This is a genomic window from Sphingomonas sp. Leaf20 (assembly GCF_001421535.1).
GTDB lineage: Bacteria > Pseudomonadota > Alphaproteobacteria > Sphingomonadales > Sphingomonadaceae > Sphingomonas.
This window is the reverse complement of sequence record NZ_LMKN01000001.1, coordinates 1,361,519-1,589,642: the sequence shown is the minus strand read 5'-3', so window position 1 is coordinate 1,589,642 and position 228,124 is coordinate 1,361,519. Positions and strand designations below refer to the sequence as shown.

Genomic DNA, 228,124 nt, shown 5'->3' with positions numbered 1-228,124 from the left:
GTCGATCTACAACCGCGCCACGCAGGCGGTCCGCCAGCCGGGATCGTCGTTCAAGCTGTTCGTGTATCTCGCGGCGCTGGAGGCGGGTCACAAGCCCGAGGATTCGATCGTCGACGAACCCGTCACGATCAACGGATGGACGCCGCGCAACGATTCGCGGCGCAATTCGGGGCCTGTGTCGTTGCGCACCGCGTTCGCCTATTCGCTGAACACGGTGGCGGCGAAGCTCGGCCAGGAGGTCGGGTTCACGACGGTCGCCGACATGGCGCGGCGGTTCGGGATCACGACGCCGGTCAATACGCATCCCTCGATGGTGCTGGGCACGTCGGAGACGCGCGTGATCGACATGACGCGTGCCTTTGCGAGCGTGGCGAGCAAGGGGATCGCGGTGACCCCATACGGGATCACGCGCGTCACCTCGAACGGCCAGACGATCTACACGCATGAGGTCGATCGCAGCCATGTGCTCGTCGCGCCCTATGTCGCCGCCGAGATGACCGACCTGTTGCAGACCGCGGTCAACACCGGAACCGGGCGCGCCGCGCAGATCGGTCGTCCGGTGGCGGGCAAGACGGGTACCACGACCGCCTCCAAGGACGGCTGGTTCCTCGGCTTCTCGAGCGGGATCACCACTGGCGTCTGGATGGGACGCGACGATGCACGACCGATCGCGGGGCTGCACGGCGGCACCGCGCCCGCGCGCGCCTGGGCGGCGTTCATGAAGCCCGCGACCGCGGACCGGCCGATCGAGCAGTTCGAGACACAGGTGACGCTGCCCGAATGGCAGCTGGAGCCCGACGAGGAGAGCTATTTCGGGCAACCCGACAACGGCCAGATGATGGTCGACGAGAATGGCAACCCGATCGAGAGCGGCATGCCGCAGGACGTGCCGACCGACGCGCAGACGGGTGACGCGCTACCGCGGCCCGAGGCCGATCCGTCGGGTACGCCGTCTGCCGCACCGGCACAGCAGCTCAATCAGGACTGGATCGACCGCGTGACCGGCCGCGACCCGGCGCGTGACCCGCGGACGCGGGAGCAGGTCCCGCCGGGGCGCCAGCCGCTACAGCGCGATCCGGCGCGCGACCGCGTTCCAACCGATCGTTATTCGAGCGACCGGTATTAGGGCGATCGGCAGGATGGGCGGTATCAGGATGGGCGGCCGACCCAGTGAAGTGCCGCACCATGCGTGCGTAGCCAGATCCGCGCCGGGGTCGGGTCCGCGCCGTAGAGGTCGGCGACGAGCGCGTGGAAGACGGGTGCGTGGTTCATGTGGATGCGGTGCGCGACCTCGTGCGCGACCGTCGCGCGCCGGACATAGCTAGGCGCGAGAATAAGCCGCCAGTTGTAGCGGATCACGCCGCTCGACGCACAGCTGCCCCAACGGCCTTTCGCATCGCCGATCGCCACCTTGGCGACGCTGACCCCGGCCTTGGCGGCATATTCGGCCGTCTCGGCCTCGAGCAGCGCAAGCGCGGTGCGTTTCAGCCACGCCTCGACGCGACGCGCGATCGTTTCGGGGGGACCCGACAGCGACACGATCGCGCCCTCACGCACGACCGTCCGGCGATTGCCGGGGGTCCACGCGATCGTCAGCGGTTCGTCGGCGACGGTGATCACCGCGCCGGGAATGAAGGGCAGGGGGCTTGGCAGCAACGCACGCTGTTCGGCGATCCAGTCCGCCTTGCCCTGAGCCCAGGCGAGCGCCTGTTTGAGCGCGGCGCGCTTCGGGACGACGAGACGGGCGCGACCGCTTGCAGGATCGATCGACAGCCGCGCGCGGCGTGCGCGGGGGTGGCGGACGATCTCCAGACCCTCGATCACCGGCTTAGAGTTCGCGATCGATCACGTGATATTCAAGATCGCCCGCCTCGTCCTCGCTGATCGTCCAGCCGCGGACCGACTGTTTCGCGCGGTGCACCGCCTCGCGGTCGCCGCAGACGAGATAATGCCACTCGGGCAATTGTTCGCCCGCTGCACGGAGACGATAGGCGCAGGTCGAGGGCAGCCAGTCGATGTCGCGGACGTTCGCGGTCGTCAGCCGGACGCATTCGGCGACATAGGCGTGGCGGTGGCGATAATCGGAACATTGTCCGCTGCGCCGGTCGAGCAGGCGGCACGAGACGTTGGTCGCGACGAGTTCGCCGGTATCCTCGTCCTCGAGCTTGTGGATGCAGCATTTGCCGCAGCCGTCGCACAGCGCTTCCCATTGACCGCGGTCGAGCTTGTCGATCGGCGTGTCTTCCCAGAACCGGTTGCTCATACGGCGATCACCGCGCCCAGATCTTGATGTCGTCGGCCACGGCCTGTGGTCCCTTGTCCTGTGGCAGCAGCGCGAGAGGCTTGCCGCCCGGATCCATAAGATAGGCCTGACGCGAGTGGTTTACGAGGTAACCGCCGCCGGGCGACGCGTCGCCCTTCGCCGAAAAGATCGCGAATTCCTTCTTAACCGCCTCGATCGCCTCGGGCGTACCCGTCAGCCCGACCATCCGGGGATGGAAGGCCGAGACGAACTGCTTGACGATCGCGGGGGTGTCGCGCGTCGGATCGACCGTGACGAACACGGGCACGATCCGAGCGGCGAGCGCCGGATCGCTGCCCTCCAGCATCTTCATGGCCGCGCCGATCGTCTGCATGTCGGTCGGGCAGACGTCGGGGCAGAAGGTGTAGCCGAAATACATGATGCGGTACTTGCCCGCGAACTGGCGGTCGGTGACCTGTCGGCCATCCTGGTCGACGAGCGTGAATGGCCCACCGATACGAGCGCCGGCCAGCGGGGGGCTTTTGGCGGTATCCGTATCGGGGCCCGATGGGCTGCATGCCGCGAGCGCGAGCGCGGCCAGGAAAGCGGGGCGGAAACTGGTCATGATACAGCCAGCCTTGATCTGTTAGCCCGTGCGGCGCAAGCGTCGCACACCACCCGAGTTCCCGAGGATCTATCGATGCCGTACATCCGCAACTCCATCTCCCTCATGATGGTCGCCACGGTCGCCCTACCCGTCGCCGTGCTGCTGACGCCGAGCGCGGTGAATGCGCAGAACCAGTCCGAGGGGTATAAATTCCTCAACGCGGTGCGGGAGTCGAAGAACAACGACGTGCTCGAGATGCTCGGGCGGCCGGGCAGCAGCATCGTCAACTCGCGCGACGTGACGACCGGCGAGGGCGCGCTGCATATCGTCATCAAGCGCGGCGACGAGACCTATCTGCGGTTCCTGCTGCAAAAGGGCGCGGACGCCAATCTGCGCGACGGCAAGGGCAACACCCCGCTGCTGCTCGCGGTGACGACCGGACAGGCGGGGATGATCCCGATCCTGACCGCGGCCAAGGCGAACCCCAATCTGGGCAATTCGGCAGGCGAGACGCCGCTGATCCGCGCGGTGCAGCGCCGCGACATCGGCATGATCCGGACGTTGCTGGCCGAGGGTGCGGATGCGGACCAGGCCGACATCATCGCCGGCATGTCCGCCCGCGCCTATGCCAAGCAGGACGGGCGCAACCCGGTCGTGACCAAGCTGCTCGAGGATGCGCCGAAGAAAACGCGGCAGGCGGTGTCGGGACCGAAATTCTGAGACGCTGATCGACCGTCCGACACTGGACCCGCGCACCGAACCCGGCTTTCATGGCGCAAAGGGAGTGGCGGATGACGGTGATGCGATATTCAGGACTGGCGCTGGCGCTGTTGGGCTCGGCCCTCGGATCGACCACGACGCAGGCGCAATTGTCGCCTGCCGAGACGCGCGCGGTCGCGGTGGTCGATGCCGAGCATGAGCGGTCGATCGCGTTGCTGCAGACGCTGGTCGATCAGAACAGCGGAACGATGAACCTTGCGGGCGTCGCGAAGGTGGGCGCGATGGTCCGCGGCGAACTCGAACCGCTCGGTTTCCAGGTCCGGTGGAAGCCGATGCCGCAGACCAAGCGGGCAGGGCACCTGATCGCGGTGCATCCGGGCAAGCCGGGGACGAAGCGCCTGTTGCTGATCGGGCATCTCGACACGGTGTTCGAGCACGATTCGCCGTTTCAGCGCTTCGTACGCAAGGGCGACAGCGCACAGGGGCCTGGGGCGGGCGACGACAAGGGCGGGATGGTCGTGATGCTGTCCGCGCTGCGGGCGATGAAGGCGGCGGGGCTGCTCGACGGCGCGAATATCGAGATCGTACTGACGGGAGACGAAGAGGATGCGGGCGATCCGGTCGAGATCGCGCGCGCCGACCTGATCGCGGCCGGCAAGCGCGCCGATGTCGCGCTGGATTTCGAAGGTCTGTCGGTCGTCGACGGGCGCGACATGGGATCGATCGCGCGACGATCGTCGAACAGCTGGACGCTGACCACTACGGGCAAGACCGGCCATTCCTCGCTGATCTTCTCGGACAGCTATGGCGACGGTGCGATCAACGAGATGGCGCGCATCCTCGCGGCATTCCGCAAGGATCTGCCCGAGCCGAACCTGACGTTCAACACGGGTGTGGTCGCGGGCGGTGCGACCGCGGCGCTCGATGCCGATGGCGTCCGCGCGACCGCGACGGGCAAGGGCAACATCATCGCGGCGACCGCGGTCGCACGCGGTGACTTCCGGACGCTGAGCGAGGACCAGACGCAGCGGGTCCGCGCGAAGATGACCGCGATCGTCGCCCGCCATGCCCCGGGCACGTCGGCGACGATCAGCTTCGAAAGCGGCTATCCGGCGATGCCGCCGACCGCGGGCAACCGCGTGCTGCTCGACCGGCTGAACCGGGTCAATCGCGACATGCGTCTGCCGGAGATGGCGGCGCTCGATCCGCTGAAACGCGGCGCAGGCGACATCGCGTTCGTCGCAGGCGATGTCGACGGGCTGATCGGGCTCGGGACCGCGAGCAGCGGCGACCATGCCCCCGGCGAGACGGTCGACCTCGGCAGCATTCGCCGCCAGGCCAAGCGCGCGGCGATCCTGATGGCGCGCCTGTCCCGCGAGCCTGCCGCGCGCTGATCGCGCCTGCAACGCCGCCTAGCGGTCGACCACAACCGGCTTCGCGGTGGCGGTCAGGCCGTCGTCGTCGCGCAGCCTGAGGAACAGCGTGTCGCCGGGTCGCGGGATCGTCACCGATCCGGCGGTGAAGCCGTCGGGCAGGATCGTGGCGCCGGTAAATTGCGCGTCCCCCGCGACCGCCGCCAGCAGATACAACGACTCGCCCGACAGCACGCATCGTGGCGCGCCCTTGTCACACGTCACCCCCGTCAGCATCGGGAGCCGCACGAGCGAGACGAGCGGCGCCCAGTCGCTCGCCACGCCGTCCTGCAGGACCCGGTAGCGCACCGGGCCAAAGGCCGACGCGCCAAGCGCCTTGCCCGGGCCGAGCGTGACGATCGCAACCTGTGGCCCCTGCACGGCATAGCCGTTCGCCGCCGTGACGATCGTCGACGCGCGTCCATCGAGCGTCGCGATCTCGACCTGCTCGCGACCGGAAAAGCGCGTCGGCCCCTCGCCGCGGAGCGAGAAGGTCAGCCGCGCGTCGATCGGTATCGCCGTGCCTTGCGCGAGCGTGATCGGCAACGCCGCCGCGGTAGCGGTCGGCGTGGCGGTCTTGTCGATCAGCGTGACGACGGGGCGCGGCGGGGCGATCCGGACCGCTACCGGGAGCACGCGACCGTCCCTGAGCGTGACGCGGCCCGTCTTGTCCTGACCCGCCGTCCAGCCCTGGACCGTATTCGGTGTCGCGACCGTCATCGCGCGTTCGTCGGTCTTGGCGGTCCGGACCACCTCGCCCGGGGTGAAGACCGCGCCATCGACCGTCAGCGACGCGACGGTGTCGAGCCGGGTTCCCGTCAGCAGCCCCTGCACATCGCCTGCATGCAGCGTGAAGCCGTCGATCCGCCCGACCTCGGTCAGCGCGGTCAACGCGATCGTATCGGGCGCCGCGATCCCGGTCTGGCGAACGATCACCGAAACCTTCCCCGGCGCGAGCTGGGCCTTGGGGATCGTGGCGGTGATCCGGCCATCCGCCAGCGTGGTCCATTTGAGCGGCTCGGTCGCCCCCGAGGGGCGCGCCAGCGCGATGTCCTCGACACACGCCGCCGCGCCGCCCTCGATCGTCAGGCTGTTGTCGCGCCCTGCGACAAGCGTTGCCGCTTCGGTTGCGCGCCAGCTGTTGGCGCGGGGGCTCTGCAGGCGGAAGCGCGGGCCGTCGAACGGCGTGAAACCCCAGGTCCCGTGCAGCGTCGCGTCGAACCCCGTCCCGAACGCGCCTGCGTCGCCGCCGGCGCCCCCCAGCACGAACCCGCCCCGCTCGGCATCGGCTGCCACGGGAAGGTCGACGCTGCTGCCATCGGGCCGCGTGACGCGCACCGCCATCGCATGCGCGTACCGGGTGGCGTAGATCAGCGGCGCGCCCTCGACGGGCAGGAGAACGCCGTCCTCTGCGCGACACAAGGCACGCGCGGGCCCCACCGTCCGCAACGGCGGCGGCTCGGGGGTTTCGATCGCGGGGAGTGCCGCGACCATCACCGATTTCGGTCTGGCAAAGGACGGCGCGGCATTGAGCAGCAGCGACAGGCGGGCGTCGCTGGCACGCGCGAGCGCGGGAATATACTGGAACTGCGTCGACTGGAACGCGCCGAAGATCCGCGCGAGATCGCGCACCACGCCGATATAGGGGCTGTAATAGCCATAGCCGCCCTCGGGCGTCGCCGCGAGCTGGAGCGCGAGATCGGTGGGCGCGCCGACGAGCGTCTCGGTCAGCGACGCGCTGTGGCTGTCCGCGAGCAGCAACGAGCTGCGGCTCTGCGTCAGGCACGCCGCCTGCAGGTCGACCGCCTGTTCGAGGCACTCGGCCTTCAGCGTGATCGACAGGCTGCGCGTGAGCACGGGCGACACGGTCTCGATCCGTTCGGGACGAGTCCGCTCGAGCCGGTGGATCGAATCGAGAAACGTGTCGAGCCGGGCACGATCGAGCGAGGCCTGGTTCAGCTCCTGCGAGGCACGCACGAACGCACCGGGCTGTTTGCGGACCGCATCGACGATCGCGTCATACCCGCCACCCGTCTCGGGCGCGAGGAACAGGATCAGCTGGCGCGCGCCGGCGGGCACGGTGAGATCGAGCGTGTTCTTCTTGCGCTCCCACGTCTTGGCCTGCGCGAACCAGGATTTCGGGGGCGGATTGGTCGCGCCGCGCAGAAACGCGGCGACGAGCACATAGTGCACGCCCTGATCGCGCGGCAGTTCGGCGCCGACCGCGATCCGGTCCCCCTCGCTCAGATTGGGAACCTGCCCGATCGGCAGCGTCGTCCTGCCATGGGTCACGGTGACGCTCAGCGCCGGGCCGGTGAGGTCGAACGCGGCGGGATCCGCATGCGCCTGAGTCAGCGGGAACAGCGCAGCCAGCAGCAGCGCATGCCGCAAACGAAGGAACGACGCACGGATCGAGGGTCGCAAAACAGCCATAGGCGTGCGTCGTGGCGGTACGGCATGGCCTTTTTAGGGCGGCCGGTTGTACGGATGCGGTGCAGACCGAGGCGATCCGCCGACCGCGCTAGACGCTGACCTTCGACGCGGCGCGCCCTTTCCCGCCGAAAATGCGCAGATAGCGTTCGATCTCGGCCGGGTCGCCGGTCGCTTTCGACGGATTGTCCGACAGTTTCACCGCCGGCCGGCCATCGGCACGCGTGACCTTCGCGACCAGCGAGATCGGCTCGAGCCCCGCCATCCCATCGGGGTCGCAATCGCGGAAATCATTGGTGAGATTGGTGCCCCAGCCGAAGCTCATCCGCACGCGACCGTGGAAATGGCGATAGGTCGCCTCGATCGTGTCGACGTCCATGCCATCAGAAAAGATCAGCAGCTTGGTCTTCGGATCGCGGCCGTGCGCCTGCCACCAGCGGATGATCTCCTCGCCCCCCTCGATCGGCGGCGCGCTGTCGGGGCGAAAACCGGTCCAGTCCGCAACCCAGTCGGGGGCGTTGGCGAGAAACGCGCTGGTACCGAACGCATCGGGCAACGCGATCAGCAGGTTGCCGCCATAATGTCGCCGCCAGTCGTCGAGCACCTGATAGGGCGCCGCGGCCACCCCGGCATCGTCGGTCGCGAGCGCCGCGCGCACCATCGGCAACTCGTGCGCGTTGGTGCCGATCGCCTCGAGATCATTGTCCATCGCGAGCAGCACGTTCGAGGTGCCGATGAAGCGGGTTCCCAACCCCTCCTTCAACGCCTCGACGCACCAGCGTTGCCAGAGGAAACCGTGCCGGCGGCGCGTACCGAAGTCGGAGAGGACGAGATCGGGCAGCGCGCGCAGCCGTTCGACCTTGTCCCACAGCTTGGCCTTGGCGCGCGCGTAGATCACGTCGAGCGTGAAGCGCCCGCGATCGCGCAGCACGGCGCGCGCGCGCAGTTCGTTGACGATCGCAAGCGCGGGAATCTCCCACATCGTCGTGTGCGTCCACGGTCCCTCGAAACGCAGCTCGAACTGACCATCGACGGTGCGCAGCTCATAATCGGGCAACTGGAAATCGGCGAGCCAGCGCAGGAAATCGGGCGCGAACATCCGGTCCTGCCCATAGAAGCTGTTGCCCGCGAGCCAGATCAGTTCCTTCTTGCCGAACCGCACCGTGCGCGCATGGTCGAGCTGCGCACGCAACTCGCCCTCGTCGATGATCGTCGCCAGCCGGACCGTCTCCGTCCGGTTGATCAGCGCGAACGTGGCCTGCACGTCGGGATACTGCTGACGGATCATCTGCAGCATCAGCAGCTTGTAGAAATCGGTATCGAGCAGGCTGCGGACGATCGGATCGAGCCGGAACCCGTGATTATAGGTGCGCGTCGCTATGTCGGTAACGGCCATGCCGGACTCCTTCCTCGCGGTTCGGCCCGGCCGCGCGGCAAGGCGTCAGGAGCAGGCGGAACCATCCGGGGAGCGATAGCGCCGAAACCCGTTTTGCAAAGCCTTCGCCTGGCCGGCGGTCACCCGATCACGCGGGGCATCGCGGGTGAACCGGGCAAACGCCCGCACCGCCTGTCCCGACCGGATCACACGATCAGGCGTCGGCAAGCCGGCGCGCGCGGCGTTCGCCGCCGCCGGCATCGCGCGGCGCGCTATCCGGACCGCGCCGGTCGGTGCGGCGACGATCGCCGGCGACGGGCAGGCTGCGCTCGCGGCGCTCCCACCGGAAGACCGACGCCTGTTGCACCATCCGCTGGACCTTGGCCGACAACCCGTTGGCGGCAGCCGACGTCTCCTCGACCATCGCCGCATTCTGCTGCGTCGCCAGATCCATGTTGCAGACCGCTGCGGAAATCTCGGAAATGGCAAGCGACTGCGCCTGGTTGTCGACGACCATCCCGCCGACGAGCGCATGGACGTCGCCGACGTCGCGCGCGATCTCCGCCAGCGCCCCGTCGACCTGCTCGACCGCAGTGACCGCGGTCACGATCTCGGTCCGCGTGGTGGTCAGCTGATCGCGCGCGCTCTTGGCTTCCGCCTCGGCTCTTTGTGCGAGCACCGATACGAGATCGGCAACGACCGCAAATCCACGACCCGCATCGCCCGCCCGCCCCGCCTCGACCGCGGCGTTCATCGCGAGCACGCGGGTCTGGAAGGCGATCTTGTCGAGCCCCTCGATGATGTCGTCGGTTCCGGTCACGCTGGTGACCACCCGCGACATCGCCTGAACCGCGTCCTCGGCGGTCGAGCGCCCCGCGGCGACCGTGGCGAGCGCGCTGTCGGCCCGAGCCACCGTGCTCGACGAGGTTTCCGCCGACGATCGCAGACGCTGGTCGATCTGGACGAGCGCGGCACTGGTCTGTTCGAGGCTGGCCGCGGTGCTTTCGGTGCGCCGTGCCAGATCCTCCGATGCGGTCGAGATCTCGCCTGCGCCGCCCTGGATTTCCGTCGCGGTCTCGACGACGGTCTGGATCATCGCGCGCAGCGTCGACACGGCGCTGTTGAGGTTCTGCCCGATCTCGCGGAACGACGGCGGAAATTCGATCGCGGGCCCCCCTCTCAGATCGCCCGTCGCCATCGTCTGCAGCACGCCCGCAAGCGCGTCGGTGACCATCGTCTGTTCGCGGGACGCCGCTGCATCGGCCTCGGCGCGCGCTTCGGCCGCGACCCGGAAGCTTTCGACCGCCACGGCGATGCTGCCGAGCTCGTCCTTGCGATCAAGATAGGGGACGGATGCCGGTTCCCCGCGTGCCAGTGCCGCAGTGACGTCGGACAGGTCGACGGTGGGCGAGACGACCCGCCGCAGCAACAGCACGCAGAAGCCGGCGACGCCCCCGACGATCAGAAGCCCGATCACCGACAGCAGGACGAGCGCGCGGTGCAGCGTGGTCGCGGCACGATCGTTCAGGCTCGTCTGATAGGCGAGCGCACGCGTGACGAGCGTGTCGATCGCAGCGCGATGCGCCGCATAATCGCGCGTGATCCGCGCATAGCTGCGGTCGAGCGCACGACGATCGCGGGCGCGGGCCGCGGCCAGATACCGCGTCTCCACCTCGGTCCAGAACGCGTCGGCGGCGGGCTTGCTCGCGCGCAACGCGGCATAGACCGCCGGATCGATGTCGGTGTGCGACCAGAAGTCGTGACGTGCCCGATACTCGTCATGCAGCTTCGCCAGTCGCTTGCCCGCGGCGGGCGCATCGGCGGGATCGCGCAGAAGCAGCGTCGCCTCCAGATACGCCTGGATGATATAGGCAGGCGGGGGCAGGACATCCGCCACGAGGTCCGAGGTCCGCTGCGACTGGACCTGCAGCGGCCCGCCCATGCGGATGACGTCGATCCGCCATGTCGCCAGCCCGGCCGCCAGAATGATCATGAGCAGCAGCAGCGCGCCGCCGGCACGTACGAAGGTCCTGATAGTCATCCAACGCTCCAGATGGACAAACGCGCGGAACGGGCGGCGCCGCGCTCTGCCGGTATCGGTCCATTATAGCGCGCCGGGCGTCCCCGGCTGTGCGCAGAGCATCTAATTCACACGGTGCAACCGCCCGCATCGTGCGGGCGAAAACCCTATCGGTCGGTTTGCAGGCCGGTCCAGGCGTCGAACGCGGCGATCGTGCGTGCGCGCACCTCGTCCGGCGTGCCGGAGGCATCGACGACGACATGACGAGCCGGATCGCGCCGCGCCTGATCGAGGAACGATTCGCGGATGCGCAGGTGAAAGGCGAGATCCAGCGTTTCGAACCGCCCCTCGTCGACCGCCGAGGTCGCCAGCCGCTTGCGGCTTCGCGAGAGGCCGGTCTCGACGTCCAGGTCGAGGATGATCGTCAGATCGGGCCAGACATCGCCGACGGCAGCGGCGTGGAGCTGACGGATGAACGCCTCGGACATGCCGCGCCCCGCACCCTGATAGGCGATGGTCGAGCCGACATAGCGGTCGGAGATCACGAACCGCCCGAGTTCCAGCGCGGGTTTGATGACACGACGGACATGCTCGACGCGCGCCGCGGTCATCAGCAGCAGCTCGGCATGCGGATCCCAGGCATCGTCCGCGCCCGACAGGATCAGCGATCGGATCGCCTCGCCCTGCGGCGTGCCGCCCGGCTCGCGGGTCGCCGCCCCCTTGCCGCCGCGCGCGCGGAGTTGCTCGACGAGATAGCCGACCATGCCGCTCTTGCCGCTGCCGTCGATCCCCTCGATCGCAAAGAAACCGTTGCAGCTCATACCCGGCCGCGCATCGCATAGCGTGCAGCGGGGGTGAAGCCGGGCAGCGGGCGGCCCGCGCGTTCGATCACAGGGAGGAAGCTCATCGCGCCTCCCTAACCGACCAGCACGTGCAGGTCGAACGCCTCAGTCGCGAGGACCGCGGCGATCATCGATACGCCCGTTCATTCGCGAAGCTGTTCATGATGCCGGATCACCTCGTCGATGATGAAACGCAGGAATTTCTCGGAAAATTCGGGATCGAGCTGTGCTTCTTCGGCAAGACGGCGGAGCCGGGCGATCTGCCGCTCCTCGCGGCCCGGGTCGGCGGCGGGCAGGCCGTACGTCGCCTTGTGGCGCCCCACCGCCTGCGTGACCTTGAACCGCTCGGCCAGCATGTGGATAAGGGCCGCATCGATATTGTCGATGCTCTGGCGATAGCCGCTCAGCAGGTCGTCGGGCATCGTGGAACCTCCGATTCATTATGCGCGCCCGCCTTTTGCGGAGCGTTTCGCACGCCGGCAAGGGTTGCTTTGCGGAGGCTTACCGGCCAGAGGCTCGGGCAGATGAGCGCTACCGTCCACCGCCTCGACTCCTCCACTTCCAATGCCGGGTCACAGCCTTCGCTGGATCCGATGCTCCGGCTCGTCACGCACGATATGGATCAGGTCAATGCCGTGATCGTCGCGCGGATGGATTCGGAGATCCCGTTGATCCCCGAACTGGCGGGCCATCTGATCGCGGGTGGCGGCAAGCGGATGCGCCCGATGCTGACGCTCGCAAGCGCGCAGCTGATCGGCTACACCGGGACGCAGCATCATCTGCTCGCCGCCGCGGTCGAGTTCATCCACACGGCGACGCTGCTGCATGACGACGTGGTCGACGGATCGGACCTGCGTCGCGGCAAGCGGACCGCGAACATCATCTGGGGAAATCCGGCAAGCGTTCTGGTCGGCGATTTCCTGTTCAGCCGCAGCTTCGAACTGATGGTCGAGGCGGAGAGCCTGAGGGCGCTCAAGATCCTGTCGTCGACCAGCGCGATCATCGCCGAGGGCGAGGTCAACCAGCTCACCGCCGCCCGCCGCGTCGATCTGGGCGAGGAACGCTATCTCGATATCATTGGCGCGAAGACCGCGGCGCTGTTCGCAGCGGCGTGCCGGATCGCGGCGGTCGTCGCCGAGCGATCCGAAGCCGAGGAGGCCGCGCTCGACGCCTATGGCCGGAACCTGGGGATCGCGTTCCAGCTCGTCGACGACGCGATCGACTATGTTTCGGACGCGGACACGATGGGCAAGGATGCCGGCGACGACTTCCGCGAGGGCAAGATGACGCTGCCCGTCATCCTCGCCTATGCGCGGGGATCCGCCGAGGACCGTCAGTTCTGGAAGGACGCGGTCGAGGGCCGTCGCGACAGCGATGCGGACCTGCAGCATGCCGTACGGCTGATCCGCGCGACGCGCGCGATCGACGATACCTTCGCGCGCGCACGGCATTATGGTCAGCGCGCGATCGACTCGATCGGCGGCTTCCCCGACTCGGTGGCGAAGGACGCGATGATCGAGGCGGTCGAATTCGCGGTCGCGCGCGCTTACTGATCCGGCATCGCCCGGGCATCGCTTTATGCACCGACATGAAAACGGCGGCCGATTGCTCGGCCGCCGTTCTTGTTTGCAGTGATATCAGACGTTTAGCGGCACTTCACATTGCCGCGATCGACCGAGCGACCGAGCAGCGCGCCACCGCCGGCGCCCGCCAGCGTTCCCAGCGTACCGCCACCGATGAGGTTGGCGAGCGCGCCGCCGCCGAGCGCACCGATCACCAGGCCCGTCGTGCCGTCGTTGCGCTTGCAATAGGCGCGGCCGTCCTGCCCGCGATAGATGCGGTCGTTGCGGCCGAGGCGGCGCTCACGGTAGTTGCCGTTCTGATAGCTGCGCGAGGGATCCCAGTTGCGGTCGTCGCCATGCCAGTTGCGGTCCACGCGCCGATTGTCGCGGCGGTCGTCGCGCCGCTGGGCGGTTGCCTCGACGGGAGTAATCACGGGTGCGACGACGGCGACCGACATCAGTGCGGCAATCAGATGGTTCTTCACGGGGTCTTCTCCTGATCTATGACAAGGTAACCCCCGCGCGACGCAAAGGTTCAGACGGTCGCGGTATCCGCCATCGCGCAATCGTCCCCATCTCCCGTCTCGACCTGCAGCGTGGCATGGCCGATCCCGAACCGATCGTGCAGCAGTTCGCGCGCGTCGGTCAGGAACCGGTCGCCGGGATGGCCCCTGGGCATGACCAGATGCGCGGTCAGGACGGGCTCAGTCGTGCTCATCGGCCAGATATGAAGATCGTGGATCGCGGTAACGCCCGGAAGACCGCACAGCGCCTGATCGACATGATCGAAATCGATCCCGCGCGGCACCGCCGACAGCGTCATCTCAATCGTTTCGCGAAGCAGGCCCCAGGTCTGCCAGAAGATCAGGATCGCGATGGCGATGCTGACCGCGGGATCGATCCAGGTCAGCCCCGTCCGCCAGATGACGAGACCCGCGATCACGACGCCCGCCGACACGAGCGCATCCGCCGCCATGTGAAGATACGCGCCACGGATATTGACGTCGCCCTTGCGGCCCCGCGCGAACATCCAGGCGGTCACGGCGTTGACCGCGATACCGACGCCCGCGACCATCGACACCGTCAGCCCGGCGGTCGGCGCCGGACTGGCAAAACGCTGCGATGCCTCGAGAACGATCGCCCCCAGCGCCACCAGAAGCAGCAGCGCGTTGGTCAGCGCGGCGAGGATCGTCGATCCCTTCAGCCCATAGGTAAAGCGTTTGGTCGGCGCAGTCCGCGCGAGCATCGTCCCACCCCATGCGACGACCAGGCCCAGCACGTCGGAGAGATTGTGACCCGCATCGGCGAGCAGCGCGACCGAGTCGATCCGCAGCCCGACCAGCGCCTCGATCGCGACGAAGGCGATGTTGAGGCCGATGCCGATCGCGAAGGCGCGGTCGAACGACTCCGGCGCATGGCTATGGCCATGTCCTCCGTGCCCGTGGCCGTGCGCATGGCCGTGCCCCTGCCCCTGATCGTGCCCGTGATCATGTCCGTGATGATGTCCGCCCAACGTCTGCGCTCCGGTGATTCGGCCGGCGCGTAGCATTGCGGTGGCGTGAGATACTAGGACGCGTGCGGTACCGGCGATCGGGCGCCCGCGACAGAGCGGCGTTCAGCCGGCGCCGAACGCCAGTCCGTCGGCATCGGGGTCGGTCTGCGCGATCAGGCGGCGTGCCGCACGGCGTGCAAAGGCAAGCGTCCCGCGCTTCCGGACATGCGCGGGGAGGGGGGTGGTGTGCGCCTCGCGAACGATCGCCGCGTCGTACCGGTCCGCGACGATGATCCCGGTGCGTTCGGGGAGAAACGCCGCGCCGTGCAGCGGGCTGGCATCGAACCCCGCGGGCACCGCCCAGAAATAGCGATCGCAATGCCCCAGATAGTCGGGCCATTTTCCGTCCCCGAGCAGATCGGCGCGCGAGACCTTGATCTCGACGATGACGATATGGCCGCGTGCGTCGATGGCCATCAGATCGGCGCGGCGCCCGCCGTCGAGCGGCACTTCCGCCATCGCGGTCAGGTCATGACGCAGCAACATCCGGACCACGCCGCGCGCCACATCGGCTGCGCATAACGGGGATCCGGGTTCGTCGATACAGGAGGCCGGGGGGGTGTCGAGCATCGCCCGAAAATAGAACAATCCGCGAACGAGGCAAGCGCATTCGCCTGCTCATCCGCGGATCATGGGTCTCGAAATCGAAGCGGGACGCCGCGTGTTCAACCTTTCCCGACGGCGGTCGGGACGATCCGACTCAGCGGTAGAAGACGTGGTTGCCGATCGAGGCAACCTTGATGACGCGGCCAGCAGGGCGGCGGTCGGCGGTGTTGAAGTACAGCGCCTTCTGCGCGGGGCTGTTCCACGCGTCAGCGAGCGCGACCTTGGCGACGGCGATCGCGGTGCGATAGGCCTTGCCGATGTTGATGGTCGGGATCTGGCCACCGCGCACGAAGCTGAATTGGCCACGCTGCTTGACGACGGCGCAAACGTCCGTCGGGAAACGGCCCGACTTGGCGCGGTTGATGATGACTTCGGCGACAGCGAGCTGGCCAGTCAGCGGCTCACCCTTGGATTCGAAGTAGATTGCGCCGGCAAGGCACTCGAGCGCTTCGTCGGCGGCGGCATTGTCCTGCGCGGCGACGGCTTCTGCGAGGGTGTCGAATTCTTCGTCTTCGGCAGTGGTGGTGGGCTCGACGGCGGCAGGAACTGCGGCAGGAGCGACCAACGGAACATTCTGCGGAGACAGGGCGTTTAGATTGGCAAGTGCGGTAAGGCTGGCCGTCGAGCGGTCGATACCGCTGGCCTTGCCTGGTGCGCTGTTGCCGAGGAGTCCGGCAAGCGAGAGAGACATGGCTGCGATGGTCGCGGCCCGCTGCATTATCGTCATTCAAACTTATTCAGGTGCGGTTGAATCGCGGTTCGCTCGTCAAAGACGATCGTCCGTGCATCCCCCCGACTGCGTAATCGACCCGGATCGCACCCGCACCGACACAACGCCAATCAATGATGTAATCCCCCTCTATCGGGGGGGCATTGGAGTCAATCGGCGACGATCGTTTCAGCGGCGAACCGTTCTGCCGCTGCGATGTCCACCTCGATCACCCACAAATCCGGATCGCGCGCGCGTCGGCGCCGCCAGTAGCCGTCGATGTCGTCGGTCGGAGTCGAGTCGATCAGCGCGACGCGCCCGCCGGGTCCGATCCCGCGTTCGAGCACGCGTGGCGGTGCCCCCGGATCAAGCGCAATGACGAGGATCGCGCCACCCTGCGGATCCCCCTTGGCGAGCACGATACCAAAGCCGCCCGCATCGTTGACGCGGCGCAGCAGCGCGCTGACGAGGAGACCACTGGGGAGGCGACCGGTCACCCGCCGGGTCGGTCGGAGCTACGATATCCGGGCAGTCCGGCAAGCGGAATCCGCGAGCGCATAAAGGTGCCCGTACCGCGCGCGGCCTCCTCACCCTCGGCGTCGATCAGCCGCGCATCCGCGACGAACACGCGGCGCTTTCCGCTGATCCAGCGGCCTTCGGCCACGACCGGGCCGACCTTCAGCGGGCGGGTCAGCAACAGGTTGAACGCGGTGGTAAGCAGAAACCGGTCGGTGACGAGGCTGTTGGCGGCGTAGAAGGCGGCATCGTCGAGCATCTTGAAATAGCTCGTGCCATGCGCCGCGCCACCGGCATGATAATGGCGTTCGTCGATCGTGAAATGAATACGCGCAAATCCGCGTTCGGGGATTTCGAGCGTCGAGTCGAAGAACCGGTTGATCGGCGCGCGTGCATAGAGCGACTCGAGCGCGCGGAAATGCGCGTCTTCGCCCGCGGCGTCCGGATCGACGCCATCACGCTGCATCGCGAACCTCGTCCGCGGAGAACAGCGCGTACAACGCGTCGGGGGAGCCGCCGCCGCGCAGCTTTTCGAGAAACGTCTTGTCGCGCAGGCGCCGCGAGACGCGCGCGAGCGCCTTCAGGTGCACCGCGCCCGCATCGGTCGGCGACAGCAGCATGAAGACGAGGTCGACCGGAAGATCGTCGACCGCCTGAAAGTCGATCGGCTGGGCAAGCCGCGCAAAGACGCCCGTGACCTGCGAAAGACCCGGCAGTTTCGCATGCGGGATGGCAACACCGCCGCCGAATCCCGTCGAGCCAAGCTTTTCACGTGCGGTCAGCAGGTCGGCGATCGACTTCGCGTCGATTCGGCCTGTAGCATCCGCCAGATTATCCGCGGCAATTGTCGAAAGTTGCTGGAAGACCGCCTTTTTATTGGCTGCGACCATATTGGTCAGGACTGCGTCAGGACGCAGCATATCGCTGAAATCATTCATGCTGTTTGTCTCTGAGCGCCCCCGCACTCCCGCCTTAGCGGGTCGTGCGGGGGCGTAAAGAGCGCGCCTTACTGTGGAGGCGTGCTGGAGGCCGCACGCTGGGGCTCGACCCAACCGATCGTGCCGTCACCGCGGCGATAGACCATGTTGTGTGCGCCCGTTCCCGCGTTCGTGAACAGGAGTGCCGCGGTGTTGCGCAGATCGAGCATCATCACCGCATCGGACACGCTGGCTTCGGGAATATCGACGCGTGTTTCGGCGATGATCAGCGGCGCGTCGGCGACGTCCTCTTCCTGGATGTTTTCCTGGAACAGCGTGTAGCCGGCATTGTCGTATCCGGTACTCTCCGCGATCGCGACCGCCTCGCCGGCATGGCGATCCTTCAGTCGTCGCATGTAGCGGCGCAACTGGGTCTCGATCTTGGCAGCGGCGCCGTCGAATGCGGGGTGCGCGTCATAGGCCTCGGCATGGCCCTTCAGGACTAGCCCCTTCATGACATGCGCGACGATATCGCATTTGAAGCCGGCATCGTGCGGCCCCTTGCCAAAGGTGACTTCGGCAGAAATGGCGCGCGAGAAATACTTGTCGGCGATACCCTGGAGTCGGTCTTGCACATGGGTGTTGAGTGCTTCGCCCGTGGCGACCTGATGACCAGAAATCCGGATATCCATTGTCTTCTCCATGCAGTCGAACGGTCCTGTTGGCTCCGCTCGGTCGACGTCATCCGGACGCCACGGCCCCCCAAATCGGATCCTTGATCCCCTTCATAAACGCCGCATGCGCCGCAAGGTCTCCGTCGCTCGCCACGAAAACACGCGGCGGACGAACGACACGAGGCGTCTGTGCGACGATCGGAGTCGAGGCGGACGATACGGCATCGCTGATAAGGCCGAGGCCGATCTGGCGCCCCCCCATCAGCTCGACATAGACCTGCGCCAGCAACTGCGCATCGAGCAGCGCGCCGTGCAGCACGCGGTGGCTGCGGTCGATCCCGAAGCGTGAGCACAGCGCATCGAGCGAATGCTTGGCGCCGGGGTGGCGGCTACGCGCGATCTGGAGTGTATCGACCATCCGCTTGAGATGGATGATCTGCCGACCGCATTTGGTCAGCTCGCCGTTCAGAAACGAGAAATCGAACGCGGCGTTGTGCGCGATCATCGGTGCGTCGCCAACGAAGTCGAGCAGCGCCTCGACCGCGTCACCAAAGCGCGGCTTGTCCGAAAGGAATGCCTGGCTCAGCCCGTGGACGTTGAACGCCTCGACCGGCATGTCGCGTTCCGGATGATAATAGGCGTGGAAGGTCCGCCCGGTCTCGACGCGGTTGACCATCTCGACGCAGCCGATTTCGACCATCCGGTCGCCGCCTGCAAAACTGAGGCCGGTGGTTTCGGTGTCGAAGACGATCTCGCGCATCACGATGGTATCGACCTTACGCGGCGCGTGCGCAAGCGATGACCGCACGGACCTGCGCGCGCGTTTCGGAAAGATCGGTATCGGTGAAGATGACGTGATCGGCACGCGCGCGCTTTTCGGCATCGGGCGTCTGTCGTCCGAGGATGGTCGCGAACTTCGCCGGCGTCATGCCCGGTCGCGCGAGAACGCGCGCGCGCTGGACTTCGGGTGCGGCCGTGACGACGACGATGCAATCGACGCGACGATCGCCACCCGTCTCGAACAGCAACGGCACGTCGAAGACGACAAGCCCGTCGGTGTTATGCGTGAGGAACGCCGCGCGTTCCTCCGCGACCGCGGGGTGGACGATCGACTCGAGCCGCTTGATCGCCGCGTCGTCGCCGAACACCGCGGAGCCGAGTTTTGCCCGGTCGATCGCGCCATCGACGACCGCGTCGGGAAAGGCGGCCGCGATCGCCGGGACCAGCCGGCCGCCAGCCGCCTGGAGCCTGTGCACCGTCGCATCGGCATCAAACACCGGTACGCCCTCGGCCGCAAACATCGACGCGACGGTCGATTTGCCCATGCCGATCGATCCGGTCAGTCCGATGATCATTGGGTGAGACGAGCGCGAAGTTCGTCGTCGCGGTCACGCGGAGGTTCCACGTGGAACAATATTTCGAACGCGACCGCCGCCTGACCGATCAGCATCTCGAGCCCGTCGACGGTCTCGAGATCGCGCGCGCGCGCCGTCTTGAGCAGCGTGGTCTCGAGCGGCGAATAGACGATGTCGTAGACGAGCGAGTCCGGGTCCAGCGCACCGAGGTCGATGTCGAGCGAGGGGTGCCCGGCCATGCCGAGAACGCTCGCGTTGACGAGAAGCCGCGATGGCGGTGCGGCCGCGGGGATCGGCAAGGCCTGACCCTTGAGCCCGAAACTCGAGAGCAAGGCAGCGCCCTTGAGCGGACTGCGATTGAGGATAATCACCGGCCCGACTCCCATGCGGGACAGCGCAAACAGGACCGCACGCGCCGCACCGCCCGCGCCGATCACCGTCGCGGGCTGACCCGCGATATCGAGGTCGTCGATCGGCGCCCAGAAGCCCGCGGCATCGGTGTTGGTGCCGATGCAATCGCCCGCCGAATTACGGAACACGGTGTTGATCGCGCCGATCGTGCCGCGGACATTGCCAGGATCGGCGACGTGATCGAGCGCGGCAAGCTTGTGCGGCATCGTGACGTTGCACCCGCGCCAGGCGGGGTCTGCCTTGCGCTCGGCGAAATAGGCAGGGAGCGCCTCAGCGGTGACATGCTTGTGGCGGTATTCCGCGTCGATCCCGAGCGCGTCGAGCCAGAAGCCGTGGATCAGCGGCGATTTCGACTGTGCGATCGGATCGCCGATCACTTCGGCATAGGGTCGGGTCATTCTGCGCTCCGTGTGTCCCCGCGACGGCGGGGATCCAGTCTCGGCACCCGCCTTCGCGGGTGGAGACGATTTAGTCTACCGCGTTGAAATTGCCACGGGCTGCCCCTGTGACCGTCCTCCCTCCACGCCGTCCTCCCTCCAAATCGCCATCCCTCGAAGCCGTCACCCCTTGAAATCGTCATCCCAGCGGAAGCTGGGATCTCCCAGTTTGGCGGACGTCGCCTGCCCCGTGAAATACCCCAGCTTTCGCTGGGGTGACGGGTGGGCGTGGCGGGAGGTGTGGGTGTGGGTGTGGGTGTAAGTGTGGGTGCGGCGCGGCGAGAAAGGGGAAAGGCTACGCCGGCAGTTCGCCACGCACACGGAGAAAGTCGAGGACATTGAGCAGCGGCATGCCCAGCACCGTGAACTGGCTCCCCTCGATCCTCGTGAACAACTGCGCCCCGGGCCCTTCGATCCGGTAACACCCGACACACCCAGCGATCGCCGGCCATTCCGCGTCCAGATACGTCTCGATGAACGCGTCGGACAGCGGCCGCACGTGCATCTTCGCGCGGTCGACATGGCGCCAGATCGGTTGCGCGTTCTCGGCGATCACCGCAGCGCTCCAGAGATCGTGGCGTTTGCCCGACATCGCGCGCAGATGCGCCGCCGCATCCGTGCGGTCGACGGGCTTGTCGAGGATCGTCCCATCGTCGAGCACGACCATCGAATCGCTGCCGAGGACGAGGTGACCGGGCATCCGGGCCGAGACCTTGACCGCCTTCAGCTCCGCCAGCGCATCGACAAGATCGCGCGGCGCCAGATGGCGGAGTGCGACCTTGGCGGCGTCCTCGTCGACGCCGGCAAAGGTCGCGTCGAACGCGACGCCCGCCGCGGACAGCATCGCGCGGCGTGACGCGCTTTGCGACGCGAGAACCAGGCTCATGCGGCGTCCACGCGACGCTGATTGCACAGGGCGATGATCGCTGCGGCGGTCTCCTCGATCGACCGCCGGGTCACGTCGATGACCGGCCAGCCATTGTCGGCGAACATCCGGCGCGCAAAAGCGAGTTCGCGCATCACCGCCTCCTCCTCGACATAGGAGGTGTCGGGCGCCTGATGCAGCGACAGCAACCGGTTGCGGCGGACCTGGATCAGCCGGTCGGCGCTCGTCGTGAGGCCGACGATCAGCGGATTGCGCAACGTGTAGAGGATCGAGGGCGGGGGGCTCTCGACGACGACCGGGATGTTCGCGGTCTTGTAGCCCCGATTGGCGAGATAGATCGAGGTCGGCGTCTTCGACGACCGCGATACCCCCGCGAGGACGATATCGGCCTCCTCCCATTCCTCCCATGCGATCCCGTCGTCATGCGCGATCGTCCACTGGATCGCATCGACGCGCGCGAAATAGGCAGCGTCGAGGACATGCTGCCGCCCCGGACGCGCCTTGGCCTGCTGCCCGAGCAGCCCCGACAGCGCGTCGTTGACCGGGTCGAGCGGGGCAACCGCAGGAAGCGCGAGCGCAAGACAGCGCTGTTCGAGAATGCGGCGTGTCGCGGGGTTCACCAGCGTGAAGATCACCAGCCCAGGGTTCTGCGCAATCTCCTGCAGGATGCGTTCGAGATGCGCCTCCGTGCGGACCATCGGCCAGAAATGACGAACGGTTTCGACGTCGTCATATTGGGCAAGCGCCGCCTTCGCGATGTTCTCGAGCGTCTCGCCGGTCGAGTCCGACAGGAGGTGAAGATGGAGCCTGGTCATCGGCCTTTGATCCCGGTCGTCGGCAAGGGGCGGGGTGAATCTGTGGATAACATGGGGAGAAGGGCTAGCGTAACTCGGCGATGCCGCCAAGCGACCGGAAGGCTGTGGAAAACCACCTATCTATCCACAGCCCTGCGCACAGGAGCAACTTTCATCCACAGCCTGTGGGTAACGGGGGCACCTGAATCGAATCAGCGCGTTTGTGGCGATGTCCGGGGGTCAAGCTGTTGGCATTTCGGGGGACACCGCATAAGTCCCACGATCAACCGCCCAACCACTGCAACAACCTATTTCTTGAATCTTCTTATAGTAGAAGAAGGGTGCTCCGCTGACCGATCCGATCCCCAATCTGCAGACCGTCAAGCCGTTGCTGGCGACGCTACATGGCGAGCGTCAGGCGACGCCGCCCTTGTGGCTCATGCGGCAGGCGGGGCGGTATCTCCCCGAATATCGCGAACTCCGCGCGCAGAAGGGCGGCTTCCTCGCGCTCGCCACCGATCCCGACGCCGCAGCCGAGGTCACGCTCCAGCCGATCCGTCGGTTCGGGTTCGACGGATCGATCCTGTTCTCGGACATCCTGATGATCCCCTGGGCGCTCGGCCAGGATCTGAGCTTCGGGGTCGGCGAAGGGCCACGGCTCGAACCTGCGCTGGTCGATCATGCGCTCGATCGGTTGCAGCCCGTTCCCGATCGGCTGGAGCCGGTCTACGGCACCGTTGCGAAGGTCGCCGGGGCATTGCCGCCCGAGACGACGTTCCTAGGCTTTGCGGGGTCTCCCTGGACGGTCGCGACCTATATGGTGGCGGGCAAGGGCAGCAAGGATCAGGGTGAAACGCGGCGCTTCGCCTATGGCGACCCGCAAGCGTTCGGCGCGATCATCGATGCGATCGCCGACAACACCGTTGAATATCTCGTCCGGCAGATCGAGGCGGGCGTCGATGCGGTCCAGCTGTTCGACAGCTGGTCGGGCAGCCTCAGCCCCGCGCAGTTCGAACGCTGGGTGATCGCGCCGACCGCGTCGATCGTCGAGCGCCTCCATGCGCGCTGCCCGGGCGTGCCGGTGATCGGCTTTCCCAAGGGGGCAGGGGGCAAGCTTCCCACCTATGCGCGCGAGACGGGCGTCGATGCGATCGGGCTCGACGAGACGGTCGATCCGGTCTGGGCGCATGCGTCGCTGCCCGCCGACATGCCGGTGCAGGGCAATCTCGATCCGCTCGCGTTGATCGCGGGCGGCGCGGATCTCGATACGGCGATCGACCGGATCCTTGCGGCGTTCGTCGAGCGGCCGCACGTCTTCAATCTGGGCCACGGCATTCTGCCCGACACGCCGATCGCGCATGTCGAGCAGCTGATCGCCCGCGTCAGGAGCACGACATGAGCGGTTTTCTCGGGGCGTCCTATGACTGGGTGAAGGCCGCGCACCTGATCTTCGTGATCTTCTGGATGGCGGGGCTGTTCATGCTGCCGCGCTATCTCGTCTATCATCAGGAAGCGCTGGCCGCAGGCAATGCAGCCGAGGCGGCGAGCTGGGTCGAGCGTGAGGCCAAGATCCGGAAGATCATCCTGACGCCGGCGATGATCGTCGTCTGGGTGCTCGGACTCGCGCTGGCGCTGAACCTCGGGCTGGCGGATGGCGCGCCGGGGCTCGGGTGGCTGCACCTCAAGCTGCTGCTGGTGTTCCTGCTCACGGGCTATCATGGCTGGACGGTCGGCTATGCGAAGAAGCTCGCGGCGGGGAAGCCGACGCTGACGGGCAAGCAGCTGCGGATGCTCAACGAGATTCCCGCGCTCGCGGTGACGCTGATCGTCGTGCTGGTGATCGTGAAGCCGTTCTGACTCCCTAGGTCATCCTGGACATGATCCAGGATCCAGAGCGGCGGAGGACACCGCGTGTGGCTCTGGATCCTGGGTCGAGCCCAGGATGACGGTGATGGCGGTCGCCTTGTCCCCGCTTGACTAACAGCCCCCCCAATTCTACCCCGATTCCCAGCACGGCCTCCTGGCGTCCTGCCCGGTCGTGTGGTCCTGCCTGTTCGGCTCGCCCAGTTCCGCTTTCCAGCGCACGCGCAGACCGAACCTGTTCCCGTTGATCGCTATCCGGAAATCCCCATGCATCTCAAAGACCTGAAGAAAAAGAAGCCTGCCGAGCTGGTCCAGCTCGCCGAGGAACTGGGGGTCGAGAGCGCCTCGACGCTGCGCAAGCAGGACCTGTTGTTCGCGATCCTGAAGGTGCAGGCGGACAATGGCGACCAGATCATGGGGCTCGGCACGATCGAAGTGCTGCCCGACGGTTTCGGCTTCCTGCGCTCGCCCGAGAGCAACTATCTCGCAGGGCCCGACGACATCTATATCTCGCCGAACCAGGTGCGGAAGTTCGGCCTGCGCACCGGTGACACGGTCGAGGGCGAGATCCGCGGGCCTAAGGATGGCGAGCGCTATTTCTCGCTGGTGAAGCTCACGGCGGTCAATTTCGACGATCCCGACGTCGTGCGCCACCGCGTCAATTTCGACAATCTCACGCCGCTCTACCCCGAGAGCAAGCTGACGCTCGATCCCGCCGACCCGACCGTCAAGGACAAGTCGGCGCGTGTCATCGACATCGTCAGCCCGCAGGGCAAGGGCCAGCGCACGCTAATCGTCGCACCGCCGCGCGTCGGCAAGACGGTCATGTTGCAGAACATGGCCAAGGCGATCACCGACAATCACCCCGAGGTGTTCCTGATCGTCCTGCTGATCGACGAGCGCCCCGAGGAAGTCACCGACATGCAGCGCAGCGTGAAGGGCGAGGTCGTCAGCTCGACGTTCGACGAACCCGCGCAGCGCCACGTGCAGGTCGCCGAGATGGTGATCGAAAAGGCCAAGCGCCTCGTCGAGCACAAGAAGGACGTGGTGATCCTGCTCGACTCGATCACGCGTCTGGGTCGTGCCTACAACACCGTCGTGCCGTCGTCGGGCAAGGTCCTGACCGGCGGTGTCGATGCGAACGCGCTGCAGCGTCCGAAGCGCTTCTTCGGTGCCGCGCGCAACATCGAGGAGGGCGGCTCGCTCTCGATCATCGCGACCGCGCTGATCGACACGGGCAGCCGCATGGACGAGGTGATTTTCGAGGAGTTCAAGGGTACCGGCAACTCGGAAATCGTGCTCGATCGCAAGGTCGCGGACAAGCGCATCTTCCCGGCGCTCGACGTCGGCAAGTCGGGCACGCGCAAGGAAGAGCTGCTGGTCGACAAGGCCAAGCTCTCCAAGATGTGGGTCCTGCGTCGCATCCTGATGCAGATGGGCACGATCGACGCGATGGAGTTCCTGCTCGACAAGATGAAGGATTCGAAGACCAACGAGAATTTCTTCGATTCGATGAATCAGTAACCGAGTGCGGCCTGCTGCACGCTGCAGCAGGACTCGCACCGGTTCGGCCGGCGGGGCAGCGCCCCGACCGACGACGCGGCGGTGCCGCGGCGCCGACCAACAGTTCCAAAGCGGCACGCGAGAGCAATGGCTTTCGTGTGCCGCTTTGCTATGAAACACCATGAAATCCGCCACCTCCGCGCACCGGCGGTGGCTCGTCTCCGGGAGCTGACATCTTGAGTATCATCGCCATGCTGGCCACCGCCGCATCGGGAGTCGCCGGACCCGGCTCGCCGCTGGAGATATGGCAGCACATCGTCGCCGACTTCTCCAACCTTGGTGATCCGAAGGCGCTGGCCGCGTTCGGATCGGTCCTGATGATCGACCTCGTCCTCGCAGGCGACAATGCGATCGTCGTCGGCGCGCTCGCCGCGGGGCTTCCCGCCGACCAGCGCAAGAAGGTCATCCTGATCGGCATCGGCGCCGCGCTCGTCCTGCGCATCTTCTTCGCGCTGATCGTGACATGGCTGATGGGGATCGTCGGGCTGATCTTCGCGGGCGGCCTGCTGCTGCTGTGGGTCAGCTGGAAGTTCTGGCGTGAAATCCGCGAGGGTGCGCAGAACGCCGGCTCCGAGGAAATCCAGGGCGACGAGCGCTCGGGGATCAAGTCGTCAAAGGGCTTTGCCAGCGCCGCCTGGGCGGTCGCGGTCGCCGACGTGTCGATGAGCCTCGACAACGTGCTCGCGGTTGCGGGCGCGGCGCGCGAGCATCCGGGCATCCTCGTGATCGGCCTGTTGCTGTCGGTCGCGATGATGGGTCTGGCGGCGAACTACATCGCGCGCGTCATCAACCGGTATCGCTGGATCGCCTATATCGGCCTGCTGGTGATCCTCGTGGTCGCGGTAAAGATGATCTACGAAGGCTGGGTCGGCACCGGCGAAACGCTCGGGATCATCTCGCTGCTCGGCTGATCGCCACAGCGTCTGGATACGGAAAAGGCCTTGCCGGGATCGTCCGGCGAGGCCTTTTTTATGTCCGTCGCGGGCTCGTCATTCCGGGCGTTGCTTGCCCCGACACAGACCCCATCATCGTCATCCCCGCGCAGGCGGGGATCCATATCCTCAAAGGGCGGCGATTCTTAGCGACGCCAGCCAGTATGGATTCCCGCCTTCGCGGGAATGACGGCGGTTGGGGAAGGGGGTGCCCCTCAGCCCAGATGCTCGGCGAAGAACTTGGCCGTCCGCTCGTCGGCTAGCTTCGCCGACGCATCCGACCGGCGCTCGCCGAACTCGGTCGCGAAGCCGTGATCCTCGCCCGCATAATCGTATATCGTGACCTTGGGGTGATCGTCGAGCCCGGCATGCATCGCGGCCTGCGCATCCTTGTCGACGAAGTGATCCTCCTCGGGCACGTGGAGCAGCACCGGGTGCGCAATCGCGTTCTTCTCACCGAGCAGCCCGTCGATCCCGACACCGTAATAGCCGACGCTCGCATCGATGTCGGTCCGCGCCGCGGTCATGAACGCGAGGCGTCCGCCGAGGCAATAGCCGACCGCGCCGACCTTCGCGCCGTCACCGAGTTCGCTGCGCGCAGCGCGGATCGTCGCTTCGATATCGGCGATGCCCTTGTCCTGATCGAACTTGCCCATCAGCTCGAGCGCCCGCTCGAATTCGGGCTTGATGTCCGGATCGAGTTCGATGCCACGCTCGAGCCGCCAGAACAGGTCGGGCGCGATCGCGAGATAGCCTGCTTCGGCGAGCGTATCGCACTTGCGACGGATGCCCGCGTTCACGCCGAAGATCTCCTGGATCACGATGATGGCGGCCTTGGGCGTACCGGCGGGGACCGCGCGATAGGCGTGGAAATCGCCGTCACCCGCAAGCGTCGGGATGGTCGTCGTGTTCGTCATAGCAATACTCCTTGGTGGCGCTCGAGATCGAGCAGCCGGGATTTCGTGTGCGGGCCTTCGCCGGCAGAATACGCGCCAAGTACGCCTCCGGCTCCGAGAACACGGTGGCAGGGGACGAGAATTGGGAAGGGGTTGCGCGCGCAGGCCTGGCCGATCGCACGCGGGCTCGACCCGATCGCGCGGGCGAGCGTGCCGTAGGTCGCGGTCTCGCCATAGCCGATCGCGACAATCGCCTCGCGCAAGGTTCCGCCGCGCGCGGTCGGGGAGGGGGCCAGCGGCAGGTCGAAATGCGTCAGCGTGCCGTCGAAATACGCGGCGAGTTGGCGAAGCGCCTCGTCCACGGCGGGGCTGTCGCTGGCCGACGGCGCGGCATCGACGGGCCCGATCGTGACCGCCGTGATCCAGTCCGCGGTGCCGAGCACCGTGACCGTCCCGATTGGCGTTGCGATCGAGGCTGTATCCCGCGCATACATCGATACGCTATGCCGCGCGCGAACGAGCGGCTCAAGCAGCATCGTGAGGGGCCGCATATGAAGATGAACATCGAAATCGAATGCACCCCCGAAGAAGCGCGCCGTGCGGTCGGGTTGCCCGACCTGACGCCGATCCACGACCGCTATGTCAGCATGATGATCGAGGCGATGCCCGGCCTTGGCGAGGGGCAGATCAAACCCGAGATGATCGAGACGATGATGCGCAGCTGGCAGCCGATGAACGAGGCGGGGATGACGTTCTGGAAACGCCTGTTCGATGGCGCGAACAAGCCCGGCGGCTGAGCGATCCGATGACGACGATCTATGCGGTGTCGAGCGGACAGCCGCCGGCTGCGATTGCGGTCGTCCGCATATCGGGGCCTGCTGCGTGCACCGCTGCGGAAACGCTCGCGGGTCGGCTGCCTGCGCCGCGTCATGCCAGCTTGCGGGGACTGCGCGATGCCGACGGCGCGCTGCTCGACCGGGCGCTGGTGATCGTCTTTCCGGGACCGCGAACGGCGACCGGCGAGGATCTGGTCGAGTTTCACTGTCACGGCGGCCGCGCGGTGATCGCCGCGGTCGAGCGGGCGCTGTCGCTGGTCCCGGGGCTGCGACCCGCCGAGCCGGGGGAGTTCACGCGGCGTGCGCTGACGAATGGACGGATCGATCTGACCGAGGCGGAGGGGCTGGCCGATCTGCTCGAGGCAGAGACCGAGGGCCAGCGTATCGCCGCGATCAACGCGGCCGAGGGGCGCGTGAGCCAGGCCGTGCGGGGCTGGATGGACGACGTTGCGATGCTCTCGGCGCGGATCGAGGCCATGCTCGACTTCTCCGACGAGGACGACGTGGCGAGCGACGCCGCGGCGTTCGACGCAATCCGGCTGGCGGTCGACGCGCTCGCGGACAGGATCGCGCGCGTGGTCGATGCGCCACCCGTCGAGCGGCTCAAGGATGGCATCCGCGTGGTGATCGGCGGACCGCCCAACAGCGGCAAGTCGACCTTGCTCAACCTGATGGGCGAGCGCGACGCCGCGATCGTCTCGTCGATTTCGGGGACGACGCGCGATCGGATCGACGTCCCGGTGATGCGCGGTGGCATCGCCTATGTGCTGACCGATACCGCCGGACTGATCGACACGCTCGATCCGATCGAGGCGATCGGCGTCATGCGCGCGGAGCAGGCGATAACGACTGCCGACATTCTCGTCTGGCTTGCCGACACCGCGCCGCCGCGGGACGATGCGGTCTGGGTGCATGCCCGCGCCGATCTCGCAGGCCGTGATGTCGTGCCGGAGGGGCGGGCGATCGCGATTGCGCAGACTGACCCCGCGTCGATCGACCGGCTGTGGGACGAGCTACACCGGCGGGCGGATGCCCTGCTCCCGCGCAGCGACGGCGTTGCACTTAAGGCGCATCAACGGCGCCAGTGCGCCGCAGCGATCGCGACGTTGAGAGAAACGTCTGCTGACCCTCTGATCGTCGCTGAACATCTGCGTCGCGCGCGGAGCAGCCTCGCCGCAGTGCTCGGGCTCGATGCGACCGGGGAAATGCTCGACGCGCTGTTCGGACGCTTTTGCATCGGCAAATGATGTTCCACGTGGAACAGCTTTGACCGGCCGGCCGCATGCTCCTAGGAGGGCGGCATGTTCGATGTAGTGGTGGTTGGCGGAGGCCATGCCGGAACCGAAGCCGCAGCCGCAGCGGCGCGCCGGGGTGCGCGGACGGCTTTGGTCTCATTCGATGCGCGTCATATCGGTGCGATGTCGTGTAATCCGGCGATCGGTGGCTTGGGCAAGGGCCATATGGTCCGCGAGGTCGATGCCTTTGACGGGCTGATCGGCCGTGCGGCGGATGCCGCCGCGATCCATTACAGGATGCTCAATCGCAGCAAGGGCGCCGCGGTCCAGGGGCCGCGCGTCCAGGCCGACCGGCGTCTCTATGCCGGTGCAATCCAGACGATGCTCGCCGCAACCGCCGGACTGACGGTGGTCGAGGGGGAGGCCGTCGCACTGCGTTTCGATGGTGATCGTGTCGCCGGTATCGTCCTGGCGGACGGATCGATCGTCGCCGCGCGTGCGGTCGTCCTCGCGACGGGGACGTTTCTCGGTGGCCGGATCTTTCGCGGCGACGATCGCGCAGAGGGCGGGCGGATCGGCGAGCGCGCCGCAAAGCCGCTCGCGGACCAGCTCCGCGACCGCGCGCTGCCGATGGCGCGATTGAAGACCGGGACGCCGCCCCGGCTCGATGGCCGCACGATCGACTGGGCATCGCTCGACGAACAGCCGACCGATGTCGAAGCGTGGACGATGTCGCCGATGACCGCCGCGCGGCCGCTCCCGCAGATCGCGTGCGCGATCACGCGGACGACGGATAAGACGCACGCGATCATCCGTGCCGCCTTTGACCGCTCGCCACTGTTCACCGGGGCCATCGAAGCGGCAGGCCCGCGCTATTGCCCGTCGATCGAGGACAAGGTCCACCGGTTCGGCGACCGTGACGGGCATCAGATCTTCCTCGAGCCCGAGGGCCTCGATGACTCGACCGTCTATCCCAACGGGCTGTCGACGTCGTTGCCGACCGATGTACAGGCGGCGATGCTCGCAGCGATTCCGGGGCTCGAGCGCGTCGTCATGACGACGCCCGGCTATGCCGTCGAATATGACCATATCGACCCACGCGCGCTCGATACACGCCTCGCGCTCGGTGCGATCGAGGGCGTGTTTTGTGCGGGGCAGATCAACGGGACGACGGGGTATGAGGAAGCGGCGGGGCAGGGGCTCATCGCGGGTCTCAATGCGGCGGCGCACGCCTGCGACCTCGCACCGGTGATCCTCGACCGGGCGTCGAGCTATCTCGGCGTGATGATCGACGATCTGGTGCTGCAGGGCGTGACCGAGCCGTACCGGATGTTGACCGCACGCGCGGAGTTCCGCCTGTCACTGCGTGCGGACAATGCCGAAACGCGTCTTGGCGGGATCGCGCTCGCCGCGGGATGTCTCGGAGCGGAGCGTCGGGTGCACCAGCAAACCCTGACGGAGCAGCGTGCGACGTTTCGCTCGGCGCTGAATTGCGAACGGACGGCGACCTATGTCGCGGATCAAGGCGTTGCGATCGGTCGCGATGGCGCACGTCGGACGGCGTTCGACTGGCTGCGGTTCGATGGCGTGATGCTGTCGCATGTCGCGCCCGATGCCGCGGACGGGATGCCGCCGGCGGTGATCGGCGAGGTCCTCGAGGATGCACGCTACGCGCCGTATATCGAACGCCAGGCGCAGGAAGTCGCCCGGCTGCGCGCGGACGAAGCGATCCGGCTGCCCGAGGACCTTGCCTATGATCGCATACCCGGACTGTCGAACGAGATGATCGATCGGTTGAGCGTCGCGCGACCGACGTCGCTGGCGGCTGCGGCGCGTGTCCGCGGGATCACCCCCGCAGCGCTGTCGGCCGTGTTGTTGCATACGAAACGAGTAGCCGCATGACCGAAGACGACGCGAAGACATGGGCGAGCGACCGCTTTGGTGCCGACGCGACGGATCGGGTGTCCGCGTTTGTCGAGATGGTCGTGGCGGAAACGGAGCATCAGAACCTGATCGCGCCCTCGACGATCCCGACGATCTGGGAGCGGCATGTGGTCGATTCGCTCCAGCTGGTCGCACTTGCAGGCGAGGCGTCCGACGCCGGACGCTGGCTCGATATCGGCACCGGCGGCGGCTTCCCCGGCATGGTCGTCGCGCTGGTGCGCGGCGGCCCCGTCGATCTGGTCGAACCGCGACGGCGCCGGGCCGATTTTCTCAGCCTCTGCGTTGCCCGGCTGGGGCTGGGCGGGCAGGTTGCCGTTCACGCTGCCAAGGTGGAGTCGGTCAGCGTGAAGGCGTCCATCATATCGGCGCGCGCCGTTGCATCACTGGAAAACCTTTTGCGCGGCGCGGCACACTGCGCCACAACCGAGACGCGGTGGCTCTTGCCTCGGGGACGTCTTGATGAGGCCGAGATCACCGCATTGCGGCAACAGTGGCGGTTTATGTTCCACGTGGAACACAGTGTCACGAATGCGGAGTCGTCGATCGTGGTTCTGACACAGGTGCAAAAGCGGTGATCACGATCGCCGTAGCCAATCAAAAGGGCGGGGTGGGCAAGACCACCAGTGCGATCAATCTCGCCACCGCGCTCGCGGCGACGGGTATGCGCGTCCTGCTCGTGGATCTTGATCCGCAGGGCAATGCCTCGACGGGGCTCGGCATCGGCCAGTCGCAGCGGATCAAGTCGAGCTACGACGTGCTCGTCGGCGAGGCGACGATCGATCAGGCGGTCGTCCAGAGCCGCGTGCCGCGCCTCGATGTGATCCCGGCAACCGTCGATCTTTCCGGCGCTGAGATTGAACTCGTCGAATTCGAGGCACGCACGCACCGGCTCGACCGGGCGATGCAGGCTGCGACGGGGCATTGGGATATCGCGCTGATCGACTGTCCGCCGTCGCTGGGCTTGCTGACGATCAACGCGATGGTTGCGGCGGACTCGCTGCTCGTGCCGCTGCAGTGCGAGTTCTTCGCGCTCGAGGGGCTGTCGCAGCTGCTCAGCACGGTCGAGCGGATCCGCCAGCGCTTCAATCCGGGCCTGTCGATCCTGGGGGTCGCGCTGACGATGTATGATCGTCGAAACCGGCTGACCGATCAGGTGTCGGCGGATGTGCGTGCGGTCCTTGGCAAGGTCGTGTTCGAAACGGTGATCCCGCGCAACGTCCGGTTGTCGGAAGCGCCCAGCCATGGGCTGCCCGCGCTGATCTATGACCACCGGTGCAGCGGGTCGCAGGCCTATATAGCGCTTGCCCGAGAAATGATCGGTCGCCTTCCCGTGGCGGCACAGGCGGCCGCGTGAGGGTGTTGCTATGAGTGAAGGTACGAAGCGCGGCCGCCCCGGTCTGGGACGCGGTCTGAACGCGCTGCTTGGCGAGATGGCGCGAGAGGCGCCGGTCAATGCCGGCGGCGAGACGCCGACGCAATCGGGTGTGCGCATGTTGCCGGTGAGCTCGCTGTCGCCGCATCCGGACCAGCCGCGCCGGCATTTCGACGAGGCGATGCTCAACGAACTCGCCGCATCGATCGCCGCGCGCGGTCTGATCCAGCCGATCGTCGTTCGCCCACACGGCCATGATTATCAGATCGTCGCGGGCGAGCGTCGCTGGCGGGCGGCGCAACGCGCGCGCCTCCATGAGGTGCCGGTCGTCGTCCGCGACTTCGATGATGCGGAAACGCTCGAGATCGCGCTGATCGAGAACATCCAGCGCGAGGATCTGAACGCGATCGAAGAGGCGCAGGCCTATCAGCGGCTCGCCGGCGAATATGGCCATACGCAGGAAGTGCTCGCGCGGATCGTCCACAAGTCGCGCAGTCACGTCGCGAACCTGCTCCGACTGCTCGAACTGCCGGCGCAGGTCCAGGCGCAGGTCGTCGACGGGTCGCTGTCGATGGGCCATGCGCGCGCATTGCTGGGGTCGCCCGACGTCGAGACGCTCGCCGATCAGGTGGTCGAACGGGGTCTGTCGGTCCGCGAGACCGAGAAGCTGGCGCGCGATGCGAAGCCGGGACGATCGCGGTCGGGCGGGCGCGCTGCGACCCCGCCGGCGGACGCACGGATACCCGATGCGGATATCGCGGCACTCGAGCGGCAACTCGCCGACCTCCTAGGCCTGCAAGTCCGTGTCGCGCATAGCGAGACGGGTGGGACGCTGACGCTCAGCTATTCGACGCTCGATCAGCTCGACATGGTCTGCCAGCGGCTGACGGGCGGCGCGATCTGACGGTCGGCGTCGGCGTCGGCGTCGGCTCTCCTTAATTGATCGGCACCGACGTCGACCTGAAGTGAGGCCGATGGCCTCGGCGTCAATTCCGGCGGGCGATCGCCTGTGACAAGGCCACGACCGCAGCTTCGGCGACGACACTGCCCGCATTACCCGAAGCCATGATCGCGCGCTCGGCAGCTCGGACGCGTGCGATCGCCGTGGACAGCATCGTCGGCGACCAGCGCCGCAGTGACTTGGCGGTCTGGGCCTCCTCGCGAAAAAAGACGCGGTGGCGCTTCATCACGACATCGACCGCCTCGCCACGATCGATCTCCCCGCGCATGTCGGCCAGCGTCACGAGCCGGCGGACGAGCTGGCGCAGCCACGGGATCGGCGACGTGCCCGCCTGTTGGAGCAACGCGAGTTCGGTCCCGAGATCGGCGACGCGGCCTTCGATCACCGCGTCGATCGCGCGCGTCATTTCCGCATCGCCGAGGTCGGCGCCCACCGCGTCCAGCGCGGCGTGCTCGAGATCCTGTGGCCGCTCGGCGCTGGCATCGAGATACAGCGCGAGCTTGTCGATCTCGCGTGCCATCACGGCGCGGTCGCCGCCCGTCGTCTCGACAAGCCGCCGCGCGACGCCGCCTGCCAGGCGCAGCCCCTGATCGCCCGCCATCGTGGCGGCGAGGCGTTCGGCGTCGGCCGCAGTCGGTGCGTAGCAGGCAAACGCCATCGCGCGCGGCGATTCGAGCGCGAGCTTGACGATCTTCGCGCTCGTCTTGACCGATGGTGCGATCGCCACGACGGGGTTGCCCGCGCGATCGGCGTTCAACAGCGTCGTGAAGGCCTCCAAGCTCTCCTCGCCTGCGGTCGTCACGCGGACGTGCCGCGCGGTGGCGAACAGCGACATCGCCGCAGCCTCATCCGCGAGCCGTGACGGATCGCCCTTCAACTGCGCGCCGTCGAGATCGACGCGTTCGGCGTCGGGACCCATCGCCTTGCCGAGCGTCCTGGCCAGATCGGCGGCGCCAGCCTCGTCCGGGCCGTGGAGCAGATAGAGACGGATATCGGGGCCGGGTTTGGCCAGCGCCGCGCGGATCTGGGCAGCGCTGGCCTTCACGGCGTCGGGCTGGTCGCGGGCGGATCGATCACGGCACGGCTCGCCGGGGTTCGCCGGGCATAGAGCGCAATACGCGCAACGATCTGGTCTGCGACGATCGCCGACAGCCGTTCGAGTGCGGTGTTCTCTGCGGCAATCGTCGCATATTCGGATCGAACGACGTCGATGCCGGCGTCGGACCCCGCGGTCGCGTCGAGCAGCACCGATCCGTCGCCGATGCGGACGAGCTGATAGCGTGCACGCAGGACACGGCGTTCGCGCGAGACGCTGTCGTCGCGCCGCACGCCCAGACCACTGATCTGGTCGTCGAGCCGAATGTCGACGCGGTACAGCGGCGCGCTCCCGTTCGACGGCATGCGGTCGCGGAGCGCGGTTGCCATTAGCCAACCCGCCTTGCCCTCGATCGGCGCAATCTCGACCTGTCCGAGCGCGCCTGCGACCGCGCCCGTGCTGCCGCCCGAATACAAGGGCTGCAGACCGCAGCCGGCGAGCGTGACGGGCAGCATCAGCGCACCGGCGAGGATACGCAGCCGTGTCATGCGACGATGTTCACGAGACGGTCGGGCACGACGATCACTTTCCGGGGCGGCTTGCCCTCGAGCAGGCGGACGATCTTCTCCGAGGCAAGCGCAGCGGCTTCGACCTCGTCCTTCGGCGCGCCCTTGGGGAACACCAACGTGTCGCGCAGCTTGCCGTTGACCTGCACCGCAATGGTGACCTCGTCATCGACGAGCAGCGCCGGATCGACCGCGGGCCACGCGGCGTCGGCGATCAGGCCGTCGTTGCCCGCGGTTGCCCAGGCTTCCTCGGCAACGTGCGGCACCATCGGGCTGACGAGCAGCAGCAACGTGCGGATCGCCTGTTCGCGGTCGGCGGAGGGCGGTGCCTTCTCGATCGCGCTGCACAAGGAGTAGAGCCGCGCGACCGCCTTGTTGAACTGCAAGGCGTTAATATCGCTTTCGATACCGACTGTCGTGCGGTGGCACAGCTTGCGCAGCGCGATGTCGTCGCCCTCGGCCTTGGCGGCATCGTCGGCTTCGATCAGACGCCAGAGACGCTGGACGAACCGCCACGCGCCTTCGATGCCCGATTCGCTCCAGGGCAGATCGCGCTCGGGCGGCGAGTCGGAAAGCACGAACCAGCGCACCGCGTCGGCGCCATACTGGTCGACGATAGGCTCGGGATCGACGGTGTTCTTCTTCGACTTCGACATCTTCTCGACGCGACCGACGGTGATCGCATCACCCGTCGCGATCTCGATGCCGTCGCGCACGTCGTCGGGGCCGAGCCAGCGCCCGTCCGCGGACTTGTACGTCTCGTGCGTGACCATGCCCTGCGTGAACAGCCCGGCAAACGGCTCGGCGATGTCGAGCATGCCGATATGTTTCAGCGCGCGCGTCCAGAAGCGCGCGTAGAGCAGATGCAGGATCGCATGCTCGACGCCGCCGATATACTGGTTGACCGGCAGCCACTTCTCCGCGCCCGACCGATCGAACGGCTTGGCGTCCGGCTGGCTGGCGAAGCGGATGAAATACCACGACGAATCGACGAACGTGTCGAGCGTGTCGGTCTCGCGCCGCGCATTTCCGCCGCAGCTGGGGCAGGGGACGTGCTTCCACGTCGGGTGGCGATCGAGCGGGTTGCCGGGGATGTCGAAGCTGACGTCCTCGGGCAGCACGATCGGCAGCTGGTCCTTGGGCACCGGCACCGCGCCGCAGGCGTCGCAGTGGATGATCGGGATCGGCGTGCCCCAATACCGCTGGCGGCTGACGCCCCAGTCGCGCAGGCGGAACACGGTCGTGCCCTTGCCCCAGCCTTCGCCCTCGGCGCGCTCGATCACGGTGCGCTTGGCGTCCTCGATGTCCATGCCGTCGAGGAAGTGCGAGTTCACGATGGTGCCGGCGCCCGTCCAGGCGGTGTCGCCGACGAACACAGGCGCCTCGTCATCGCCTTCGGAGACGACGCGCTTGACCGGCAGATCGTATTTGCGCGCGAAATCGAGATCTCGCTGATCATGCGCGGGCACGCCGAACACCGCGCCCGTGCCATATTCCATCAGCACGAAGTTCGCGATGTAGACGGGGAGTTCCCACGTCTTATCAAGCGGATGCGTCGCACGGATCCCGGTGTCGAAGCCCAGCTTCTCCTGCGTATCGAGCTCGGCGGCGGTGGTCCCGCCACGCTTGCAGAGTTCGATGAACGCAGCCGCATCGGAGTTCGTCTCGGCGACGGCACGCGCGATCGGATGATCCGCGGCGACCGCGACGAAGCTCGACCCGAACATCGTATCGGGGCGAGTCGTGAACACCTCGACCGAGTCGATGCCGGTCGCATTGCCCGCGAGCGCGAACTTGAACTGCAACCCCTGGCTGCGGCCGATCCAGTTCTCCTGCATCAGCTTGACCTTGTCGGGCCAATGCTCGAGCGCGCCGAGCCCGTCGACCAGTTCGTCGGCGAAGTCGGTGATCTTGAGGAACCACTGCGACAGCTTGCGCCGTTCGACCAGCGCGCCCGATCGCCAGCCGCGCCCGTCGATCACCTGCTCGTTGGCGAGCACGGTCATGTCGACCGGATCCCAGTTGACCGCCGATTCCTTGCGATAGACCAGCCCCGCCGCGAACAGGTCGAGGAACAGCGCCTGCTCATGCCCGTAATAGTCGGGCTCGCACGTCGCCAGTTCGCGCGTCCAGTCGAGCGCGAAGCCCAGCCGCTTCAGCTGCGCCTTCATCGTCGCGATGTTGGCGCGCGTCCAGTTGCCCGGATGCACGCCCTTTTCCATCGCCGCATTCTCGGCGGGCATGCCGAACGCGTCCCAGCCCATCGGATGGAGCACTTCCATGCCCTTCATCCGACGGAACCGCGCCAGCACGTCGCCCATCGTGTAGTTCCGGACGTGCCCCATATGGATGCGCCCCGACGGATAGGGGAACATCTCGAGCACGTACGAGCGCGGCTTGGTCGAAGAATCGTCGGCGGCGAACGTGTTGCGTTCGTCCCAGACCCTCTGCCACGCCGCGTCCGCCTTCAACGCATTGAAACGCGACGCCATGATGTCGTCCTCAGCCCGCGATCGAGGCGCGACGCAGGTCGCGGGCCTTGGTCAGGATGATGTCCTCGAGCTTCTGCGTGGTCGCAGCCTGCACGGGCGCGGACACCCACTGGCCGTTGCGGTTGATCTCGCGCAGCGCGGCGATCCGCAGCGCATCCGCGCGCAGATCCTGGTCGAGAATTGATACCGTTACCTTCATCCGCTCGGACGGGGTCTGCGGATTGACGTACCAGTCGGTGACGATGACGCCGCCGTTCGAGTCGGTCTGGAGCAGCGGCATGAAGCTGAGCGTGTCGAGCGACGCGCGCCAGAGATAGCTGTTGACGCCGATCGTGGTGATCTTGGAGGCGGCCAGATCGGCCTTGGGACGGGCGCTGCCGCCGCCGCACGCGACCAGCGGCAGAGCGGCGAGAACCACGAGGGCGGTACGCGGGCGGAACATCGGCATCATCCTGGCAATAAAATGTGTCCAGCCTCTACAGGGGCGACCCCCGACCCGCAAGGATCGCCGCGGACGATCCCGGTCGTCGTGCGTCCTGATGTCTGCGCGCGTTCGGAGCGCGCATTGGCTAGGGGGAAGGCGGCGTGGCCGATCGGGCCGGGCGCGTGCGGCTGTGTGCCTAATGCAACACCTGCGGAGAATTGCCGGGTGTGGATGGCTGACGGGGATCAAACCGTGTTAGGCGCCGTTCAGCGAAAGACTCGTAAAGGGTCATCTATAAAATATTCGCAGGGAGTCGTGGTGTTGGTCGCCAAACGCGTGATGGTCGGGATGCTTGCTGGGGTGGTTGCGACCGCCGCGGCTTTCGTCGCGCCCGCGTTCGGCGCGTCCGAACAGCAGGTCCGGATCGCCAAGCGTCCGCCGCTCGCGGTTCGCGGGACGGGGTCGTTCACGCCATCGGCGGCCGATCCGCGGCTCGCTGCCCTGTTCGCGCGTGGCGGCTTCGATGCCGGCAGCTTCCGGTTCACGCCAGCCGAGACTCGCCGCGACAACCGTGCGGTAACCGTCGCGGTACGCGCGCAGACGAACCGCGGTATCGATACCACGCATCTCGCGACCAGCAGCGCGCCGACCGTCGGGCTCGCGCCGATCGCGTATAATCTTGGCATGTCGGTCGGGTGGAAGCGGTTCGCGGTTTCGGGTGATCTTGCAAAGATCGATCTGGCGGGCATGCCGGGCAGCCGCAGTTCGGCCGATCTTGCGGTCAGCTATGCCGGCAAGCGCTTCACCGGCAGCGTGAAGGCCGCGGCCGACCGGCCGATGGCGAACACGCCGCGGCTCGTAGAGGACATGCCGAGCTATTCGGTCGATCTGGGCGGATCCTATTCGCTGACGCGCAACATCGATGTCACCGCCGGTGTTCGCTATCGGTCGGATCGTGAGCGGTTCGTGCGTCTCGACGACGACCGCCGTGACAGCCAGGCGGTTTACCTCGGTACCGCGTTCCGCTTCTGAACGCGTGCCCGTCACGGGCAGAGCGTCCTATCCCGCGATCAACGCCAGCCATCGATCGCGGCCCAGCCGTAAAAGCCGATCAACCGTAATTTTCGCCACCGTGTCCGCGTCACGCCACCGAGCGCGATGATCGGCGCGCCGGCGGCACGGCCGATACGACGGGCCTTGGCCGGCCCGATCGCCGCGGCGCCGGGATGCGAGCGCGTCGGATAGACCGGCGACACGAACACCGCATCGGCTTTCGCGATCGCGGCGGCTTGCGCCTCTCGCCGGTCATGCACGGCCCTGGTGAGCAGAGCAGATGGGTTTGGCCGACGTCCACCGTGCCGAGCATCAATACCCGGCATCGCGCCAGCCGAGACCAGCACCAGCCCCCGCGCATGCGCGATCCTTCGAATCGCCAGTCCCAAGGTACGACGTTCCGCCGGCGGGGTTGCGTAATGGCGAAACACGACACCCGATCCCGGCGGCAGGCGCCGCAGCGCACGCCATAGCGCGTCGCCCATTCGCTCGTCGGTAATCAGCCACTCACGTGGGACAGGGTTTCGGCGCCGCATTTCGCTGCCTATAGCGCGCATCATGACAGAGATGAATTCGACCGCAGACCTTGCCCCCCACGCCGTGACACCGCTTGCCGCGATCCGCGACCGGATTGCGAGGGCGGCGGCGATCGCCGGGCGAAAACCCGCGGAGGTGACGCTGATCGCGGTATCGAAGACGCATCCGGTCGAGGTGATCGCGCCTTTGCTGGAACAGGGCCAGCGTGTGTTTGGCGAGAACCGCGTGCAGGAGGCTGCCGAGAAATGGCCGGCGCTGCGCGAGCGCTATCCAGACGTCGCGTTGCATCTGATCGGGCAGTTGCAGTCGAACAAGGCCACCGACGCGGTCGCGCTGTTCGACTCGATCCACGCCGTCGATCGGCCGTCGCTGGTCAAGGCGCTCGGCAAGGCGATGGACGAGAGCGGACGTCGGCCCGACTGTTTCCTTCAGGTCAATATCGGCGACGAGCCGCAAAAGGGGGGCTGCGCGATCGCCGAATTGCCCGCTCTGCTGGAGGCGGCGCGCACGGCGGGGCTCCCGGTCGCGGGGTTGATGTGCCTGCCGCCCGCCGATGTCGAGCCGGCGCCGTATTTCGCGCTGCTCGCCAAGCTGGCGCGTGATCATGGCCTGACCGGGCTCAGCATGGGCATGTCCGACGATTTCGAGACCGCGGTCACGATCGGCGCGACTCATGTCCGGATCGGCAGCGCGCTGTTCGGCGCGCGCGGGACCCGGGCATGATGGCGTCGGTCCGCTTCGACGCGCTGCTGTTCGATTTCGACGGGGTTCTGATCGACAGCGAGGCGATCGGCAATCGCCACACCGCCGAATGGCTGACCGCGGCCGGGCATCCGACGACGGCAGCCGATTCGATGGCCAATTTCATGGGGCTGGCCGGACCGCAGTTCGTCGATGCGATCGAACGCTGGATCGACCGGCCGCTTCCCGACGATTTCTACGCCGCGCGCAAGGCCGAGGACGATCGTGTCATGGCGGCGGGGATCGATGCAATTGCGGGCGCGGTCGCGTTCGTCCGGTCGCTGCCAAAGGACCTGCCAAAGGCGATCGTCTCGTCGAGCCCCACGCGCTGGATCGCGCGGCATCTCGATCATATCGGCCTGCGCGATGCGTTCGGCGACCATCTCTACAGCGGTCGCGAGCATGTCGAGCACGGCAAGCCCGCACCCGATCTCTATCTGTTCGGTGCGCAGAGACTGGGCGTCGACATCACGCGCACCGCGATCCTCGAGGACTCGCCCGTCGGCGCGACCGGAGCGGTAGCCTCGGGTGGCTATGTCATCGGCTTGTCCGCAGGCACGCATTGCGGGGCAGGGCATGGTGATCGGCTGAAGGCGATCGGCGTCGACGCGCTGGCGGAAGATTTCGACGCGGTCGCCCGGTTGATGGCCTAGATCGGAGGCGTCTGCGGCGCGATCAGTGCCGTCGCCTGCGCAGGATCGCACCGACGCCGGCGACGAGATCATAGGGTATCGCGGCGGCCTCGCGCGTACGCATCTTGATCTGGTAGCGACGACTGCCGCCGTGCGGCACGTGGATCGCGGTTGCGGGCATGCCGAGCATCGCAAACAACATGCGGATGCGCGGTTGATGATAGCCGTCGGTACAGATCATGCACTGCGCGTACCGGCCCGCGCGGGCGAACCGCGTCGCGGCGATCACGCTCTGCAGCGTATCAACGCTCTTCTCGTCGAGGTGGATGCGCGACGGATCGACGGTCTCGGACAACAGCCCGGCCATCACCGAGGCTTCGGACGGACCATGATCGCCTTTTGCGCCCGAGCAGAAGAGTTCGGCTTCGGTATAGCGCGCGGCGGCGGCGGCGGCGAACGCGATCCGGCGCGCGAGCGTGGGGCTCGGGTTCCCGTCGGGCCGGACCGCGGCGCCGAAGACGACGATCAGCCGCCGCGAAGGCGGAATGTCGCTCAAAGCTGATGCCCGGTACGGTCGCGCTTGGTCGCGAGATACCGGCTGTTGTGCGGATTGGCGGGAAGCGCGTGCGGGACGCGTTCTGTCACCCGCACGCCGCTCGCCTCGAGCCCGAGGACCTTGGCGGGGTTGTTCGTGAGCAGCCGGACCCGGTCCTGCGACAACAGCGTCAGCATCCGCGCGGCGACACCGTAATCGCGCGCATCGATCGCGAAACCGAGCCGCGTATTGGCATCGACGGTATCGAACCCCTGGTCCTGCAGCGCATAGGCGCGCAGCTTGTTGACCAGTCCGATGCCACGCCCCTCCTGGCGCAGATAGAGCAATATGCCCCAGCCGCTTTGCCGGATCGCGTCGATCGCCGCGTGAAGCTGTGGGCCGCAGTCGCATTTGAGGCTGCCGAGCACGTCGCCCGTCAGGCATTCGCTGTGGAGGCGGACAAGCGGCGGCTGGCCATTGGGCTGACCGATCAGCAGCGCGATATGCTCGTCGGCGCTTTCGGGCGATCGGAACGCGACGATCTCCGCATCTTCCGCCCCCTCCACCGGCAGTCGCGCGCGCGTCGCGATGACGAGCCGGGTCGCGTCCTCATGCGCGTCGATGTCGCGAGTCGTCGCGATCGCTTCCGGGGTACCCGTGCCCAGGAAGAACGCGGGCAGCAGACCGGCGATCCGGGCAAGCCGCAAGGCCGCGGTGGCGGCATCGGGGTGCGGGACCGGCAGGGTGCGGAACGGGCCCTTCAGCGGTGTCGCAAGATCGAACTGCGGATCCGCGAGCGCGGTCGCGGCGGCAAAGTCGATCCATGGCGCACGATCGACCAGCACGGGTGTGGTCGGGTCCGCGGCATCGAGCTGGTTGGCGAGCTTGAGCGTGACCGCGCGACCCGACGAGATCAGCACGCCGCCGGTCTCCGACGGATCGAACGCCGCCAGCCGGTCCGCATCGGCGCTTTCGACCGCAAGAAGCGTCAGCCCGTCGATCGCGATCGGCCAGCCGCGACGCAGCGCATCCACCGCGCGGGCGGCCGCGCGAGGATTGGCGCCGGCTGGATCGGAATCGCGCGGCGCGATCGTCACGGTTTGCGCAGGCTGGCAGGCGCGCTCAAAACGCGAACTCGGTCATGATCGGAACGTGATCCGACGGCTTCAGCCAGCTTCGGCAAGGTTCGAACACCTGATGTGCGGTCGCCGCAACGGCGGCATCGCCCGTGGCCCACATATGATCGAGCCGCCTGCCGCGATCCGAGGCGGCCCAGTCCTTCGCGCGGTAGCTCCACCAAGTGAACAGCCGTGCCGGTGCGGGATGGAACTGACGACCGAGATCGACCCAGTTCCCGGCCGCCTGCAAGCGCGCGAGCGCCTCGACCTCGACCGGCGTGTGACTGACGACGTCGAGCAATTGCTTGTGGCTCCAGACGTCCGACTCGAGCGGTGCGATATTGAAGTCACCGACCAGGATCGTCGGCCCCGAAAGCGTCGTCGACCACTGTGTCATCCGCTCGACAAAATCGAGTTTCTGCCCGAATTTGGGGTTCGCCTCGCGATCCGGAACGTCCCCGCCAGCAGGAATATAGACGTTTTCGAGACGGACGCCGTTTTCGAGCCGGACGCCGACATGGCGCGCTTCGCTATTGGCCTGCCAGTCGAGACGGTCGTCGGCCGTGATCGGTACGCGGCTGATGATCGCAACGCCGTGATGCATCCGCTGCCCGTGCAGGACGATGTGCTCGTACCCGAGCGCACGGAACGCATCGAGCGGGAAGTCGCCGTTGATGACCTTCGTTTCCTGCAGGCACAGGATGTCGGGCGCGGCCTCGCGGAGGAGTTGCTCGACGATACCGATCCGGAAACGGACCGAGTTGATGTTCCAAGAGACGATCTTCACGCAGGCGATGTAGCGTTGGACCAAAGGGCGGACAAGCCAGCGGGGGGCGCGGCGCAAGATATACGCCGCCGGAAACAATCGTGCCTCGAACGAAAAGACCCCCGCTCCGGGGGCATGGAGCGAGGGCCGACTCAGCGTTCGTCACGCAGGCGGGATGTGGACACACCGTCCGGGCAACAGGGGGAAAAATCCCGAACGACCCACATCCGCGAGCCACCCTCTAGCGGCCTCAACCTGTCGGGCCGATGAATGAAAGTGTAGCTTTTGTTCAGCTTACGCATTCGCCCGCCCGGACTAGGCCCGTCCGCGAGCGAAGTGTGATCTGTATCAGCGCGGCGAAGCCGTTCGACGGGGATCGTTCCAGCGGAAGACGCTGTCGCTGACGGTGCCGCCGAACTTCTGGTTCGACAGACGAATCGTCGTGCGGTTGTTCTGGCTGTCGAGCGCAACCCAGCCCTGCAGCATCAGGCCGCCCGGCGCGGCGGGATCGCGCGCGAACACCAGCGTGATGCGGCCATATTCGGGGTGCTTCGGATCGTTCGCCTCGACCGATACGACGCGGCGATCATAGCCCTCGACCAGCTTGGCATAGCGCGTGATGTCGCGCGACGGATCGAGCAGCACGCCGAGCGGCGAATTCTTGATCGGCCAGCGCTGCACCTGCTTGACCGAATAGTCGATGAAGGTCAGCGCGCCGCCCTCCGCGACGATCAGGATCGGCACTCCCTTTTCATACTGGAAGCGGAGCTTGCCGGGCTTCTTGAGCGTCAGCACGCCGGTCAGGACCTTGCCGTTGCGATCCGCCTGGGAAAAGTCGGCGGTCATCGTGTTGACCGACTGAAGATGACGCTGGACGGCGGCGAGATCGCCGGTCGCCTGTGCGGCGAGCGGGGCCGGCATCGCTGCGACCGAAAGGGCGGCGATCGTCGCGATCGCTGCGGGGCGGGTGTTGAACATCGAAATCTCCTTGGGGCGGGGACGATTGCCGGCCCGCGCTTGAACCGCCACTGAATTCGGCGTGGCTTCGGTATTGAATGCGCGTCCGACAGCACAGTCCCCGTCAGGATGACGGGACAGGAAAGACCGACTCCCCTACAGCGTGATCGCACCCTTCAACCCGAGCACGCCGACATCGCGGGCATCGTGCACGCCGCCCGGATTGTGGATGAGCTGCACGTTCGGCCGCAACTCCAGCCACCTGGTCGGATGCACGCTGTAATAGATTTCCGAGGCATATTCCGCATCCTGCACCGCCGGCCGGGTCGGATCGAGTGCCTGGCCCTTCGCGACGCGCCCGTTCACATTGGTCCGCGCGACGCCGACGCCGAGGATATCGCCGGGCCGCCACGGCACGAGCCCCTTGTAGAACAGGCCCGCCGCGACCTGGTTGTCGGTCACCGAGGTCTGCCGATCGGCCTGCGTCGCGTTGAGGAACACGCTGAGCCCGGTAACGGACTTGCCGTCCTTCGAGGTGCCCGTGAGCTGTTGCTGGAGGTTGAAAAACACACCGTAGCGCGCGCTGCGCCGAAGCGGTTCGAGCCCGGTGATCACGATCGGCTGTCGATTGCGGTCGTAGAACACATCGTCGCCGTTCGATGTGTTGATCCAGCCGCCGACCTTGTACGCGCCGACGCGGCCATCGTCATCGCCGCGCCGCCATTCGACCTCGATCGGCACGAGCACGCCTGTCGCGCCGTGGAACCGGCCGATCACGAAATCCTTTTCGAGATTGCGCGGGTTCACCTCATAGGCGGCGGTCTTCAGCGTCAGCCGGTCGTTGACGTCGTAGCGCAGCCGCGCGCCCCATTGTCCGACGGGCCAGTTATACCAGTAATCGCCGACCAGATTACCCGGCTGTGCGCCGCAGAAACTCAGATTCTGGAAATAGCAGGAGAAGACCGCGAAATCCTCGCCGGGATTGGTCCGTCCGATCTTCAGTTCGAGCTTTTCGCCCAATTTCTGCTCGTACCAGAACTGCGTCAGGCGCAACGTCTGGCCGCGGCCATACACCTCCTGCACCTGTTGCAGCACGCCGAGATTGGCGTCGGCGCCGAGATCGCGGCCCCGACGATAGGTGATGGTCGCCTGGAACGCACCGCCCTGGAGCCCAGCTACCTTGTCGAGATCGAGCAGCATGCCGACGTCGAACTGTCCGGTCTCGCGCAGCAGCTTCCGGTCCCCGCCCGAAAAATTATAGCCGCTCTCGGAGGCATAGCGCGCGCTGAGCCCGATCCCGCGATCCGCCAGCCTTTTGCGGATATCGAACCAGTCGGCGAACAGCCCGGGCGGCGGGGTACGCTGCGTATCGGCGGTCAGTGCCGACGGGGAGAGATCGCTGTCGCGACGAACGCCCGCGCGAGGACGATGCTGCGTGTCGGTGGTGCTGCTGCCGGGGGTCTGTTTGGCGGTGTCCTGCGCCGAACCCTGCCCGGATATCGCGAGCGCCAGCGCCGCCGCACCCAACCACCGATACTGCATTAAGCCCGCCTGTTTCAGTCACTTGTCACAGCCCCGTAGATCAGGCTGCGACCGTCCGAAAGCCTCCGTCACGCCCGGACGCGGCGAGCCGGTCGCGGGTCCGGCAAATCCTCCCCCGGCCGGGGGGGGCGGTGCTGGGTCGCTAGATCGCATGCCCCTCGGTATCGCGCAGCACTTCGCGCCGCCCGACATGATCGGGCCGCCCGACGATGCCGTCCTTTTCCATCCGCTCGATCAGCCGCGCGGCCGAATTATACCCGATCCGCAGCTGGCGCTGCAGCCACGAGGTGGAGGCCTTCTGCGATTCGCACACGAGCTGGATTGCGGACCGATATTGCTGATCCTCCGCCGAATCCTCGCCGGTCGGTGCGCCTTCGAGCGCGAAGCCGTCCTCGGGCTCCTCGGTGACCGACGAGATATAGTCGGGCAGCCCCTGCGCGCGCCAGTGATCCGCGACCGCGCGGACCTCGTCATCGCTGACGAACGGCCCGTGGACGCGGACGATGCCCTTGCCGCCGGGCATGTACAGCATGTCGCCACGACCGAGCAGCTGTTCGGCGCCCTGTTCGCCGAGGATGGTGCGCGAATCGATCTTCGACGTGACGTGGAAGCTGATGCGCGTCGGCAGATTGGCCTTGATGACGCCCGTGATGACGTCGACCGACGGGCGCTGCGTCGCCATGATCAGGTGGATACCCGCCGCGCGTGCCTTCTGCGCGAGCCGCTGGATGAGGAACTCGACCTCCTTGCCCGCGGTCATCATCAGATCGGCGAGCTCGTCGACGATTACCACGATCTGCGGCAGCACGTCGTATTCGAGCTTCTCCTCCTCGTACATCGGCGCACCGGTGTCGGGATGATAGCCGGTCTGGACCTTGCGACCCAGCGGCTGCCCCTTGGTCTTGGCGGCGCGGACCTTGTCGTTGAAGCTCGCCAGGCTGCGCACGCCGACCGACGACATCTGGCGATAGCGATCCTCCATCGTCTCGACCGCCCATTTGAGCGCGCGCACCGCCTTGGCGGGATCGGTGACGACCGGCGACAGCAGATGCGGGATGTCGTCGTACATGCTCAGTTCGAGCATCTTCGGATCGATCATGATCATCCGGCACTGGGTCGGCGTCAGCTTGTACAGCAGCGACAGGATCATGCTGTTCAGGCCGACCGACTTGCCCGAGCCCGTCGTACCCGCGACCAGCAGATGCGGCATCGGCGCGAGATCGGCGATCACCGAATCGCCCGCGATGTTCTTGCCGAGGATGATCGGCAGCTGTGCCGACTGGTCCTCGAACGTCTGGCTGCCGACGAGTTCGTGCAAGGACACCGCCTCGCGCCGTGCGTTGGGCAGCTCGATGCCGATCACGTTGCGCCCCGGGATCACCGCGACGCGGGCGGAGATCGCCGACATGTTGCGCGCGATGTCGTCGGCCAGCGCGATCACGCGACTGGCCTTCACGCCGGGCGCGGGCTCGAGTTCGTACATCGTCACGACCGGACCGGGCCGGACCTCGATGATCGATCCCGTCACCTTGAAATCGTCGAGCACGTTTTCGAGCAGACGCGCGTTGCGCTCGAGCCCGGCCTTGTCGACGACGTTGCCCTGGCTGGGCGGCGAGGGGACGAGCAGGTCGACGGACGGCAGCGTGAAATTGTCGCGCAGGTCGAGCGAGGACTGGCGCTCCTTGGGCTTTGCCTGCGAGGGTGCGTTCTGGCGATCGGCGATCACGGGGGCGGGACGCGTGTCGGGTTCGGCGACCGCGCGCGGCGCAACCGCCTTGCGTGTCAGCGTCAGCGGCTCCTCCTCGTCCTGCTCATCGTCGTCATACGCATCCGCGTCGCCGAACACGCCGTTCTCGGTCCGCGTCCGCCGGAAGCGCCACTTGCGGTCGCCCAGATCCAGCTCGACGCTCCGGCCCCAGATCAGGGCGCCGCCGACCGCGGCGATCAGTCCGACGGCGCGAGCAGACCAGAGTTCGATGCCGGCGTCGCCGATGAACGCGAGCGCCCAATGGACGCTGCTCGCGGCGGCAAGCCCGACGACTCCGCCCCAGCCGGCGGGCAGCGCCAGCACGGCACCGTCCGATACGAAGGCGAGCGCGGACGCCATCAGCGCGACGCCGATGGTCGCACCGCGCAGCATCCGCACCCAGCGTCCGGCGGGCTGGTCGCGCCATAGCCGCATCGCGACGATCGGCCCGACCGGCAGCAACAGCGCGACCACGGGGCCGAACAGCGACAGCGCGATGTCGGCGAACCACGCCCCCGGCGGCCCGATCAGATTAGCGGGATAGCCCCCCGACGCGGTATTCAGCGCCGGATCGCCGGGATGATAGCTTGCGAGCGCAACCGTCATCAGCACGGTCGACGCGAAGATCACGATCGCCGCGATCAGCGCGCCGCTGCGCACCGCCCCTGCCTTTACCGTCTCACGCCACAAGGCTGGCTGCGCGCGGCTGGCCATGACCCGTAATCCTTCAATGTCCGATACCCGACTTTTCATCGCGCCGCCCGGGTCCGACGTCAAGGCGAGCGCGACGGACCGCCGGTTTCGTCCATCGGTACGGCATGGGGCACTGACGAAGACAATCGGGGTTATCGCCCCACCCGATCGGCGTTGGCAGCGACCGGCTGGCGGGATAGAGCGGGGTCATGGACACAGATGTACTCATTCTCGGTGGCGGGCTGGTCGGCGCGGCGCTCGCGGTGGCGCTCGACGTGCACGGGGTGTCGTCGATCGTGATCGACCCGGCCGACCCGGCGGTCACGCTGGCGCCCGGTTTCGACGGTCGCGCCTCCGCGGTCGCGAGCGCGAGCCACCGGATGCTCGATGCGATCGGCGTCGGCGCGACGCTGGCGGGACGCGGTTGTGCGATTCGCCAGATCCGCGTGAGCGACGGGCTCGAACCCGGCAAGCTCGACTTCATCCCCGACGCGAGCGACGGGGCGCTCGGCACGATGTACGAGAACAAGCTGATCCGCCGCACGCTGTTCGACGCGGCGACCGCTGCCGAGCATGTCGACCTGCGGATGCAGACGCGGGCGGTCTCGGTCGATCGCGGTGCGGCGGGGGTCACGATGACGCTCGATTCGGGCGACGTGATCCGCGCACCGCTGCTGGTCGCGGCGGAAGGGCGCAAGTCGCCGACACGCGAGGCGGCGGGAATCACGATGGCGCACTGGTCCTATGACCACACCGCGATCATCGCCGCCTTCCACCACGAGCGTTCGCACGAGAACATCGCCTACGAGATCTTCTATGCGAGCGGCCCGTTCGCGCTGCTCCCGCTGCCCGACGACGATGCGGGGCATCGGTCCGCGATCGTGTGGACGGTCGAGAGCAAGAACGCCGCGGGGATGCTGAAGCTCGGCGAGCGCGCGTTCCTCGCGGAGGCGACCAAGCGGATGGGCGGGTTCCTTGGCGAACTGTCCAACCTGACGCCGCGATCGTCCTATCCGCTGGGGTTCCAGCATGCGGCGCGGATCACCGACACGCGGCTCGCGCTGGTCGGCGATGCCGCGCACGGCATCCACCCGATCGCGGGGCAGGGGCTCAACCTGGGGTTCCGCGACGTCGCGACGCTGGCCGAGGTGCTGGTCGAGGGCAAGCGGCTCGGGCTCGACCTCGGCGATGCGGCGTTGCTCGCACGTTATCAGCGCTGGCGCGGGCTCGACACGTTCATGACCGCGGCAGCGACCGATACGCTGACCCGGCTGTTCGGCATTCCCGGCAAGACGGCGAGTGCGGTGCGGCGGTTCGGGATCAGCGCGGTCGACGCGATCGCGCCGCTGAAGGATCGCTTCATGGCCGAGGCGCGCGGCGAGAGCGGCGACCTGCCCAAGCTGCTTCAGGGCCTGCCGATCTGATCCTCTTCCGCCCGCGCGATCTGCCGGTCGTGCGGGCGGGACAGCGTTAGCAGCGCGAGCGACGCGCCGGTCAGGCATATCAGCATGTCCCACTGCGTATCCCACGGATCGCCCTGCGTGCCGAGAAACGCGTCTGCTCCCTGGCCGAGCGCCATCGCCGCGCCGAACTCGAGCAGTTCATAGAGCGCGCTGATCGCCAGGCAGAAGCCGAGCACCGCGGGCGCGAGCAGCCGGTGCGCGATGCCGCCGCCGCGGATCAGCAGCTCGCGCAACACGATTGCGGGGACGAACCCCTGCATCAGATGCCCGAACCGGTCATAGGGATTGCGTGCGAGGTGCAGCCAGTCCTGGACGACAAAGCCGATCGGCACGCGCGCATAGGTGTAGGCACCGCCCAGCATCAGCACGAGACCGTGCAGCCCGATCAGCACGAGCGCGAGATCGGTGAACGCGAACCGCCGTCGTGTCGCGACGAGCAGCGGGAACGCGATCAGCACCGGCGCCACCTCCATCCACCACGTCGCCCGGTCGAACGGCGACCAGCCCGACGCCAGCAGCCCAATCGCCCAGACCATGCCGAGCGCTACCAGGCGGCGGTCGGCCTTTGGCATCAGCCGGCGACGGGGCCTTCGATCCGCCGTGCCTCTTCGACGAGCATGACGGGGATGCCGTCGCGGATCGGATAGGCGAGGCCGGCCGCGTCGGAGATCAGTTCCTGCGCGGCCTCGTCATAGCGCAGCGGCGTGCGCGTCGCCGGGCAGACGAGCCGCTCGAGCAGCCAGGGATCGAGCGCGCTCATTGCAGCGTGACCGATTCGTCGCCGTCATGCCGCCCGAAGAACTGCATCAGCTGGATGATCAGCTCGGCGCGTGTCTCGATGTCGGGCGCCTCGAGCAGCGCCTGTTTCGCCGCGGAATCGAACGGTGCGATCTGCGCGATGCCGTTGACCAGGCTCTCGTCGTCGAGCCGCGCGACCGCGTCCCAGTCGACCGCATAGCCCTGAACCTCGGCGAAGCGGCGCGATTCGAGTTCGAGCGACGAGCGTCGACCGAGCGACAGCGCGTCGTCCTCGAGAATCGGCAACAATTCCGCCTCGACCTGTCGGAAGGCGGTGCTGACATCGAGCTCGCGGACGATGCGGAACAGCGCCACGCCCTCGAGGATGACGTTGTAGCGGCCATCCTCGAGCGCCTCGACCTCGGCGATCTTGCCGACACAGCCGATCTGGTACAGCTCTCCATCGTCGCCGCGCGGCTGGATCATGCCGATCCGGCGGTCGCGCGCCATCGCATCGCTGATCATCGCCCGGTAGCGCGGCTCGAACAGGTGCAGCGGGAGCTGCATCCCGGGAAACAGCAATGCGCCGGGCAGCGGGAAGATGGAGAGCCGGGTTGTCATCCGAACAGGATCGCAGACAGGCGGCGCCGCTGTCCAGAGACCCAGGGGTCTTCGAGACCGACCACTTCGAACAGCTTGAGCAGCTGTGCGCGCGCCGCGCCCTCGTTCCAGTCGCGTTCGGCGGCGATGATGCCGAGGAAAGTGTCCGCCGCGGCATCGCGGTCGTTCGCCGCCATCTGGCCGTTGGCGAGCGCGAACCGCGCGGCCAGATCGTCCGGATTGGCCTGAACCGCGGCGATCAGCGGCGACAGGTCGTCGACCGCAGGCGCCGATTGCGCGAGCGCGAGGGCTGCCTTTGCGCGGTGGATCGCGGGATCCTTCGCGATCGCCGGATCGAGGTTCGCAAGCCAGTCGGTCGCCTCGTCGAGCTGCCCCGTCGCGACCAGCGCGCGGACGAAGCCGGCATGGACCTGCGGATGATCGGGCGCCATCTCGGCGATCTGGCGGAAGATGCTGATCGCACGTTCGCCATCGCCGTCCGCCAGCGCCTCTTCACCCATCGCGATCAGCGGCTCGATCTCGGCGACGGCCTCGTTGGCCTCGGATTCGATCGGCAATTGCTTGAGCAACTGGTCGAGGATGACGCGGAGCTGCGAATCGGTGCGCGCGCTGGTCATGTCCGCGACCAGCTGGCCCTGGAACATCGCGTAGACGGTCGGGATCGACTTGATCTGGAATTGCGCGGCGATGAACTGGTTCTTGTCGGTATCGACCTTCGCCAGCACGATGCCCTTGTCGGCATAATCCGCCGCGACCTTTTCGAGCGTCGGGCCGAGCGCCTTGCAGGGCCCGCACCATTCGGCCCAGAAATCGATGATCACGAGCTTCGTCATCGACGGTTCGACGACGTCGCGACGGAACGACTCGACGGCGTCCTTCTCGGCGGGTGACATTCCAAGCGTGGCCAAGTTCAACTCCCGTGTGGTTCTGCCCGCTATTTGGGGGCGCTCGCGATGAATGCCACCTCTAGGATGGATCGGTAAGTACGACAAACCGCGCCTACTACCCGTCATCCTGGGCTCGACCCAGGATCCAGAGCCATAGAACCCGCCGCGCTTGGCTCTGGATCCCAGCCTGCGCTGGGATGACGGCTTCAATGAAAGTCGCGAGACTTGGGCAGGATACGGACGTCGCGAGGGTGTGTCGCGCGCGGGTGGTGCGCGCGCGCGTCCGGACTCCGCGTCGCGACCGGGCGGATCACCTCGTCGACACGGGCGAGCGGCGGCTCCACCGCATGATCCTCGGACAACAACCGCAGCATGTCGCTGCGATCCTGCACGCGCGCGGTCATCAGATGCGTGACGCCTTCCTCGCTGCGCTGGATCACGCCTTCGAGCACCATCAGCCGCGAGGCCATCACCGCGCGTCGGTTTGCCTCGAAATCGCGCGCCCACATCAGGCCGTTGGTGACCCCGGTCTCGTCCTCGATCGTGACGAAGATCGCATTGCCCTTCCCCGGCCGCTGGCGGACGAGGACGATGCCGGCGACCTTTGCGCGGCGGCCGTCCTTCGTGGCGTTGGCCTGTGCGCTCGACAAGATCCCCTCGGCGGCGAAGCGGTAGCGCAGGAACGCCATCGGGTGCGCCTTCAACGACAGCCGAGTCGTCTGGTAATCCGCCGCGACCTGTTCGGACAACGGCATCGCCGGCAGATGCGCGTCGGGCTCCACGCCGAGTTCGGGCGCATCGGCGGCAGCGAACAGCGCGAGCTGCTTGGGCGGCGTACGGCGCACGTCCCACAAGGCCTCGCGCCGGTCCTTGGCGAGCGAGCGGAACGCATCGGCATCCGCGAGCAGGTTCATCGCGCGCTGCGGCAGGCTGGCACGCCGGGCGAGATCCTCGATCCCGGCGAACGGCGTGGTCCGGACCCGCGCGATCTCGACCGCCCATTCGGCACGGAACCCGTCGACCTGCCGGAAGCCGAGCCGCAACACCATCGCCGATTCGAGGCTGTTGTCCCACCCGCTCGCATTCACGTCGACGGGCAGCACCCGCACGCCGTGCTCGACCGCATCGCGGACCAGCTGCGCGGGAGCATAGAATCCCATTGGCTGCGCATTCAGCAGCGCGCAGGTGAACACCGCGGGGTGGAAGCACTTGATCCACGACGACACATAGACCAGCCGCGCGAACGACAGCGCATGGCTTTCGGGAAAGCCGTAGGATCCGAACCCCTCGATCTGCTTGAAACAGCGTTCGGCGAACTCCGCCTGATAGCCGCGGCGGACCATCCCGCCGATCAGCTTGGTGTGGAAATTGTCCATGCCGCCGACCTTGCGGAACGTCGCCATCGACTTGCGCAACTGGTTCGCCTCGTTCGGCGTGAACCCCGCCGCGACGATCGCGAGCTTCATCGCCTGTTCCTGGAACAGCGGCACGCCGTAGGTGAAGCGCAGCAGCTGTTGCAGCTCGTCGGGAGGGCCGAAGCGTGGATCGGGCGCGGGAAACTCGACCTTTTCCTTGCCGCTGCGACGCCGCAGATAGGGGTGGACCATGTCGCCCTCGATCGGCCCGGGCCGGACGATCGCGACCTGCACGACCAGGTCGTAGAGCTGGCGCGGGCGCAGCCGCGGCAGCATGTTGATCTGCGCGCGGCTCTCGACCTGGAACACGCCGATGCTGTCGCCCTTGCACAGCATGTCATAGACGCGGTCGTCCTCCGCCACCGCGATCGTGTCGAGCAGATGGTCGCCGAGCCCGTGCTCGCGCATCAGGTCGAAGCTCTTGCGGATGCACGTCAGCATGCCGAGCGCGAGGATGTCGACCTTCATCAGGCCGAGCGCGTCGATATCGTCCTTGTCCCATTCGATAAAGGTGCGGTCCGCCATCGCGCCATTGTGGATCGGCACCATCTCGTCTAGCCGCCCCTGCGTCAGCACGAACCCGCCGACATGCTGCGACAGATGCCGCGGGAATTCGAGCAGCCGGTCGACCATCATGCGCAGCCGCGCAATCTCGGGATTGTCGGGATCGAAACCGGTCTCGGTAAAGCGACGTTCGTCGAACCGGCTCGAAAAACTGCCCCACACGGTGCTCGTCAGCCGCTGCGTCACGTCCTCGGTCAGGCCCAGCGCCTTGCCGACCTCGCGTACCGTGCTCTTGGGGCGATAATGGATGACGGTCGCGGCGATCGCGGCACGGTCGCGACCATAGCGGCGATAGATATACTGCATCACCTCCTCGCGCCGCTCATGCTCGAAATCCACGTCGATATCGGGGGGCTCGTCGCGCTCGCTCGAGATGAAGCGCGAGAACAGCAGGTCGTATTTCATCGGATCGACCGAGGTGACGCCGAGCAGATAGCACACCACCGAATTGGCCGCCGAGCCGCGCCCCTGGCACAATATCGGCGGATCCTGCGCGCGCGCGAACCGGACGATGTCGGACACGGTGAGGAAGTAATAGGCATAGTTGCGCTGGCGGATCAGCGTGAACTCCTCGTGAAGCAGCGCGAGCATCTTTTCGGGGACGCGGTAGTCGTAGCGCTCCAGCGCGATCTGCCAGACCAGATGTTCGAGCCAGTCATGCGCGTCCCACCCGGCCGGAATCGGCTCGTGCGGATATTCGTATTTGAGGTCGTCGAGCGTGAAGGCGATCCGTGACAGCAGCCGTGCGCTCTCGGCGACCGCGTCGGGGCGATCGCGGAACAGCCGGGCGATCTCACTCTCGGGCTTCAGATGGCGTTCGCCATTGGCGGCGAGCAGCCGCCCGGCCTTGTGGATGCTCGTCCCCTCGCGGATGCAGGTGACGATGTCGTGCAGGTCGCGGTCGTCGGGATAGGCATAGAGCGCGTCGGTCGTGGCGAGGATCGGTACCCCCGCCGCATCGGCGATCCCGGCCAGCCGCGCCAGCCGCCGCCGGTCGCGCCCACCGCGCGGCATCGTCACGCCGAGCCAGACGCAGTCCGTGCCGAGTCGCTTCACCGCGCGCAGGACGCTCGGCAGGTCGCGCTCGCGGCGTTCGGGCAGCGCATCGCCCTCGGGCGGCGGCGACACGGGCGTCGCGCCGCGCGCGCTGCTCTCGGGCATCACCACCAGCATCATCTCGGCATGATGCGCGATCAGGTCGCCGAGCCCGAGGATACAGCCGCCCTTTTCCGCGCGCCGGTTGCCGACCGTCAGTAGCCGCGTCAGCCGTCCCCAGCCGCGCCGCGTCGCGGGATAGGCGATAATGTCGGGCGTGCCGTCCTCGAACACCAGCCGCGCGCCGACCAGCAGCCGGAAATCGACCGGCGGCAGCGTCATGCCGAGCAGCGCAGCCTCCGCCTTCTTCAGTGCCTGGTGCGCGCGGACCACGCCCGCGACCGTGTTGCGGTCGGCGATGCCGATCCCGCCGAGCCCCAGCTCGACCGCGCGGCCGACCATCGTCCCCGCGTCGCTTGCCCCGTCGAGGAACGAGAAATTGGTCGCCGCGACGAGCTCGGCGAAAGCGGTCACGCGAACACGCCGTGGAGATACCAGCGCGGCGTCTCCACCTCGGAATACAGGCCGTGGCGGAAGATCCAGAAGCGCCGGCCGCGGCGGTCCTCGATCCTGTAATAATCGCGCGTCGGGATATCATCGCGCCGCCACCATTCGCCCGCGATCCGCTCCGGCCCCTCGCTATGCGCGACGTCATGCACGGTGCGGCGCCAGCGAAAGCGGTGCGGCGGGCCATCGGGAACCTCCGCCATCATCGATTCGATCGGCTGGGGCGGGTCGAACAGATAGATCGGGCGAAGCGGCGGCTCACCCGATTCGGGCGTGGTCCAGACCGCGGGGCGTGCGCTGACCGCGGCGGTCTCGGCGGCGGGCAGCATCAGCTCGGCCTGTTCGGGGATATGGCTGTCGCGCGCCGCGAACCGGCGCACCTTCGCGCGGCCGAGCCGCGTGCCGAGCTGATCGACGAGCGCGGCGACGCCATCGTCCTGCGCGGCGCCCTTCTGTCCGCCCTCAAGCTTTAGCTGCGACGCATCGAGCCGCTCGGCAAGCGCGACGTCGAGCCGGATCAGGTCATAGCCGAACCCCGGATCGAGCGGGTCGGCGAGGCTGTCGATCCGTTCGCGGAACAGCCGCATCAACAGCGCGACGTCGCGCGTCGGCTGGCCGGTCTCGACCCGCAACCGCTGGACGAGCCCGTCGGCGCGAAACAGCCGTGCCTCCCAGCGCCGGCCGCCTTCGTGCCGCTCGGTCAGCTGCACGGCGGCTTCGCCGGCCAGTTCGGCCAGTACCTCCAGGGCATAGTCGGTGCGTGCGATCGGTTCGGCGAAGCGCCGCTCCGTGCCAATCGCGGGGACCGTCCGGCGCGGAACGATCGGCCCCTTCACGCTGCCGTCGAGACGGCGGATCATCATGACCGCCGCCTCGCCGAACCGCGCGGCGATCACCCCGAGCGGGCGCGCCATGACATCGCCGACGGTCTTCAATCCCGCGCGCGACAAGGCGGCCGTCGCATCCTCGTCGAGACCCAGCGCTGCAACCGGCAGGCGTTTGACCGCGCGCCGCTCATCGGGGGCGGGCGCACCGGCATAACGGGCGAGCGCGCGCGCGGTATCGGGCGTATCGCCGAACGCATGGCGCACCAGCAGACCGCGGCGCGCCAGCCGGTCCTCGAGATCGGCGGCAAGCCGGCGCTCGCCCTCGAATTCATGCACGCAGCCGGCGATGTCGAGGATCAGCCCGTCGGGTTCGTCGAGGGCAACCGAGGGCGTGTAACGCTGGCAGCCATCCGCCAGCCGCTCGAGCCATTCGTGATCGGCATGCGGGTCATGATCATAGACCTCGAGTTCGGGGATGCGTGCGCGTGCATCGGCAAGCGCAAGTCCGGGGTGAAGCCCGGCGCGCGCCGCCTCGCGATCGACGCTCTTCAGTCTGACCCCGCCCGCGACCGACTCGACGAACGCAAAGGGTATGTCACCCCGTCCGACGAAGAGGTGAGGGCGCATCGTCCGCAGCCGCTCGATCGACAGCCACGGAAATACCAGCGCCAGATACCGGCGGGGAATCGTCGATTTCGGTCCCTGGGCTTTGGCCATCGGCGGCGATCTGGTCGAAGATATAAGCGTCACGGTCCCACTCCACGCGCCAGCGCAGACCGGCCTGGCCTCCGCGTCGGCGCAACAATTCGATATCGAAGGTCGGCCGTCCCGGTGCGTCGGCCTCGAGTGTCCGGGAACGGCACGATGCCACCTGCCACCGCGTGGCGGCGGCGCTCGGCACGGGGGCGGCACCGATCCGCAGGTTCAGGATCGTTACCCCCGACGCCTCGGCGGCGAGCATCAGGCGTCGTGTAGCGGTGAGGTCGATACCCGCCGCACGCCCCCAGGATTCGATCAGCAAGGTACCAAGCCCCTTGCACCGCGCCGCATCCGCCGCCGCGCGCAAGAGGCTTGCCTCGTCATCGACCACCGCGAGCACCAGCGATCCTACGTCCAGCCCCATCTCGTTCAGGCCATTGGCATGGAGACGCCCGCCCTGACGTTCGCTGCCCTCGGTCCGCAGCCACAGGACCGGCGCGGCATGGCCCGCCAGGCTGCTGGCGACGGCAAACCCGGCGGCGCTTGCAGCATCGTCCTGTGTCGCGAAGATCTCGTGCAGCTGCGCGCTTGCCATGCCGTGCCTCAGCCACGCATCGACCGGTCTGGCATCACCCTGCAGCGGCGATCCGGTAGCGGCGATACGCTTGAGATGCGCGATAAGGGCGGGCGAGTCGTTCACAGATGTTCTTGTAATGTTCTATGTGGTCAGACTCCAAGCGGAATCTGAATCGACCGTCTTTGAAATTTTCCGAAGAAGGCGCTTGCCGTACCTGAAACCCCGGGCTAATAGCGCGCCTCACCCCGCCACCGTGTCGATTTCGACCGGCGGCACAGGCGCCAGAGCGGGCGTAGCTCAGGGGTAGAGCACAACCTTGCCAAGGTTGGGGTCGAGGGTTCGAATCCCTTCGCCCGCTCCAGCCGCCACCCATCAGGGTGGCGGTTTCGATGGATAAGCCATCGATCCCGCCCGGGATGTCACCACGATCACCATCGCCTTATAGCATCACGCGGCCTTATCGTGCCACGGACGAAAGATTGGCATGAGCTCGGCCTGTGATCTCAGGCGTGAACATTCCATCCAGAGACATGGCCGCGCACGCGCGACCTCGACCATGCTGCGACGAACGTCACGGCGATCGAAGCCAACATCACTGTCTATCGTGCGCAGACTTCCGCTACGCTTGCGACATGCGCCAACCCATGCCGGACGGCTTCGCTTTGCCCTGAAAGCCGGCCCCTATGCGAGCATCCGCAAGATCCTTGGCGCGGCCCGGGAATCGGTCAGGGATGCCGTTGGAGGACCACCTGCGATGCCGGCGCAGCGGGCTGGCCGGTGCCGAGATTCATCGACGATCGTGACCGTCGATCGGGGGCACTCCCTATAATTCACTATCGCAAAACCGTCTTGGGGGCGTGGCGATAAGGAGCAGTCAGTGTCATCGGATCAAGTTTCGTCGCGCCTCACTTTCATGGAGATGGGGCCAAAACAGCAGGCAACAGTGGCGGCGGTCCGGCCGCTCATTCAGAAAATCATCGGCGGCGCACTCGACCGCTTCTACGCGCGGGTCCGACAGCAACCCGAAACCGCGCATTTCTTCCGTGATACCGCGCATATGGACGCGGCCAAGTCGGCGCAGGCGTCGCACTGGCTCAATATCGCAAGCGGCCGGTTCGACGAGAAATTCTACGGCAGCGTGCGGCGCATCGGCTCGGTGCATGCGCGCATCGGGCTCGAACCGCGCTGGTATGTCGGTGCCTATGCGGTCGTTCTCGAAGTCCTTCTCGAGGGTATCGGCAAGGAGTACAGCCCTTGGCGCCGCCTGATGCGCGGGTTTCGTGGACCAAGCGCGACCGATGCGACCGTCGCGATCGTCAAGGCTGCGCTGCTCGACATGGAATTGTCGCTGTCGGTATATTTCGAAGAGGCACAGGTCGAACGCAACGCCGCGATCACCGCGACGGGCAGCGCGCTCAATGCGCTTGCCGCAGGCGATCTGACGAACACGCTGAACGGTCTGCCCGAAAGCTTCGCGCCGCTCGAAGTCAGCTATAACGACGCCCTCAACCAGCTGCGGGACCTGATCGGTGCGGTGTCGCAGAGCACGACGACGATCCGCACCGGATCGCACGAGATCGCACAGGCGTCGGAGGATCTCGCGCGTCGTACCGAAAGCAACGCCGCCTCGCTCGAGGAGACCGCGGCGTCGGTGACGCAGATGGATGGCCGGTTGCGCGCGTCCGCCAGCGCGGCGAGCAGGACGGTCGAACGCGCGGATCAGGCGATCACCACGGTTGGCGGCGGTCGCACCGTGGCAGACGAGGCGGTCCAGGCGATGGGGCGCGTCTCCGAAAGTGCCAAGGGCATCGACAACGTGATCGAGGGGCTCGACAAGATCGCGTTCCAGACGCGCGTGCTGGCGATGAACGCGGCGGTCGAGGCCGGACGCGCAGGCGATGCGGGACGCGGCTTTGCGGTCGTCGCCGATCTGGTGTCCGCATTGGCAATGCGCGCCGAGGAGGAAGCCAAGCGTGCGAGGGATCAGTTGACCGTCACGCAGACGGACATCGTGACCGCGGTCGATGCCGTGACCAAGGTCGACGGCGCACTCGCCGAGATCTTGGGCGATGTGACGCAGGTCCACGAACTTGTCGCGACGATGGCATCGGACAACCAGGCGCAGTCGGAGGCGATCACACAGATCTCGGCCACGATCGGGACGATGGACCAGTCAACGCAGCAGAATGCGGCAATGGTCGAGGAAACCTCGGCCGCGGCGCGCAGTTTGGCGACCGAGGTCGGGGCGCTCGCCGACCGGGCGAACCGCTTCCAGATCGGGCAGGGGCATCGCAACGGCCACGCCTCGGCTGCACAGCGTTCGAACGAACCGGCTAGGCGCGATTTCGTAACCCCCGAAGCCTATGCCTCGCCCGTCAAGCCGCTGCCGGTCGCGGCGATCTCTTCGATGGTCCGCCGCGATGACGACTGGAACTCGTTCTGACGGCGACGTCAGCGGTTCAGGGTGTCGCCGTCAACGGCGCGGGTTGATCCTCGACCTGCTCCGCGGTCGGCGGCACGATCGGTGTCGTGACGATGATCGGGCTGGGCTGGGGTTGCCCGGCCTGACCCATGAGCGCGGTATTCTCCAGGATGTCGAGCGCCTGGCGCGCGATGATGTAGCGTCGTGCGGCCGCCATCCAGTTACCCGCCTGGCCGGCACCCGGCAGGCGCGCGACCTCGGCACGGGCGGCCTCGACCTGACCCGCCTCGAGCAGCCTGCGTGCACGTGCCAGTCGGTCGGCGGGCATCGGCGAGGCCATGCTCTCCTCGCGCAGCACGATAAGATTGTTGAATTCACGCCGGACCGTCTTGAGCCAGCCACCCTCGGCGACGCCGTTGGTGCTGGTGATGTCGGGCGCGATGGTGTCGAGACCCTGGCGAAGATCCTCGATCGTCACCGGCTGGTGGGCCGCCTGGATCACCGCCGCCGTGGCGCGGGGCTGCGCCTTGCCGAAGCGCAGCCGAAGCTGCTCCTCGATATAGCCCAGTCCGACACCGCGATCGATCGCCCGACGCGCGGCAAACGCGACCATCAGCCCCTCGGCACGCGTCGCCTGCGCCGCTGCCGAATTCGCATCCGCCGACACGGCGGCGGTACGCGTTTCGAGCACGCTGAGCTGGCCCGCCAGCGTGGCTTCGCGCGTCGCGAGCACCGCGGTATCGATCACCGCCGGCGCCGATGTCTCGCCATTGGCATTGAGCGGCTGCGCGGGCGTATAATCGGCATTGCCGGTCGTCGCAGCGGACGATTTCACACCGGATCCGGTCAGCGCGGCGGTTTGCGCGCCGAGCCATGGAACGGTCTTGAAGGCATAGCCCATCGCGACCAGGCCGGCGATAAACGCCAGTCCGATCAACGCGATTATTACACCCAGGCGTGGGCCGCGTGCCCTGGAACGGTCGATCGGCACTTGGTCGCTCATGACGCGCTTATCCCCGCGACGCGCGCCAGGGTCAATCGCGCGGTTTCCGGCAATCGCAACGAGCGCGTCGTCGGTCGGCTGGTCAGCGACGATCACCTCCTTCCAGCCACCGCCTGCGGCCGTTCCGACGGCGGCGCTGATGACGATGAGCGCGATCGTTGCGCGATCGACCCCTGCGCCGTCGACCCGTTCGGCAAAGGCCCGCGCCGCGCGTGCGGAATGGATCAGGACATGCTGCGCCGCAGCCGCGCGAATCTCCGCGTCATCGACGCGGACGGGATCACTCGAATAGACGGTGATGGCCTCGACGTTCCCTGCGGTCGGCGCCCGCTCGCGCCCTGCAAGGTGAAGCAGCCGGGCAAGATTTTTCGTACGGGCCTGATCGACCGCCGACCGCGCATCGCCGGTCCCGGTGATCGCGACATCGAAACCCGCCGAGCGCGCAGCGGCCGCCGTCGCATCGCCGACGGCAACGACGGGGAGCCTCTTCAGCGTATCGGGCAGCGCGCCGTGACGCACCGCGTTCGCGCTGGTCAGCAGCACCGCGTCGAACCGCGCAAGGTCGGGCAAAGTCCAGGCCACCGGCACCACCGCGAACAGCGGCAGGGCAACCGCCTCGAGCCCCTGGTCGCGCAGCCTTGCACACGTAGCGGCATTGCCGGGTTCGGGTCGCAGGACCACGAACCGGGTCATGCCGCGAACAGGAGCCTGACGCTGGCGGGCGCGCGGGTCAGCAGGTCGAGCGCGAGCGCCGTTCCCAGATCTTCGTCGATCCCGCCCTCGATCGATCCCGTCACGTCGCAGCGTCCGTCCTCGGCGATCAATTCCGCGCGCAGCGTCAATGTCTCGCCCGCCAGCGATGCGAGCGCTGCGACGGGCGAATGACAGTCCGCACCCAGTCGCGCGAGCAACGCCCGCTCGGTCAGCACGCACAGACTGGTTTCCGCATGATCGATCGCCGCAACGATCGCGCCCGCCGCGCCCTCGCCAAGCACCTCGATACCGACGGCGCCCTGCGCGGGGGCGGGCAGCATCACGTCGGTCGGGATCGCATGCCCGCAATCATGCTGGCCGAGGCGATCGAGCCCGGCTGCGGCGAGCAGCGTCGCGTCCATCTCGCCGCTCGCCACCCGACCGCGCCGCGTGTCGACATTGCCACGGATGAGGACGATTTCGAGGTCCGGGCGCAACCGCAGCATCTGCGCGCGTCGTCGTGGCGAGCTGGTCCCGACCACCGCATTCTGGCGCAGGTCGGCGATGCTTTCCGCGCCGATCAGCCGGTCGCGCACGTCGGCGCGCGGCAGCATCGCCGCGATCCGGATCGTTTCGGGCCGGATCGTTTCGACGTCCTTCATCGAATGCACGGCGCAATCGATCTCGCCGTCGTGGAGCGCGCGGTCGAGTTCCTTGGTCCACAACGCCTTGCCGCCGATCTCCGCCAGCGCGCGATCCTGGACGCGGTCACCGGTGGTGCGGATCACGACCGTCTCGACGGCGTCCGCTGACCAGCCATGCGCCAGGCACAACGCGTCGCGCACCATCGCTGCCTGGGTGAGGGCGAGGGGCGAACCGCGCGTACCGAGCCGAAAACGAGTCATGGTCGTGCCATGCAGAATGGTGACGCATTCGACAAGCGCGGGACAAGCTTCGTGCGGCGCGATAGAGACAGGCGATGATCATTCTCGGTATCGAATCCTCCTGCGACGAAACCGCCGCCGCGCTCGTCACCGGCGATCGGCAGGTCCTCGCGCACCGGCTGCTCGGGCAGGAGGCCGCGCATGCGCCGTTCGGCGGCGTCGTCCCCGAAATCGCCGCGCGCGCGCATGTCGAGGCGCTCGAGCCGCTGATCGTCGCGGCGCTGGCCGATGCGAAGCTGACGCTGGCGGATGTCGACGCGGTTGCCGCGACCGCGGGCCCCGGGCTGATCGGCGGCGTCATGGTCGGGCTGGTAACGGGCAAGGCGCTCGCGCACGCCGCGGGCAAGCCGCTGATCGCGGTCAACCATCTGGAGGGGCATGCGCTGTCGCCGCGGCTGTCCGACCCGGATCTCGAATTTCCCTATCTGTTGCTGCTGGTGTCGGGCGGGCATTGCCAGCTGCTGCTGGTCGAGGGCGTCGGCGCGTATCGCCGGCTGGCGACGACGATCGACGATGCGGCGGGCGAGGCGTTCGACAAGACCGCCAAGCTGCTTGGACTCGGCTTCCCCGGTGGCCCGGCGGTCGAGCGCGCCGCCGCGCTGGGTGATGCAAGGGCGGTGCCCCTGCCGCGCCCTCTCAAAGGCTCGGCCGAACCGCATTTCTCGTTTGCCGGGCTGAAGAGCGCGGTCGCGCGTGTCGTCGGGCAATATCCGCCCGAGGATATCGCCGCGTCGTTCCAGGCGGCCGTGGTCGATTGCCTGATCGACCGCACCACCAGGGCGCTCCGGATCTCCTATGGCGCGACCGCACTCGTCGTCGCGGGCGGGGTCGCCGCCAACACGGCGGTGCGCGGTGCGTTGCAGCGTCTCGCCACCGACAACGGGCTGCGCTTCGTCGCGCCGCCGCTGTGGCTGTGCACGGACAATGCCGCGATGATCGGCTGGGCGGGTGCGGAGCGGTTCGCCGCCGGGCTGACCGACCCGCTCGACGTCGCCGCACGCCCGCGCTGGCCGCTCGATCCGACCGCCGAGGCGGTGCGCGGGGCAGGGGTGAAGGCATGAGGGCGCAGGACATGAGGATCGGCGTCATTGGCGGCGGCGCCTGGGGCACCGCGCTGGCGCAGGTCGCGGCGCATGACGGCCGCGACGTCGTCCTCTGGGCGCGGGAGGCGGCGGTCGTCGACTCGATCAACGCGACTCAGGCAAACGCGCTGTTCCTCGCCGGCGTCGCGCTGTCGCCGACGATCCGCGCGACCGGCGATCTCGCCGCGCTGGCGGACATGGACGCGATCCTCGTCGTCGCGCCCGCGCAGCATGTCGGCAGCGTGCTCGCCGCCGCGCCGATCGGCCGCATCCCGCTGGTGCTGTGCGCCAAGGGGATCGAGGCGGGCAGCAAGCGGCTCGTCGGCGAGGTCGCGCGCGCGGTGCATCCCGCCGCGCCGATCGCGGTGCTGTCGGGGCCGACCTTCGCGCATGAGGTGGCGGCGGGGTTGCCGACCGCGGTGACGCTCGCCTGCGAGGACGAGGCGCTTGGCGAGGCGCTTGCGACGCGGCTCGCGGCGCGGCATTTCCGAACCTATGCGTCGACCGACGTCGTCGGCGCGGAGATTGGCGGGGCGGTCAAGAACGTGCTCGCGATCGGCTGCGGCGTGGTCGAAGGCGCCGGGCTCGGCCAGAATGCCCGCGCGGCGCTGATCGCGCGCGGCTTTGCCGAGATGACCCGGTTCGGGCTCGCGCGCGGCGCACGCGTGGAGACTCTTGCCGGGCTGTCGGGACTCGGCGATCTCGTGCTCACCTGCTCGTCGACGAGCTCGCGCAACTTCTCGCTGGGTGTCGGTCTCGGGCGGGGCGAGTCCGCCGCAACGCTGCTCGGCGATCGCCGCACGGTGGCCGAGGGTGCGTTCACCGCTCCCGTCCTGCGCGAGGCGGCACGCGATGCCGGGGTCGACATGCCGATCACCGAGGCCGTGTGCCGCCTGCTCGAAGGCGCACCCGTCACCGACGTGATCGGCGACCTGCTCGCGCGGCCGCTGAAAGGCGAGGCAGGTTGATAAGAAGCGATTGCCTCATCCTCCCCCTGGCGGGGGAGGATCAAAGGTTTAGCGCAGGACCCGCGCGGCGAGACCCGAACAATCCGCATCGCTCGCGGTCGGCCCCTGTTTCCCCGTGATCGCGCGGCCGATCGCCTTGAAGATATTCCCCACCGACTTCACCTCGGGCGGGATCGACACGCTGGGTCGCTCGATCGTCCCCGTCATATAGGCCGATCCCGGCAACCGGAGCAGCGCATCCTGTTTCGGCGTTCCGCTCAGCCGGATGTTCAGCGTCTCCCCCGGGAACACCACGCTACCCGTCCCCCGCAACTGGCTGGCGGTCGTGTCGATGATCATCGGATCGATCCGTCCATGCCCGCGCGTCACGTCGAGCTTGAGCACGACGCAGCGCAGCCCCGCGCGCTCGCCATCCTTCGCCAGAAGCGCGCGTGCCGCATCGAAGCCGAGCGCCGCTGCGATCCCCTGCGGCAATTGCCCGTCGCGCGCGACGAACCCGATCGTGCCGTTCGCATTGCCGACCGCCGCGCGGATCGTCGCACCGGGGCCTTTCAACCGCGCGCGCGCACTGACATTGCCGCTGAAATCGCCGCCGCCGCCCGCGAGATCCTGCACGCTGCTGCCGCGCAGCCGCAGGTTGATATCGACCATCGGCACCTTGCGATCGCCGCGCTGGTCGACCGTCAGCTTGCCCTCGACACGCCCATGCGGGAGTCGCGCATCGAGATCGCTGAGCGTCAGCAACTGGTGATCGATCGCCAGCACGCCCTTGGCGGACAGGATCGGCGACGCCCCCTTGGCGCTCACGATCCGCTTGATCCTGAACGCCATCCGCGCATCGGTGGTGTCGATCTTGCCGATGTCGATCCGCGTGTTCGGGACCAGTCGCGGGCCGATTGCGCGCTCGAGCGCGGCGCCCTTGGCCTTGCCCTCGTTCGACGAGAGATCACCAAAGTCGAACTGCCGCGACACGATTGCGCCATCGACCTTGCTCCGCCCCGCCTGTTTGTCGACGCTGACATGCCCCGTGAAATCGGACCGCCCGACGACGCCCTTGAGCTGTGTCACCGTCCATTTCGGCTGGTCGTGGCGGACATGCGCGCTGAACGAGACCGGCTGCGTCCGGAACAGCCCCGCCTCGATCACCGCGTCGATCAGCTTGAGATCGGTCGCGCGCGCGGTCACGTCGAGGCTCATCGCGTCGGTATCGAGCGGGCGGTCCATCCGGCCCTTCGCCGTGATCGAGAGCGCATCGCCGTCGATCGTCGCGGTGAACGGCCAGGGCTTGCCCTGGAACGTCTCGACCGAAGGCCCCGCGACCGCAATCCGCACCGCCGCACCGCGGATCGTGCCGGTGCCGGTCGCGCGGATCCCGTGCACGGGATCGGAGGCGAAGCGCGCGGTCACGAAACGATCCTGCTTGTCGTCGCGATACGCGATCACGCTGTCGCTGATCGTCAGCCCGTCGAGTTCCGTCGAGCTGGAGCCGCCCTTCGGCTTGCCCGGTCGTTCCCAATTGGTCCGGCCATTCCGGTCGCGGACCAGCACGAGCCGCAGCCCGCGCGCCTTCACATCACGCGGCCCGAACGCGCCTTTTAGCAGCGCGAGCCCGGAAAACGTCGCCTCGGCCTCGCGCAACCGTACGAAATCGCCCGTTCCGGCCCATGCCGCCTGCGGGATACGCACGTCGGTGATGCGGATCGTCGGGTTGAATCCGAACGTATCGACGCGCTCGATCCCGCCGATCGTCACGGGGCGTCCGAACCGCGCGGTGAGCTGGCGCTGGATCACCCCCTTGAGCGACCCCCAGGGAAACGCCGCAAGCCCGACAAGTCCCAGCACGAGCACGCCCGCGACGACCATGCCGGTGATTTTAACCCAGCGTTTAGCGAAGAATCCCCTCATCCTACCGCGACGCGCCGCCAGGAGATACGTTCCACCTGCGTCAGGACCGCTGCCGCAGATTTACCCCCGTCGTTCGCACTCTACCCCGCCATTCTCACCCCACCCGTCATCCTCGCCCCACCCGTCATCCTGACGAAAGTCAGGATCCAGAGTCAGCTACGGCGTCGTTCGTGATCCTGGATCCTGACTTTCGTCAGGATGACGGACGGGGCATGTGTCGTTCGTGATTCTGGATCCTGACTTTCGTCAGGATGACGGACGGCGCATGGGTCGTTCGTCACACCGGATCCTGATCGCGTCAGCATCACGGACAGGCCATCGCGCCCGGATCAGAAGTCGATCGCCATGCCCTTGAGCTCCCAGTCGCCATAGCGCGTGGGATCGCGCGGTTCGGGATCCTTGTCGGGCACGATCGGCTCGGGTTTTGGCACCGGCGTTGTCTTCGCCAGATATTCGGGTGGCTTCACATGATCGGGGCGCTGGCCCATCGCGGCTCTCCGGATTTGCGTGTTGGCGTCGTAACCGCCACATGGGCCCTGCCGCGCGACTTTGCCACTACAGCCACGCGGCAAACCGAACGCGAAGGACCTTATATGCCCGACTATACCCACGCCCCCGAGCCGCTTGGCGTCCCCACCCGCCGGGCAGCACTCCGCCTGCTCGACGCCGTGCTCCGACGCGGCGAGTCGCTCGAATCCGCGCTCCCCGCCGCGACCCGCGCGATCCACGGCCCCGATCGCGGCCTCGCGCACGCGATCGCCGCCGAGACGCTGCGCCGGCTCCCCGATCTCGATGCGATGATCGATTCGGTCACCAAGACCAACCTCCCCGACGATGCGAAGGCGCGGATGGCGCTGCGCATCGCGCTCGTCCAGGTGTTGATCCTCGGCACGCCGTCGCACGCCGCGATCTCGACCGTGCTGCCCTTGGTCGACGGCGGCCCGCGCAAGCTCGTCCACGGCGTGTTCGGCACGCTGTTCCGCGCGAACATGCTGCTCCCCGAGGTCCCGACGCTGCCCGCGCCGGTCGAACTCCGCTGGGAAGCCGCGTGGGGCGAGGAGATGGTCGACGCCGCCGGTCGCGCGATCGCCGCACCGCCGCCGCTCGACCTCACGATCGCCGACCCCGCCGAAACCGAAGGCTGGCGCGAGAAACTCGGCGGCGAGAGCTTCATGCCCGGCCATCTTCGCCTGGGCGATCACGACTCGGTCCCCGACATGGCCGGGTTCGGCGACGGCGCGTGGTGGGTGCAGGACATCGCCGCCTCGCTCCCCGCACGCCTGCTGGGGAAGGCGCCGTCAGAGGGTGGGGGCCACGTCCTCGATCTGTGCGCGGCGCCGGGCGGCAAGACGCTGCAGCTCGCCGCGGCAGGCTGGACCGTCACCTCGGTCGACAATTCGCAGAGCCGGATCAAGCGCCTGCGCGAAAACCTCTATCGCACGCACCTGAAGTCGGAGGTCGTCAACGCCGACATCCTCGAATGGGCGCCCGCCGAGCCCGCCGACGCGATCCTGATCGATGCGCCATGCAGCGCGACGGGCATCTTCCGCCGCCATCCCGACGTGCTCCACCGCGTCCGCCCCTCGATCATCGCCGAGACCGCGGCGCTCCAGGCACGCATCTTCACGCGCGCCGCCGACTGGGTGAAACCCGGCGGCACGCTCGTCTACGCGACCTGTTCGCTCGAACCGTCGGAGGGCGAGGCGCAGCTCGATGCGTTCCTGTCCGCGCGCAGCGACTACACGATCGCGCCGGTCGACCAGGCCGAACTTCCCGCGGGCATCACGCCCACCGAGACCGGCCCCCTAGCTGGTAGCGTCCGCACGCTCCCCGGCATGCTCGCGGATGAAGGCGGCTGCGACGGCTTCTTCATCGCCCGCCTCAAGCGCGCCTGACCAATCCTCCCCCGCAAGGGGGAGGATACAAGCCCTTCGCACCACGTGAATCCCGCGCTAGGACAATCCCATGCAACCCGTCCGTATCGCTCCCTCGATCCTGTCCGCCGACTTTGCCAAACTGGGTGAGGAGGTTCGTGCCATCGACGCGGCCGGTGCCGACTGGATCCATATCGACGTGATGGACGGGCATTTCGTCCCCAACATCTCGTTCGGCCCCGCGGTCATGAAGTCGGTGCGCGGCATGACCACCAAGCCGTTCGACGTCCACCTCATGATTTCTCCCGTCGACGCCTATCTCGACGCGTTCGCGGACGCCGGTGCGGACTGCATCACCGTGCATTACGAGGCCGGCCCGCACATCCACCGCTCGCTCCAGCATATCAAGGGCCTCGGCAAGCGCGCCGGTATCGTCATCTGCCCCGGCACGCCCGCCAAGATGCTCGATTATCTGCTCGACATGGTCGACCTCGTGCTGGTGATGAGCGTCAACCCCGGCTTTGGCGGACAGAGCTTCATCCCGAGCCAGCTCAAGAAGATTGCCGCGATCCGCACCATGATCGAAAAGAGCGGTCGTGCGATCGATCTCGAGGTCGATGGCGGTGTCGATGCCGAATGGGCGAAGCGCTGTATCGAGGCGGGCGCCGACGCGCTGGTCGCGGGCACCTCGGTCTTCCGCGGCGGGCCAGCGCAGTATGCCGCGAACATTGCGGCATTGAGGGGCGATTGAGCCAGCGCGATCCCGCGACCGACCCCGCGCTCGACGGGATCGATGAAGGCCGCCGCCTGATCCGGCTCGGCGGCGACAAGGGGCTGTCGCTCGCCGATCGGCTGGCCGAGCGCTTCCACCGGCTGACATGGCGCACGCCGTTGCATGCGCTTCGCCTCAAGGGGCGCTACCCGCTCAAGCTCATCGCGGTCCCCGGCGATCCGATCCTCGGCGACATCCCGCGCGGGACGATGCTGCTGGAGGGTGTGCTCTCGTTCCGCGGCGAGGCGCGCGATATCGAGACGCTCGACCTCGCCAAGCCGCTGCCCAAGGCCTTTGCCGACTATCTGCACAGTTTCGCGTGGCTGCGCGATCTCTCGACGGTGGCGACGCGGTCGCGCGGCGCACCGATCGCCGAATATCTGATGGGGCTCTGGCTGACCGCCTATGCCGACAAGACCGGGGGCATCGCATGGCGGCCCGACATGTGGGGCCGTCGCATCCTGTTCTGGACCGCGCACGCACCGCTGATCCTGTCCTCGTCCGACCTGATCTATCGCTCGAAGGTGTTGAACGCGCTCGCGCGCGGCGCGCTCCACCTCGATCGCACGGCCGACAAGGCGCCGGCGGGCGCCCCCCGCATCGCCGCCTGGTGCGGGGTCGTCGCCGCCGGACTGCTGATCCCCGGCGGAGACCCTCGTCGCGCGTTCGGCGAGGCGGGTCTGCTCCGCGCGCTGGGCACCGGATTGTTCGACGATGGCGGGTCGGTGTCGCGCAGCCCGTCGATGCTGCTCGACACGATCCAGCTGCTGACGCTGCTCCAGGAAAGCTACGTGGCGCGTGGCCTCGCGCTCCCCGAGACGGTCGGCGTCACGCTCGCGCGGATGGTCGCGGCGTTGCTCGGCGTCGCGCATGCCGATCACGGGTTGTCGAGCTGGCAGGGCGGCGGACCCTCGAGCGAGACACAGGTCGCCGCCGTGATCGAGGCGAGCGGCGTCCGTACGCGGCCACTCCGCCAAGCGCGCGACTGGGGCTATCAACGGCTCGCAGCGAGCAGCGCGGTGCTGATCGTCGATGCGGCGCCGCCGCCGATCGCGCGCCTCGTCGAAGGGGGCTGCGCCTCGACGCTCGCGTTCGAGTTCTCGGACGGTCCGTCTCGCATCGTCGTCAATTGCGGCGGCGCGCGGGCCGGCATCGCGCAGCTTCCCGCGGCAATGGTCGAGGGGCTGCGCTCGACCGCGGCGCATTCGACGCTGACGATCGCCGACAGCAATTCCACCGCGATCCATGCCGACGGCACGCTCGGCCGCGGTGTCGGCGAGGTCGAATTGAGCCGTCAGGAATCGGAGGCCGCCAGCCGGATCGAGGCGAGCCATGACGGCTATGTCCGCCGCTGGGGGTTCCTCCATCGCCGCCAGCTGATGCTCACCGGAGACGGGCGCGAGCTGCGCGGCGAGGACGCGCTTCTGCCGCAGGGGCGCAGGCGGCGTACCGGCCTGTCGCTGTTCGCGATCCGCTTCCATCTCGGCGCGGGAGTGCAGGTGTCGCCGACCGCGGACGGACTGGGCGCGATCCTTCGCCTGCCGGGCGGTGCGCTCTGGCAGTTCCGCTGTCGCGGCGGCGCGCTGGTGGTCGAGGACAGCGTCTGGATCGACGCGGACGGCCGCCCCGTCGCGACGCAGCAGCTGATGATCACGGGCGAAGCCGCAGCCGGTGGCGCGAGCGTGAGCTGGGCGCTGAAAAAGGCCTGACGGTCACCGCCATCATCCCCCACCCCCGTCATCCTGACGAAAGTCAGGACCCAGGATACCAAACGATCGCGCCCGTGGCTCTGGGTCCTGACTTTCGTCAGGATGACGTAGGGAGGGGAGGGCAGCTCCCCCTGTTCCCAAACCCCAACCGACGCTAAGGCCCGCCGCACGGCGACTCCACGAAAGACCCTCATGACCAGCATCCCGATCAAGCGCGCGCTCCTGTCCGTTTCCGACAAGACGGGGATCGTCGATCTCGGCAAGTCGCTCGCGAGCCACGGCGTCGAGCTGGTCTCGACCGGCGGCACCGCCACCGCCTTGCGCGCGGCCGGCCTCGACGTCCGCGACGTGTCAGAGCTGACCGGCTTCCCCGAGATGATGGACGGCCGCGTCAAGACGCTCCACCCGATGGTGCATGGCGGCCTGCTCGCGGTCCGCGACGATGCCGGCCACGCCGCGTCGATGGCCGAGCACCAGATCGGCGCGATCGACCTCGTCATCGTCAATCTCTATCCGTTCGAGGCGACCGTCGCCAAGGGCGCAGACCGCGACACCGTGATCGAGAATATCGATATCGGCGGCCCCAGCATGGTCCGCTCGGCGGCCAAGAACCACGCCTATGTCGCGATCGTCACCGATCCCGCGGACTACGCCCTCGTCGCGGGCGGCACCACCACGCTCGACGACCGCAAGCGCCTCGCCGCCAAGGCCTTCGCCACCACCGCCGCCTATGATTCGGCGATCGCGACGTGGTTCGGCACCGTCGACCAGGCCGAGGCATTCCCGCCCGTGCTGCCGATCACGCTCAAGCGCGGCGACACGCTTCGCTATGGTGAGAACCCGCACCAGTCCGCCGCCTTCTACACCGCGACCGACAGCGTCCGCGGCATCGGTCAGGCGCGCCAGCTCCAGGGCAAGGCGCTGAGCTACAACAATCTCAACGACGCCGACGCCGCGTTGGAGCTCATCGCCGAGTTCCGCGACGCCGAACCCTCGGTCGTCATCGTCAAGCACGCCAACCCATGCGGCGTCGCCACCGCCGCCACGCTCGCCGAGGCCTATGCCGCTGCGTTCGCGTGCGACACCGTCTCGGCGTTCGGCGGCATCATCGCCGTCAACCGGACGCTCGACGCGGAAACCGCGCGCGCGATCACCGGGATCTTCACCGAAGTCGTCGTCGCCCCCGACGCCGATGAGGAGGCGATCGCGCTGTTCGCTGCGAAGAAGAACCTCCGCCTGTTGCTGACCGGCGAGCTCCCCGATCCCGCGCGCGCCGGGCTCACCGCCAAGTCGATCGCCGGCGGCTGGCTCGTCCAGGGCCGCGACAATGGAGTCCTGGGGGGCACCCCCGGCGACCTGACCGTCGTGACCAAGCGCCAGCCGACCGAGCAGGAGCTGATCGACTGCCGCTTCGCCTGGACCGTCGCCAAGCACACCAAGTCGAACGCGATCGTCTATGCCAAGGACGGCAGTACCGCGGGCATCGGCGCTGGCCAGATGAACCGCCTCGAATCCGCGCGCATCGCTGCGTGGAAGGCGAAGGACGCCGCGGACAAGGCCGGCTGGTCCACCCCGCGCACGATCGGCTCCGCGGTCGCCTCGGACGCGTTCTTCCCGTTCGCCGACGGCCTGCTCGCCGCGGTCGAGGCAGGCGCCACGGCAGTGATCCAGCCCGGCGGGTCGATCCGCGACGCGGATGTGATCGCGGCCGCGGACGAAGCCGGTCTCGCGATGGTGTTCACCGGGATGCGCCACTTCCGGCATTGATCGGACCCGGGCCCCCGGCGATTGCGGGGGGCCAGTTACGGGATGGCCGAACCGGCGTTGGGGAGCACCGGTTCGGCTTCGGGTGGCTTCTTCTTGAACAACGCCCGGTCCGCCGGGCCGAACGCCCATTTCCACAGGATGAAGAGATACGTCCCGGCGATCGCGGGTTCCCCGACCGCGAGTTCGACCCATTCGTACCGTTTGGGCAGCGCGGTGAAGGCGGCGCCGACGACGATGGCAGCCAGCGCGGCCCACACGAGCGGCCAGCGCCATGGCGACACGCTCGCACCGAGCAGGTGGCCGAGCAGCCTGGACTTGATCACCGAGGTCAGCGCGACCGACAGCATGAGCGCGACCGCCGGCCCCGCCGCCTGATAATTCACCGGATAACCGAGCCCGCGGATCAGGAAGATCAGCGCGAAGCTGAGCCCGATCTGGAAGGCGAGCATCGCCGCCGAGATCATCAGGTTCCGGTGACGCGCGATGTAGACGAGCGCGGATTCGCTGACCGCGCCGGTCGAGGCGAGGAATTCGGCGGTCAGCAGGAACGCGAGTGCGGCGGTGCCGGCGACGAATTGCGGGCCCACCACGCCCATCACTGCTTCGCCGGGAATAGAGCCCATCAGCGCGAGCCCGCCCTGTGCCGCCATGATCCAGAACGCGACCTGGCGGACCTGGTTGGCGATCGCGGCGCGGTCGTTGTTCGCGAGGCTCTGCGTGATCACCGGGCCGAGGATAGGGTCGAAGCTGGTCTTGAGCTTCTGCGGCAGGCTCGCGACCTGCTGCGCCATGTAATAGATGCCGACGATCTTGGGCTCGAACATCACGCCGAGGATGAAGCGGTCGACGTTGCGGCTGCCCCATTCGAGGATGTCCGCGCCCGCCAGCGGCACGTTGGCGCGGGCGAGCGTGTAGAGCGGCCGCAAATGCGGCGACCAGCCGCGGGGGACGCCGTAGCTGCGCAGGAACGGCACGAGGCTGGCGATCAGCGCCGCGATCATCGACGCGACATAGCTGAGCACGAGCCCGTCGCGGATCGTGAAATAGGAGAAGGCCCAGGCGGCGATCGAGATCGTCCACGGCTCGACCACCGCGCGCGCGGTGACTGCGGCCTTGACGTTGAGGCGATAGGCGAGCGCGGCGAGGCTGACGTCGGACCAGGCGACCGCGACGATGATCAGCGGCAGGAACCGGTCGAGCCCGGTGATCGCGCTGTTGGGATACATGATCTGCGGGAAGGTGCAGAGCACCGCGCTGGCGATCAGCGAGGCGATGAACGCCACCGCCATCGCATCCCACACGACGTTGGCGTGCGGGCGATCCGCGCTGCTGAGCGCCTGCGCGAGCCCGCGCTTGAGGCCGAGCGTGGCCAGCAACGCGGCGAGTTCGACGACCACGACCGCGATCGCGAACCGGCCGACCAGGTCGGGACCGTAGATCCGGCCGGCGATGAACAGGAACGGGATTCGCGCGGCCAGCCGCAGGACGAAGCCCGCGATGTTGGTCCGACCGCCCTTGGCGAGCGTGTCGATATCCTTGGTCGATTCGGTCACGGGCGGGCGCCGTCGGTGCGTCGCGCCGCGGCACAGCCGCGTCGTCGGTCGGAGCAAGCGCTCCGCCGGCGGCGCTTGTGCGAGTCAGCCGGGCGTTGCCGGCTGCCGCCCTGCGCGATCAATGCGCCGCGCCCCAGCTCAGGCCGGTACCGATTTCGATGCCGAGCGGCACGTCGAGCGTCACCGCCGGCGTCGCGGCGTTGGCCATCACGCGTTCGATCACCGGCTTGGCCGCCTCGACATCGCCCTCGGGCAGTTCGAACACGAGTTCGTCGTGGACCTGGAGCAGCATGCGCACGTCCGGCAGCCCGGCCTCGAGCAGCGCAGGGCCCATGCGGACCATCGCACGCTTGATGATGTCCGCGCTCGTCCCCTGGATCGGCGCGTTGATCGCGGCGCGCTCGGCGCCCTGGCGTTCGTGCTGGATCTTCGAGCGAATCCGCGGAAAATGCGTTTTCCGGCCGAACAGCGTCGTCGTGAACCCGGTCGCGCGGACGCTTTCGGTGGTGTCGACGATGTAGCTCGAGATGCCGGGGAAGCGATCGAAATAGCGGTCGATCATCGCCTGCGCCTCGTCCGCGCTCACGTCGAGTCGACCGGCGAGCCCCCAGCGCGAGATGCCGTAGAGGATCGCGAAGTTGATCGTCTTGGCACGGCCGCGCGTGTCGCGGTTGACCTCGCCGAACAGCTCCTGCGCGGTGAGGCTGTGGATGTCGTCGCCATTCGCGAACGCCTGCTTCAGCGCAGGCACGTTCGCCATGTGCGCGGCCAGCCGCAGCTCGATCTGCGAGTAGTCGGCGGCGAGGATCACATTCCCGGGCTCCGCCACGAACGCGTCACGGATCTGGCGGCCGATCTCGGTGCGGATCGGGATGTTCTGCAGGTTGGGATCGGTCGACGACAGCCGTCCGGTCTGCGCGCCGGTCAGCGAGTAAGAGGTGTGGACGCGGCCCGTCGCCGGGTTGATCTGCGCCTGCAACGCATCGGTATAGGTCGATTTCAGCTTCGAGAGCTGGCGCCAGTCGAGCACCTTGCGCGCGATCACCGCGCCGGGCGAATCCTTGTCTGCGGCGATCCGCTCGAGTTCGGTGACGTCGGTCGAATAGACGCCCGACTTGCCCTTGCGGCCGCCCTTGATGCCCATCTTCTCGAACAGCACGTCGCCCAGCTGCTTGGGGCTGCCGATCGTGAACGGCGCGCCGGCGAGCGCGTGGATCTCGGTTTCGAGGCTCGCCATCTGCGCGGCGAACTCGGTCGAGAGCTTCGACAGTTTCGCCGCGTCGACCTTGATGCCGTGCATCTCCATCTGCGCGATGACGGGGACGAGCGGGCGGTCGACCATCTCGTAGACGCGCGTCGAGCCCTCGGCGGGCAGGCGGCGCTTGAACCGGCGCCACAGGCGCAGCGTCACGTCGGCGTCCTCGGCCGCATAGTGGGTCGCGGCCTTGAGGTCGATTTCGTTGAACGTCCGCTGCGACTTGCCGGTGCCGACCACGTCCTTGAACGCGATGCAGGTATGCGAAAGGTGCGTGGCCGCGAGTTCGTCCATGCCGTGGCCGTGCAGCCCTGCGTCGAGATCGAAGCTCATCAGGATCGTGTCGTCGAACGGCGCGATCGTCACGCCGCCGGTCGCCGCATAGGCGCGGGCGAGGACGATCATGTCGTATTTCAGATTATGGCCGATCTTCAGGATGCTCGGATCCTCCAGCAACGGCTTCATCTTCGCGAGCACGATCGCGCGGTCGATCTGGACCGGGTTTTCCGCGAGCAAATCGGTGCCGCCATGCGCGATAGGCACGTAGCAGGCGAGGTTCGGATGCAGCGCGAGGCTGATCCCGACGAGGTCGGCGCGCGTCGCGTCGATCCCCGTCGTCTCGGTGTCGATCGCGATCCAGCCCTGGTGCCTGGCCAGCGTGATCCAGCGGTCGAGCGCGCCCTCGTCGACGACGGTCTCGTAATCGTCATGCTTGCACGGCTCGTCCGCGTCCATGTCGGCGACGACGGTCGACTCGGCGACCGGCGCTTCTGCGACGGCCGACAATTTGGCGATCAGCGACTTGAAGCCGTGATGTTCGAGGAATGCGCGCAAGGGGGCGTCGGGGATACCCTTGAGTTCGAGATCCTCGAGCGGCTCGGGCAGCGCGACGTCGCATTTGAGCGTGACGAGCACCTTCGACAGCCGCGCCATCGCGGCATGCTCGATCAGATTGTCGCGCAGCTTGCCCTTCTTCATCCCCTCGGCCGCGGCGAGCACCGATTCGAGGTCACCATGCTCGAGGATCAGCTTGGCGGCGGTTTTGGGGCCAACGCCGGGGACGCCGGGGACGTTGTCGACGCTGTCGCCCATCAGCGCGAGCACGTCACCGAGCTGCGCCGGGGTGACGCCGTGGAATTTCTCCGCGACATGCTCCGCGCCCAGCCGGCGGTTGTTCATCGTGTCGTACATGTCGAGACCGGGCTCGATCAGCTGCATCAGGTCCTTGTCGGAGCTGACGATCGTGACCTCCCAACCCTGCGCGAGCGCGGCCCTCGAATAACAGGCGATGATGTCGTCGGCTTCAAGTCCCTCGGTCTCGATGCACGGCAGCGAGAAGGCGCGCGTCGCGTCGCGGATCATCGGGAACTGCGGGACGAGATCCTCGGGCGGCGGCGGACGCTGCGCCTTGTACTTGTCGTAGAGATCGTTGCGGAACGTCTTCGACGACTTGTCGAGGATGACCGCCATGTGAGTCGGGCCGTCTGCAGCGTGGACCTCGTCCGCGAGCTTCCACAGCATCGTCGTATAGCCATAGACCGCGCCGACCGGCTCGCCATGCTTGTTGGTGAGCGGCGGCAGCCGGTGATAGGCGCGGAAGATATAGCCGGAGCCGTCGACGAGATAGAGATGGGGCATCACGCGCGGTCTAGCGGATGCGCGCGCGCGGACCAATGGGCGAAGCGTGGCTGTTGGGTATCAGATTGGAGGAAATCTCGCCCGTCTCGATCAGGCGATCCCCCCCCGCCAGGGGGAGGTGGCAGGCGTCACCCTGATGGAGGGGAAGGACACGGAGCCGAGGTCGCCTTGACCGCCCCCTCCGTCCGGCGAGTGCCAGCCACCTCCCCCTTGCGGGGGAGGATCGGAGTCAGCTTTGAGGGCGCGCGTTGCCCGCATGCGCGGCGACGGCCGCTGCGACCGACTGGATCAGCATCTGGCGTTCGCGGATCGGGCGCAGCGTGTCGCCGATCATCACCGCGATCGCATAGCGCTTGCCGTCGGGTGCGGTGAGCAGGCCGACATCGTTGAAGCCCGCGTTGCGGCGCCCGAGATCCTGACCGGTGCCGGTCTTGTGCGCGATCCGCCACCCCGCGGGCAGCGCGGCGCGAAGCCGCGCGCGGCCGGTGACCGACGCCCCCATCGTGTCGAGCAACACCTGCGTCGAGCTCGCGCTGAGCAATTCGCCGCGCGCAAGCCGCGCGAGCGCATCGGCAATCGCGATCGGCGCAGCACCATCGGGCGGGTTGGCGACATAGGCATCGAGCGCCGCGGCACGGACCGTGGGATCGAGCTGCGCGCGGGCGACGGCAAACGCATTGCCGAGCGCATAGGCCGGCTGCCAGACGAGCCCGGCGGTCCCGCTCTGCAGCTGGCGCTCGCCCGGACCGAAGCGGATCTCGCCGAGCTGCTTGCGCAGGATCATGCCGCGCACCGCGCGCGGGCCACCGACATAGCTCAGCAACCGGTCGTTCGCGGTATTGTCACTGTGCGTCAGCGCGCGCGTCAGCAATTCGCCGACCGTGGTGTGATAGCCGTCGCCCTTGACCAGCATCGCGATCGGCTGGTGGAACAGCGTGAGGTCTTCGGGCCGGACCACGACCGGATCCTCGAGCCGCGCCTTGCCCTGGTCGCGCAGGTCGAGCAGCGTGATCGCCACCCAGAGCTTGCTGACCGATTGCTGCGGCAAATGCTGGCGTCCGCCGACCTCGACCGTCCAGCCATCATCGACCGCGCGGATCGCGATCCCCGACTTGCCCTCGAACCCCTGATGCAGCGCGACGATCGCAGCATCGAGCTGTGCCGGCGCGGCACGAACAGGACGCGCGGCGACGGGCGGGATCGGGATCGAGACGGTCGCCTGCGGATCGCCCTGCGGCGCGGCGGTGCTCGTCCCCGGTCGCGACGAGGGGCCGCAGCCCGCAACCGCGAGCGCGATGCCGGTGACCCCCAAGAGACACGCGAACCTGCCAGATGCCATATGTACCGATTGCCCCGTGATCCGGCGGCAATCCTTATCGGCCCGCACGGTCCGCGATATGCCCGTACCGGCCACGTGCGACGAGCCGCACTCTGAACACGTCGGGCCGCGAAAAATCAGGGAACGAGCACGGTATCGATCGCATCGGGCAGCATGCCGGGATAGTCGAGCGTATAGTGCAACCCGCGGCTTTCGTGGCGGTGCAGCGCCGAGCGGACGATCAGCTCGGCGGTCTGGAGCAGGTTTCGCAGCTCGATCAGGTCGGGCGTGACGCGGAAATGCTGGTAATATTCGGCCACCTCGTCGTTGAGCAGCTTGATCCGGTGCTGCGCGCGTTCGAGCCGTTTGGTCGTGCGGACGATGCCGACGTAATTCCACATGAACCGGCGGATTTCGGTCCAGGTCTGCTTAATGACCACTTCCTCGTCCGAATCGGTGACGCGGCTTTCGTCCCAGGGACGGATCGGCGGGGGCGGGGGCAGGCTGTCCCACGCGGCGGCGATGCTGTCCGCGGCCGCCTCGCCGAACACGAAGCATTCGAGCAGCGAGTTGGACGCGAGCCGGTTCGCGCCGTGCAGGCCCGATTCGGTGCATTCTCCCGCGGCATACAGGCCGGGGAGGTCGGTCTTGCCATGCTCGTCGATGACGATCCCGCCGCAGGTGTAATGCTGCGCCGGCACGACCGGAATCGGCCCGGTCGTCATGTCGATGCCAAGCCCGATCAGCTTGTCGTGGATGTTGGGGAAATGATGCCGGATGAAGTCGGCGGGCATGTGGCTGATGTCGAGATGGACGTAATCGAGCCCGTCGCGCTTGATCTCCGCGTCGATCGCGCGCGCGACCACGTCGCGGGGGGCGAGTTCCATCCGGTCCGGATCGTAATCGACCATGAACCGGTGTCCCGTCGACGGGTTGATCAGCCGCCCGCCTTCGCCGCGCACCGCCTCGGTGATCAGGAAGTTCTTCACGTCGAGATTGTAGAGGCAGGTCGGGTGGAACTGCATCATCTCCATGTTGGAGACGCGCGCACCCGCCCGCCACGCCATCGCGATGCCGTCGCCCGTCGCGCCGCGTGGCGCCGTCGAGAAGAGATAGGTCCGGCCGGCACCTCCGGTCGCCAATATCGTCGCCCGCGCGGTGTACAGCGCGACGCGTTCGGTGTGGCGATCGACCGCGTAGACGCCCCAGACGTTGCCGGCGCCCGAATAGCGCTCTTCGTGGCGGCCGGTCGCGAGGTCGATCGCGATCTGATCGGGGACGAGCGTGATGTTGGGATGCGCCTCGGCGGCCTTTTGCAACGCCTCCTGCACCGCCCAGCCGGTCGCATCGGCGACATGAACGATCCGGCGATGGCTGTGCCCGCCCTCGCGCGTCAAATGGAGCGCATTGCCCTCGGTCTCGAACGGGACGCCGAGATGCGTGAGCCGCTCGATCGCGGCGGGGGCGCCCTCGACGACCATCTCGACGACCGCGCGGTCGTTGAGGCCGGCGCCCGCGACCATCGTGTCCTCGACATGGTTTTCGAACGTGTCGCCGGGTTCGAGCACCGCGGCGATCCCGCCTTGCGCCCAGGCGGTCGAGCCCTCGTGGAGCGCGCCCTTGGCAAGGACGGTCACGGTGAAGCGGTCGGCCAGGTTCAGTGCTGCGGTCAGCCCGGCGGCACCCGATCCGACGATCAGGATGTCGCTCGTCATGCGTTGGCGGCGCGGGTCAGGCTGAGGAAGACGTCCTCGAGATCGGGTTCCTTGGTCGAGACGTCGATGATGCCGAACCCGCCACCCTGGATCGCGGCCAGCACTTCGCCCGCGTTCACGCGGTCCTTGGCATAGGTGATCTCCAGCGTGCGGCTGCCCTTGAGCGCGATTGTCTGGAAACAGGCATTGGCGGGGACCTCGGTCACGTCGCGGTCGACCGTGACCGCGACGATCTTCTCCTGCGCCTTGCCGACCAGCTCGCGCGTGGGTTCGTTGGCGATCAGGCGGCCGTTGTTGATGATCGCGATCCGGTCACAGAGCTCCTCGGCTTCCTCGAGATAATGCGTGGTCAGCACGACCGTCACGCCGGCCGCGTTGAGGCTGCGGACATAGGTCCAGAGCTGCTGGCGCAGCTCGATGTCGACGCCCGCGGTCGGCTCGTCGAGCACGAGCACGGGGGGCGAATGGACCATCGCCTTGGCCACCATCAGGCGGCGCTTCATGCCCCCCGACAGCGTGCGCGCATAGGCGTGCGCCTTGTCCTCGAGATGCACCGCGCGGAGCAGCTCCATCGTCCGGCGCTTCGCCTTGGGGACGCCGTAGAGCCCGGCCTGGATCTCGAGCGTCTCGAACGGCGAGAAGAAGGGATCGAACAGGATCTCCTGGTTGACGATGCCGATCGACGCCTTTGCGTTGCGGGGGTGGTCGTCGGTGTCGAAGCCCCAGATCGCCGCGTTGCCGTCGGTCTTGTTGACGAGGCCTGCGAGGATGTTGATCAGCGTCGACTTGCCCGCACCGTTCGGGCCGAGCAGCCCGAAGATCTGGCCGCGCGGTACGTCGAACGTCACGCCGTCGAGCGCGCGCTTGCCGCCCGCATAGGTCTTGCAGAGATTGGTGATGGCGATCGCGGCTTCGGTCATGGTCGCGGCATAGCGGGGCGGGGAGGGCGGGTCATCCCCTGAGGCAACAAGAAGATGTGTTCACGCGAAGGCGCAAAGGCTGTGGCGCCCAGCCCGTCCTTCGGAAGACACCAGTGCCCGTCGCGACAGAGATTAGGCGCACGGTCGCTCCGCGACAAACACACAAGCTTCGCGCCTTCGCGTGAATCATTCTCGGTCACTGCGAATGTCGACACAGAAGAACCAATTGCCCGCCCCGCCCGCGCTTGCTATCGCGCGGCCATGCATCCGCCGCTCGAAACCACCCGCGTCACCCACGCCCGCGTCGCCTGCGATGGCGCCACCGACATTCCCGGCGGCGCAGCGCTCGGCCATCCGCGCGTCTGGTTGCAGATCGACGAGACCGGCTATGTCGATTGCGGCTATTGCGACCGGCGCTTCATCCTCGTCGGCGGCCCTGCCGATGGTGCGGACCAGTCGACATTGCGCGACCATGGGGATGGCGCAGGGCGCTAAGCTTCTTATATCTATCGGATGACGATAGCCGCAGACCCCCGCTCGTTCCTCTACCGCGACACGCTCGACCCCGAGCAGGCGCAGGCCCTCACCGCCAAGGCGCTGCCCAAGGCCGATGACGGCGAACTCTATCTCCAATACCGCAAGGCGGAGGCGTTCGGGTTCGACGACGGCCGGCTGAAGACCGCCTCCTACGACACGAGCTCGGGCTTCGGCCTGCGCGCGGTATCGGGCGAGATGACCGCGTTCGCGCATTCGAACGAGATGACCCCCGCCGCGATCCGCCGCGCCGCCGAGACGATGGCGCTGATCGAGCCCGGCGTCGCCGCCAAGGCCGGCCCGCCACAGGGCACCAACCGCCACCGCTACACCGCCGCCGATCCGCTCGACCTCGTGCCGTTCGCGGACAAGGTGAACCTGTGCCAGACGATCGACGCCGCCGCGCGTGCGCGCGACCCGCGCGTCGCGCAGGTGTCGGTCAGCCTCTCGGGGACATGGTCGGTGGTCGAGATCGTCCGCGCCGACGGCTTCATCGCCACCGACGTCCGGCCGCTGGTGCGGCTCAACGTGTCGATCGTCGCCGAGCAGAATGGCCGTCGCGAGATGGGCAGCTACGGCATCGGCGGGCGCTATCTCTACACCGACCTGTTCCAGCCCGAGACGTACAACCGCGCGATCGACGAGGCGCTGTCGCAGGCGCTGGTCAATCTCGAGTCGATCGCGGCGCCCGCGGGCGAGATGACCGTGCTGCTCGGTAATGGCTGGCCTGGTATCCTGCTGCACGAGGCGATCGGCCACGGGCTCGAGGGCGATTTCAACCGCAAGGGCACGTCGGCCTTTTCGGGCCGGATCGGCGAGCGCGTCGCGGCCGAGGGCGTGACCGTCGTCGACGACGGATCGCTCGCGGATCGCCGCGGGTCGCTGACGATCGACGACGAGGGTACGCCGACGCGCGAGACCGTGCTGATCGAGGACGGCATCCTCAAGGGCTATATGCAGGACCGCCTCAACGCGCGGCTGATGGGCGTCGAGGCGACGGGCAATGGTCGCCGCGAAAGCTATGCGCACGCCCCGATGCCGCGGATGACCAACACCTTCATGAAGGCGGGCAGCGACGATCCCGCCGAGCTGCTGAGCCGCGTGAAGAAGGGTATCTTCGCCAAGGCGTTCGGCGGCGGGCAGGTCGACATCGTGTCGGGCAAGTTCGTGTTCAGCTGCACCGAGGCCTATCTGGTCGAGGACGGCAAGCTGGGCGCACCGATCAAGGGCGCGACGCTGATCGGCGACGGCCCCAGCTCGCTGACCAAGGTGCGCGGGATCGGTAACGACTTCGCGCTCGACGAAGGGATCGGCATGTGCGGCAAGGGCGGGCAGTCGGTGCCCGCGGGCGTCGGCCAGCCGACGCTGCTGGTCGACGGCCTGACGGTCGGCGGCACGGCGGCGCAGTAAGCGTCGCCGCCGACCGCCGGCGGCTAGTCCTCGACCCCGAAGTTCAGTCCGCGCGAGACATTGGGGTCGACGACTGCGACCACGAAATACGCGCAGAACTGTTTCACGCGCTGCAGCCAGCCGGTCTTTTCCTTGTACAGCGCCGGTGTGATCTCGGTCGAGCACGCGATTTCGGATTCGACATAGCGGCGGACATGCGCGGCGAAGGCGGCGTCCTCGATCCGGATCATCAGTTCCATGTTGATGAACAGGCTGCGCATATCGAAATTGGCGGAGCCGATATGGACCGCGTCGTCGATCACGTAGAGCTTGGTGTGCAGCTTCGTCGGCTGATATTCGAAGACGTGCACGCCCTTGCGTAACAGCCCGGCATAGGTGAACCGCGCGGCGGCGATCGTCGCGTTGTTGTCCGATTTCGCGGCGGTGACGATGCGCACGCGGTCGGTACGACGCCCCGCGCGATCCAGCCTGCGCAACATCGTCGGGCTTGGCGTGAAATAGCCGGCGATGATGTCGATACTCGTCGCGCGGCGCATGTCGTCGCGGACCGCCCGCGCCCAGGGTGACAGCCGCCGCGTCGGTCCACCAATCAGCCAGCGCATCGGTCCCTGCGTCTCGCTATAGCGGCGCAGCGCATGGTTGAGCTTGCGCAGCTTGCCCTTGGGCTGATGGATCCAGCCGCTGAGCGCATCGAAATAGCCCGCCAGCCGTCCCGCCGCCGGGCCTTCGATCAGCAGGCCGAGATCGCGCCATGCATTGTCGGCGACCGTCCCGAAATAATCGTCCTCGACGTTGAAGCCGCCAACGATGATCCGTGCGTCGTCGTGCTCACCGTCCGCCAGCGCGAGTTTCTGATGATTGCGCAGCAGATACCGCCGGCCGAACCGTGCGGAGAACCGGCACACCGCGATCCCGGCGGCCTTGAGCGGGTCGAAGAAGTCGACGCTCGCCGCATCGTCGCTGCCGAAGCCGTCGACGATGAGCGCGACCGTCACGCCGCGTTTCGCCGCCGCGATCATCGCGGTGTTCACGCGCTGCCCCGCGTCGTCGTCGGCGTAGATGTAATAGAGGATTCGCAACGAATGCCGTGCGCCGGCGATCAGCCCGATCAGTGCCTCGAGCCGCTCGGGTCCCGCTTCGAGCAGCGTCAGCCGGTTGCCGTCGACGGTGAAGACCGAGTCGACCGCCTGCGGGGCCGTGGTGCGATCGAGCTGGGGGGCGGGCATGGTCATGGCAAGAGCTAGTGGACACAGGCTCGGGCCGATGCAACCTCGCGGCCATGCGGCGCGGGGGGACGTGGGCGCCCCCCGACGGCAAAATCTTGACTTTGTGGCGGGGTGTGGGTAGGCGCCGTCATTCTCCCTATCGGTGTTTGTTGCGAAGGAAGCGTCATGGCGCGCGTTACCGTCGAAGATTGTGTCGACAAGATCCCCAACCGGTTCGACCTGGTGCTGTTCGCAGCACAGCGGGCGCGGCAGATCTCGGGCGGCGCCGAACTGACGCTCGACCGCGATCGCGACAAGAACCCGGTGGTCGCGCTGCGCGAGATCGCCGACGAGAACGTCAAGCCCGCGCATCTCAAGGAATCGGTCATCCAGGGCCTGCAGAAGGTCCGTGTCGACGATGACGACGAGGTCGATGCCGTCGGCAGCCTCGCGGCATCGGCAGAGGCGCTGCGCCTCACCGCCGCCGCCCCGCCGCGCAACCAGAATCTGGGTGCCGATTACGAGGGTTGATCGGACGGACGTGGTGCGGCGCCAGCCGGGCCATGTTGCGATCCGACCCTGATCGGTTTCCGGCGAACGATGCTGCGGCATTACTTGGTTGGTGTGATTGAAAGGCTCGTGGACCAGAAGGTCCGCGGGCCTTTTCTCTGCGCGGGTGTCGTTGGGGGTGAGGCGGAGGAAGTGTAGAGGGAGCCAGTTCGCCTTTACGGTGCAGGTGGCCATCGGTCGCCACCCCCGCACCGTTCGCCCCCCCCCCGCGCGGTTCGCCACACCCACACCGTTCGCCCCCCACGTGGTTCGCCACCCCCACGCCGTTCGCCCTGAGCGTAGTCGAAGGGCGGGGGGGGGGGGGGGGGGGGGGCCGGGTCGCGGGACACGGAATTAAGCCTGAAGGGCGCAGGGCGCAGGGCGCAGGGCGCAGGGCGCAGGGGCGCCGGCGATGCCACCGCCATCATGCGCCGGAACCACCCCGCCACGGCAAAGCCGCGTCGTCAGACGCCGCAGGGCAGCGCTGGCCGAGCCGATCGGTGGATCAGCGCTCCCGGTCCAACGATCGACCCTTGAACCCCTGCGCCACGACGAACCACTCGACCGATCCCTTGCGGCTCGCCGGCGGCTTGGCATGCTTCACGGTCGTGAAGTTGCGCTTCATCTCCGCGACCAGCGCCGAATCGGCACCCCCCGCGAACACCTTCGAGACGAACGTCCCGCCCTTCTCCAGCACGTCGCACGCGAAATCGAGCGCTGCCTCGACCAGCGCCATCGTCCTGAGCGCGTCGGTCTGCGGATGGCCGACGGTGTTCGCCGCCATGTCCGACAGCACGAGGTCGGGCGCGCCGCCGAGCGCATCGATCAGCATCGCGGGCGCCGCATCGTCCATGAAATCCATCTGGAAGATCGTCACGCCGTCGATCGGGTCGACCGGCAACAGGTCGATGCCGACCACCGCCGCCTTGGGCAGGCGGCGCTTGATCACCTGCGCCCAGCCGCCCGGCGCGATCCCGAGATCGATGACGCGCTTCGACCCCTTGATGACCTCGAACCGTTCGTCGAGCTCGGTCAGCTTGTACGCCGCACGGCTGCGATAGCCCTCGGCCTTGGCGCGCTTGACGTAAGGGTCGTTCAGCTGGCGCTCGAGCCAGCGCGTCGACTGCGCGGTCCGCTTGCGCGCGGTGAGGACGCGGGTATGCCCGCCCGAACCACCACGGCTCATGGCTTCGGGCTGCCCATCAGGCGGCGCAATATGCCCTCGCGAATGCCGCGGTCGGCGATGCCGAGCCGTTCGGCGGGCCAGATGTCCATGATCGTCTCCAATATCGCGCAGCCCGCGACCACCAGGTCGGCGCGCTCGTTTCCGATGCAGGCGAGCTTCGCCCGCTCCTCGATCGCCATGTGCGACAGGTTCGCGCTGATCCGCCGCATCGCGCTTGCGGGCACGATCAACCCGTCGACCACCGAGCGGTCGTAATGGCTTAGTCCCAGATGCACGCTGCCCAGCGTCGTCACGGTGCCGCTGGTGCCGAGCAGCCGGGGCCGCTCGACATTGGCCGGCAGCCGCGCGGCGAACGGCGCGATGCTGTCCGCGACGACCTGCCGCATCCGCGCATAGGCCGCGCGTCGGCCCGCCTCGCCCTTGCCGCCGCCCGCATGCTCGGTCAGCGACACGACGCCCCATGGCGCGGAATGCCAGTCGAGCACGGTCGGGATCGGCGTCGACGTATCGACCAGCACGAGCTCGGTCGATCCGCCGCCGATGTCGAAGATCAGCGCGGGGTCGTTGCCGGGTTCGATCAGTGCATGGCAGCCGAGTACCGCCAGCCGCGCCTCTTCCTCCGCGGTGATGATGTCGAGATGGATCCCCGTCTCGGCGAGCGCGCGCGCGATGAAGGCGGGGCCGTTGCGCGCCTGGCGGCACGCCTCGGTCGCGACCGAGCGCGCGAGCGTGACGTTGCGGCGCTTCAGCTTCTCCGAACACACGCGCAGCGCGGCGATCGTCCGCTCGATCGCGGCGTCGCTCAGCTGGCCGGTCGAGGCGAGCCCTTCGCCGAGTCGGACGATTCGCGAGAACGCGTCGATCACCGCGAATCCGCCGGCCTGCGGGCGTGCGATCAGCAATCTGCAATTGTTGGTGCCGAGATCCAGCGCGGCAAAGGCCTGCGCATCGGGCCATCGCCCACGACTGGGCCGGATCGCCGCCGGACGGGCAGGACCACCCTGCCGGGACGGCATTCGGGCGGAAACATCCCCCATCGCCGCAAAACTCACTATCTATATCTGCCGCCGCGGGAAAATACCCGCCCGGTGCTTGGCAACGAATGTAGCGCAGCCCGGCGATTACGCAAGCGACGTGGCGAATCGGCAACATCGGGGCGTTGACAGGCGGCAAAGCCCCGCCTAGATCGCGCCCTCGCTGATGCCCCGTCGTCTAATGGTAAGACTGCGGTTTCTGATACCGCCTATTGAGGTTCGAATCCTCACGGGGCATCCAGCGCTTCATCCTTTGACAGCGAAACGTGACCTCTGTGACAGGAGTGGCCGTCCGCGCGTCTTGTCTCGGTGGGGGCAGGGCGTTCCTGCCGCTTGCTTCGTGCTCCGAGCGGCTTCGGCAAGGCGTAAAGCGGCTGAGTCCCGTGCGCCGATCCGCGCTTCGCAACACCGCACACCCGTTCATCGCCCTGCTGACCGCTTCTGGCTTCCGAGGTCCGTTTAGAGCGTCGTGATCGGAGGACAGCGAGTGGCAATAGCCGACATTGCGGGCTGCCGCTGTTTCCGAAAGGATCGGATTTTGTGTGTGTCAGGCCTTGGTGGATAACGAAAGGGCTGCACCAAGGGGTATTTTTACTTGGCGGACGGTACCTTCGGCACCGGTGGGCTCGCTCAGTTTGATGGCGGCGAGGTGCTGACTTTACCTAGCCAGAAAATTCCGTCGTAGTCGGGATCTGTCTCAACTCCGGGTAACGCGCCGAGTTTGATAAACGCAGGGCGATGCAGATCCGCGAGCCCCCGGAAGGGGTAGCTGCCGCATGCGATATCTTTCGGAGTAATCGCCACGCCAGGGTTGGGCGTTACACCCGGCTTCAGCACGCAATTCCAGGCTGTTCCACCCGCGGTCAGCATATTGAGGGTGGCAATATTTGACGGCGAACCCAGCCGCATTGCCATGGGCTCATAAGACGCACCAGCACGCGCGATCGGACGTTTACGCGCATGGGCATTGCCAACCAGAACAAGGACCCGGTCGTATGAGCGCGCCTTCGCGGCGATCAGAATATTGTCGGCCTGTGCCGCCTCATGCGGTCCCTGGCCGGGAAGATTTGAAAACTGGCGACTCTGCGCCTCGTCTCGCGCGCCATTGAACGCAACCATGTCGATCGACTGACCCCGATTTGCCAGTTGGTGTAGCCGGACGAGGAGGTTCGACATTGCTTCGCTGCTGGTGCCGTCGTTCGAGCCAGACCATCCTGACCTCTCCAATGCGCCGGGAAATTGCGCATCCGACAGATTCCAAGCTTTTTGCAAAATGGCATTCTCAGTTGCCGAATGTTCGATGGCAACAAGGATGCGTTCGCCACGTGCAGCTAGCGCACATGCGACATCACCGACAAAGTCAGGCGCCTGCCGTGTTCCATGTACTTCACCGAAGATGACGAACTGCGGCTTGCGGGCTGCTACGGTGTCCCAACCCAAAGGCATTCGACATTCCCGCGCCTTGTGATGAATCGGCGCGCGGTACTTAGAGGGACTAGCATTCAAGCTAGCGGACGCGCTTGTCATCAGGACTGTCGTGCACATAATGGCAGCGGGACCGATCTTCATCGAAGTACTCTTGTCCAAGGGCTGATATTGCTATGGACCATAGCGCTGGCCAATAATCAATCGAAGCGATGACAGCTCCAGCGTGATAGATGCCGGCGCAAGCGTAATGACACGCTTTCAGTCGTCGCCGATGCGATCTGGCGGCGGCGTTTCCCAGCGATCGAGAGACGGCCGTCCAAGCCCGTTTGGGGACAGGCGATACCCGATGTTGCATGATAACTGTTGATCTCTTCTTGTTCATGCACGTTTGCAGTGGTAGGGACGGTGGATGTCAAGCGACCTTCCTTCGAGCCGTATCGATGCGATCCTTGCCCGCCTCGCCTCGGGCCAACCGGTTCGTGCAGGCGCGCTGGCCAGGGAGTTTGGCGTTTCCGAGGATGCGATCCGGCGCGATCTGCGCAGTCTGGCGGCGGAGGGCCTGTGTCGCCGCGTCTATGGCGGCGCCTTGCCGATCGTCGAGGGGGCGACCCCGATGGCCACACGCGTCGGCGAGGACGTGCAGCGCAAGCAGATGCTGGCCGACGCCGCGCTTCGGTTCTTGGAACCGGGCAGTTTCGTTTTCGTCGATAATGGCAGTTCCAATCTCGCGCTTGTCGAGAGGCTGCCGCCACAACTCGATCTTGCCATTGCCACGAGTTCGGTCACGATCGCCGCCGCGGTCCAGCATCGTGATGCCATCGATCTGCTGGTGATCGGCGGGATGATCGACCGGATGGTCGGCGGTGCGGTCGATGGAACGGCGCTCGAGGCGATCGCGCGGCTTAACATCGACCTGTGCGTGCTTGGTGCGTGCGCGGTATCCGCCGAGGGGGGCGTCAGTGCGTACGACCCCGCCGACGCCGTTTTCAAACGCGCGCTGTTTGCGCGGAGCCGCAGGACGATCGTCCTTGCCACGAACGACAAGCTCGGTCGACACGCCCCGCACCGCTTGTGTGGCGTCGCTGCGCTCGCGCAGATTGTCGTCGAACACGACGCCGATGCCGACATCGTGCGCGATCTGACGGAGGCGGGCGCGACGATCGCGCGCGCCGCCGCGCAAGCCCAGCCCTGATCCGAGGATAGCACCCGTGCAAAACCCCACTTCCGGCGCGCGCCTTGCGACGCGTCTGGCTTTTCTCGTGTCGGGCTTCGGGCTCGCCTGTTGGGCGCCGCTCGTTCCGCTCGCCAAGCAGAGACTGGCGATCGGCGACGGATCGCTCGGGCTGCTGCTGCTGTGTCTCGGACTTGGCTCGGTCGGCGCGATGCAGCTTGCCGGGCCGCTGACATCGAAGCTTGGCGCGCGACCCGCAATTCTCGTCGGCGGCATCGGGCAGGCGATCCTGCTGCCCTTTCTCGCCTTCGCACCGACGGTGCCCACCATGGCGATCGCGCTGCTGCTGTTCGGCGCATTCCTCGGCGTGATCGAAGTCGGCATGAACGTGCATGCGGTCGAGGTGGAGAAGCAGGCCGGCACGCCCTTGATGTCCGGGTTCCACGGGTTGTTCAGCGTCGGCGGCTTCGACGGATCCGCGCTGCTGACCGCTGTCCTGTCGATGAAGATCAGTCCGGTCGCCGGGGTCGTCACGGCATCGGTCCTGATGATCGCGACGCTCGCATTGGCCGCGCCCCGGCTGATCGCGACACCCAGGACCGAGGAGACCCCGCTGATCGTCGTCCCGCGCGGGATCGTGGTGCTGCTCGCGGCGCTCGCCGCGATCACTTTCCTGACAGAAGGCGCCATGCTCGACTGGGGGGCGTTGCTGCTGAGCGGCAAGGGCTTGTTGCCGGTCACGCAGGCGGGGCTCGGCTACAGCGTCTTTGCGGTGGCGATGACCGCAGGCCGCCTGACCGGCGACGCGATCGTCGGCAGGCTCGGGGATCGGCGGACGATGCTGTGGGGCGGGCTGCTCTTGCTTCTCGGCTATGGTGTTATGCTGCTCGCGCCGGTCGCAGCGGTCGCGCTGTTCGGGATGCTGCTGATCGGTCTTGGCGCGTCGAACGTCGTGCCGATCCTGTTCCGCCAGGCCGGCAAGCAGACCGTCATGCCCGCGGGCCTCGCGATCGCCGCGGTCACGACGATCGGTTACGCCGGGATCCTCGCGGGCCCCGCCGCGATCGGCTTTGTCGCGCAAGGCATCGGCCTGCCCGCCGCCTTCTGGCTGCTGACCGCGCTGCTGTGTCTCGTGCCGCTCTGCGCGAAAGCCGCCACCGCCAGCGGGCGCGCGTCATGATCCTTCCCGATCTCGCCGATGCCGAGACGTTGCCGCGCTACCGCACCGACATCGCGGTCGAGACCAAGGTGAAGGAGGGGTACAGCAGATCGCAGGTACCAGGTCCGTGATCCCGAAGGACCCCGCAGGATGACAGGGCAGGATCACGCCGCCGACGCCGCGCCGCTCCAGCTTTCGCTCCGAAGCGGCGCGTCGTCGTGCGGGGCGTTCAGCGCGCCTCGGCGATCAGCTTTGCCGCGGCGGGTGTGTTCCATTCATAGCCGCCCAGCATCCGCCAGACTTCGCGCCCATCCGAATCGTACAGGATCGTGGTCGGCAGGTTCGCCTGATACGCGATGCTGAGCGCAGCCTTTGTATCAAGATAGGGCTGGAGCGTCGTGAACGCCTTTTGCGCGAAGAACGGCGTGACCTTCTCCGCACCCTGCAGATCCTGGCTGACCGCGACGACCTGCACCTTGCCCTTCAGGCTGCCCGCGACCGCGTCGAGCGTCGGCATCTCGGCGACGCAGGGTGCGCACCAGGTTGCCCAGAGGTTGAGCAGCAGCGGCTTGCCCTTGAAGCTGGCGAGCGTGACGGCCTTGCCATCGGGGGCGGTGAAGCTGATCGCCGGCCCCGTCTCGCCCTTGTGGCTGCGGTCGATCTTCTCGACCGGGGCGGCGGGGGTGCCGGTCGCTTCGTCGGGCGAGGGGGCGACTTCGTCCGATGTCGCGGTGTTGCCAGCAGCGGGGCCGACGGCGGACCCTGCCGCGTTTGCTTGCTCCGGAGCCGGCGATTTCCTATCGCAGCCCGCGACCAGCATTGCGCTACCCAGGAGACAGACGATCGACGCCCGTGAGAGCAGAGAAGGGGAGGACATGGACGGCTCCAATGCGATGTGGGGTGGACGCTTCGCCGAGGGTCCGGCCGCGGTCATGCGGGAGATAAACGCCTCGATCCCCTTCGACAAGCGACTGTGGAAGCAGGATATCGCCGGCTCCAAGGCGCATGTCGCGATGCTCGGCGCACGCGGTATCGTGTCGGCTGAGGACGCCGCGACGATCGCTGCGGGACTCGACCGCGTCGCGGCGGACTATGCCGCCAACGGCGTCGTCGAGGATCTCGTGCTCGAGGATATCCACATGCAGACCGAGGCGCGGCTGGCCGAGGCGATCGGTCCGGTCGCGGGGCGTCTGCACACCGCGCGGTCGCGCAACGACCAGGTTGCGACCGATTTCCGGCTCTGGGTCCGCGATGCGATCGATCAGGTGCTTGCGGCGCTTGGCGGCTTCCAGGCGGCGTTGCTCGTGCGCGCCGAGGAGCATGCCGCGAGCGTCATGCCGGGGTTCACGCATCTGCAATCCGCACAGCCGGTGACGCTCGGCCATCACCTGATGGCGTATCACGCGATGATCGCGCGCGACGTCAGCCGCTTCGCCGATGCGCGCGTGCGGATGAACCGCTCGCCGCTCGGCTCCGCGGCCTTGGCGGGGACGGGGTTCCCGATCGACCGCGAGATGACCGCGCGCGCGCTCGGGTTCGACGGTCCGATGACCAATTCGCTCGACGGGGTGAGCGACCGCGACTTCGCGCTCGACTATCTGGTCGCCGCCACGCAGTGCGCGCTGCACCTGTCGCGGCTGGCGGAGGAGTTCGTGCTCTGGGCGTCGCAGCCCTTCGGCTTCGTCGCGCTCAGCGATCAGTGGTCGACGGGCAGCTCGATCATGCCGCAGAAGCGCAATCCCGACGCCGCCGAGCTCGTGCGCGGCCATTCGGGGCGGATCATGGGGTGCATGACCGCGCTGATGGTGACGATGAAGGGGCTGCCGCTCGCCTATTCGAAGGACATGCAGGACGACAAGCCGCCCGTGTTCGAGGCGCACGACCTGCTCGCGCTGTCGATCGCGGCGATGACCGGGATGGTCGAGAGCGCGACGTTCCGGACCGAGCGGATGCGCGCGGTGGCCGAGGCGGGGTTTGCGACCGCGACCGATCTCGCCGACTGGCTGGTGCGCGAGGCGGGGCTGCCGTTCCGCGAGGCGCACCATGTGACCGGGCGTGCGGTGAAACGCGCGGAGGATCTGGGGATCGCGCTCGATGCGCTGTCGATCGAGGACCTGAAGGCGATCGACACGCGGATCGACGATCGCGTCTATGGCGTGTTGTCGGTCGACGCGTCCGTCGCGAGCCGGACGAGCTTCGGCGGCACCGCGCCCGCCAATGTACGCGCCGCGATCCGCGCCGCACGGGAGACGAGCGAATGACGCGCCTGCCCCTCACCGCCCGCCTGACCGTCGCGTTGTCGCTCGCCGGTCTGACGCTGTCGGGCTGCGGTGCCGCCGACGGGCTTGAGCCCCAACCCGGCAAATCGCTCCCCGTGGCACCCTATGGCGCCAAGACCACGCCGACGCCTGCTGCATTGCTGACGCCGACGACGCAGCAGCGCCCCGAGCGCAGCGACGAGTTGCTGACGAATTCGCGCGAACGGCGCAGCGACGAATTCAACCTGCCGCCGCCAAACTGATTGTAAGCAAGCATGGACCATTTCCACTATCGCGACGGCGTTCTCCATGTCGAGGACGTCGCGCTGCCCGCGATCGCCGAGGCGGTCGGGACCCCCGTCTATGTCTATTCGACCGCGACGTTCCGCCGTCATGCGCAGGTGTTCCGCGACGCGCTGAAGGGCGCGGGGCGCGTGCATCTGGCCTATGCGATCAAGGCCAATCCGAACGTCGCGGTGCTGCGCGTGCTCGCCGACGAGGGTTACGGCGCGGACGTGGTGTCGGCGGGCGAGATGGCACGCGCGCTCGCCGCGGGCATCCTCGCGTCGGACATCGTGTTTTCGGGCGTGGGCAAGACCCGCGACGAGCTCGCCCGCGCACTCGATGCCGGGATTGGCCAGTTCAACCTCGAGCTCGAGGAGGAGGGCGAGGTGCTCGCCGCACTCGCGCGCGATCGCGGGATCCGCGCGCCGGCGGTGCTGCGCGTGAACCCCGACGTCGATGCCGGCACGCACGCGAAGATCTCGACCGGGCGCAAGGAGAACAAGTTCGGCGTGCCGATCGACCAGGCGCCGGCGATGTTCGACCGGCTGGCGCGGCATGACGGGCTCGACCTGCGCGGGGTGGCGATCCATATCGGCAGCCAGCTTGCCGATCTCGCCCCGCTCGAGGCGGCCTATGCGCGGATCGGCGCACTCGTCGCCGAGCTGCGCGCGGCAGGCCATGTGATCAGCCGGGTCGATCTGGGCGGTGGGCTCGGCGTGCCGTACAGGCCCGACGACGTGCTGCCGAGCCCGGCCGACTATGGCGCGATGGTGGCGCGCGCGACCGCGGGCTGGGACGTCGAATTGATGTTCGAGCCGGGGCGCGTGATCGCGGGCAATGCGGGCGTATTGCTGACCAAGGTCATCTGGGTGAAGCCGGGCGTCACCAATCCCTATGTGATCGTCGATGCGGCGATGAACGACCTCGCGCGCGTCGCGATGTATGATGCCTATCACGACTTCGTCGCGGTCGAGCCCGGCGGCGAGCGGATGACCGCGAACATCGCCGGGCCGGTGTGCGAGACGGGTGACACCTTCGCGATGGGGCGCGACATCGACGTCGTGAAGTCAGGCGATCTGGGCGTGTTCCGCACCGCGGGCGCGTACGGCGCGACGATGGCGTCGACCTATAACAGCCGCGCGCTGGTGCCCGAGGTGCTGGTCGATGGCGACCGGTTCGCGGTGGTCGCCGACCGGATCGAGCCCGAGACGATCCTGGCCGCCGAGCGCGTGCCCGAATGGCTCAAGCGGTGAGCCTGCACAGCCTGCCGCTGTTCGTGCGGCTGGCGGGCCGCCCGGTCATATTGCTCGGCGAAGGCGAGGCGGCGGATGCCAAACGCCGGCTGCTCGACCGTGCCGGCGCGCAGGTCGTCACCGACGAAGCCGCGGTCGCGGCGCTCGCGATCGTCGCGATCGACGACGAGGCGGAGGCGCTGGCGGCGGTTGCGCGACTGAAGGCACGCGGCGTGCTGGTGAACGCGGTCGACCGGTCGGCGCATTGCGACTTCACGCTGCCCGCGATCGTCGACCGTGAGCCCGTGCTGATCGCGATCGGTACGGGCGGTGCATCGGCCGGGCTGGCGGCGGCGTTGCGGCAGCGGCTCGAGGCGCTGGTGCCGGCGGATCTGGGCGGGCTGGCCAGCGCGCTGCAAAAGGCGCGGGGCGCGATGCGCGCTCGGTTTCCCGACGGCGGCGCACGGCGACGTGCGCTGGCCGACGCGCTGGCCCCCGGCGGCGTGCTCGATCCGCTCGGGCCATCGCGCGACGTCGCCGGCTGGCTCGACGGCGGAGCGGTGCAGGACGGAACGCTGGTGCGGATGTCGCTCGCGTCGCCCGATCCCGACGACCTGACGCTGCGCCAGGCGCGCGCGCTTGCGAGTGCGGACCGCGTCTATCACCGCGCCGACGTGCCGCCCGCGATCCTCGACCGCGCGCGTGCCGATGCCGCGCGGATCGCGTGCGATGCGGCGCCGAGCGGGACGGGACCAGGGCTGGTCGTCGATGTGGAGATGGGTGGTTGAGCGGTTTCGGGTTCAAGGTCAGCGACGGCGTCGCGTCGCGGATCCCCGTCGAAGAGGCGCCGGATGCGAGCGGTGATCTGGTCTGGGTGCATCTGTCGACCAACGAGGAGGAGGCGCAGGCATGGCTGCGCGACGAGGCCAAGCTCGAGACGTACGTCATCGACGCGCTGACCGCGACCGAGACGCGGCCACGGTGCGAGGCTGTCGGTGAAGGCGCGTTCCTCAACCTTCGCGGGCGGACGCGCGAGGAGATGGATTCGTCCGATCTGCTCGCGTCGCTGCGCATCTGGGTGGTCAAGGGGCGCGTCTATTCGCTGACGCGCAAGCCGCTGGTCGCAATTCCGTTGGTCGAACAGGAAGTCGAGGCGGGACGCGTGCGCGATCCGGGCGACCTGATCACCGCGTTCGCGACCGCGATCACCACCGATCTCGACCCCGAGGTCGCCGCGCTCGGCGACGAACTCGACGATTGCGAGGAGCGGCTGGATGCCAAGCACGTGTTCGCGCTTCGCCGGACGGTGAGCCAGGTCCGCGTCGCCGCGATCGGCTATCGCCGGTTTCTCAACCCGCAGCGCGCCGCGCTCGAGAAGCTGGCCGCGCTGCCGGGCGACTGGCTGCGCGACGACGACCGGCTGCATCTCGCGGCGGCGGCGGACCGTGCGGCGCGGATGGCGGAGGAACTCGAATCGATCCGGGAGCGGTCGGCGCTGACGCACGAGGCGCTGACTGACCTGCGCGCGGAGCAGATCGACAATCGCTCGCTGATCATCTCGGTCGCGGCGATGGTGTTCCTGCCGCTGACGTTCCTGACCGGGTTGTACGGGATGAACGTGAAGGGGCTGCCCTTTGCCGAGGAGCCCTGGGCGTTCGATGCGATCGCGGGGGCCTCGACGCTGATCGCGGTGGGGATCGTGCTGTACTTCGTCCAGCGGCACTGGTTCGATCGGTAGCGGTCAGGCGGCGCTGGCGGTCCGCCAAGCCTGCGCGATCTCGTCGAGCGTGTCCGCGGTCGTGCGGAACACCGTGCCGTCCTGTCCGAGCGAGGCATCGACGATCGTCCTGCGCGCGCCGGCATAGAGCCGCGCGAGCGTTTCCGACACCGCGCCGCCGCGTTCGAAGTCGAGCCCCGCCTCGAGCGCGAACAGGATCGCGGTCGCGCGCGTCACCCGGTCGCTCTTGGTCGCATATTGGCGGTTGTCGGATGCCCAGGCGGCCGCGCGCAGGGCCGCGACGAGTTCCTTGTAGAGCAGCTGGACCAACCCCGGTCCGTCGGTCGTCGTACGGCCGACCGCGTCGATCTGGCGATAGGTGGCGAATGGATCGCGCGTGAGGGTCGTCGCGTACATCACGAGTCGCTCTTGTTCCACGCCGCGATCTGGTTGGTGAGGAAGGTCTGGATCGACTTGTAAGACGAGACGCGCGAATTCATGCTCGAGAATTGCTGCGTCAGGCGGGTCGTCATCGCATCCGACTGATCCGCGATCTTGGCCTTGGCGTCGAGGATCGCGCTCTGTGCCGCGGTGTAGCGCGTCTGCGAAGCGCCGAGCCCCGTCGTCGTGCTGGTCGCGGCGGCGGCGAACGATGCGAGCACCGCGCCAAGCCCCGCCTTGCCGTCTGCCGAACCGTTCAGCATCGTCTCGATCGCGCCCGCATTGGTCAGCAACGCGCTCGACAGCGCCGCCGAGTCGAGCCGCAGCGTGCCGTCGCGGTTGGTCGCTACGCCGATCTGGGCGAGCGTCGTCGGGGCACCTGCGGTCGCGCTGGTCGACAACGGCGTCAGCGTCAGCGTTTTGAGCGATCGCAGCAGCGACTGCGCGGCGGTGTCGCCGCGAAGGACGCCGGTCATCGGGTTGGTCTGTTCGGTGAGCGTCGACAGCACCTCGTTATACGTCTCGACGATGTCCGACATCGCCTGCGACAACGCCGCGGTCGGGGTCGTGCTGCCGAGCGTGACGGGTTTGTCCGAGACGGTGTTGAGCTGGAGCTTCACGCCGGGGACGAGGTTGTTGATCGTGTTGCTCGCGCGCTCGACGGCGATCCCGTCGACGGTCAGCCTGGCATTCTGCGCGGTCGCGGTGACGCTGGTGTTCGTTGCGCCGGGACCAATATTATAGGCTGCAAGGCCAGGGTCGGAGTCTTCGGTCGCAGTAAGCGTGAACGCCTGTGACGCGCCGGTCGGTCCCTTGATCGACAGGAATGCATCGCCATTCGCATCCGTCACGACCGATGCGGTGATCCCTGCGCCCTTTGCGTTGATCGCGGCGGCAACGCCGTCCAGATCGGCGCCGTCCACCGAAATTTCCACGGCTTGGCCAGCAGGGGTGAAGCTCTTGATGTCGGTGCGTTTCGTATCGTCAACCGTGCTCTCGACGTAGCTGGCCGTACCGAACTGCAGCGTGAACTTGCCCGTGCCGATCTTGTCGGTCCGGTCGACCCCGGTCGCCGTGGTGCGGATCGTCTGCGCGCCGGCGAGCTGGTTGACCGAGATCGTCGACGACAGCCCCGCAACCTTGGCGCCGGCCAGCGCACTCACGCCGAGCGCGGCGTTCGAACTGGTCGGCTGGCTGGTGAGCGTGCCGCCCTTGACCAGCGCCGAATAGGCCGATGCGAATCCCGAGATCGCGCTTTTGAGCGCACTCAGGCCCGAAATTTGCGTGGTGATGGTGTTCGACTTGGCGGTCAGCTGCGCGGTCTTGGCCGCGAACTGCGCCTCGACCAGCGAGGGCACCAGGCTGGCGGTGTCGATCCCCGAGCCAGCGTTGAGCGAGGTCAGCAGCGACTGCGCCGCGTTCTTCGTCACGCTCGCCGCGGTCGGCGTCGGCGTTACCGCCGGGGTCGGCGTCGCGGTGCTGCTCGTCGTCGAAATGGCCATGCCGGTAATCCTTGCACCCGTAATTCTCGCGCGCTCGAAAGAGGTAACGACCGCGGCCGCCGGATCTTTAGGAAAGTTTCACGCCGTTTTCGTCGAAGCGCGCATCGAGCGGCACGGTGATCGCGGGCTGCGGCATCGGCGTGCCGCCTGCCGCGGCGTTCAGCCCGAACACGAAGGCGAGGACGGTGGCGATCGCCATGTACAGGTCGTCGCGAACCTCCTGGTTCTCCTTGCTCGTGTAATAGACCGCACGCGCGAGCAGCGGATATTCGAGCACGGGTACGCGGCTTTCCGCGGCGAGTTCGCGGATCGCCAGCGCGGTCGCGCCGCGGCCCTTGGCGACGACGACGGGCACCTGGTCCTTGCCGCGATCATAGCGCAGCGCGACCGCGAAATGCGTCGGGTTGGTCAGGATGACATGCGCCTCGCCGACCGCCTTGCGCATGTTGCCGCTCGCCATCGCGCGCATCTTCGCGCGCTGCTGGCCCTTGGCCTCGGGATTGCCCTCGCTCTCCTTGTGCTCGTCCTTCACCTCCTGTTTCGACATGCGCATCTTGCCAAGGCGGCGGATGATCTGGATCGGCACGTCGATCCCGGCGATCGCGACGAGCCCGAACGCCATCGCGATCAGGATCGACGAGAAGGTCCCGCCAAGCGTCGTCAGCGCCTGGTTGAGATCGGCGGACGAGGCGAGCCCCATCGTCGTGTGCGACGCCTGCCACAGCATCCAGCCGCCGATCGTGCCGAGCAAGCCGACCTTGAGCAGCGACTTGCCGAGTTCGATCCAGCCGGTCGGACCGAAGATCCGCTTGAGCCCCGAGGCGGGGTTGATGCGCGTGAACTTGGGCGCGAGCAGCTTGCCGTTGAAGCCGAGCGAGCCGAGCCCCGCCTGGCTTAGCACCGCGGCGACGAGGCTGACCACGAACAGCGTGACGAGCGAGGGCGCAAGCTTCCACCCCGCCTCCTGCAGCGGGCGCCAGGGCGAGAAATCCTCGACGTCGGCCCGCCCGAACTGGAAGCTCGACGCCATCACCGCCTTGCACGCGGCGATCAGCGAGGGGCCGGCATAGATCAGCCAGGCGACGCCCGCGAGCATGCTGAGCGCGGTGGCGAAGTCGCGCGATCGGAGGATGTCGCCCTTCTCGACCGCATCCTTCTTGCGCTTTTCGGTCGGGCTTTCTGTCTTTTCGCCGAATTCGTCCGCCATCAGCCGAGCACCAGGCTCTGCGTGGCTTCGAGGCCTTCGCGGATGATCACGACCATATAGTCGCCCATCGCCGGGAAGCCGACCGCGAGCGCGACGACGCCGACCGCGAGGCTGGCGGGGAGGCCGACCGAGAACAGATTGAGCGCGGGCGCTGCGCGGCTGATCATCCCGACGACGATGTTGAGGCACAGCAGCAGGAAGCCGACCGGCAGCGCGAGCAGCAGCCCGGCGAGAAACGCATAGCCGCCGAAGAACGCGATTCCGCGCAACCGGTCGACGCCCAGCCACGCGGCGCCGGGCGGCATCACGTCATAGCTTTTGACGAGCATCTCGACGAGCACGAGATGGCCGTCCATCGACAGGAACAGCAGGGTCAGCATGATCGAGAAGAACTGGCCGAGCGCGGGGCTCGACCGGCCGTTCTGCGGATCGACCGACGAGGCGAAACCCAGACCCATCGACCCGCCGATGATCTCGGCGGCGATCACCGGCGCGGCAAACGCGATCTGCAGCACGAAGCCGAGCGCGAGCCCGACCAGCGCTTCGGCCGCGACCGCGAGCACGGTCGACGTCGCGAAGATCTGCGCGGGTGGCTGGATCGGGTGCGCGGCGAGCACGAGAAAGCCGATCGCGCCCGACAGCGTGACGCGCACCGTGACGGGCACCGACACGTTGCCGAACACCGGCGCCGCGATGAACGTCGCGCCGATCCGCACCATCACGAAGATCAGCGCCCAGAGCTGCGGCTCGATCGAGAGGCCGAAGCCCAGCATCTGCCTATTTCACCAGATCGGGAATGCGTTCGAAGATGCTGACGGTGAAGTCGCTCAACAGCCCGAGGATGAGGCTGCCGAAGATCATGATCGACACCGCGACGACGATCAGCTTGGGGACGAACGACAGCGTCTGCTCGTTGATCGACGTCGCCGCCTGGATCATGCCGAGGATCAACCCCGCGAGCAGCGCCGGGATCAGGATCGGCGCGCTGGCGAGCGCCAGCACCCACATCGTCTGGTTGGCGATGGTCAGGAAATATTGCGCGTCCACCGGGTCAGGTCGCGAACGAGTTGGCAAGGCTGCCCATTGTCAGCGCCCAGCCGTCGACGAGCACGAACAGCAGCAGCTTGAACGGCATCGAGATGATCGTGGGCGACAGCATCGCCATGCCGAGCGACATCAGCACGGTCGCGACGACGAGGTCGATGACGATGAACGGCAGGAAGATCAGGAAGCCGATCTGGAACGCGGTCTTGAGCTCCGAGGTGACGAACGCCGGCAGCAGGACCGAGAAGGGGATGTCGCGCGGTGAGGCATAGGGGCCCGACTTCGCCATCTCGGCGAACATCGTGACGTCCTTGATCCGCGTCTGCTTGACCATGAACGCGTGGAGCGGGACGCCCGCGGTCGTGATCATCTGCGTGCCCGCGAGCTGGCCCGCGGCATAGGGCTGGATCGCGGTCGTGTTGATCTGGGTGATCGTCGGCGCCATGATGAAGAAGCTGAGGAAGAGCGACAGGCCGAGCAGCACCTGGTTGGGCGGCGTCTGCTGCAGCCCGAGCGCCTGGCGCAGGATCGCCAGGACGATGATGATCCGCGTGAAGCTGGTCATCATCAGCAGGATGCCCGGCAGGACCGTGAGCAGCCCCATGATGATGAGGACCTGCAGCGACAGCGACAGCGAGCCGCTCTGCCCGCTATTGCCCGCCGCCTGTCCGCCGAGCTGGCCGAGCGCGCGGTCGACCGCGTCGCCGACCGCGGGGCTGGCGGGGGCCGGAACCGCCTGCGCGAAGGCGGGCATCGCGAGGAACAGCGCGACCAGCAGCGCGAGGCCGACCCACAGCCACGCGGCGCCACGCGACCGCGTCCTGGCCTGCAACGGCGTGAACAGCGCCGGGCCCGACCCCTTGCGCGTGACGGTCAGGCTCATGCGTCGACCTTGTCGATCAGGTGCACGCCGCCGCGGCCGACCGAGACGAGCAGCCGGCGGCCCTCGAAATCGATCACCGCGAGCCGCAGGCCCGGCGAGATCATCATCGTTTCCTTGACGCCGATCAGCCGCGACGTCGGCTTGCCGGGCATCCGGCTCTCGAACTTGCGCCACAGCAGCAGGCAGCCGACCATCAGCCCGCAGACGAGCGGCAGGAGAATGACGAGTTTCAGGATATAGGACCAGAGCATCGGATCAGCCGCGCGCCGCGAGCGACTTGTCGGGATTGACCAGCTCGGTCATCCGCACGCCGAAGCGTTCGCCGACGGTGACGACTTCGCCGCGCCCGATCAGCGTGCCGTTGACGAACACGTCGAGCAGCTCGTTGGCCTGGCGATCGAGCTCGATCACGCTGCTCTCGCTCAGCGCGAGCAGTTCGCGCAGCGTCAGGCTGGTCGAGCCGATCTCGACGGTCAGCTTCACATCGACGTCCTGCAGCAGCCTGAAATTGGCGGCCACGGCGGCGTCGACCGGAAAAGTACCGGCCATGTCGGTCATGCTGCGAATCCTTCGTCGATACGGGTAATGGAGGTGAGCTGGATGGCCGCGAAGCCGTTGGACGTGCCGACCGTGCCGCAGCCGAGCCGGTCGTTGCCGACCATCACGGGGACGTCGCCCGAGATCGTGATCGGGATCACGTCGCCGGGTTTGAGGTCCATCAGCATCTGGAGCGACACGACGGGTTCGGCGAGCACCGAGCGGATCGGAAAGCGGATGTTCATCGCCGCGCGCGTCAACTCGTTGCGCCACGCCGGATCGGGCTCGGCGGTCTTGCCGAGCACCTTGGTGGTGAGCGACGGCGCGTGCGGCTTGAGCGCGGTGACCGGATAGACGAGGTCGAGGAACACGGGTTTGCCTGCCCCCGCCGCGATCCCGAAGCGCGTGACGATCATCGCGTCCTCGCCGTCGAGATCGGCGATCATCGCCGGGTTCGTCTCGACGCGCATCGGCGTGAAGTCGAACCGCGCCATCGGCTCCCAGGCGGTCTTGAGCGGGGTCGCGATCATCTGGCCGATGCGCGCGATCATCGCCTCGCCCGCGGGCGAGAACTCCGCGGGCAACACGGGCGCAACCGACCCGGTGCCACCGAAGAACAGGTCGAGCAGTTCGAGCACGAACCGGCCGTCCATCACGCACAGCGCCTGCGCGGCGCCCGGGGTCATCACCAGCGGCAACCAGGCGACCAGTCCCTCGGCGCGTTCGGCGCGGTAATCGGCAAAGCGCTGCACGACGAGCGGTTCGGCCCAGCTGCGGACTTCCTGGCGCAACAGCGGCTCGAACACGCCGCGGATCGCGCGCGCGAACCGCGCCGACAGGTGCTGGAGCGTGTGCAGATCGCCGAACGGATTGAGCTTGGTCGACCCCAGCACACCGTGATGCGCGACCTCGGGTCGATCCCGCTCGCGCCGCTCGCGCTTCGTTGGTGGTGGGGCGTTAACCATGAGTCACTGAACAACAAAACTGGTAAAGTAAACGTTACCGATCCCTCCGAATCCTTCCTTCTGCGTGAGCGTGTCGTTGATCGATTTGGCCAGCTGCTTCTGCAGACGGCGTTTACCGTCGGCGGTGAAGACCTGTTCCTCGGTCGCCTCGCCGAGCGTCATCAGGATTGCCGAACGCACTGCAATCTCGTTGGTCTTGAGATGCTCGATCACGGTCTTGTCGTACGGCGTCGACACCGCGACGCCGACCTGGACGAAATGCGACGAGTCCTGGAGGTTGGAGGTGAATTCCTTCTCCATCGCAAAGTAGGTCGACGCATAACGATCGCCGCCGCCGCCCTTGGGCGTGGCCATGCCGTGATCGTCCGCCGGGGCCTCGTCCTCGCCGCCGCCATGACCGCCGCCTTCGCTCTCGCCCTCGGCGGACGCGGGCTTCTGCTCGCTTTTCGGAACCAGCTTGGGCTTGCCGTCGTCGGCCGCAGCGCCGTGCCCGCCACCGATCAGCCCGGCGCTGGACGCATAGACGCCCGCGCCGACGCCGCCGCCGACGAGCACCAGCAGCGCGACGCCACCGATCAGCATCTTGCCCAGCTTGCCCTTCTTCTTGCCCTTCGCGTCGGCCGCGGCGGGGGTGTCAGTCGTGTCGCTCATCAGCGGGGTCCTTCAGTTCACGCGAGTCGTGTGTCGGTGGAATCGATGTCGGCGCCGCCATCGGCGCGCGGCCGCCGCGCGGGCGCGGAGGGCTGCTGCTGCTGCGGCTGCGGGGTCGCGGCGCGCTGCTGGTGCTGACCGGTGCCCGCGCCGGTCTCGACGGCGCCGTGCGAAAGCTTCAGCCCGCGCGCGTCCGCGAGTTCGGCGAGTCGCGGCTGCGCATCCTGCAACAGGGTCCGCGTCGCGGCCTGCTCGGCGTTGAAGTGGACGTGGAGCGTGTCGCCGTCCTTGCGCACCGACACGTCGATCGCGCCCAGCGCATCGGGGATCAGCCGGATCCGCGTATCGGTCGCATTCGCCGCATCGCGCAGCACCTCGATCCGCTCGATCATCGCGGTCGGCCAACGCTCGTGGCGCATGTCGAGCGGCGCCTGCGGATCGGAAGGCGCGATCGACGCGATCGCGGGCGTTGCCGCCGGTGCGGCGAGGGGGCCGATCGCTGGCGTATCCGCCGGCTCGTCGCGACCATGCGCCGCCGCCTGGATCGCTGCGCCGAACACATGCGCCGCCGATGCGACGGTACCGGGCTGGGGCTGTACGGCCAGCGTAAGCGGCTGCTGCGCGACGACGGTTCTCGACGGGGCCGTGTCCTGTGTCGACCATCGCGGCGGAAGGTCGGGGGCGGGCGCCGCTTGCAGTGGAGCGCCGCCAACATCGATGCGCGATTCGACGAGACCATGGAGGTGCGCGAAGCCGTATCGCTCCGGTGTCCCCGCTGGTGTCGAGGTGGGCAGGGGCGAGGGGACTGCGTTCGAGGTCGCCGTCGGGATGACGGCATCGGGCGGCCGGGTGTCGCCCATCGGGGACTGCGCAATGCTTGGGTCGCGGTTCGCAAGCGGAACAGGTGCAGCAATGGCCACAGAGGCGCCAGCCACCGCGCCCGGGATGTTGCCCGGTCCGTCGCCGGCGCGCGGCATCGCGTCATTGTCCGCGACCGCGACCGGGACCGGGATAAGGACCGCGGGGACCAGCGGAACCGCCGGGATGGCCTCTTGCGTGGCGAGCGGCGGCGCGGGTGTCCCGGCGTCGTCCGCGTCCTCCGTCTCTGCCGGCACGTCCGGGCGGTCGTCGCCTGGCACGCTGAGCCGTGCAGCCCGACGTGGAAGCATCGCCTGCCCGGTCGGAGTCGGCGCCGGGCTCGCGGGGGGCTGTGGGGCGGGACGTGGAGTCAGCAGCGCATCGCTTGCGTCGTCGACTGCCGACGGCTCCTGGGGCAGGAGATCCGGAGCGGATAGCGATCTCGCACGTAGCCCCGCAGGCAGCGGCGTTACAGGCAGCGGCGTTGCGACGATGATAGCGGCTGTCGGGGACGTGACGCCGATCGGTGCGATCGCGGCGTGTTCGGGCAACATCGGCAGCGCGCGTGTCTCGACCACCGGCCCCGTGACCGGCAAGGCCTTGCCGGTTACGGCGGCGGGCTGCCGGGTGACGTCATCGATCACCGGTGAAGCGACGGTGCTGGCCAGAACGGCGCTACTCGGGGCGGCAATGCCGGGGATGGCGGTGTCCACCGTTCCGGACCCCAGCAGCGTCGCAAGCGTCCCGCCGAAATCGCCCGCGCCATCGCTGCCCGCCGTGCGTGGCGTGGCGGCGGGGGTGATGCTCGGCAGGGACACTAGCGCGGGCTGGATCATGCGGTCTCTCGGATGCGGACGTCTCGCACCGTGCTCAGCAAGGATCGTGCCGGATCTTTCGGACCGAGGGCGCGTCTTCGAGCGCGCGGAGTTCGCGGAGCGCGGCATCGGCCTGCGCGCGGACGATGAGCTTTTCGACCGCGCTCTGGTCGCGCTTGGCGGACCGCGTCGCGTCGCTCGCGCGCTCGACCTGATATTCGGCGGAGCGGACGCGTTCGATCGCCGCATCGGCGGATTGCTGGAGACGTTCGCGGTAGTGCGCCGACGCGCCGAGCGAAACCGCGACCGCGACCTCGGGGGTGGGTGCGACCGCGGCCGCGAGGCTCGAGATGCGCGCGGACAAGGCCGATTCGCTCGCGAACTTGTCGTGCGCGCGTGCTTCGTCCGCGCGGATCAGCCCGAGCTGGAGCGTCCGGACGCGGTGGATCCGGGCGAGCGTCTTCGCGCGTGCATCAGCCATTGCCGAACACGCCGATCAGCTCCGCGACGGCATCGTCGAGCGACACCTTTTCGTCCGCATCCTGGCGGATATATTCCATGATCGCGCCGTGACACGCGATCGCATTGTCGATCGCCGGGTCGGCGCCCGCGCGATAGGCGCCCATCAGCACGAGGTCGCGATTCTCCTCGTAGGTCGCTAGATTGCGGCGCAGCACGCGCGCGGCGCGGACATGCGCGCCGTCGGCGATGTCGGTCATCACGCGGCTGACCGAGGGGCCGATGTCGATTGCGGGATAGACTCCGCGCTCGGCAAGCTGGCGGCTCAGCACGATATGCCCGTCGAGGATCGAGCGCGCCGAATCGACGACCGGGTCGTTGCCGTCGTCGCCGTCCGCGAGCACGGTGTAGATCGCGGTGATCGACCCGCCGGTGTGGACGTCGACGCCCGCACGCTCGATCAGGTTGGGCAGCATCGCGATGGCGGACGGCGGATAGCCACGCGCCGAGGCGGGCTCGCCGAGCGCGAGACCGATCTCGCGGCCGGCATGCGCGACGCGGGTCAGCGAATCCATGATCAGCAGGACCTGCTTGCCCTCGGCGCGAAAGCCTTCCGCGATCGCGGTGGCGCGCAGTGCGCCGCGGATGCGCAGCACGGGCGAGTGATTGGCGGGCACCGCGACGACGACCGAGCGCGCGCGCGCGGCGCCGGCGACCTTGGTCTCGAGGAAGTCGGCGACTTCGCGGCTGCGCTCGCCGATCAGGCCGATGACGATCACGTCGGCCTGCGCGGCGCGGACGATCATGCCGAGCAGCACCGACTTGCCGACGCCCGAGCCCGCCATGATGCCGACGCGCTGGCCCTGGCCGATCGTCAGCAGCCCGTTGATCGCGCGGACGCCGACGTCCATCGGCGTGCGCACGCGGCCGCGGTCGAGCGGCGATTGCAGCTTGCCCGCGATCGGCCAGCGTCCGGCGCCGCGGATCGGGCCGAGCCCGTCGATCGGCTTGCCCGCGCCGTCGACGACGCGACCGAGCAGCGCTGCGCCGACCTCGGCCTCGCCCGGCGCACCGATCGGCTTGACCGGCGCGCGCGGCAGCAGTGCGGCGGGGCCGCCGAGGTTCATCAACAGCGTGCGGCCGTTGCGAAAGCCGATCACCTCGGCCTCGACGCTGGCCGATCCCTCACCCACCGTGCACACCGTCCCGACGGGAAGCGTCAGGCCGACCGCTTCCATCAACAGCCCGTCGAACGAGGCGAGCCGGCCCGAGACCTTGGGCGCGGCGACGAAATCGGCATTGCCGAGCGTTTCGAGATAGTCGGCAGTAAAGCGGTTCAGCACTCAGGCGGCCTTTTTGGGAACGGCGACGCGGTCGATCGCGCTGGCCAGCTGGTCGAGCCACATGGCGGGGCCATCCTCGACGATCGTCGACGCGCTTTCGAGCACGAAACTGCCGCGCGCGACGCTCGCATCGCCCGCCGCGAAGATCGACTTGGGGAGCTTGCCGTCGATCAGCGCGACATCCTCGGGATTGACGCGCAGCAACGCCGCCTCGGCCGAATCGGCGAGAAGATCGGTCGCGGCCTCGATCCGCCCCGCGAGCAGGTCGGGCGCGATGCCGATCTCGCCGACCAGCTTGCCGACGAGCAGCAGCACGGTCTGGCGCAGCTGCATCGCGACGCGATCGCGGTCGACCCGGTCGGTGTTGAGCGCGGCGGCGAGGCCGGCGAGCAGCGCCTGGTCGCGCGCGGCATTGCCCTGCGTCACGGCCGCGGCGGCGGCGAGACCCTCGGCATAGCCCGCGGCATGCGCCGCCGCGAGCGGATCGAGAAAGCTTTCGGTCTCGCTGGCCGGATCGAGCGGATCCCAGCCCTCGGTCGGGTTGCTGTCCTTGTCGGCCGGACTGAAATGCTTCGGGCCGGTGGGGGTGGGCACAGGTGCGGACGGGGTGGCGGCCTGTGGCGCGAAACCGCTCGCGCGACGCGGCGAGGGCGCGGCGCGGTCGCGGATGTCGGCGGGGGCGAACCCCATCGGCGGCGCAAACGCGCTCGCGAGCAGCTGGGCCGCATTGTCATGACGGGCGGCAAAGCCGGCGACGAAACTAGACATAGTCGTCCTCGCCTCCACCCATCATGATCGTGCCGTCCTTAGCGAGCCCGCGCGCGATCGCGATCATCGCCTTCTGCGCTTCGAGCACCTCGGCGAGCTTCATCGGCCCGCGCGCCTCCATCTCGTCGCGGATGCCGTCGGCGGCGCGCGCCGACATGCAGCCGAGGAAACGGTTGCGCACCGCCTCGTCGACGCCCTTGAGCGACTTGGTCAGGATCTCGCCATCGACGTTGCGGATCAGCGTGCCCAGATTCTTGTCGTCGAGCTCGAGCAGGTTGTCGAACACGAACATCGCCTCCTCGATCGCCTTGGCGACGTCGCGGTCGATCTTGAACAATTTGGGCATGACGCGCTGTTCGGTCGCCTTGCGTGCGCCCGACAGGATCTTCGCCGCCTCGCGCGTCCCGCCCAGCGTCACGCCCTGGCCGCTCGACCCGGTGCCGGTGCGGTTGGCGAGCAGCGTGCGCAGCGTGTCGACCGCCTCGGGGGTGATCGGCCCGAGCCGCGCGATGCGGTGGAGGATGTCGGGCTGGACCGCGTCGGGCATCAGCTCGAGCACCTGGCCACCGACCGATGCATCGAGATTGGCGATCAGCACCGCGGCGATCTGCGGATGCTCCTTTTCGATCATCGCGGCGATCTCGCTCGCGTCGAGCCAGTCGAGCAGTTCGAGTTCGCACGCCGCCTCGGCCGGCGTGATCCGCGCGAGCACGCTCTCGGCTTTTTCGGGGCCGAGCGCGCGGTTCATCACCGCCTCGATCTTCGGGCGCGGGTCGAACCCGATCGCGGTGCGCTCGCGCGCGCGGTCGACGAAATCGTCGAGCACGGTCTCGACCTCCTGCTCGGACACGTCGGCGACCTTGAACATCGCCGCGCCGAGCTGGCGGACCTCCTCGGGCTCGAGCTTCTGGAGGATCGCCGCGGCTTCCTCCTCGCCGACGAGCATCATCAGCACGGCGGCGCGTTCGACGCCGGTATAGGTGCGCAGGGCCTCCATCAGCGTGCGTCCGCCTTGATCATGTCGCGCACGGCGAGCGCGGCGCGCGTCGGGTTGTCGCGCGTGAAGCCGCGAACCGCGCCGATCCGCTGGTCATAGCCGCGCGTGCTCTCGAGCTGGTCGAGGCTGACCGGCGCGGCGACGATCGGACCGCCCAGCCCCTCGGCGGCCTCGCCGTCGGCGCCCTCGATCGCCTGGCCAAAGGCCGGACGCGGGGCGGCATCCTCGCGCTTTTTCATCAGCGCCTTGGCGATCGGCCGTACGCCGAGCAGCAGGACGAGCAGCGCGATGACGATCGCGGTCCCGTTGCGCGCCAGCACCGGCAGCCAGGCATTGTCGTACCAGGCGGGGCCGGCATCCGCCGTGGCATCCGCGCCGGCGAACTTGCGGCTGATCACGGTGACGTTGTCGTTGCGGCCCTGGTCGAAGCCGACCGCGCTCTTCACGAGATCGGTGATCTGGTTGATCTCCATCGCGGTGCGGCGCGTCTTGTCGGGATCGCGCAGCAGCACCGCGACCGACAGGCGCTTGACGCTGCCCGGCGTCGCGCGCGTCACCGACACTTCGCGACCCAGGTCATAGGCGCGCTGATACTGGTCGGACTGCTTCATTGCGTCGGGCGCGGGGCCCCCGGCGACGGGCTGCGGCGTGCCGGGATTGCCGGTTGCGGGCTGTGGCTGCTGCAGCGTGCTGGCAGGAGGCGGCGTGTTGCTCAGCGCCCCCGGAATCCCGCCCGGCGTTGCGGCGCCGTCCTTCTGGTTGCCCGTCCAGTTGCCCGTCTCGGCGCGCAGGACGCCCTGCTTGTCATAGCTTTCGCGCGTCGCCTGCGTCTCGTCGAGATTGACGTCGGCCTGGACCTCGGCGGTGAAGTTACCCGCACCGACCAGCGGGGTGAGCAACTGGGTCAGCTGCGCACGATATTTGTCCTCGATGCGGCGCTGGATCTCGATCCGCTTGTCGCCTGCCGCACCGACGCCGTCGCTGCCGTCGGGCTTGGTGAGCAGTGCGCCCATCTGGTCGACGATCGTCACCGAATCGGGCTTCATGCCGGGCACCGACGAGGCGACGAGGTTGATGATCGAGGCGACCTGCGCGTCGCTCAGCGACCGGCCGCCCTGCAGCTTGAGGATCACCGACGCCGAAGGCGCGGCGTTGTCGCGGACGAACACCGACGCTTCGGGCGTGGCGAGATGGACGCGCGCCTCGGCGACCGCGTCGATCTCCTGGATCGAGCGTGCGAGTTCGGATTCGCGCGCCTGGCGCAGCCGCTCGCCTTCGACAGCGCGACTGACGCCCATCGGCAGCTGGTCGAGGATCGCATAACCGCCGGGTGCCGCCTTGGGCAGGCCCTGACCCGCGAGCAGCATCCGGGCGCGCGAATAGTCCTCCTCGGCGACCGTCAGCGAACCCGTCGAATCGTCGATCCGGCTCTTGATGTTCGCGGTCGACAGCGCCGACGTGACCGCAGCCTTGTCGGCATCGGGCAGGTTGGTGAACAGCGTCTTCTGCGTCGGCGACGACAGCGTCATCCACGCGAGCGCGGCAGCGGCGATCAGGCCGATCATCAGCACCATCGGCAGCGAGCGGCGGACGGCCGGCTGCGCAAACGCGGTCTTGATCTGGTTGAGCGGGTTAGCGAATTTCTCGGGAAGACCCGAGCCATTGGCCGGCGAAGCGGGGATGAGGGCAGTGCTCATATCATTACACCGGCATGCTCATGATGTCCTTGTAGGCGGACAGGAGTTTGTTGCGGACCTGAAGCGTCGCCTCGAACCCGACCGAGGCCTGCTGGCGCGCGAGCATCACTTTGGCGATGTCGACGGTCTCGCCGCGCTCATAGCTTTCGCTGAGCTTGGCGGCCTGCGTCTGGCCCTCGTTCACGCTCTTCAGCGCGGTTTCCATCGTGTCGCCGAAGCTGACGGGTTTGGCTTCCGTCGGCGCGACGGTCGGGCCGGTCTGGCTGGCACGCGCGAGCGCCTGGTTGCGCTCGAGGATCTGCGAGCGCAGTGCCATGACGCGGTCGACGCTCATCGCGCCGCCGCCGATCCCGCTGACGCCGCTCATGCCGACATCACGCGGGCGAAGTCTTCACCCTGTTCGCGCGCCTTGGCGAGACGGTAGCGCAGCGTGCGCTCCGAGATGCCGAGGCGGCGCGCGGTCTCGATCCGGCTGCCGCCGCACGCCTTCAGCGTTTCGCGGATCGCGGCGAATTCGCTCATCTGGACGATGTTGCCGAGCGTATCGGTCGGCGTGTCGATGGGCGTGTCGCCGGCCATCGCGACCGGCAGCGCGACCGGGGCGGTGCGCGGCGCGAAGGTCATCGTGACGGGGCGGTCGAACAGGATGTGGCTCGCCTCGATCGTGTCGCCGCCGCAGAACAGCAGCGCGCGCTGGATCACGTTTTCGAGCTCGCGGACATTGCCCGGCCAGTCGTGCAGCATCAGCTGCTCGATCGCCTCGCGCGAGGGCCAGGGGATGACGTTGCGGTTGCCGGCGTGGCGCAGGATCATCGTCGCGGCGAGCGCCGGGATATCCTGCGGCCGCTCGGCGAGCGACTTGGTCGACAGCGGGAACACCGCGAGCCGGTAATAGAGATCGGCGCGGAACCGGCCGGCGGCGACTTCGCCCTGTAGATCGCGGTTGGCGCAGGCGACGACGCGGACGTCGATCGGCTGCGGCACGGTCGCACCGAGCGGCACGACCTCGCGCTCCTGCAGCACGCGGAGCAGCTTGGCCTGGAGCGTCAGCGGCATCTCGGCGATCTCGTCGAGCAGGATCGTGCCGCCGTTCGCGGCGCGGAAAAAGCCTTCGCCGCCCGACGACGCGCCGGTGAACGCGCCCTTCTGGTGGCCGAACAGCATCGCCTCGAGCATCGATTCGGGGAGGGCGGCGCAGTTGATCGCGATGAACGGGCCGTCCTTGCGCGGCGAGCCATTGTGGATCGCGCGGGCGAGCACTTCCTTGCCGGTGCCGGTCGGGCCGTTGATCAGCACGGTGATGTCGGCGGCGGCGACGCGCTCGGCAAGCGCGAGCAGCGCGAGCGATTCGGGGTCGGCGGCGGTCGGCATGTCGGGCCCGCCGATCAGCGCGCGGGCAAAGCCGTTGCCGACCGCGGTGTCCTCGGGGGCGAAGCTGATCCGCGCGGGCGTACCGTTGCGCGACGGGGTGACGTGACGGACTTCGGAACCGATCACCACGGTGCGCGCGGGGTAGGCGACCGCCTCGCCCTCGGCGACCAGGAACAGGTCGTTCGCACCCGGCTGGGCGGTTTCGAGCGATCCGATCCCGAAGCCCTGCGCGCGCAGCGACGAGACCAGCGCGTATTTGCGCGCCGTGACGGCGGCAGATGGAAAGATCGAACGCATGAAGTCCCCCTGTGACGATTCGGGGAATGCGGCCTTGCTGGTAAATTCCCGGTTAAATCGTGCCGCATCGCGGCAAACTATTTCCGGGCGCGTTCGCGCGCGCGTGTACGGGAGCGCGCCACGCCGGTGCGCGAGGCGCAGATTTTTTTCCTAAAGCCCGGCGCGGGGCGGCCGTTACCCATCCTGACGGCTCGGTCCTTCGCCATGGGGGCGGCGGGATAGCCGGCATGAAGGAGATCACTCATGACTGTTATCGGGACCAACATCTCGTCGCTGCGCGCCGCCAATGCGTCGATGAGCGCGAACTCGCAGCTGTCGACTGCGATGGAGCGTCTGTCGACCGGCAAGCGTATCAATTCGGCCAAGGACGACGCCGCCGGCCTCGCCATTTCGACTTCGATGACCTCGCAGATCCGTGGCATGAATCAGGCCGTTCGCAATGCTAACGATGGTATGGCCTTGGCGCAGACTGCCGACGGTGCCTTGAGCGAGGTCACCAATATGCTGCAGCGCGTACGCGAGCTGACAGTGCAGGCTAAGAGCGGTACTTATGGCAGTGATGACCGGGCAAATATTCAGACGGAAATCTCTGCGCTGACTAGCCAAATTAGCGACGTCTTGGACAAGACAGCCTTTAACGGTGTTAAGCTGTTTGATACATCCGGCACGGACGCAAACAGCAGGACTCTGAATATTCAAGTCGGTGCAAATTCGACTGATACGGTTGAATTGAAGATTGACTCGATCAGTGCGACTAATTTGGCCGGAAAGCTTAACGTGGCAGGTAGTGTACCAGCCTCAGACGCGTTGGAGCTCGCAAAGGGCGAACAGGTCGCGGCCAAGGGGACCTATAAGCAAGATCTTCAGACCCTCAACGACAAAGAAACGGCCTTGGCGATTGCTAACGCTAAGGGACAGACTGACGTTACCGCTGAACAGGACGCGGTCGATGCGGCTAAGGCAGCTATCGGCGACGATACCACGCCAGGGAGCAAAGCGGCGTCAGAGGCGGCGGATTTGACGCTCGCTGCGGCACAGAAGGGCGTCGATAACTCGGCAACGAATGCCGCAGAGACGACGTTGAGCAACGTTGACGACTTGCTGGCTACAGTAAACTCTGTCCGGGCGGGATTGGGTGCAGCACAGAACCGCATGCAGTCGGTTGTCAATAACCTGACGACCAACGTAACCAACCTGTCGGACGCCAAAAGCCGCATCGAGGACGCTGACTTCTCGGCCGAGACGACCGCGCTCGCCAAGGCGCAGATCCTGAGCCAGGCGTCGACCGCGATGCTCGCACAGGCGAACCAGAGCCAGCAGGGCGTGCTGAAGCTGCTTCAGTAATCCGATCCCGGCGCCGGCACCGCCCCCCATGTGGGTGTCGGCGCCAGTCGGACCGTCCCGGCAACGGGATGCGCAGACCCCGGTGGCTTCAGGCCGCCGGGGTTTTTGTGCGTCGGGGCGAGGGGCGGGCGGGGCATTTGTCTGTAGTCGCTTATCCGCCGCCGTCTCTCCGTGGCTACCTATTCATGACCACCTATCCGTCCTCGTCATCCTGACGAAAGTCAGGACCCAGGATTACACGCGGTGCCGGTCTTGGCTCTGGGTCCTGACTTTCGTCAGGATGACGGACGGTTTTCGGGGTAGCCGGCTCGACGCACGCGAAACGCTCGCCGATGCAGACCGCCGGGCGCCCCGCCGAATACCGGGGGCAACGTCGGGGCGACCGTGGGCCGGGACAGCGATGGCTCTGCGATCCCTTCGTCGCCCCGGGCACGGTGCAATAGCCCGGCCTTGGTCAGGATGAGGATGAGGATGAGGATGACGACGGGGAGCGGTCGCTCGACCCGTCAAGTCTCACAATGCAGCGAAGGAACCGGTGCGGGCTTCGGCCCTGCCGATACAGATACGGGGCCGCCGATTGCCGTGGCTCAGACTTTCCGCGCCAGCGCGCGTTTCAGTTTCGCGTGCGCGGATGCCTTGATCTGGCAGACGCGCGCGGCGCCGATGTCGAAGACCGCGCCGATCTCCTCGAGGTTCATTTCCTCGACATAATAAAGCTGGATCACCTGCGCCTCGCGTTCGGGCAGCGCGGTGATCGCGGCGATCAGCGCGTCGCGCAGGTCGCTGTCGGCGAGCTGTTCGAACGCGTCGGGCGTGTTGTCGGCGAACCACGGCATGTCGTCGGCATAGACCTCGTCGATCGAATCGAACCGGATCGCGTCCGCGGTCACATAGTCGCTGCGCAGCTTGTCGATGCTGACGCCGATATGCTGGGCGATCATGTCTTCTCCCGGGGCCTTGCCCGTCTGGGCGGTGAGCGTTGAAATGGCGTCGGCATATTGGCGGCGGCGGCGCATCGCGCCGCGCGTCGTCGTCGCCTGGCGCCGCAGTTCGTCGATCATCGCGCCGCGCAGGCGGGTCGCGACATAGGCCTTGAACGGCGTGCCGCGCTCCTCGAAGCCGGCCGCCGCCTCGACCAGCGCGACGAGGCCGACCTGCACGAGGTCCTCGACCTCGACGATGCTGCTCATGCTGCCATGCACGTGCCACGCGATCCGGCGGACCATCGCGAGATGCTGTTTGACGAGCTGGTCGGGGTCGCCGCCGGGGCGTTGCTGGGGGCGATAGGTGAGCGGCCCCGCCGGGATTTCGCCGGCGCGCGCGGGGCGGGCGTTGTCGAACGCGGCTTTCATCGGTTCGGCGCTCATGCGGCCAGCGCCTGCTGCGGTGCGCCGATGACCGCGACGACCTCGACCGCCTTGTCCTCGGGCACTTCGAAGAACGACATGACCGGGGTATCGGGCAGGCAGGTGCGGACCAGCTTGCGGATCGCGAGGCGGATCGCGGGCTGGACGACCAGCGCGAACGGCTTGGCCTCGGCGATCAGCGGCTGCGCGGCGCTCTGCAGCGCCTCGACGATGCGGCGGCCGAGATCGGGTTCGATGACGTGGCGGCGCGACTGGTCGGCGCGCATCGCCTGGCCGAGCAGCCCTTCGAGATGCCCCTCGAGCGTCATCACGCGGAGCGGCTCGCGCATCCCGCACAGCTTCTGGATGATCAGCGCGCCGAGACGCGGGCGGATCAGTTCGATGATCTCCTCGGCATCCTGGCTGCGCTGGGCTGCGACCGCGATCGCGGCGGCGATGCTGCGGAATTCCTTGAGCGGGATGTTCTCGGCGAGCAGGCCCTTCAGGACCTGCGTCAGCGTGGTGATCGGGATCGGCGCGAGCGCGGTGACGAGCTGTGTCGCGCGCTCCTTCAGCCCGTCGAGCAGCGCCTGGACCTCGTCGGGGCCGAGCAGCTCGGACGCGTTCTGGCCGAGCATGTGGTTGAGATGCGTCGCGACCACGGTGCCGGGATCGACGACGAGATAGCCCGCGCCGGTCGCCGCATCCGCGTCCGCGGTCGAGATCCAGGTCGCGTCGAGCCCGAAGGTCGGATCCTTGGTGGTCTTGCCGATCAGCGAGCCGAACGCCTGGCCGGTGTCGAGCGCGAGCATGTCGTCGGGCGACACGGTGTCCTCGCCGACGACGACGCCGTTGACGATGATGCGGTAGACATAGGGGGCAAGGTTGATGTCGTCGCGGACGCGGACCTGCGGGATGACGAAGCCGAGTTCCTTCGACAGCTGGCGACGGACGCCGGTGATGCGGCCCATCAGCGGCGATCCGCGGCGGTCGTCGACCAGCGGCACCAGGCCGTAGCCGATGTCGAGATTGACCTGCATGCCGTCGGTGACCTCGTCCCAGCCGATCTTCGACTGGTCGATCGCCTCGACGGGGGCGATGACGACGGGGGCGGGGCGACGCTCGATCTGACGCAGCTTCCATGCCGCGAACCCGGCGATCGCCGCGGCGGGCAGGATCACCATGTGCGGCATCCCGGGCAGGACGCCGAGCAGCGCGAGGATGACCGCGACGGGCGTCCAGGTGCGCGGGGATCCGAACTGGCCGCCGATCTGGCCGGCGAGATCCTTGTCCGAGGTGACGCGCGTGACGATCGACGCGGCGGCAATCGACAGCATCAGCGAGGGCAGCTGTGCGACAAGCGCGTCGCCGATCGCGAGCAGGATGTAGTTGTGCGCGGCATCGGCGATCGTCATGCCGTGGCTGACGGGGCCGAGGATCAGACCGCCGATGATGTTGGCGGCGAGGATCAGCATGGCCGCGACCGCGTCGCCCTTCACGAACTTCGACGAGCCGTCCATCGAGCCGTAGAAATCGGCCTCGGTCGACACCTCGATACGGCGCGCCTTCGCCTCGTCGGGGGTGATGAGGCCGGCGTTGAGATCGGCGTCGATCGCCATCTGCTTGCCGGGGAGCGCGTCGAGCGTGAAGCGCGCGCTGACCTCGGAGACGCGGCCCGCGCCCTTGGTGACGACGATCATGTTGATGATCATCAGGATCGCGAAGACGAAGATGCCGACGACGTAATCGCCACCGATCAGGAACGTCCCGAACGCCTCGATCACGTGACCCGCCGCGCTCTCGCCCTCATGGCCGTGGACGAGCACGATCCGCGTCGAGGCGACGTTGAGGCCCAGGCGGAACAGCGTCGCGAACAGCAGCACGGTCGGGAAGGCGGAGAAATCGAGCGGCTTCTGCGCGTTGAGCGCGACCATCAGCACCGCGAGGCTGATCGCGATGTTCGCGACGAAGAAGATGTCGAGCATGAACGCCGGGATCGGCACGACCATGACGAGCACGAGCATCAGGATCGCGAGCGGCAGGACCGATGCGCGCGCGTTGGAGAGCAGGCGGTTCATGGGTTCAGCCCCCCATCTTTGCGAGCATCAGATAGGCGAGCCGCGCGGTGTCGGGCGTCGGGCGGAGCAGGCTCGCCGAATTCTGGCCCGCATTGAAGCTCGCGTTCCGGGTGCCGAACCGGCCCATCGTCGACGTCGCCCAGGCGAGCGCGTCCTCGGCGCTTTCGTTGTTGCCGGTGACGACCGTGCTGCCGTCCATGTCGAGCGCCTGCGCGGCGAACCGGACCGAGCCGGTCGTCGCCGAACCGGTCGCGCCGGCGGCGGCGCTGCCGAGCTTGTCGGCGAAACGCGCATAGATCTGCGACAGCGAGCGCGGGTTGCCGTTGGGTTCGTAGAAGACGCCGCGATTGGCGCGCGCGGCGGAGGGGAACAGCGCGGCGCCGGTCGCATCCGGATTGGACTGCATCGTCGTCAGGAACTTCGACGCGCCGCCGAGCCCCAGGAAATGCGCCATGTAGAGGTCGGTGCCGGTCGCCGCGCGGCCGAGCTTGCCCTCGAGCGCGTCCTTGTTGTCCGACGCATGCTCGGCCGCCATCATCGAGGCGGCGGCGGGATCGTTGCGCAGCGCGAGGATCGCCTGGCGCGTGCCGGCATCCGCGACGCCGAGATGCCCGCCCGACGACTGACCGATGCTGTCCGCCGCCCAGCCGAGACCATGCTCGGCGCCGTGCTTCTTGACGACCGCGAGCCAGCTCTGTTCGATGAACTGGTACAGGCCCGACGCGCTCGACGTGCCCGCCTTGGCATTGGCGTTAAGCCCGCTTTCGAGCTTCGCCTGGCCGAGCAGATAGCCGAAATCCACGCCCGTCTTGCTGCTCGCAAGCGCGATCGCGGACTGGATCCGGCCGGTAGTGATAGGATTGACGGTCATCCCGCGTGTAATGTCCCTGTTTCAGGACGTTACTCAGCAAGGGGCGTGCCAGTTCTGGCGCGACCGTCGCGATCAGGCGTAGGCGGCACCCATGCGCGGGCGATAGCCGGCAATGCCGCCCTCGCCGGTCAAGGTTTGCAGGCGGCGGCGGACATTTGCCGCCATCAGGTTGGTATAGATGCGGCAGGTCTCGTTGAGGCGGTTCGCCTCGTCCGCGAGCTCGCGCAGCTCGGGGCCGGCGGGACCGGTCCCCAGCGTCGCCACTGCACTGATACCGTCGAGCTTGGCCGCGGTCGCGCGCTCGAGCGCGCTGACGTCGTTCGATTTGAGCGCGGCGATCTCAGCGTGCAGCGCGTCGATCACGCGGACGAGTGCGTCACGCCTTGTCATGCGGGGCCCATTCCAGTTTGAAGGCGAGAAGACGGTCGGCGATGGTCGCGGGCAGGATCGGGAAAGTGCCGTTGGCGACCGCCTTCTTGACCGCGGCGACGCGCGCCTCGTTGATCGGTGCGGCGGCGGCCATCGTCTGCGCGAGCGCGATCGACGAGGTGGCGGAGGGCTTGGCTTCGACCTGCCGGGCCGCGGGCTGTGCCCCGATCTGCGCCCCGATCTGCGCCGACGTCTGTACGCCAGTCTGCACCGCAGTCTGCACGGCTGGCATCGTCGCGGCGATCCGCGCGACGCTGCGCTCTCCGCCCGTTAACGGCTTCGCACCGATCGATTCCACCATGTCTGCACCCTCTGGTTCTCGCTGACAGAGGAGGAAACGGCCGGATGCGCAAAAGCTTTAACAAAATTAATTCGCCCAGCCAGGGAGCGTCGCGCGGCCGCTCGCGACCGCGATCGCCTGGACGGGGGTGCGCGTGTCGTCGACCTTGACCATGAAGCGCGCGCCGGGCGCGGCATCGGCCATCGCGACCCCCTCGCGGCTGATCGAGAAGCCCTCGGTGCCGGCCTCGATCACGATCGGATCGCCGCGACGGATGACGGGCGGCGCCTTGGCGACGAACGCGACGCTCGATCCGCCGGCGGGTGCGGCCCCCGGCTGCGGCGCGGGGGCATTTGCCGGCCGGATGACGGGGACGAAAATGCGCCACGCTGGTCCGGCACAGGCGACGACGACCGCATCATGCGCCTCGGTCCGCCACGACATCGAGACGGTCGGGCATTTCGCGAGCCGCAAGCGCGAATCGACCGACGTCCGTGCACCGCCCTCGGCACCGGTGGGGCGGCCGGTAAAGGCCGAGACCGAGCGATCGAGCGCGGCGATATCCTGGAAGCCGGCGGACGGTGCACCGGCAGCGATCATCAACAAGGCGAGCATCATGAGGGGGTCCTTGGCGGTTCGCCGACAAAGGCTTGGGTTACGATGGCGGCGCGGCGGCCGGAGGTCGGTGACGTCGCGAGCGTCACGCGTCCGGGGGCAACGCGCGCGATCGCGGCGGCGACGGCGCGCGCACGGTCGGAGGCGAGGATCGCCGCGCTGCGCGTGACGGGGTCGACATCGCCGGGCGTGCCGTCGACCGACCCGGTCACGGTCAACTGGACGCGCGGATCGCGGACCGCGTCGCTCGCCCATCCCGCCAGCGCTGCGGGCGATGTCGGCAGCGTCGCCGAGCCGACCGCGAAGTCGAGCATGCCGGCCGCCGCAACGGGCAGGGCCGCGGGCGGCACTGGCGATCTTGGTCGCGCGATCCCGGCCGTTGCGGTGGCGGGCGCTGCGGTGGCGGGCGCGCCGAACCCCTCGCGCAACCCGGCCGCGAGCGCGCGCGGCGCGAGGGGGCGATCCCCTGCGGTCTGCGTCGCCTGCAACAGCACGAAGAATCCGACCAGCAGCAGCGCGAGGTCAGCGAGCGTGATCAGCCAGAGCGGCCGCCCCGGCTGGCGGTCGGGATATTCGCCGACCATCACGCGACACTCATCAGCGGCGCGCGCGGCGCCTCGCGCGCGGCGAGCGCGACCAGCGGCGCCTCGATCCGCGCGCGTTCGAACGCCTCGTTGCGTCCCTGTGCGCGCAGCCGGTTGGCGATCGGCATGAAGACGAGGTTGGCGAGCAACGCACCATAAAGTGTCGCCAGCAGCGCGATCGCCATCGCGCCGCCGATCGCGGTCGGATCGCTCATCGTCGCGAACATCCGCGCGAGCCCGATCAGCGTGCCGACCATGCCCATCGCCGGCGCGACCTCGGCGGCGCCGGCCCAGACCTCGGCGGCGGCGACGTGGCGCTCGATCCGCGCATGGCGGCGATGCTGGAGCAGCGTCGCCATGTCGCTGGACGTCGCGCCGTCGACGATCGCCGCGATGCCGGCGGCGATGTCGGGATCGGCGATGACCGTGCGGTCGAGCGCCATCGCGCCGTGGCGCTGCGCGATACGGCCGAGCGCCGCGATCTGCTGGAGCAGCGCGTCGCCCTCGAGCCGGGCGCGACCGAGCGTCTTCAACGCCGCGAGCGCACGGACGAGGTCGCGCAGCGGTGTCCGCAAGACGACCGCGAGGATCGTGCCACCGCCGACGATGGCGATCGCGGCTGAGTCGATCAGATGGGCAAGCGTGTTCATGTCCCGCGAATCTCTGCAAGGCCCGGGCCAGTTCGTGTGCGCCCAGTTCGCGTGCGCCATGACACGGGACGATAGTGCGTCTGCCCCGCCATCTGCGCGCAGCGCGCCGGTCGGACGAATGGCTGCCGGCATGATTGCCGCCGCGGCTTCCGGGGCGGCAAGGCGTTGCCGGTGCGGTTGCCGCACGCTTGCCGCCGGGCGGCAGGGCGGCATCATCCGGTCGGCGGGAGCAAACTGGCACGGGCATTGCTTTGGAAGGCTTGCGCAATTCAGCGCGGGAGTTCGGTCCAGTGTCAGGTGACTCGCTGTTCGGCGTTCATGGTGCGGCCCTCGAGGTGCGATCGCAGCGCATGGGGGTGCTCGCGTCGAACATCGCCAATGCCTCGACCCCCGGCTTCAAGGCGCGCGACATCGACTTCAAGTCGGCGCTGGCGTCGCTGGAAACCGAGGGCGCGGGCGGCATCGACGGCGCGACAAGATACCGCGTGCCGACGCAGACCTCGATGGACGGCAACACCGTCGAGCTGAACCAGGAACAGACCGCGTTCGCGGAAAACGCCGTGCAGTACCAGACCACGCTGTCGTTCCTGAACGGGCGGATCAGCCAGGTCACCCGCGCGCTGAAGGGGGACTAAGCGATGGCCAACGCGCCGATGACGATATTCCAGGTCGCGGGCCGTGCGATGTCCGCGCAGCTGCTGCGGATGAACACCACCGCGTCGAACCTCGCCAATGCGGGCGGCGTCGCGGGGTCCGCGGACGCCGCGTACAAGACGATGAAGCCGGTGTTCCGCACCAGCTTCGACGCTGCGAGCGGGATGTCGACGGTCGATGTCGAGAAGGTCGTCACCGCGGGCGAGGCACCCGCCAAGCGCTACGATCCGAACAACCCGATGGCCGACAAGGATGGCAACATCTTCGAGGCGGCGGTCGATGAAACGCGCGAGCTGGTCGACATGATGGAGACCGCGCGCAGCTACCAGAACAATGTCGAGGTGATGCAGACCGCGAAGTCGCTGATCATCGATACCCTCAAGCTAGGCCGCTGATCATGGCAAGTTCCTTCGATTCCACGCTTTCGAACCTCGGTATCACGCGCGCGAGCACCGCGGCGACGACCACCACGGCGTCCAATTCGACGACGCTCAACCAGTCCGACTTCCTCAAGCTGATGACCGCGCAGATGCAGAACCAGGACCCGTTCAACCCGGTCGACAACACGCAGATGGTCGCGCAGATGGCGCAGTTCTCGAGCCTCGCCGGTATCTCCGAGATGAGCAGCACGATGAAGTCGATCGCCGAAAAGCTGAATGCGACCAGCGCGAGCGACGCGATGGGCTATGTCGGCAAGACCGTGCTGACCGCGGGCGACACCGCCTATGGACGGACCAGCGGCGGGCTTGCCGGCGGGATCGAGCTGGCGGCGGCCGCGAGCAACGTCAACGTCACGATCACCGACGCCAATGGCGGCGTGCTGAAGACGATGTCGCTCGGCAGCGCCGACAAGGGCACGGTGAACTACGACTGGGACGGCAAGACCGCGACCGGCGAGGATGCCGGGACGGGGCCGTTCAAGGTCATCGTCAACGCCCAGAATAATGGCACGACCGTTGCATCACAGAACCTTGTCTGGGCGCCGGTCCAGTCGGTTTCGACGACGACCGGTGCCGCCATCCTCACGCTACCGGGCCTCGGTGAGGTCCCCGTCACCGCGGTTCGCCAGATCGGCTGATCGCCCGCCGATTGTCAGAATTCCAGGAGTAACCCGATGTCCTTCTATACCTCGCTGTCCGGCCTCCAGGCCTCGCAGACTGAAATGTCGACGATTTCGCACAATCTCGCGAACGTCTCGACCAATGGCTTCAAGAAGAGCCGCACCGAATTCGCCGACGTGATCGCGTCGAGCGTGTCGCTCAACCCCGCGCAGCAGATCGGCTCGGGTACCGTCGTCCAGGGCAATCGCCAGCAGTTCAGCCAGGGCAACCTGATCCAGTCGGCCAATGCGCTCGATCTGGCGGTGTCGGGCGACGGCTTCTTCGTGGTCAAGCCGAGCACGACCGCGCTGAACGTCAACTACACGCGCAATGGCGGCTTCCTGGTCGATGCCGACCGCTATGTCGTGGATTCGAACGGCAGCCACCTGCAGGTCTATCCGGTCGACGGTTCGGGCAAGGTCGTCGCATCGGGGCTCGATTCCGCCGTCAGCCTTCAGCTTCCCGCGACCAGCGGCAAGGCGGTTCCGACCGCGAACGTGTCGATGTCGCTGAACCTCAGCGCCAATGCCGCGATACCGGCGACGACGACGTTCGACCGGTTCGACCCGACCAGCTACAACCAGTCGGCGCAGACGACGATCTATGACGCGAGCGGCAACGCGCAGACGCTGACCAACTATTTCAAGCGCACGACCACGGCCGATGCCAGCAATAACCAGACCAGCAGCTGGGAAGTGTTCAGCTATGTCGGCGACAAGCCGATGACGACGAACGGTGCGCCAAGCGTCAAGCTGGACTTCAACGGCGACGGCAAGCTGACCGCGCCGACCACTGCGATCGCGTTCGACCCGTTCACCACCGCAGGCAGCAGCACGACGCAGCAGTTCGGCTTCACCTTCGGGCTCGACAGCACGCAGCTGGCCTCGGCGTTCAACGTTGCCGGGCGCGCGCAGGACGGCAAGGCGGTCGGCCAGATCCAGGGCGTGACGATCGACGAGTCAGGGATCGTCAAGGCGAGCTTCTCGAACGGCGACACGCAGGCGCTCGGCCAGGTGATGCTCGCCAACTTCTCGAACCCCGAGGGCCTGCGCCAGCTCGGCAGCAGCTACTGGTCGGCGACGGGCATCTCGGGCGAGGCCAAGCTCGGCATCGCCGACGTCAACGGCTTCGGCAAGCTGATGTCGGGGACGATCGAGCGGTCGAACGTCGACATCACCGAGGAACTCGTCTCGCTGATCGCGGCACAGCGCAACTTCCAGGCGAACTCGAAGGCCTTGGATACCGCGAGCCAGATCTCGCAGACCATCTTCAACATCCGCAGCTGATCCAGGGCGCGGACGGAGAACCCTGAATGGACAAGCTGGTCTACACCGCGGCGACGGGACTGCGCGCGCACATGGCGGCGCAGTCGGCGATCGCCAACAACATGGCGAACGCGTCGACCACCGGATTCCGCGCGGACCGCGTGGTGTTCGACCGGATCGACCTGAAGGGTGGCGGCCAGCAGTTCGAGGCACGCGCGCCGACGTCGGAGGAAGTGACCGACGCCGACCGCGCGCCGGGCGCGATTCAGACCACTGGTCGCCCGCTCGACGTCGCGGTGACCGGTGCGACCGCGTGGCTCGCGGTCCAGGCCGCGGATGGCTCCGAAGCCTATACGCGGCGCGGCGACCTCGAGATCGCGCCGTCGGGCGTGCTTCAGACGGGCGATGGTTTCCCGGTGATGGGATCGGGCGGGCCGATCACGATCCCGCCCTATGACACGCTCTCGATCGCCGGCGACGGGACGATCTCGATCGTGCCGCAGGGCGGCGACGCGAAGAACCCGCAGGTGATCGACAAGCTGAAGCTTGCGGACACCAAGGGGTCGGACACGGTCAAGGGGCTCGACAACCTGCTGCGCGTGCGCGGCGGCGGCGCGCTGCCCGAGGATCTCGATGCGAAGGTGCAGGGCGGGGCGATCGAGGGATCGAACGTCAACATGACGCAGGCGCTGGTCGACATGATCGAGAACCAGCGCAGCTACGAGGTCCAGGCCAACATGCTGAAGTCCGCCAAGGACATGGATGAAAGCGGTGCATCGCTGATGCGCCTGCCGAGCTAAGGAAGGATTAGGCCATGAGCAGTTCCGCCATGCACATCGCGCGTACCGGGCTCGACGCCCAGGATACGCGCATGCGGGTCATTTCGAACAACCTCGCCAACGTCAACACGACGGGGTTCAAGAAGGATCGCGCCGCGTTCGAGACGCTGGCGTACCAGGTCGTCACCGCGCCGGGCGCGCAGTCGACGTCGGAGACCAAATACGCGACCGGGCTCAACCTCGGTACCGGCGTCCGGATCCAGGGCACCGCGCGGATCGACACGCAGGGGTCGATGCAGACGACGGGCAACAGCCTCGACCTCGCGCTCGACGGCGACGGCTATTTCCAGGTGCAGATGCCCGGCGGCACGCTCGGCTATACGCGCGCGGGCAATTTCTCGCGCAGCCCCGAGGGGCTGATGGTGACGAGCGAGGGCTATCAGGTGATGCCCGGCATCACCGTGCCCGAGGGGACGACCAATATCACGATCGGCCAGGACGGCACCGTCTCGGCGACGGTCCCCGGCCAGTCCGAGGCGCAGCAGATCGGCCAGATCCAGGTCGCGAGCTTCGCCAATGGCGCCGGGCTCCAGGCGACGGGGGACAATTACCTCGTCGAGACCGCCGCGTCGGGCGCCGCCAATCTGGGCGTCGCCGGGCAGGACGGTCGCGGCCGTGTCCGGCAGGGCATGCTCGAGGCGTCGAACGTCAACGTCGTCGAGGAACTCGTCGACATGATCGAGACGCAGCGCGCGTACGAGGTCAATTCGAAGATGATCTCGGCGACCGACGACATGCTCAAATACGTCAACCAGAACATCTGATCGGAGGGCGAATCATGGCATTTCCGATCCCCACGCGCGCGCCGATCGCGCTCCTCGCGATTGTCGCCGGCACGCTGTCGCCGCTCGCGGCCGGGGCGAGCCTGTTCGGCAAGAAGCAGCCGGTCGAGGACTTCACCGTCGCGCGGCCGCTGCCCGTGCCCGTGGCCTCGCCCGCGACGGGTTCGATCTTCCAGGCGCAGGACGGCTATGCCGCGCTGTACGAGGGCTGGCGTGCGCGGAAAGTCGGCGATCCGCTGACGATCGTGCTCGTCGAGCGCACCGCGGCATCGAAATCCTCGGGCTCGAAGCTCGACAGCAACGGGTCGGGCAGCATCACGCCGCCGACGACGGGCGCGCTCAACCTGTTCAACCGTGCCGACGCGACGATCAGCGGCGGGCGCAACTTCAACGGCGCGGGCGCCGCCGACCAGGCGAACTCGCTGTCGGGCGAAGTCAGCGTGACGGTCGCCGAAGTCTATCCCAACGGCACGATGCTCGTGCAGGGGCAGAAGCGCGTGACGCTCAACCGCGGTGACGAGTTCCTCAAGATCAAGGGGCTGGTGCGCACCGCCGATGTCGACCGCGACAACCGCGTGCTGTCGACGCGCGTGGCCGATGCGCAGATCTCGTACACCGGCAAGGGCGACGTCGCCCGCGCCGGCCGCCAAGGGTGGCTCAGCCGCTTCTTCTCCGTCGTCAGCCCGTTTTGATGGTCACGCCCATGCGCACATACCAACGCCGCCCCAATTTCCGTTCGTCCCGAGTAGTCATCGAGCTTGTCGAGATGGCGTATCGAGGGACATGTGTCTCGATCCGAGCCCTCGACAAGCTCGGTCTCTACTCGACACGAACGGCAGGGTGGGTTGTCCTTGCGCTGGCCTCGCTCCTGATCGCTGCACCCGCGTCCGCCGACCGGATCAAGGATCTGGGCGGGTTCCAGGGGATCCGGTCGAACCAGCTGACCGGCTACGGCATCGTCGTCGGGCTTCCCGGCACGGGCGACGACAATCTCGAATATACCGTCCAGTCGCTCAAAGCCGTTGCGTCGCGTTTCGGGCTGCAGCTGCCGCCCAACGCCAATCCGGGGATGAAGAACGCGGCGGTCGTGATGATCACCGCCGAGCTGCCGCCCTTCGCCAAGCCCGGCCAGCGGCTCGACATCACCGTCGCGTCGATGGGCAAGGCGAAGAGCCTGCGCGGCGGCAGCCTGATCATGACGCCGCTGCTCGGCGCGGATAACCAGATCTATGCGATGGCGCAGGGCAACCTCGCGGTCGGCGGGCTCGGCGCGGAGGGCGCGGACGGGTCGAAGATCGTCGTCAACGTTCCCTCGACCGGGCGCATCCCCGAAGGCGCGACCGTCGAACGCGCGGTCGCGACCGGGTTCGACAGCGCGCCGATGCTGACCTTCAACCTCGCGCGCGCCGATTTCACCACCGCGCAGAACGTCGCGGGCGCGATCAATTCGAAGCTCGGCTTCGGCAGCGCGCAGGCGATCGACGCGGTCTCGGTCGCGGTCCACGCGCCCGTCGGCGCGGACGTCCGCGCGACGTTGATGTCGACGATCGAGAATCTCGACGTGATCTCCGCCGAGCCCTCGGCAAAAGTAATCGTAAATGCGCGCACCGGAACGGTCGTTATAAACTCCGCGGTGCGCGTGGGGCCTGCCGCGGTGACTCATGGGAAGCTGACGGTGCGGATCGACGAGAAGCCACAGGTGAGCCAGCCCGCGCCGTTCAGCCAGGGCCAGACCGTCGTCACGCCGAACAGCGCGGTCGCGGTCGAGGAGGAGCGTCGCCCGATGTTCCTGCTCAACCCGGGGCCCAAGCTCGCCGACATCGTCAAGGCGGTGAACGCGATCGGCGCATCGCCTGCCGACCTCGTCGCGATCCTCGAGGCGCTGAAGGAAGCCGGCGCGCTCAAGGCCGAGTTGATCGTCCTGTGAGCCCGATCGCAGCCCCTGGCCCGGTCAATGCGGGCGGCATCTCGACCGATACGAGCCGGCTCAAGTCGAACGACAATCTCGACAAGGCGGGCAAGAAGTTTGAGGCGGTCTTCACCGGCATGATGCTGAAAAGCATGCGCCAGGCAAAGCTCAGCGATTCGCTGTTCGAATCGAAGGCGCTCGACACCTTTACCGAAATGCAGGACGCGCGCGTCGCACAGACGATGGCCGAGCACACGCCGCTCGGCATCGGCAAGGCGATGACCGACTTTCTCGCCAAATCGCAATCCGATCTTAACCCAAGCGCGGCAGAGCCGTCACCATGAGCGACCTCCTGTCGATCGGCGCGTCGGGTGTGCGGGCGTACCAGACCGCGCTGAACACCGTGTCCGAGAACATCGCGAACACCGGCACCGCGGGCTATACCCGGCGGACGACGGCGCTCGGCCAGGTGACCTCGATCGGCAGTGGCATCAATGCAAGCGTGGCGACGGGCAGCAACGGCGTCACCGTCACCGGCATCTCGCGCTCGGCGGACACGTTCCGCTCGCTCGCGGTCCGCAACGCCGGGTCCGACCTCGCCAAGACGGAGACCGCGGCGGCCTGGCTCGGGCGGATCGAGACGTCGCTGACCGACAACAAGCTCGGCGACCGGCTGACCAGTTTCTTCTCCGCAGCACAGACGCTGTCGGCGGACCCGACATCGGTACCGGCGCGGTCGGTGATGCTCGAATCGGCGGCCAGCGCCGCGGCGGCGTTCACCGCGACGGGCAAGGCGCTCGATACCGCGGCCGCCGATCTCGACACCGCGACGCGTCAGGCGACGCAGACGCTCAATTCGTTCGGCACCGCGCTCGCCAAGGTCAATGACGGCATCGCCCGCAGTCAGAAGGGGTCGACCAACGCCGCGCAGCTCGCCGACCAGCGCGACCAGCTGCTCGAGCAGATGAGCACGATCACCGATATCAGTACGGAGTTCGACGATCTCGGCCGTGCGACCGTGCGGCTCGGCGGGGCGAGCGGCCCGGTATTCGTGGCGGGCCCCGATTCGGGCAATGTCAGCTATCTGAAGAATGACGAGGGCGCGGTCGGGTTCGTCGTCCAGCGGACCGGCACGACATCGGCGGTGACGCCGTCGGGCGGTGCACTGGCGGGCTATGCCGAGGGCGCGCAGAAGATCGTCGCGGCGCGCGACACGCTCAATGGCATCGCGACCGACTTCACCAAGCAGGTCAACGACATCCAGGCGCAGGGGCGCGATCTCGACGGCAAGCCCGGTGCGCCGTTGTTCGCGACCGGTGCCACGCCGACCAGCATCACCGTGGTGCTGACCGACCCGCGCGGCATCGCCGCGGCGAGCGACACCGGTGGCGTGCGCGATGCGTCGAACCTGACCGCACTGCTCGCGACGCGCGACCCGACCACGGGCAGCGAACAGCGGCTGACCAACATGATCACGAGCAACGCGGCGTCGCTCGAACAGCGCAGGCTGGTCGGCGATGCGCAGGGTGCGATCCGCGACGGCGCGGTGACCGCCCGCGATTCGGGCAGCGGCGTCGATCTCGACAGCGAGGCGGTCGACCTGCTCCGCTTCCAGCAGGCGTATCAGGCGTCGAGCCGCGTCATCCAGACCGCGCGCGACATCCTCCAGACCATCCTCGAGATCCGGTAGGCCTTATGCAGATCGCAACCAGCCTCTTCTACGACCGCTCGGCCAAGGCGATGAACGCGCTGTCGAAGCAGGCGGACGCGTTGCAGACGCAGATCTCGACCGGCAAGAAATTCGCCGCGCCCTCGTCCGACAGCGCCGCCTATCAACGGCTTGCCGGGATCGCGCGCGATACCGCCGACGACAAGGCCTATGCCGCGAACCTGACGACGGCGGCATCGGTGCTGAAGCAGTCGGACACGACGCTCAGCGCGATCACCGATCAGCTGCAGCGCGCGTCCGAACTCACGGTGCAGGCACGCAACGGCACGCTGAACGATGCCGCGCGCAAGGCGATCGGCGTCGAGATCGCGAGCATCGTCGATTCGATCGCGAGCCTCGCCAACGTCAAGGATTTGCGGGGTCAGCCGATCTTCGGTGGCGCGGATGGCGGCCCGGCGGCGGTCAAGCAGCCGGGCGGCGGCTATGCGCTGGCGACGACGAGCGTGTCGCCGGTGCCGATCGGTGATGGCCAGACCGTTCAGGCGAACGAATCGGCATCGCGCGTGCTGTCCGCGGGCGGCAAGGATACGCTTGCGGTGCTTGGCGCCATCGCGGCCGCGCTCCAGTCGGACAGCTACGATCCCGCATCGCTCGACACCGCGCTCGACGACCTGAATGCGGCGACCGAGCAGGTGTCGACGATCCAGGCGTCGCTTGGCGCGCGTGCGTCGCGCGTCGATCTCGAAACGGCGCGGCTGAAGGACGTCGCGGTCGACCGCGAGGATACCCGCCAGTCGATCGAGGGTACCGACATCACGACGTCGATCACCGAATTGCAGAAGACGATGACGATCCTGTCGGCGACGCAGGCGAGCTTCTCCAAGCTCAGTGCGCTGTCGCTGTTCGATTATCTGCGCTGAGCGCATTTATAGGACGGATCGGGCGGGGTTGGTAACCGGATGGCTACGAAATCCGGTTAATCCTCCGGTGACAGGGCCGGCTCTCCGGCCTTTGGGGGAATTTCCAGCACCATGTTTCCGATTATCGGCATCGTCGTCCTGCTCGTCATGGTGTTCGGCGGATTCGCGTTCACCGGCGGTGCGCTCGGCCCCGTGCTCGAGGCGATCCCGCACGAGATGCTCATCATCGGCGGTGCGGCCGCCGGCGCGCTGATCATCGGCAATTCGGGCAAGGAGCTGAAAGGCCTCGGCGGCGGGCTGATGAAGGTCTTCAAGGGCCCGAAATACAAGAAGCAGGACTATCTCGACGTCATCTTCCTCGTCAGCAAGCTGATGAAGATGCTGCGCGTCGACGGGCCGATCGCGCTCGAGCCGCATGTCGAGGATCCCAATTCCTCCGCGGTCTTCGCCGAATATCCAAAGCTGCTGAAGGATCACGCGCTGATCAACCTGATCGCCGACACGCTGCGTCTCGTCGTCGTCTCGTCGGGCACGCTCGACGTGCACGCGGTCGAGGAGGTGATGGATCAGTCGATCAAGACGCATCATCACGAGGAGGAGAGCGCGCATGGCACGCTGACCAGCCTCGCCGACGCGCTGCCCGCGCTCGGCATCGTCGCGGCGGTGCTCGGCGTGGTGAAGACGATGGGATCGATCGACAAGCCGCCGTCGGTGCTCGGCTCGATGATCGGGTCGGCGCTCGTCGGCACGTTCATGGGCGTGCTGCTGGCGTACGGCATGGTCGCGCCGCTGGCGAACCGGCTGAAGCAGGTGCTCGACGCGGATGCCTCGATCTACGGCGTCGTGAAGCAGATCATCATCGCCTCGCTCCACGGCCATCCGCAGCCGCTGGTGATCGAGGCGGCGCGCTCGGGGATCGCGCACAGGAACCAGCCGGGCTTCGCCGAAGTCTTTGACGGGCTGCGAGGCAAGTAAGGTGGCACGCGCGCCGCACGGGGCGAACCAGCCGCCCAAGATCATCGTCAAGAAGGTCTATATCGAGGGGCATGGCGGGCATCATGGCGGCGCGTGGAAGGTCGCCTATGCCGATTTCGTGACCGCGATGATGGCGTTCTTCCTGTTGCTGTGGATCCTCGGCGCGACGACCGAGAAGCAGCGCAAGGGTATCGCCGACTATTTCGCGCCGACGCTGATCGACACGCGGACGCTGGGGATCGGCGGCGGTGCGCTGCTCGGCGGCGAGTCGATCCTGTCGAAGAACAAGATCGGTCCGCAGGCGGGGCAGACCAGCCTGCCGCAGATCGCGATCCCGAATGCGGGCGAGGGCGGTGCGAACACCGGGACCGGGCCGAAGGGCAACATGAAGGGGCTCGACACGCTGAACGCCGAGGACCGCAAGAACTTTGCCGAGATGCGGCGCAAGGTGCTGAGCCAGATCCAGCGGTCGAAAAGCCTGTCGCGGCTTGCCAGCCATGTCCGGTTCGTGCCGACGCAGGACGGGATGCGGATCGACCTGGTCGACGACGCCGATTATTCGATGTTCGCGCTCGGCACGACCGCGCTCGACAGCAAGGCGGCGGACCTGATCGGGATGATCGCGGGATCGATCGCGGGATCGAGCAATGCGATCATGATCCGCGGCCATACCGACAGCGTGCCCTATGGCGATCCGCGCGCGATGAACAACTGGATGCTGTCGTCGGGGCGCGCCGAGGCGACGCGCCGCCGGTTGCTGGCGGGGGGAACGCCCGAGGCGCGGTTCGAACGGATCGAGGGCGTCGCCGATCGCGAGCCGTTGATCGCGAAGACGCCCAGCGACCCGCGCAACCGCCGCGTGGCGATCACCCTGCTCTACCGCCGCGGGCAGTTCGGCCGGTAGGTCCCGATACGGGGGCGGACGACCGGCCACCCCCTTCGGGCATCATCGTCGCGGTGTTGGCGTCCCGGCGTGGGCGCGCCGGCGTTGGCGTCGCCGCATTCGCGCGGACGCTTATTCCGCGACGGTCTGGGTCTCGGTCTTGCGCTTGCGTGGCGCCGGCGCGGCAGCAGCAGCGGGGGCCGGTTCGTCGGTCTTGCGCGCACCGGGCTTGCGACCCAGACCGATCTTCTTGGCCATCGCGCGACGGCTTTCCGAATAGTTCTCGGCGACCATCGGATAATCGGCCTTAAGACCATAGCGCTCGCGATATTCCGCCGGCGTCATGCCATGCGTCGCGAGATGTCGGCGCAAAGTCTTGTACGACTTGCCGTCGATCATCGAGATGATGTGATCCTTCGACGCAAGCGACTTCCGTGCGGTCACCGCGGGCGTGTATTCAGCGACCGCTTCGACCGGTGCGGTTTCGGCGGGCGTGCCAAGCAGCAAGGTCACGGTCTCGTGTATCTTGCCGAGGAATGCCGGAACGTCTTCGGCTGCGGTCCGGGTATTGGGGTTTCCCAGCCAAGCAATCGTCAACTCGGTCGCGAGTTCAACTGCGCTGAGATCGGTCGTGTCTTCCGCCATGATGTGCTCCATTCTACGAAGGCCCCGTACGCGCACGTTGCGGCGTATTCAACGCTGCAAATCAACCTATCCGCAATAGGCCTAAGCCCGATCGAGACAAGATGCAAAGGTACGCCGGACGTCGGAGATCGGCGAAAAGACTGTGCTTTGTAAATAGCTTGGGCAGCGGTCCAGCATGAAATCGACAACTCCGACCCCAAAGTTGACCTTTAACTATAACCTGGATCAAAGTTAGTACTTGCGGGAAAGACGTTGATCCCAACAAACGGAGCGATGAACTTGATCGAACCGTGATCAAGCAGAACACCGCCAGGCGGTTGCGACGGCGGTCCGGGCGCGTACTCGTCGCGCGCGGCGTTGACGGATCGACACCGGATCCATACGCTCATGGTAACGATAACATACCCCGCCGCATCGCCGGACGGGTGCGACATGGAGAGCGAAGCCTTGGCAGATACCCCCGTCATGCGTCCACGATTCACCCCGGTCGCAACAGTGCGGCGGCAGATCCGCCGCTATGTCCGTGGCGCGATCCTGCCACTGATCGCGGCGGGGATGGGCGGCACATCGCTGGCGGCGCAGACCGTACCGGCGGGGGAGGGCGCCACCGCCACGGTGCGCGCCGATACGCCCGGGCCCCGGATCGAACGCGACGTGTTCGGCCAGTTCGCCGAACATCTCGGTCACGGCATCTATGGCGGGATCTGGGTCGGGCGGAATTCGAAGATCCCCAATGACGCCGGCTATCGTCGCGACGTGCTGGCGGCGATGAAGGCGATCGACGTGCCGATGGTGCGCTGGCCGGGCGGCTGTTTCGCGGACGAATATCACTGGCGCGACGGCATCGGCCCCGCCAAGGCCCGCCCCGGCAAGATCAACACCAACTGGGGCGGCGTCAACGAGGACAACGGTTTCGGGACGCACGAATATTTCGGGCTGATGGAGCGGCTTGGCGCGAGTACCTATGTATCGGCCAATGTCGGCAGCGCGCCGCCCGCCGAAACCGCGCAATGGGTCGACTACATGACCAGCGCGACCGACAGCACCGCGCTCGCCAAGGAACGCGCGCGCAACGGCCGCGCGGCACCGTGGAAGGTCCGGTATCTCGGCATCGGCAACGAGCTCTGGGGCTGTGGCGGCAACATGCGCGCCGAATATGCCGCCGACCTGACCAACCGCTACGCGCTGTTCGCCAAGTCCGGCAACGGTCCGATGCTCAAGATCGCGAGCGGGCCGAGCGACTCGAACTATGAGTGGACCGAGGCGATGATGCGCATCGCGGGCAAGAATATCGACGGGCTCGCGCTGCATTACTACACGCGTCCGCGCGAGGGCGACTGGAACAACAAGGGCCCGGCGCTGGGCTTTCCCGAACGCGAATGGGCGACGACGATGGCGCACACGCTGCGGATGGAGGAGTTCCTCACCAAGCATTCGGCGATCATGGACAAGCACGACCCCGCCAAGCGCGTGATGCTCGCGGTCGACGAATGGGGGACGTGGTACGATCCCACGCCCGGCAGCAACCCCGGTTTCCTCGAACAGCAGAACTCGTTGCGCGATGCGGTCGTCGCGGCGCTCAACATCAACATCTTCGCGCGTCATGCCGACCGCGTGCGGATGGCCGCGATCGCGCAGATGGTGAACGTGCTCCAGGCGATGCTGCTGACCGACGGGCCGCGGATGGTGAAGACGCCGACCTATTGGGTGTTCGACCTGTACAAGCCGTGGCAGGGCGCGACCGCCCTGCCGGTCGACCTGACCTCGCCCTGGTATCACAAGGACGAGGTCGCGATCCCCGCGGTGAGCGTGTCGGCGGTGCGCGACACCGCGGGGCAGGTGCATGTCGCGCTCGTCAATCTCGATCCGAACCGCGCGATCCCGGTCTCGGTATCGCTCGCCGGCATGCAGGCGGGGCAGGTGTCGGGACGGATCATCACCGGGACGGGGATGGATGCGCACAACAGCTTCGACCGGCCCGACACCGTCACGCCGCAGCCCTTTGCCGGCGCACAGGTTTCGGGGGGTGCGCTGACGACGACCTTGCCCGCGAAATCGGTCGTCATCCTTGACCTGCGCTGAGGGAGAGCATGCATGAATGGATCTCGCGGGACGATGCTGCCGTCTGCTCGCACGGGGGCGGGTCGATGAGCGCGGGGCGCAAAGCGGGGATGGCGCTGATTGCCGCGCTGTTGCTCACCTCGGGGTCCGCCGCGCAGGTGTGGCGGTCGGATCAGGGGGACGGCAGTTTCCGCAACCCGGTGCTGTTCGCGGACTATCCCGATCCCGACATCATCCGCGTCGGGCGCGACTATTATTTCGCCACCACCACCTTTGCCAACGTCCCGGGGATCACGATCCTGCACAGCCGCGACCTGGTGAACTGGACGATCGCCTCGCATCTGGTTGACCGGCTCGACGGCCGTCCGCAATACGACCTCAAGGGCGGCAACGCGTACCGCAAGGGCCTGTACGCCTCGAGCCTGCGCCATCATGCGGGGACCTATTATCTCGCGAACACGCCCGTCGGGCAGAAGACGCGGATCTATCATGCCAGGGACGTGCGCGGGCCATGGGCGTATCACGAGCTCGACCGCGAAGCGTTCGATCCCGCCTTGTTCATCGAGCCCGACGGCCGCGCGTTCGTCGCGACCGCGAGCACTGCGGACGGGACGATCACGCTGCTGACGCTCGACGCCGGGCTCGCCCGTGTCACCGCGTCGCGCAAGATCCATTACATCAAGGGGGCCGAGGGTTCGAAGATCATCCGGCGGGGGGCGTACTACTATCTGTTCAACGCGTTGCCGCCGCGGCTCGGGCTGACCGTATCGCGCGCGCGCAGCCTGTTCGGACCATGGGAGACGCGCGATCAGATCGACGACAAGACGGGTGGCCACCAGGGTGCGCTGGTCGACCTGCCCGACGGGCGATGGTTCGGCTTCGTCATGGAGGACAGCGGCGCGATCGGCCGGATGACCAATCTGAGCCCGGTATTCTGGCGTGACGACTGGCCCGTCTGGGGAACGCCGGCGGCACCGGGGCGCGTGCCCGATCGCGCGGCCAAGCCCGTCCCGGGATTCGCCTTTGCCGAGCCGGCGACGTCGGACGACTTCGCCCGCGCGTCGCTTGGACTGCAATGGCAATGGAACCACAATCCCGATCCTGCCCGCTGGTCGCTGACCGATCGCCCGGGCTGGCTGCGGTTGCGCCCGACGGTTGCGGACCGCTTCTGGTCGGCACGCAACACGCTGACGCAAAAGGGGCAGGGGCCCGCGAGCCGCGGCGAGGTGAAGCTCGACGTCCGCCATCTCGTCCCGGGCGATCGCTGCGGTTTCGGCACGCTTGGCCAATATAGCGGCAACCTGACCGTCGCACCCGCCGACGACGGGAGGATCGCGATCGAGATGGAGCTGACCGAGGACAAGGTCGGCGGCGCCGAGACGCAGGTCCGCGCGCGGACCATGGTCGCGCGCGGCGACGCACTATGGCTGCGGACCGACATGGATTTCACCACCGATCTCGCGCGCGTCGCCTACAGCCTCGACGGCGCGCGCTGGACCGCGCTGGGCGGCAGCTTTCCGCTCGCCTTCGCGTGGCGGACGGGCACGTTCCAGGGCGAGCAGTTCGCGCTGTTCTGCTATGCGCCGGCCGCGAGTCGCGGATGGCTCGACATCGACGAGTTCCGCCTGTCCGCGCTCAAGCCCGAGGGGACGCGCGCGCGCACCGCGCGCTGACGTGCGCCTGCCCCCCGGACCCACGGCCTATCGGATGAGCGCGGCATCCGCCCAGATCGCCGGGCCCGCCATGCCCTCGGCGTCGCCGCGCGCAACCAGCTCGACGATCCCGACGCCCGCGACGCTCGCCTCGATCGGCGCCGCGGCATCGCCGAACGCCATCGGTTTCGAACGCGCGAGCAAGCGGCCGTCACCCCAGATCTCGAACACGACCCGGCCGGCCCGCGAGGGCGCCGAATCGTTGACGCCGACCCTGGCCGTGAAGCGCGCAGACCCCTGGTTGCGAACCTCGAGCCGCGCGTTGGCGAGAACGCCGATCCCGGTATCGAACGCGGTACCCGCAATCCGGATCGGCGCGCCATAGGGTGCGCGGTCGGCCTCGGCGCCGCCCCAGCCGCCATATTGCGGATGGTCGCCCGGCCCGCGCGTGCCCGTCCACGGCGTGATCGAGCGATGGATCGTCGGATCGGGCGTCGGCCGCGCGATCCCGTCGACCGCCGGATTGACGCGTCCCGGCTGCTCGGAAAGATACATGCCGCCAGCCAGGCGATGCGTGCCGGTCGCGCGGAAGACGAGCGTTTCGTGCGGCGCCAGCGTCAGTGCGGTCTCGCCGCGGAACGTCCGCTCGGTCTTGCTCCACAGGTCCCGCAGCCGGACATCGCCTTGCGCGGTCATCTTCAACTGCGCCGCGGTCAGCACCGCCTTCACCGGTTGCGCGGTACGGTTGACCACCGCGACGCCCTTGCTCCCGTCGGCGAGCGTCTTGACGAAGATCTGTGCATCGTCCGAATCATAGGCGAGCACCGCCTGGTTGCCCGCCGCGTCCTGGTTGAGCGCGACGATGTCCGCGTTGCCGAAGATCGCGAGCTGGTCGGGCGTCAGCTTGCGCAGGTCGTAGCCGATGATCAGCGGCGCGTTGAGCATCGCCCATAGCGCGAAATGCGCGCGTGCCTCGACCGGGTGCGCGGCATCGAAATCGCCCGTGCCGACGAACAGCATGTCGGGGTCGTTCCACGATCCCGGATGCGCATAGAGCGCGCGGTGCGTCACCGTGTCGAGATTGGTCAGCATCCGCGCCCAGCTCGGCTGGATATCGTCGCTGGTCCGCGACATGTTGCCGACATCCTTGCCCCAGGTGCGGACGTCGCCCGCCCCCCACAGGCACAGCGAATAGACATAGGGACGCTGCCCCGCATGCGTCCTGAGCGCGGTGCCGACCGCCGCGTACAGGCGGCGGATCCCGGCGACGTCGCTCGCGGCGAGCGACTGCATGTCGACCAGCGGCGGCAATGCGCGGTACAGGCCCGATCGGACGCGCGGCGCATCCGCGGCGAGTCCGCGCGCGCCACAGCCGTCGACCTTGATGAAATCGAAGTTCCACTCGGCGAAGTACAGCCGGATGTCCTCGTCGACATGCCCGTACAGCCCGACCTCGCGTTCGGCGACGCTGCCCTCGGGCTGGTTCTTGAAATCGGGGGTATAGATCTGGCCGCAGCTGTTGCGGCCGATGTCGGAATAGATCCCCGCCTTCAGCCCCATCGCGTGCAGGCGATCGGTCAGCGGACGGAAGCTCGGGTTCGCGCCGGTGCGCGCGGAGGGGAAATGGCTGGTGCGGATCATCATCCGGCCATCGGGCTGGCGCCGCTTGAGCCACCAGCCATCGTCGATGTTGACGTAGCGATAGCCGAGCGTCGCCAGCTTGGTGTCGACCAGCGCCTGTGCGGAGGCGAGCACCTTCTCCTCGTCGACGTCGCTGTTGAACGCGTTCCACGAGTTCCAGCCCATCGGCGGGACGGGCGCCGACCCGTCGCTGTTCGCGCTCCAGCGTCCCGTCGGCACGAGCGGATCGGGCGAACCGGGCAGCGACGCGGCGTGCGCGGAAGACAGGATCGCGCCCACCGCCGCCGCGACCAGTGCCCAGCGCGGGGCGGCGATGCGTGGCGCGGCTCGGGCATCCGCTCCGGCCATCGTTCGCGGGCTGGTCATGCTGGTCTCCTGCGTGGCGTTGGACGCCTGACGGGGCGGGATCATTCGACGGGGATCTCGAACGTGCCGACCGGCAAGCCTGTATTGTCGGAGAGATTGGTCATCGGCGCCTCGGTCCAGGCATAGCGGACGCGGACTGCGGGGCGGCCATCCGCGGGCAGGGTGACGGTGCGCCCGTCGACCCGGCCACTGGCATAGCGGCAGGTTCCGGGGGCGGTATCGCACAGCTCGAACCCGATCGCCCGGTCCGCGCTGCGCGCGTGGAGCGCGCCCGTCACGCCGTCGAACCGCAACGCGACCCCGCCATCGGGCGCGCGGTGCGCGGCGGCGATCGCGGGGCCCGCGGGCGCGACCCGTTCGCCATAGACGCGCGCGCGCATCACCTGCGCCAGCCGCTGCCCGACGGCGTGTTTCTCGCCCGGGTGGATGTCGAGCGCGTCGCCGATGTCGAGCGTCACCGCGAGCCCCGCGCGCGGATCCTTCGCGGCGACGCGGCGCTGCGCATCGCGCACGCTCCCCCAGCCGCTTTCCGCAGGCGTGCTCGACGGGCTGCCATAGGCGGACAGCTGGACGATCCCGAAGGCCGCGTCCGGGCTCGCGAACCGCTGCCGCCAATCCGCGATCAGTGCCGTGAGGCGGCGGTCGTAGCCGGGTATCCCGGTGTCCGACTCGCCCTGGTACCAGGCGATCCCGGCGAGGCGGGTGGCGCCCAGCGGTGCGATCATCGCATTGTACAAAGTGCCCGCGCCGTTGATGTCGTCCCATGGCACGCGCGGCGCCGAACCGGGCAGCCGCCTGGCGATCGCATAGCGCCAGTCCGTCCCGAGCGGGATGCTGCTGCCGTCGGCGAGCGTGAGGCGCATCGACTCCGCGGGGCCGGTCATCCCGCCATCGGCATAGACGTCGTCCACGTTGACGGTCACGACGTTGCGACCCGGCGTCAGCATGCCCGCAGGCAGCGCATAGACCCGTGCCTGCGACGCAAGGCTGCTGCCACCGACGCCGCGGCCGTTGACCCAGACCCGGTCCGCATCGTCGATGGTGCCGAGCACCAGAGTCGCGGGGCCGCGCGCCTGTTCCGCGGTCAGCTCGACGGTGCGCTGATACCAGAGCATCCCGTTATAGGTGGCGAGTTCGGGCACGCCCCAGCGCTCGAAATTGGTCATCGCGGGGACGGCGCGCCAGTCGAGCGCTGCGGCTGGCTGCCACGGTTCGGCACCGGGCCGGTCGCCCGATCCGCCCCGCCACCATTGCTCCCAGAGCGTCGACGCGCGCGACTTTGCCGCAGCGGGGTCGCGCGCATAGAGCGCGAGCAGTGCAGCGTCGTCACCGAGCCCCGCGTCCTGCAGCGCGGTACCGCTCATCCACGCGCTGATCCGCGATCCGCCCCAGCTCGAATGGATCGCGCCGATCGGGACCCCCGCGGTGCGCCGCAGCGCCTGCGCCATGTAGAAGCAGGCGGCGGAGAAGCCTGGAACGCTGGCCGGCCCCGCGACCGTCCAGCGCGGCGTGTCGGCAAAGCGCGCGAGCGGCGCGGGTGCCGCGACCTTGGCGACGGTCAGCAGCCGCAGCATCGCGTCGACCGGGGGATGCGCGTCGGGGATCAGGTCCTGCGCGTCGCCGACCGCGAGCTCCATGTTGCTCTGGCCCGAACACAGGAACACGTCGCCGATCAGGATGTCGCGCATCACCACCGCGCCGCTCGCCGCGGCGATCGTCAGGTCGTACGGCCCACCCGCGGGCAGCGCGGGCAGCTGCGCCGAGAACCGCCCGTCCCGGCCTGCGCGCACGACGACCGTCTTCCCTGCCAACGTCACCATCACCGTCTCCCCAGCCCCGGCATCCCCCGTCAGAAGGATCGGCTGGCCACGCTGAACCACGGCATGATCGCCGATCACGCCGTCGAGCCGCGGTGCCGCCGCTGCGGCCGCGGGGGTGAGCGCGAGGGTCAGCATCGCGACACCGGCAAGACATGACAGGCGCACCGTGGCGGTCGACATCGACGAACATCCTCTCCCCGCGGCTCAGATGATTCTGGTCCGTCCGTGCACCGGTTCCCGCGTCGCCCCGTTCGCGATGGCAGACGCCACCCGAATAGCCCGACGCGCCTGGCTGCACCGCGCAATCTATCGGCGATCCGCAGCATTGATAGCGCTAAACGTACTAGCTCTGATCATGCCGCCAAGGCCGCAGGACGGCGCGGTTCACCGGTGGCTGGTGCTCGACCAGTGCGGCGATTTCCGTTCCGGACCGGCCCTAATCGTTACACTTGACAATAACTGCCTAAGCATCGATCCTTATGGTAGCGTTACCGCATTAGACGCAAACATGCGTGCGGGGCGGACGACACCGTTGCGGTGTCCGATCACGACGAGGAGATAGGGATGTCCGTGAAAGCTCAGCCGCCGGGTGGCACCGTTCCTGATCGATTGCGCACCGCGAGCCTCGCCGTCATCGCGGCGTGCCTCGTGACGACGCCTGCTTGGGCGCAACAGCCGCCGGCCAACAGCCAGGTGCAACCACAGCCACAGCCACAGCCACAGCCACAGATCGAGACGCCCCCGCCGCAGGACGCGGATATTGCGGACGCGCCGGCTCCGGTCGCCACCCCGGAGGCGGAGGCTCCGGCGGCGGCCGCGCCCGCGCCGCCGGCCGAACCGACCGCGCAGGACATCGTCGTCACCGGATCGCGTATCACGACCAGCGGCTTCACCGCGCCAACGCCGACGACGGTGATCGATGCTGCGGCGATCGCGGCGAATGCACAGCCCAATATCTTCACGACGATCGCGCAGCTGCCGTCGCTGCAGGGATCGACCGGCACGAGCACGGGCACGTTCAGCACGTCGAGCGGGCAGCAGGGGCTGAGTTCCTTCTCGCTGCGCGGCGTCGGTGCGATCCGGACGCTGACGCTGCTCGACGGACAGCGCGTCGTCGGTGCCAACGTGACCGGCGTGCCCGATATCAGCCTGTTCCCGCAGTTGCTCGTCAAGCGCGTCGACGTCGTCAACGGCGGGGCCTCCGCATCCTATGGCTCGGACGCGGTCGGCGGCGTGGTCAACTTCATCACCGACACCCGGTTCAAGGGGGTGAAAGGCAATGTGCAGGGCGGAATCACCACCTATGGCGACAACGAACAGGTGCTGGTCCAGCTCGCCGCGGGTACGAGCTTCCTCGAAAACCGGCTGCACATCGTCGCGAGTACAGAATTCGCGCGCGAAGAGGGGATTGGCGGCGGGTCGGATCTGGGGATCGGCATGGCGGGCGGACGCGACTGGTTCCGCCAGTCGACGCTTATCAACCGCAACGTCCTGAACGACGGCTCGCCGCAATATCTCTACCGCGACTTTGCGCAGCCCTATAACTACACCAAGTACGGTCTCATCACCGCGGGGCCGCTGCAGGGGACCGCGTTCGATCAGGCGGGCAATCCATTCGCGTTCCAGTACGGATCAAACGGCGTTCCCGCGCGCGACGCAGCGGGCAACGTCAACGGATGCCTGCCCGGCTTCTGTCTCGGTGGCGATCTGTCGGGGAATGTCGATGCGGGGCGGTCGCTCCAGTCGGAGATCCAGCGGCTCAACAGCTATGGGCGGATCGGGTTCGACTTTGCGCCCGACAACGAGATCTATCTCAGCGCGAACATCGGGCAGGTCAAGACGCAGAACCAGCCCGTCGGCGGGCAGAACCGCCCGAACCTGACGATCCAGTGTGCCAATCCGTTCGTGCCCGCCTCGGTCAGCGCGGCGTGCGCGACGGCGGGGATCACCGATTTCCAATACGGGACGAGCAACGCGGCGCTCGGCAATACGCAGGTCCGTACCGATCGCCGGCAATATCGCTTCGTCGGCGGGGCCAAGGGGCGCCAGCCGGTGCTCGGCTCCGACTGGAGCTATGACATCTATTATGCGCACGGGACGAACTACAGCGACATCGACGTCGACAACGTCCTGCTGTCGAACCGCTTTAACCAGGCGATCAACGCGACCACGCTGAACGGCGCGATCGTGTGCGCCGATCCGGTCGCGCGCGCCAATGGGTGCCAGCCGCTCAACATCTTCGGCGGCAACCCGTCACAGGGCGCGCTCGGCTATGTCATGCCGCAGAACGGGCCGTATCAGCGCACACGCCAGACGCAGGACGTCGCCAGCCTCAGCTTTTCGGGATCGCCGTTCAGCTCGTGGGCGGGGCCCGTGTCGATCGCGTTCGGCGGTGAGTTCCGGCACGAATTCTATTCGGTCCGCGCCGATCCCTATGGCGCGGGCAGCGACAGCACGCCCAACAACGCCGCCTATCCGGCCGACCCGTTGCTGCTGTCCGGCGGCAACAACTGGTATGCTGGCAACTACAAGAACGGCAGCGGCGCCTACAGCGTCAAGGAAGCGTTTTTCGAAACCGACCTCCCGCTGCTCAATTCGGATGTCGCCGGACGGCTCAACGTCAACGGCGCGGCCCGCGTCACCGATTACAGCACATCGGGGACGGTATGGGCGTGGAAGGTCGGCGGGACGTGGGACCTGCCGGTCGACGGCTTTCGCATTCGCGGCGTGACGTCGCGCGACGTCCGTGCGCCGAACCTGTCGGAACTGTTCGCAGCACCGGTCACGACGACGTTGCCCAATTTCTTCGATCCGTTCCGCAACGTGAACGTGCTGGCGATCCAGAACACGATCGGCAATCGCAACCTGACGCCCGAGATCGCACGCAACACCACGCTCGGGATGGCGTTCTCGGGATCGTCGCTGATCCCCGGTCTCAGCCTCTCGGTCGACTATTACAAGATCAAGATCACCGACGTCATCTCGAGCCTGGGCGCCGCCGATATCGTCAACCTGTGTTTCCAGAACGTGCTTCCCGAGAGCTGCAACGCGTTCAATCTGAACAATCAGAACGGGCCCAACTTCATCGACGTGCAGGCGTTCAATCTCGCGTCGATCGACACCGACGGTTTCGATATCGAGGCGAGCTATCGCTGGCGTCGCCCGCTCGGGCTGCCGGGCAGCTTCACGGTCCGCGCGCTGGCCACCAACATCCGCAAGTTCGTGACCGATACCGGCCTCCCCGGCACGATCCCGGTCGATACCGCGGGCGTGAACATCGGCAGCACGCCCAACTGGAAATGGCTTGCAGTGCAGACCTATGAGCACGACAATTTCTCGTTGCTGATCCAGGAGCGCTGGTTCAGCGACGGTGTGCTGGGCAATCAATATGTCGAGTGCGCACCGGGAAGCTGCCCGGCATCGACCAATAACCGACCGACGATCGAGCGTAATTTCGTCCCCGGCGCCTTCTACATGGACATTGGCGGGACGTACAACGTCACGGACAAGGCGACCGCTTACGTCAAGGTCGACAATCTGTTCGATCGCGACCCTGCGGCATCCCCGTATTTCGTCAATCCGGCGCTGTACGACGTGATGGGGCGGATCTATCGTGTCGGCGTGCGCTTCGCTTTCTAACGACAGGAGACAGGGTGTTGAGCATGTCACGCCTCGGACTGGGCCTGGTGTTGGCGGCCGCACCCTGCCTCGCTGCACCGGGGGGGATACCGGCGAAGGCCGGTTCTAACCCGATCATCCGCGATATCTTCACCGCCGACCCGGCGCCGCTGGTCGTCGGCGACCGGCTGTATCTGTACGTCGGGCACGACGAAGCGCAGCGCGACGAGATGTTCAACATGCGCGAATGGCGGGTCTATTCGACCACCGACATGCGGCACTGGGTGCCGCATGGGCCGATCATGAACGTCAGCGATTTCAAATGGGCGAAGAAGGACGCCTGGGCATCGCAGGCGATCCGGAAGAACGGCCGCTACTGGTTCTATGCGGCGGTCGAGCATGACGACACGCATCCGGGCAAGGCGATCGCGGTCGCCGTCGCGGACACGCCGACCGGGCCGTTCGTCGATGCCAAGGGCGCCGCGCTGATCACCAACGAGATGACGCCGAAGGGGTCGCACAGCTGGGAGGATATCGATCCGACGGTGCTGACCGACGACGACGGGACGACGTGGATCGCGTGGGGCAACCGGCAATGCTACATCGCCAAGCTGAAACCCAACATGATCGAGATCGACGGGCCGATCCGCGAGATCACGCCGCCGCATTTCGAGGAGGGGCCGTGGCTCCACAAGCGCGGCGCGCTCTATTACCTCACCTATGCATCGCTCGACCGGAGCAAGCACCGTGACGAACGCGTGTCCTATGCCACCGCGCCGGCGATCACGGGCCCCTGGACGTATCGGGGCGAGCTGACCGGCTCGGGCAAATACAGCTTCACGATTCATCCCGGCATCGCCGCGTTCAAGGGCCGGTCCTATCTCTTCCTGCACAATGCGACGCTCGCGATCGGCGATCAGAACGGCGCGATCGGCCGGCGGGCGGTCACGGTCGAACCGCTCCGCTACAATCCGGACGGCACGATGGTGCCGGTGGTACAGACCGACGCAGGCGTAACCGCGCCGGTAGCGTATAAACGCTAGCGACAGGGTCGCGCGCGCGGGCTGCTTCCTGAAGGACCGCTCGCAAGCCCTGCGTTGCGGAGTGTACGCCCCTTGGTCCGGGCAGCTTCAGCGCTTGTGCGGGGCAGGCCGTCGCAAACCGCTCCCGCCGCATCGATCGCGACGGATGGCGCCTTGATCGGCCCTGTATTCGTCGATACGGCCCCATAACGGTTCGACGGAAAGAAACCGGTCAAGTTTGCTCTTGAGATCGCTGGACAATGGCGGCTCGGACATGACATGCGGGGAGCTTCAACATGTCGAGCATGCTGGTGCATTTTGGCCCGAAGCTTCGTCTCGTAAAAAGGGATGCCATGCACGGTTTCGGTTTTCCGCGCTCGGGCGCGCTTCCGCCATCCTATTACGAGACATCGGACGGGCTGCATCGCTGGTTTACCGCGGGCGCCTATCTCAACTATCGAGCTATTGTACGGAACTGTCGCTACGGCAGGGCAAGGGGCTGACGCGGTGAAATCTGGTCAACACAGCAGTGAGCACTTGGCGGGCTCGCGTCGCGCAGGAAATGCGATGCACCGCGAAGAAGTTCGCGTTGTATTGTATATCATACTTGTCGTTTTCGACGTCCTCGCGGTGGTCGGTGCGTTCCAGCTCGGCATGATTGCCCGGTACGGCACGATCGGATGGCAGTCGGCGATGGACGTCGTGGTCGTCACACTGCCGATCTACATTCTTACTGCGCTCAACAACGGCGCCTATTCGATCGACGTGCTGCGTCGCGCACGCGTGGGGATCGCGCGTTCGGCGGCGGCGCTGGTCTTCGCCTTTGCGAGCTTCCTGTTCATCTCCTATTATTTCAGGATCCTGCTGTTCCAGCCGCGGAGCGCCACCAGCGTCGGCATGGCGGCGAGCTTCATCCTGCTGATCACGTTCCGGTTGATCCTGGCGCGAATCTTCAAGCGCGTTATCGGGCAACGCATCACGTCCGATGTCGTGATCCTCGATGATGTCGTCGTGCCCGTGCCGGCGCATTATCAGGTGATCGACACGGCCTCGACGAACCTGCGGCCCAACGTTCGCGATCCGATGATGCTCGATCGCCTCGCGCGGCGTCTGCGCGGCGTCGATCGCGTCATCGTCGCGTGCCAGCCCGAGCAGGAGCGGCCATGGGCGGTCCTGCTCAAGGGCGCGGGCATCAACGGCGAGATCATCTCGAACGAATTCGATCAGGTCGGCGCGATCGGCATGGGATCCTTCGACGGTCGCTCGACACTGGTCGTGGCCGCGGGTCCGCTCAGCACGCAGAGCCGACTCGTGAAGCGCGTCTTCGACCTGATGTTCGCGGTCCCGGCGCTGATCGTCCTGCTCCCCGTCTTCGTCCTGACGGCGGCGCTGATCAAGCTCGACAGCCGCGGGCCCGTGTTCTTCCGCCAGCAACGCGTCGGGCGCGGCAACGCGCTGTTCGAGGTGTATAAATTCCGCTCGATGCACACCGACCGGGGCGATGCCGCCGGCTCGGTGTCCGCCTCGCGCGACGACGACCGGATCACGCGCGTCGGCCGTTTCATCCGCGCGACAAGTGTCGACGAGCTGCCGCAGCTGCTCAATGTCCTGTTCGGCTCGATGAGCATCGTCGGCCCGCGTCCGCACGCGCTCGGGTCGCTCGCCGGGCAGCAATTATTCTGGGAGGTCGATGAACGTTACTGGCATCGCCACGCGTTGAAGCCCGGGATTACAGGGCTGGCGCAGGTACGCGGCTTTCGTGGTGCGACCCATCGCCGCGATGATCTGACGCGACGGCTTCAGGCCGATCTCGAATATATCGTTGGCTGGTCCGTATGGCGGGATTTTGCAATTCTCGTCTCCACCGCACGAGTGGTGGTGCACAAGAACGCTTTCTGATATGCTGACCGCGTAATGATTACGCTGCTGCGTTGTGATGTAATCATTTGAATGTGATATCGTGTATCGTTGCTTAACCATCTCGGAATATGCCATCTTAACCTAAGTGGTCCAAATCGTCGCTATGGCCCGTTCGACATTTCATGCGCGCTCTGTGGAAGCGCTACCCTTCGACGACGATGCGCATAGCAACGATCGGCTTCACGACGACCGCATCGATTTCGATGCCTGGTTGCTCCCGCCCGAAGTCCCCACGCGTGGCGAGCGGATCATCCGGTTCTGCTCGACAGCATCGGGGCCGATCGTGTTCGGTGTCGCACTCGCCGCCTTTGTCGGCTGGATCGCCTGAGGCGAGCCAATGAGCGCACTGTCTTCGTCGCAGCCGACGCCCTGTCGTCGAACGGAAGAACGCACCCCGATCGTGCGATCGAGCACGGTCCGGAACGTCGACGCAGCGCCTTACGACGTGACGATCGAAAACCTGTCTCGCAAGGGATTCTCCTTCACCAGCGACACCGTCGTGGCGGTCGGCGGGCGGATCAAGGTCGGTCTGGCAGGCGCGGGCAGCGCCGGCGCGCGCGTCGCCTGGCGGAAGGGCAATTGCCATGGCTGCCTGTTTCGCCCCGCGCTCACCAAGGCACAGTTCGATGCAGCCTTCAGCCCGACGTCGAACGTCCTGACGATAACCCCGGCCAGCGCTTCGGCCGGCGACGCCGCTTTCGGACCGCGATCGGGCCGGGAACACGGTACGAAGATCGCATCGCCCGCTGTCGGGCTGGTCCTGATGGGGCTCGCCGGTGCCATGTGCTGGACGATCATCGCGACGATCTTATAGCCTCGTTACCGGCGACAGTCGGTCTTCAATCGACGTCACTGTTCGCGATGCCGAACCACTTGCGCGCGCTTGTTGCTGCCGCGGTTTCCATTAGACGGTCCCGGGATCGGGTTCTGATCGGCGGCGGGGCGCGGGTCGATGGATCGCGATGTGCGGGATGGGGAAGCAGCAGCGTGTCGATCATAACTCACAGGCAGTGTTCACGGCGGGTTTCGCACCGATGAGCCGTCGCCGGAAACTCGTGTTCGTCATCAATTCGATCGGCGAGGGCGGGGCGGAGCGGGCGCTCGATACCGTGCTGCGCGCGGTTGGCGATCGTGCCGCACGCTATGAGATGCATCTCGTCCTGCTCGATGACGAACCGGAGCGGCGGATCCTGCCGGCGCTGGACGGTCGCCACTGTCTCGACGCCCGGGGAAGCCTGCTCAAGAGTATCTCCCGGCTTCGGTCATGCCTCGATGCGCTCCAGCCGGATCTGGTCGTCAGCCTGCTGGTACGGTCGAATCTGGCAAACGCGGTGGCCGGGGTCGGACGTCCCTGGCGAACCATCCTGTGCGAGCGGATGCATCTGAGCTCGCATCTCGCCGGGCGTTATACCGGGGCGGCGTTGCTGACGCTGCGGCTGCTGCCACGATTGCTGTATCCGCGTGCCGACCTGATCTTGGCGGTGTCGGAAGGCGTGCAGCAGGATCTGATCGATACGTTCGGTCTCGCGCCGAGCAGGACGCGCACGATCCACAATCCCTATGATCTCGACGCGATCACCCGGGCGGGCGCGGAGCGGCCAGTCATCGACCTGCCGGAGCGCTACATGGTGGCGGTTGGCCGGCTGGTCGAGGCGAAGGGGTTTCACGACCTGATCGAGGCGTACCGGCGTGCCGATCCCGCCCCGTCGCTCGTGATCCTCGGGGATGGCGAGCAACGGCAGGCGCTTGAGGCGCAGATCTCCGCGGCCGGACTGACCGGGCGGGTCCTGCTCCTGGGGTTCGTCGAGCAACCCTTCGCGATCATGGCGCGCGCGCGCTGTCTCGTTTCGGCGTCGCGCAACGAAGGTTTCCCCAATGCGATCGCCGAGGCAATGGTGCTGGGGCGCCCGGTGCTCGCGACCGATTGCCCCTCAGGGCCGGCCGAGCTGCTCGGGGGCGTCGCGGTGCGTCCGGGCGAGGTTGTCGAGGCGAAGTACGGATTGCTCGTCTGCAACCGCGATGTCGACGGGCTCGCCAAGGGGCTGGTGCGGATGGACGACGATGCGCTGTGCGCCCGGCTGGGGCAGGCGGCGCGCCGGCGGATGGACGACTTCCGCGTTGCCGTGATCGCCGCGCGCTACTGGGATACCTTTGACGGGGTCTTGGCCGCAACGCGCTGAGCCTGTCTGGCGGTCCCGCGCGCGACCTGCCGGATCAGGTCGCTGTACGCTCGTACGGCGAGTGATATGCGGTGGCGTGCGACGATCGGCTTGGCGGGGGGCCATGGCATCTTCCGGCGAGCGCCCATCGTCATGATGCGCGTGATCGCGGGGACGTCGCCGACGTCGAAATAATGGTCTTCGGGCAACCCGAATTCGCGGTGGACCGGAATGTCGGACACGAACGTCGGCACACCCGCGTTCAGCGCCTCGAGGATGACGAGGCCGAAACCCTCCATCTCGGATGGATGGATGAGCAGCGATGCGCCGGCATAGATCGCCGCGAGCGCCTCGCCGCTGTGATAGCCGATGAAATGGACGCCCGGTCCCGCGGTCGCGCGCAGGCATTCATCGTATCGCGACGCGGCGGTCGCCGCGCCGACGATCACGAGCGGCTGGACGTCCGGGCCCGCGGCAGCGTGCGCGGCAATCAGATCGTCGAGTCGCTTGGTCTCGTCGATCCTGCCGACGACGATGGCATAGTTTCCGCGCACGAGTCCGAGCGACTCGAGAAATGCGTCGGGTGTGCTGATTGTCTCCGATGGCGCCTCGATGCCGTGGCGGATCGTGATGGTGCGGTCCCGGGCGGTCGGATTGCGCGCGAGGAACTCCGCCTGCAACGTCGCGCTGACGCAAATGACGCGGTGGGCGAAACGCGCCGCAAGCTTCTCGCCGAGCCGCAACGACGTGCGCGCGGCCCAGCCCCATTTCGGTCGCATGAAATCAGCCGCATGGTGCGTGACGATGACCTTGAGGCCGAGCACCCGCGCCAGCGGCGAGAACAGGGCCGGACCGATGCCGTGAATGTGGACGATGTGAGGGCGGATACGGACGGCGGTGTAGAGCAGCGCCAGGCCCGTATGGACCAGCGCTTCGAGCCCGCTGGTACGCGGCGCCCAAAGCGCGCGAATATTGACACGGCCAAGTTGCGCGGTGCGGGCGGGCATGTAGCTGCTGCGCGCCAGGACCTGGATATCGAGGTCGTGATCTTCGGCGGCCAATAACGGATATATCAGCGCACAATGGGTCTCAATGCCGCCGATGACATCGGGCATTCCCCGTAGCCCGATCACGGCAAGACGTAGCGTCGGTTTTATGGTCTGGGCATCGGTGACAGAAGTGACATGCTGCGACAACGTTGCGCTCATCGCGCTGCCACGGCCGGCGTGCTTGTCATTATTCTGTTCCCCTGCCCCCGCACGGGCCAAACGGCCCGTTCATTTGAGTGGGGTGTAGCAGAACGCGGGCAAGTCTCAAACATTAAGCCCGACCGAGCGCTGGCCCATCTTGGAGCTAGTAGAGGAACACTGCCCCAAGGCCGAATACCGTTGCCCAGCAGAGGCCGACGGTGCCGAGCACCAGGACGAGCTGCGACCGTCCGCGCCAGCGTGGCGTCTTGGTCGGTGAATAGAATCCGCGCAGCGCGGCGTCGCTGACCCGGCGCTGGAGATCGCCGGCTGGCGATGCGCCGGCGGGGGGGAGTTGAACCGGCGTGCGTTCGGTCCTTGCCGGAGCGACTTCGATCGGCCTGACCCGACGAATGTTAGCCCTTGCTGCCATAGTTATTTCCTTCGCTTTCGCGAAGCCAATAGCCGATTTATAGCGCAACAACTCTATCAAAGATGGTTAATGCCGTGGACATCCTATATTTGTTCGCCACTGCAAGTCCAAGTATTTGCTCAGTTCAGCTCTTGGATGGTGAAGGCGTGAACCGTGCCACGTGCCGCCCGATCGCGCGCGGCAACAGGGGCTGCAGTTCCTGGAGATTCGCCACAGTGAATTTGCGTGCGAAGACAAGAAGCGCGACGAGATACACTATGCCGCCTGCCGTGACGCAAAGCAGGAATCGGCCAAGCGGCGGGAAATCATCAAGCACGAACAGGCGGCGCGTCGTGACGGCGATCGCCATGATCGCGCGCCAAGGCGACACGCCGATCCCCTTCGCCACGAACCGCAGCGAGAGCGGCGTCGTGATGTGCGCGCGCAGCGTATGCCCCGCCGCCACCGCGATCGGCCCGAAACTGATGGTGCACAACGCGACGAGCAGATTGCCGATGAAGCCGATCAACGTCGCCCAGAAGGTGAGCCCGGTACGTCCGGCGGCCGACAGCGCGGGACCTTGGAAATAATTGAGCGTTGCCGGTCCGACGACCAGCGCGAGCGCGATCATGATCAGCCCGCCTTCGTGCCATTTCGGACCGAACATGAGGCGGACGATATCGGGCGCCGTCGCCGCCATCCCGAAGAACACGGGGCAGGTCAGGAGCGCGCACGCGCGGGTGACGCGCAGATAGGCAGGGCCGATCTGTCCGTTGTTCTCGTGCACGCGCGAGAAGGCGGACATCGAGGCCGACTGCAACGGCGTGATGACCAGGCTGACAAGCATGTTCAGCGCGCCCGATCCGACGCGGTATTGGGCGATCGCCGCCGGCCCGAGAAAGCTGCCGATCAGCAATGCCGTGACCTGGGAGTTGCCGTTGGCCAGCAACTGGCTTCCCAGTTGATGCGAGCTGAACTGGCCAAATTGCCGGTATTCGGCAAACGAGAAGTGGAACCGGGGACGAAAGCCCGACGAACGCCACAGCAACAGGCTCGACATGCCGGATGCGAACAACCGGCTGATTACCATCGCCCAGACGCCCCAGCCCAAATAGGCGAGCGTAACGCCGATCACGCCGCCGATGACGTTCGAACTCATGCTGCGTCGCGCGATGATCTTGTGGCGGAATTCGCGTCGTAGCTTGGCCGTGTGAACGGTCGATGCGCCTTCGATCAGCAGCAGCGCGGACAGCGCCGCGAGCACATAGCCGAACGTCTGGTCGTAATAGACGCCCGCAAGCGGCGCGACGACGAAACACAGGATCGCGGCAATCGCGACGCCGATCACGATATTGGTCCAGAATGCGGTGCTCGATACGTCGCGGTCCCAGTCCGGTCGCTGGATCAGCGCATCCGGGATGCCCGCGCCGACGAGGATCCGGCTGAACTCGATGAAGACCGAGGCGAAGGCCACGATCCCGAACTGCGCGGGCGTCAGCAACCGCGCCAGCGCAATGAAGACAACCATCGTCGACACGGTGTTGAAGACATTGGCCGTTACCGTCCATACGTTGCTCGCGGTCAGCTTGCGCTTCACATTCGTTCGAGCGGCTTCCTTTCGAACGTATCGATGGGGCTGTTGCATGTATGCGTGGGGTGATCCGGTAGAAAGCACACGTCGAATCGGAAGGGCGTAACTTGTATCGGCGTCAGCGTGTGGCCATAGCGTCCCCGCGCTTGCGAGAAGGATGAGAGTTTGCCCAGCCGGACGCTACGTGTTGCATTGCGGCCTGCCTGGCGAGGGCCCAACCCCTATACGGCGATGTTTGCCGATGCGCTCGCGTCGGAAGGCGTCACGGTCCGCGAACTGTACCAGAATGCGGCGAGTGTCCTCGCGGCCGGTGATGTCCTCGTTCTCCACTGGCCCGACGAATTCTTCTATGCGCGGAGCCTGAGCCGCCGGTTTCGCGGCATGCGCAGCCTGACGGCGCTGCTGATCGCGAAATATGTCCAGCGCAAGCGGATCATATGGGTCGGCCATAATCTGGTACCGCACCAGCGCGGTGCGCGTGTGTCGCGGATCCGGCTGCCGGTGTTTCTCCGTGCGGTCGATGGATTGATTTTCCTGTCGCGAGCCTCGCAAAGCCTGTTTTGCGAGACCTATCCGCAATTGGCTGCGGTGCCGGCGATCGTCGTACCGCATGGCCATTACCGATCGCGCGAGCGGTCCCTGCCGTCTGTCCGCGACGTCGCCGGCCCGCGTCCGGTCCGACTCGCCTTCATGGGACAGGTCAAGCGATACAAGGCACCGGATATCGTCGCCCGGCTGGTCGCGAGCCTGTCGCCCGACCGGTGCGAGCTCGTCATCGCGGGGCAGTGCAAGGATCCCGATCTCGGCAGCGAATTGACCACGATCGCCGCGGGGGTGTCGAATGTGGATATCCAGCTTGGGTATCTCGAGGATGCTGCCCTCGAGGCGCTGATCGACGGCGCCGACGCGGTTATCCTGCCCTATCGCGACATCCTGAACAGCGGCTCGGCGCTGATGGCGCTGTCGCGGTTGCGACCCGTCATCGCCCCACGCCTCGGCAGCCTCGTCGATCTGCAGAACGAGGTCGGGGAGGCGTGGGTCTGGCTGTACGAAGGCGATCTGACGACAGAGAAGCTTGCGGCGGCGCTCGAATGGGCACGCCAGCCGCGCGATCCGCGGGGCCCGGATCTGTCGCGACAGGAATGGGCGCTGATCGGCAGCCGAATCACGGCGTATCTGCGCCAGATTGTCGCGCGCTAGACCGTCATCGCCGCCAGAGGTCGAACGGAAACGCGGCGATCAGCGCATCGGCGTCAAAACTGATCGCGGGGTGGGGGCCTTCGCCGAGTGCTTCCTCGACCGAGCGGACCGGGTCAAGCGACGCACGGCCCGTGCCTTGCGCGTAATCGTCATATTTGAACGTCGACTCGGTTTCGGACAGGCGCAGATAGCGCGCCGGAACACCGAACGCCTCGGCGAGGATGAGGCCGTGCAGCGAGCTCGCGATCACGAACTTCGCCGACAGGATTTCCTCGATGCACCGGTTCCACCCCCAGAGCGGCGAGACCAATCGCGTCTGATCGGTGACGAGCGGCAGATCGTGGAGATTGGGGACGATGACATAGTCGCGGTTCGGCGTCGGTACGAACCGGTCCTTGAACAGGCGCGGCACGAGCAGGGCGGGATCGCCAAACACATCGGGAACGGACATTCCCATGTCGCGCAGCCGCGCGGCGGTCTTCGGTCCGCGGACCGCGCGTATGTCGAGCTGCCGGGCAGGGATGTCGCCGCTCGCAACCTTGCCATTGATGCCGCTGCCCCAGATCACGTCGCCATCATTGGCAAAATGCAGGATGGAGCCGATGCCGAGAAGTCGCCGCGTGGGCTTGACCTCGTCATCGAGCGTCATGCCGACGCTGCTGACGACGATCTTCGACAGGTGGTCGCCGGAATTCCGGCGGCCCCCTCGAAAAAAGCTCGGGTATTTCGGCGGATCATTCGCGCACTTGTGGTTGCGGATCTCTTGCGGCCTCTATGCAGCCTGTCCCACGCGTCGCAACCCCACGCCGTCAATCGCCTCGCGCGGACCGCTGTCTTGGGATATGAATTGCTGACAGGGCAGCATCCGCGTTAAGGATGTTTCATAACGGGAGGGTGTCATGTCTACGATTGCAACCGGCGCTCTGGCCGGATGGAAGCGCTGCGAGGGAATGAGCGGCATCGTGCTGACGATGCAGATCGTCGAGTCGGTGGAGGCGTATCAGGAACAGCGCGTGGCAAAGGTCCAGGTCGCGTTGAACGATCGCCAGCTGCGCTCTCTTGCCCGTGACCTGACGCGTGCGGCATCCGAGCGCGGCATCGAGCTCCAGGCCCGGCGACCGTGGTGGCGCGTCTGGGGATGACGCCGCGTCGGTGAGTGGGATCAGCCGTCGTAGAATCCGGCCGGCACGGGGCCATGAAACGCATCGACGCACCGGCGTACCAGCGCCTCGGGGACCTGTCTGTTCACGTACCCCAGCGAGCCCGCCTGTGAGAGCAGCTTCGCGGGGACACCGCCCACCACGCTCGTCGGCGGCACGTCCTTGGTCACTACGGCATTGGAACCGATCGACGTGTCGTCGCCGATCGTCAGGCGTCCGACCACTTTCGATCCGGCGCCCATGAATACGCGGGCGCCCAATGTCGGGCTGCCCCGCAGCGGGCCGCGATTGGCCTGGCCGAGCATCGATCCGTGCGTGATGTTCGCATTGTAGCCGACAATGGCATCGCCGTTGAAATAGATGCCGCCGAACCGATTGATGAAAAGCCCCGGTGCGATGAGCGTGTATTCGGGAATTGCGATCCCGAACTTGTAGCGTGCCCGCAGCAGCATCCACTTGAGCAGAAAATACAGCCCGCCGGCCTTGGCGGGCTTGAGCGCGAGATACCCCGTCAGGCGCATCAGCACCGTGTATTTGTATCCGGGCGTAAAGAGGTAATGCTTCAGGAAATTCTTCGCATCGACGGATCCGGAATACCGGTAAAGGTCGGCTGCAAGGACGGCACGTAACGCACTGAAGCGGCGTATGCAGCCCCTGCGATGCGGTTTTCCGAGCTGTTCAAGATCAGCTTCGTCGACATGTGTCACGATCAGGTATCCTGTTGCGGTGCAACGCGACCTACGGCGTTGATCCGGGCGTGGTCAAGACCGTAGCGCTGGCGGTCGTCGGCGTGATCGGCTAGGTATGCCATCCATGGACTCCCTTGTCGCGAATGGGCGCGCTCTACCCTATTACGCATCCATTCCAGCGACGTTGCTGGCGCTTGCGATGCTGTTCGTGGCATTGCGGAGCAGCCAAGGGCGCGCCACCCGCTTTGTAATATTCGCGATCTGGCTGCGGTTCATCCTGTCCGCCTTTCATCCGATCACGTTCAGTTCTTCCCCCATCGGGCTGTCGTACAATGCGCTCGGATCAATCTTCATCTGCGGTCTCGGGGCGTGGGTTTTGAAACCGCGCGGCATGTTCGATGTCGGTCTCGTGCCTTTTTATCCGATCCTGCTGGCGGTAATTCTAAGCGGCTTTGCTAATCACAGCGTTTCACCAATGGTCGATATGACGGTGAAGTACTTGTATCTGGCAATTATCACGCTGGCGGTATCCGAATCGCTACAAGATGATGGCTGGGACGAGCCCCTACGGAAAGTGTTTCTGCCTTTTCTAATACTCGTTGGCTTTCAGGCGCTATCGGTGTTGCTAGGTACGGTGAAGGCAGCCGAATCCGACGGATCGGCCAGCTACATTGGCGGTTTCTACCATGAGGCGGGGTTCTCGGTTGCGCTTGCTGGCGGGTTGCTCGTTGTGTGTTTGCGACGACGGCAGGTCGCTCTCTACAAGGTGGCTTGGGTTCTGGTGTTTTGTGTTGCCATTATGCTCGCAAATTACCGGACTGCGATATTGGCAATGGCGCCTCTGATCGGCGCAACCGCGCTAATTGGCGCCGCTAGATCTGTGATCCGTGAACAGCGTGTAATTGTCGTCGGCATGATGGCGGCAATCGTCTTGGCGGTCGGTGTGGGCGGAGCTATCGCTGGAAGAGAAAGATTTGCCGATTTAGGTGCTGTCGCTGCACAAGGTACGGAGCTTATAAAACGCCCGGATCAGTTCAACCTAGACGAACGCCATTTGTTATCGGGGCGGTTTGTCATCTGGAGCGGTTATCTTTACGGATATAGTGATTCAACGCCCCTGCAACATATTGTCGGCCTTGGTCCAAACGCGTGGATAGGCAAGTTTAAAGTTTACGCGCATAATACACTGGTATCCGCAATATACGAATTGGGAATATTTGGTTTAATAAGCACCGTGTTCCTATGGATATGGATGCTCGTATTGGCGATTAAATCGCCGAAAGGCGTTCGAGGCATTCTTGTGTCCGCGCATATAAGTTTCATAATTTTGAACATGGCTACGATGCCGCTCTGGATGATCGAAGGCATGATTTATTACGGTATATTGTGCGGAGCTACGATCGCGGCCTTCAAAGCGGGAAGGCCGCAATCGCGGAAAATCTTAAAGCAGCCTGCTGTATAACTCGACCACCTTCGTCGCATGATTCGCGGCGGATAGAGCGTGAGTGATCTCGAGTTTCTTGTCTTCTTTCAGGAGCACACTTGCAGGGTGGTCTAATACGTCGAGTGCGACGGCGGCGAATGCGGGGTAATCCGCCGCCTTGTCGACCAGGCGGCCGCCCGCCCATCGCCGACCAATTTCACCATGTCCGGCGTCGTCGGTGGCTACGTAAGGCGTTCCAAGTAAAAGGCTCTCGATCGGCGTCCTTCCCAGAGGTTCGTTGATAGCCGGCGCGAGCATCAGATCAAGGGCAGCAATGTTGCTCTCTACGGGCAGGCGAAAGCCTGGAAGATGCAGGTGGTCAGCAATGCCGATATGCCTTGCGTAGTCCTCGATTGCGCTAACCGCGACATCACCCTTTCGCCCAAACATGACAAATGATGCTAAGGGGTGGCGTTCGAGTATAACTTTGCAAACATCTAGGAAGAAGAAGGGGCGCTTTCGCTCCCAGAAATTTGCGACAAAGCCTATGATCGGACCCTCGGCAGCCAAGTCGAGCTCATTGACCAACTTTTGTCGCTCTTCTGAACGATTTGGGATGCCGCCCAATGCAAAGGGGTTGTCAATTGTTTCGACCTTTCCCGCGGGTAAAAACGCCATGAGCTTCTTCACCGACTCGGATATAGCAATCGACTTGTCCGCGAGGTTCATGATGAGCCGGTTCGCCAAGATCGGGCGATTGAATGCCCGATTGTGATATACCAGCGGCGCTCCCACTAATTTTGCAGCCGGGCCCCAGGATTGCAGTGCGCCCATGCCATGGCAATGCACGATTATTCCGGGCCCTTCCTGTCGAAGCATGTGCGCCCGGAATGGCAATCGCAGCAAATCATACGCGAGGTTATGGCGAGCGGCAGGCGTCTCGGACAATTCGCGCACAGTCAAATCATAGCGCGCTGCCTCATGGGCAATCTGAGTGTCTTTGTTGGCGTATGCAAATACCTCGATGCCCAGATCCTGCAACGCTCGACACAGCGTAAAGGAGGAGATGTGGCTGCCACCGATCTCGGTGCCCGTGTATGGTACGATTACACGCTTTGGCTGCACGCTATGCTCCTATGATTAACGAAAGTTTCACTAGGTATCGATACAGTCTGTATCATTTTCGCACGTAACCCGATCAATGCCGCGCGACGTCGCGCGTTAATCGGGGAACTCGCGCGATGGCTACCACTTATATCTCACCCACGGGGATGGGCAATAAAAGCGGTTCCGACTGGGCTAACGCAGCATCCATTACAAGCCTGAACGCCATGATCGCAAAGGCCGGGCCCGGGGGCGAAGTCCTCCTTCTTGCTGATGCGGGCAGCTATAAGGTGTCGTCCCCGATCAATATCTACGGCGGCGGCACGCCGGGTGCAGCCGTCACGATCAAGGGCGTCGACCATAGCGGCAACGCGATGGAGGCAACGATCGAGGGCACGCGGCCCTCCGTCTATGCCGCGAGCAACGCAGCCGGTAACGAGCTGTTCAAGTTACAGGCCGGTGCCGGGAATCTCAGCTTCGAGAACCTTCAGGTCAACAACACCGGGACCGTCTTCCGTGCCGCCGGCGACGTGTCGAACATCACCATCGAGCATGTCGATGCGAGCAATGTCGCGCGGTTCTTCGAGGACTATGCGGGTGGCGCGAACAAGACCGCGACCGTGACCGGGCTTACGATCCGTGACGTCGAGGTCGACGGCTTTTCGAAGGGCGTCATCCGGCTTCAGTACAATAGCAGCAACATCCTGATCGAGGACGTGCGGGGCGACAGCCTGAAGCAGGATGGCGACAATTTTGCGATCGGCGTGCATCTGGACGGCACGGCGCATGACGTAAAGATCATCCGCACGTCCATGGCCAATGCGACCGACACCACGAGTTCGAGCTATTGGAACGGCGACGGCTTTGCGACCGAACGCGGCGTGTACAACGTCCTGTTCCAGGATACGGTGGCCAGCGGCAACACGGATGCCGGCTATGATCTCAAGTCGACCGGGACGACGCTGGTGCGCGCGATCGCCGACGACAATGCCCGCAATTTCCGGATCTGGGGCGAGGCGACGATGATCGACTCTGTCGGCCTCGATCCCCACAAGCGCGGCGGGATCGCGAGCCAGGCACAGGTCTGGCTCAATGAAGGTGCCAAGCTGACGATTGACGGCGGCAGCTTTACGGACTCGGGCACCAACACCGCCGTATTCTATAACAACGGCACGATCACCGTGTCCGACGTGAGCGTCAGTCTTGCCAGCACCGCAAAGCTTGTTGCGGGCAAGGCACTGACGGGCGCGTTGACGACCGTCGAAAAGCTTGTGCCGACGGGCCCCTATTCACTCGACGCCGGGCTGAACGTGCCCGTGGTCGGCTCGTTGCTCGATACGCTTCCAATCGTGCTCGCGCCGGTCGTCACGGTGCCCGTTATCACGGTGCCGGTCATCGCTGCGCCGGTCGTATCGACACCGGTCGCCGAGGCGCCTGCCGCCTCCGTGCCCGTCGTGGTCGCGCCTGCCGCACCGGCCGTGGACACGCCTCGCGACAGCATTTCGCCACTCCACTTCGTATCGAACGCCGCCAGCGAAACGATCAAGGCAACCAGCGCGGCCGACAGCTTCTATTTCAACCAGGCCAGCAAGCAGGGCGCTGACAGCATCATCGGCTTCGGTGCCACCGACCTGTTGATGACGGCCAAGATGCTGAACGACGGCAACAAGGACGGGATCATCACCTATGGTTCGAACGGGGTACTCGACCTCGGATCGAAGATGGGCACCGTGAAGCTCGAGGGCGTCAATGCCGGGTTGCGCTATCTCGGCCTCGTCGATGGCCATTTCGCCTATGCCGCCGCGTCGGTGCGTCCGAAAAACGCGGTCGAGGGCAAGTTCGGCGTCGCTGACACGCTGGCGGGTGACGCGGGCGACAAGAAGGCGGGGGCGTTCTTCTTCGACAGCGCGCTCGACCAGTCGCTCGGGCACGACAAGGTCACCAAATTCGGCGCGAAGGATATCATCGTCACGACCACCAGGATCGGCGGCAGTGATGCAGGCGCTACCGTGGCGGCGGCCGGTGGTGTGTTCTCGCTTGGCCATGACGGCATCGATCTGGGCGACTTCACGGTCACCGATACGGCAGGGAAATCGGTAGGCGCGCTGGAATTCGACGGCGAGCGTGTCGTCGGTGACACGCATTATTATGTCTATAGCGCGATTGGCAGCGCTGCAGGGCTCGCGCAACTGGGGTTTTAATCGTCTCGTTGTGTCTGCAACCGCGCCCGGTATCTCAGTATCGACCGTATGAGGGCGTTTGTCCGTCGGTATCTCGACAGCCAAAGTGCCACGATGCCAGCAAATGATTGCAGGTTGTGATTCTCATTCCAGGCCTGCGTAAGGAATATTTCCGCTGCCTCCATGTTGCCGTCCCGCAATCCCCTCAGGCCGCGGGCGGCATATTGCTTCGACTGCTTTATCAAAGGCTTTGTCAGGAAAAAAGCGCTGGGGCCAATTCTGTCGAGCAGATCGCGACCATCCTGATCGACGTCTTCAGCGCATTGTACTGCGAATTGGGACAGCCGTGTCTGAAGAAATAGGCTTCGTGGTGTTTTGGTGACGCCGCCGTGAAAGCTTGTCCGCTCGTACAAAAGATCGGGCAGGACGGCATAGTCACAGTATCGGCCCATCCGTAGCCACAGGTCACGATCCTGAGCAAACCTGAATTCCTGACGATACCCGCCGACCTTATCGAACAGGCTTCGACGAAACATGACCTCGCCGTGGCTGAAGGGGTTGCGATGAAGCATGGTCTTCAACATCGGACCTCGCTCGATCACCCCTGCGCGGGGCCCAATAACCATGCCATCGGTCAGTCGCGCGCACCCCACCGCGCCCACCTCAGGGTTTGCATCAAGGAACGCTGCCTGCTTTTCCAGCCGCTCAGGAAGCGAAATGTCGCCTGCGCCATGGACTGCAATATACTGTCCTCGACTCCGCCTGACCGCAGCGTTCATGGCCGCGGTAAATCCGCTATTGCTTTGGCCGGTGACATGAAGCCGAGCGTCATCGAAAAGCGACAACTGGTTTAAGGTGTCATCGGTGGAGCCGTCGTCAACTACAATGATTTCAAAATCTTGCGATGTCTGAGAAAGGAGGCTGCCGATCGAGGTGCTGATAAGTGCGGCTCGATTATAGAATACCGTGATGCAGGATATCTGCGGCGAGGAATGCTCGCTGCTGGTATCAGCCAGCTCGTGATCGACAGAAATCATGATGTCAGGTTGCCACCGCTATTGTCATCGATGCCCGCGCCTCATGATCTTCAATATCCGAACCGATTTCCGAGCCAATGCAGGCAGTGGAAGGGGGGTGAGCGACATCAGTTTCACAGCGACGTATTTGCCGAGGCTGTCTCGCGGGCTGAAGTCCTCGATTGATATCGCGGAGGGCCGTTCCCCCGTCTTCCAGGTATTGAACGCGTATTTGTGCATTTCACGATTGGCAATACGCCTCAGTCTCCGCGCAATGCCTGTATCCACAGTCGGTACGCGGTCCACAATCGTATCAACGATGCGCTGCCGTGCAGTAAAACGCTCGACCTTGGTCAGCATGTTGTCGGCATCGCGGTGGTAGGTCGCCGTCTTGCGGCCGGTATAGGCGCACCGCGTTGCGAGCATCGTGCGCAGCCACAGGTCGCGGTCGCCGCCGCGCCGGCATAGCCCTGCGGGGAACATCCCGACCGACAGCAATATGTCGCGGCGGATGGCGACGGCGCCGGTCCACAAGGGGCATCCGCCCTCCAGCCAGAAGTCGAGCATCTGCGCGGTATCATAGACGCCGGCCTTGTGCCCGGCATGCGTGAACCAGTCCTCGACCTGCCGACCCGAAGGTTCCAGAAACTGGTATCCGGTGAAGACGCAGCCAACGTCCTTTCCGCCGTCGCTGATCGCGGCACGGATCGAGGCGAGGTGATCGGGCGTCCAGCTGTCGTCGGCATCGAGGAACGCGATCCATTCGCTGCCCGCGGTTTCGATCGCGAGATTGCGCGCGGCATAGCCGCCGGCGCCGGGTTCGGTGCGCGTCAGGAAGATCGCACGGTCTCCCGCGGCCGCACGCAGCCTTTCGATCGACCGATCGGACGATGCATCGTCGACCATGATGATCTCGTCCGCAGGCGATGTCTGTCCCTGCGCAGCGTCCAGCGAGCGGACGACGTGGCGCTCCTTGTTGTGCACCGGAATAACCACGGCGATAGTGGGGTCCGTCACGTCATGCCTCCCTGCACTTTGCCCGCGACCGCAGTGGAGCGCCCAGCTTTTACCGACGCGTCGCATATGCTAGGCGCGCCGCCTTGTCGACCTGGGCGGCATCTCCAGAGGATTGATAGTCGAGATGACACGCCAGGCCGGTCCCTCCCCGCAAGCGCGGCGCGCACCATCCGGCTTCGGTTGGGAGGCCATAACCGTCGCGATCAGCCGCTTTTTCCAGAAGGGCAGTTATTTCATAACGAGCCTCATCCTCGCCCGATTGCTCGGCCCCGAGGGGAGGGGGCTTGTCGCGGCGCTGCTCGTGCCGGCCCAATTGGCCGTCAACTTCTCCGAAATGGGGATCCGCCAGTCCACCGCCTTCCATCTCGGGCGCGGTATCTATCCGCTCGAGCGGCTGCTGCCGACGCTGCTGACGCTGGTTCCGCTGGCGGGGACGATCGCGGTGCTGCTGGCGCTGGCCTATCTCGACTATGCGGGCGTCGCACGCGATGACTGGATGCTGCGCGCGCTGGCGGTTGCGTCGATCCCGACATCGCTGCTGTCGAGCTATGCAAGCGGCGTCTTTCTCGGGCGGCAGCGGATCGCGGCGTTTCGCCGGACGAGCTGGCGGCCGGCGCTGCTGCGACTCGTCCTGATCATCGTCCTGGGGTGGGCACTGGATCTCGGTCTGTACGGCGTGCTGATCGCCAATCTGGGCGCCTCGCTGCTGGGATCCGGCTACGCGCTCTATCTGCTTTCCAAGGAGGGGCGGCTGTACCTTGGGTTCGACCGGGAGGTCGCGGTCAAATTGCAACGCCGGGGCTTGTCCTACGCCGCGTCGCTGTTCGTCATGATGCTCAATTACAAGATCATGATCCTTTTGCTGACGCGGTTCGCGACGCTGCGCGAGGTCGGCGTCTATGCGCAGGCCACGGTCATCGCCGAACTCATCTGGGAAATTCCCACCGCAGTCAGTTCGCTGCTGCTGTCGCGCAGCGTCAATGCGAAAGAGGACAAGGCCTTTTCGACGAAGGTGCTCGTCCTGGCGCGCGTCTCGTTCCTCGCGGCGACGGTGCTCGCGATCGGCATAGCGATCGTTTCGGGATTCGCCTTTCCCCTCCTGTTCGGCAAGCGGTTCGCCGAAAGCGCGTCGGTCTGCAACGCGCTCCTGCCGGGCGTCGTGGCGTTCATCGTCTTCAAGATTCTCAACACGAACCTCGCCGGTCAGGGAAAGCCCTGGGCGTCGCTGATCATCATGGCGCCGGTGCTGGCGTGCAACATCATGCTGGGATGGTGGATGATTCGCCTCGACGGCGTGATGGGCGCCGCCTTGGCGTCGAGCATCACCTACGTCGTGGCCACGATCCTGTACGTCGGCCTTTATGCGCGGATGACGGGCTTCACCGTGCGCGAGATGGTCGCCTTCCGGCGGTCCGACTTTGCCGCTCTGGCGACGCATATCCCGTATTTGAAGCGGCCTGGTAAGCGCTGAACCGCACCGCGCACGAAGTGTTCAGGGCGATCAAAATATAGACGTCGATCCATATCCGGCAGCAAGGGCCGGCATAATGGCCAGCCGGCCCGTAAAACTATCAGCGCCGCGCGCAGACATCTTCGTATATCGACGGATGTACTTTGCCGATGGTCCGGATGATCCGTCGGAATCCTGATATCCGTACCGTTGCTTGCTGCATGCAAGATTCCGATCTGTCCCATCGCGAGACAGGCGACCGGCGAAATCGTTGACAACGATGCTGAATTAATTGAACTCGATCCTTAATAAAGCATTAAGCGTTGGGCACGGCAAAACGTGACAACATGGTTTCAAACAACGACGGTAGCGGAGACAAGACAATGGCATTCGGCGACAACAGCAAGCTGATCACGACGGCAGACAACACGATCATGCTGAACAACGGCACGAACGATACGGTTGCCAACACGACTGGTGCGACCGCGTTCAGCTTCAGCGCAGGCAACACCGGTGACGATCAGATCGAGAACTTCGGCAAGAACGACACGATCCTGAACTACCAGAAGATCTTCGACGGCAACAACGACGGCATCATCGACTTCGGCGCAAACGGTATCCTCGATATCGACCGTACGTCGAAGAAGAACCCTGGCGCAGACCAGATCACGCTGCAGGGCATGGAGAGCAAGCAGCTCCGTTACCTTGGCGAAAAGGGCGGCGCATTTGTTTACGCCGACGCAAGCGTCAAGCTCGCTGGTTTCACCGAGGGTACCGTTGGTAACGACACGCTCGACGCGGCGACCGGTTCGAAGAAGTTCTTCTACGACACTGCACTCGGCCTGAACCTTGGCGGCGACACGATCAAGGGCTTCGGCGCTGACGACCAGATCGTCACGACCTCGCAGATCTTCAACGGCAAGGCCGGTGCAGACGCAGGCGTGCAGATCAAGTTCGGCAACAATGGCGTGCTGGATCTGTCGGGCGAAATGATGAACACCAAGGGTGATGACGGCGCAGCACATGGCGGCCAGATCGACCTCGTCGGCGTCAGCGGTCTGTACCTGCAGTCCACCAACGAGGTGAACGGCGTGACGTACTACCACTACGGCATCGACAACACCGCAGGCTAATGCCCGCGGCTCTTCTTCGGGAGAGATGATAGAGAGAGATTTCCTCACGGAAATCTCTCTCTTTTTTTGTTTGCCGCGCTCGGGTGCGAACGCGCTCTAGACCCGTGCCGGGCAACCGCGGTCGCCCGGCACGTCACCGGATCAGAAGTTCAGCGTCGCGATGCCGGCCGCCGATCCGTCGAGGCTGTAGACATAATAGGTCATGCCGTCGTGCGAGACCGCGCCGTCGAACTCGAGCATCGAAACGGACGCGCCCTTCAGGCCGCCGATTGCGACATCGCCCAGATCGACCCCCGCGCTGCTGCCCAGGTCGAGCATGCCCTTGGCCCCGAGCTTGACGTGGCCGGTGCCATCGTCCTGCAGCGCGACCGTGGTGACCAGCACGTCCTTCTTCCCGAAATTCGACAGCGTGTCGTGGCCGAGATCGAGCCCGAGCGCGGTGTCGAAGAAGAACTGGCTGGCCTTCTTGTCGGTCGAGTCGCCCGACATCTTGTCGTTGCCGAGCTTGCTTTCCGACGCCCCCTTGGGACGGACGCTCGCATCCGCGTAGATATACCGCCCGGCGGAATCGGCGCCCATCAGGCGGAGACCCGAAACGCCCTCGATGACCGCGTAATCGTTGCTCTTCGGCGAATCGAGCGACAGGCGGTTGGCTGCGAAGGTGATGATGCCGTCGCCATTGCCGTCAAAAAGCTTGGCCGTCGTTGCCAGCACGTCCTCGTGGCTGAAGTTCTTGATCGTGTCGGTGCCGGTATTCTTCGCGATGTCGAAGAAGAACATGTCGTTGCCCGACGTGCCCGAGAGCGTCTGCGAGGCCGAACTGCTGCCGTCCTGGACCGATGGCTTGGCGACAAGCGGCGTGACCGGGGGGACGACGACGACGACGGGGGGAAGGACTGGGGGGGCAATGGTGGGAACGACGGGTGCCGCCGCGACCGCGATCGAGACGACGCCATTGTCGAAGGCCTTCCCGTCGCTTGCCGCGTAGGTGAAGCTGTCGCTGCCGACATAGCCCTTGTCCGCGACATAGGTGAAACTGCCATCGGCGTTGAACAGCAGCGAGCCATGCGTCGGTCCCTTGACGAGGCTGGCGGTGAGCGCGTCACCGTCGCCGTCGCGGTCGTTCGTCAGGACGTTGCCGCTCTCGCTCTTGCCCGCGACGATCGCGACCAAGTCGTCGACCGCAACGGGCGCTGCGTTGACGGGTTCGGGGCGCGCGACGGCGCTCGCCTTGATCTCGGCGACCGTCGCGTTCAGATCGTTCGTGATCCCCATGTAGAAGGTGAACGTCGTCGATTGGCCCGCCGCGAGCGTGCCGAGACCGAAGTTGATGTTGATCGCGTTGTCGCCCTTGAGCGAAAAGCCCTCGGCGGGTGCGGTATCAAAGGTCGCCGCGGCGTTGGGATTCTCGTTGACGTACCCCTTGAAGGTGGAGACCATCGCGCGATCATCGGCGGTGTAGTAAAACAGCGGCGTCTTGCCGCTCGATGCATACGCCGCGATCAGTGCGCCATCCGCGCCGTCGCCACCCTGCTCGATCACCGTGTTGACGGTATCGAAGGTCGCGCCGTGATCGGGGTCGATCGAGCGCATGTAGTGCAGATCGGCGACGGCCTTGCCGGTCGTGTTGGTCAGCGTGACGTCGACCTTGATATATTTGGCACCATCGGCGAGCGACATCGTCTGCGCGACCTTGACGCCCTCGGTCGTCGCGCCCGTCCAGCCGGCCTTGCCGATCCCATCGCTCGACAGGTCGGAGGAAACGCCGCCGGCGACCTGGCTCTTGCCGTTCCGCTCGCTGTTGACGCTGGTGTAATGCTTCGCGCCGATGTCGTAGCCGATCGAAAAGCTCTCGACCGGCGTTCCTGCGAGCATCGCGTCGCGCGTCGCTGCCGCGCCCTTGCCGAAGCCATCCGTGTCGCCCACGAGCCCCAGGCGGATATAGCCGTTAACCGCATCGGTGACGAACCCGACGGGTGCGGTCGCGCGCGTCCCGAGCGTGCCGCTGCCGTTGATACCCAGACTCAGATACTGACCCTGCAGAAAAATCTCATTTCCGATGGTTGCGTCGAGTGTCATGCGCTGTTCCCCCGTTCCAGACGGCGCGCGGGTTTATCCGCACGGCGTTTTGGTTCCCTGAATGTCACGGCAACTGCGGGTCACTCGCTGCTTTCTCACACCGAATCACCCAAAACCGTTCAATAGGAATGGCACGGAGCAATTGACGGCTTCTCAACATAGACGTCTAATTTCCGTTAACCTTGGGAACCAAAACGCGGACCGAACGTTTCGCCGTTCACTTGCCATCCCTCATTGAATACAGGCGGTTCAAGAGCTTACGCGGTCGGATAAGGCCGTTGAGCAGCGCGCGAATTTAACTGACGTTGGACGTCCCTTGAGGGGGCTGGCCACTTTGCCAGCTCGCAGGGTTAGGGAATAAGCCCGACATACGCCTGTGCGTCGTCATTGTCCGGCCGCTCCGCGTTCGGTGCCGTCAGGGCAGCGTGCATCCCGTCCCGAGGTGAATGTCGGGCGTTACCTTGGCATCGAGACGGATCATCTTCGTGCCTGCCGGCACATGAAGTTCGCACCGGTCGATCGTCAGCTGCCCCTGACCATGCACGACGATAATCGGCTTGCGCTCGGTCGAGCGGACGACGAGCGTGCCGATGTGCCAGTCGGCCCCGGGATTGATCTGGAGATGCGCCTTGGCGGGATCGGTGCTTGTGATCCGCGTACCGGTGCCGGTACCCCAGAACCGGTAATTGATCCCGTTCCGCGCCGCCGACACGTTCTCCAGCCTGGTGTCGGTCGACTTCAGGTCGAAGCCACCATCGCTGTTGTCGTTGGCGGTGCTGTTACGGAATATGATCCGCGCGGCGCCGCGCTCGCTCGAGAACCCATCGCCGTTGGTATAGCGCTTTTCGCGATGGATCATCTGAAACCCGCTTGCGGTGACGGAGTCGATCAGGATGTCGTGGGCGTTGCCCTGGAGCTCGATACCCGCGGGGAGTTCGGGCGCAGGCGTCGGCGCGGCCAGTCGCAGGGTCGTGTTCCGGATGACGATGTCGTGCGCATCGCCCTTGAAGCGAAAACCGCCGCGCAGCACGGTTGCATCGATATTCTCGAACCGGCTGCCGCTCGCGATCCCGAGCGGGTCATCGAGCAGGCGATAGGCGTTGCCATAGCGCTTGTTCTGGACGACCGATTTGGCACGCGGCGCGATCCGCTCCGTGGCACCCCGCCGCGCGTCGAAACGATCGGAAGCGGGCAGGCCGGCGGTACCGGCGCCCCCGGCGGCGCCCGACTCCAGCCGTTTCGCCGGCGCTCCGGACGCGAGCGCCAGGGATATGATCAACATGCCAAGCCGGTACGCCATACGCCGTCCTTTCGATCGACCGCAGCGTTTGCGGTCGTCGCCGGCCATCTAGCAGGGGCTTAGCGTCGCTGCGAGGGGGCCTCGCCTTCGGGTGGTGTCGGCCGGCCGGTCGGGTCGACGGGCAGCGTGGTCGCCAGCGGACCGCTTGGCGGGGGCGCGACCGCAGCGATGACCGTCGTGTCGGTGGCGGGCGGGAGGATCGGCGCGGCGCGGTTGCGGCTGCTCGGCACCTGGATACTGTCGAAAGCGCGGACGATGGCCGTGAACGGGCTCAACTGGCTCCGCTTCTGTTTTTCGAGATTGGCCGCGGAATCATAGATCGCGACCGCCTGGTCGATCGCTGCCGCCTGCAACCTGCCGAGATAGGCGAGCACGTTCGCCTGTCCGGCATATTGCGAATATTGCGCGTTCGCGAGGATGAGCTGCGCGTTGAGCAACCGCTGTTCCGAATCGAGAACCTCGAAGTTCGACCGGAAGCCTTCGGCGAATCCGCGGCGGACGCCGTCGAGCGCGACCTGCGCGGCTTCAACCGCCGCCTGGCCGTTCGTCACCTGATCCTGCGACGTGATGGACTGGTTCCACGCGTTGAGCAGCGCGCTGTCGACGCTACGCCGCGTGTCCTCGATCAGGAACGACAGCGATTGCTGGTTCGCGATCGCGGCGCGGATCTGCGACCCGACGACACCCTGATTGATCAGCGGCACGGTCACCGTCACGACGCCCGACAGCGCGCGACCCATATCACGCACATTGTAGCTCGCGGGCGCATTATAGCCGTAGCGCCCCTCGGTCGCGATCGTCGGATTACGCTCCGCGCGCGCTGCCGCGACACGCGAGCGTCCCGCGCGCTCGTTGAGGATCGCCTGCCAGAGGGTCGGGCTTTCCTTCTCGGCGATCTGATACGCCGTGTCGATCGACGTCGGCAGCCCCGGCAGTGCGGGCTCCGGCTCGAGCACGCCCGGGTTGCGGCCGACGACCGCTGCGAATCGCGCGCGGCTCTGTTCGAGCGACGCGCGCGCCTGCGCCAGCGACGTGCGGATGATCAGGAGCTGCGCCTGCGCCTGCGCAATATCGACCCGCGTCAGATCGCCGCCACGCTCGCGCGCCTGCGCCTGCTGGACCTGGCGTTCGTACGACCCGACCGATCGCTCCTGGATCGCGACGATCCGCGAGTCGCGCCGCACCGAGACATAGGAGTCGACGACTTCGAACAGGATGAAGTTCTCGACCTCGCGCAAGCGTTCGCGCCCCGACAGCACATCGGCTTCGGACGCCGACAGCTGTGCCGCGGTGCGGCCGCCCGTGCTCAGGATCTGCGAGACGGACACCGCCGCGCCCATCATCTTCTGATCGAACTTCTGGAAGTCGTTGAAGAAGCCCGCGCGTTGCACCTGTTCCTGATAGGAAAGGCTCGCGACGACGCCGACGTTCAACCGGTACGGGGAGGCCGCCTGGATGACCTGCTCGTCGAGGACACGCAGCTGGGCACGCTGCGCCTCGAGGCGGGGATTGTTGCGATAGGCATCGGCGATCGCATTACCCAGCGTATCTGCCGACGCCGGTTGCACGGCGATGCCCGCAAGTAAGCACGCGCACATCAACCAACGAGCCCGCCGCATATAGATTATCCCCCTGATGTCGCACGTTAACGACAATCTTGCGTAACACAGTGGTCGGGCCCTTTCCAGACGAGTTCAATACGCAGCGGATAGTGATCGGACCCCGTCCTGGGCAGGCGTCGAACGGCGCGAACGCCCCAGTCGGGACCTGCGAAAAGATGGTCGATCGGCAGCACGGGAACCGGCACGGCATGGCCGGAAAAGTCGGCGGGAAACGAGAACAGGCCGCGCGTCACGCGACGCATCGGCGCTACGGCGGCGTCGAAATCCCGCATCGCGGCCGACCATGGAACCAGGTTGAAATCGCCCGCAACGACGAGCGACCGGGTCCCCACGCGGGCTGCCGCCTCGGCAAGCGCACGGCGTGCCTCGCTCTGTCCCTCGAGAGTCAGCCGGCGGGACAGGTGGACGCTGGCCAGCACGAATCCCCCGCTGACGCCCGGCAGCTTGACGCGCGTCTGGACGAGGCCCGGCCCGAACGGCTTGCCGGTCTCGTCGCGGAATCGATAGCGGACGCGCGTGAGCGGGATTCGCGAGAAGATCGCGAGCGAACAGGGTTTGCGACACTCGCTCGCATAGGGAAAGCTGCGACGCAGCTGTCCCAGATAGGGACGAACCGTGCCTTCGGTCTCCTGAAGGATGAGGATGTCCGCGTCGCTCGCGGCCAGCGTGGCGATGGTGCCCGCAGGGTCCGCGTTGCGCACGGCGATATTGTGCGTGATGATCACGAGGCCCCGGCCGGGCGTCGCGACCGTCCGGGCGTCGCGCCACTCATAGGCAAAGGTCGCCGTCGCTATCCCGAGCGCGATCACCGCGATCGCGGGGACGATGACGGAGCGCCGCCAGGCGAAGCCGATCGCGAGGACTGCGAGCACGGGCGCGACCGGCAGCGCCGCTGCGGCGATGTCTGCGGCAGCGATCCAGTCACCCGCCCATGGCGCAAGCGACAGGAGCAGGGCTGCAGTGGCCGCAACCGCTGCGATCGCCGTCGCAACGCCGCGCAGGATCATCACCGCCGGGTCGCGAGCGCGTCGTCGATCACTGCCCAGTAGCGCTCGACCGCGTGCGCGACGCTGAAGTCGCGCACGCGCGCGCGACCCGCCGCGGCCAATGCCGTACGCCGGGCGGGGTCCGCCATCATCCGGAACGCCTCGGTCATCGCCGCGAGATCGTCGACGGGGACGAGCAGCCCCCCTCGACCCTGACCAGGAACGACGTTGCCCGGCGCAATCGATACGTCGAGCACCTCGGAAGGCCCGGAACGACAATCCGTCGCCACGACGGGGACCCCCGCCGCGAGCGCCTCGACGAGCGCGTTGGGAAATCCCTCCGCATTCGAGCTGAGCACCAGAAACTGCGCCTTGCCGACGATCGCATACGGATTCTCGGCAAATCCCGGCAGCACCAGCCGCGCGCCAAGGCCGAGCGAGTCGCCCAGCGCGCGCAGCGCCGCGTGATCCGGTCCCTGACCCAGGATTACCAGATTTCCCGCGAGTCCGGAGGCGGCGAAGGCCCGGATCGCCAGCGGAAAGTTCTTGTTCGTCACCAGCCGTCCCATCGCGACGACGAACGGTACGGCGCTATGGCCGTTGGCGGGCTCGGCTGCCAGCGCTTCGATCCGGTCGGTGTCGATCGGATTGGCGATCGCCACGACCCGGTCGGCGCGGACGCCGAAATCCTCGACCAGCGTATCGCCGACGCCTTGCGACACGGCGATGATCCGCGTCGCGCGCGGATAGGCGAGGCGGACCATCGCCTTGCTCGCGGTGGCGGCACGCCCCTCGCCGAGATGCGCGGTGGTATTGACCCGCTCGCTCAAGATGAAGGGACGGCGACGCAGCGTCATCGCCGCGGCGGTCGCGACATTTGCCCGGGTAAGAAACGACAGCGCGACGTCCGGCTTTTCGCGGCGCACGACACCCGTCAGCCCTGCGATGCTCGCGGCAAAACCATGTTTGCAGTCGAGCCGGTGGACGCGGATCCAGTCGGGCAGCGCATAGGCCTCCTCGTCGCGGTCGAGCAGCGCGATCGCGCAATCATAGTCGCGCGCACGCGCTTCCGATCCTCCGAGCAACGTCGCCATCACGCGCTCGGCGCCGCCGCCCGCAAGCGAATTGATCGCGAATAAAACCTTGCGTCGCATCGCGTTCCTCCTTGGCCCGATGTTCGCCTAGCCATGCCATGCCGTCGTGGCAATCGACCCATTACGGTCATTCCGGTCGTGGATCGTCGCGGTATCTCTATGGCGCTTGGTCGCGCGGTCAGTATAGACAAACGCTGATATTCAAGGAGGGCTGGATGACTGCGATCAGTGCGGCACGCAAGTTTGCGGGTTTCGGAGCGGCGGTGGCGACGCTGCTGGCGGTGGCCGGTTGCGCGACGCAGCCCAAGACGCCGTTGACCGCCGAACAGATCAACGCCCGCGTCGACGTCTATCGACTGGGCCTCGGCGACAAGGTGCGCGTCAACGTCTTCGGCGAGCCCGCGTTGAGTGGCGAGTTCCAGGTGTCGGGCAATGGCGCGATCACCATGCCGCTGATCGGCGACGTCAAGGCCGTGGGCCTGACCGCGCGCGAGATGGAGGCGGCGCTGGTCGCACGCTACGCCGCCGGCTATCTCAAGGACCCCAAGATCGCGGTCGAAGTCTACGATTTCCGGCCCTATTTCGTGCTGGGTGAAGTGGCCAAGCCCGGCCGCTATCCGGCCGGCGAAGACGCGACGATCCTCGGCGCAATCGCGACGGCCGGCGGGTTCACCTACCGCGCGAACAAGAACAAGGTGTTCGTCCGTCGTGCGGGCGATACCGCCGAGCACGAAGTCGACATCAACGCCAATCTGAAGGTCCTCCCGGGCGACGTGCTCCGCGTGGGCGAGCGGTACTTCTGAGTCCTGCGACGTTCCGGGCGGTCAAACATTAACTGAGGCAATGCGCGTGCGACACAGGACACAGGGGCGGCGGTCGGCACTCTTCGTTGCGGGGCTTGCGGTCGGCGCGATACCGGGGGTGGTAACCGCGCAGGATCACGTCGCTGACGGAACGCCGGCGATCCTGTCGGAGACGGCACCGCAGGCGACACCGCTTACGCTGCCGGGAGGCGATCGCTCCGACGCCCCGGCGATCGGGACGGGCTCGCTCGCGCTGCCCCGCGGCGATGTGATCGGCTTTCGCAACGACTCCGTGTTGCCATCCGCCAAGCGCGCGGTGAATGGCGTCACGGTCGCCGCGCGGTCGCGGCCGGAATTCGATCCGTCGGGAATCCAGCTCGGCAGCTTCACGCTCTTCCCCGCGCTGACCGCGCGGGGCGGCTATGACAGCAACGTCTATGTGCAGCAGGACGGCGTATCGGACGCTTATGGCATCCTGCGTGCGGACGTCGCGCTGAAGTCGAACTGGGGGCGGAACGCGCTGAGCTTCGACGGCTATGTCAACGAACGCGCGTATAGCAAATTCGTCACCGAGAGCGGGATCACGTATCGTGGCCGTGTACGGTCGCGGTATGACATCGCCGAGGATTCCGCGATTTCGGCCGACGTCCAGCATGAGCGCGCGTTTGTCCGCCGCGGCGGCACGGGCGATCTCATCCTGACGCGTCAACCCGTTCGCTATATGCTGACGAGCGGCCAGCTTTCCGGCACCAAGGAATTCGGCCATTTGACGACGCAGCTGACGGGTTTTGCCGGCCGCTACAATTACGAGGACGCCGAACGTCCGACCGGCGAGCCCGTCGATCAGCAATATCGCGACTACAGCCTGTATCGCGGATCCGCCGAATTCGGCTATCGCACGGGTGCCGGCCCGATATTCTTTCTTTCGACGACAGGCGAAGTGCGCCGCTTCCGTCTGCAACGCGGCCCGATCCTGCGTGATGCGGATGGTATCGAGGTTCTTGGCGGGGTCAGCAGCGAAATCACCCCGCTGCTCCGCGGACGTCTCGGCCTCGGGTACATCTATGCGGATTTCAAGGATCCCAATATCGAATCGCGCGGCGCGCTCGGGTTCCAGGCGGATCTCGACTATCTCGTGACCGAGCTGACGACCGTGAAGTTCAGCGCGCAACGCTATTTCCAGAACGTCGCGGCGGCAGTCTCGCCGGCCGCGCTGGCCACCGAATTCGACATCGGCGTCGACCATGAACTGCTGCGCAACGTGATCCTGTCCACCTCGCTGTCATACCGCCAATCCAGATACGTCATCCTCGATACGACGTCGAAGGGCTATGGCTTAGAGGGCGGCGTCCGCTGGCTGGTGAGCAAGCATCTCCGCGCGGACGCGTCGGCGAGCTATCGCAACCGCAAGGGCAACGGGGAGATCCTCGGCATTCCTGCCACCCGGACGTTCAACCAGCTGCAGGCGACGTTCGGTTTCACCATCACGCCGTAAGTCCCAAGTCCGCGCACGCTCCGCCGCGGAGAAGCGCCGCCCTCACGCCAAAGAATACGGGCCGGGAAATGTGATTTCTCGGCCCGTATTCGTTTTCGATCCTGGCTGAGCCCGTCAGCCTGCTTCGGCGTAATATCCCTTGAAGCGATGATAATAGGACATCTCGTCGCCGAACCCTGCGCGTGACTGCTGTTTGAGGTTAACCTGCGAAAGCGCGACGCCGTAGATCTTGGCGCCTTCGCGCGCGAGCATATCGACCGCGAGTTCGCTCGCATTCGCCGGTGTCTTGCGCCACCGCGTCACGAACAGCACGCCGTCGGCCATCGCCGCGATCGCGCGTGCCTCGGCGAGCGGCAGGACCGGCGGCGTATCGAGCAGCACCAGGTCGAACCGCTCGGAGAGCGACTGGATGAGCGAGAACATCGCCTGCGACGCGACCAGCTCGTAGTTCATCGACTTGGTGTTGCTCTGCGGCAGGATATACGCACCCGACGCCGTGTCGTGGAGCAGCGCCTTGTCGAGCTGCGCGGTGCCGTCGAGCACCTCGATCAGGCCGACCGCCGTGTCATTGGTGACCGAGCGGCTGAAGGTGCGACGCCGGACGTCGCAATCGATGACGACGACCTTCGCGCCCGCCAGCGCGGCGGAGCGGGCGAGGCAGATCGATATCGTCGTCTTGCCTTCGCCGGGCAGTGCCGACGAGACCGCGAGCGACCGAACGACCTGATCGGGGCGGCCGATCTTCAACGCGGACCGGATGCTGCGGAACGATTCGCTGAACAACGACCCCTGGTTCTCGACGAGGAAATTCGCTGGCGCCATCGGATCGCGCTTCGAGATCCGCGCGCCCGGGATCGTTGCGAGGTCGGGAACGGTCCCGATCACCGGCACATGAAGCCGCGCCTCGACCTGGCGTCGGTTCTGGAAGCCGCTTTCGAGCAGCTCGAGCAGCAATACGACGCCGACCGCGGCGAGCAGCGACGCGAGAATGCCGCCCGCGCCGAACACCGCGGCGTTGGGGAAGACCGGTCCGCCGGGAACCATCGCACGCGAGATCACCGACGCATTGCTCTTGTCGGTGCCTTCACCGGCGACCGACTGGCGATACCGGTCGAGAAACGCCTGATAGAGGCCGCGCGCCGAGTCGGCGTTGCGCTGTAGCTCGTTCAGCTGGACCGAGGCGCGGTTGCCCGCCTGCAGCCCGCCCTGTGCGCGGTCGAGCGAGGAGCGGATCGCCGATGTCCGGCCGGCCGAGACGCGCGCGTCGGCCACGAGACCGGCGAGCGTCCGGCGGGTTTCGTCGCGGATGCTGTTGTTGACGTCGGCATATTGCCGGTCGAGCTTGGCAAGATCGGGATGCAGCGGGCCGTACCGCCCCGCCAGGTCCGCGCGCTGTGCGCTCAGCTGCGCCTGCTGCTGGCGCAGGCTGCGGATCACCGGCGAGCCGAAGTCCGCCGCCGCATTGCCGCCACCGCCGCGCGCTGCGCGCAACCGTGCTTCGGCCGCTGCCTGGTCGGCCTGCGCGGTCGCCAATTGTGTGTTCAGGAACGACAGTTCCTGCTGCACCGCCGTGCTGTCCTTCTGCACGTCGATCAGGTTGGTGTTCGCGCGGTACTGCGCCTCTGCCGTTTCGGCCCGGATGACCTCGTCGCGCAGTCGCGACAGGCGTTCGCGCAGCAGCTTGTTGTCGTTCGTCCGCGAGTCGACCTTGGTGTCGCGCTGGCTTGCGATATATTCGTCGACCAGCGCGTTCACCACGGCGGCGGCGTGCTTGGGGTCCGTCCAGGTGAAGCTGGTGTCGATCGCATAGGAGAGGCCGGTACGCTTGACCGCCAGCCCGCTCTGGACCTTGGAGATCGCCCGCGATCGTGCCGCGGCCGGCGAGAGGACGGGGCCGTCGATCGCCTGACCAAAGCCGGGTTCGCGCTGCAGATTGAGCGTGTCGACCACGCGTGCGGCGAGCGAGGGCGATGTCAGCACCTCGACCGCGGTGTCGACGGTGGGTGAATCGGTCGGCAGCTCCTGGTTGGGAGACTGGCCCGCGATGATCTGATCCGCGCGCCGGTCGAGCGCGATGCTCGCCGTGCCCATGTAGCGCCGCGGCACCATCGTATAGGCGACGGCGGTCAGCACGAGGATGATCACGACCGTTGCGACGATCCACCAGCGGCGACGTCGGGCGATCCCGAAGATCCGGTGCAGATCGATCAGCCGGGCGTCGGACTCGCCCTCGTGCAGCTCGTCCGACAGCGTATTCGTCTTTGCGGCCATGCGCGTGTCACCATTCATCACAAGAGCATTCCCGGAAGCCTACCGTGAACCCGACAATCACCGTTCATGCAACGACCGGGAGAAGGCTTCGGTAAGCGGATCGAAAAAATATTGCAGTGCGGTACGCTTACGCAACTTGACCAGCACCTGAACGGGTACGCCGGCACGAACGCCGGTATCCTCGCCGCGGATCTTCTTGAGCAGATCCAGCTGCGACTTCGGTACCACGACTTCGGCGCTATAGTAAGTATGGCCGCTCTGCTCGTCGCGAAGGCTGTCCGCCGAGACGTTGCGAACCGTCCCGAGCAGGATCGGCAGGTCGCGTTCGTGGATCGACAGGAACTTCACTTCGGCTTCGCGTCCCTCATAGACGCCGTCGATATCGTTCGGCTGGAAGTTGGCCTTGACGATCAGTGGGGCTGCATCCGGAACGATGTCGAGAATGGGCTGTGCGGGCTGGACGACGCCCCCGACCGAAAAGACCCGGAGGCCGACGACCCTGCCCGCCATCGGTGCACGGATGACGGTGCGTTCCAACTGTTCTCTCGCGGCGATCCATTTCGGCATCACTTCGTTCAACTGGAACTGCGTATCGCGCAGGATGCTGGCACTGTCGTCGATCGACTTGCGCTCGGTCTGGATGATCTGCTGGCGCGTCTCGCCGATCTGCTCGCGCGATGCGGCCGCACGTGCAGCATAATCCGCGTTGGCGCCGTTGATTTCGGCCACCGCGCGTTCGAGCGCGCTGACCGAATTGCGCGAGACATAGCCTTCGTCGGCGAGCTTGCGGGTCCGGTCGAGCTGTGCCTGCAACGAGGCACGCTGGGCGGCGCTGGCACCGGCCTGCGCGTTATACCCGCCCGACTGCTTGGAAACCTGCGCTTCCTGCTGTTGCAGGACGTTGCGGCTCGACGCCAACAGGCTCTGCCGCGATGCGCGCTGGGCGATCTGGAGCTGCATCGCCTTGACGACCAGCGCCCGGTCATCGCCGGTCGCCGCCGCGAACGAGGCAGGCCACTGGATCGGGCCTCCGCGGATATCCGCCTCGAGGCGCGCCTTCTGCGCCTGAAGGTCGATGACGCTGTTCGCCAGCGCGCGTTCGGTCGCCGCCACTTCGGCGCCCGACAGGCGGATCAGGATCTGGCCCGCCTTGACGTGCTGCCCCTCACGGACGTCGAGCTGCTGGACGTTGCCGCCGTCGCGATGCTGCACGGTCTGGCGGTTGCCCGCGACCGAGACCTGGCCCTCGCCATAGGCGGCGGCGTCGAGCCGCGCAAAACTCGCCCAGCCGATCAGGATGATGAAGAACAGGACCGCGACGAGACCGCCGATCCAGAGCGCGTCGCGCGGTGAATCCTCGAGTTCGGGTGTCGCCGGAACGGGTCTGGTGGTTTGCACCAGCTCCTGCGACTTGGCCGTGACGGGGCCTACGAGTTCGCCTTCGCTCATCAATTCGCTCCTTCGAGCCGGCGGTCGCCGTCGTCGTTATGGCCCGCGTCGGTACCCGCAGCCGCGCCATCGGGCTGCTCGCCGACCGGCGTCGATTGCGGACGCAGCGCGTCCTCGCGGTTCGCGAAAAGCTGAACTTCGCCGTCGCGCAGCAGCAGGATCTTGTCGACCGCCTGCAACAGCCCGGTGCGATGCGTCGACACGATCACCGTCGCGCCGCGTTTGCGCAATTCGCCGAGCGTGTGCATCAGCCGCGATTCGCCGTTCATGTCGAGATGCGCGTTCGGCTCGTCGAGGAACAGCAGCGACGGGCTGTCGAACAGCGCGCGCGCGAGCGCCACGACCTGCCGCTGGCCGGCGGACAGGCCACCGCCCTCGCGGATCACCAGACGCGTGTCATAGCCTTCGGCGAAGTGCAGGATGAGCTCGTGCGCGCCGGCCAGCTGCGCGGCATGGACGACCTTGAGGTCCAGCGCCTCACCACCGCCCTCAACCGCCGCCTGGAAGCGGGAGATGTTGGCGTGGACCGTTGCCGGGAACAGCGTCGGGGTCTGCGGCATATAGCCGACATGCCGGCCCAGGTCCTCGCGGTTCCAGTCGTCGAGCCGCGCATCATCGATGCGGACCTCGCCCTCGTCGGGTTCGAGACCGCCTGAGAGAACGCGCAGCAACGTCGACTTGCCGGCGCCGCTCGGGCCGATGAGCGCGACGATCTGGCCCGGCTCGACGACGAAGTTGATGTTCTTGAGCAGCACGCGGTCGCTGCCGGGCGCGCGCACGGTAAGGTTCGAGACCTCGACCTTGCCGCGCGGGGCGGGCAGCGCGGTGCGCGCGATCGTGATGTCGGGCAGCTTGCAGAATTCGTCGAGCCCGCGATAGGCGTTGCGCGCGCCCAGCACGTTCTTGAGTGCATTGAGGATCTGCTCGACCGGCTGAAGCGCGCGACCCAGGATCAGCGACGCGGCGAAGATCGACCCTGCCGAGATGCTCTGGTTGATCGCGAGCCACGCACCGAGCGCCAGCGCGAGCGACTGGAACAGCAGGCGCAGGAACTTGGTGATCGCAAGGAACGTCCCCGAGCTCTCGGCGACTTCGCCCTGTCGGCGGACAAGATCGGCGCGCTCATGCAGATGACGGCGCACCAGCGCTTCGCGCATGCCGAGCGACCGTGCGACCTCCGAGGCCTGGATCGAATAATCCTGCGACCGATAGGACGCGTTGGAGCGCAGCGTGGTCTCGCTGACGCCCTTGCGGGTGGCAAAGTCGCTGGCAATGGCGACCGCGGTGAGCAGCAGAGTCGCGACGAGCGCCAGCGCGCCGATCCACGGATGCAGCAGGAAGCAGATCAGGATGTAGATCGGTGCCCATGGCGCGTCGAAGATCGCGATGATCGCCGGACCGGTCAGCGTTCCGCGCAACGTATCGAAATCGCGCATCGCCGTGGCGCGCTGCAGCGCGGTCGCGCCGCCCGCACCCAGGATGCGGTGCAGGATGTTCGATGCCGCCATCCGCTCGAGCCGGACGCTCGCGCGCAGCAACAGGCGCATGCGCACCGAGTCCAGGATCGCGAAGACGCAAAGCGATACCGTCAGGATCAGCGTGAGGACGAACAGCGTCGCCCCGCCGCGCGTCGGCACGACCCGGTCATAGACCTGGAGCATGAAGATCGACGGGACGAGGTAGAGGATGTTGATGAGGCCGCTGAACAGCCCCGCGAACAGGAAGTGTCGTTTGCAGGCGCGCAACGCAGCACGCAGCGGATTCGAATCGTACAAGCCATCCGTCATGCGGAAATCCAATAGTAGAGCGGCCGAGGCAACTTATTGCTCAGCGTCTTAGCATGCATTTGTATATGCCAGGTTAGCGCCAAGTTCATGCGCTTTCCGCGCAAAATCATTATAGCCGCGTTCGATCTGCCACGCGTCGGCAATCCGGGTTTCGCCGCGGGCGACCATGCCGAGCAGCGCGAGCGCCGCGCCGCAGCGCAGATCGAGCGCGCGGACATCGGCTCCCTCGATGGCGGCCCCTCCCGTAATGTGCGCGGCGCCGTCACGCACTTCGCTCGAAACGCCCATCCGGCCGAATTCGTCGAGATAGCCATAGCGTCCCGCAAACCGCAGATCGACCAGTCGGGAAACGCCGCGCGCGCACGCGCCCATCGCTGCGAACAGCGGCTGCATGTCCGAATTGATTCCCGGATAGGGACCCGTGCTGATCTCGACCGGGTAGGGGCGGCCCGAACGGACGATCGCCACGGGGCCGTCGCGGAAGATCCTGGCGCCGCTTTCGCGCAGGAAGATCAGCGGGACTTCGAGATCCTCGAACGGAAAATCGACGATCTCGACATCGCCGCCGGTCATCACCGAGCCGATCAGCCAGGTCATCGCCTCCATGTTGTCGGGCATGACGCGGTGCGTGATCCCGCCAAGCGTCGGCGCGCCGTCGATGACGATGCTTTCCTGGCCGTTGATCGTGATCGCCGCGCCCATCGACCGGAGGAACCGGGCAAGGTCGATGATCTCGGGCCGGATATGCGGGTTCCACAGCGTGGTTCGCCCCTTCGCCAGCGATCCGGCGATAAGCGCGTTCTCCGTCGCGCCCGTCGAGCGCAGCGGCAACGTGATCTCGGCACCGCGCAGGCCATCGGGCGCCTCCGCGTGCAACATGCCGTTTTCTTCCCAGACGCGCGCGCCGAGCTTGGTCAGCACCAGTTCGTGGAGATCGTATTTGCGATCGCCAAGGTCGCAGCCGCCAGGTGCGGGGACGGCGCCGGCGCCGGTCCGCGCGACCATCGCGCCGAGAATGAGCAGGGTGTTGCGGATCGAGCGGCCCTGCCATGCCAGCGTCGACGATGGCGGCGCCGTCTCGGCCTCGATCACGAGCGTCTCGCCGATCACGCGACAGGTCTTGCCGAGCGTCTCGAGCATGCCGACGTGAACGATGGCGTCGAGCAGTTCGCCGGGATAGTTGTGAAGGACGATCCGCTCGGGCGTCAGCAGCGACGCGGCAAGCAGCCGCAGGACGCTGTTCTTCGCGCCGCTGACGCGGACCTGGCCACGCAGTTGCGACGGCCGGACGGTCAGGATCCGCGTATCGCCTTCGCCGTCGCGCGACATGGCGGGCACCTCGGCCGAGTGCCGCGTTACAATAGTCACGTCGTCGCGCTCCATCTCTCGAGCATAGCCCTGGCGAGCCCTGCCCATCCGCGCGCCCGTCGCGCCCCTACGTCATGATCGGTGAGCGAAGCGAGTCCGCCTTAAGTCCCTAGGATTTCATGTGCCGCAGTCACGGCTCCGTTCGGCGCGACATAGCGCACTTCGGCCTGCATCGCTACGCCGGTCATCGCCGCCACCCGATCGCGCGCCAGCGCGATCAGCGACAGCACGTCGCGCGCGGTTGCGCCGCCCCTGTTGACGATGAAATTCGCGTGGTCGGGGGAGAACTGGGCGCTGCCCTGCGTCGCGCCTTTCAGTCCCGCCAGTTCGATGGCCTGGCCGGGGGGGCCGATCTTCTGGTAGAGCGCAGGGTCGCTGACGAAGACCGAGCCGCAATTGGCGTGGATGCGGGGAAACTTCGCGCGTCGTGCCGCCAGGATCGCGATCGCCTCGCGGCGGGACTCCTCGGACGCGCGATGCGGGAGCAGAAAGCCCGCGCGCGCGACGACGAGGCTGCCGTCCTGCAGCCGCGATCGCCGGTACCCGAAGTTGAGCTGGTCGCGATCGAGCCGGTGCAGCACGCCGTCGCGATCGAAGGCGTCGACCCATTCGACATGGTCGCCGATCCCCTTGCGCTGGCTGCCGCCGTTCATCGTGACGAGCCCGCCCAGCCGACCGGGGATGCCGATCGCATGGATGACGCCGCCCAGTCCCGCGCCGATGGCGAGGCGTACGAAGCTCGGCACCCAGAGCCCGGCCTCCGCCTCGATCCGGCCGGGCCCGCTATGTCGTACCGCCGCGATCGCCGGGCCGATACGGATGACCGTGCCGCGAAATCCTTCATCGGCAAACAGCAGGTTCGTGCCGTCACCGATGATGATGACCGGCTTGCCCAGATCCCGTGCGGCGACCAGTGCCAGGCCCAGCGACCGTGTCGATGTCGGCGTCAGGACAAGATCCGCCGGACCGCCGATCCGCCAGCGGCCGAGCGTCGACAGCGGGACGTGCGCGCGCGCCGTCACGCCCTCTATCGGTTGGAAATCAGGGGGAGGGGAGTGCATGAAGCCCGATCCGGCGCGATGGAAGACGAGCCGCGTGCATACACGGCATTTGCGCGTGTCCAAACCCGGCGGGTTCACGCCGCGTTGACGACTTTGGCGCTAGTGCCTAGGTTCCCGCGCTGCCCACTGGCATCGTCGCGTTGGCGCGGATCAAACGGAGCGGCGTGATCAATGCGAGTATTCGTAACAGGGCTGCGCGGCATCCCTGACATCATGGGCGGCGTCGAAAGCCACTGCGAGGAACTCTATCCCCGCGCGCTGTCACAGTCGCCACGGCTCGACGTCACGATCCTGGCGCGGCGGCCCTATGTGAACCGCGCGCCGTTCGACCATGACGGCCTCCATGTCGTTCCGCTGCCGTCGACACGCAACGCACGGCTCGAAGCGATCGTCGGTACGTTCTTCTCCGTGCTCCATGCGCGACGGCAGCGGGCGGATCTCATCCATATCCATGCGGTCGGGCCCGCGCTGCTGACGCCGCTCGCCCGGATCCTCGGGCTGCGCGTGGTGGTGACGCATCACGGCGAGGACTATGCTCGGGCGAAATGGGGACGATTTGCGCGCATCATGCTGCGGCTCGGCGAAAAGGCCGCGTTGCGGTTCGCGCAGGCGATCATCGTCGTCGCGCCGTCGCTGCGCGAGACGCTGGCGCGCGAGAACCCTGCTGCGAGCGACCGGCTGGTCTATATCCCGAACGGCACGTCGCGGCTTCCCGAGCAGGGGTCGGCCGCCGACGAGGTGCTCGCGGCCGCGGGCTTCGCGTCCGGCGACTATTTCCTGACGGTGGGGCGACTCGTCCCCGAAAAGGCGGTCGACCAGTTGATCGAGGCGGTTCGCCGCGTGCCGGGCGCAAAGCTTCTGGTGGTTGGCGGCTCGGATCATGAGAGCGCCTTTGCCGACCGTGTTCGTGCGATGGCCGACGCCGACGTCGTCTTTGCGGGCGTGCAGACCCGCGCGACCCTGCGCGACCTGTACCAACGCTGTCGCCTGTTCGTTTTGCCTTCGCTTCACGAGGGCCTGCCCATCGCCGCGCTCGAGGCAGGCTCGGTCGGCGCGCCGATGCTGTTGAGCGATATTCCGGCGAATACCGACATCGGCCTGCCGTCGCACCATTATTTCCGCACGGGATCGATCGACGATCTTGCGACCAAGCTTGCGGCGCCGGCCGAGACCTATGCCATCGATCCCGCCGCGCTGCGGCTGCGGTTCGACTGGAACGGCATCGCTGCGCAGACCCTGGCGGTGTACGACCGCGTCGCGAGCGGAAAAGCGCCACGCGAATGACGCTCCAATCCCGTCGCATGTTTGCGCGGGGTGGCGGTTCAGACGTCTGACGGAGCTGGCCCCAGCGGCCGTCCTATTCCGCCGCTGCGCAATGTTTTACACGGAGCGCGCTGTGTCTTTGTCGTACAGTCGACTCGGCGAACAGGCGTTGCGTCACTGCACGTAATCTGCAATTCCGCGGCGCAGCATTGTCCGACCGGGGCGAGTCTGGACCCGGACGGTCGCGATACAAGGCTTTTAATCTTCATGCGCATTACGATGATCGGTTCGGGGTATGTCGGGCTAGTTTCCGGAGCCTGCTTCGCAGATTTCGGGCACGACGTGGTTTGTGTCGACAAGGACAAGTCGAAGATCGACGCACTGCTCGCCGGTCGCATGCCGATCTTCGAGCCCGGCCTTGATCACCTCGTCGGCTCCAACGTCGCCGCGGGTCGCCTGAGCTTCACGACCGACCTCGCCGAAGGGGTGAAGGACGCGGACGCGGTCTTCATCGCGGTCGGGACGCCGTCGCGCCGCGGCGATGGCCACGCCGATCTTCGCTATGTCTACGCCGCCGTCGAAGAGGTCGCGATGTCGATCCAGGGCTTCACGGTCATCGTCGACAAGTCCACCGTGCCCGTCGGCACCGGTGACGAGGTCGCACGGCTGATGGCGGCGGCGAACCCCGATGCCGATTTCGCGGTCGTCTCCAATCCCGAATTCCTTCGCGAAGGCGCGGCGATCGACGACTTCAAGCGGCCCGACCGCATCGTCATCGGCGGCGACAACGAGCGCGCGATGCAGGTGATGCGTGACATCTATCGTCCGCTGCACATCAACAAGTCGCCAATCGTCGAGATGAGCCGGCGCGGGGCCGAGCTCACCAAATATGCCGGCAACGCGTTCCTCGCGACCAAGATCACGTTCATCAACGAGATCGCGGACCTGTGTGAAAAGGTCGGCGCGGACGTGCAGGACGTCGCGCGCGGCATCGGCCTTGACGGTCGCATCGGCGGCAAGTTCCTCCACGCCGGTCCCGGCTATGGTGGTTCGTGCTTCCCCAAGGACACGCTGGCGCTGCTGAAGACGGCGCAGGATTACGAGGCGCCGCAGCGTATCGTCGAGGCGGTCGTCGCGGTGAACGACAACCGCAAGCGTGCGATGGGCCGCAAGGTGATCGCGGCGATGGGCGGCGATGTTCGCGGCAAGACCGTCGCGGTCCTGGGCCTGACGTTCAAGCCGAACACCGACGACATGCGCGACAGTCCCGCGATTGCCGTCGTCCAGACGCTGCAGGACGCCGGCGCGACGATCCGTGCGTATGACCCGGAGGGCACCGAGCAGGCACAGAAGGTCCTGACCGACGTGGCGTATTGCGAAAACGCCTACGAGACGATGGAAGGCGCCGATGCGCTCGTGATCGTCACCGAATGGGATGCGTTCCGTGCGCTCGACCTGCCACGCGTCAAGTCGCTGCTGAGCGAGCCGATCCTGGTCGATCTGCGCAACATCTATCCGCGCGACATGGTCGAGTCGGCCGGGTTCACCTATCACGCGGTTGGCCGCTGATATGACTGCACCGGTTCTGGTCACCGGCGTGGCGGGTTTCATCGGCCACGCGACGGCCCACCGTCTGCTCGACCGCGGCGAGCAGGTGATCGGGATCGACATCGTCAACGATTACTATGATCCGGCGCTCAAGCACGCGCGTCTCGCGACGTTCGAGGGGCGTGAAGGCTTCCGGTTCGAGCAGGTCGACATCGCCGACGCCGATGCGGTGGCGGCGATCGTCCGCGACGTAGGCGTGACCCGCGTGGTCCATCTCGCGGCGCAGGCGGGCGTCCGCTACAGCATCGAGAACCCGTTCGCGTATGAGCGGTCCAACCTCGCGGGCCATCTTTCGGTGATGGAGGCGTGTCGGCACGCGCCGGGGTTCGAGCATCTCGTCTATGCCTCGTCGAGCTCGGTCTACGGCGATCGTCTCATGGGCGGACAGGGGTTCAGCGAGGACGAGCCCGCAATGGAGCCGGTTTCGCTCTATGCGGCAACGAAGCGCGCCTGCGAGCTGATGAGCGCGGCCTATACGAAGCTTTATGGCGGTCCGCAGACGGGATTGCGGTTCTTCACCGTCTATGGCCCCTGGGGGCGACCCGACATGGCCTATTTCTCGTTCACGCAGAAGATCCTGGCGGGCGAGACGATCGAGGTGTTCGGCGAAGGCAAGATGGCGCGCGATTTCACCTATATCGATGATATCGTGGACGGCATCCTCGGCGCGCTGGACAACCCGCCGGCGCGGCACGGCCACCGTATCCTCAACATCGGCGGCAGCCAGCCGGTCGGTCTGATGGAAATGATCACCTCGCTCGAGTCGGCGATCGGCCGCAAGGCGAACATGATCATGAAGCCGATGCAGCCGGGCGACGTCACCGCGACCTATGCCGACGTGTCCAAGCTGAAGGCGCTTTGCGGGTTCGAAGCCAAGACGCAGCTTCCCGAAGGCCTCGCGCGCTTCGCGACCTGGTACAAGGACTATGTCGGCGCGCGTTGAGCCCCCGTGCCACGTGCGCGATCGAGCCTGAGACTCGCCGATCGGACGGTATCGAGTCTGACCTGATCATCACCGGCGACGTGCCGGAAAGCGCGCGGCCGCCGGTTTAGTGCACGATCCCGCATCGTCATGCGTCGACGCCATGCGCAAAAAAAACGAAGCCGCCCTGACTGAGCGGCTTCGTTCTCGTGTCCAGTGCGCCCGCGACCCGGCTGTGCCGCGGGCGTGTGGGGGAGGGGCCGGAGCCGCTCCCCCGAGCGTCAGAAGTGCAGCGCGCCGACACCGACGGCCGAGCCGACATTGCTGTAGACGTAATATTCGGTGCCGTTGTTCGTGACGACGCCGTCATATTCGAGCGCGGAGGTGCCGCTCAGCGCGACGCTGCCATGATCGCCGCCCAGATCGAGCACGCCGTTCTTGCCGAACGTGATCTTGTTGTCGTTGTTGGCATCGGCGAGCTTGGTCGTGGTCACGAAGATGTCGTTCTTCGTGAACGACACCGTATCCTTGCCGAGCGACGAGACCGGGTTGGCGGTGTCGAAGAAGAAGACGTCGGTCGCGCTTGCGGTCGTGCGTCCGCGCAGGACGTCGTTGCCGAAACCGCTCTCATACACCTTCTGCCCGCTCGACGCGACCGGGCGGACCCGCGCGTCCTCATAGTAGAAGACGCCGTCGATGCTGCCCATCAGCCGCAGCCCGCTGCTGCCCTGCGCGCCGACCAGTTCGACCCGGTCGCCGTCGCTGCCGTCGAGCGTGAGCGACGCACCCTTCCAGGTGATGATCCCGTCGCCATTGGCGTCGTTGATCGCCTTGGTCGTGGCGAGGACATCGCCGCGCGACCAGTCGGTGATCCGATCCGCGCCCGACGTCCCGCCCGAGCGCAGTTCGAAGATGTCACGGCCGGCGCCACCGGTGAGGGCGTTGGCGACCTCGTTGCCGATGATCCGGTCGTTGCCGCCGCCACCGATCGCGTTCTCGATGACCGCGCCATAGGCGATCGAGACGTTGTCGGTGAACAACCCGCTCTTGAGCCCGAGCTGCGTCTTGAGGTCCTCGTAGAAGTCGTAGCTGGCCTGCGAGCGCGCTGCGAAGCCCAGCGCCGCGCGATTGGCATTGACCTGCTCGAGCGTCAGGAAGTCGTCGACACCGCCACCCGACGAGAAGGCCCCCTGGTTGAGGTCGATGGTCGACGACGTGTTCCAGCCGGAGAAGTCGAGCGTATCGGTGCCGCCCGCATCCCAGATCGCGACGATCGGCCGGGTATTGGCGGAGAAGTCATAGACGGCGTTGTCCGCGGTGGCGTTAAAGCCATAGACGGTGTTGCCGGTCCGAGTCGTCTGGTCGACGCCGTAGATCTTCTGGATGGCGGCGATGTCATGGACCAGCGGCGTGGCCGCATAGGCGAAGTTCAGCAGCGCCCAGTCGATATGCTGCGCCCCCGTCTCATACGCGTCGAAATAGCTCATGATGCTGTATTGGCGTGAATCCTGCGCGTAGAAGGCATCGCTCGCATAGGTGATCGGATCGGGCACGCCGTCGCCGTCATTGTCGTCGAGCGCGTTATAATCGCCGGGATGGCTCAGCCCGATCGCGTGACCGATCTCGTGCACCATCGTCGTCTGCGCGTAATAGCTTGCGGTCAGCGGCGAGAAGTTCGACGCGACGCCACCGTCGATCCAGACGTCGCCACCGAGCCGGCCATAATCCTCGAAGCCGAAATCCGCGAGGATCTCTGCATCGTCGGTGCTGCCAAACGGCAGATAGGCATAGGCCTGCGCGCCACCGGTCGCGGTATTGCCGAACGTGATGTCCGCCGACCCCGACTTGGTCTGCTCGAACGAAATCGCGACCAGGTCGTCCCACAACGTCATCGACCGCTGGGCAAGCGCCGTCTGACCGGCGTTGAACGCGGTGAAATCGAAATATTCGTTGAGCGCGACCGTGCCCGTGACGTTGGTGTAATAGCTGTTTCCCAGCTCTTCCTGGTTCAGCCAGAAGCCATAGTTCAGGACGCCGTCGTTTAGTTCGCCATAGTTGTTTGTGTACCAGTCATATCCCGACCGATTGAAGTTCGCGTTGATCTGATCCAGCGTCCAGATCGTCTTGTCATTGGATGTGCCGCCCGCATTGGGGTCGAGCGAAGCGGCGAGGGGAACGGGCCCGCCATCATTGTACGTCCCGCCGTCATTGAATCCTGCCGTTGATCCGGATGCTTCGAACGTCATGCTATTCTCCCTGTTTTAACCCTGTGTCGGCGGATATGTACGCGCGCCCGGACTGCCTATTCTGGTCTGTTCCCGGCGTTGCGATGATGAGGCAGGCTTTTCTGCAACACTTCGTCGATCTGTGGTCGTGGCGGCGCCGTGCCGTGCCAGGCGACACTGTACCGCGCGGGCGATTCGGCGTCGTCGATCTCGACGGCGCGGCGGACGACGACGACGAGGTGTTCGCCCTGCGGATGCTGTTCGATCGCGACGGCAACGATGACGGTGTCACGGTCCGCCTTGGTCGCGCGGTGGTCCCGCGAGATGGGGGTTACCGGCAGAAGCGAGCGCCGCCGCGCTTCGTCGGCGATGACGTCGCATAGCGCGGGCGCGATCCCCGTGTCGCACATCAGGCCGATACGCGCCGCACCGCGCCATAGCGGGGACGGCATCGCGCGTTGCGGCCACGGTGCGGCGTCCACAGCGTCAGGTGCGGCGGCAGCCAGCGGCGACGCTATCATCATGGACAATCCGACTGGCCCCCACACGGTGTTCCGCTCCCCCCATCTTGGTTAATGAAGCTGACACTTTTATTACAAAAGTCAACGACATTGCGGGGCGGTATCGTGCGCGTGACGAACGCATCACGTTTGGATGATGCGTGAGCGGTGGAGGTGGTGGCGCGCGCGGTTTGCGATCAGCCGTGCGCGTGGATGATCGCTTCTTACGGACAGGCGTCAGGGGTAGCGTGAGTCGGGTTCCGCGTGGCGGCCGGCCGTCGACACGAGCCTTGGTCAGCCGACCGCCGATCTGCTCGCGAGTGTCACTGCCAGCATCGATGTTTCCGCAGCGTCGCGTTGCGAACAGCGGCGGTGTTTCGGGTACCCATGATGACCGTAGCGCGCGGTCCGCCGCGGTTGGCCTCGCAGCGCAGCGGGCATCATGTCGTGACAGACGATGTCACGACCATCTGGTCGCAATCGCCAGCTCCAACGCCGCCGTGGGCAATCGCATCGTTATTACACGAAAACGGTATGGACGGGACGGCGCCACATCCGCCAGCCTATGTCCGGCCTAAAGATTAGCGGCCATGCTTGCGACCAAGACATGGCCTGACCGGCTTTACTGGAACCTGCAGACGAGTGCAGGCGCATACAGTCTGAAAGTCATGCCTCCGCACAAGAACTTGCGCCGCTTGTCAGAAATGAGGCGGCGCAGATCGGCAGCATGTATTTCACCGGTCTTGCCAAGACCTGTTACGCATAGGCCAACATCAACGCCAACGCGATCAGCATCCAAATGACGATGCTGATGGAAAGGCCCACGACAAGCCCGAACATGGCCTGCGGGGCATCGTGGTACGACGGCGGTTGTATCACAGAGCGGTGAAACTCATTCATGGCACTCTCCTCAGCGGTCATATCGCTCGCTTTGTCTCAACATGGGACAGGGAGTGCCGGAAATCAAACAAAAATATGCAATTACGCGAAATTTTCGAACGAAACTTCTATTGTGAAGCCACCATGTATTCGAGTCTTAGTTGAATTTGAAAAAACCAATTAATTCAATGGGCAGCGTCCTGGACTTAATAGTAGCGGTAGGAAGTGAGATTAAGAAGCAAATGGGACGACAATAAAAAATCGTTTATAACCGGACGCGCGATAATATTATCATCCCTTTGTTGTAAGAATATGGCGAACCGTCGGAGCCGGCGGCGATCGGCAAATAGTCCTCGCAAGGCTTGCAGGAGCAGCAGCGCGGCCCGAAGCAATCGGTCGGCACGAGCGCGAGGCGAATGCCGTGCGTGAATTGTCCGACTAGTACCGCCCCAAAGCAACTACCGCCCGAGTTCGCCCGGGGGTGGCCATGATCTCCTCGGGGCATCGCACGCGCCGTCGACCAGTGACTGTTGTTCCGGTCATGGTCGGATCGTTAAACGGGGGAGGATCGCGGTCATGCGTGGACCGTCGACGCGCGGCGGCGGGGGCGTTGCGACTCGCACCCGCCGCAGCGTCGCGCGCGCGACGCGGACGCGCGCGAACCGCCCGCTTCAAGCTCCTCGTATCGCCGTGGTCAGCGTTTCCGCACGAACTCCGCGCGCAGTACCAGCCCCTTGATACCCTCGTATCGGCAGTCGATCTCCTGCGCATCACCGGTAAGCCGGATCGACTTGATCAGCGTCCCGCGCTTGAGCGTCTGACCTGCGCCCTTGACGGTCAGGTCCTTGATCAGCGTCACCTGGTCGCCGTCCGCGAGGACGTTGCCGACCGAATCGCGGACGACGACGCCATCCTCGCCAGCATCCTTGTCCGCCCCGGCGCCTGCGGCCACCCACTCGCCGGTCGCCTCGTCATAGACATAGCTGTCCTCGGCGCCGGTCCCGGCCGTCGTCTCGGACCCGCTCATTTCAGCGTGGTCATCTCGACGGGCTTGCCCTTGGTCGTCGGGTTCGCAGCGTTCGCCTTGGGCGCCTTTTCGGCCTTGGGCTTGCGCACTTCCTTGTTCGACTTCTTCTGGCTCTTGGCCATGATGCTGCCCCTTTGACGGAGCGGAGCGCCCCGGTGCCGCCATGCTACACGGTCACGGTGCCGCACGCGCGCATATTCGCGGGCGTGCGCGCCACCCGGAGGATCGCCCGGGATCGCAACCTCGACCCGGCCGGCGCGTTGAAGAAGATCATGGAGGCGGGGATGCGATGCATATGATGACCAGGCTCGTTCCCATCGCGCTCGCGGCGTTCGCGCTCACGGGCTGCGGCAAGGCCGACGACCGGGCGCAGGCCGATGCGGTCGGAAACTTCACGCCGCCGGCGATGCGCGCGCCCAAGCCGATGGCAGGGCAGGCGCAGACGACGCCGATCACCGCCTATGTCGGCAAATATCCGCACGATGCGGTTGGCGGGGTCGATTTCTTCGACCGGACCGAGGTCGCGAACGCGTTGATCGACGCGGTCGGCGACGACAAGGTCCGCACGCTGATCCGGACCCGCGACGGTCCCGAGACGCCGATCTTCCGGCGCGGGCCGCGCGTTGCCGCCTGGGGCTGCGAGCAGCATAATTGCGGCGATCACAACTGGATGTTCGCGGTCGCCGCGGATGCGAGCCAGGCCGGCGATGCCGATGCCGGACGACCCGAGGCCTGTTATCACGATGCGGACAGCATGGGCGATCGCAGCCGCTGGTATGGCAATGGCGGATCGACCTTCCGTCCCGGTTCCTGTCCGTCGGAGGGATAAGCAATGCTCGAACATCTTCCCGCGTGGCTCGGTCATGCAATGCAGGGGTGGCGCGCGGGCGCCGACTCGGTCGTGATCGCGCAATCCGATCTCGCTGCTGGTGCGACGGCGGACGCGCAGCTTGCGTCGCTCGACCTGTCGAGCCCGGCGTTTGCGCCCGACGCGCGCCTGCCCGAGCGCTTTACCGCGGACGGTGACGGTGTCTCGCCGCCGCTCGTCTGGGGTGCCGCCCCGGCGGGCACCGCGGCGTTTGCGCTGATCGTCGAGGATGCCGACGCGCCGACGCCACAGCCACTCGTCCACGCGGTCGTGTGGAACATCGCTGCCGACGCAAACGGTCTTGCCGAGGGTGCGATCGTCGCCGACGGCGCCGGCCACGCCAACGCTGCGATGCCCGGGGATGTCGGTCGCAACTCATATCTGCGCGAGGGATGGCTGCCGCCCGATCCGCCGACCGGGCACGGGCTCCACCGCTATGTCTTCCAGCTTTTCGCGCTCGACTCCGCACTCGGGGATCCGGGGACGTCACCCGGTCGATCCGCCTTCGTCGAGGCGATAAGGGGGCATGTGCTCGCCGCGGGGGTCCTGGTCGGGACCTATTCGCGCGAGGAGGAGGCGCCGGTCGGACCGGTATCGTCAGGCGTGCTCGCCTGACCGGATCGGCGCGTGCCGATACCCTGTGTCAGATGAACGCGGCGCTGTGCGTCGTGATCAGCAGGACGGTCGTTGAAAATGCGGCGAGGCCGATCAGCAGGCTGCGGGCCATGGTGTGTCTCCGGTTATACGCGATGAGGTGAAGGCGGCGCGTGGCTCAGGCGATCGGGACGATCGGAGCGGCGGCGCTGACGGCGATCGCGGCGAAGACGACTGCGCCGACGAACGAGACGGCGATGCGCTTGGCAGCTTCGATACGGGCGGAGGCGAAGAGGAAGGTCATGATGGCAGTCCCTGTGATGTCGGCGTCCGGACCATCCGGCGTCGATATCCAGGGCGTTGCATGCAGCGTGCCAATTCAGCATGTGACTGAAACGAGCCGATATTGTTTGTGCGGCCTTGGCCAGACAGCAATTTACGCCATGCCGACCGGCCGGATATCCCATTTATCGGCGCGGTTGACGCCGCACCCGGTCAGGCGGTGCACACCCGATCGCGACCATCGCCCTTGGCGGTGTACAGAAGCCGGTCCGCGCGCAGGAACGCCGCCTCCGCGGTTTCGTCCGCGTGGATCGCGGTCACGCCTGCGGAGAACGTCACCTGCCCCAGCGGCCGGTCGGTCTCGCGGTTGCGGAACCGCTTTGCCGCGACCATCGCCCGAACCGAATCGAGCAGCGCGGCGGCATCGCTCAGGCTGACGCCCTGCATCAGTACCGCGAATTCCTCGCCGCCGTGACGGACGACGAGATGCCCACCGCATCCCTCCGCGATGGTCTGCCCGATGACCGTCAGGACGCGGTCGCCGACGCCGTGACCGAACGCATCGTTGACGCGCTTGAACCGGTCGACGTCGCACACCGCGAGGCAATAGGGGCCGGCATCGAGGTCGCGCGCGGCAAACGCCTCGTCGAACGCGCGGCGGTTGGGCAGCCCGGTCAGCGTGTCGCGCCGGGCGGTGTCGCGCGCCTCGGCCAGCTTGGCGCGCAACAGGTTGGTTTCCTCGGTCGCGGTCGCCAGCCGCACTTCGGATTCGCGGATCCGCTCGATCATCGCGCTGGTGATCCGCGTGATCTGGTCGATCTCCGCAAGTCCGGGCGCTATCGTGATCGCCGCGGCGCTCTCGGCGAGCTCGTGGCCAAGCCCGCGGGTCTCGGCATGGATCGTTTGCATGATCGAGGCGAAGTCGTTGACCTGCTCCTGCGTCTCGGCGACCAGCCGGTCCGCCTCGCCGTTGCGGACATCGGCGTCGCCGGTCGACACGGGGATCACGACCTGTCCGCCGAGCGCCTCGATATCCTTGCGCAACAGCCGCACGCCGCCCTCGGTCAGCCGCGCCACCGTGGCGGCAAGCGGACCATCGGGCGCGGCGAGCACGCTGTAGGCAAAGCTGTAATGCGCCGGTTCGGGGCTTAGTCGGTGGTCACGGAGAAACTGTCCGATCCGCTCGAACAATCCCTCCACTGCCATCGCCCGTGCGCCCTGCGCATCTCGCATGTTATCGCCCCCGATTCGGCTTCAAGATAAACCCGAAAAGGTTAGTAAGCGATGACGATTAATGCGTTATCGCCGGTTAAGGTTCTCGACTGCGGCAAGCGTCGTCGTGACGTGATCGGTCGGATTCATGTTGTCGTGGACAAAGGCGACGCGTCCGTCCTTGCCGATGACATAGCTGGTCCGCTTCGTCACGTTGCGACCCAGCACTTGCTTCCCCAGCGCGACGTCATAGCCCGCGACGACCTTTGGCCCGGCGCTCGCGACCGCGAACTTGCCCGCGCACTTTTCCGCCGAGAACTTGCTGAGCGTCTCGACATTGTCCGCCGACATGCCGATGACCGTCGCACCTGCCTTGGTGAAGGCGGGGATCGCCTCGGCAAAGGCATGCGCCTCGGCGTTGCAGCCGCCCGTGTACGCCGCCGGGAAGAAATAGAGGACGACAGGACCCTTTTTGAGTTGTTCGGCCAGGTGGACGGTGAAGACCTTGCCCGCGATCGCGCCACGGGTGGTGAAGTCGGGAGCCTTGGCGCCGGGCGCCAGCGCCGCGAATGCCGGTGCGGCAGTGAGAAGAGCGACGGCGGCGAGAGTCGAGACGAGGCGCATGGGCGATACTCCGGTTGGATCGCAATGACCTACGCCGCGCCGTGCGCCTCGTCCATTGCTCATGACGGCGTGCGCCGATAGGCAGGGAATATGCCAGTAACCCAAGCCGATATCGACCTCGCGCACCGCCTCGCGGATGCCGCGGGCCACGTCATCCGACCCTATTTCCGCCATGAGCACGGCGTCGAGATCAAGGACGACCAGTCCCCCGTCACGCGCGCGGACCGTGAGGCCGAATCGGCGATGCGTCGGCTGCTCGACGCCGAACGCTCGGGCGACGGGATCGTCGGTGAGGAGTTTGGCGAGAAGACCGGTGTCACCAACCGCAAATGGGTGCTCGACCCGATCGACGGCACGCGCAGCTTCACCGTCGGCCGTGCGATCTTCGGGACGCTGATCGCGCTCGTCGAGGATGGCTGGCCGGTGCTCGGGATCATCGACCAGCCGGTCCAGCGCGAACGCTGGGTCGGCGTCGCGGGGCGGCCGACGACGCTCAACGGCGTCCCGGTACGCACGCGCGCCTGTCGCGATCTCGCGGGATCGACGATCGCCACGACCAGCCCGCATCTGTTCGGCGAGGGCGATGTCCCGCATTATCTCGCGCTGGTCGCCGCCATATCGGGCGGCAATCCGCGGCAGGGGCCCGTCTATGGCGGCGACTGCTATAACTACGGTCTGCTGGCGAGCGGCCATCTCGACGTCGTCTGCGAATCCGGTCTCCAGCTCTACGACTTCGCCGCGCTGGTGCCGGTCGTCGAAGGCGCCGGCGGGATGATGTGCGACTGGAACGGCGACCCGCTGACCGCCGCGAGCGAGGGCCATGTGCTCGCGATCGGCGATCCCGCGAGGCTGGATGATGTGCTCGAGGCGATGCACCGGATCGCGGGCGATGCGCACGACCATGGCGGTTCGCATGACCACGGCGATCACGAGCATTGAGAGCGTCTTGGTGGGAAGGCGGGCGTTAGGCCGCGCACCCAGTCCCATATCCGTCATCCCGGCGAAAGCCGGGACCCATGGACACGGCACGGTCGCTAACCGCGCTGGCCGAAACCATGGGCCCCGGCGTTCGCCGGGGTGACGGGAAGGGTAGGGCCGGTAAGGTAAAACGCGCGGCGCGGTTGTGACCAAAGCCGCCGCCGCCTTAGAAGATTCCGAGAAACTTCTTTTTCTGGCCCTTCTTCTCGGCCTCCGACGTCTTGCCATCCTCGGCCTTGGCCGTCGTTCCCCGGCCGACATCGTCACGCGCCTCGCCCTTGGTCGTCCGCTGCGCCTTGGCCGTCGCACCCGCCAGCACCGGGCCGCACGCGGTGGCCTTCGCATCGCCGACATCGACGAAGGCGAGGATCCCCGCCACCGGCGTCGCCACCAGCGCGAGTCCCAGCCCGCTGCCGACCCGCGCGAGCAGGTCCTTCGAGATGACGCTCATCCTGGGCGCCGCGAACACGCCGCCGAACCCCACGGGCGACTGTCCGGCGAACAGGCTGAACTTCTTCGAATCGGCGCGGAAGGCCAAGTCGACCGCCTCGTTGCGGAAGCTGAACCCGCCGCGGCCGACGATCACGTTCTTGCGCGTGTCGATCAGGATCGGGTCCGCCGCCGCGACGCCGCCGCGCACCGTGAAGCCGATCAGCCCGCAATTGACCTGCACGGGTTCGTCGAGCTTGCCCTGGAACATCCGCTGCGCAAACGTGCCGATGTCGAGCTCGGCGAGCTGGACGTTGCGCACCGACAGCGCGCCCGACGGCATCACGAACGCGATCCGCCCGCGCGACGACGCCAGCGAATCATGGATCGAATCGCCGCGACCATCGAGCTTGATCCGGCCCTTGATCGTCCCCGTCGTCCCCGCCTCGGCCAGGCCGTAGCCCTTGAGCAGCCGCCCCAGCGGCGTCGGGGCGAGGCGGATGTCGTAGGACACCGCGCTCGGCCGCGACCGCGTGTCGAAGACCACGTCGGAGGCGACGTTGCCGCGCGCCATCGCGAAGGTCAGCGGCGACAGCGCGAGTCGCCCGCGCTCGAGGTCGAGCGTCAGGTCGACGTTCGAGATCGGGATGTTCTTCGACCGGACCACGCCGATCGTCCATTTCAGATCGGCGTCGAAGATCCGCATCGTCTCGATCGGGAAGTTCGCATCGGGCAGCAGACGCTCGGTCCCCGCACCCGTCGCCGCGGCGGCGGCCACCGCGCCCTTCGTCTCGACGATATCCGGATTATAGCCGATGAACGGCGCGGCATCGACGATGTCGAGACTCCTGGTCGCCAGCACCGAATCGAGATGGATACGGTCACCATTGGTGATGGTCAGCTTGCCCGCCAGATCGGTCTTGCCAGCGATGCCGGTAATCCGCGTGAAGCGGTATTTCTCGCCGGTCTTCACCATCTGCCCGCGCAGGCGATAGGTCCGTGTGTTGGGGATCGCCACGTCGATGACGCCGAGCAGCGTCGACAGGTTGGCGCCGCGTGCGGTCACCGCGAGCGGCACGTTCTCGACATCGGCGATGCTGGGCAGCGTGCCGGCGACATCGATGACGTTCCCGGCCGCGCGCATCCGCGCGACGAGCTTGTTCTGCCCGCGGTTGGCGGTGGCGTCGGGCGACAGGAGTTGCGCGATCACCGTGAACGGCGTCTCGCGCAGCCGTCCGGTGCCCTTCAGTCCGACCGCGCGACCGATCGTCGCGTCGACCGACCGGATGTCGGCAACGTCGAGATTGGCGAGCACACGCATCCGCGGATCGAGATAGCGCACGCTCGTGCCCGTCACCGTCGCGACGTCGATCCGCGGAAATTCGAGCGGCTTGCCGCCCTTCTTGTCGCTGAACGTCCAAGTGTTGGCGCTATGCGCCGCGTTCCATTCCAGATCGACCGCACCATCGACCAGATCGAGCCAGTAGAGCCGCCGCTTGCCGAAGATCAGCGACAGCGGCGCGATCCGCGTGTCCAGCTTCTCCGCCTGGAACAGGTTGGGGCGGCTCGCCCAGTCGGGGTTCGAGAGCGTGAAGCGCTCGGCGTAGAACTTGATCCGGAACGGCGCGAAATAGAGCTGGAAATCGCCGCGGACGGTGACCGTGCGGTGAGTCAGCGATCCGACGATCCGTTCGAACGGATGCTTCAGGAAGCGGCCCTTGGTGATGTAGAGCACCAGCCAGATCGCTGCGATCACCGCGACGATCCCGATCAGGACGTTGCGGACGATCCGCCGCACCCGGCGCGGACGCGCCTCGGTCGGGGCAGGGGAGGCGATCGGCTGCGGCGCGCTTTGGTCCATGAAAGAACGTATCGCATGGCGGGCGCTGCGGTTCCAAATGGTGGACAATGGCGCCACGCCCGTCTATGCGCGCCGCTTCCTCGAAGGGAACGCGTTCGACGAATCGCCCGGCCAGTGTGGGCTGCCGCGGCGATTTCAGCGTCCTCCTTCGTAACCGAAAGGATAAAAATGCCCAAGCTGAAGACCAAGAGCGGCGTCAAGAAGCGCTTCAAGCTCACCGCCACCGGCCTGCTCAAGCACGGCGTCGCCGGCAAGCGTCACCGTCTGGCGCATCACAACGGCAAGTACATCCGTCAGAACCGCGGCACCAAGCTGCTGTCCAAGGCCGATACCGCAGCAGTGAAGGCCTGGGCGCCTTACGGCCTGCGTTGAGCTGAGAAGGAATTAGACAATGGCACGCGTAAAACGGGGTGTTACCACCCGCGCCAAGCACAAGCGTATTTTGGTTCAGGCGAAGGGCTATTATGGCCGTCGCAAGAACACCATCCGCATCGCCCGTCAGGCCGTCGAAAAGGCCGGACAGTACGCTTATCGCGACCGCAAGGTTAAGAAGCGCACCTTCCGCGGCCTGTGGATCCAGCGCATCAACGCCGGCGTCCGCGCCGAGGGTCTGACGTACTCGCAGTTCATGCACGGCGTGAAGCTTGCGGGTATCGAACTCGACCGCAAGGTCCTGGCCGACATCGCGATGCACGAGGGCGCAGCCTTCAGCGCGATCGTCGCCCAGGCGAAGGCAGCACTTCCCCAGGCCGCGTAATCCGCGACTGAGGTTGGGTTCGAAAAGGGCGCCGGTGGGAAACCACCGGCGCCCTTTTTTTGTGTTTGGGGTTTGCCGACCGGCCATCCCCCCATCCGTCATCCCGGCGAACGCCGGGACCCACGGTTACGGCGGACCCGGCGAAAGCGTGCTACCATCACCCGGCCCGCAACCATGGGTCCCGGCGTCCGCCGGGATGACGGGGAGGGTGATCAAGGGGGAGCAAGAAATGCGCGAAACCTTTCAGCCTTGCGTCTACATCCTCGCCTCGCGCCGCCACGGCGCGCTCTACATCGGCGTCACCTCAAACTTGATCGCGCGCCTCGTTCAGCACCGCGAGGGGTTGATCCCCGGCTTCACTCGCCGGTACGGCATCAGGCGTCTCGCTTATTACGAGATGTTCGACACGATGGAGGCCGCGATCGTTCGCGAGAAGCGGTTGAAGGACTGGCGAAGAGCGTGGAAGATCGAGCTGATCGAAGCGCGCAACGAAAATTGGGACGATCTGGGTATCGGTCTGGGGCTGCCCCGCCTGTCCGATCTGCCGACCGAACCCGCCCTGGGAGTATGACGTGACGCAAGACCTGAACCAGATGCGCGAACACATGTTGACGGCGATCGCCGCGGCATCCGGCCTCGACGCGCTGGAGGCGTGCCGGGTCGAGGCGCTCGGCAAGCAGGGCACGATCACCGCGCTGCTCAAGACGCTCGGCAAGATGACCCCCGACGAGCGCCTCGTGCAGGGCCCGCTCATCCAGGGGCTGCGGGAGGCGGTTGCGAACGGCATCGCTGAACGGAAAGCAACGCTCGAACGCGCCGCGCTCGACGCGCGCCTCGCCAGCGAAACGCTCGACATGACGCTCCCCGCCGATGCGCCGATGCCCGGCACGATCCATCCGGTCAGCCAGGTCATGGACGAACTCGCCGAGATCTTCGCCGACCTCGGCTTCGCGGTCGCGACCGGGCCCGAGATCGAGACCGACTGGCACAATTTCTCCGCGCTCAACATTCCCGAGACGCATCCGGCGCGCGCGATGCACGACACCTTCTATCTCCAGCAAGGGATCGACGCGAAGGTCGCGGGCACCGCCGACGAGAAGACGACCTTCTCGCTGCTCCGCACGCACACCTCGCCCGTCCAGATCCGCACGATGCTGAGCCAGAAGCCGCCGATCCGCATCATCGCGCCGGGCCGCACCTACCGCTCGGACTCGGACGCCACGCACACGCCGATGTTCCATCAGGTCGAGGGCCTCGTGATCGACAAGGGCATCACGCTCGGCCACCTGAAATGGACGCTCGAGACGTTCGTGAAGGCGTTCTTCGAGCGCGACGACATCGTGCTCAGGATGCGCCCGAGCTATTTCCCGTTCACCGAACCCTCGGTCGAGATCGACGTCGGCTACACGCTGGTCAAGGGCAAGCGCGTCGTCGGTGGCGCCGAACCCGACGGCTGGCTCGAGATTCTTGGCTCGGGGATGGTCCACCGCAAGGTGATCGAGGCGTGCGGGCTCGATCCCGACGAGTGGCAGGGCTTCGCGTTCGGCTGCGGCATCGACCGGCTCGCGATGCTCAAATACGGCATGGACGATCTCCGCCCGTTCTTCGACGGCGATATCCGCTGGCTGAAACATTATGGTTTCTCGAGCCTCGACGTCCCCACTCTGTCGGCCGGAGTCGGCGCATGAAGTTCACGCTCAGCTGGCTCAAGCAGCACCTCGACACCACCGCCACGCTCGACCAGATCGTCGATGCGCTCACGCGTATCGGCCTCGAAGTCGAAGGCGTCGAGAATCCGGGCGAGAAGCTCGCCGCGTTCAGGATCGCCAAGGTGCTCAGCGCCGAACGCCATCCGCAGGCCGACAAGCTGCAGATCCTGTCGGTCGACGCGGGCGATGGCCCGCTCCAGGTCGTGTGCGGCGCGCCCAACGCGCGCGCCGGGCTGGTCGGCGTGTTCGGTGCGCCGGGCGCGTATGTCCCCGGTCTCGACGTGACGCTCAAGCTCGCGAGCATCCGCGGCGTCGAATCGAACGGCATGATGTGCTCGACGCGCGAGCTCGAACTCGGCGAGGACCATGACGGCATCATCGAGCTGCCCGCGGACGCGCCGATCGGCACGCCGTACCCCGATTATGCCGGGCTCACCGATCCCGTCATCGACGTCGCGATCACGCCCAACCGCCAGGACTGCATGGGCGTGCGCGGCATCGCGCGCGACCTCGCCGCGGCGGGGATGGGCACGCTCACACCGCTGATCTTCGATCCCATCGTCACCGACGGGGCAGGGCCATCGGTCCGCACCGAAGACACCGCAGGGTGCCCCGCCTTCTTCGCGCAGACCGTCACCGGCGTGCGCAACGGCGACTCGCCCGACTGGATGCGCCGCAGCCTGCTCGCGATCGGCCAGAAGCCGATCTCCGCGCTGGTCGACATCACCAATTACCTGATGATCGACCTCGGCCGCCCGCTCCACGTCTACGACCGAGCCAAGCTCTCCGGCGGCCTCGTCGCGCGCAAGGCGAAGGACGGCGAACAGGTCGTCGCGCTCAACGGCAAGACCTACACGCTCGACGCCAGCATGACCGTCATCGCCGACGACGTGGCGGTGCACGACATAGGTGGCATCATGGGCGGCGAGCATTCGGGCGTCTCGGCGGACACCACCGACGTGCTGATCGAATGCGCCTATTTCGATCCCGACCATATCGCGCGCACCGGCCAGGCACTCACGCTCACCTCGGACGCGCGCAGCCGGTTCGAACGCGGCGTCGATCCGGCGTTCCTCGACGACGGCCTCGCGATCGCCACCGCGCTCGTACTGCACGTCTGTGGTGGCACCGCGAGTGAGGTCACGCGCTCGGGCGAAGCGCCGTCGGAGCCGCGCGTGATCCATTACGACCCGCGCCTCAGCGCGGACCTCGGTGGCCTCCACGTGGCGCCCGAACGCCAGGCGCGTACGCTGCTGTCGCTCGGCTTCACGATCGGCGCCATCAAGTCCGCCGACGCGTTCAGCGACGCGCTGTTCTCGACGATCGAGGGCAAATGGCCGGTCACGGTCCCGAGCTGGCGCCGCGACGTCGACGGCCCCGCCGATCTCGTCGAGGAAGTCGTGCGGATCGAGGGCATCGACAACATCCCCTCGACCCCGCTGCCGCGCATGCCCGGCGTCGCCAAGCCGACCGCCACCCCCGAACAGAAGCTCGAACGTCGCGCGCGCCGCGCCGCGGCCGCCCGCGGCCTCGACGAAGCGGTGACGTGGAGCTTCCTCTCTGAGGCCGAAGCCGCACCGTTCGGTGGCGGCGCCTGGACGCTCGCCAACCCGATCAGCGAAGACCTGAAGGTCATGCGCCCCTCGCTGCTCCCCGGCCTGCTCGCCGCGACGGGGCGCAACCTCAAGCGCGGCCAGCAAAGCGTCCGCCTGTTCGAGATCGGCCGCCGCTACCTCGCCGACGCCGAGCGCGCGACGCTCGGTGTGGTGCTGGCGGGCGACCGCCGCCCGCGCGGCTGGCGCGACGGCAAGGCCGCGAGCTTCGACGCCTATGATGCGAAGGCCGAAGCGCTGGCGCTGCTCGCCGCCTCGGGCGCACCCGTCGACAATCTGCAAGTGATGGGGGAGGCGGGCGATGCCTGGCATCCTGGCCAGTCGGGCACGCTGCGCCTTGGGCCTAAAACCGTGCTGGCAAGCTTCGGCATGCTCCACCCGCTGGTGCTGAAGGCGTTCGATCTCGACGTCGCGGTGGCGGCGGTGGAGATCTATCTCGACGCGATTCCGCCCAAGCGTGCCTCAGGTTTCGCCCGCCCAGCCTACACGCCGCCCGCGCTCCAGGCGGTCCGCCGCGACTTCGCGTTCCTCGTGCCGGCGGCGCTCGCCACCGACACGCTGGTCCGCGCGGTCAAGGGGGCCGACAAGGCCGCGATCGTCTCGGCGCGGGTGTTCGACGTGTTCACCGGGCAGGGCGTCGAGGACGGCCACAAGTCGGTCGCGGTCGAGATCGTGCTGCAACCCACCGCCAAGAGCTTCACCGACGAGGAGATCAAGGCGATCGCCGACAAGGTCGTCGCTGCGGCAGCCAAGCAGGGCGCGAGCCTGCGCGTATAAGCGTGCCCTCACCCTTCCCACGGCCAAGCGGCCGCGGGCCCCTTCCCTCTCCCCCAAGGGGAGAGGGAGAGACGCCGAAGGCGGCGAGGGTGAGGGCATGAATTCGAAGGAAGGACCCCCATGACCGACCTCATCACGATCGCCAACGACCACCTGACCGCGCAGATCAACCCGCTCGGTGCCGAACTCACGTCGCTGAAAGACGCGGCCGGCCGCGAGCTGATGACCAACGCCGACCCGGCCTATTGGACCGGCCACGCACCGATCCTCTTCCCCGTCGTCGGCCGCCCCTACCGCGACACGATCCGCATCGACGGCACCGAATACCCGATGAAGCAGCACGGCTTCGCGCGGCGCATGGTCTTCGCCGTGTCCGAGCAGCAGCCCGGATCGGTCGCCTTCACGCTCGAGGCGACACCAGAGACGCGCGCGGTCTATCCGTTCGACTTCTGCCTGACGGTGACGTTCGCGCTGGTCGACGCGACACTGAGCGTCGACGTCGCGATCACGAACCCCGCCGCGCAGCCGCTTCCGGCGAGCTTCGGGTTCCACCCCGCTTTCGCCTGGCCGCTGCCTTACGGGGAGGATCGCGCCGACCACCGCATCGTCTTCTCGGCTGACGAGCCTGATGCGCTGCGCATGATCGCCGACGACGGCACGATCGCGGAGGGGGAGCGGCCCTCGCCGCTGGAGGGCCGCACGCTGCGCCTGCGCGACGACCTGTTCGCCAAGGACGCGCTCGTCTGGGACACGGTCCGCTCCGACTCGGTCACCTACGGCGCCGAGACGGGCCCGCAGCTGCGGATCGATTTCCCCGACACGCCGATGCTCGGCCTCTGGACCAAGCCCGGCGCGGCCTATGTCTGCGTCGAGCCCTGGCACGGCATCGCCGATCCCGAGGGCTATACCGGCGAGTTCCGCGACAAACCCGGTGTGTTCGAGGTGGCGCCGGGCGCCGCCAAACGCATCGCGCTCCGCGTCACGCTGATGGCCTGACCTCGCCAATTCCGTTCGTGCCGAGTAGAGGCCGAGCGAAGTCGAGGGCTCGTATCGAGGTACATGTCCCTCGATACGGCTTCTCGACAGGCTCGAAGCCTACTCGGCACGAACGGTCAGATGTATTCAGTCTTGGGAAGGACGCGCCCCCTCTGTCCTACACGCCCCGCATCTGCCAATAGCACGCGATGATCGCTGCAAGCCGCCTCCTCCCGATCCCGCCGCGTCCCGCGCGGGGAGGGGATTCCGAGCGGTACGTAGCCTGAACTTCCTTACCTTCCGAGCCCCGACTCGGCTCCCCGGATCCACGCCATGACCCAATTTCCCCGCCGCACCTTCGCGATCATCTCGCATCCCGACGCTGGCAAGACCACGCTGACCGAGAAGCTCCTGTATTTCGGCGGCGCGATCCATCTCGCGGGCGAGGTGAAGGCGCGCGGCCAGAACCGCCGTGCGCGCTCCGACTGGATGAAGATCGAGCAGCAGCGCGGCATCTCGGTCACGTCGTCGGTGATGACCTTCGAACGCCAGGGGATCACCTTCAACCTGCTCGACACGCCGGGCCATGAGGACTTTTCCGAGGACACCTACCGCACGCTGACCGCGGTCGACTCGGCAGTCATGGTCATCGACGCGGCCAAGGGCATCGAGCCGCAGACGCGCAAGCTGTTCGAGGTCTGTCGCCTGCGCAACGTGCCAATCATCACCTTCGTCAACAAGGTCGATCGCGAGGGGCGCGACCCGTTCTCGCTGCTCGACGAGGTCGCCGAGATGCTGCAGCTCGACGTTTGCCCGATGAGCTGGCCGGTCGGCATGGGTGGTGAGTTCGAGGGCGTGTACGATCTCTATGCCAACACATTGAGCCGCCCCGAAGGCGACAGCCGCGAATTCATGGGCAAGGCGATCCCTTTTGAGGGCATCGACGATCCCAAGCTGGCCAAGATCCTCAGCCCCGAAGGCATCGTCCGCCTGAACGACGAAGCCGAACTCGCCCAGGGCGGCTATTCGAGCTTCGACGCCGAAGCCTATCGCGCGGGCAATCTGACCCCGGTCTATTTCGGCTCCGCGCTCAAGGATTTCGGCGTCGCCGAACTGATCGCAGCACTTGCCGACTACGCCCCGCCGCCGCGCGCGCAGCCCGCCGAGCCTGCCCCCATCTCACCAGATGAGAGCGAAGTCACCGGCTTCGTGTTCAAGGTGCAGGCGAACATGGACCCCAACCACCGCGACCGGATCGCGTTCATGCGGCTGTGCTCGGGCGTGTTCAAGCGCGGCATGAAGCTCACCCCCACGGGCCACGGCAAGCCGATCGCGGTCCATTCGCCGATCCTGTTCTTCGCGCAGAACCGCGAGCTGGCGGACGAGGCGTTTCCGGGCGACATCATCGGCATCCCCAACCACGGCACGCTGCGCGTCGGCGATACGCTGAGCGAAAAGGCCGCGATCCGCTTCACCGGGCTGCCGAACTTCGCGCCCGAAATCCTGCGTCGCGTCGTGCTGAAGGATTTCACCAAGACCAAGCAGTTGCGCAAGGCGCTCGACGACATGGCGGAGGAGGGGGTGACGCAGGTCTTCTACCCCGACATCGGCTCGAACTGGATCATCGGCGTCGTCGGGCAGCTTCAGCTCGAAGTGCTGCTGTCGCGCCTCGACGCGGAGTACAAGGTCGCGGCCGGGCTCGAGCCCGCGCCGTACGAGACCGCACGCTGGATCTCGGCGGAAGACTCGCAGGAGCTCAAGACCTTCGCCGAGATCAACCGCGGCGCGATGGCGAAGGACCGCGACGGGAACCCGGTGTTCCTCGCGAAAAGCGCCTGGGAGGTGAACTATATTGCCGATCGCTATCCCAAGATCCGCTTCGCCGCGACGCGCGAGCGGTAAGGGGGCTGCGACCGCTATCCGTCGTCATCCCCGCCGCCGTGGGGATGACGAACCGGGTGGTCGGGGGTCAGTCCGCCGCCAGCGCCTCGGCCAGCATGGCGCGGATGGCGCGCAGCGCGGGGATCGGCGATTCGGCCTGCGCGATGATCTCGGCGGGGCCGGGGATCGCAGGCGGGGTGCTCTTCTCGCCCGCCAGCAACTGCTGGACGCCGCGCACGGTGTAGCCGTCGCGGTTGAGCAGCTGGTCGATCCGCCGCACCAGTGCGACGTCCTCGACCCTGTAGTAGCGACGGTTGCCGGCACGTTGCAGCGGCCGCAGCTGTGGGAACCGTGTTTCCCAGTAGCGCAGGATATGTTGCGGCAGGCCCGTCTCGACCGACAACTCGCCGATCGTCCGAAACGCGGTAGGGGCCTTGCCGGAGGTCTCCGGCATCGTCGGACGTCTAGTCCGCGCCGACAATGCGCTCGCGCATCATCTGGCTGGCGCGGAACGTCAGGACACGACGCGGTGCGATCGGAACCTCGACGCCGGTCTTGGGGTTGCGGCCGATGCGTTCGCCCTTGTCGCGCAGGACGAAGGTGCCGAAGCCGGAAATCTTGACATTCTCGCCGCTGGAAAGCGCTTCGCACATCTCGACGAGGATCTGCTCGACGACCTTCGATGCGTCCGCCCGTGACAGGCCGACCTCGCGATGGAGGGACTCGGCGAGATCCGCACGCGTTAGGGTACCCGTCATTGTCATTCCGCAAACTCCCACACCCAGCCCGTGTCTACACAAGCGCCGGGATCATCGGAAGTGCTATATCTGACAAATCGCAAATGGGTTTCAATTGCGATTAGAACCGGATGACCGCTGCCCCCCAGGTGAAGCCGCCGCCCATCGCCTCGAGCACGACGATCTGCCCCTCGCGGATGCGCCCATCGCGGACTGCGACGTCGAGCGCGAGCGGGACCGAGGCGGCCGAGGTGTTCGCGTGCTGGTCAACCGTGACGACGACGCGCTCCGGGGGGAGCCCGAGTTTGCGCGCGGTCGCATCGAGGATGCGCGCATTCGCCTGATGCGGGACGACCCAGTCGACCTGATCCGCCGACAGCCCCGCCATCGCGAGCGACTCGGTCATGACCGCTGCCAGGTTGGTGACCGCATGGCGGAACACCTCGCGGCCCTTCATGCGCAGCTTGCCGACGGTCCCGGTCGTCGAGACGCCGCCATCGACGTACAGCAACTGATTGTGCCGGCCATCGGCGTGAAGCTTGGTCGTCAGGATGCCGCGGCCGCCCTCGTCGGCGGTGTCCTGCGCCTCGAGCACGATCGCGCCCGCACCGTCGCCGAACAGCACGCAGGTCGTCCGGTCTTCCCAGTCGAGGATGCGGCTGAACGTCTCGGCGCCGATCACCAGCGCGCGCTTGGCGACGCCGCTGCGGATCATGCTGTCGACGACCTGCACCGCGTAGAGGAAGCCCGAGCAGACCGCCGCGACGTCGAACGCGACGCAGTCGTTGATGCCGAGCATCGCCTGGACCTTGGTGGCGGTCGCGGGGAATGTCTGATCGGGCGTCGCGGTCGCCAGCACGATCAGGTCGATGCCCTGCGCGTCGATACCCGCTGCGGTCAGCGCGGCACGGCATGCATCGGCCGCGAGCGTCGCGGTCGTCTCGCCTTCGCCCGCGATGTGCCGGAACCGGATGCCGGTACGCTCGACGATCCATTCGTCGCTGGTGTCGACCTGCGCCGCGAGTTCCGCGTTCGATACGCGGCGTGCGGGCAGCGCCGACCCGGTACCGGTGACGACGGAGCGGATCATGCGGCTTCCTTGACGTTGCCCAGGTCGTCGCTGATGCGGCGGACCAGATCGTTGCGCACCATCTTGGCGGCATTGCCGATCGCCGTCGCCACGCCGCGCTCGTTCGCGCCGCCATGGCTTTTGACGACGATGCCGTTCAGCCCGAGAAAGACGGCGCCGTTGTGATTATTGGGGTCGAGATGATCGCGCAGCAGTTCGGTTGCCGGCCGCGAGATGAGGAACCCCAGCTTCGAACGGACCGAACTGCGAAATGCCCGCTTGAGCAGGTCCGCGACGAACCGTGCGGTTCCCTCCGCCGTCTTCAACGCGATGTTGCCGGAAAAGCCGTCACAGACGACGACGTCGACATCGCCGCGCGACAGCCGGTCACCCTCGATGAAGCCTTTAAAGTCCATGTCGAGCTTGGCCGCGGTCCGCAGCAGTGCGGCGGCCTCCCGAATCTCGTCGGTGCCCTTCATGTCCTCGCTGCCGATATTGAGCAGCGCGACGCGGGGGTGCGGGATATCGAGCGCGGTCCGGGCATAGGCGGCACCCATGACTGCGAACTGGACGAGGTTGCGCGCGTCGCACTCGGTATTCGCGCCAAGGTCGAGCATGACCATGTCGGTATCGCCGAGTGTCGGCAATCGTGCGGCCAGTGCAGGCCGATCGATCCCAGGGAGAGTCCGGAGCGACAGCTTCGCCATCGCCATCAATGCACCGGTGTTGCCGCTCGACACCGCTGCTGCGGCGCGACCCTTCTTCACCAGATCGATGGCGATTCCCATCGACGTCGTCTTGGCACGCCGAATCGCCTGGCTCGGCTTGTCGCTCGAACCGACGACACCGGGCGCGTGGACGATCTCGGAATTCTGTTCAAGATTCGGATGGTCCTTGAGACCTTCGCGAATCGCCGACTCGTCGCCGACCAACAGGAAGCGCATGCCGTCGAACTGGCGTCGCGCACGCGCTACGCCAGCCAGCATCACCGCCAGCCCGTCATCGCCACCCATCGCATCGACGGCGATCCAGGCGCTGTCGGGCATGCTCACGTCCTTCGCTCAGGTGAGGGCTCAGCCCTCGACCGAAAGGATTTCGCGACCGTTATAGTGGCCGCAAGACGTGCAGAGGTTGTGGGGGCGCTTCAGTTCGCCACAGTTCGGGCACTCCTGGAATGCCGCGATCGTCAGCGAATCGTGGCCACGGCGCATGCCGCGCTTGGAGGGCGAGGTTTTTCTCTTGGGGACGGCCATTTCGGCACCTTGTTCTTTTAAAAGGTCGGGGCTCCGATAGGCCCGGACGTGGAAGTCGGCAACCGACTGTTAAGGTCGGCCGCGTGAGCTACCATACGGCCTGACGCATCGCGAAGCGTGGCGCTATAGCGATAATCGCCTGCGTTGCAAGCATCGTGGCGGGGTGGCACGGGGTACGGCACTGCAAAAATCAAGGAACGACCAGCATGATCCTGCCCGTAACGCTGACGATCGCCGCCGCTGCGGCCATCGTCAATCTCTGGCTCGCCTTCCGGATCGTGCCGACACGACTGAAGAACAAGATCCTGCTCGGCGACGATGGCAACACGCTGTTGCAGGGACGGATGCGCGCGCAGGCCAATTTTGTCGAATATGCGCCGTTCATCCTGATCCTGTTCGCGCTCATTGAACTGGGCGGCGGGTCGCCGACGCTGTTGTGGATCACGGGCGTCGCCTTCGTCCTCGCGCGTGTCGCGCATGCGTTCGGCATGGACCGCCCGACCTCCAATCTGCCACGCGCGTTCGGCGCATTGGTGACGTGGGCGGTGATGGCATTGCTCGCGGGCTGGGCGCTTGCGATCGCCTATCAGGGGCATGTCGTACCGGCGGCAACGACCTTCCAGCTCGTTCCGACGGGGGGGCGCGCATGACCCGGTCGCATCGTTTCCTCGGCACGGCCCTCGCCGTCGCGGCTACGGCGATCGCGGCACCGGCGCTTGCCCAGCAGACGGTCTCGCCCGAACGGCTGTCGGCGGACGTGAAGACGCTGGCGTCCGACGCGTTTGAGGGTCGCGCGCCGGGGACACCCGGCGAGACCAAGACGATCGACTGGCTTGTCGCCCAGTTCAAGGCAATGAAACTCGCGCCCGGCGGCCCGGACGGCAGCTGGACGCAGGCCGTGCCGCTCGTCCACACGCGAATGGGAACGGGCACGGTCACTGCGGGCACGCGGACGCTCATGCAGTCGCGCGACGTCTATCTCAGCACCGTGCGCGGGGTCGACCGCGTCGCCATCGCCAGCGCACCGATGGTCTTTGTCGGCTATGGCGTGACCGCCCCGGAGCGCGGCTGGGATGATTTCAAGGGGCTCGACCTCAAGGGCAAGGTCGCGGTCTTCCTCGTCAACGATCCCGATTTCGAGGCGACGGCCGGCGACGATGCAAAGGGCCGATTCGGCGACCGCCGGATGACCTATTATGGCCGCTGGACCTACAAGTTCGAGGAGGCGGCGCGCCGCGGTGCGGTCGCGGCGTTGATCGTGCACGACACCGCGGGGGCGGGCTATGGCTGGGATACGGTCAAGGCGCCCGCCGGCGAGAATTACGACATCGTCCGCAGCGACCCGAGCTCGCGGGTCCTGCTGCAGGGCTGGATCGAGGGGGCCGCCGCGACCAGGCTGTTCGCCGAATCGGGGCAGGACCTCGCGGCGCTTCGCAAGGCGGCGCGGCGTAGCGACTTCCGCCCGGTCGTCCTGAAGCAGGCGTTCAGCGTCGATCTGCCCGTGCGGCACGACACCGCCGAAAGCCGCAACGTGCTGGCCAAGCTGCCCGGCAAGACGCGTCCGGACGAGGTCGTGATGTTCGGCGCGCACTGGGACGCCTATGGCATCGGTGCACCCGATGCGCAGGGGCGCACGATCCGCCCCGGCGCCAACGACGACGCGCTTGGCGTGGCGGGTGTGCTCGAACTCGCGCGGACCTTTGCACAGCGCCCGCGCACCGACCGCAGCCTCGTCTTCGCGCTGTGGAGCGGCGAGGAACGGGGCCTGCTCGGCTCGGAAACCTATGCGGTCGATCCGGTCTATCCGGCGGCGAAGACCGTCGCCAACCTGACGCTGGACATCCTCCAGACCGCAGGCCCCGCCCGCGACGTCCTGCTGGTCGGTGCGGGGCAGAACAGCCTCGAGGACATGCTGGGCGATGCCGCCAAGGCGCAGGGCCGGGTGGTCACGCCCGAGGCGCTTCCCGAGCGCGGGCTCTTCTACCGCGCAGACCATTTCGCGGTGGCGCGTCGCGGTGTTCCGACGCTGCTGCTGATGGCGATCAGCGGCGCGTCGGATCTCGTCACGGGCGGTCGTCAAGCCGGGCAGGCGTGGCTCGACGGCTATATGAAATGCTATCACCAGACCTGCGATGCCTGGAGCAAGGACTGGGACCTGCGCGGCGCGGCGCAGGACGTTGCGCTGTTCCAGACGATCGGGACGACGCTTGCGAACGGCCGGGCATGGCCCGAATGGCGCGAAGGGTCGGAGTTCAAGGCGATCCGCGCCGAAAGCGCAGGCGAACGCAAGTAGGTCGCGGCGCGGCAGGAGTCCCACCCCCGCCTTCACGGGCGTGGGACGCCTGCCGGTATCGCGCCGGCGTCAGGCGGCGAGCGCCCGGTCGCTCACGAACATGTTGTTCGCCCGCTCGTGCGCGAACGTGCTCGCCGCGCCGTGTCCGGGAATGAAGCTCGTGTCGCTGCCGAGCGGCCAGAGCTTTTCGACGATCGACTTGATGAGGGTCTGGTGATTGCCGCCCGGCATGTCGGATCGCCCGACCGATCCCTGGAACAGCACGTCGCCGACCTGCGCGAACTTCGAGGGCGCGTGGTGAAAGATCACATGGCCCTCGGTGTGCCCGGGTGTCGCGTAGACATCGAGCGAAAGATTGCCGACCGTGACGACATCGCCCTCGACCAGCCAGCGATCGGGTTCGAAATTGACGCCGGCGATGCCGTATTTCGGCCCGTCCTGATCGAGCCGCTGCAGCCAGAACCGATCGGCTTCGTGCGGACCTTCGATCGGCACCGCAAGGTCGTCCGCAAGCGCCTTCGCCTCGCCCGCATGATCGATATGTCCATGCGTCAGCAGGATCTTTTCGACCGTCACGCCCGCCTGCGCGATCGCGGCCCTGATCCGCGGCAGGTCGCCGCCCGGATCGATCACCGCCGCCTTCATCGTGCTCGTGCACCAGATCAACGTGCAATTCTGCTGGATCGGCGTGACCGGAACAATCGCGGCGCGAAGCGGCGGAACGGCGGGGGGCGTGGGCGTCTGTGTCATATGTGCAAAATAGGGCGTTGGACGGTTTCGGGCAATCGCCGCTTGCGGTCGGCCGCTCCGCCCGTGCAACAGGGACAGCGATGTTTACCGCGCCTTTTGTCCTGCTCGACGATGCCCGCGAGAATGGGGCACCCGCACGCCTGTACCGCGCGCCGGTACGAATCGTGCGCGCCGATACCCCGGAAGCGGTTCGTCCGGCCCTGGAGGCCTTGCGCGCTGCCACGGCCGAGGGCCTCCACGCCGCCGGGATGATGAGTTACGAGGCCGGCATGGCACTCGCCCCGCGCAGCATCCGCCCGGACAAAGCTGCCCCCGAGAGCGCCGCGACGGACCACTCCGCGCGTGCGCCGCTGCTGTGGTTCGGGCTGTTCGACGGGTACGAGACGATCGCCGCGGACGCGGTCGCGCGGCGCCTGCCCGATCCGGCGGGCGCGTGGGTCGGCACGGCGCGACCGCAGATCGATCGCGACGCGTACGATGCGCAGATCGCGCGTGTCCTCGCGCTGATCGCCGCGGGCGACATCTACCAGGCGAACCTGACCTTTGCCGCGATCGTACCCTATGCGGGTGATCCGCTTGCGCTCTACGCCGGCCTGCGCGGTCAGGCGCGGGCGGGCTATGGCGCGCTGATCGATACCGGGACGCAGGCGATCCTGTCGCTGTCGCCCGAGCTGTTCTTCGGTCTCGAGCATGACCGGCTGACCTGCCGGCCGATGAAAGGGACGGCGCCCCGTGGTGCGACGCCGGATGCCGATCGCGCAGCCGCGTCTGCGCTCGCCGCCGATCCGAAGCAGCGCGCCGAAAACCTGATGATCGTCGACCTGATGCGCAACGACCTGTCGCAGGTCGCGCACGACGTCGCGGTCCCCGACCTGTTCAGCATCGAGACCTATCCGACCGTCCACCAGATGACGTCGACCGTGACCGCGAGGCTCGACTCGGCGCGCGACGCGGTCGACGTCATCGCGGCGTTGTTTCCCTGCGGATCGATCACCGGCGCGCCGAAGCAGCGCGCGATGGAGGTCATCGCGGAGGTCGAGCAGGGCCGCGACCGGGGCGCGTACACGGGCGCGATCGGGTGCATCGACGCGAATGGCGACGCGATGTTCAACGTCGCGATCCGCACGCTGACGATCCAGGACGACCGCGCGGTGATGGGGCTCGGATCGGGGATCGTCGCGGACAGCGTCGCGGACCAGGAATGGCAGGAATGCCTCGACAAGGCGGCGTTCCTCACCGCGGGCCGACGGCCGCTCGACCTGATCGAGACGATGGCGTTCGACCCCGATCACGGGCTGTTGCGCCTCGAGCGTCATCTCGCGCGGCTGAGTGCCAGCGCCGCCGCACTCGGTTTCGCGTTCGATCGGCATGGCACGCGCAATGAACTCCAGGCGGCGACGTTCCGGCTGCGCGGCCCCCGGCGGATCCGGCTGCTCGTCGCCGCATCGGGCGCCGTCGCGATCCAGGTCGGCCCGATGCCGGTCTCGCCCGCGCGGATCGAGGTGGCGGTCATGCCGCTGCCGGTCCCGACCGCGGATATCCGGTTGCGCCACAAGACCAGCGACCGCGCATTCTATGAGGACGCGCGCCGGCAGGCGGGCACGTTCGAGGTGGTGTTCGAGGATCCGCAGGGGTTTCTGACCGAAGGCAGCTTCACGTCGATCTTCGTCCCGCGCGCCGACGGCATGCTCGTGACCCCGCCGGCCGGGGCATTGCTCCCCGGGATCCTGCGCGCCGAGCTGATCGCGAACGGCACGGCGGTCGAGGGGCCGCTGACGAGGGCGGACCTCAGGCATGGTTTCTACATGGGAAATGCAGTGCGCGGCCTCATTCCCGCGATCGTTGCGGTTGCGAAATCCGCCGATCGGGGGGTATAGCCGCCGCGAATGCCGCGGGCGAGCTCTGCGGACAACCGCAGAGGTTCCATCATGCACGCATCCGCCGCGCTCGGTCGCATCAGCCCTTCGCCGACGCTCGCGATCACCAGCCGCGTTCTCGAACTGAAGCGCGCGGGCGTCGACGTGATCGGGCTGGGCGCGGGCGAACCCGATTTCGACACGCCCGACTTCGTCAAAGAGGCCGCGATCCAGGCGATCCGCGACGGCAAGACCAAATACACCAATGTCGACGGCACGATCGAGCTGAAGCAGGCGATCGTCGCCAAGTTCGCACGCGACAACGGCTTGGCATACACCACCGATCAGATCAGCGTGAACGTCGGCGGCAAGCACACCCTGTTCAACGCGATGGTCGCGACGATCGATCCGGGCGACGAGGTCGTGATCCCCGCGCCCTACTGGGTCAGCTATCCCGACGTCGTGCAGTTCGCCGGCGGCGTCCCCGTGATCGTCAAGGCAGGCCCCGAGGTCGGCTACAAGCTCGATCCCGCCGCACTCGACGCGGCGATTACGCCCAGGACCAAGTGGGTGATTCTCAACTCGCCGTCGAACCCCACCGGCGCCGGCTACACGATCGACGAGCTGAAGGCGCTCGGCGCGGTGCTGGCGAAGCACCCGCACGTCTGGATCTTCGCCGACGATATGTACGAGCATATCGTCTATGACGGCTTCAAGTTCGCGACGATCGCAGAGGCATGCCCCGAGCTGTTCGAGCGCACGCTGACCGTCAATGGCTGTTCGAAGGCTTACGCGATGACCGGCTGGCGGATCGGCTATGCCGGCGGCGCGGCGTGGCTGATCAAGGCGATGGCCAAGCTCCAGTCGCAGTCGACCTCCAACCCCTGCTCGATCGCGCAGGCCGCCGCGGTTGCCGCGCTCAACGGTGACCAGTCGTTCCTTGCCGAGCGCAACACCGCGTTCCAGGGCCGGCGCGATCTGGTCGTGTCGATGCTCAACCAGATCGACGGCATGCACTGCCCGACGCCGGAGGGCGCGTTCTACGTCTATCCGTCGTTCGCCGAACTGATCGGCAAGTCGACGCCGAACGGTCGCCTGATCGACACCGACGAGGCGATGGTCGGCTATCTGCTCGACGACGCCAAGGTCGCGGTGGTGCAGGGTGCGGCCTTCGGCCTCAGCCCGGCGTTCCGGATCAGCTATGCGACCTCGGACGCGCTGCTGCGCGAGGCGTGCACGCGGATCCAGACGGCGTGCACCGCGCTCCGGTAAAGGCCGGGCCACGGTAGCGGCGATGGCGGCGGGCTGACCCGATCGGGCCCGCTCCGGCAACATTGGCGACACGTCGCGACATCTGCCGGCAACCCTGCCGGTAGATGAACCGATCGGCCATGCCGCGTTAATCGAGAGTTTCTAAAAACGGCATTGTCGAAACCCGGCGTCTAACCGACATGCCGGTACGTAGCTGACGTGATCTTCACGATGACGCCGGTACCAATTCAACAGGAGCGCATGATGCGCAGTCTTATCAAGTCGAGCTTTCTTTGGCAGTTCACCGGCGGTTTCATGCTGGGCGCACTTGGTCTGCTTGCACTTCAGCCCGCCGAGGCGAAGCATGATTTCGAGCGTCACGTGACAAGCATCGTTCAGGGTCAACGCTGATCGGCCTTTGTTTACAACGGCTTGGAAATCATCTGTGTGCTCACCACATAGGGTGACATGAAAACGCCCCTCATCGCCACACTCGCCGTCCTCGGTATCGCCGGCGCGGTCATCTCATCCGGGACAGCGCAGGCCGAGCGTGCGGTGATCATCCCGGCGGTCAAGGCGGACGTCGCACCGACGCCCGGGATCCAGACGGCGATCCTCGCAGGCGGGTGCTTCTGGGGGATGGAGGCGGTCTTCGAACATGTGAAGGGCATCAAGGCGGTCACCGCGGGCTATGCCGGCGGGACCAGGGATACCGCAAGCTACGACAAGGTCTCGACCGAGACGACGCGGCATGCCGAGGCGATCCGGATCAGCTATGATCCGCGCGCGGTCAGCTACGGAACGTTGCTGCGCGTGTATTTCTCGATCGCGCACGACCCGACGCAGCTCAACCGCCAGGGCCCCGACAGCGGCACCAGCTATCGTTCCGCAATCTTCCCGCAATCACCGCAACAGGCGAAGGTCGCTCGCGCCTATATCGCACAACTCGACCAGACGCGCGCGTTTCCGCGTCCGATCGTCACCAAGATCGAGGCCGGCAATTTCTTTCCCGCCGAGGCCTATCACCAGAATTTCTTCGACCGGAACCCGACGCATCCGTACATCGTCGCGTGGGACAAGCCGAAGCTCGCGGCATTTCGCGCGGCATTCCCGACGATCGCGAGCTGACGTCCTACGCCGCGATCGGGAAGCGCAACAGCCTATCGGCAACGGGGATCAGCGCCTGCGCGCCCTGGCCGACCGCGCGCATGATCTCCGGGTGATTGGGGTCCAGACCGCCGGTCAGCACGCCGAAGGCAGGCAGGATCAGCTTGGTCTGTGTCGCCACGAAACACCGCCGCGCGACATTCTTGCCGCGTACGCGCAGGCGTAGCTTGGGATGGAAATGGCCCGACAGTTCGGGCCGGTCCTCACCGCGATCCGCCTCGTGCCGCAGCACCAGTCCGTCGACCACCGCCTCGGTGACGACGCGGCCGCCACAGCGGTCGAGGATCTCGGGATCGTGGTTCCCCGTGATCCACGTCCAGTCGGTCGCGCTGGTCAGCCCGCGCAAAAGGTCCTGCGCGCGGTCGGGCAGGCGTGCGCAACCGTCACTGTCGTGGAAACTGTCGCCGAGGCACCAGACCTCGCGTGCGCGTGTCGCGTCGACCACGGCGGTGAGATCCGCGAGCGTCGCGATCGAATCATAGGGCGGCAGCATCTGGCCGGATTTGGCGTACCAGCTCGCCTTCTCGAAATGCAGGTCCGCCACCAGCAGCGCACCGCGCGACGGCCAGAACAGCGCGCCTTGGGGCAACGCCAAAAGCGTATGCCCGCCGAACGAAAAGGGAACCATTCCGCCGCCATGCCGCTGCTCGAGTCGCGAATCAAGCGATTGTGCAGTGCAGGGGTGCGCACTTGCGCATCGCTGCAATCGGCGTAAAGCGCGCCGTCCCTCCATGAGGAGCGCTTCCCGCGCCATGTCGTCCGTCGTCGGAACCCGTGAAATTGCCCCGCCGTCTGCCGCGCACCCCGCGGGGTCATCGCACGCGCATCCCGCGCTGGCGGCGCTGACCGTCGGCGCGATCGGCGTGGTGTTCGGCGATATCGGCACCAGCCCGCTTTATGCGTTCCGCGAGGCGCTTGGCCAGACGACGGCGGGCGGGATCGATGCCAGCGAGATCCTGGGCGTCCTCAGCCTTGCGCTCTGGTCGCTGTTTCTCGTCGTCACCGTCAAATACGTCATCTTCCTGATGCGCGCGGACAACCAGGGCGAGGGGGGCGTGCTCGCGCTCGCCGCGCTTGCACGCCGCGCCCTGGGCGTCCGCTCGAAGATCGCGATCGTGCTGGGCGCGGCCGGCGCGTCGCTGTTCTACGGCGATGCGATCATCACGCCGGCCTTGTCGGTGCTGTCGGCGATGGAAGGGCTGCGCACGATCCCCAGCGCCGCGCACATCTTCAGCGAATCGACCGTGCGGGCGCTCACGATCACGATCCTGATCGGCCTGTTCCTGATCCAGGCGCGCGGGACCGCGCACGTTTCCAAGCTGTTCGGCCCGGTCTGCATCCTGTGGTTCCTCGCGATCGGCGGGCTGGGCGTGTGGCACATCGCCGACGAACCCTCGATCGTGCGCGTCTTCCTGCCCAGTTACGGCGTTGCCTTCCTGATGACCCACGGCGTCACGGGGCTGTTCGTGCTCGGTGCGGTCTTCCTCACGGTCACCGGTGCCGAGGCGCTGACCGCCGACATGGGGCATTTCGGCAAGCTTCCCATCCGCCTCGGCTGGTTCTTCCTCGTCTTCCCGGCGCTCGCGCTCAACTATCTGGGGCAGGGCGCGTTCGCGCTCGCCGCGCTCGAGGATGCGGCGGTGCGCGGCGTGCCGTTCGCCAACCGCGACTGGTTCTTCCTCATGGCGCCCGAAAGCCTGCGCGGTCCGCTGATCATTCTCGCAGGGTTCGCCACCGTGATCGCCAGCCAGGCGGTCATCACCGGCGCATTCAGCCTGACGCAGCAGGCGATCCAGCTCGGCCTGCTCCCCCGGTTGCGGATCCGCCAGACATCGGCGGTGTTCGCGGGTCAGATCTATCTGCCCGCGATCAACTGGCTGTTGCTGATCGGCGTGCTGGTGCTGGTGGTGCAGTTCAAGACGTCGTCGGCGATGGCGGCGGCGTACGGCATCGCGGTGACCGGGACGATGGTCGTGACCACGCTGCTTGCGTACATCGTCGTGCGGCATCGCTGGAACTGGTCGCGCCCGCTCGCGCTCGCCGCGATCCTGCCGTTCCTGACGCTCGACCTGATCTTCTTCGGCGCCAATATCCTGCGCGTGATCGAAGGTGGCTGGGTGCCGCTGGTCATTGCCGCGTCGATCGGCCTGATCATCTTCACCTGGGTCCGGGGGAAACAGATCGTCAGCGCGTTCGAGAAGCGTCAGAGCATCCCGCTCGCCGATCTCGCCGCGGCCCTGGAAAAGCGCCCGCCCGAGCGTGTCGCCGGCACCGCGGTGTTCCTGACCGCCAACCCCTACGCCACGCCAGGTGCGCTGCTGCACAACCTCAAGCACAACAAGGTGCTTCACGAGACCAACCTGATCGTCAGCATTCGCACCGCCGATCGCCCGTTCGTCGACGATTCGCAGCGCGTCTGTACCGAGCGCGTCGACGAGAATTTCTCGGTCGTCGTGCTGACCTATGGGTTCATGGAGTCGCCCGACGTGCCGCGCGATCTGGGCGTTGGCGCGAAGACCGAACAGCTCGGGCTCGATCCGATGCGCACGTCGTTCTTCATCGGGCGCAACACGCTCAAGCCCGACGCGGAAAAGGGCATGCCGCCCTGGCAGGACCGCATCTTCATGTTCCTGCAGCGCAATGCGAGCGACCCGACCGACTTCCTGAAGATCCCGCCCGGCAAGGTGCTGGAACTCGGCGAGCAGGTCACGGTGTAACCGCCCTCTCCCCGCAGGGGAGAGGGGCGCGGCCGGTCATCCCGCGAACGCCTTCACCAGATCGAACAGATAGTCGCGGCCGTCGTACAGCGACTCGACGCGGATGCGTTCGTTGAGGCCGTGGATACCCCCCATGTCCTTGTCGATGAACACGCCGGGCGCGCCGTAGACCGGGATGCCGATCGCCTCGAGGAAGATCCCGTCGGTCGCGCCCGTCGACATCAGCGGCAGGATCGGGATGCCGCGGAAATGCTTTGCCGCGACCTTCGTCACCGGTCCCATGATCTTCGGGTCGAGCGTCGGCGGGATCGCGGTCGGGCGTACCGGCTGGTTCGCCGTCACCGCGACCTTCGTGCCGGCGAGTTCCTTCAGCTTGGCCAGCGTGCCGTCCACCGTCTCGCCCGGAAAGATCCGGCAGTTGATGTTCGCCGTCGCGCGCTGCGGCAACGCGTTCTCGGCATGCCCGGCGCTCAGCAGCGTCGCCACGCACGTCGTCCTGAGCGTCGAATGCATCGCCTTGTCGCGGCTCACGATCGCATCCGCCGCCTTGTCCTCCGGATCGGCGAGCAGCGCGGTGATTGCCGTTCCCATCGCGCCCGGCATCGCCTTGGCGCTGGCCGCGAAGAACGCCCTGGTCGTATCGGTGAACCTTACGGGGAATTCGTAGCCCTGCACCGCCTTCACCGCGTCCGCGAGTTCGTAGATCGCGTTGTCGGGTGTCGGTTGCGAGCTGTGTCCGCCGGGGTTGGTGGCAAGGAACGTGTAGTTCTGCGCCGCCTTCTCGCCGATCTGGATCGCGAGCAGCTGGCGCTTGCCGGTATCGTCGAGCCGCCCGCCGCCGCCCTCGTTGAGCGCGAATTCGGCGGCGATCAGGTCGGGCTTCTCCTTGGCCAGATACTGTGCGCCGTTCCACGCGAACGTGGTCTCCTCCCCGCAGGTGAGCGCGAGCTTGATCGTCCGCTTGGGCGTGTATCCGCCGGTCTTGAACCGGATCATCGCATCGGACCAGATCGCCGCCTGCGCCTTGTCGTCGACCGCGCCGCGCGCGTAATAATAACCACCGTCTTCGATCAACGTGAAGGGATCGCGCACCCAGTCCTCTCGCTTCGCCTCGACCACGTCGAGATGCGCGAGCAGCAGCATCGGCTTGATCGACGCGTCGGATCCCTTGAGCACCGCGACGAGCCCGCCGTCCTTGGGATGCTCGGGGACCGAGAAATAGGTGATGTCGGCATCCGCATAGCCGGCGGCCTTCAGTCGCCCACCGATCTGTGCCGCCGCCTGCGTGCAGCTGCCCGACGACAGCGTCGTGTTGGTCTCGACCAGCTCCTTGTAGAGGCCGAGGAACGCCTTCTGGTCGGGTCGCGACTGCGCCTGTGCCGTCCCGGGCGCCGCCATCGGTGCCGTCAGTATCGCCGCCGTCATCAACCACGCTGTTCGCATCGCCATCCCCTTGCCTGAGCGCGTAGCGTCGCAGGGAATATCGGGGCGCGCAACCGGATTGCCGTCATGCGGGCGGGGGTGTGGGATCCGTGCTGGGGCCCGCGGCGAACTGCGCGACGATCCAGTCGTGCGCGTCACGCCAGTCGTCGATCCGGGCATGCGCTGCGGGTGCCTTGGGCACGGCCGCGGCAAGGACCGGCTCGGCGATCATGTGGAGGCGGTGGACCGCAGGGGCATGTCGCGCGACCGAATCATGGTGCACGGCGAGGTCGTCGACGAACACCGTCACCGGGTTCCCGTATTCGGCAACAAGCCGCGCGACCGGCTCGCCCTTGCCGCCCTGGTTGCATTCGACGCGGTGCGCGATCCCGAATGCCGCGAGCTGTTCGATCCGGGGCAGGCGGCACTGGTCCTGAAGGTTGGTCAGGATGACGATGTCGGTCGTCTCCGCGAGTTGGGCCAGCGCCTCGCGCGCATGCGGCACCAGCGTCTGGCGGTGCATCTCCGCCGGGAAAAACCCCCCGAGCAGCGCCCACATATCCTCGCGAGTCGGCGCGGGGCCGCCATCGCGACGCGTCATGCTGTTCGCGAAATCGCCATGCCCGATCGAGAAGTCGATCTCGTGCGCCTCGTCCAGCCACGTCCCGAAATGCCGGACCATGTGCAGCAGCACTTCGTCGCAATCGCTGATCAGCAGCGGCTTCATGACTCATATCCCGGTTCGAGCGTCATCCGCGCCCGCGCGAGCGTCTCTGGCTTGATCCCGAGGGCTGCGGCACACGCGATCATGTCGGGCTCGTGCGCCTCGAGAAAGCCCAGTACGGCGGCCAGCACCGCGGTCTCGCCCGCGCGGGTGCGCAGGTCCGATGGCTCGAGCCCGGTCACCGACAGCAGCCGAGTCGCGCGGTCGGGCTCGGCCAGGGTCCAGGCCAGCGCACGGAGCGCGAGCGCCTCGGCGTCTTCATTTGTATCGACGCCGCGCATTGCCTATCGTGGTCCTTCTCGAAACGAATGGTGGCTCGCGTGGCAAAGAAGGTGCTCGTTGTCGAGGACAACGAACTCAACCTCAAACTTTTCTGCGACCTCCTGCGCGCGCACGGCTATCTTGCCGAGCCGGTGCGGGACGGGCGGGACGCCGTCGCGCGCGCGCGCGATTTCGCCCCCGACCTGATCATCATGGATATCCAGATGCCGCACGTGACCGGCTACGAGATCATCCTCGAGCTCAAGGCCGACGACGCGCTCCGGTCGATCCCGGTCATGGCGGTCACCGCCTATGCCGGGCGCGAGGACGAGGAGCGGATCCGCGCCGCGGGCGCCGATGCCTATGTTTCGAAGCCGATCAGCCTAGCCCGCTTCATGGAAGCCGTCGGCGCGCTGATCTGATCCATCTTGCCACGCTGGTCCCGGATGAAGGGCGGCGGGATGAACGACAAAAGCCGCGGGTATCGCTACCCACGGCCTTGCGGTCCCATGCAATGCGAACGACGGCAGACGCCGTCGCGCGAATTACTTGATCTTGGCTTCCTTGAACTCGACATGCTTGCGCACGACGGGATCGTACTTGCTGAACGAGAGCTTCTCGGTCTTGGTACGCGGGTTCTTCTTGGTGACGTAGAAGAAGCCGGTGTCTGCGGTGCTGACGAGCTTGATCTTGACGGTAGTCGGCTTGGCCATGAGCCCAATCCTTAAGGCTGAAAATGCTAGGGCGGCAGCACGAATGCCACCGCCCGATCTGTCGCGGCGCATGGCGCAAGCGCGCGGGCAAGTCAACCATATCGCCCGTATTTGCCGCCTTATCATCCCCGAATCGCGACGAGGCGGGTATTTAACCGCATCTTTATCGGCAGGGGTGCATGCTGATATGCAACGATGGAGTCGAAAGGCGGGATCATGGGGATGGCGGGCAAGCGAGTCGCGGAAACAGTCGATCTGGCACCGATCCGCGCCGATCTGGAAGCGCGGATCGCCGCGATCGACGTTCGCGCACCTTATTCCCGCGCCTGCGATCTCGCTCCCGATGTCGACGCGATCCGCCTGATCGCCCACCGCGCCGGCATGAACCCGGCGGTGACGGTCGCGCATTTCATCGATTCGGCGCTGGCGCGGGGCGAACACGGCCCGCTCGTCCATGGCTGGCTGGCGACGCTGAAGGACGCGATCGGCAGCGAGCGACAGGATGTGCAGGCGTGCCATGCGTTTGCCGCGCTTTGCTCCGTACGCCTGTCGGGATCCTGACCTGATCCGATGACGATGCGGTTTCCATGGATGCGCTGATGGCGGCGCTGGTCGCCGCCGCGTTCGCGCAATGTGGCGATCGGACCGCGTGGCTGTCCGCAATTCTCGCCGACCGGTATCGCAGGCCCGGGCTCGTCATCCTTGCCGCGGCGATCGCGCTGCTTGCGGCGAGCGGGCTTGCCGCAGCCGGCGGCGCGATGCTCGCTCCGTTGCTGACGCCCAATGCGCGCCTGCTGATGCTTGCGCTGGCGCTGATGCTGCAGGGCGGGGGCGCGATGCTCACGGTCACCGCCCCCGACCCGTTGCGCGGATGGACGATCGGCCCGGCGGCCACCGCGGTTCTCGGGCTGTTCATCCTGGCGTTCGGCGACGGCCTGCAGTTCATCGTGTTCACGCTGGCCGCCCGGAGCACGATCCCCGCGCTCGCCGCGATCGGCGCCACGATCGGATCGCTGGCCGTGATCATCCCCGCGGTCATGCTCGGCGCGTCGCGGTGGCAGCGTCTGCCGCTCGCGCTGATCCGCCGGGGCACGGGCGCGCTGTTCCTCGTCGCCGGTGCGGTCATGGCGCTCAATGCGCTTCGCCTGATCTAGCGCATCGATCAGACTGAGCCGGAAAGTCGTACGCCTTTTAGCGGACCGTTTCGTGTATCGGATCGTTTACGCAACGATCCTTTGAATCGGAGTCATCCCATGCCGAAGACCAACCCAGCGCTCGACACCCCCACCGATCTCGTCAGCAACAGCACCAAGTCGGTTGCCGACGCGCTGAACGCGGCGCTCGCCGATTGCTACGCGCTGTATCTCAAGACGAAGAATTTCCACTGGCACATGTCGGGTCCGCACTTCCGTGACTATCACCTGCTGCTCGACGATCAGGCCGCGCAGATCCTCGGCGTGACCGACGCGATCGCCGAGCGCGTCCGCAAGACGGGCAATACGACGCTGCGCTCGATCGGCGATATCTCGCGGCACCAGTCGATCTCGGACAACGACAAGGACTTTGTCGGCCCGACCGAGATGCTCGCCGAGCTTCGCGAGGACAATCTGCGGCTCGTCGAGCAGTTCCGCGTCGTCAAGGACGCCTCGGACGAAGCCAAGGACAATGCGACCAGCGGGATCGTCGACGAATGGACCGATCACGCGGAGGAACGCGCATGGTTCCTGTTCGAGGCCAGCCGCAAGGGCTGATCGGCTCGCCGCGACGGCGTCCCCAAGCGCGGGCCGGAACCGATGCGAATTAACATGATTTAGCTTTCAACAGGAGATTGAACATGTTGAAGCTTGCCGTCACGTTTCTCGTCATTGGCCTGGTCCTCGCGCTGCTTGGCTTCGGGGGCGTCGGCGGCGCCTTTATCGGCATCGCGAAGATCCTGTTCTTCATCGCGATCGCGCTGTTCGTCGTTTTCCTCGTGCTCGGCCTGCTCGCCGGCAAGGGGATCAAGAACGCGATAGACTGACACGGTGCGGCCTGGTGCCGAACCGTGGACCAAGGACGGGAAGGCCCTCGCTGACGCGGGGGCCTTTTTTCGTTGTGGGCGTCCCGTCGCTCGACCCATCGCGATCCTGGAGCGCAGCGGCCATGCCGAGCGTTGAGGCTTCATGCACGCCTTCGCCGCCCTGCTCGACTCGCTCACCTACACGCGCTCGCGCAATGCGAAGCTGAAGCTGATCGGCGATTATCTGCGCAACACGCCCGATCCCGACCGGGGCTGGGCGATGGCGGCGCTGACGGGCGACCTCGACATTCCCGGGATCAAGTCGGCGGTCATCCGCGCGCTGATCGAGGCGCGCGTCGATCCCGTCCTGTTCCGGATGAGCCGCGATTATGTCGGCGACACCGCAGAGACGGTCGCATTGCTGTGGCCGGAGCCGGTGACGCCGGTATCGGCCCCGCCGCTGTCGATCTCGCAGGTTGTCGACCGGCTCATGCAGGTCTCGCGTTCCGACGCGCCGGCAGCGCTCGCCGAGATGCTCGATCAATCCGACCCGGAGGAGCGATTCGCTTTGCTCAAGATGGCGACGGGCGCGCTGCGGATCGGCGTCTCGTCGCGGCTGGCCAAGACCGCGCTGGCGGAGACGTTCGGTCTGGACGTCGATGCGGTCGAGGAGGTCTGGCACGGCCTCTCGCCTCCCTATGCGACGCTGTTCGCCTGGGCAGAGGGCGAGGGCGCGCAGCCGACCCCGGCCGACGTCCCCGTATTTCGCCCGTTCATGCTCGCACACGGGCTCGAGGACCTGCGCGTCGATCTCGCGGACTATGCCGCGGAATGGAAATGGGACGGCATCCGCGTCCAGATCGTCCATGTCGCCGGGCAGACGCGCCTGTACAGCCGGACCGGCGACGACGTCACCGCGAGCTTTCCCGACATTGCGGGCGCGTTTGCGACCTCCGCGACCATCGACGGCGAACTGCTCGTGAAAGGCGAGCATCAAGGCGGGACGCTCGAGGAAGGTGGCGGGGCGGCGAGCTTCAACGCGTTGCAGCAGCGCCTCGGACGCAAGACCGTGTCGGCGAAGATGCTTGCCGACTATCCCGCCTTCGTCCGCGTCTACGACCTCCTGATCGACGATGGCGAGGATCTGCGGGCGCTTCCCTGGACCGACCGGCGCGCGCGGCTCGAGGCGTTCATGCCGCGCCTCGACCCCGACCGGTTCGACCTCAGCCAGGTCATCGAGGCAAAGGATTTCACCGGGCTGGAGGTCGTCCGGGCGGGGGCGCGCGACTCGGCGATCGAGGGCGTCATGCTCAAGCGGCGCGATTCGCCCTATGTCGGCGGGCGCCGCGCGGGGCTGTGGTACAAGTGGAAACGCGATCCGCTGACCGCCGACTGCGTGATGATGTACGCGCAGCGCGGGAGCGGTCGGCGGTCCTCCTATTATTCCGACTATACCTTTGGATGCTGGACCGAAGACGGCGAACTGCTGCCCGTCGGCAAGGCGTATTCGGGGATAACCGACGAGGAACTGCGCATGCTTGACTCGTTCGTGCGCAAGAACACGCTCAACCGCTTCGGCCCCGTCCGCGAGGTCGAGAAGACGATGGTGCTCGAGATCGCGTTCGATTCGCTGCACGAGTCGAAGCGGCACAAGTCCGGGGTGGCGATGCGCTTCCCGCGTATCGCGCGGATCCGGACGGACAAGCCCGCGGCGGAGGCGGACCGGATCGATACGCTGCGGCGCATGATCATCGACGGATAGCGCTGCCCTCGTCGGCCTCGTCGATCGTGATCTCGAACAGCGTCGGCCACAGCTTGCCGGTGACGAACAACCGCTTGCGCTGGGCGTCCCAGGCAATGCCGTTGGGCACCGCATCGCGGTCGGCCGCGCCGATTTCCTTGACCAGCGGGCGCAGGTCGATGATCGCGTTCACCTTGCCGGTGCCGGGGTCGATCCGTACGAGAAAGCCGGTCTGCCAGACATTGGCGAGGATCGCGCCGTCGACATATTCGAGCTCGTTGAGCTGCGACACCGGACGCCCGTCGATCGTCACCGCGATGCGGCGACGTTCCGCCAGCGTGGTGGGATCGCGGACGATCAGCGACGACGAGCCATCCGACTGGATCAACGTCTCCCCGAGCGTCGTCATGCCCCAGCCTTCGCCGCTATAGCGGTTCGTGCCCTTGGGGGTCAGGCTACGCACGTTCCAGCGATGCGCGATGCCGTCATGCCATGTCAGGCTGATCAGATCGCCGTTCCACAGCGCGAGACCCTCGCCGAACTGACGCGAATCGATCGCCTGCTTCTTGAGCACCCGCCCGTCGGCGAGGCGGACGCGCCGGACGTCGGACATCCCCTCCTTGCCCGTGCTCTCGAACAGCGTCCCGTCATGCCACAACAGCCCTTCGGTGAACGCGGTGCGATCATGCGGATAACGGGCGACGACGCGGACGGACAGGATCGGGACTGGACCGGCCGCTGGGCGGGCGGGCTCTTGGCTAGTCCTCGGGTTCGCCGCTCGTGCCGCTTGCGGCGCAGCGACAGGTGCGTTCGTCCGGCCGGGACGATCCGTGACCGGCTGGCCGACGGCCACGCCCGACTGACGACTCTCGTCGAACCCGCGCGCGGCCGCGTCTGCCGGCAGGGAAGGGGCACAAAAGAAAGCGGCCGGCCCCGCGAGTGCGAGACCGGCCGCGATCACATACCGTTCGATCGTCATGCGTGTCCGAAAACCGCGCTGTTCGACCGAATCGTTATCAGCCACCTGCGCTCAGGTTGACGGCTGCGTACTTGCCGCGGCGATCGACCTCGAGCTCGAACTCGAGCTTGTCGCCCTCGTTCAGCGTCGCCATGCCGGCACGCTCGACGGCCGAGATATGCACGAATGCATCGGGCTGGCCATCGTCGCGCTGAATGAAGCCGAAGCCCTTCATCGCGTTGAAGAACTTGACGGTGCCCGTCGCCTTCTCACCGGTCAGCTGGCGCTGCGGTGCGCCGCCTGCACCACGATCGCCGCCACGGGGGGCGCCATGGCCTTCGTCGCGATCACGCGGGGGACCACGATCGGTAACGGCCATCGGCTCGCCATCGATCTTCAGGTCAGTCGCCGAGATGCGGCCACCGCGGTCGACGAGCGTGAAGCCGAGCGGCTGACCCTCTGCGAGTGCGACCATGCCGGCCTGCTCGACTGCGCTGATGTGAACGAACACGTCCTCGCCGCCGTCATCACGCACGACAAAGCCGAAACCCTTCTGCGCGTTGAAGAACTTTACGACGCCAGTGCCCTCGCCGACAACCTGCGGGGGCATGCCACGACCGGCGCCACCGCCGCCGCCGCCGCCACCAAAGCCGCCGCCACCGCCGCCGCCGCGGTATCCACCGCCGCCACCGCCGCCGCCGCCGAAGCGATCACCGCCGCCGCCGAAGCTGCTGCCGCCGCCGTAGCTGCTGCCACCGCCGCCGCCATAGCTGCTGCCGCCGCCGAACCGGTCGCCGCCGCCGCCGAAGCTGCTGCCGCCGCCGAAATCGTCGCTGCCGCCGCCGAAGCTGTCACGCTTGTCGCGGCCACGCCCGCCACGGTTCCCGCGGCCACCTTTATCGAAACCCATAAGCCCTGATCGTCTTCCCGGTTCGCCCGCAAAATCTCTCCAGAAAACCGGCGTGTCCGGACGACGAACGCGGGCCTTCGGGCGCGAAACCTTTTGCGCCGTGATCGAGGCATAGCGCAAAAATCAAGTCACCGCGAACAGAATCTTGTGGGCAATTCTATCATCGACCAGCATCACGGCGAAAGAGAGGCATCGGACGGCAGTAGGGCATTCGCGGTCGACCGGTTCGTGCAGGCCGGCTCTGGGCAGGGCGTCTGGTGCGTCATCGCCAGGCGCTCGCAAGCGCTTCGGATCAGGGGTTTGTCGGCCATTGGCGTGGCTGTGCGTCGCAGGGGGATGACCGCATACCCATTGAGCGGCGCGGCGACCCCCGCTAGGGCCGGGGGATGACAGTTCATCTTCATGAGGGCGATATCCCGTCCGGGATCTTCGCACCCGGCGCCTCGATCGCGGTCGATACCGAGACGATGGGGCTGATCACGCCGCGGGATCGGCTCTGCGTGGTCCAGCTTTCGGATGGCGGGCCGGATGAGCATCTCGTCCGATTCGCGGCCGACAGCGACTATGCCGCGCCCAATCTCAAGGCGCTGCTGAGCGACCCCGAACGGCTCAAGCTCTATCATTTCGGGCGGTTCGATATCGCCGCGATCCAGCATTATCTGGGCGTCGTCGCCGCACCCGTCTATTGCACGAAGATCGCGTCGCGGCTGGTGCGGACCTATACCGACCGGCACGGACTGAAGGAACTCGTCCGCGAGCTCCTCGGCCAGGACGTCTCGAAGCAGCAGCAATCGTCCGACTGGGGCAGCCCCGTGCTGAGCGAGGCGCAAAAGGATTATGCCGCGTCCGACGTCCGTTTCCTCCACCGCATGAAGGAGGAACTCGACCGCCGCCTGATTCGTGAGGGCCGGATGGAACTCGCGCAGAGCTGCTTCGACTTCCTGCCGACGCGCGCGGCGCTCGATCTCGCCGGATGGCCCGAGATCGATATCTTCGCGCACGCCTGAGATGGTGCGGACGCCACGTCCTGCCAGCGGGCCGTCGCGACGGCCGGTGCGGTCGCCGCGGCAGGTCTGGGCGGCGCCGGGCAGCCGCCACGACCGCGTCGTCGGCCTCGCACGCATCGGCCTGCCGACCGCGATCGGCGTGCTGACCGCGTTTCTGGTCATGGCGCCGCTGACCGCGGGCGGCGACGTGTCGTTCGTGCTCGACAAGAACAAGGTCGAGGTCGCGCAGGAGCGGATGAAGCTCCAGGCCGCGCAATATCGCGGACAGGATTCGAAGGGGCAGGCGTTCTCGCTCGATGCCGGATCGGCAATCCAGAAGAGCTCCGCCGAGCCCGTCGTCGACATGACGCGTCTGAGCGCGCTGCTGCAGCTTTCCGACGGTCCTGCCACGGTGAAGGCGAACACCGGGCGCTACGACATGGACACCGAGAAGGTCCGTCTCGACGGTCCGCTCAACGTCACCGCACCGCGCGGTTACGACCTGCGCACGACCAATGCGACGCTCGATCTGCGCGCGCGGACGATGGAAAGCGGGAGCGCAGTGACGGGCACCGTGCCGCAGGGGCGGTTCAGCGCGAACAAGCTGCACGCCGACCTTGAGGGACGAACCGTCAGGCTTGATGGCAATGCCCGCTTGCGGATCGTGCCGCGAGGGCCGAAATAGCGGCCATGCGCGCCCTTCATGCCCCCACCCTCCTGATGCTCCTGGCATTCGCCGCAACCGGCGTCTCCGCGCAGCGTGCCCATAATTCCAACGCGCCGATCGACTTCGGCGCCGATCATATCGAATTGCAGGACAAGGCCAATCGCGCCGTGCTGAGCGGCAGCGTGTCGGTCAAGCAGGCCGACATGACGCTCAATTCGGCGCGGATGACGGTCGCGTATACGGGCGAGGT

At 66.7% G+C, this 228,124-nt stretch carries 218 protein-coding genes and 2 tRNA genes (2 of these 220 cut by a window edge); 96 read left to right on the top strand and 124 right to left on the bottom strand.

Features of this window, described 5'->3' with window-relative positions; translation table 11 throughout:
- Positions 1-1,126: the 3' portion of a transglycosylase domain-containing protein gene (locus tag ASE72_RS07285; protein ID WP_082445830.1), read on the top strand. The gene continues 1,043 nt to the left of window position 1, outside the view; only the last 1,126 of its 2,169 coding nucleotides appear in the window; the start codon falls outside the window, past its left edge; its stop codon occupies positions 1,124-1,126.
- A 23-nt stretch (positions 1,127-1,149) separates the two neighbouring features.
- Here ASE72_RS07285 and ASE72_RS07280 read toward each other — a convergent pair whose 3' ends face one another.
- The 3 genes from ASE72_RS07280 to ASE72_RS07270 are packed head-to-tail and all read right to left on the bottom strand — an operon-like array spanning position 1,150 to position 2,867.
- On the bottom strand, positions 1,150-1,824 hold the full coding sequence (locus tag ASE72_RS07280; RefSeq protein ID WP_056018324.1) for a M48 family metallopeptidase: 675 nt from the start codon (positions 1,822-1,824) through the stop codon (positions 1,150-1,152).
- Between the two features lie 4 nt (positions 1,825-1,828).
- Positions 1,829-2,263 carry a YcgN family cysteine cluster protein gene (locus tag ASE72_RS07275; RefSeq protein WP_056018322.1) on the bottom strand — a complete coding sequence of 145 codons (435 nt, stop codon included), beginning with the start codon at positions 2,261-2,263 and terminating at the stop codon, positions 1,829-1,831.
- Positions 2,264-2,270: 7 nt separating this feature from the next.
- A complete protein-coding gene (locus tag ASE72_RS07270) occupies positions 2,271-2,867 on the bottom strand; it encodes an SCO family protein (RefSeq protein WP_056018320.1) in 597 nt (198 codons plus the stop codon).
- A gap of 75 nt (positions 2,868-2,942) precedes the next feature.
- On the opposite strand from ASE72_RS07270, the gene ASE72_RS07265 reads away from it, so the two are divergent.
- On the top strand, positions 2,943-3,569 hold the full coding sequence (locus ASE72_RS07265) for an ankyrin repeat domain-containing protein (RefSeq protein ID WP_235532268.1): 627 nt from the start codon (positions 2,943-2,945) through the stop codon (positions 3,567-3,569).
- Positions 3,570-3,649: 80 nt separating this feature from the next.
- Positions 3,650-4,963 carry a M20/M25/M40 family metallo-hydrolase gene (locus tag ASE72_RS07260; RefSeq protein ID WP_056019199.1) on the top strand — a complete coding sequence of 438 codons (1,314 nt, stop codon included), beginning with the start codon at positions 3,650-3,652 and terminating at the stop codon, positions 4,961-4,963.
- A gap of 18 nt (positions 4,964-4,981) precedes the next feature.
- On the opposite strand, the gene ASE72_RS07255 is transcribed toward ASE72_RS07260, so the two are convergent.
- The 5 genes from ASE72_RS07255 to ASE72_RS07235 all read right to left on the bottom strand — a co-directional run bounded on the left by ASE72_RS07255 (position 4,982) and on the right by ASE72_RS07235 (position 12,070).
- Positions 4,982-7,414: a hypothetical protein gene (locus ASE72_RS07255; protein ID WP_235532267.1), complete on the bottom strand. Its 2,433-nt coding sequence runs from the start codon at positions 7,412-7,414 to the stop codon at positions 4,982-4,984.
- Between the two features lie 88 nt (positions 7,415-7,502).
- The gene (gene pncB / locus ASE72_RS07250) at positions 7,503-8,807 is read right to left on the bottom strand and encodes a nicotinate phosphoribosyltransferase (protein WP_056018318.1); all 1,305 of its coding nucleotides are present in this window, start codon (positions 8,805-8,807) and stop codon (positions 7,503-7,505) included.
- Positions 8,808-9,000: 193 nt separating this feature from the next.
- Positions 9,001-10,827, bottom strand: a complete 1,827-nt coding sequence (locus ASE72_RS07245) for a methyl-accepting chemotaxis protein (protein WP_056018316.1) — start codon at positions 10,825-10,827, stop codon at positions 9,001-9,003.
- 146 nt (positions 10,828-10,973) lie between these two features.
- On the bottom strand, positions 10,974-11,627 hold the full coding sequence (tmk, locus tag ASE72_RS07240) for a dTMP kinase (protein WP_056018314.1): 654 nt from the start codon (positions 11,625-11,627) through the stop codon (positions 10,974-10,976).
- Between the two features lie 164 nt (positions 11,628-11,791).
- Positions 11,792-12,070: a chorismate mutase gene (locus ASE72_RS07235; protein ID WP_056018312.1), complete on the bottom strand. Its 279-nt coding sequence runs from the start codon at positions 12,068-12,070 to the stop codon at positions 11,792-11,794.
- A 102-nt stretch (positions 12,071-12,172) separates the two neighbouring features.
- Here ASE72_RS07235 and ASE72_RS07230 point away from each other — a divergent pair, with 102 nt between their 5' ends.
- Entirely contained in the window at positions 12,173-13,201 is a 1,029-nt protein-coding gene (locus tag ASE72_RS07230) for a polyprenyl synthetase family protein (protein WP_056018310.1), read from the top strand.
- A 92-nt stretch (positions 13,202-13,293) separates the two neighbouring features.
- Here the strand turns inward: ASE72_RS07230 and ASE72_RS07225 are convergent, their stop codons facing one another.
- The 13 genes from ASE72_RS07225 to ASE72_RS07165 form a co-directional block, all read right to left on the bottom strand.
- On the bottom strand, positions 13,294-13,695 hold the full coding sequence (locus ASE72_RS07225) for a glycine zipper 2TM domain-containing protein (RefSeq protein ID WP_056018308.1): 402 nt from the start codon (positions 13,693-13,695) through the stop codon (positions 13,294-13,296).
- A gap of 50 nt (positions 13,696-13,745) precedes the next feature.
- Entirely contained in the window at positions 13,746-14,723 is a 978-nt protein-coding gene (locus tag ASE72_RS07220) for a cation diffusion facilitator family transporter (protein WP_056019193.1), read from the bottom strand.
- Positions 14,724-14,825: 102 nt separating this feature from the next.
- Positions 14,826-15,332, bottom strand: coding sequence for an MmcB family DNA repair protein (locus tag ASE72_RS07215; protein ID WP_056019190.1), 507 nt, complete (start codon positions 15,330-15,332; stop codon positions 14,826-14,828).
- Between the two features lie 130 nt (positions 15,333-15,462).
- Positions 15,463-16,095, bottom strand: coding sequence for a cell wall hydrolase (locus tag ASE72_RS07210; RefSeq protein ID WP_056018306.1), 633 nt, complete (start codon positions 16,093-16,095; stop codon positions 15,463-15,465).
- 152 nt (positions 16,096-16,247) lie between these two features.
- Positions 16,248-16,574: a DUF1491 family protein gene (locus ASE72_RS07205; protein ID WP_056018304.1), complete on the bottom strand. Its 327-nt coding sequence runs from the start codon at positions 16,572-16,574 to the stop codon at positions 16,248-16,250.
- Positions 16,571-17,059, bottom strand: a complete 489-nt coding sequence (locus ASE72_RS07200) for a PaaI family thioesterase (RefSeq protein WP_056018302.1) — start codon at positions 17,057-17,059, stop codon at positions 16,571-16,573. Before ASE72_RS07200 ends, ASE72_RS07205 begins: the two co-directional genes overlap by 4 nt.
- Positions 17,049-17,531 carry a PTS sugar transporter subunit IIA gene (locus ASE72_RS07195; protein WP_056018300.1) on the bottom strand — a complete coding sequence of 161 codons (483 nt, stop codon included), beginning with the start codon at positions 17,529-17,531 and terminating at the stop codon, positions 17,049-17,051. Before ASE72_RS07195 ends, ASE72_RS07200 begins: the two co-directional genes overlap by 11 nt.
- Positions 17,532-17,599: 68 nt before the next feature.
- Positions 17,600-18,202, bottom strand: a complete 603-nt coding sequence (hpf, locus tag ASE72_RS07190; protein WP_056018299.1) for a ribosome hibernation-promoting factor, HPF/YfiA family — start codon at positions 18,200-18,202, stop codon at positions 17,600-17,602.
- Positions 18,203-18,251: 49 nt separating this feature from the next.
- Positions 18,252-18,944, bottom strand: coding sequence for a DNA polymerase III subunit epsilon (gene dnaQ, locus ASE72_RS07185; protein ID WP_056019186.1), 693 nt, complete (start codon positions 18,942-18,944; stop codon positions 18,252-18,254).
- Between the two features lie 16 nt (positions 18,945-18,960).
- Complete coding sequence (gene coaE, locus ASE72_RS07180; RefSeq protein ID WP_056018297.1) at positions 18,961-19,539, bottom strand: dephospho-CoA kinase; 579 nt, start codon at positions 19,537-19,539, stop codon at positions 18,961-18,963.
- Positions 19,536-20,348, bottom strand: coding sequence for a shikimate dehydrogenase family protein (locus tag ASE72_RS07175; RefSeq protein WP_056018295.1), 813 nt, complete (start codon positions 20,346-20,348; stop codon positions 19,536-19,538). The genes coaE and ASE72_RS07175 overlap by 4 nt, the downstream gene beginning before the upstream one ends.
- A 334-nt stretch (positions 20,349-20,682) precedes the next feature.
- Positions 20,683-21,273 (bottom strand): Maf family protein, encoded by a 591-nt coding sequence (locus tag ASE72_RS07170; protein ID WP_082445829.1) that lies wholly within the window; start codon positions 21,271-21,273, stop codon positions 20,683-20,685.
- The gene (locus ASE72_RS07165) at positions 21,270-22,088 is read right to left on the bottom strand and encodes a pyruvate, water dikinase regulatory protein (protein WP_056018294.1); all 819 of its coding nucleotides are present in this window, start codon (positions 22,086-22,088) and stop codon (positions 21,270-21,272) included. Before ASE72_RS07165 ends, ASE72_RS07170 begins: the two co-directional genes overlap by 4 nt.
- A gap of 349 nt (positions 22,089-22,437) precedes the next feature.
- Between ASE72_RS07165 and hemE the strand changes: the two genes are divergently transcribed.
- The 4 genes from hemE to ASE72_RS07145 all read left to right on the top strand — a co-directional run bounded on the left by hemE (position 22,438) and on the right by ASE72_RS07145 (position 26,404).
- Positions 22,438-23,466, top strand: coding sequence for a uroporphyrinogen decarboxylase (gene hemE / locus ASE72_RS07160; protein ID WP_268795888.1), 1,029 nt, complete (start codon positions 22,438-22,440; stop codon positions 23,464-23,466).
- Positions 23,463-23,924, top strand: coding sequence for a CopD family protein (locus tag ASE72_RS07155; RefSeq protein ID WP_056018290.1), 462 nt, complete (start codon positions 23,463-23,465; stop codon positions 23,922-23,924). The genes hemE and ASE72_RS07155 overlap by 4 nt, the downstream gene beginning before the upstream one ends.
- A 273-nt stretch (positions 23,925-24,197) precedes the next feature.
- Positions 24,198-25,454 (top strand): transcription termination factor Rho, encoded by a 1,257-nt coding sequence (gene rho, locus ASE72_RS07150; protein ID WP_031395107.1) that lies wholly within the window; start codon positions 24,198-24,200, stop codon positions 25,452-25,454.
- A gap of 230 nt (positions 25,455-25,684) precedes the next feature.
- The gene (locus tag ASE72_RS07145) at positions 25,685-26,404 is read left to right on the top strand and encodes a TerC family protein (RefSeq protein WP_200916204.1); all 720 of its coding nucleotides are present in this window, start codon (positions 25,685-25,687) and stop codon (positions 26,402-26,404) included.
- 236 nt (positions 26,405-26,640) lie between these two features.
- Here ASE72_RS07145 and ASE72_RS07140 read toward each other — a convergent pair whose 3' ends face one another.
- Both ASE72_RS07140 and ASE72_RS07135 read right to left on the bottom strand, forming a co-directional pair.
- Complete coding sequence (locus tag ASE72_RS07140; RefSeq protein WP_056018288.1) at positions 26,641-27,342, bottom strand: dienelactone hydrolase family protein; 702 nt, start codon at positions 27,340-27,342, stop codon at positions 26,641-26,643.
- On the bottom strand, positions 27,339-27,872 hold the full coding sequence (locus ASE72_RS07135; protein ID WP_235532266.1) for a methylated-DNA--[protein]-cysteine S-methyltransferase: 534 nt from the start codon (positions 27,870-27,872) through the stop codon (positions 27,339-27,341). Before ASE72_RS07135 ends, ASE72_RS07140 begins: the two co-directional genes overlap by 4 nt.
- Between ASE72_RS07135 and ASE72_RS07130 the strand changes: the two genes are divergently transcribed.
- From ASE72_RS07130 to ASE72_RS07105, 6 genes are read left to right on the top strand one after another with little or no spacing between them, the layout of a single operon-like run.
- Positions 27,873-28,118, top strand: coding sequence for a DUF6489 family protein (locus ASE72_RS07130; protein ID WP_056019173.1), 246 nt, complete (start codon positions 27,873-27,875; stop codon positions 28,116-28,118).
- An 8-nt stretch (positions 28,119-28,126) separates the two neighbouring features.
- Positions 28,127-29,404, top strand: a complete 1,278-nt coding sequence (mnmE, locus tag ASE72_RS07125; protein ID WP_056018286.1) for a tRNA uridine-5-carboxymethylaminomethyl(34) synthesis GTPase MnmE — start codon at positions 28,127-28,129, stop codon at positions 29,402-29,404.
- 54 nt (positions 29,405-29,458) lie between these two features.
- Positions 29,459-31,294 carry a tRNA uridine-5-carboxymethylaminomethyl(34) synthesis enzyme MnmG gene (gene mnmG / locus ASE72_RS07120; protein WP_056018284.1) on the top strand — a complete coding sequence of 612 codons (1,836 nt, stop codon included), beginning with the start codon at positions 29,459-29,461 and terminating at the stop codon, positions 31,292-31,294.
- Positions 31,291-31,911: a 16S rRNA (guanine(527)-N(7))-methyltransferase RsmG gene (locus ASE72_RS07115; RefSeq protein ID WP_056018282.1), complete on the top strand. Its 621-nt coding sequence runs from the start codon at positions 31,291-31,293 to the stop codon at positions 31,909-31,911. The genes mnmG and ASE72_RS07115 overlap by 4 nt, the downstream gene beginning before the upstream one ends.
- Positions 31,908-32,690: a ParA family protein gene (locus ASE72_RS07110; protein WP_056018280.1), complete on the top strand. Its 783-nt coding sequence runs from the start codon at positions 31,908-31,910 to the stop codon at positions 32,688-32,690. Before ASE72_RS07115 ends, ASE72_RS07110 begins: the two co-directional genes overlap by 4 nt.
- A 10-nt stretch (positions 32,691-32,700) precedes the next feature.
- Positions 32,701-33,612 carry a ParB/RepB/Spo0J family partition protein gene (locus tag ASE72_RS07105; RefSeq protein ID WP_056018278.1) on the top strand — a complete coding sequence of 304 codons (912 nt, stop codon included), beginning with the start codon at positions 32,701-32,703 and terminating at the stop codon, positions 33,610-33,612.
- A gap of 82 nt (positions 33,613-33,694) precedes the next feature.
- Here ASE72_RS07105 and holA read toward each other — a convergent pair whose 3' ends face one another.
- The 4 genes from holA to ASE72_RS07085 are packed head-to-tail and all read right to left on the bottom strand — an operon-like array spanning position 33,695 to position 38,205.
- Positions 33,695-34,714 carry a DNA polymerase III subunit delta gene (gene holA, locus ASE72_RS07100; protein ID WP_056018275.1) on the bottom strand — a complete coding sequence of 340 codons (1,020 nt, stop codon included), beginning with the start codon at positions 34,712-34,714 and terminating at the stop codon, positions 33,695-33,697.
- On the bottom strand, positions 34,711-35,253 hold the full coding sequence (gene lptE, locus ASE72_RS07095) for an LPS assembly lipoprotein LptE (protein WP_056018273.1): 543 nt from the start codon (positions 35,251-35,253) through the stop codon (positions 34,711-34,713). The genes holA and lptE overlap by 4 nt, the downstream gene beginning before the upstream one ends.
- On the bottom strand, positions 35,250-37,763 hold the full coding sequence (gene leuS, locus ASE72_RS07090) for a leucine--tRNA ligase (protein WP_056018271.1): 2,514 nt from the start codon (positions 37,761-37,763) through the stop codon (positions 35,250-35,252). The genes lptE and leuS overlap by 4 nt, the downstream gene beginning before the upstream one ends.
- A 10-nt stretch (positions 37,764-37,773) precedes the next feature.
- Positions 37,774-38,205 (bottom strand): DUF3576 domain-containing protein, encoded by a 432-nt coding sequence (locus ASE72_RS07085; protein WP_056019170.1) that lies wholly within the window; start codon positions 38,203-38,205, stop codon positions 37,774-37,776.
- 300 nt (positions 38,206-38,505) lie between these two features.
- On the opposite strand from ASE72_RS07085, the gene ASE72_RS07080 reads away from it, so the two are divergent.
- Positions 38,506-39,219: a hypothetical protein gene (locus tag ASE72_RS07080; RefSeq protein WP_235532265.1), complete on the top strand. Its 714-nt coding sequence runs from the start codon at positions 38,506-38,508 to the stop codon at positions 39,217-39,219.
- A gap of 38 nt (positions 39,220-39,257) precedes the next feature.
- On the opposite strand, the gene ASE72_RS07075 is transcribed toward ASE72_RS07080, so the two are convergent.
- The gene (locus tag ASE72_RS07075) at positions 39,258-39,725 is read right to left on the bottom strand and encodes a thiamine phosphate synthase (protein ID WP_235532264.1); all 468 of its coding nucleotides are present in this window, start codon (positions 39,723-39,725) and stop codon (positions 39,258-39,260) included.
- Positions 39,726-39,807: 82 nt separating this feature from the next.
- Between ASE72_RS07075 and ASE72_RS07070 the strand changes: the two genes are divergently transcribed.
- Positions 39,808-40,500 (top strand): YggS family pyridoxal phosphate-dependent enzyme, encoded by a 693-nt coding sequence (locus tag ASE72_RS07070; protein ID WP_056018267.1) that lies wholly within the window; start codon positions 39,808-39,810, stop codon positions 40,498-40,500.
- Positions 40,497-41,171: an HAD family hydrolase gene (locus ASE72_RS07065; RefSeq protein WP_235532263.1), complete on the top strand. Its 675-nt coding sequence runs from the start codon at positions 40,497-40,499 to the stop codon at positions 41,169-41,171. Before ASE72_RS07070 ends, ASE72_RS07065 begins: the two co-directional genes overlap by 4 nt.
- A 22-nt stretch (positions 41,172-41,193) precedes the next feature.
- Here ASE72_RS07065 and ASE72_RS07060 read toward each other — a convergent pair whose 3' ends face one another.
- The 6 genes from ASE72_RS07060 to ASE72_RS07035 all read right to left on the bottom strand — a co-directional run bounded on the left by ASE72_RS07060 (position 41,194) and on the right by ASE72_RS07035 (position 48,529).
- Positions 41,194-41,706 (bottom strand): YdcF family protein, encoded by a 513-nt coding sequence (locus ASE72_RS07060; RefSeq protein ID WP_056018266.1) that lies wholly within the window; start codon positions 41,704-41,706, stop codon positions 41,194-41,196.
- Complete coding sequence (gene ribA / locus ASE72_RS07055) at positions 41,703-42,782, bottom strand: GTP cyclohydrolase II (protein ID WP_235532262.1); 1,080 nt, start codon at positions 42,780-42,782, stop codon at positions 41,703-41,705. Before ribA ends, ASE72_RS07060 begins: the two co-directional genes overlap by 4 nt.
- A 25-nt stretch (positions 42,783-42,807) precedes the next feature.
- Positions 42,808-43,590, bottom strand: coding sequence for an exodeoxyribonuclease III (locus ASE72_RS07050; protein WP_056019156.1), 783 nt, complete (start codon positions 43,588-43,590; stop codon positions 42,808-42,810).
- Positions 43,591-43,917: 327 nt separating this feature from the next.
- Positions 43,918-44,547 carry a LolA family protein gene (locus ASE72_RS07045; protein ID WP_056018264.1) on the bottom strand — a complete coding sequence of 210 codons (630 nt, stop codon included), beginning with the start codon at positions 44,545-44,547 and terminating at the stop codon, positions 43,918-43,920.
- A 135-nt stretch (positions 44,548-44,682) separates the two neighbouring features.
- On the bottom strand, positions 44,683-46,068 hold the full coding sequence (locus ASE72_RS07040; protein WP_082445828.1) for a carbohydrate porin: 1,386 nt from the start codon (positions 46,066-46,068) through the stop codon (positions 44,683-44,685).
- A 142-nt stretch (positions 46,069-46,210) separates the two neighbouring features.
- On the bottom strand, positions 46,211-48,529 hold the full coding sequence (locus tag ASE72_RS07035; RefSeq protein ID WP_056018260.1) for a DNA translocase FtsK: 2,319 nt from the start codon (positions 48,527-48,529) through the stop codon (positions 46,211-46,213).
- A 188-nt stretch (positions 48,530-48,717) separates the two neighbouring features.
- Here ASE72_RS07035 and ASE72_RS07030 point away from each other — a divergent pair, with 188 nt between their 5' ends.
- Positions 48,718-49,932, top strand: coding sequence for a UbiH/UbiF/VisC/COQ6 family ubiquinone biosynthesis hydroxylase (locus ASE72_RS07030; RefSeq protein ID WP_056018258.1), 1,215 nt, complete (start codon positions 48,718-48,720; stop codon positions 49,930-49,932).
- Here the strand turns inward: ASE72_RS07030 and ASE72_RS07025 are convergent.
- From ASE72_RS07025 to ASE72_RS06995, 7 genes are all read right to left on the bottom strand, one after another.
- On the bottom strand, positions 49,914-50,543 hold the full coding sequence (locus ASE72_RS07025) for a DUF2238 domain-containing protein (protein ID WP_056018256.1): 630 nt from the start codon (positions 50,541-50,543) through the stop codon (positions 49,914-49,916). The genes ASE72_RS07030 and ASE72_RS07025 overlap by 19 nt on opposite strands.
- Positions 50,543-50,731: a Trm112 family protein gene (locus tag ASE72_RS07020; protein WP_056018254.1), complete on the bottom strand. Its 189-nt coding sequence runs from the start codon at positions 50,729-50,731 to the stop codon at positions 50,543-50,545. Before ASE72_RS07020 ends, ASE72_RS07025 begins: the two co-directional genes overlap by 1 nt.
- Positions 50,728-51,330, bottom strand: coding sequence for an LON peptidase substrate-binding domain-containing protein (locus ASE72_RS07015; RefSeq protein WP_056018252.1), 603 nt, complete (start codon positions 51,328-51,330; stop codon positions 50,728-50,730). Before ASE72_RS07015 ends, ASE72_RS07020 begins: the two co-directional genes overlap by 4 nt.
- Positions 51,327-52,223 (bottom strand): tetratricopeptide repeat protein, encoded by an 897-nt coding sequence (locus ASE72_RS07010; protein WP_056018250.1) that lies wholly within the window; start codon positions 52,221-52,223, stop codon positions 51,327-51,329. Before ASE72_RS07010 ends, ASE72_RS07015 begins: the two co-directional genes overlap by 4 nt.
- Before the next feature lie 200 nt (positions 52,224-52,423).
- The gene (locus tag ASE72_RS07005) at positions 52,424-55,765 is read right to left on the bottom strand and encodes an error-prone DNA polymerase (protein WP_056018247.1); all 3,342 of its coding nucleotides are present in this window, start codon (positions 55,763-55,765) and stop codon (positions 52,424-52,426) included.
- Entirely contained in the window at positions 55,762-57,252 is a 1,491-nt protein-coding gene (locus ASE72_RS07000; protein ID WP_235532289.1) for a Y-family DNA polymerase, read from the bottom strand. The genes ASE72_RS07005 and ASE72_RS07000 overlap by 4 nt, the downstream gene beginning before the upstream one ends.
- On the bottom strand, positions 57,221-58,024 hold the full coding sequence (locus ASE72_RS06995; protein WP_056018245.1) for an ImuA family protein: 804 nt from the start codon (positions 58,022-58,024) through the stop codon (positions 57,221-57,223). Before ASE72_RS06995 ends, ASE72_RS07000 begins: the two co-directional genes overlap by 32 nt.
- 163 nt (positions 58,025-58,187) lie before the next feature.
- Between ASE72_RS06995 and ASE72_RS06990 the strand changes: the two genes are divergently transcribed.
- Positions 58,188-58,262: transfer RNA gene (locus ASE72_RS06990), tRNA-Gly, on the top strand.
- A 516-nt stretch (positions 58,263-58,778) separates the two neighbouring features.
- A complete protein-coding gene (locus ASE72_RS06985) occupies positions 58,779-60,344 on the top strand; it encodes a globin-coupled sensor protein (RefSeq protein WP_156350169.1) in 1,566 nt (521 codons plus the stop codon).
- Between the two features lie 16 nt (positions 60,345-60,360).
- Here the strand turns inward: ASE72_RS06985 and ASE72_RS20805 are convergent, their stop codons facing one another.
- Positions 60,361-62,019, bottom strand: a complete 1,659-nt coding sequence (locus ASE72_RS20805; RefSeq protein ID WP_235532261.1) for a uroporphyrinogen-III synthase — start codon at positions 62,017-62,019, stop codon at positions 60,361-60,363.
- Entirely contained in the window at positions 62,016-62,924 is a 909-nt protein-coding gene (gene hemC / locus ASE72_RS06975) for a hydroxymethylbilane synthase (protein WP_056018241.1), read from the bottom strand. The genes ASE72_RS20805 and hemC overlap by 4 nt, the downstream gene beginning before the upstream one ends.
- Before the next feature lie 74 nt (positions 62,925-62,998).
- Here hemC and tsaD point away from each other — a divergent pair, with 74 nt between their 5' ends.
- Positions 62,999-64,024 (top strand): tRNA (adenosine(37)-N6)-threonylcarbamoyltransferase complex transferase subunit TsaD, encoded by a 1,026-nt coding sequence (gene tsaD / locus ASE72_RS06970; RefSeq protein WP_056018239.1) that lies wholly within the window; start codon positions 62,999-63,001, stop codon positions 64,022-64,024.
- 11 nt (positions 64,025-64,035) lie between these two features.
- Positions 64,036-65,013, top strand: coding sequence for an NAD(P)H-dependent glycerol-3-phosphate dehydrogenase (locus ASE72_RS06965; RefSeq protein WP_056018237.1), 978 nt, complete (start codon positions 64,036-64,038; stop codon positions 65,011-65,013).
- 48 nt (positions 65,014-65,061) lie between these two features.
- On the opposite strand, the gene ASE72_RS06960 is transcribed toward ASE72_RS06965, so the two are convergent.
- Together ASE72_RS06960 and ASE72_RS19565 are read right to left on the bottom strand one after the other, a co-directional pair.
- On the bottom strand, positions 65,062-66,918 hold the full coding sequence (locus ASE72_RS06960) for an AsmA family protein (RefSeq protein WP_082445827.1): 1,857 nt from the start codon (positions 66,916-66,918) through the stop codon (positions 65,062-65,064).
- Positions 66,919-67,247: 329 nt separating this feature from the next.
- Entirely contained in the window at positions 67,248-67,406 is a 159-nt protein-coding gene (locus ASE72_RS19565; RefSeq protein ID WP_082445075.1) for a DUF1674 domain-containing protein, read from the bottom strand.
- 105 nt (positions 67,407-67,511) lie between these two features.
- On the opposite strand from ASE72_RS19565, the gene ASE72_RS06955 reads away from it, so the two are divergent.
- From ASE72_RS06955 to purH, 4 genes are all read left to right on the top strand, one after another.
- A complete protein-coding gene (locus ASE72_RS06955) occupies positions 67,512-68,813 on the top strand; it encodes an RsmB/NOP family class I SAM-dependent RNA methyltransferase (RefSeq protein ID WP_056018233.1) in 1,302 nt (433 codons plus the stop codon).
- A gap of 70 nt (positions 68,814-68,883) precedes the next feature.
- Positions 68,884-69,543: a ribulose-phosphate 3-epimerase gene (gene rpe, locus ASE72_RS06950; RefSeq protein ID WP_056018230.1), complete on the top strand. Its 660-nt coding sequence runs from the start codon at positions 68,884-68,886 to the stop codon at positions 69,541-69,543.
- Positions 69,540-71,273 carry a heparinase II/III family protein gene (locus ASE72_RS06945; RefSeq protein ID WP_235532260.1) on the top strand — a complete coding sequence of 578 codons (1,734 nt, stop codon included), beginning with the start codon at positions 69,540-69,542 and terminating at the stop codon, positions 71,271-71,273. The genes rpe and ASE72_RS06945 overlap by 4 nt, the downstream gene beginning before the upstream one ends.
- 192 nt (positions 71,274-71,465) lie before the next feature.
- Positions 71,466-73,040, top strand: a complete 1,575-nt coding sequence (gene purH / locus ASE72_RS06940; protein ID WP_056018229.1) for a bifunctional phosphoribosylaminoimidazolecarboxamide formyltransferase/IMP cyclohydrolase — start codon at positions 71,466-71,468, stop codon at positions 73,038-73,040.
- 35 nt (positions 73,041-73,075) lie between these two features.
- On the opposite strand, the gene ASE72_RS06935 is transcribed toward purH, so the two are convergent.
- The 5 genes from ASE72_RS06935 to ASE72_RS06915 form a co-directional block, all read right to left on the bottom strand.
- Positions 73,076-74,593, bottom strand: coding sequence for a lipopolysaccharide biosynthesis protein (locus ASE72_RS06935; protein WP_056019148.1), 1,518 nt, complete (start codon positions 74,591-74,593; stop codon positions 73,076-73,078).
- A 118-nt stretch (positions 74,594-74,711) separates the two neighbouring features.
- Positions 74,712-77,486 carry a DNA polymerase I gene (gene polA / locus ASE72_RS06930; RefSeq protein ID WP_056018228.1) on the bottom strand — a complete coding sequence of 925 codons (2,775 nt, stop codon included), beginning with the start codon at positions 77,484-77,486 and terminating at the stop codon, positions 74,712-74,714.
- A 229-nt stretch (positions 77,487-77,715) separates the two neighbouring features.
- A complete protein-coding gene (locus ASE72_RS06925; RefSeq protein WP_056018226.1) occupies positions 77,716-78,825 on the bottom strand; it encodes a serine hydrolase in 1,110 nt (369 codons plus the stop codon).
- A 116-nt stretch (positions 78,826-78,941) separates the two neighbouring features.
- Complete coding sequence (gene nadB / locus ASE72_RS06920) at positions 78,942-80,519, bottom strand: L-aspartate oxidase (RefSeq protein WP_056018224.1); 1,578 nt, start codon at positions 80,517-80,519, stop codon at positions 78,942-78,944.
- Positions 80,516-81,439 carry an ABC transporter ATP-binding protein gene (locus tag ASE72_RS06915; protein ID WP_056018222.1) on the bottom strand — a complete coding sequence of 308 codons (924 nt, stop codon included), beginning with the start codon at positions 81,437-81,439 and terminating at the stop codon, positions 80,516-80,518. The genes nadB and ASE72_RS06915 overlap by 4 nt, the downstream gene beginning before the upstream one ends.
- Positions 81,440-81,700: 261 nt before the next feature.
- Between ASE72_RS06915 and ASE72_RS06910 the strand changes: the two genes are divergently transcribed.
- Positions 81,701-81,934 carry a zinc-finger domain-containing protein gene (locus ASE72_RS06910; protein WP_056018220.1) on the top strand — a complete coding sequence of 78 codons (234 nt, stop codon included), beginning with the start codon at positions 81,701-81,703 and terminating at the stop codon, positions 81,932-81,934.
- Between the two features lie 18 nt (positions 81,935-81,952).
- Positions 81,953-83,383, top strand: coding sequence for a metalloprotease TldD (gene tldD, locus ASE72_RS06905; RefSeq protein WP_056018218.1), 1,431 nt, complete (start codon positions 81,953-81,955; stop codon positions 83,381-83,383).
- A gap of 23 nt (positions 83,384-83,406) precedes the next feature.
- On the opposite strand, the gene ASE72_RS06900 is transcribed toward tldD, so the two are convergent.
- A complete protein-coding gene (locus ASE72_RS06900; protein ID WP_235532259.1) occupies positions 83,407-84,615 on the bottom strand; it encodes a phospholipase D-like domain-containing protein in 1,209 nt (402 codons plus the stop codon).
- A gap of 159 nt (positions 84,616-84,774) precedes the next feature.
- Between ASE72_RS06900 and rpoZ the strand changes: the two genes are divergently transcribed.
- Positions 84,775-85,119 carry a DNA-directed RNA polymerase subunit omega gene (gene rpoZ / locus ASE72_RS06895; RefSeq protein WP_031439727.1) on the top strand — a complete coding sequence of 115 codons (345 nt, stop codon included), beginning with the start codon at positions 84,775-84,777 and terminating at the stop codon, positions 85,117-85,119.
- A gap of 523 nt (positions 85,120-85,642) precedes the next feature.
- On the opposite strand, the gene ASE72_RS06890 is transcribed toward rpoZ, so the two are convergent.
- Positions 85,643-86,323: an RlmE family RNA methyltransferase gene (locus ASE72_RS06890; RefSeq protein ID WP_056018216.1), complete on the bottom strand. Its 681-nt coding sequence runs from the start codon at positions 86,321-86,323 to the stop codon at positions 85,643-85,645.
- Positions 86,320-87,339: a Ppx/GppA phosphatase family protein gene (locus ASE72_RS06885; RefSeq protein ID WP_056018214.1), complete on the bottom strand. Its 1,020-nt coding sequence runs from the start codon at positions 87,337-87,339 to the stop codon at positions 86,320-86,322. The genes ASE72_RS06890 and ASE72_RS06885 overlap by 4 nt, the downstream gene beginning before the upstream one ends.
- Positions 87,340-87,524: 185 nt before the next feature.
- Between ASE72_RS06885 and ASE72_RS06880 the strand changes: the two genes are divergently transcribed.
- Positions 87,525-87,598: transfer RNA gene (locus ASE72_RS06880), tRNA-Gln, on the top strand.
- 389 nt (positions 87,599-87,987) lie between these two features.
- Here ASE72_RS06880 and ASE72_RS20155 read toward each other — a convergent pair.
- The gene (locus ASE72_RS20155; protein ID WP_156350167.1) at positions 87,988-88,926 is read right to left on the bottom strand and encodes a hypothetical protein; all 939 of its coding nucleotides are present in this window, start codon (positions 88,924-88,926) and stop codon (positions 87,988-87,990) included.
- A 268-nt stretch (positions 88,927-89,194) separates the two neighbouring features.
- Between ASE72_RS20155 and ASE72_RS06875 the strand changes: the two genes are divergently transcribed.
- Complete coding sequence (locus ASE72_RS06875) at positions 89,195-89,977, top strand: DeoR/GlpR family DNA-binding transcription regulator (protein WP_056018213.1); 783 nt, start codon at positions 89,195-89,197, stop codon at positions 89,975-89,977.
- Between the two features lie 16 nt (positions 89,978-89,993).
- Positions 89,994-91,136, top strand: a complete 1,143-nt coding sequence (locus ASE72_RS06870; RefSeq protein ID WP_056018211.1) for an MFS transporter — start codon at positions 89,994-89,996, stop codon at positions 91,134-91,136.
- Between the two features lie 208 nt (positions 91,137-91,344).
- Here ASE72_RS06870 and ASE72_RS06865 read toward each other — a convergent pair whose 3' ends face one another.
- Positions 91,345-91,992, bottom strand: coding sequence for a TlpA family protein disulfide reductase (locus ASE72_RS06865; RefSeq protein WP_082445825.1), 648 nt, complete (start codon positions 91,990-91,992; stop codon positions 91,345-91,347).
- 16 nt (positions 91,993-92,008) lie between these two features.
- Between ASE72_RS06865 and argH the strand changes: the two genes are divergently transcribed.
- Genes argH through ASE72_RS06840 form a run of 5 tightly spaced genes read left to right on the top strand, consistent with a single transcriptional unit; the run spans position 92,009 to position 96,628 of the window.
- Complete coding sequence (gene argH, locus ASE72_RS06860) at positions 92,009-93,376, top strand: argininosuccinate lyase (protein ID WP_082445883.1); 1,368 nt, start codon at positions 92,009-92,011, stop codon at positions 93,374-93,376.
- Complete coding sequence (locus ASE72_RS06855; RefSeq protein WP_056018208.1) at positions 93,373-93,636, top strand: hypothetical protein; 264 nt, start codon at positions 93,373-93,375, stop codon at positions 93,634-93,636. Before argH ends, ASE72_RS06855 begins: the two co-directional genes overlap by 4 nt.
- A 12-nt stretch (positions 93,637-93,648) precedes the next feature.
- The gene (lysA, locus tag ASE72_RS06850) at positions 93,649-94,911 is read left to right on the top strand and encodes a diaminopimelate decarboxylase (protein ID WP_056018206.1); all 1,263 of its coding nucleotides are present in this window, start codon (positions 93,649-93,651) and stop codon (positions 94,909-94,911) included.
- Entirely contained in the window at positions 94,908-95,678 is a 771-nt protein-coding gene (locus ASE72_RS06845) for a precorrin-2 dehydrogenase/sirohydrochlorin ferrochelatase family protein (protein ID WP_056018204.1), read from the top strand. The genes lysA and ASE72_RS06845 overlap by 4 nt, the downstream gene beginning before the upstream one ends.
- Positions 95,675-96,628 (top strand): CorA family divalent cation transporter, encoded by a 954-nt coding sequence (locus tag ASE72_RS06840; RefSeq protein WP_056018202.1) that lies wholly within the window; start codon positions 95,675-95,677, stop codon positions 96,626-96,628. Before ASE72_RS06845 ends, ASE72_RS06840 begins: the two co-directional genes overlap by 4 nt.
- A 3-nt stretch (positions 96,629-96,631) precedes the next feature.
- Here the strand turns inward: ASE72_RS06840 and ASE72_RS06835 are convergent, their stop codons facing one another.
- The 18 genes from ASE72_RS06835 to ASE72_RS06750 all read right to left on the bottom strand — a co-directional run bounded on the left by ASE72_RS06835 (position 96,632) and on the right by ASE72_RS06750 (position 112,442).
- Positions 96,632-97,024 carry a flagellar export chaperone FliS gene (locus tag ASE72_RS06835; protein WP_056018200.1) on the bottom strand — a complete coding sequence of 131 codons (393 nt, stop codon included), beginning with the start codon at positions 97,022-97,024 and terminating at the stop codon, positions 96,632-96,634.
- Positions 97,024-98,550: a flagellar filament capping protein FliD gene (fliD, locus tag ASE72_RS06830; protein ID WP_056018197.1), complete on the bottom strand. Its 1,527-nt coding sequence runs from the start codon at positions 98,548-98,550 to the stop codon at positions 97,024-97,026. The genes ASE72_RS06835 and fliD overlap by 1 nt, the downstream gene beginning before the upstream one ends.
- A gap of 67 nt (positions 98,551-98,617) precedes the next feature.
- Complete coding sequence (gene flhB, locus ASE72_RS06825; RefSeq protein WP_056018194.1) at positions 98,618-99,757, bottom strand: flagellar type III secretion system protein FlhB; 1,140 nt, start codon at positions 99,755-99,757, stop codon at positions 98,618-98,620.
- Positions 99,757-100,530 (bottom strand): flagellar biosynthetic protein FliR, encoded by a 774-nt coding sequence (fliR, locus tag ASE72_RS06820; protein ID WP_056018192.1) that lies wholly within the window; start codon positions 100,528-100,530, stop codon positions 99,757-99,759. The genes flhB and fliR overlap by 1 nt, the downstream gene beginning before the upstream one ends.
- Before the next feature lie 4 nt (positions 100,531-100,534).
- Positions 100,535-100,804, bottom strand: a complete 270-nt coding sequence (gene fliQ / locus ASE72_RS06815) for a flagellar biosynthesis protein FliQ (RefSeq protein ID WP_056018190.1) — start codon at positions 100,802-100,804, stop codon at positions 100,535-100,537.
- A 4-nt stretch (positions 100,805-100,808) separates the two neighbouring features.
- Complete coding sequence (gene fliP, locus ASE72_RS06810) at positions 100,809-101,684, bottom strand: flagellar type III secretion system pore protein FliP (RefSeq protein ID WP_056018188.1); 876 nt, start codon at positions 101,682-101,684, stop codon at positions 100,809-100,811.
- The gene (locus ASE72_RS06805; RefSeq protein ID WP_031394023.1) at positions 101,681-101,935 is read right to left on the bottom strand and encodes a flagellar biosynthetic protein FliO; all 255 of its coding nucleotides are present in this window, start codon (positions 101,933-101,935) and stop codon (positions 101,681-101,683) included. Before ASE72_RS06805 ends, fliP begins: the two co-directional genes overlap by 4 nt.
- A 4-nt stretch (positions 101,936-101,939) precedes the next feature.
- Positions 101,940-102,242 carry a flagellar motor switch protein FliN gene (gene fliN, locus ASE72_RS06800; RefSeq protein WP_056018186.1) on the bottom strand — a complete coding sequence of 101 codons (303 nt, stop codon included), beginning with the start codon at positions 102,240-102,242 and terminating at the stop codon, positions 101,940-101,942.
- The gene (locus tag ASE72_RS06795; RefSeq protein ID WP_056018184.1) at positions 102,239-103,186 is read right to left on the bottom strand and encodes a flagellar motor switch protein FliM; all 948 of its coding nucleotides are present in this window, start codon (positions 103,184-103,186) and stop codon (positions 102,239-102,241) included. Before ASE72_RS06795 ends, fliN begins: the two co-directional genes overlap by 4 nt.
- Before the next feature lie 3 nt (positions 103,187-103,189).
- A complete protein-coding gene (locus ASE72_RS06790; RefSeq protein ID WP_056018182.1) occupies positions 103,190-103,837 on the bottom strand; it encodes a flagellar basal body-associated FliL family protein in 648 nt (215 codons plus the stop codon).
- A 17-nt stretch (positions 103,838-103,854) separates the two neighbouring features.
- A complete protein-coding gene (locus ASE72_RS06785; RefSeq protein ID WP_056018180.1) occupies positions 103,855-105,531 on the bottom strand; it encodes a flagellar hook-length control protein FliK in 1,677 nt (558 codons plus the stop codon).
- A gap of 34 nt (positions 105,532-105,565) precedes the next feature.
- A complete protein-coding gene (locus ASE72_RS06780; protein ID WP_056018178.1) occupies positions 105,566-105,991 on the bottom strand; it encodes a hypothetical protein in 426 nt (141 codons plus the stop codon).
- On the bottom strand, positions 105,984-107,312 hold the full coding sequence (locus tag ASE72_RS06775) for a FliI/YscN family ATPase (RefSeq protein ID WP_056018175.1): 1,329 nt from the start codon (positions 107,310-107,312) through the stop codon (positions 105,984-105,986). Before ASE72_RS06775 ends, ASE72_RS06780 begins: the two co-directional genes overlap by 8 nt.
- Positions 107,313-108,080 carry a FliH/SctL family protein gene (locus ASE72_RS06770; RefSeq protein WP_056018174.1) on the bottom strand — a complete coding sequence of 256 codons (768 nt, stop codon included), beginning with the start codon at positions 108,078-108,080 and terminating at the stop codon, positions 107,313-107,315.
- The gene (gene fliG, locus ASE72_RS06765) at positions 108,073-109,077 is read right to left on the bottom strand and encodes a flagellar motor switch protein FliG (protein ID WP_056018172.1); all 1,005 of its coding nucleotides are present in this window, start codon (positions 109,075-109,077) and stop codon (positions 108,073-108,075) included. Before fliG ends, ASE72_RS06770 begins: the two co-directional genes overlap by 8 nt.
- A complete protein-coding gene (fliF, locus tag ASE72_RS06760) occupies positions 109,077-110,774 on the bottom strand; it encodes a flagellar basal-body MS-ring/collar protein FliF (protein ID WP_056018170.1) in 1,698 nt (565 codons plus the stop codon). The genes fliG and fliF overlap by 1 nt, the downstream gene beginning before the upstream one ends.
- A gap of 4 nt (positions 110,775-110,778) precedes the next feature.
- A complete protein-coding gene (fliE, locus tag ASE72_RS06755) occupies positions 110,779-111,141 on the bottom strand; it encodes a flagellar hook-basal body complex protein FliE (protein ID WP_056018168.1) in 363 nt (120 codons plus the stop codon).
- Positions 111,138-112,442 carry a sigma-54 interaction domain-containing protein gene (locus ASE72_RS06750; protein ID WP_056018166.1) on the bottom strand — a complete coding sequence of 435 codons (1,305 nt, stop codon included), beginning with the start codon at positions 112,440-112,442 and terminating at the stop codon, positions 111,138-111,140. The genes fliE and ASE72_RS06750 overlap by 4 nt, the downstream gene beginning before the upstream one ends.
- A 243-nt stretch (positions 112,443-112,685) precedes the next feature.
- On the opposite strand from ASE72_RS06750, the gene ASE72_RS06745 reads away from it, so the two are divergent.
- On the top strand, positions 112,686-113,786 hold the full coding sequence (locus tag ASE72_RS06745) for a flagellin N-terminal helical domain-containing protein (RefSeq protein ID WP_056018164.1): 1,101 nt from the start codon (positions 112,686-112,688) through the stop codon (positions 113,784-113,786).
- A gap of 587 nt (positions 113,787-114,373) precedes the next feature.
- Here ASE72_RS06745 and ASE72_RS06740 read toward each other — a convergent pair.
- The 8 genes from ASE72_RS06740 to ASE72_RS06705 all read right to left on the bottom strand — a co-directional run bounded on the left by ASE72_RS06740 (position 114,374) and on the right by ASE72_RS06705 (position 120,639).
- Complete coding sequence (locus ASE72_RS06740; protein ID WP_056018162.1) at positions 114,374-115,153, bottom strand: FliA/WhiG family RNA polymerase sigma factor; 780 nt, start codon at positions 115,151-115,153, stop codon at positions 114,374-114,376.
- Entirely contained in the window at positions 115,150-117,210 is a 2,061-nt protein-coding gene (flhA, locus tag ASE72_RS06735) for a flagellar biosynthesis protein FlhA (protein WP_056018161.1), read from the bottom strand. Before flhA ends, ASE72_RS06740 begins: the two co-directional genes overlap by 4 nt.
- Before the next feature lie 4 nt (positions 117,211-117,214).
- Positions 117,215-118,081, bottom strand: a complete 867-nt coding sequence (locus ASE72_RS06730; protein WP_056018159.1) for a hypothetical protein — start codon at positions 118,079-118,081, stop codon at positions 117,215-117,217.
- A 72-nt stretch (positions 118,082-118,153) separates the two neighbouring features.
- A complete protein-coding gene (locus ASE72_RS06725) occupies positions 118,154-118,471 on the bottom strand; it encodes a flagellar protein FlgN (RefSeq protein WP_056018157.1) in 318 nt (105 codons plus the stop codon).
- Positions 118,458-118,811, bottom strand: coding sequence for a flagellar biosynthesis anti-sigma factor FlgM (flgM, locus tag ASE72_RS06720; protein ID WP_056018154.1), 354 nt, complete (start codon positions 118,809-118,811; stop codon positions 118,458-118,460). The genes ASE72_RS06725 and flgM overlap by 14 nt, the downstream gene beginning before the upstream one ends.
- A 66-nt stretch (positions 118,812-118,877) precedes the next feature.
- A complete protein-coding gene (locus ASE72_RS06715) occupies positions 118,878-119,405 on the bottom strand; it encodes a flagella basal body P-ring formation protein FlgA (protein ID WP_056019135.1) in 528 nt (175 codons plus the stop codon).
- Entirely contained in the window at positions 119,405-119,989 is a 585-nt protein-coding gene (locus ASE72_RS06710) for a hypothetical protein (RefSeq protein WP_056018152.1), read from the bottom strand. The genes ASE72_RS06715 and ASE72_RS06710 overlap by 1 nt, the downstream gene beginning before the upstream one ends.
- Positions 119,989-120,639 carry a motility protein A gene (locus ASE72_RS06705; protein WP_056018150.1) on the bottom strand — a complete coding sequence of 217 codons (651 nt, stop codon included), beginning with the start codon at positions 120,637-120,639 and terminating at the stop codon, positions 119,989-119,991. The genes ASE72_RS06710 and ASE72_RS06705 overlap by 1 nt, the downstream gene beginning before the upstream one ends.
- 290 nt (positions 120,640-120,929) lie before the next feature.
- Here ASE72_RS06705 and ASE72_RS06700 point away from each other — a divergent pair, with 290 nt between their 5' ends.
- From ASE72_RS06700 to ASE72_RS06640, 13 genes are all read left to right on the top strand, one after another.
- Positions 120,930-121,274 (top strand): flagellar basal body rod protein FlgB, encoded by a 345-nt coding sequence (locus tag ASE72_RS06700; RefSeq protein WP_056019132.1) that lies wholly within the window; start codon positions 120,930-120,932, stop codon positions 121,272-121,274.
- 3 nt (positions 121,275-121,277) lie between these two features.
- Positions 121,278-121,688 (top strand): flagellar basal body rod protein FlgC, encoded by a 411-nt coding sequence (flgC, locus tag ASE72_RS06695; RefSeq protein WP_056018148.1) that lies wholly within the window; start codon positions 121,278-121,280, stop codon positions 121,686-121,688.
- A gap of 2 nt (positions 121,689-121,690) precedes the next feature.
- Complete coding sequence (locus ASE72_RS06690; protein ID WP_056018146.1) at positions 121,691-122,371, top strand: flagellar hook assembly protein FlgD; 681 nt, start codon at positions 121,691-121,693, stop codon at positions 122,369-122,371.
- Positions 122,372-122,407: 36 nt separating this feature from the next.
- Positions 122,408-123,679: a flagellar hook protein FlgE gene (locus ASE72_RS06685; protein WP_056018144.1), complete on the top strand. Its 1,272-nt coding sequence runs from the start codon at positions 122,408-122,410 to the stop codon at positions 123,677-123,679.
- A gap of 26 nt (positions 123,680-123,705) precedes the next feature.
- The gene (gene flgF, locus ASE72_RS06680; protein WP_056018142.1) at positions 123,706-124,458 is read left to right on the top strand and encodes a flagellar basal-body rod protein FlgF; all 753 of its coding nucleotides are present in this window, start codon (positions 123,706-123,708) and stop codon (positions 124,456-124,458) included.
- Between the two features lie 14 nt (positions 124,459-124,472).
- Complete coding sequence (flgG, locus tag ASE72_RS06675; RefSeq protein ID WP_056018140.1) at positions 124,473-125,261, top strand: flagellar basal-body rod protein FlgG; 789 nt, start codon at positions 124,473-124,475, stop codon at positions 125,259-125,261.
- A gap of 14 nt (positions 125,262-125,275) precedes the next feature.
- A complete protein-coding gene (locus ASE72_RS06670) occupies positions 125,276-125,971 on the top strand; it encodes a flagellar basal body L-ring protein FlgH (protein ID WP_082445822.1) in 696 nt (231 codons plus the stop codon).
- Positions 125,972-125,982: 11 nt separating this feature from the next.
- The gene (locus ASE72_RS06665) at positions 125,983-127,206 is read left to right on the top strand and encodes a flagellar basal body P-ring protein FlgI (protein WP_235532258.1); all 1,224 of its coding nucleotides are present in this window, start codon (positions 125,983-125,985) and stop codon (positions 127,204-127,206) included.
- Positions 127,203-127,532 carry a rod-binding protein gene (locus tag ASE72_RS06660; RefSeq protein ID WP_056018136.1) on the top strand — a complete coding sequence of 110 codons (330 nt, stop codon included), beginning with the start codon at positions 127,203-127,205 and terminating at the stop codon, positions 127,530-127,532. Before ASE72_RS06665 ends, ASE72_RS06660 begins: the two co-directional genes overlap by 4 nt.
- Complete coding sequence (gene flgK / locus ASE72_RS06655) at positions 127,529-128,878, top strand: flagellar hook-associated protein FlgK (RefSeq protein ID WP_056018134.1); 1,350 nt, start codon at positions 127,529-127,531, stop codon at positions 128,876-128,878. The genes ASE72_RS06660 and flgK overlap by 4 nt, the downstream gene beginning before the upstream one ends.
- A 5-nt stretch (positions 128,879-128,883) precedes the next feature.
- On the top strand, positions 128,884-129,777 hold the full coding sequence (locus ASE72_RS06650; protein ID WP_056018131.1) for a flagellin N-terminal helical domain-containing protein: 894 nt from the start codon (positions 128,884-128,886) through the stop codon (positions 129,775-129,777).
- A 111-nt stretch (positions 129,778-129,888) separates the two neighbouring features.
- The gene (gene motA / locus ASE72_RS06645; protein WP_031394196.1) at positions 129,889-130,752 is read left to right on the top strand and encodes a flagellar motor stator protein MotA; all 864 of its coding nucleotides are present in this window, start codon (positions 129,889-129,891) and stop codon (positions 130,750-130,752) included.
- 1 nt (position 130,753) lies between these two features.
- On the top strand, positions 130,754-131,656 hold the full coding sequence (locus tag ASE72_RS06640; RefSeq protein WP_056018129.1) for a flagellar motor protein MotB: 903 nt from the start codon (positions 130,754-130,756) through the stop codon (positions 131,654-131,656).
- A 111-nt stretch (positions 131,657-131,767) separates the two neighbouring features.
- On the opposite strand, the gene ASE72_RS06635 is transcribed toward ASE72_RS06640, so the two are convergent.
- Positions 131,768-132,280 (bottom strand): MucR family transcriptional regulator, encoded by a 513-nt coding sequence (locus ASE72_RS06635; RefSeq protein WP_056019126.1) that lies wholly within the window; start codon positions 132,278-132,280, stop codon positions 131,768-131,770.
- 555 nt (positions 132,281-132,835) lie between these two features.
- Between ASE72_RS06635 and ASE72_RS06630 the strand changes: the two genes are divergently transcribed.
- Complete coding sequence (locus ASE72_RS06630) at positions 132,836-134,362, top strand: alpha-N-arabinofuranosidase (protein WP_156350256.1); 1,527 nt, start codon at positions 132,836-132,838, stop codon at positions 134,360-134,362.
- Between the two features lie 8 nt (positions 134,363-134,370).
- Positions 134,371-136,014: a glycoside hydrolase family 43 protein gene (locus ASE72_RS06625; RefSeq protein ID WP_235532257.1), complete on the top strand. Its 1,644-nt coding sequence runs from the start codon at positions 134,371-134,373 to the stop codon at positions 136,012-136,014.
- Between the two features lie 27 nt (positions 136,015-136,041).
- On the opposite strand, the gene ASE72_RS06620 is transcribed toward ASE72_RS06625, so the two are convergent.
- Together ASE72_RS06620 and ASE72_RS06615 are read right to left on the bottom strand one after the other, a co-directional pair.
- Positions 136,042-138,000, bottom strand: coding sequence for an NPCBM/NEW2 domain-containing protein (locus ASE72_RS06620; RefSeq protein WP_235532256.1), 1,959 nt, complete (start codon positions 137,998-138,000; stop codon positions 136,042-136,044).
- A 41-nt stretch (positions 138,001-138,041) separates the two neighbouring features.
- Positions 138,042-140,000 carry a sialate O-acetylesterase gene (locus ASE72_RS06615; protein ID WP_056018127.1) on the bottom strand — a complete coding sequence of 653 codons (1,959 nt, stop codon included), beginning with the start codon at positions 139,998-140,000 and terminating at the stop codon, positions 138,042-138,044.
- Positions 140,001-140,384: 384 nt separating this feature from the next.
- Between ASE72_RS06615 and ASE72_RS06610 the strand changes: the two genes are divergently transcribed.
- From ASE72_RS06610 to ASE72_RS06585, 6 genes are all read left to right on the top strand, one after another.
- Positions 140,385-143,459 (top strand): TonB-dependent receptor plug domain-containing protein, encoded by a 3,075-nt coding sequence (locus ASE72_RS06610; RefSeq protein WP_082445821.1) that lies wholly within the window; start codon positions 140,385-140,387, stop codon positions 143,457-143,459.
- A 23-nt stretch (positions 143,460-143,482) separates the two neighbouring features.
- Positions 143,483-144,481, top strand: a complete 999-nt coding sequence (locus ASE72_RS06605) for a glycoside hydrolase family 43 protein (RefSeq protein ID WP_056018125.1) — start codon at positions 143,483-143,485, stop codon at positions 144,479-144,481.
- A gap of 573 nt (positions 144,482-145,054) precedes the next feature.
- Positions 145,055-146,359: a sugar transferase gene (locus tag ASE72_RS06600; RefSeq protein WP_056018123.1), complete on the top strand. Its 1,305-nt coding sequence runs from the start codon at positions 145,055-145,057 to the stop codon at positions 146,357-146,359.
- A 154-nt stretch (positions 146,360-146,513) separates the two neighbouring features.
- A complete protein-coding gene (locus ASE72_RS06595; protein WP_056018121.1) occupies positions 146,514-146,708 on the top strand; it encodes a hypothetical protein in 195 nt (64 codons plus the stop codon).
- A gap of 9 nt (positions 146,709-146,717) precedes the next feature.
- A complete protein-coding gene (locus ASE72_RS06590; protein ID WP_056018119.1) occupies positions 146,718-147,194 on the top strand; it encodes a PilZ domain-containing protein in 477 nt (158 codons plus the stop codon).
- A gap of 220 nt (positions 147,195-147,414) precedes the next feature.
- The gene (locus ASE72_RS06585; RefSeq protein ID WP_162235462.1) at positions 147,415-148,560 is read left to right on the top strand and encodes a glycosyltransferase; all 1,146 of its coding nucleotides are present in this window, start codon (positions 147,415-147,417) and stop codon (positions 148,558-148,560) included.
- Here the strand turns inward: ASE72_RS06585 and ASE72_RS06580 are convergent.
- From ASE72_RS06580 to ASE72_RS06575, 3 genes are all read right to left on the bottom strand, one after another.
- Positions 148,518-149,654 carry a glycosyltransferase family 4 protein gene (locus ASE72_RS06580; protein ID WP_056018115.1) on the bottom strand — a complete coding sequence of 379 codons (1,137 nt, stop codon included), beginning with the start codon at positions 149,652-149,654 and terminating at the stop codon, positions 148,518-148,520. The genes ASE72_RS06585 and ASE72_RS06580 overlap by 43 nt on opposite strands.
- Before the next feature lie 238 nt (positions 149,655-149,892).
- Positions 149,893-150,159, bottom strand: coding sequence for a hypothetical protein (locus ASE72_RS20150; protein WP_156350163.1), 267 nt, complete (start codon positions 150,157-150,159; stop codon positions 149,893-149,895).
- Positions 150,160-150,283: 124 nt separating this feature from the next.
- Positions 150,284-151,735, bottom strand: coding sequence for a lipopolysaccharide biosynthesis protein (locus tag ASE72_RS06575; protein WP_056018112.1), 1,452 nt, complete (start codon positions 151,733-151,735; stop codon positions 150,284-150,286).
- Positions 151,736-151,894: 159 nt separating this feature from the next.
- Here ASE72_RS06575 and ASE72_RS06570 point away from each other — a divergent pair, with 159 nt between their 5' ends.
- Positions 151,895-152,929 carry a glycosyltransferase gene (locus ASE72_RS06570; RefSeq protein WP_156350161.1) on the top strand — a complete coding sequence of 345 codons (1,035 nt, stop codon included), beginning with the start codon at positions 151,895-151,897 and terminating at the stop codon, positions 152,927-152,929.
- A 4-nt stretch (positions 152,930-152,933) separates the two neighbouring features.
- Here the strand turns inward: ASE72_RS06570 and ASE72_RS06565 are convergent, their stop codons facing one another.
- On the bottom strand, positions 152,934-153,608 hold the full coding sequence (locus ASE72_RS06565; protein WP_327196464.1) for a polysaccharide pyruvyl transferase family protein: 675 nt from the start codon (positions 153,606-153,608) through the stop codon (positions 152,934-152,936).
- A gap of 220 nt (positions 153,609-153,828) precedes the next feature.
- On the opposite strand from ASE72_RS06565, the gene ASE72_RS06560 reads away from it, so the two are divergent.
- A complete protein-coding gene (locus ASE72_RS06560; RefSeq protein ID WP_156350159.1) occupies positions 153,829-154,071 on the top strand; it encodes a hypothetical protein in 243 nt (80 codons plus the stop codon).
- A 20-nt stretch (positions 154,072-154,091) separates the two neighbouring features.
- Here ASE72_RS06560 and ASE72_RS06555 read toward each other — a convergent pair whose 3' ends face one another.
- Positions 154,092-154,796, bottom strand: coding sequence for a serine O-acetyltransferase (locus ASE72_RS06555; protein ID WP_056018104.1), 705 nt, complete (start codon positions 154,794-154,796; stop codon positions 154,092-154,094).
- A 106-nt stretch (positions 154,797-154,902) separates the two neighbouring features.
- Between ASE72_RS06555 and ASE72_RS06550 the strand changes: the two genes are divergently transcribed.
- On the top strand, positions 154,903-156,240 hold the full coding sequence (locus ASE72_RS06550; protein WP_156350157.1) for an O-antigen ligase family protein: 1,338 nt from the start codon (positions 154,903-154,905) through the stop codon (positions 156,238-156,240).
- Here ASE72_RS06550 and ASE72_RS06545 read toward each other — a convergent pair.
- Positions 156,220-157,326, bottom strand: a complete 1,107-nt coding sequence (locus ASE72_RS06545) for a glycosyltransferase family 4 protein (RefSeq protein ID WP_082445816.1) — start codon at positions 157,324-157,326, stop codon at positions 156,220-156,222. The genes ASE72_RS06550 and ASE72_RS06545 overlap by 21 nt on opposite strands.
- Before the next feature lie 269 nt (positions 157,327-157,595).
- On the opposite strand from ASE72_RS06545, the gene ASE72_RS06535 reads away from it, so the two are divergent.
- Entirely contained in the window at positions 157,596-159,506 is a 1,911-nt protein-coding gene (locus tag ASE72_RS06535; protein ID WP_156350155.1) for a hypothetical protein, read from the top strand.
- Here the strand turns inward: ASE72_RS06535 and ASE72_RS06530 are convergent.
- Both ASE72_RS06530 and ASE72_RS06525 read right to left on the bottom strand, forming a co-directional pair.
- A complete protein-coding gene (locus ASE72_RS06530; RefSeq protein ID WP_056018093.1) occupies positions 159,503-160,522 on the bottom strand; it encodes a glycosyltransferase in 1,020 nt (339 codons plus the stop codon). The two genes, ASE72_RS06535 and ASE72_RS06530, sit on opposite strands and share 4 nt — an antisense overlap.
- A 24-nt stretch (positions 160,523-160,546) precedes the next feature.
- The gene (locus tag ASE72_RS06525; protein WP_162235461.1) at positions 160,547-161,518 is read right to left on the bottom strand and encodes a glycosyltransferase family 2 protein; all 972 of its coding nucleotides are present in this window, start codon (positions 161,516-161,518) and stop codon (positions 160,547-160,549) included.
- A 124-nt stretch (positions 161,519-161,642) separates the two neighbouring features.
- Between ASE72_RS06525 and ASE72_RS06520 the strand changes: the two genes are divergently transcribed.
- A complete protein-coding gene (locus tag ASE72_RS06520) occupies positions 161,643-162,989 on the top strand; it encodes an oligosaccharide flippase family protein (protein ID WP_082445814.1) in 1,347 nt (448 codons plus the stop codon).
- Between the two features lie 362 nt (positions 162,990-163,351).
- Positions 163,352-164,101: a hypothetical protein gene (locus ASE72_RS06515; RefSeq protein WP_056018087.1), complete on the top strand. Its 750-nt coding sequence runs from the start codon at positions 163,352-163,354 to the stop codon at positions 164,099-164,101.
- A 141-nt stretch (positions 164,102-164,242) separates the two neighbouring features.
- Here ASE72_RS06515 and ASE72_RS06510 read toward each other — a convergent pair whose 3' ends face one another.
- The 5 genes from ASE72_RS06510 to ASE72_RS06490 form a co-directional block, all read right to left on the bottom strand.
- Positions 164,243-166,180, bottom strand: a complete 1,938-nt coding sequence (locus tag ASE72_RS06510; protein WP_056018085.1) for an Ig-like domain-containing protein — start codon at positions 166,178-166,180, stop codon at positions 164,243-164,245.
- 415 nt (positions 166,181-166,595) lie between these two features.
- Positions 166,596-167,462, bottom strand: coding sequence for a hypothetical protein (locus ASE72_RS06505; RefSeq protein ID WP_156350153.1), 867 nt, complete (start codon positions 167,460-167,462; stop codon positions 166,596-166,598).
- Between the two features lie 77 nt (positions 167,463-167,539).
- Positions 167,540-169,048 (bottom strand): TolC family protein, encoded by a 1,509-nt coding sequence (locus ASE72_RS06500; protein ID WP_056018080.1) that lies wholly within the window; start codon positions 169,046-169,048, stop codon positions 167,540-167,542.
- A gap of 77 nt (positions 169,049-169,125) precedes the next feature.
- Positions 169,126-170,109: an endonuclease/exonuclease/phosphatase family protein gene (locus tag ASE72_RS06495; RefSeq protein WP_056018078.1), complete on the bottom strand. Its 984-nt coding sequence runs from the start codon at positions 170,107-170,109 to the stop codon at positions 169,126-169,128.
- Positions 170,109-171,242: a glycosyltransferase gene (locus ASE72_RS06490; RefSeq protein WP_056018076.1), complete on the bottom strand. Its 1,134-nt coding sequence runs from the start codon at positions 171,240-171,242 to the stop codon at positions 170,109-170,111. Before ASE72_RS06490 ends, ASE72_RS06495 begins: the two co-directional genes overlap by 1 nt.
- A gap of 155 nt (positions 171,243-171,397) precedes the next feature.
- On the opposite strand from ASE72_RS06490, the gene ASE72_RS06485 reads away from it, so the two are divergent.
- Both ASE72_RS06485 and ASE72_RS06480 read left to right on the top strand, forming a co-directional pair.
- Complete coding sequence (locus ASE72_RS06485; RefSeq protein ID WP_056019112.1) at positions 171,398-171,985, top strand: polysaccharide biosynthesis/export family protein; 588 nt, start codon at positions 171,398-171,400, stop codon at positions 171,983-171,985.
- Positions 171,986-172,031: 46 nt separating this feature from the next.
- Positions 172,032-173,480, top strand: coding sequence for an outer membrane beta-barrel protein (locus ASE72_RS06480; RefSeq protein WP_162235460.1), 1,449 nt, complete (start codon positions 172,032-172,034; stop codon positions 173,478-173,480).
- Between the two features lie 114 nt (positions 173,481-173,594).
- On the opposite strand, the gene ASE72_RS06475 is transcribed toward ASE72_RS06480, so the two are convergent.
- The 5 genes from ASE72_RS06475 to murB all read right to left on the bottom strand — a co-directional run bounded on the left by ASE72_RS06475 (position 173,595) and on the right by murB (position 181,377).
- Positions 173,595-175,751: a GumC family protein gene (locus tag ASE72_RS06475; RefSeq protein ID WP_162235459.1), complete on the bottom strand. Its 2,157-nt coding sequence runs from the start codon at positions 175,749-175,751 to the stop codon at positions 173,595-173,597.
- A 57-nt stretch (positions 175,752-175,808) separates the two neighbouring features.
- Positions 175,809-177,200, bottom strand: coding sequence for an HlyD family type I secretion periplasmic adaptor subunit (locus tag ASE72_RS06470; RefSeq protein ID WP_056018069.1), 1,392 nt, complete (start codon positions 177,198-177,200; stop codon positions 175,809-175,811).
- Positions 177,200-178,987, bottom strand: a complete 1,788-nt coding sequence (locus ASE72_RS06465; protein WP_056018067.1) for a type I secretion system permease/ATPase — start codon at positions 178,985-178,987, stop codon at positions 177,200-177,202. The genes ASE72_RS06470 and ASE72_RS06465 overlap by 1 nt, the downstream gene beginning before the upstream one ends.
- A 48-nt stretch (positions 178,988-179,035) precedes the next feature.
- A complete protein-coding gene (locus tag ASE72_RS06460) occupies positions 179,036-180,355 on the bottom strand; it encodes a UDP-N-acetylglucosamine 1-carboxyvinyltransferase (RefSeq protein ID WP_200916170.1) in 1,320 nt (439 codons plus the stop codon).
- A gap of 101 nt (positions 180,356-180,456) precedes the next feature.
- Positions 180,457-181,377 carry a UDP-N-acetylmuramate dehydrogenase gene (murB, locus tag ASE72_RS06455; RefSeq protein WP_056018064.1) on the bottom strand — a complete coding sequence of 307 codons (921 nt, stop codon included), beginning with the start codon at positions 181,375-181,377 and terminating at the stop codon, positions 180,457-180,459.
- Between the two features lie 210 nt (positions 181,378-181,587).
- Between murB and ASE72_RS06450 the strand changes: the two genes are divergently transcribed.
- From ASE72_RS06450 to ASE72_RS06440, 3 genes are all read left to right on the top strand, one after another.
- The gene (locus tag ASE72_RS06450) at positions 181,588-182,700 is read left to right on the top strand and encodes a glycosyltransferase family 4 protein (RefSeq protein WP_082445810.1); all 1,113 of its coding nucleotides are present in this window, start codon (positions 181,588-181,590) and stop codon (positions 182,698-182,700) included.
- A 246-nt stretch (positions 182,701-182,946) separates the two neighbouring features.
- Complete coding sequence (locus tag ASE72_RS06445; RefSeq protein WP_056018060.1) at positions 182,947-184,248, top strand: UDP-glucose dehydrogenase family protein; 1,302 nt, start codon at positions 182,947-182,949, stop codon at positions 184,246-184,248.
- 1 nt (position 184,249) lies between these two features.
- Complete coding sequence (locus tag ASE72_RS06440; protein ID WP_056018058.1) at positions 184,250-185,230, top strand: SDR family NAD(P)-dependent oxidoreductase; 981 nt, start codon at positions 184,250-184,252, stop codon at positions 185,228-185,230.
- 260 nt (positions 185,231-185,490) lie between these two features.
- On the opposite strand, the gene ASE72_RS06435 is transcribed toward ASE72_RS06440, so the two are convergent.
- The 5 genes from ASE72_RS06435 to ASE72_RS21030 all read right to left on the bottom strand — a co-directional run bounded on the left by ASE72_RS06435 (position 185,491) and on the right by ASE72_RS21030 (position 189,962).
- A complete protein-coding gene (locus ASE72_RS06435) occupies positions 185,491-187,455 on the bottom strand; it encodes a M10 family metallopeptidase C-terminal domain-containing protein (RefSeq protein WP_056018055.1) in 1,965 nt (654 codons plus the stop codon).
- 56 nt (positions 187,456-187,511) lie between these two features.
- Positions 187,512-187,958 carry a hypothetical protein gene (locus ASE72_RS06430; RefSeq protein ID WP_056018052.1) on the bottom strand — a complete coding sequence of 149 codons (447 nt, stop codon included), beginning with the start codon at positions 187,956-187,958 and terminating at the stop codon, positions 187,512-187,514.
- A gap of 732 nt (positions 187,959-188,690) precedes the next feature.
- Positions 188,691-188,834: a hypothetical protein gene (locus ASE72_RS20145; RefSeq protein ID WP_156350149.1), complete on the bottom strand. Its 144-nt coding sequence runs from the start codon at positions 188,832-188,834 to the stop codon at positions 188,691-188,693.
- 673 nt (positions 188,835-189,507) lie between these two features.
- Entirely contained in the window at positions 189,508-189,840 is a 333-nt protein-coding gene (locus tag ASE72_RS06425; RefSeq protein ID WP_056018050.1) for an alkylphosphonate utilization protein, read from the bottom strand.
- A complete protein-coding gene (locus tag ASE72_RS21030) occupies positions 189,837-189,962 on the bottom strand; it encodes a hypothetical protein (protein ID WP_268795884.1) in 126 nt (41 codons plus the stop codon). The genes ASE72_RS06425 and ASE72_RS21030 overlap by 4 nt, the downstream gene beginning before the upstream one ends.
- Positions 189,963-190,138: 176 nt before the next feature.
- On the opposite strand from ASE72_RS21030, the gene ASE72_RS06420 reads away from it, so the two are divergent.
- Positions 190,139-190,669, top strand: a complete 531-nt coding sequence (locus tag ASE72_RS06420; RefSeq protein WP_056019109.1) for a hypothetical protein — start codon at positions 190,139-190,141, stop codon at positions 190,667-190,669.
- Between the two features lie 3 nt (positions 190,670-190,672).
- The gene (locus tag ASE72_RS06415; RefSeq protein WP_056018048.1) at positions 190,673-191,323 is read left to right on the top strand and encodes a YbhB/YbcL family Raf kinase inhibitor-like protein; all 651 of its coding nucleotides are present in this window, start codon (positions 190,673-190,675) and stop codon (positions 191,321-191,323) included.
- 157 nt (positions 191,324-191,480) lie between these two features.
- Here ASE72_RS06415 and ASE72_RS21025 read toward each other — a convergent pair whose 3' ends face one another.
- From ASE72_RS21025 to ASE72_RS06405, 3 genes are all read right to left on the bottom strand, one after another.
- Positions 191,481-191,606, bottom strand: a complete 126-nt coding sequence (locus tag ASE72_RS21025) for a hypothetical protein (protein ID WP_268795883.1) — start codon at positions 191,604-191,606, stop codon at positions 191,481-191,483.
- A 191-nt stretch (positions 191,607-191,797) separates the two neighbouring features.
- Positions 191,798-192,817, bottom strand: a complete 1,020-nt coding sequence (locus ASE72_RS06410; RefSeq protein ID WP_056018046.1) for a GGDEF domain-containing protein — start codon at positions 192,815-192,817, stop codon at positions 191,798-191,800.
- Between the two features lie 66 nt (positions 192,818-192,883).
- Positions 192,884-193,420, bottom strand: coding sequence for a peroxiredoxin (locus tag ASE72_RS06405; RefSeq protein ID WP_056018044.1), 537 nt, complete (start codon positions 193,418-193,420; stop codon positions 192,884-192,886).
- Positions 193,421-193,510: 90 nt separating this feature from the next.
- Between ASE72_RS06405 and ASE72_RS06400 the strand changes: the two genes are divergently transcribed.
- The gene (locus ASE72_RS06400; RefSeq protein WP_056018042.1) at positions 193,511-194,359 is read left to right on the top strand and encodes an inositol monophosphatase family protein; all 849 of its coding nucleotides are present in this window, start codon (positions 193,511-193,513) and stop codon (positions 194,357-194,359) included.
- 205 nt (positions 194,360-194,564) lie between these two features.
- Here ASE72_RS06400 and ASE72_RS06395 read toward each other — a convergent pair whose 3' ends face one another.
- Positions 194,565-196,688: an AsmA family protein gene (locus ASE72_RS06395; protein ID WP_056018040.1), complete on the bottom strand. Its 2,124-nt coding sequence runs from the start codon at positions 196,686-196,688 to the stop codon at positions 194,565-194,567.
- 168 nt (positions 196,689-196,856) lie between these two features.
- Between ASE72_RS06395 and rpmI the strand changes: the two genes are divergently transcribed.
- From rpmI to ASE72_RS06360, 7 genes are all read left to right on the top strand, one after another.
- Positions 196,857-197,060 carry a 50S ribosomal protein L35 gene (rpmI, locus tag ASE72_RS06390; protein WP_031395289.1) on the top strand — a complete coding sequence of 68 codons (204 nt, stop codon included), beginning with the start codon at positions 196,857-196,859 and terminating at the stop codon, positions 197,058-197,060.
- Between the two features lie 19 nt (positions 197,061-197,079).
- Positions 197,080-197,445, top strand: coding sequence for a 50S ribosomal protein L20 (gene rplT / locus ASE72_RS06385; RefSeq protein ID WP_031395288.1), 366 nt, complete (start codon positions 197,080-197,082; stop codon positions 197,443-197,445).
- A gap of 229 nt (positions 197,446-197,674) precedes the next feature.
- Positions 197,675-198,016 (top strand): GIY-YIG nuclease family protein, encoded by a 342-nt coding sequence (locus ASE72_RS06380; protein WP_056019108.1) that lies wholly within the window; start codon positions 197,675-197,677, stop codon positions 198,014-198,016.
- A gap of 22 nt (positions 198,017-198,038) precedes the next feature.
- On the top strand, positions 198,039-199,133 hold the full coding sequence (gene pheS, locus ASE72_RS06375; protein ID WP_200916202.1) for a phenylalanine--tRNA ligase subunit alpha: 1,095 nt from the start codon (positions 198,039-198,041) through the stop codon (positions 199,131-199,133).
- Entirely contained in the window at positions 199,130-201,544 is a 2,415-nt protein-coding gene (pheT, locus tag ASE72_RS06370) for a phenylalanine--tRNA ligase subunit beta (RefSeq protein WP_056018036.1), read from the top strand. Before pheS ends, pheT begins: the two co-directional genes overlap by 4 nt.
- Before the next feature lie 120 nt (positions 201,545-201,664).
- Entirely contained in the window at positions 201,665-202,540 is an 876-nt protein-coding gene (locus tag ASE72_RS06365) for an aldose 1-epimerase family protein (RefSeq protein ID WP_056018034.1), read from the top strand.
- Positions 202,541-202,852: 312 nt separating this feature from the next.
- On the top strand, positions 202,853-204,421 hold the full coding sequence (locus ASE72_RS06360; protein WP_056018032.1) for a peptide chain release factor 3: 1,569 nt from the start codon (positions 202,853-202,855) through the stop codon (positions 204,419-204,421).
- 67 nt (positions 204,422-204,488) lie between these two features.
- On the opposite strand, the gene ASE72_RS06355 is transcribed toward ASE72_RS06360, so the two are convergent.
- The 5 genes from ASE72_RS06355 to rpmF all read right to left on the bottom strand — a co-directional run bounded on the left by ASE72_RS06355 (position 204,489) and on the right by rpmF (position 207,459).
- Entirely contained in the window at positions 204,489-204,854 is a 366-nt protein-coding gene (locus ASE72_RS06355; protein ID WP_056018030.1) for a MerR family transcriptional regulator, read from the bottom strand.
- Positions 204,855-204,864: 10 nt separating this feature from the next.
- Positions 204,865-205,164 (bottom strand): integration host factor subunit alpha, encoded by a 300-nt coding sequence (locus ASE72_RS06350; protein WP_056018029.1) that lies wholly within the window; start codon positions 205,162-205,164, stop codon positions 204,865-204,867.
- A gap of 94 nt (positions 205,165-205,258) precedes the next feature.
- Entirely contained in the window at positions 205,259-206,227 is a 969-nt protein-coding gene (locus tag ASE72_RS06345) for a beta-ketoacyl-ACP synthase III (protein WP_056018027.1), read from the bottom strand.
- Positions 206,224-207,252 carry a phosphate acyltransferase PlsX gene (plsX, locus tag ASE72_RS06340; protein ID WP_056019106.1) on the bottom strand — a complete coding sequence of 343 codons (1,029 nt, stop codon included), beginning with the start codon at positions 207,250-207,252 and terminating at the stop codon, positions 206,224-206,226. Before plsX ends, ASE72_RS06345 begins: the two co-directional genes overlap by 4 nt.
- A 27-nt stretch (positions 207,253-207,279) precedes the next feature.
- Positions 207,280-207,459: a 50S ribosomal protein L32 gene (gene rpmF / locus ASE72_RS19560; protein ID WP_031438822.1), complete on the bottom strand. Its 180-nt coding sequence runs from the start codon at positions 207,457-207,459 to the stop codon at positions 207,280-207,282.
- Between the two features lie 206 nt (positions 207,460-207,665).
- Here rpmF and ASE72_RS06335 point away from each other — a divergent pair, with 206 nt between their 5' ends.
- Positions 207,666-208,109 (top strand): MAPEG family protein, encoded by a 444-nt coding sequence (locus ASE72_RS06335; RefSeq protein ID WP_056018025.1) that lies wholly within the window; start codon positions 207,666-207,668, stop codon positions 208,107-208,109.
- A complete protein-coding gene (locus ASE72_RS06330; protein WP_056018023.1) occupies positions 208,106-209,752 on the top strand; it encodes a M28 family metallopeptidase in 1,647 nt (548 codons plus the stop codon). The genes ASE72_RS06335 and ASE72_RS06330 overlap by 4 nt, the downstream gene beginning before the upstream one ends.
- A 69-nt stretch (positions 209,753-209,821) precedes the next feature.
- Here ASE72_RS06330 and ASE72_RS06325 read toward each other — a convergent pair whose 3' ends face one another.
- On the bottom strand, positions 209,822-210,502 hold the full coding sequence (locus ASE72_RS06325) for an MBL fold metallo-hydrolase (protein WP_056018021.1): 681 nt from the start codon (positions 210,500-210,502) through the stop codon (positions 209,822-209,824).
- 80 nt (positions 210,503-210,582) lie between these two features.
- Between ASE72_RS06325 and pabB the strand changes: the two genes are divergently transcribed.
- The 4 genes from pabB to msrA all read left to right on the top strand — a co-directional run bounded on the left by pabB (position 210,583) and on the right by msrA (position 214,737).
- Positions 210,583-212,379 carry an aminodeoxychorismate synthase component I gene (gene pabB, locus ASE72_RS06320; RefSeq protein WP_056018020.1) on the top strand — a complete coding sequence of 599 codons (1,797 nt, stop codon included), beginning with the start codon at positions 210,583-210,585 and terminating at the stop codon, positions 212,377-212,379.
- Positions 212,380-212,430: 51 nt separating this feature from the next.
- Positions 212,431-213,630 (top strand): pyridoxal phosphate-dependent aminotransferase, encoded by a 1,200-nt coding sequence (locus tag ASE72_RS06315; RefSeq protein ID WP_056018018.1) that lies wholly within the window; start codon positions 212,431-212,433, stop codon positions 213,628-213,630.
- Positions 213,631-213,873: 243 nt separating this feature from the next.
- Positions 213,874-214,020, top strand: coding sequence for a hypothetical protein (locus ASE72_RS20535; protein ID WP_235532254.1), 147 nt, complete (start codon positions 213,874-213,876; stop codon positions 214,018-214,020).
- Positions 214,021-214,077: 57 nt separating this feature from the next.
- A complete protein-coding gene (gene msrA, locus ASE72_RS06310) occupies positions 214,078-214,737 on the top strand; it encodes a peptide-methionine (S)-S-oxide reductase MsrA (RefSeq protein ID WP_056018016.1) in 660 nt (219 codons plus the stop codon).
- Positions 214,738-214,741: 4 nt separating this feature from the next.
- Here msrA and pdeM read toward each other — a convergent pair whose 3' ends face one another.
- Positions 214,742-215,404 carry a ligase-associated DNA damage response endonuclease PdeM gene (gene pdeM, locus ASE72_RS06305; RefSeq protein ID WP_056018014.1) on the bottom strand — a complete coding sequence of 221 codons (663 nt, stop codon included), beginning with the start codon at positions 215,402-215,404 and terminating at the stop codon, positions 214,742-214,744.
- Between the two features lie 124 nt (positions 215,405-215,528).
- On the opposite strand from pdeM, the gene ASE72_RS06300 reads away from it, so the two are divergent.
- The gene (locus tag ASE72_RS06300) at positions 215,529-217,493 is read left to right on the top strand and encodes a potassium transporter Kup (protein ID WP_056018012.1); all 1,965 of its coding nucleotides are present in this window, start codon (positions 215,529-215,531) and stop codon (positions 217,491-217,493) included.
- Between the two features lie 36 nt (positions 217,494-217,529).
- On the opposite strand, the gene ASE72_RS06295 is transcribed toward ASE72_RS06300, so the two are convergent.
- From ASE72_RS06295 to ASE72_RS06285, 3 genes are all read right to left on the bottom strand, one after another.
- Positions 217,530-218,936 (bottom strand): M20/M25/M40 family metallo-hydrolase, encoded by a 1,407-nt coding sequence (locus ASE72_RS06295; RefSeq protein ID WP_082445881.1) that lies wholly within the window; start codon positions 218,934-218,936, stop codon positions 217,530-217,532.
- A 64-nt stretch (positions 218,937-219,000) separates the two neighbouring features.
- Positions 219,001-219,642, bottom strand: a complete 642-nt coding sequence (locus ASE72_RS06290) for a hypothetical protein (RefSeq protein ID WP_056018010.1) — start codon at positions 219,640-219,642, stop codon at positions 219,001-219,003.
- The gene (locus ASE72_RS06285; protein WP_056018008.1) at positions 219,639-219,920 is read right to left on the bottom strand and encodes a DUF3572 family protein; all 282 of its coding nucleotides are present in this window, start codon (positions 219,918-219,920) and stop codon (positions 219,639-219,641) included. The genes ASE72_RS06290 and ASE72_RS06285 overlap by 4 nt, the downstream gene beginning before the upstream one ends.
- 39 nt (positions 219,921-219,959) lie before the next feature.
- Here ASE72_RS06285 and ASE72_RS06280 point away from each other — a divergent pair, with 39 nt between their 5' ends.
- On the top strand, positions 219,960-220,322 hold the full coding sequence (locus tag ASE72_RS06280) for a response regulator (protein ID WP_056018006.1): 363 nt from the start codon (positions 219,960-219,962) through the stop codon (positions 220,320-220,322).
- Positions 220,323-220,445: 123 nt separating this feature from the next.
- Here the strand turns inward: ASE72_RS06280 and rpmG are convergent, their stop codons facing one another.
- Positions 220,446-220,613, bottom strand: coding sequence for a 50S ribosomal protein L33 (rpmG, locus tag ASE72_RS06275; protein WP_017977469.1), 168 nt, complete (start codon positions 220,611-220,613; stop codon positions 220,446-220,448).
- A 195-nt stretch (positions 220,614-220,808) separates the two neighbouring features.
- On the opposite strand from rpmG, the gene ASE72_RS06270 reads away from it, so the two are divergent.
- The 5 genes from ASE72_RS06270 to ASE72_RS06250 all read left to right on the top strand — a co-directional run bounded on the left by ASE72_RS06270 (position 220,809) and on the right by ASE72_RS06250 (position 224,374).
- Positions 220,809-221,174 (top strand): hypothetical protein, encoded by a 366-nt coding sequence (locus tag ASE72_RS06270; RefSeq protein ID WP_235532253.1) that lies wholly within the window; start codon positions 220,809-220,811, stop codon positions 221,172-221,174.
- 26 nt (positions 221,175-221,200) lie between these two features.
- Complete coding sequence (locus tag ASE72_RS06265; protein ID WP_056018004.1) at positions 221,201-221,767, top strand: TMEM165/GDT1 family protein; 567 nt, start codon at positions 221,201-221,203, stop codon at positions 221,765-221,767.
- A 99-nt stretch (positions 221,768-221,866) separates the two neighbouring features.
- On the top strand, positions 221,867-222,364 hold the full coding sequence (locus ASE72_RS06260) for a Dps family protein (RefSeq protein ID WP_056018002.1): 498 nt from the start codon (positions 221,867-221,869) through the stop codon (positions 222,362-222,364).
- 83 nt (positions 222,365-222,447) lie between these two features.
- Positions 222,448-222,633 (top strand): DUF1328 domain-containing protein, encoded by a 186-nt coding sequence (locus ASE72_RS06255; protein WP_056018000.1) that lies wholly within the window; start codon positions 222,448-222,450, stop codon positions 222,631-222,633.
- A 142-nt stretch (positions 222,634-222,775) separates the two neighbouring features.
- Entirely contained in the window at positions 222,776-224,374 is a 1,599-nt protein-coding gene (locus tag ASE72_RS06250) for a cisplatin damage response ATP-dependent DNA ligase (RefSeq protein WP_056017998.1), read from the top strand.
- Here the strand turns inward: ASE72_RS06250 and ASE72_RS06245 are convergent.
- On the bottom strand, positions 224,361-225,332 hold the full coding sequence (locus ASE72_RS06245) for a glutaminyl-peptide cyclotransferase (protein ID WP_082445880.1): 972 nt from the start codon (positions 225,330-225,332) through the stop codon (positions 224,361-224,363). The genes ASE72_RS06250 and ASE72_RS06245 overlap by 14 nt on opposite strands.
- A gap of 37 nt (positions 225,333-225,369) precedes the next feature.
- Positions 225,370-226,221 carry a cold-shock protein gene (locus ASE72_RS21095; RefSeq protein ID WP_056017996.1) on the bottom strand — a complete coding sequence of 284 codons (852 nt, stop codon included), beginning with the start codon at positions 226,219-226,221 and terminating at the stop codon, positions 225,370-225,372.
- Between the two features lie 386 nt (positions 226,222-226,607).
- Here ASE72_RS21095 and ASE72_RS06235 point away from each other — a divergent pair, with 386 nt between their 5' ends.
- The 3 genes in view from ASE72_RS06235 to ASE72_RS06225 are tightly spaced (at most 5 nt apart) and all read left to right on the top strand, a layout consistent with a single transcriptional unit that may run on beyond the window.
- Entirely contained in the window at positions 226,608-227,228 is a 621-nt protein-coding gene (locus ASE72_RS06235; protein WP_056017994.1) for a ribonuclease D, read from the top strand.
- Position 227,229: 1 nt separating this feature from the next.
- Positions 227,230-227,892 carry an LPS export ABC transporter periplasmic protein LptC gene (lptC, locus tag ASE72_RS06230; protein WP_056017992.1) on the top strand — a complete coding sequence of 221 codons (663 nt, stop codon included), beginning with the start codon at positions 227,230-227,232 and terminating at the stop codon, positions 227,890-227,892.
- Between the two features lie 5 nt (positions 227,893-227,897).
- Positions 227,898-228,124 carry the 5' portion of an LptA/OstA family protein gene (locus ASE72_RS06225; protein WP_056017991.1) on the top strand. 319 nt of this gene lie beyond the right edge of the window, so 227 of the gene's 546 nt are visible here — the first part of the coding sequence; the start codon lies at positions 227,898-227,900; its stop codon lies off the right edge, out of view.

Bases quoted from the DNA above. Each gene is read 5' to 3' on its own strand.
- ASE72_RS07275 (WP_056018322.1), bottom strand. From the start codon at position 2,263: ATGAGCAACCGGTTCTGGGAAGACACGCCGATCGACAAGCTCGACCGC.
- ASE72_RS07270 (WP_056018320.1), bottom strand. From the start codon at position 2,867: ATGACCAGTTTCCGCCCCGCTTTCCTGGCCGCGCTCGCGCTCGCGGCA.
- ASE72_RS07265 (WP_235532268.1), top strand. From the start codon at position 2,943: ATGCCGTACATCCGCAACTCCATCTCCCTCATGATGGTCGCCACGGTC.
- ASE72_RS07260 (WP_056019199.1), top strand. From the start codon at position 3,650: ATGCGATATTCAGGACTGGCGCTGGCGCTGTTGGGCTCGGCCCTCGGA.
- ASE72_RS07255 (WP_235532267.1), bottom strand. From the start codon at position 7,414: ATGGCTGTTTTGCGACCCTCGATCCGTGCGTCGTTCCTTCGTTTGCGG.
- pncB (WP_056018318.1), bottom strand. From the start codon at position 8,807: ATGGCCGTTACCGACATAGCGACGCGCACCTATAATCACGGGTTCCGG.
- ASE72_RS07245 (WP_056018316.1), bottom strand. From the start codon at position 10,827: ATGACTATCAGGACCTTCGTACGTGCCGGCGGCGCGCTGCTGCTGCTC.
- tmk (WP_056018314.1), bottom strand. From the start codon at position 11,627: ATGAGCTGCAACGGTTTCTTTGCGATCGAGGGGATCGACGGCAGCGGC.
- ASE72_RS07235 (WP_056018312.1), bottom strand. From the start codon at position 12,070: ATGCCCGACGACCTGCTGAGCGGCTATCGCCAGAGCATCGACAATATC.
- ASE72_RS07230 (WP_056018310.1), top strand. From the start codon at position 12,173: ATGAGCGCTACCGTCCACCGCCTCGACTCCTCCACTTCCAATGCCGGG.
- ASE72_RS07215 (WP_056019190.1), bottom strand. From the start codon at position 15,332: ATGCTCGACACCCCCCCGGCCTCCTGTATCGACGAACCCGGATCCCCG.
- ASE72_RS07210 (WP_056018306.1), bottom strand. From the start codon at position 16,095: ATGACGATAATGCAGCGGGCCGCGACCATCGCAGCCATGTCTCTCTCG.
- ASE72_RS07200 (WP_056018302.1), bottom strand. From the start codon at position 17,059: ATGCAGCGTGATGGCGTCGATCCGGACGCCGCGGGCGAAGACGCGCAT.
- ASE72_RS07195 (WP_056018300.1), bottom strand. From the start codon at position 17,531: ATGAATGATTTCAGCGATATGCTGCGTCCTGACGCAGTCCTGACCAAT.
- hpf (WP_056018299.1), bottom strand. From the start codon at position 18,202: ATGGATATCCGGATTTCTGGTCATCAGGTCGCCACGGGCGAAGCACTC.
- dnaQ (WP_056019186.1), bottom strand. From the start codon at position 18,944: ATGCGCGAGATCGTCTTCGACACCGAAACCACCGGCCTCAGTTTTGCA.
- coaE (WP_056018297.1), bottom strand. From the start codon at position 19,539: ATGATCATCGGACTGACCGGATCGATCGGCATGGGCAAATCGACCGTC.
- ASE72_RS07175 (WP_056018295.1), bottom strand. From the start codon at position 20,348: ATGACCCGACCCTATGCCGAAGTGATCGGCGATCCGATCGCACAGTCG.
- ASE72_RS07170 (WP_082445829.1), bottom strand. From the start codon at position 21,273: ATGAGCCTGGTTCTCGCGTCGCAAAGCGCGTCACGCCGCGCGATGCTG.
- ASE72_RS07165 (WP_056018294.1), bottom strand. From the start codon at position 22,088: ATGACCAGGCTCCATCTTCACCTCCTGTCGGACTCGACCGGCGAGACG.
- ASE72_RS07155 (WP_056018290.1), top strand. From the start codon at position 23,463: ATGAGCGGTTTTCTCGGGGCGTCCTATGACTGGGTGAAGGCCGCGCAC.
- rho (WP_031395107.1), top strand. From the start codon at position 24,198: ATGCATCTCAAAGACCTGAAGAAAAAGAAGCCTGCCGAGCTGGTCCAG.
- ASE72_RS07145 (WP_200916204.1), top strand. From the start codon at position 25,685: ATGCTGGCCACCGCCGCATCGGGAGTCGCCGGACCCGGCTCGCCGCTG.
- ASE72_RS07140 (WP_056018288.1), bottom strand. From the start codon at position 27,342: ATGACGAACACGACGACCATCCCGACGCTTGCGGGTGACGGCGATTTC.
- ASE72_RS07135 (WP_235532266.1), bottom strand. From the start codon at position 27,872: ATGCGGCCCCTCACGATGCTGCTTGAGCCGCTCGTTCGCGCGCGGCAT.
- ASE72_RS07130 (WP_056019173.1), top strand. From the start codon at position 27,873: ATGAAGATGAACATCGAAATCGAATGCACCCCCGAAGAAGCGCGCCGT.
- mnmE (WP_056018286.1), top strand. From the start codon at position 28,127: ATGACGACGATCTATGCGGTGTCGAGCGGACAGCCGCCGGCTGCGATT.
- mnmG (WP_056018284.1), top strand. From the start codon at position 29,459: ATGTTCGATGTAGTGGTGGTTGGCGGAGGCCATGCCGGAACCGAAGCC.
- ASE72_RS07115 (WP_056018282.1), top strand. From the start codon at position 31,291: ATGACCGAAGACGACGCGAAGACATGGGCGAGCGACCGCTTTGGTGCC.
- ASE72_RS07105 (WP_056018278.1), top strand. From the start codon at position 32,701: ATGAGTGAAGGTACGAAGCGCGGCCGCCCCGGTCTGGGACGCGGTCTG.
- lptE (WP_056018273.1), bottom strand. From the start codon at position 35,253: ATGACACGGCTGCGTATCCTCGCCGGTGCGCTGATGCTGCCCGTCACG.
- leuS (WP_056018271.1), bottom strand. From the start codon at position 37,763: ATGGCGTCGCGTTTCAATGCGTTGAAGGCGGACGCGGCGTGGCAGAGG.
- ASE72_RS07085 (WP_056019170.1), bottom strand. From the start codon at position 38,205: ATGTTCCGCCCGCGTACCGCCCTCGTGGTTCTCGCCGCTCTGCCGCTG.
- ASE72_RS07075 (WP_235532264.1), bottom strand. From the start codon at position 39,725: ATGGGCGACGCGCTATGGCGTGCGCTGCGGCGCCTGCCGCCGGGATCG.
- ASE72_RS07070 (WP_056018267.1), top strand. From the start codon at position 39,808: ATGAATTCGACCGCAGACCTTGCCCCCCACGCCGTGACACCGCTTGCC.
- ASE72_RS07065 (WP_235532263.1), top strand. From the start codon at position 40,497: ATGATGGCGTCGGTCCGCTTCGACGCGCTGCTGTTCGATTTCGACGGG.
- ASE72_RS07045 (WP_056018264.1), bottom strand. From the start codon at position 44,547: ATGTTCAACACCCGCCCCGCAGCGATCGCGACGATCGCCGCCCTTTCG.
- ASE72_RS07040 (WP_082445828.1), bottom strand. From the start codon at position 46,068: ATGCAGTATCGGTGGTTGGGTGCGGCGGCGCTGGCGCTCGCGATATCC.
- ASE72_RS07035 (WP_056018260.1), bottom strand. From the start codon at position 48,529: ATGGCCAGCCGCGCGCAGCCAGCCTTGTGGCGTGAGACGGTAAAGGCA.
- ASE72_RS07030 (WP_056018258.1), top strand. From the start codon at position 48,718: ATGGACACAGATGTACTCATTCTCGGTGGCGGGCTGGTCGGCGCGGCG.
- ASE72_RS07025 (WP_056018256.1), bottom strand. From the start codon at position 50,543: ATGCCAAAGGCCGACCGCCGCCTGGTAGCGCTCGGCATGGTCTGGGCG.
- ASE72_RS07020 (WP_056018254.1), bottom strand. From the start codon at position 50,731: ATGAGCGCGCTCGATCCCTGGCTGCTCGAGCGGCTCGTCTGCCCGGCG.
- ASE72_RS07015 (WP_056018252.1), bottom strand. From the start codon at position 51,330: ATGACAACCCGGCTCTCCATCTTCCCGCTGCCCGGCGCATTGCTGTTT.
- ASE72_RS07010 (WP_056018250.1), bottom strand. From the start codon at position 52,223: ATGTCACCCGCCGAGAAGGACGCCGTCGAGTCGTTCCGTCGCGACGTC.
- ASE72_RS07000 (WP_235532289.1), bottom strand. From the start codon at position 57,252: ATGCGCCCTCACCTCTTCGTCGGACGGGGTGACATACCCTTTGCGTTC.
- ASE72_RS20805 (WP_235532261.1), bottom strand. From the start codon at position 62,019: ATGACCCGGTTCGTGGTCCTGCGACCCGAACCCGGCAATGCCGCTACG.
- hemC (WP_056018241.1), bottom strand. From the start codon at position 62,924: ATGACTCGTTTTCGGCTCGGTACGCGCGGTTCGCCCCTCGCCCTCACC.
- tsaD (WP_056018239.1), top strand. From the start codon at position 62,999: ATGATCATTCTCGGTATCGAATCCTCCTGCGACGAAACCGCCGCCGCG.
- ASE72_RS06965 (WP_056018237.1), top strand. From the start codon at position 64,036: ATGAGGATCGGCGTCATTGGCGGCGGCGCCTGGGGCACCGCGCTGGCG.
- ASE72_RS06960 (WP_082445827.1), bottom strand. From the start codon at position 66,918: ATGAGGGGATTCTTCGCTAAACGCTGGGTTAAAATCACCGGCATGGTC.
- ASE72_RS19565 (WP_082445075.1), bottom strand. From the start codon at position 67,406: ATGGGCCAGCGCCCCGATCATGTGAAGCCACCCGAATATCTGGCGAAG.
- ASE72_RS06955 (WP_056018233.1), top strand. From the start codon at position 67,512: ATGCCCGACTATACCCACGCCCCCGAGCCGCTTGGCGTCCCCACCCGC.
- rpe (WP_056018230.1), top strand. From the start codon at position 68,884: ATGCAACCCGTCCGTATCGCTCCCTCGATCCTGTCCGCCGACTTTGCC.
- purH (WP_056018229.1), top strand. From the start codon at position 71,466: ATGACCAGCATCCCGATCAAGCGCGCGCTCCTGTCCGTTTCCGACAAG.
- polA (WP_056018228.1), bottom strand. From the start codon at position 77,486: ATGCCCCATCTCTATCTCGTCGACGGCTCCGGCTATATCTTCCGCGCC.
- ASE72_RS06925 (WP_056018226.1), bottom strand. From the start codon at position 78,825: ATGGCATCTGGCAGGTTCGCGTGTCTCTTGGGGGTCACCGGCATCGCG.
- nadB (WP_056018224.1), bottom strand. From the start codon at position 80,519: ATGACGAGCGACATCCTGATCGTCGGATCGGGTGCCGCCGGGCTGACC.
- ASE72_RS06915 (WP_056018222.1), bottom strand. From the start codon at position 81,439: ATGACCGAAGCCGCGATCGCCATCACCAATCTCTGCAAGACCTATGCG.
- ASE72_RS06910 (WP_056018220.1), top strand. From the start codon at position 81,701: ATGCATCCGCCGCTCGAAACCACCCGCGTCACCCACGCCCGCGTCGCC.
- tldD (WP_056018218.1), top strand. From the start codon at position 81,953: ATGACGATAGCCGCAGACCCCCGCTCGTTCCTCTACCGCGACACGCTC.
- ASE72_RS06900 (WP_235532259.1), bottom strand. From the start codon at position 84,615: ATGACCATGCCCGCCCCCCAGCTCGATCGCACCACGGCCCCGCAGGCG.
- rpoZ (WP_031439727.1), top strand. From the start codon at position 84,775: ATGGCGCGCGTTACCGTCGAAGATTGTGTCGACAAGATCCCCAACCGG.
- ASE72_RS06890 (WP_056018216.1), bottom strand. From the start codon at position 86,323: ATGAGCCGTGGTGGTTCGGGCGGGCATACCCGCGTCCTCACCGCGCGC.
- ASE72_RS06885 (WP_056018214.1), bottom strand. From the start codon at position 87,339: ATGCCGTCCCGGCAGGGTGGTCCTGCCCGTCCGGCGGCGATCCGGCCC.
- ASE72_RS20155 (WP_156350167.1), bottom strand. From the start codon at position 88,926: ATGAAGATCGGTCCCGCTGCCATTATGTGCACGACAGTCCTGATGACA.
- ASE72_RS06875 (WP_056018213.1), top strand. From the start codon at position 89,195: ATGTCAAGCGACCTTCCTTCGAGCCGTATCGATGCGATCCTTGCCCGC.
- ASE72_RS06865 (WP_082445825.1), bottom strand. From the start codon at position 91,992: ATGTCCTCCCCTTCTCTGCTCTCACGGGCGTCGATCGTCTGTCTCCTG.
- argH (WP_082445883.1), top strand. From the start codon at position 92,009: ATGTGGGGTGGACGCTTCGCCGAGGGTCCGGCCGCGGTCATGCGGGAG.
- ASE72_RS06855 (WP_056018208.1), top strand. From the start codon at position 93,373: ATGACGCGCCTGCCCCTCACCGCCCGCCTGACCGTCGCGTTGTCGCTC.
- lysA (WP_056018206.1), top strand. From the start codon at position 93,649: ATGGACCATTTCCACTATCGCGACGGCGTTCTCCATGTCGAGGACGTC.
- ASE72_RS06835 (WP_056018200.1), bottom strand. From the start codon at position 97,024: ATGTACGCGACGACCCTCACGCGCGATCCATTCGCCACCTATCGCCAG.
- fliD (WP_056018197.1), bottom strand. From the start codon at position 98,550: ATGGCCATTTCGACGACGAGCAGCACCGCGACGCCGACCCCGGCGGTA.
- flhB (WP_056018194.1), bottom strand. From the start codon at position 99,757: ATGGCGGACGAATTCGGCGAAAAGACAGAAAGCCCGACCGAAAAGCGC.
- fliR (WP_056018192.1), bottom strand. From the start codon at position 100,530: ATGCTGGGCTTCGGCCTCTCGATCGAGCCGCAGCTCTGGGCGCTGATC.
- fliP (WP_056018188.1), bottom strand. From the start codon at position 101,684: ATGAGCCTGACCGTCACGCGCAAGGGGTCGGGCCCGGCGCTGTTCACG.
- ASE72_RS06805 (WP_031394023.1), bottom strand. From the start codon at position 101,935: ATGCTCTGGTCCTATATCCTGAAACTCGTCATTCTCCTGCCGCTCGTC.
- fliN (WP_056018186.1), bottom strand. From the start codon at position 102,242: ATGACCGACATGGCCGGTACTTTTCCGGTCGACGCCGCCGTGGCCGCC.
- ASE72_RS06795 (WP_056018184.1), bottom strand. From the start codon at position 103,186: ATGGTTAACGCCCCACCACCAACGAAGCGCGAGCGGCGCGAGCGGGAT.
- ASE72_RS06790 (WP_056018182.1), bottom strand. From the start codon at position 103,837: ATGAGCGACACGACTGACACCCCCGCCGCGGCCGACGCGAAGGGCAAG.
- ASE72_RS06785 (WP_056018180.1), bottom strand. From the start codon at position 105,531: ATGATCCAGCCCGCGCTAGTGTCCCTGCCGAGCATCACCCCCGCCGCC.
- ASE72_RS06780 (WP_056018178.1), bottom strand. From the start codon at position 105,991: ATGGCTGATGCACGCGCGAAGACGCTCGCCCGGATCCACCGCGTCCGG.
- ASE72_RS06770 (WP_056018174.1), bottom strand. From the start codon at position 108,080: ATGTCTAGTTTCGTCGCCGGCTTTGCCGCCCGTCATGACAATGCGGCC.
- fliG (WP_056018172.1), bottom strand. From the start codon at position 109,077: ATGGAGGCCCTGCGCACCTATACCGGCGTCGAACGCGCCGCCGTGCTG.
- fliF (WP_056018170.1), bottom strand. From the start codon at position 110,774: ATGAGCACTGCCCTCATCCCCGCTTCGCCGGCCAATGGCTCGGGTCTT.
- fliE (WP_056018168.1), bottom strand. From the start codon at position 111,141: ATGAGCGGCGTCAGCGGGATCGGCGGCGGCGCGATGAGCGTCGACCGC.
- ASE72_RS06750 (WP_056018166.1), bottom strand. From the start codon at position 112,442: ATGCGTTCGATCTTTCCATCTGCCGCCGTCACGGCGCGCAAATACGCG.
- ASE72_RS06745 (WP_056018164.1), top strand. From the start codon at position 112,686: ATGACTGTTATCGGGACCAACATCTCGTCGCTGCGCGCCGCCAATGCG.
- ASE72_RS06740 (WP_056018162.1), bottom strand. From the start codon at position 115,153: ATGAGCGCCGAACCGATGAAAGCCGCGTTCGACAACGCCCGCCCCGCG.
- flhA (WP_056018161.1), bottom strand. From the start codon at position 117,210: ATGAACCGCCTGCTCTCCAACGCGCGCGCATCGGTCCTGCCGCTCGCG.
- ASE72_RS06730 (WP_056018159.1), bottom strand. From the start codon at position 118,081: ATGACCGTCAATCCTATCACTACCGGCCGGATCCAGTCCGCGATCGCG.
- ASE72_RS06725 (WP_056018157.1), bottom strand. From the start codon at position 118,471: ATGACAAGGCGTGACGCACTCGTCCGCGTGATCGACGCGCTGCACGCT.
- flgM (WP_056018154.1), bottom strand. From the start codon at position 118,811: ATGGTGGAATCGATCGGTGCGAAGCCGTTAACGGGCGGAGAGCGCAGC.
- ASE72_RS06715 (WP_056019135.1), bottom strand. From the start codon at position 119,405: ATGCTCGCCTTGTTGATGATCGCTGCCGGTGCACCGTCCGCCGGCTTC.
- ASE72_RS06710 (WP_056018152.1), bottom strand. From the start codon at position 119,989: ATGGTCGGCGAATATCCCGACCGCCAGCCGGGGCGGCCGCTCTGGCTG.
- ASE72_RS06705 (WP_056018150.1), bottom strand. From the start codon at position 120,639: ATGAACACGCTTGCCCATCTGATCGACTCAGCCGCGATCGCCATCGTC.
- flgC (WP_056018148.1), top strand. From the start codon at position 121,278: ATGGCCAACGCGCCGATGACGATATTCCAGGTCGCGGGCCGTGCGATG.
- ASE72_RS06690 (WP_056018146.1), top strand. From the start codon at position 121,691: ATGGCAAGTTCCTTCGATTCCACGCTTTCGAACCTCGGTATCACGCGC.
- ASE72_RS06685 (WP_056018144.1), top strand. From the start codon at position 122,408: ATGTCCTTCTATACCTCGCTGTCCGGCCTCCAGGCCTCGCAGACTGAA.
- flgF (WP_056018142.1), top strand. From the start codon at position 123,706: ATGGACAAGCTGGTCTACACCGCGGCGACGGGACTGCGCGCGCACATG.
- flgG (WP_056018140.1), top strand. From the start codon at position 124,473: ATGAGCAGTTCCGCCATGCACATCGCGCGTACCGGGCTCGACGCCCAG.
- ASE72_RS06670 (WP_082445822.1), top strand. From the start codon at position 125,276: ATGGCATTTCCGATCCCCACGCGCGCGCCGATCGCGCTCCTCGCGATT.
- ASE72_RS06665 (WP_235532258.1), top strand. From the start codon at position 125,983: ATGCGCACATACCAACGCCGCCCCAATTTCCGTTCGTCCCGAGTAGTC.
- flgK (WP_056018134.1), top strand. From the start codon at position 127,529: ATGAGCGACCTCCTGTCGATCGGCGCGTCGGGTGTGCGGGCGTACCAG.
- ASE72_RS06650 (WP_056018131.1), top strand. From the start codon at position 128,884: ATGCAGATCGCAACCAGCCTCTTCTACGACCGCTCGGCCAAGGCGATG.
- motA (WP_031394196.1), top strand. From the start codon at position 129,889: ATGTTTCCGATTATCGGCATCGTCGTCCTGCTCGTCATGGTGTTCGGC.
- ASE72_RS06635 (WP_056019126.1), bottom strand. From the start codon at position 132,280: ATGGCGGAAGACACGACCGATCTCAGCGCAGTTGAACTCGCGACCGAG.
- ASE72_RS06630 (WP_156350256.1), top strand. From the start codon at position 132,836: ATGGGCGGCACATCGCTGGCGGCGCAGACCGTACCGGCGGGGGAGGGC.
- ASE72_RS06625 (WP_235532257.1), top strand. From the start codon at position 134,371: ATGCATGAATGGATCTCGCGGGACGATGCTGCCGTCTGCTCGCACGGG.
- ASE72_RS06620 (WP_235532256.1), bottom strand. From the start codon at position 138,000: ATGACCAGCCCGCGAACGATGGCCGGAGCGGATGCCCGAGCCGCGCCA.
- ASE72_RS06615 (WP_056018127.1), bottom strand. From the start codon at position 140,000: ATGTCGACCGCCACGGTGCGCCTGTCATGTCTTGCCGGTGTCGCGATG.
- ASE72_RS06610 (WP_082445821.1), top strand. From the start codon at position 140,385: ATGTCCGTGAAAGCTCAGCCGCCGGGTGGCACCGTTCCTGATCGATTG.
- ASE72_RS06605 (WP_056018125.1), top strand. From the start codon at position 143,483: ATGTCACGCCTCGGACTGGGCCTGGTGTTGGCGGCCGCACCCTGCCTC.
- ASE72_RS06590 (WP_056018119.1), top strand. From the start codon at position 146,718: ATGAGCGCACTGTCTTCGTCGCAGCCGACGCCCTGTCGTCGAACGGAA.
- ASE72_RS06585 (WP_162235462.1), top strand. From the start codon at position 147,415: ATGAGCCGTCGCCGGAAACTCGTGTTCGTCATCAATTCGATCGGCGAG.
- ASE72_RS06580 (WP_056018115.1), bottom strand. From the start codon at position 149,654: ATGCCCGATGTCATCGGCGGCATTGAGACCCATTGTGCGCTGATATAT.
- ASE72_RS20150 (WP_156350163.1), bottom strand. From the start codon at position 150,159: ATGGCAGCAAGGGCTAACATTCGTCGGGTCAGGCCGATCGAAGTCGCT.
- ASE72_RS06560 (WP_156350159.1), top strand. From the start codon at position 153,829: ATGTCTACGATTGCAACCGGCGCTCTGGCCGGATGGAAGCGCTGCGAG.
- ASE72_RS06550 (WP_156350157.1), top strand. From the start codon at position 154,903: ATGGACTCCCTTGTCGCGAATGGGCGCGCTCTACCCTATTACGCATCC.
- ASE72_RS06530 (WP_056018093.1), bottom strand. From the start codon at position 160,522: ATGATTTCTGTCGATCACGAGCTGGCTGATACCAGCAGCGAGCATTCC.
- ASE72_RS06520 (WP_082445814.1), top strand. From the start codon at position 161,643: ATGACACGCCAGGCCGGTCCCTCCCCGCAAGCGCGGCGCGCACCATCC.
- ASE72_RS06515 (WP_056018087.1), top strand. From the start codon at position 163,352: ATGGCATTCGGCGACAACAGCAAGCTGATCACGACGGCAGACAACACG.
- ASE72_RS06510 (WP_056018085.1), bottom strand. From the start codon at position 166,180: ATGACACTCGACGCAACCATCGGAAATGAGATTTTTCTGCAGGGTCAG.
- ASE72_RS06505 (WP_156350153.1), bottom strand. From the start codon at position 167,462: ATGTTGATCATATCCCTGGCGCTCGCGTCCGGAGCGCCGGCGAAACGG.
- ASE72_RS06495 (WP_056018078.1), bottom strand. From the start codon at position 170,109: ATGATCCTGCGCGGCGTTGCGACGGCGATCGCAGCGGTTGCGGCCACT.
- ASE72_RS06490 (WP_056018076.1), bottom strand. From the start codon at position 171,242: ATGCGACGCAAGGTTTTATTCGCGATCAATTCGCTTGCGGGCGGCGGC.
- ASE72_RS06485 (WP_056019112.1), top strand. From the start codon at position 171,398: ATGACTGCGATCAGTGCGGCACGCAAGTTTGCGGGTTTCGGAGCGGCG.
- ASE72_RS06475 (WP_162235459.1), bottom strand. From the start codon at position 175,751: ATGGCCGCAAAGACGAATACGCTGTCGGACGAGCTGCACGAGGGCGAG.
- ASE72_RS06470 (WP_056018069.1), bottom strand. From the start codon at position 177,200: ATGAGCGAAGGCGAACTCGTAGGCCCCGTCACGGCCAAGTCGCAGGAG.
- ASE72_RS06465 (WP_056018067.1), bottom strand. From the start codon at position 178,987: ATGACGGATGGCTTGTACGATTCGAATCCGCTGCGTGCTGCGTTGCGC.
- ASE72_RS06450 (WP_082445810.1), top strand. From the start codon at position 181,588: ATGCGAGTATTCGTAACAGGGCTGCGCGGCATCCCTGACATCATGGGC.
- ASE72_RS06445 (WP_056018060.1), top strand. From the start codon at position 182,947: ATGCGCATTACGATGATCGGTTCGGGGTATGTCGGGCTAGTTTCCGGA.
- ASE72_RS06440 (WP_056018058.1), top strand. From the start codon at position 184,250: ATGACTGCACCGGTTCTGGTCACCGGCGTGGCGGGTTTCATCGGCCAC.
- ASE72_RS06435 (WP_056018055.1), bottom strand. From the start codon at position 187,455: ATGACGTTCGAAGCATCCGGATCAACGGCAGGATTCAATGACGGCGGG.
- ASE72_RS06430 (WP_056018052.1), bottom strand. From the start codon at position 187,958: ATGATGATAGCGTCGCCGCTGGCTGCCGCCGCACCTGACGCTGTGGAC.
- ASE72_RS20145 (WP_156350149.1), bottom strand. From the start codon at position 188,834: ATGAATGAGTTTCACCGCTCTGTGATACAACCGCCGTCGTACCACGAT.
- ASE72_RS06425 (WP_056018050.1), bottom strand. From the start codon at position 189,840: ATGAGCGGGTCCGAGACGACGGCCGGGACCGGCGCCGAGGACAGCTAT.
- ASE72_RS21030 (WP_268795884.1), bottom strand. From the start codon at position 189,962: ATGGCCAAGAGCCAGAAGAAGTCGAACAAGGAAGTGCGCAAGCCCAAG.
- ASE72_RS06420 (WP_056019109.1), top strand. From the start codon at position 190,139: ATGACCAGGCTCGTTCCCATCGCGCTCGCGGCGTTCGCGCTCACGGGC.
- ASE72_RS06415 (WP_056018048.1), top strand. From the start codon at position 190,673: ATGCTCGAACATCTTCCCGCGTGGCTCGGTCATGCAATGCAGGGGTGG.
- ASE72_RS21025 (WP_268795883.1), bottom strand. From the start codon at position 191,606: ATGACCTTCCTCTTCGCCTCCGCCCGTATCGAAGCTGCCAAGCGCATC.
- ASE72_RS06410 (WP_056018046.1), bottom strand. From the start codon at position 192,817: ATGCGAGATGCGCAGGGCGCACGGGCGATGGCAGTGGAGGGATTGTTC.
- ASE72_RS06405 (WP_056018044.1), bottom strand. From the start codon at position 193,420: ATGCGCCTCGTCTCGACTCTCGCCGCCGTCGCTCTTCTCACTGCCGCA.
- ASE72_RS06400 (WP_056018042.1), top strand. From the start codon at position 193,511: ATGCCAGTAACCCAAGCCGATATCGACCTCGCGCACCGCCTCGCGGAT.
- ASE72_RS06395 (WP_056018040.1), bottom strand. From the start codon at position 196,688: ATGGACCAAAGCGCGCCGCAGCCGATCGCCTCCCCTGCCCCGACCGAG.
- rpmI (WP_031395289.1), top strand. From the start codon at position 196,857: ATGCCCAAGCTGAAGACCAAGAGCGGCGTCAAGAAGCGCTTCAAGCTC.
- rplT (WP_031395288.1), top strand. From the start codon at position 197,080: ATGGCACGCGTAAAACGGGGTGTTACCACCCGCGCCAAGCACAAGCGT.
- ASE72_RS06380 (WP_056019108.1), top strand. From the start codon at position 197,675: ATGCGCGAAACCTTTCAGCCTTGCGTCTACATCCTCGCCTCGCGCCGC.
- pheS (WP_200916202.1), top strand. From the start codon at position 198,039: ATGCGCGAACACATGTTGACGGCGATCGCCGCGGCATCCGGCCTCGAC.
- pheT (WP_056018036.1), top strand. From the start codon at position 199,130: ATGAAGTTCACGCTCAGCTGGCTCAAGCAGCACCTCGACACCACCGCC.
- ASE72_RS06365 (WP_056018034.1), top strand. From the start codon at position 201,665: ATGACCGACCTCATCACGATCGCCAACGACCACCTGACCGCGCAGATC.
- ASE72_RS06360 (WP_056018032.1), top strand. From the start codon at position 202,853: ATGACCCAATTTCCCCGCCGCACCTTCGCGATCATCTCGCATCCCGAC.
- ASE72_RS06355 (WP_056018030.1), bottom strand. From the start codon at position 204,854: ATGCCGGAGACCTCCGGCAAGGCCCCTACCGCGTTTCGGACGATCGGC.
- ASE72_RS06350 (WP_056018029.1), bottom strand. From the start codon at position 205,164: ATGACAATGACGGGTACCCTAACGCGTGCGGATCTCGCCGAGTCCCTC.
- ASE72_RS06345 (WP_056018027.1), bottom strand. From the start codon at position 206,227: ATGATCCGCTCCGTCGTCACCGGTACCGGGTCGGCGCTGCCCGCACGC.
- plsX (WP_056019106.1), bottom strand. From the start codon at position 207,252: ATGCCCGACAGCGCCTGGATCGCCGTCGATGCGATGGGTGGCGATGAC.
- rpmF (WP_031438822.1), bottom strand. From the start codon at position 207,459: ATGGCCGTCCCCAAGAGAAAAACCTCGCCCTCCAAGCGCGGCATGCGC.
- ASE72_RS06335 (WP_056018025.1), top strand. From the start codon at position 207,666: ATGATCCTGCCCGTAACGCTGACGATCGCCGCCGCTGCGGCCATCGTC.
- ASE72_RS06330 (WP_056018023.1), top strand. From the start codon at position 208,106: ATGACCCGGTCGCATCGTTTCCTCGGCACGGCCCTCGCCGTCGCGGCT.
- ASE72_RS06325 (WP_056018021.1), bottom strand. From the start codon at position 210,502: ATGACACAGACGCCCACGCCCCCCGCCGTTCCGCCGCTTCGCGCCGCG.
- pabB (WP_056018020.1), top strand. From the start codon at position 210,583: ATGTTTACCGCGCCTTTTGTCCTGCTCGACGATGCCCGCGAGAATGGG.
- ASE72_RS06315 (WP_056018018.1), top strand. From the start codon at position 212,431: ATGCACGCATCCGCCGCGCTCGGTCGCATCAGCCCTTCGCCGACGCTC.
- ASE72_RS20535 (WP_235532254.1), top strand. From the start codon at position 213,874: ATGCGCAGTCTTATCAAGTCGAGCTTTCTTTGGCAGTTCACCGGCGGT.
- msrA (WP_056018016.1), top strand. From the start codon at position 214,078: ATGAAAACGCCCCTCATCGCCACACTCGCCGTCCTCGGTATCGCCGGC.
- pdeM (WP_056018014.1), bottom strand. From the start codon at position 215,404: ATGGTTCCCTTTTCGTTCGGCGGGCATACGCTTTTGGCGTTGCCCCAA.
- ASE72_RS06300 (WP_056018012.1), top strand. From the start codon at position 215,529: ATGTCGTCCGTCGTCGGAACCCGTGAAATTGCCCCGCCGTCTGCCGCG.
- ASE72_RS06295 (WP_082445881.1), bottom strand. From the start codon at position 218,936: ATGCGAACAGCGTGGTTGATGACGGCGGCGATACTGACGGCACCGATG.
- ASE72_RS06290 (WP_056018010.1), bottom strand. From the start codon at position 219,642: ATGAAGCCGCTGCTGATCAGCGATTGCGACGAAGTGCTGCTGCACATG.
- ASE72_RS06285 (WP_056018008.1), bottom strand. From the start codon at position 219,920: ATGCGCGGCGTCGATACAAATGAAGACGCCGAGGCGCTCGCGCTCCGT.
- rpmG (WP_017977469.1), bottom strand. From the start codon at position 220,613: ATGGCCAAGCCGACTACCGTCAAGATCAAGCTCGTCAGCACCGCAGAC.
- ASE72_RS06270 (WP_235532253.1), top strand. From the start codon at position 220,809: ATGGAGTCGAAAGGCGGGATCATGGGGATGGCGGGCAAGCGAGTCGCG.
- ASE72_RS06265 (WP_056018004.1), top strand. From the start codon at position 221,201: ATGGATGCGCTGATGGCGGCGCTGGTCGCCGCCGCGTTCGCGCAATGT.
- ASE72_RS06260 (WP_056018002.1), top strand. From the start codon at position 221,867: ATGCCGAAGACCAACCCAGCGCTCGACACCCCCACCGATCTCGTCAGC.
- ASE72_RS06255 (WP_056018000.1), top strand. From the start codon at position 222,448: ATGTTGAAGCTTGCCGTCACGTTTCTCGTCATTGGCCTGGTCCTCGCG.
- ASE72_RS06250 (WP_056017998.1), top strand. From the start codon at position 222,776: ATGCACGCCTTCGCCGCCCTGCTCGACTCGCTCACCTACACGCGCTCG.
- ASE72_RS06245 (WP_082445880.1), bottom strand. From the start codon at position 225,332: ATGACGATCGAACGGTATGTGATCGCGGCCGGTCTCGCACTCGCGGGG.
- ASE72_RS21095 (WP_056017996.1), bottom strand. From the start codon at position 226,221: ATGGGTTTCGATAAAGGTGGCCGCGGGAACCGTGGCGGGCGTGGCCGC.
- ASE72_RS06235 (WP_056017994.1), top strand. From the start codon at position 226,608: ATGACAGTTCATCTTCATGAGGGCGATATCCCGTCCGGGATCTTCGCA.
- lptC (WP_056017992.1), top strand. From the start codon at position 227,230: ATGGTGCGGACGCCACGTCCTGCCAGCGGGCCGTCGCGACGGCCGGTG.